Below are 230,686 nucleotides of genomic sequence, written 5' to 3'. Positions count from 1 at the left end.
CCCGCAATACGGAGGACCAGTCCTGTATGCGCGCGACGCCATGGTTGGCCTGAATCTCCTGAATGGTCTCAAAAGAAAGCCAGTCAATGATTCAGGAAGCTATAACGCAGCTAAAAATAATGATCAGGTCGGTAATGCTGGTACTATTTCCGGTAACATCCCAGACAGTATCTCCGGCAGTATTTCTGACAACCACATCGAAAATAAATTTTCGCCGGTCAGCTTTGACGGACCTGTCTGCCGCCCGCAGCATACAGCAAGGGAGATTCTTCTGGATTATCCACTGACGGAGATCGTCCCGAACCTCGATTTGCCTTTTATCCTGAGGCGTTATCTCGGTGTCAAAAACAAACTGCGCCACCCTTCCCAGGAAGAAATCAAGGCAGCGGAAAGTCTCCTGTTGGATTCTGCAGATGTTCCTAAAGACAAATCAGCAGAAATTCAGAAATTTGTTCAGAAGTTCCTGGAAGAAATTCAGGAACACAAGCTGATTACGGTCAATGGGGTATTTGCGTTTTATCCGGCCTGTGCGAACGGAAATACGGTCGCTATTCTAAATTCGGATCCGAATCCGAATTTGAGTCCGAAAGCTTCAAATATTGTCCTTGAAGAACTCAGTTTTCCGCGTCAGCAAAAAGATAATGGCCTTTGTCTCGCTGATTATGTCCGTCCCTGGAATAAGCTTGACGGTCAGGAGCAGGCGTATGATTATCTTGGTATGTTTGCGCTGACTACGGGCCTGGGAATTAGAGAAAAGGCCGAGAATTACCGGGACAAGGGCGAATACCTGAAGTCGTTTCTTCTTCAGGTCCTGGCCTTGGAGCTGGTTGAAGGATTTGCTGACATCATGCATGAAAAAATGCGTAAAATCTGGGGGATTGATAACGGCATCCGGGTTTCTCCGGGCTATCCGATCTACCCTGCACTGGAAGAACAGGCCAAGCTATTCAGACTGCTGAAACCGGAGGAGATTGGAATAACACTGACAGAGAATTTCATGATGGACCCCGAAGCGTCTGTTACCGCTGTTGTTTTTTCTCATCCCGAAGCTAAGATATTTAATATTAACCGTTGATCTCTGTAACAAACGCATGAAATCCCGTCTCGAGACTGAGGCGGGATTTCATGCGTCTTGTGTGTTGTCAACTAGTTTTTATAGAGCCTTACCAGCCTCTTTCTCCTAAGGATTTCTTTGACTTTTCATAGCTGTTATCTGTGTTTGAATTTTTCAAAAACCATAGTTTTGCCTTCTTCTGCTAAATAGACTGGAAGTATAATTCTGATTTTGATCAAATAGTTCATAAGGATTTTGGACAGTTGGATTTTGAACAACAGGTTGGGCAAAGGTACTCAGAGCTTCCGGGGTAGGAGAAGGAACGGCCGGCCCGGGTACAATCTGGTTCTGCGGACGGATTCCAGTCGGGAAGGACTGAAGATTTTTACCAAAGCTAAACAAGCCTCTCCGTGTTTTTTGACGCTTTCTGTTTTGCTTTTCAATCTTTTTTTCTGCTTTGGTTTGTTTTCTCCCGCGTACACCTGCTTCAGATTCTATTCCGGTTTCTGTTCTTTTTGTCCTTTTTATGCCTTTACTTGTATTAATAACTGTACCTGAACCGGTGCTTATTCCAGTACCGGCACCATTTCCTGATCCTGAACTTGGTCCAAGTCCTGATCCTGCTTCTGTCACTATTGTCTTTATTCCTGTGCCACTGTTTGCCTGGGGATTTCCGGGCAAGAGGAATGAAGGGGGATTTCCTTTAAAAATGACTTTATTAATAAGCGGATAGCCGACCCGGTTCAACAAAAAGGTACCGGTTTTACGGGCCATAGGAATACCTATTCTTTTAGCAAGTGGAAGTCCGACTTTCCTGGCAATGGGCATGCCAATCTTTTCAGCAACGAGGGGACCAACTTTACCGGCGATGTATGGCTGAAGTTCCCTCAGTACAATCGGTGCAACTTTTTGCAGAAGATAGGAGGGTTGACCAATACTCATGGGGATTCCTCCTTATGGTTATAATGGAATATATTTACAATAAAAGGATATGTTTTTTTGACGGAAGTGTGTTTGTCTTGATTTATTTATTTTGCAATGATTTGGGACTTAAGTAATGTTTTGCATAAAATCTTCAAGAACTAAAATCGCAAGCAAAACGTAAAATAATCCATATAGAAGGCCTTAGATGCATAAAAACGCCAATAAAAGGCGATTGCTTACTATATATAGTGTTGATAAAATAAGGAATATACAAGATATAGGAAGGATGAGGGTATTGCGCTGTCCTTTTTGCCAGAGTGACGACACGAAGGTGCTGGATTCCAGACAAATTGAGGAAGGTACTGCTATCCGACGCAGACGGGAATGCGATGTCTGCACAAAGCGTTTTACGACGTATGAGCGCTACGAGGATTTTCAGCTGATTGTCGTGAAAAAGGATGGCAGAAGAGAGCCCTTTTCCCGTCACAAACTGCTGTCAGGTTTGAACAAGGCCTGTGAAAAACGCCCCGTGTCCACTGAGCAGCTGGAAACAATGGTCACTGATATCGAAAGAGAAATGCGTGATATCAACGATCGCGAAGTGCCGAGCGAACTGGTCGGCGAAGCCGTCATGAAAAAACTGTTTGAAATAGATGAAATTGCGTATATTCGCTTTGCTTCTGTTTACAGGCAGTTCAAGGATATTCAGAAGTTTATGGAAGAGTTGAACGGACTGGTAAAGCGTCGCAAATAAAACAGTCCCCCAATTGAGATCCTTGCGATAAAGACAGGATATCCATGCAAATAAATATATATGGGAGCAGGAGGACTAAGCCATGTACGTTGTGAAAAGGGATGGAAGAAGAGAAATTTTTAATCAAGAGAAGATTCGCAAGGCGGTAGAAAAGGCTTTTATCGCTACCGAAACCCCCAATGTCACTAACTGGGCGAAGATCGTTACCGACAGGGTATTCTCAGAATTGGAAGCTGCTTACAGTAAGAATGAAGGCTTCCAAATCGAGCAGATTCAGGACAAAGTCGAAGATGTCCTGATGCAGACAGGAAATACCAATGTCGCCAGAGCATATATCCGGTACCGCTTCCAGCATGAAATCATTCGAAATCAGGAAAGCGCCAAAAACGATAACAATCAATTATTCTCTGATTACCTGGGGCTGGGAACCTGGGAAATCAAAGAGAATTCCAATATGGGATTTTCGGTTCAGGGGCTTAACCGGTTTGTAACCAGCAAAGCGACCAATGCTTTCTGGCAGTCCCTGCTTCCGTCTGAAGTCGGTAAAGCGCACGATTCCGGTGCTTTGCATAATCATGACATGGGAGACCTTGCTCCATATTGCGTCGGCTGGGATCTCAAAGATCTGCTTCTGGTGGGCTTTAGGGGCGCGGAAGGCAAGACGACCTCCAGACCGGCCAAACACTTCCGTTCCGCACTCGGACAGATCGTTAATTTCGTTTATACCTTACAGGGAGAAGCTGCCGGTGCTCAGGCGCTCTCCAGCTTTGATACCTATCTTGCTCCGTTCGTCAGAGTGGATAACCTTGATTATAAACAAGGCACACAGGGGATTCAGGAATTTATTTTCAATGTCAACGTCCCGACCAGGGTAGGTTTCCAGTCTCCATTCTTTAATATTACGCTCGATGTGCGGGCGGCCGAATCGGCCATCAAAGATGAGCCCGCTGTCGTTGACGGCAAATTCCTGGATACGCCATACCGGGAATATCAAGCTGAGATGGATATCATCAATATGGCGTTCTGCGAGGTCATGCTCGAAGGTGATGCTGACGGCAATATTTTTAGCTTCCCGATCCCGACATACAACATCACGAAGGGCTTTGACTGGAACAGTGAAGTATCGAGAGCGATCTTTAAAATGACCGACAAATATGGAATCCCGTATTTTGCGAATTTTATCAATTCCGATATGAATCCGGAGGACGCCAGAAGCATGTGCTGCCGTCTGCGTCTGGACAATAGGGAACTCAGAAAACGCGGCGGTGGCCTGTTCGGAGCCAACCCGCTCACGGGAAGCATTGGCGTTGTAACCTTGAACCTGCCGTTGTACGGTTATCTGGCTAAGGGCAACTGGGATCAGTTCATCACGCTGATTGATAACCACATGAACATCGCCCGGTCCTCGCTGCAGACCAAACGCAAAACGCTGGAGATCCTGACGGACAATGGCTTGTACCCGTATACCAAATTTTATCTGAGGGATATCAAGAAACGTTTCGGCAAGTACTGGACAAACCACTTCTCGACGATCGGTCTAGTCGGCATGAATGAAGCGATCCGTAATTTTACTTCGGACGCCGATGACATCACCACTGTTTTCGGACAGAATTTTGCCAAGGAAACATTGAACTATATGAGAGACCGCATCCAGGAATTCCAGGAGCAAGACGGAGACCTCTATAACCTTGAGGCAACGCCTGCGGAAGGTACGAGCTACCGTCTAGCCAAAATCAACAAAAAGCATTATCCCGATATGATTACGGCCGGCGACAATGAACCCTATTACACGAACTCCACCCACCTGCCTGTGGGCTATACCAGCGACCTGTTCCGTGCCGTCGAGCTTCAGGATGACCTGCAGACGCTTTATACCGGCGGGACCGTGCTTCATGGCTATCTGGCTGAAAGTCTCGATGATCTTGCCGTCGCCAAGGCCGTCGTACGCAGGGTGTTTGAGAACTTCCAGCTGCCGTATTTCACGCTGACTCCGACCTTTAGCATCTGCGAAGACCACAAGTATATCAAAGGCGAACACTTCAACTGCCCCGAGTGCGGCAGGGAAACCTTAGTCATGACGAGGGTCACCGGCTTCTATAGACCAATCTCCGCCATGAATCCCGGCAAACAGGAAGAGAAACAAGAAACCATCAAATACCGTGTTACGGGCGTCACGCCAAGTCTGTTTGACGGTGTAGCAAAGTAAGGGTAAGTTGTCACAACGTATCTATTTTATGCAGAAACTTTTACGAGTACAGGTATTTAGTATAAAGCAGAACAAGGATTGGTGATCGCAGATGCTAATGGATATTGAACCTTTCTCTCTTGTCGATTATCCTGGACATATCGTAGCAACGGTCTTTTTTGGAGGTTGTAATTTCCAGTGTGGCTACTGCCATAACCCTGCTTTGGTCAACAAGAAGGAGAAGTCACGGACTTCTCCTTCTGCTGTCATTGAATTTATGAAGACCAGGAAAGGATTACTGGACGGTGTTTGTCTTACTGGCGGGGAGCCGCTTTTATCCCCGGATCTGAATCCCTTTGTAAGAGAGGTCAAAGCGCTCGGTTTCAAGGTGAAATTGGATACCAATGGAAGCAGCCCGGAAAAACTCCGGGAGCTGGCTCCTTTCCTGGACTATATTGCCATGGATATTAAATGTACTCCTGATAAATACGAGAAGCTGACCGCGTGCAAAAACAGCGGAGAGGCGGCGTTTGAAACCATCCAATGGATCAGGGCGAGTACAATTGCATACGAATTCAGAACTACGGTACTGCCGGTCTGGCATACATTTGAAGATCTAAAGCTAATCCGTGAGTTCCTCGGAAATGAAACTCCCTGGGTGCTCCAGCAGTTTCGCCAGTCCCCCCAGGGCGTGCTCGACGGGAAAACTTATGATGCTTATCCTGACTCATGGCTCAAAGAAATGGGAGAGAAGCTGAATTGTCCAGTCCGTGGCCTGAAATAGAAGATTAGTAAGAATAGAAGTATTGCTAACCATTTTTTGTGGTTAGCAATACTTTTGTTTTTTATTTTGTATTTGGAATCAAGATATTTTTAAGGATTGACCATGCGAATGCTTAACGACTGAGGTAGTACACTTTTAAGCATGGCCACATATCCTATAAGTGAAATTAGTCCAAAGGAGTGTGGATATCATGACGTATCCAGCAAAGGATACAGCAACCGATCCGGAGAATGATCCAGTAAGCAATACAGTACCTGATGTCATCAGCGGACGTACGCCGCATGTCATAGCGGCTGAGATTAACATGATCAAATATCAGGCTGAGAATATCTACCTTACCGCTATCGTCGAGATTGGAAGACGGTTGACGGAGGCCAAAGCCTTTCTTAAGTTTGGAGAATGGGGCAAGTGGCTGGAGGAGTCGGTCGATTTCTCCCAAAGCAGGGCCAATAAACTGATGCGTATCTTCAAAGAGTATGGAGAAGGACAGCTTACCTACTCAAATTCGGAGCCGAATCCGAAATTAAACTACAGCCAGGCGGTGCTTCTTTTAGGTATCCCGAAGGAGGAACGGGCGCAATTCATCGTCGATATGGATGTCAAAGGCATGACCACCCAGGAACTGCGTCAGGCGGTCAAGGAACGGACGCAGGCCCGGCAAGAAAAAGACCAGACCCAGCAAGAGAACGCGGACTTCCAGAAAAAAGTGGAAGACCAAAGTGGTACCATCACCGAGCTGACTGCGGAACTCGCCAATCTAAAGGCCCAATTGGAGAACGTCAAGGCGTCCAAAGAAGAACTCGCTATAACGGCCAGACAGCTGAATGATTCGCTGGAATCGCTCCGAAAAAGCTCATCCGCCCAGAGCTACGAGAGGATGAGAAATAACTTCATGAAGAGTTCGCTCAAAGTCAGGGCTAACCATCTCGCCTTCCTCTGTGAAAACTTGGATCAAACCGTTAGGGAAGTAAAGCAAAAGCTGCGCGAAATCGCCCCTAATGACAAGGAGACGTATATCATTTATAAGAATAAGGTTTGCGATCTTATGGATGTGTGGCGTAAAGACGAGGCGTGGAGCAGGGAGGCTTGCCCCTGCGGAGATGGGCAGTAAGGAAAAAAGAGAACGGAGCTGGACGGCATACCTCCTCAAATTCGGAGCCGAATCCGAATTCGAGGAGGTATACTACAGAAAAATATACCCATGTGAGTCAAAAAAGTCTTGGACTCTTCGTCGGTTCGATCTGATTCTGTATTCTCGTACTTCAAAACCATCAAGACAGAAAGCTCAAAATTGCTTTCACCGTACTGGTTCCAAAGCGCTTGAAGCTGTTTATTCGGATAAACGCATATGACATGAAAAGAAGTTTCCGAAATAATACCAAAATTATTTTTCAGGATTGACCATGCAAATTAAAGAAGTTAAAATATTTTTGTAATGGTATTTATTAGTAATATTTCCATTATGTAAGAATGGAGCAGAAAGATGGCTGTATATGTCAACGCCCAGGAAGAAAATCAAAGGGAACTCTTTGTAACTTTTGAGTATTGTTTTTAATATATTCTGCTGGTTTAAGGGTAAGTGAAGTGGTTAATCTGCAAGTGAATGACATTGATAAAAGCAGAATGCTTATCCATATCCGGCAGGCCAAAGGGAGAAAAGACCGGTATTCAATTCTATCTGAAATTACACTAAATATTTTAAGAAAATATGTAAGCGAATAGAAGGTGAAAGACTGGCTCTTTAAGGGAGGAAATGAAGGACGTCACCTATCGGAACGGAGTGTTCAAAATATTTTTTAGGAAGCCTGCATAAAAGCAAATATTAAGAAAGATGTATCTGTTCATCACTCAGACACTCCTTTGCCACCCATTTGCTGGAAGGCGGTACGGATCTGAGATATATCCAGGAACTTTTAGGGCATAAAAATTCTAAAACAACAGAAATATATACCCATGTAAGCCAACGGGATCTAGCCAAAATACACAGCCCAATCGATGCACTGGACATAGAGGTTTAAAAGAAGTAAATTCTGCTAAAGGAAATATCTCCGCAACTCTTGCGGTTTACCTCCATATTTAGATGTAATACGCAATAATTGCGGGAAAACGACGTTAGACGACATATTCTGTCATTTTGATAAAGAAGACTGGAGGTAAGGTTTGTTGTATGTAACTATAGCACACAATGCTGGTAATCCAAATGAAGCAAGAATAAGAAGAAGTGAAAGTGAATATGAACAGTTGGTCAGGGATATATCTCAAGAAATTGGATATAACAGTTCCCCTGAAATAGTATTTTATGATGAAGGGCCAACCGGACAGTGTAATTCTGTTAAGCTTTTTAATATGCATATAAGTAACCTTGGTTTTAACAGAGATGTTCTTAATGGTGGATATACGGAGGAAGAAATAAATCAAATCATTAGACATGAATTAGCTCATGCAATTGCCAATGAAAGATACAATGATGAATGTTCTCATGACGATAGATGGAAGGAAGTATGCAATGAGATCAAATGTGATTCATCTGAAACACTGGGCTTATGTAAAGCGTATTTTGAAGTGACGTTATTAGACAATAAGAAGAGAAAATATAAGTATTATTTGTTATGTGAAAAGTGTCAGAAAGTTCAATTAAGAACTGACAATTGTGGTGGTGTTATTCCATTACTAGTAATGAGTGCGGCAAATGTTTCATTACCACTTACTTTTGGAAATCTAGGTTTAAAGAGTAATTGCTGCGATTCAAAATATAGACTTCAAGCTTCCGCAGAAGGATTATTAGCGGATTTAGAAGAACGTAAAGAATTGTCTAATATTCAGAAAAGATTAAGACAGTTACTCGATAAGCAATAAGGAAATAAGTATCAGGATGTGATTTGAGATTTGCATGTAAGCTTTGGCCATACGTCGTCTAACAGTGAATTCCCAAAATCTGAGAGAATATGGAGGTAGTAACCAGACTTCGGGAATTCACGGGACGTTCTACGACATATTGTGCAAAGGCCGCGCCGTCCTTGGCGCGGATAAAAAGTATATTACTTCACTTTTAGATTAACTGATAGTATAAGAAGTAGGGGATATTATGGAGAATATTATTTTGGTTATTAGAGAACTTCAAGGTATTCTAGGAGCGATACTTGGGAGCATTACAACATTGATTGTCACAGATTTGCTTCGAAAAAAAGGAAAATTGAAATTGTACTTAATAGAATGGGAAGATAAATATCAAACATTTAAAGACGTTGGATGCTCTATGGGTGGTAAAGCGGATTCTGATTTCTATCATTATAGTTTTTCTTATATTTTACAAGCATATAATAAGAGCGATATTCCTAAAATAATGCGGAATTTTAAGGTTATATTTTACAACGGAAAAAATGAAATCTTTTCATATGTTCCTGATGACGAAGGCACGAAGAGATTTAGTAGCCATATGTACCATATTGATAAGATGGAAGTACTAAACATTAATCCGAAAGAAATTCAAGTTTTAAAACAAACTGGATATGTGAACTATGAAGAATTGAACCGTATTGAGGGAGCATCAAAAGTAGAGTTAACCTATTACGATGATAAAGATAAAAAGAGAAAAATTGTGCTTCACAAAGGTATTATTAGTATGAACAATTATAGACCAAGTGTTTAGGAATGTATCTAATCTTTAAAAACATAATGTTTGATTCGTTGAGTTATAGCATAACTTTTCTATTCTGTGCCTTAAGTTTAGCAGCAATTTAAGGCAGCGCTATCCGGGCGCTGTCCGAGTATGAGGGCACAATACGTCGTAGAACAGCGAAGTTCCGCAACTTAGAATAGATGAATGTAGTAAGGCGCTGCGGAACTTCGCGAGACGTTAGTGCGCCAAGCAAAGCTTGGTACTTCTTGCAAGGTGAAAGTCCTTGCTGGGTAAGGTCTAGCCAACCACCCATATCGAGTGTTGCGCCGAAACTGGCAACAGTAAGGCGAAGCGTACACAGAGAACTATATAGGCCATAGGGGGAACCGTAACTCCTGAAGCAAATTCAGCCTCGTAAACGTGATAAATGCAGATGGCGACGTGTTTAACGTCACGGAAGCCAACACAGAGGGATCGAAAAGGCAAGATTCCCGAGGGTCTGCCGGGGTCAGAGAACATGGCATGTATGGAGAGAAGGATCAGGAACTTGGGAGACCCTGTTTGTTCCGGCGAAAGCCGGTAGGACTTACCAATCGAAGAAGAGGAAGGCTGATGACAGACAGGGAGTCGGATTAACCCATACTACTCTGAGGTCGGGAAAGCCGGCTACATGGGGAAGGGGTTAACGAGAGTATGCAGCTTGCAAAGGAAACATCAACCGGACAAGCAGGATCGGAGAAATTGATGCGAACTTCCCTGCAAGGAATAGCACAGAAAGCAAAAAGACTTAAAAGCTATCGATTTCGCAACTTATACCGGATGCTCAACTACAGCTCACTCACAGAAGCCTGGAAAACGAACAACAAAAAGGCAGCTGCCGGAGTGGACAAAGTAACAGCCAAGGAATTTGCAGAAGAGCTTAAGCAAAACATAGAAAACCTGGCAGAGCATCTGGAAAAGAAAAGATATCGGGCAAAGTTGTTACGAAGGGTAGACATACCGAAAGGGGAAGGAAAAACAAGACCGCTGGGAATACCAGCCATAGCGGATAAGCTCGTGCAGAGCGCAGCGGCAAAGATATTGGAAGCCATCTATGAGCAGGATTTCCTTGCAAGTAGTTATGGATACCGGCCAAAAATCAGTGCTCACACAGCAATCAAAGACTTAAGCAAAGAACTCAACTATGGCGACTACAGCTACATCGTAGAAGCAGACATCAAAGGATTCTTTCAAAACATAGACCACGCTTGGCTAATAAGAATGCTAGAGCAACGAATAGATGACAAGGCATTTCTGGGACTCATCAAAAAGTGGCTCAAAGCAGGAATCTTAAAGCAGGATGGAGAAGTGGAACATCCAATAACAGGAAGTCCGCAAGGCGGAATCATTAGTCCAATACTAGCGAATACTTATCTGCACTATGTACTTGACCTATGGTTTGAGAAGATAGTAAAACCAAACTGCGAAGGAGAAGCGTATCTATGCAGGTACTGCGATGATTTTGTATGTGCGTTCCAATATAAAGGAGATGCCGACAAATTCTACAGGTCGCTACCTAAACGGTTAGAGAAATTCGGACTGGAACTGGCAGTGGATAAGACCCAAATCATCCAATTCAATCGATGGTTGAGAAAACAAAGCAGCAGCTTTGAATACTTGGGGTTCGAATTTCGATGGGGAGTATCTCGCCGGGGGAAAACAATAATCACCAGGAGAACAGCCAGGAAAAGGTTAAGGAAGTCCCTGGCAAACTTCAAAGAATGGTGCAGAGAGAACCGGAACAAAAGACTAAGACGATTGTTCCCGGAGCTAAACAGCAAATTAAGGGGCTATTACAACTACTATGGGCTGATAGGAAACTCTGGAAGGCTGAGAGAATTCTACGAACAGGCAATGAAAACCCTGTACAAATGGCTGAATAGAAGGAGTCAAAGGAAAAGCTTTGATTGGAGCGAGTTTAATAGGGTATTAAAAAGGTATGGAGTACTAACCCCAAGGATAGTCGAAACGAACCAGAAGCAGCTTAGCTTTGGGTTTTAAGCTTTATTACGGAAGCGAATACTCTTGAAGAGCCCGGTGCGGTAGTTCCGCACGCCGGGATCTGTGCGGGGGGTGTCGGGCGACCGGCATCTCTACCGTGACAATGAAATATTTGCTTAAGGGGATTAAAGTGATTCAAGAAGATTATAACGAAAATGAACATAGTAAAGAATTATATGCTTACTTTGGTTTAGCAGTATTTCATGCACAAGTTTTAGAACACCAATTGGTGAACATGATTGTTCTAATGAAAAGCCTGCAAGAAGAAAAAATAACAAGTAATTATATTGAAGCACTTTTTTCAAGAAAATTATCAAATACGATGGGACAACTGATAAATGAAATAAAACAAATGTTTAATCTAGAAGACGATGAAATTATGCAACTCAAAACAATTTTAGAAAAAAGAAATTTTATTATTCATGATTACTTTAAAGAACGGATTTCATTAGCATACAGTAAAGATGGAAGAGATTCTATGATAATTGAATTAATAGATTTTATTGAGCAAGCAAACAAAATCGATAAAAAACTTGAAAGATATACGGATGATATGAGTGCAAAATTGGGGATTACCAAAGAATTGCTAACGGCACAAATAGCTAAAATGGTGGCAAAAACTGATGTTTGAGTCAATGCTTCGAAGGCAAATACTTCATCTAACACGGCAATTCCGCAACTTAGAATAGATGAATGTATTAAGACGCTGCGGAACTGCCTGAACGTTATACGAAACCACTGGGTCTTAATGGTTTTTGAGAAAGTATTTTTGATTTAAGTAACAAGGTGGTAATGAACCGTGAAAAAATTTACGATTTTCTCATTATTCTTCGTTTCCTTGATTTTGTTTTTATCAGCTTGCTAGGCTCTTTTTCCATATTATAGTTCTACGACGGCGATTGAGAATGGCGACATAGTGGAATTAAAAGGCAAAATTTACAATATCGATAAACTTGATGAGTTTATTGATAGTATTAATAGAGGAGAGAAGACAAAAGTCCAAATCGATATATATAATACAAAGAATAATCCGGCAATGTACATAATTGAATTTGATGGAAAGCTATTAAGTTATTCATTTACAAGACCTTCAAATGATGATTCTAAAGATATACTTGCTGAAGTTAACGCCGAGATTGTAAAGGCAAGTAGAGAAGAGAATGAAGACGGCATCAAATATTATCTTATAGACAATAGTGGTATTAAAACCTGTTTTTTTAATGCACCAAAGTGATTTTATATTAATGTTTGGGCAATTCTTTGCCGTGGCATCGTATAACACAGGATTTACGCAACTTTGTATAGATGACACATAACACGGTTTTCCCGACACTTGGAGAATGATGCATGCGGTTAGGGCGCGTCGGGAACACCTGGACGTTATATGACATGACCACCCTCTGGGGTGTGTTTGTTAAGTGAGTTTAAGGAGGAATTGTATGTCAATAGATAAAAATATTGATGGGATTACTTTGGAAGATATTGAGAACTTAATAACAAATGAGGTTTGTGAATGTAGAAACTTGGAATACAAACTCGAACTACCTGATTCAGGTGATAAGAAGAGGGAGCTTTTATATGATATTTCTGCAATGGCAAATGCTGGCGGCGGGGATATAATTTTTGGGATAAGAGAAGACTCCGGAAAACCCATAGCAATAGAGGGTATTCAAACACAAAATGCTGATTCAATAATATTATCATTCGAAAACAGTATTAGAGACTGCATATCACCAAGAATTATCGGATTAGCTGTTCGTTCTTTGAAAGTATCAGAAGGTCAATATATCTTTATGTTTAGAATTCCTAGAACTTTGAACTTTCCTCATATGGTTACAATGGGAGGAACACAACGATTTTTTACACGGAATTCTGCAGGAAAATATCCAATGGATGTTACAGAAATTAGAGCAGCATTTCTTACGGGAACAAGTTTCATTGAACAAGCTAAATCTTGGCGGATGGATAGATTAAATAGGTTACTACTAAACAAAGGAGCCACTCCAATCGAGGGAGGGGCAAAAATTGTATTGCATTTGATTCCATTATCGTCAATGGATATTCAAAGTTATTTGGATGTTAAAATCTTGAAAGACCAGACATCAAATTTATGGCCATTTTACACAACTGGAATGGACTATCGCTATAACCTTGATGGTTTTCTTACCTTTGCGTTATGGCCAGGTAGTGTTTTACCTCATGGATATGTTCAATTTTTCAGAACTGGTCAAATCGAATCTGTTGATATTGGCTTATTAAAGCCACTAGAGGATAATAGAAAATTCATTGCCTCTATAAAATATGAAGAGGATGTTATCAATCATACAAGAAAATATTTAAATGCGATGAAATCAGTTGGTATTCAACCACCTATAGTAATAGAGCTAGCTCTTCTAGGTGTTAGAGATTATTACATGGGTGTGGGCCAACGGTTTGCACGCTTTGGTACACCAGATCTAATAAAGGAAGATGATTTGGTTTTGCCTGGAGTATTAATAGAAAATTGGGATGCTGATTTGGGAAAGTTACTAAGGCCTATATTTGATACCGTTTGGAATTCATGCGGGTGGTCCGGTTCTCTGAATTATGATGAGGCAGGGAATTGGAGACCACATTCAGAGTAAAATTTGGATTGCATTTTGGGTCTGGGTGGTCACATCATATAACAGTGAATTCCCAGTGCGTCCTGGCAGGTCGCACGTTCTAACGGGGGCAGATCCCGTCGAAGTAAGGTCTAGCCAACCGCTCCGTATCGAGTCTTAGAGGTATTGCGGTAACGTGATGCTTTAAGCGTAGACAGAAAGTCAGCGAGGTAGAATTGACCGGTTGGTAACCGGCAGTGAACGGTATCGAGCCCCGAAAATGCTGTAACTAATGAGGATGGCCGAAGCGGTTGGGAACGTGGAAGGCAACAGCTATCTGTACGAAAATGGCGAGTGCGGATAGACACCTCCGGGGTCTAAGGCCCTACCTAGCTGAACAACAAGAATGTGCGGAAACCCAGGGAGATCCCGGAAAGGTCTTTCCGCAAGGAGAGTATGCCGAACAAGCCGAAGAGGCAAGGAAGGCAAAAGCCGCCGGGAAGTCGGATTACGCTAATAGTACTGATGACTTCAGGTAATGCTGAACGAGGGAAGGAGTGTAACATATGGAACCGCCTGCAAAGGACACACTAACCGGACGCAGAACCGGAGAAACAGTGAGAACAAAACTTGCAAGCATAGCACAAAGAGCCCAAAGACATAAGAAAGCAAAATTCTGTTCCTTAGCCCATCTCATGAGCAAAGGGACACTGAGAGAAGCGTTCAGAAGACTATCCGGTACAGCAGCTTCGGGAATAGACGGAGAAACAAAAGCATCCTATGGGGGAAATCTTGAAGAAAACCTAAGAAACTTGCTGGAACAGCTCAAAGAAGGATCATACAGACCGACACCGGTGCGTAGGAAATTCATACCTAAAGCAGGAAGCAATAAACTCAGACCACTCGGAATCCCTGTACTGGAAGACAAACTGGTGCAGAACGCTCTGGTGATCATTCTGGAAAGCATCTATGAGCAGGATTTCTTGGAAGATTCCTACGGATTCAGACCGGGCAGAAGTCAACACGACGCCCTAAAAGATCTGAGCCGGAAAATAGGGACCAGGAAAGTCGGGTATATCGTAGATGCCGACATTCGCGGCTACTTTGATCATGTCGACCATGAGTGGCTGCTGAAAATGCTCCAAGAACGAATCAGTGACAGCAAAATACTGAAGCTCATCAAAAGATTCCTCAAAGCAGGGGTAATGGAAGAAGGAAAACTGAGCAAGACCGAAGAAGGCGTTCCCCAGGGAGGAAGCCTATCTCCATTGTTGGGAAACATCTACCTGCACTATGTGCTTGACTTATGGTTTAACAAAATAATAACAAAACAGTGCCAGGGAGAAGCTTATCTTACTCGTTTTGCGGATGATACAGTTGCCTGCTTTCAATACCAAAAAGATGCTGAGCGGTTTTACGAAGCCTTAAAGAAACGGCTGAAGAAGTTTAATCTGGAAATAGCAGAAGAGAAAACCAGAATCATCGAGTTTGGCAGGTATGCCCAAAGAGATGTTCAAAGACGGGGAGGAAGAAAGCCGGAAACATTCGACTTTCTGGGAATCACCCACTACTGCGGAAGAAGCCGGAAAGGGCGATTCAAGCTAAGATGGAAAACAGCCCGGAAGAAATTCCAGGCCAAGCTCATAGAATTTAATGAGTGGATAAAAACAAACCGAAACCTGCCGTTTAAAGACATCTGGAAGAAAGTCAATGCTAAACTCAGAGGGCACTACAACTATTACGGAGTCAGTGATAACTGGCAAGGGCTATTGGAATACCGAAATCAGGTAGAACGCATACTCTATAAATGGCTGAAACGGAGAAGCCAGCGAACCAAACTAACCTGGCCACGTTTTAACCAGATGCTAGAGAGATATCCGCTGGTCAGGCCGAAATCACTAATCAATCTCAATTCAGCCTTTGTGTAAAGAGGACCATGTGTGGAGCCGGATGCCTTAATTGGGCACGTCCGGTTCTGAGAGGGTTGTGGCTCTAGGAGGAGCCCTTCTACTCACCAAATCTGAGAGAATATGCAAGTAGTAACTAGACTTCGGGAATTCACGAAACGTTCTACGACATATCCCGCACGGACGCGCCGTCCTGGCGCGCAAATAAAATTGAAGGGGATCATATGAAAGAATTATCAATAGCTGATATTTTTCGTCAAGGCTTTGAACTTTACAAGAAGTACTTCAGGATTTTATTCGCTGTATCATTTTTTATAGCTATCATTAATCTTTTTAATATCGTACCTCAATTTTTGTATCAGCTACTAAATGAACAAATATTTCTTATATTAGAGTTTGTTGTAGGTTTGATTACAGCATTTTTAAACGTCAAGTATGGTATATGTATGTTAATTGTTATCTGGGAGTCAATCCATAATAGAAGAATCAATATTGAGAAGGCGTATGAACAATCATCGAAGTATTTTTGGAGAAGTATAGGCAACACTTTTTTAGTAGGTTTGACAGTTTGTATTCCTATGTTATTACTAGGTTTTGTTTTAAGATCATCCTTAGAAGTTTTCTATAAATATCCATTGATTATTATCTTGTCTTTAGTAATAGCTTTGATATCGGCATATTTTTATTTTGCTCCTATTTCAGTACCGCTTTCACCGGAAATTGACAATAAACTATGGTATAGCATGTATTTAGTAAAAAATCATGTTATAAAAGTAATTATTATTATTTTTATAAGTACATATCTTCTTCATATTCCGTGGTACGTTATTCACTCTTTTGGAACGATTTCGCCAGCGTATTTTACTTTATTAAGAGGTAGTATTAATGTCGCGATTAATCTGTTTCTTTTACCTTTCTCTTTAACTATTACAGTTGTGTTGTATGATAAGTTGATTAAGCTAAAAGATAAAAAGAAAAGCTGAAAATAAGTGTGCGCCATCCGGGCGCACTCTGAATCAGGGGGCGGGATACGTCGTAGAACAGCCGGTTCCCGCCACTTGGAGGAATGATGCATGCGGTTGGGACGCGTCGGCAATACTCGAGACGTTAGGCGACATGTGGCGGTATCTGCCATCCACAGACTGTGTAAAAACACAGGAAATAATAAATAAATATGGTATAATTAAGTAAAAAATTAGTTATTCAAGGAGAATAATTATGCCATATAAAAGCGGAATAAACCGAGAACAAGTAACTCTATTTCCGGAAACCTTAGATGATTATATAGCAGAGGACAATGAAGTTCAGTTTATTGACGCATTTGTAGATAATCTAGAAATAGAATTTAAGTATTCGAAAGCATGTGAAACGGGCTGCCCTCCATATAACCCCAAGGATCTGCTAAAGCTCTACCTCTATGGATACATCAATGCAATCAGATCAAGCAGAAAACTTGAAAAGGAAAGTCATAGAAATTTAGAGGTAATGTGGCTTTTGAAAAGACTAACACCTGATCATAAAACGATAGCGAACTTCAGGAAAGACAACAAAGAAGAAATCTCAAAAGTGTTTAAAGAATTCACACTACTCTGTAAGAAACTATCTATGTTTGGTGGAGAGCTAGTACCGGTAGACGGAAGTAAGTTTAAAGCGGTAAATTCTAAAAAACAGAACGTCGTAAAAGAAAAAGCGGTAGCAAGAATAAAAGAAATTGAGAAGCAAATAGAAGAGTACATGAACCTAATTTATTTACACACTGGCAATACCGTAACAGGAATGTTGTAATGAGTTGAATGATAAGAGCCGGATGAGGGGAGACTTTCAAGTCCGGTTCCGTGAGAAGTTAAGGGTGAAATTCCCTTGGCTTACTCGACTGCGGGGGGTGCCGGGTAACCGGCATCTCTACCGTGACGATGAAATTTTCCATATCTGCGTATTCCTTAATAGTCTAGTTTTTTGCTAGGGAACTTACTTTGTAGAATAAGAAAAGACCCCTTTTATGGGATCTCAACGATGTATTTGTTCAATCTTACTTAGGGGCTGCTGAACAGGATGTTATTTTCTCAATAAGCTAACCTGATCAGCCCGAAATTCTCTCTAATAAAATTGAGTATAAGAATCCGGAGCCTGCGCTCCAGGTTCATTACCAACAGCTGCATGGCGATAACAGTCTCACTGGTTTCTTTGAGACGTGCCATGATACGTCCGAGCCCATAAAACCGCTTACCTTCTCCGAATTTTCCTTCAACAGCGTTTCGTATTCCAGCATCCAGCCGTTCTTGTTTCTTTTGTTCTCTTAATAGTTCCTGATCTTTGGCTGGTCTGCCGAGCGGTGGACCGCTCAATCGAATGCCCAGTTTCTTGCAGTAGTTAAGGTTATCTCTGTTCCGGTAGATCTTGTCTGCCATCACGGCTTCTGGATAAAAACCATACCTTTGGTAGTAGTTTTCAACCGATTGCATGAGTGTCTTGCTTTCATTGAAAGCGTCAAAGCTCAAGCTCTCCATATAACTGAATCCGTTCACAACACTGATGGCAAGCTTAGCTCCAAATTCTACATCTGCGTTTGACTTGCCTCGTACTATGGGTCTGACAAAAGGCATATGCAGGCTGACGATGCGATCTTCTACCGAATGTTTACCCTGTTTGTACATTTCCAGCTGTTGCCAGTAGATTTCTTGACTGACGAGCAGATTGCGGTATTGGCGTTTAGTTAAGAGAGTCAGCGAACTTTTTTCAGCAAGAGTCTTAATGTTTTTCAGATCCCGTCGAATATATCGCAGCTGTCCTCCGATTCCTTTGCGGATCATCTTAGCAGTCTTATGTTTCTTTTTATCAATGTTCAGATAGCTTTTGCGTGCATTGCGACGGTAGGATCTGGGTTTCTTGAGAATCCCGGCATGCGGTGCATGCAGTACATCAATGATTTCTTCCAAAGCCTGCCGGGTTGTGTTCAAAAGCCAGATATCTGTAGGATAGTGAATATCCGCAGGGGTGCAGGTTGCATCCAGGATCAGCTTGCCTGAGTTCTTGGTTTCTGAAGGTTCTTCATTCGTTTTCTCTTCTTGTCCTGTATCATCAGAGTCTTCACCATCAGAAGGAGGGGTGTCGTCTGAGCCATCTGAGTCATCTGGGTCATCTGGGTTTTCTGGATATTCATGTTCTCCGGCTAGTCTGCTAGTAATCTCGTTGATTTCGTTGATAATATCCTTGTCCAAACGTTTGCGGAAATGGGTCATGAGTGAATGATTGAATGGCGGTTTATCTACAAATGCACTTAGGCCAATGAAATATTGCATGTACGGATTTTCTGTGATCTCTTCGACCGTGTCACGGTCAGATAATGATTTCACATTTTGAATGATCAGAGATCCGAGTGCCAAACGCACCGAATAGGCTTTTTGTCCGCGACTGACAGGAAAACTTCTGGCATACTTCTTCTCAACTTCGGCCCAGGGGATCATTAATGCGAGCTTACACCATTTATTGTCCGGGTTTAAGTTCCCGCCAAAAGGCAGAAAGAATTCGTGCGGAAATGTAATCTGCTGTTCGGTAGGTTTGTACATGAAAACACGCTCCCAAGTGCAAGGTTTTTTAACATAATATTTATGTTTACATGTACTATTTTACCAAAAGTCGGGGTTAAAACCCAGTGTTTATGCTGATTTTACCGTTATTCAGCAGCCCCTAAGTACTTGACTAGCACCTAAGAGGATACCTTAAGCTGGAATCAGGAGGTGTAAGGTATGCAAGTGAATGAGATTTGTAAACAAACAGGTTTAACGAAAAAAGCAGTTGAGTATTATCAATTAAAGGGTTTAGTATCACCTAAAGTTAACGAGAACGGATATAGGGAATTTTCTGACTCAGATTTATCTCGTTTGAAAGAAATTGCGTTATTTCGAAAACTGGAATTATGCACGGATGAGATCAAGCAAGTGCTTGATAGTAACGACAAGAAGCACACTCTTGCTTTAATTAAGCAAGCAAAAGAGATTCAGGCAAAGGAAAAATTATATCGACTTGATTTGATAGGACAGTTGATTAATGGGGTGGATGTTGCTGAAATTCAGGATAGATTGAATTTATTAGAACAACAATCTACGATTAAAGAAAAGTTATTAATGGCGTTTCCCGGATACTATGGGAGATACTTTAGCTTTCATTTTGGCCAATTTCTCAATGAACCAGTAAAGACAAATGAGCAGAAAGTGTTATATGACAACATTGTTAACTTCCTTGACGATATGGAACCAATCGAAATTCCAGAAGAGTTTCAATTAATTTTGGACGAAGTTGACAAATATATGGACAATGAAAAAATTGAAGAAATGAGTGCCAACATACAGAGTACTTATGATGACTTTGACACGTATTGGGAAAACAACAAAGATAATATCATTCAATATACAGAACTTAAGAAAACGGATAAGTACCAGAATTCAGTAATGGCACAACTCATGGATTTGTTTCGTAAATTTGGAGAAACAAACGGATACTATGATGTGTTCATTCCGACGATGAGAACGCTAAGTCCAGCATATGATTTTTATTACAAGAAGATGCTGGAAGCAAATGAGAAATTGATACAAAAAATACCTGATGTTGAAAATTGGTACGAACCAACAAAATGAGCTTTATCCTTGGTTTATAATTTAAAGTGAAGATGCTAAAGATAAACTGGAAAAGTGGAAAAAAGACTTAAGTGAAAAAACATAAAGAAAGAAGGCCGAATCTCAATTTATTATGACTCGGCCAAAATCTATACTTTTCCAAGCCTATTGACCAAGGTTTATTATCTGGTACTGTCCACCAGACCATCCTAAACCACTTGAAACTTGTAATTTTAAACCTTTTAGGTTTTTAGGAATTTCAAATACAATATATCCACTTTTGCTTGTTCCCGGGTTTACCTGGGCTAGAAAGAAACTATTATCGGTGTTTACATACATGTCTGCTTCAGCCATAGCAGAATATTCTTTGCCTTCAGCATCTTTTAACTTAAATAAGCTAGTATCAATGGTACGAGTCTCTTTATCGTTGTTTGATACCTTTACTTTTATTAGTAAATATTCATTTTCGGTTGTTTTTTGCAAATATTGATTTTGCCCGATTTTAGTGCTCCTTTTTACCTCGCTTGCAGTATACCCAATTGACCTAGATCACGTTTGATAGACACAGAGAATACCCCTATAATCAAAATAACGGAGGTATTCAAAATGGCTTACGACAAAGAGTACAAAGAGTTGGTTGTCAAGAGGATCATAAACAAGGAAACAACGATCAGAGAAATGGCAACAGAGCTAGGCGTGCATTACACAACAGTGCGCGACTGGGTCAGACAATATAAGCAACATGGAGACGAGTCCTTCCCAGGCAAGGGCAAACTGCGTCCCGAGGATGAGGAGATCATAAAGCTCCGCAAAGAATTACTTGATCTTAAAGAGGAAAACGCAATCCTAAAAAAAGCGGCGGCCTACTTCGCGAAAAATCAGAAATAAAGAAGTTCAAATTTATTTATGAACATCGCTCCGTATTTCGGATTGCGAAGATGTGTCAGGCCTTAAACGTATCAAGGAGCGGTTATTACGCTTTTCTAAAAAGACCGCCCAGCGCCAGAGCCGAAAGAAAAGCTGCGCTGCTGAAAACCGTTACAAGCCTCTTTTACAAATACAAGCGCATCTATGGTGCGACCAGAATAACCAAAGAGCTGCCTCAAGAGCAATTGGCCTGCAAGACAACAGTTGCCAAAGTGATGCGGGAGAACGGCCTTCGTTCAAAGGTGATTAAGAAATACAAAGCAACCACAAACTCACGTCACAACTTGCCAGTTGCTGAAAATATACTTAACCGTGAGTTCACTGCATCCCGTCGCAATGAAAAATGGGTTTCAGACATCACGTACATTGCTACGGATGAGGGCTGGCTCTATCTGGCAGGGATTCTGGATCTTTACGACCGTTCAATTGTCGGTTGGTCAATGGATAGCCGTATGAAAACGTCACTCGTGATATCGGCTCTAAGGAATGCCATCGGTCGCAAAAAACCTAAAGAAGGTACTCATTTTACATTCAGATCGTGGTGTACAGTATGCCAGTCATAACTACCAGAAACTAATACCAGGAAAAGAACTTTGTTTGCAGCATGAGCCGCAAAGGCAACTGTTATGACAATGCCCCAATGGAATCATTCTGGGGTAAGTTGAAAACAGAATGGCTTAATGACATGCATTTCAAGACCAGAGATGAAGCAAGATCAGCAGTATTTGAGTACATTGAGCTCTTTTACAATCGCAATCGCATTCATTCTTCCAACGATTACATAGCGCCATTAAAGGTGCATGATGCAGCATGATTGCGTAATTCAATGAAAACAATAATTATTTAGGGTTTCTCCGTGTCTACCAAACGTAGGCAAGGTCAGTTTTTGCCGTAAATCCTAATATGGACAGTATTGACGGCGAGATCTGCTATGAAAACCTTCAGTCTTTGCCGCAGAAAGCCGACGGTGCAGTGATCGTCGTCCCTCCGGACCAAACCAATAAGGTCGTTAGGGACGCGGTAGAAGCTGGAATCAAACATATCTGGATTCAGCAGGGGGCTGAATCCAAAGAGGCTATAGACTATTGTACGGAAAATCATATAAACGTCATCCATGACCAATGCGTCCTAATGTTTGCAGAACCATCGTTTCCTCATTCGTTCCACCGGTCCGTACTGAAGGTGTTTGGAAAACTTCCAAAATAGTAGGTTAGCCGGCTCAAAAAACATTTGAGCCGGCAATTTTTTTCAAGAAATGGATCAGCTTCACTCGACAATGGATACAATAAAGGTTGTAAGATCTTCGACAAGGTTATATTCCTTAGCCTGGACATGGGCCAGCCCTTTGTCGGCGATTAATACCCTGATAATCGGGCGCATCGGCAAACTTTTATTTTGGTCAACCACAATCCCAACTTCACCTGTATTGAGCTTAACGGTACAGCCGGTCGGATAGGCCGCAACATGCTTTAAGAACGTTACAACCAACTGCTGGGAGAATAGCTTGTTCGCACATCCCATCACAATTTCACAGGCTTCATGCGGGACGATCCGGGAGTGGCCCGGGCCATCATTGACCAGATTATCATAGAAGTCGGCCAGCCCTACGATTTGAGCCAAGACATGGAGGTGCCGGCCGGACAGCTTCCGGGGATAGCCGTTTCCGTTCAGCCATTCGTGATGCTGCAAAGCAATATGCGCACTCAATAAGTTTAATTCCGATTTGTTCCGAAGTATTTCAAATCCATGTACGGTATGCGTCTTATATAGGTCATTTTCCTTCAGAGTAAAGGCCTCACGTTTGGCGACAAGCTCTTTTGGCAGCTTGACAGTCCCTATATCGTGAAGCAAAGCCCCTACCGCCAGCGCCTCCAGGGTATCTTTATCCAGTCCCAAAGCTTTGCCCAAAATTGTCGCAAGGACACAAACACTGACTGAATGCGCATAAACTTGATTGTCATAGCTCCGCATATCTGTCAGGCTCAGAAATATCTTCTCTTGAAACAGAACGTCTCCGATGATGTTGTTTACCGTCTTTTTTACCTGAAAACCATTGAGGTCTTTACCGATTCGTACCGCTTCCGCTGAATGCTCAATGGAGTTCATTGCCTCCCGCCTGTTTTCCTCGGAAATGACATCTTCGATAACAATATCCTTCGTTTCGTCATCGTCCACATAGACAATACTGATGCCCAGCTCTTTCAGCCGCTCGATATAGGGGGAGGTCAGCGTGACTCCTTTCCCAAGTAATGAACGGCCGTTATGCGAGAAAATGGTTCGTCCCAATACGTCTCCCTTTTGAAGCCGGTTTACACTTACCTGACGCAATTGTAATCTTCCTTTCCGATAAATCAGTGCTAGCTGAAGCAACAAAAAAATCACCAGCAGATTGCATGGCGACATTCAAAACAAACCTGAGCGGATTCGGTGGCCTGGCAGTCATCAGAATTATTCTGGAAGACCCATAGCTTTGCGTCCCTGGCTTTCACCAAGTTTGCCATTGTCGTTGCTCCTGTATCCCTATTCGATTGATATTTCGGTCATAGAACTATTGTAGCACATCGCTTTCAGGTTCTACAGGGGTTATTCGGAAAAATTTAAAGGAGAAACTAAAAATGGGAGCGGATAAAGTGGTTCATGAATCAGTTGATGGGTATATTTTGCAGTTCCCTGATGAGACACAGGAAATATTAAGAGCAATTAGAAATGTGATAAGAGAAGCAGCACCGGACGCAGTGGAAAAGATAAGCTATCAGATGCCTACGTTTGTACTGAACGGTAATCTCGTTCATTTCGCAGCATTCAAAAACCACATTGGATTTTATCCGACACCAAGCGGGATTGAAGCCTTTAAACAGGAACTGGCCGGTTATAAGGGAGCTAAAGGATCGGTACAATTCCCATTAAATAAGCCTATTCCGTATGAGTTAATAAGCAAGATCGTGAAGTACAGAGTCGCGGAGAACGCGCATATCCCAAGAAGAATTCCGTGCTGCGATGTTTAGATACGGCCCTTAATGTTTGGGAAATGCTAAAAAATGTTTATCAGGAGATGCATGCGATGGTTAAATCAATGGTAAGTAAAGAATACAGGCGAAAATGCGCCGACTTTTCATTATGCGGATTGAATTGCTGTCTCTGTCCGCGCTTTCATACGGACGGTTCTTCAAAGTGCCCCGGCTGCGGGGGTCCGGACTTTTTTTTGAAGCATCCTTCCTGTGCCGTAATTACCTGTAATAAAAAGCATCAAAATGTTGAATACTGTTTTGAATGCAGTGTCTATCCATGTGAGAGGTATCAGGCTCCAAGCGAGGCCGATTCCTTTATATCCTATCAAAATGTATTGCAGGATCAGGCCAAGGCTAAAATAGACCTTCAAAATTATCTTGAAGAACTGACGGAAAAACACAAAATTTTAGGCGAACTAATCACGAATTACAACGACGGCAAATCAAAGGGATTTTATTGTCTGGCGGTCAACCTGCTGCCGCTTTCCGTCCTGAATAATATGATGGATAAGATCCATCATATGGATCGGATCAACTGCAACGGCAGTGCTGAAGAAGCCGTCCGCTTGCTAAAAGTGGAAGCCGATCGTCTGAATATTCAACTGGTTCTTAGAAAGGCCAAAAAAGATTAGACAAACTATTCAAGCATTATTTCTGGGGATAAATCAAATGTTCTTTGTTTTGGAGGATCAAACATTGTCTGGAATTCGTGAACCAATAGACATTTTTGCTGAGCAGAGACGCAGTCTGAGAGCTGACTGTGAGAACTGCTTCGGATTGTGCTGCACCGCGCTGTATTTTTCAGCTTCGGAAGGCTTTCCAAACGATAAAGAGGCCGGTCAACCCTGTCGGAAGCTGCAGGAAAATTTTCGCTGCAGTATATATCAAGATCTTCAGGGACTGGGCCTGAAAGGCTGCATGGCATTTGACTGTTTTGGCGCAGGGCCAAAGGTATCCAAGCTCAGTTACGGCGGCAGAGACTGGCGGCGATCACCGGAATTCCAGGAGCAAATGTTTGAAGTTTTCCTTGTCATTCGGCAGCTTCAGGAGATACTCTGGTATTTGACAGAAGCAGAGACATTACAGCCCGCTCATTCAGTTCATGAGGCGCTTCGTACCCTGCGGGAAGAGACGGAACGGCTGACACTGCTCAGCCCGGGTGAGCTTCTGAAAATGGATGTACCCTTATATCGTACCGAAGTAAATACCCTGCTGCTTCAAACAAGTGAACTGGTCCGTGTTTCTGTTTGTCAGGAGCGGAATATTCAGGCCGGGATTTTGAAGACCTTTAAGCGCAGGAATAGTCTGATTGCTGCAGATCTCCGGGAAACGGACCTCAGAGGGGCTAACCTTAGAGGAGCCTGTCTGATTGCCGCAGATCTCAGCGGGAGCGATCTGGGCGGAGCTGATTTGATCGGGGCGGATTTGCGCGATGCCGACCTTAGTGGTACTGATTTAAGCCATAGTATTTTTCTGACCCAGCCCCAGCTAAATACGGCGAAGGGAGACAAGCGTACCAAGCTGCCGCCATTACTCTTTTATCCAAGACAATGGAGTTTGGACTGATATGGAAATGGAAATCATCTATTCATTTGAACCGGTCATCAATCAGGAGTCCCGGGTATTGATCCTCGGCTCGATGCCGGGAGTGCAATCGTTGAGGGAGCAGAAATATTATGTACATCCTTACAATCACTTTTGGCGGATTATGTATGCGCTTTTTGACGATGCCCGTGGATGGTCTAATGCCGCGGATGCCATGGATGATTATGATAGCAGGAAACAATTTCTTTTGGACAGAAAAATTGCCCTTTGGGATGTCATTTGTAACTGCTCCAGAGAAGGCAGTCTCGATAGCAATATAGTCAATGAACAGGTCAATGATTTTCAAAATTTATTTATTCAGTACCCACATCTGGAATTACTTGCATTTAACGGAGCAAAGGGCTTTAATATATATAAGAGGAAAATCCGTCTGGAGTCTGCTTCCATTGCCTATCTGCTATTGCCCTCAACCAGTCCGGCCAATACGATGAAATTTGAGGAAAAGCTGACACATTGGAAAGCAATTTTGAAATACTTATAAAATTTTGAAGTAATACCTATGAAGTTTTAAGCAAGTCGTTGTGAAAGGTGTGAATTGATGGATAACAATCAGTCTGAACTGAAAGAAAATTATACATTTCTGATTGTAGGAGACTCCATTTCCAAAGGCGTGATCTATAACGAGGATCAGGGGAAATATTCGTTATTGGACAGAAACTATGTTTCTCTGGTCCAGAACAGCCTGAAGGGCATGGTTTATAATGCTGCGAAATTTGGTAATACCATAAAAAAAGGCATTGAACGCCTTAATCGGGATGTCTCCAAAACGCGTCCGGATATTGTACTGATCGAATTTGGAGGCAATGACTGTGACTTTGACTGGATGCAGATTGCGAGTGATCCAATGGCAGAGCATGAACCCAAAACGGATTTCAACGCTTTCGGGAAAATGCTCACAGATACCATTATTTCGCTTAAAAACAATAATATTATCCCGGTGTTGATGACGCTTCCCCCGCTTGACGCGGATCGGTATTTCAAGTGGATTAGCAAAAACAGTAATGAGATAGGGAAAAATATATTGATTTGGCTTGGAAGCGTTACAAAGATATACTGGTGGCAGGAACGCTACAACTCCATGATTGTGAACATTGCAGAGGAAACCAAGACAAAATGGATCGATGTAAGAGGTGCTTTTCTGAAGACACCGGATTTTACTCAATTGCTTTGTATTGATGGGATCCATCCGAATGAAGACGGGCATAAGGTCATTGCCCAAAAGGTGACGGAATACCTCAGACAGAATTACAATTTTCTGCTCAAAGATTCTTCCGCGGACAGTCTTTCTTAGTATTTAGAAAGTATAAGCTTTTCATCTTTACGCTTCTAATCATCAATCTATTTAACATGTACTATTCTTAGGAAGGGTCAGAATATTGAACAATTTGCTGAATACGCTCAAAAGAAATAAAACCCCGCTGATTGTATTAGGTGTCATTATTGTGGTGTTGCTAATCATTAAACTGGTTCTGGTGGATATTGTCTATATTGGCTACCAATACGAAAAGAACAGGATTATTACCCCATGGGGGGAAAAGATAAAATCGGCAAACCTGTCTGTAGATTATACAATTGAACAGGCTCTGAGCGATATAGACAGTCTTGGGCTGAATACCCTGAATGTCCCTGTTCAAATTGATATTCCGTCGTTGACAGCCAGTACGATGAGTATCAATGCGGAAAGCGAAAAGAAAGCGGTCTGGCTGATTAAACGCTTAAGATATAAAGGAATTAACGTCATCCTGGAACCTTATCCGTATATTCAAAACGGTGAGAAATATGAGACGGATCTCAAGCCGGATAATATCAATCAATGGTTCTGGAACTGGAAACAGGTCGTCCTTGCCGAACTCATCCGTGATGTGGCTAAGCCGAATAAAGTCTACGCCCTATGTATCGGTTCCAACTTTGATCAATTCGAGGATCAATGCGGTTATTGGACCGATGTCGCGGATTTTGTCAGGGCCGGATACCAGGGCAAAATGACTTACCGGACAAACTGGTGGTATACAGCTGAATGGAATGCCGGGCAGAATTTGGCGTACGATACCTACATTGCCAAATTAAATAATCCGGTTCTTGGAAAAGTGGATTTTATCTCTGTAGCAGCTTATTTTGAATTGACCGACCAGGAGACCAATACGGTAGATAACCTTGTAAGCTCGATCTATAAGACCCGGATTTTTGACCGAAACCAGAATATCTATGATGAATTAAAGCAGCTGTCTGCAAAATGGAACAAACCTGTATTCTTTGGTGAATTGGGTTTCCCAAAAAGAAGCGGTGCCGCAGTTCATCCCTGGAACCCTTTGCCGTCGGACATTATCAATAACCAGGAGCAGGCAAATTGCTTTCTGGCTTATCAGCAAGTGTTTGAAAAAGAAACCTGGCATCTTGGTTTTTCTGTTTTTGCTGTGGGCAAAGATGATGAAAACAAGAATTATTACCCGAGCGAGCAAAGCAAGCAGGCCATTAAAAGATGGTATGCCGAATACCAGCATACTGGCAAGGAACGATGAGTGCCATGGACGGTACAATAGCCGAAAAGCTAAATAAAGTATTTGGCTTTTGCTCCCGGGAAATGACGGTTCATAAACGCCAGAAAGGAAGTCTTTATTTCCTCCATTTCAACGGGTGGGTAGACATATTTTCCGTAGCCGAACTGCCCGAATTTAAATTTGCGCGAAGCTTCATCCATCGGTAGGCTTGTCTGCGGATAGATATTTAAAATATTGGACTTGGCTCGGGAAGAAAAACGATGTGTGATAAATTCAAAAGTAAGCGCTGCAGGAGAAAAGTTTGCCGGAGAAGCGGCTTTTAACTGCTCTGCCAGGTCAGCAAAGAGCTTTTCGTATTGATCCATCCAGTTCTCAAATCTGATAATCGGGGCAATAATAAAACCCAAAGGGTAGCCGGCGCGAAGTACTTTTCCGGCTGCCTTTATTCTATTTTCAGCGGATGGTGTCCCATGCTCATAATTTCTGATGATTTCCTCGCAATTCAGGCTGAAACGAAACCGGGTATGACCGTGATGTTCCAGATTCAAAAGGCTATCAACGTCAGTGAATTTTGTGACAAAGCGGAACCGGCCTTGAGGCTGCCTTCCAAAAAATTCAATGCTTTTTCTCAGACTGCCTGTATATTGTTCCATCGGGATTGGGTCGGACACTGCGGCTCCTTCGAAATAAGTGATCTCGGGTAAACGTTCCTGGATTAAAGTTTGGGCTTTTTCAAGCAGTTCATTTATATTAACATAGATGCGGATGTACGGTCTTGCACCCAGCGTCGTGGCTAAATAACAATATTCGCACATCCCGGGACAGCTTGTGGTCAGCGGCAGCTGATAATGAGCTGAGGGTTTGCAGGTTTGAAACGTTTTTCCGCGTTTAACACCGATCACCAATGTTTTTTTGGCTTCAAAATAGGTTTTGGCAGCAGTATCTCCGCTCAGACCGGTTATTCTGTTGTGAGAACTTGTTGCTTTGACCGGAATCTTGATTTGCCGAAAATAATCAACAAGCTTCTTCCCAAGTGGATAATTCAGGGCTTCGGGTTCATAAAAGACCTGTTTGGGCTCGAAATTCAAGTTAATCCCCCTTCTGGAGTACAACATATTCAGGGGTATGGACTTCTTCAGCGCCGATAGTAGAGGGCAATTCATATTTATACCCATTGATCATGGATGAGGTAGTAGCATCATCATCCAGAAGATCCTGTCTGAATACAAGGTAGAGGTGAATCAACAAAAAAACCACATAGCCCCAAGCGACAAGATGATGACTCATTCTAACCAGATTCTCGTTGTGAAAAGCCGGAATAACCCAGGAAAACAACTTTCCGGATATACCGTCCGGATTGGTGCCTATCCGCATAGCAAAACCGGTTATAATCATGAAAAAACTTCCGATCCAGATGAAAAGAAGATAAGATAGCTGGGCCAGGGCATTATGCCCGAGATGTCCCTGATGTTCTCCTCTCATAAATAAATAGTAGCGGACTGTTGACTTGAGGTCCTGCCAAAAAGCCTTCTGCCAGAAACGTATCTTGGCATACGCATTGCCTGCCCAGAACCAATAGAGGCGGAATAACAGATTGGCCGTAAAGATAAAAGCGGCTATTCCATGCCAGTAGCGAACTGATCCCATTAAAAACTGCTGGAAAGCTTCTCCGGCGGTTATAAAGACAGGATTTCCAATATACAGACCTGTAAGAAAGAGTACGGTGACAGCGGCTGCATTTATCCAGTGAAACATCCGGACAGGAAATTGCCAGACGTATACCGGTCTGCGCTGCGGCATCGGAGCGGAACTTTTCTTTTCTTTGGATAAGGCCAATCGTAATCCCTCCATATCACTTAGAATATATGCTAGCGTCACCATGGCACGCAGATATTGTGGCCCCTAGATTTTCTCTAGCAATAGTTTTCCTTGTGGTGTTATCAGGTGTGCCGCGCAGGCGATGCAGGGGTCAAATGAGTGAATGGTCCGGAGCAGTTCCAGGGGCTGGTCGGTAGCAGCGACCGGTGTGTCGAGCAGCGACGCCTCATAAGGACCTTTTTGTCCTGTAGCATCCCGCGGTGAGGCATTCCAGGTTGTCGGCACAACCGCCTGATAGCTTTCTACCTTGCCGCCGCGGATTTTAATCCAGTGAGCCAGGGCTCCTCGCGGGGCCTCAGCCCAGCCGACACCCTGCGCTTCTGCCGGCCAGCGGCTCGGTTCCCATTTTTCAGGATTGAAGGTTTGTGTGTCACCGGCTTTAATATTAGCGATTAGGTCCGCATAAAAACCGGCAAGTTGATCGACGCAAAATTTTGCTTCCAGTGCTCTGGCCAGCGTTCGTCCGAGCGTTGAAAACAAAGCGTTGAGCGGAAGGTCCAGTTTCCGCAGGGAGCTGTCGACCATTTCCTTGATTTCCTTATTGCCCTTGGCATAAGCAACCACGAAGCGGGACAGCGGGCCGACTTCCATCGCATGGCCCTGCCAGCGCGGTGTTTTGATCCAGCTGTATTTTTTTGATTCATCCAAATTGTGATAAGGTGGTTTGGGCCCGTCATATGCTGGATCCGTCCGCCCCTGCCAGGGGTGAAGCCCGGAATCCTTATCCGCGTATTGATACCACGAGTGAGATACAAATTCCTGAATATGGCTTGGATCCTTTAGATCAAGATCATAGACTTTGCTTAAATCTCTGTTCAGGACAATCCCGCGAGGGAACAGATAACTGTCCGGCTCGTGGATATCGACGAGCGGTACACCACCGTAGGCCAGGAAGTTGCCGATTCCGCCTCCCCAAAGGTCTTTTTTGTAAAAGCCAGCAATGGCTAGAATATCTGGAATAAGGACCTGGTTGACAAACGTTTGGGCTTCATCGATCTTCGTTTTCACAAGATTCAGGCGTTCCATATTCAGAACATGGACATCATCAAGGTTGATGCTCGAAGCATGCCCGCCGACCAGATAGTTCGGGTGCGGGTTTTTCCCTCCGAACACGGTATGGACTTTAGCAATTTCTTTTTGCCAACTTAATGCTTCCAGGTAATGCGCGACTCCCATTAGATTGGCTTCCGGAGGCAAGCGATAAGCGGGATGACCCCAGTAAGCATTGGCAAAAATACCAAGCTGGCCGCTTTGGACAATATTCTTAACTTTGTTTTGCACATCCCTGAAGTAACCCTCCGAAGAATTAGGCCACGAGGAGATGGACATGGCCAGACTGCTTGTTGCTTTAGGATCAGCCTTTAATGCGCTTAAGACATCAATCCAGTCAAAACCATGCAAATGATAAAAATGAATCACATGATCCTGGGTAAATTGGGTCAGCGTCATGATATTGCGTATGTAATTGGCATTTTTGGGGATCGGATAATCCAAGGCATCTTCCACTGCCCGCACGGAAGCAATCGCATGGATGTGCGTGCAAACACCGCAAATCCGTTGGACGAACGCCCAGACATCACGTGGATCCCTGTTTTCGACAATCTTCTCAATTCCTCTAAATGTTGTTCCTGAGCTGACGGCATCACTGATCTTTGTACCGTCAACAATGGCTTCAATGCGTAAATGACCTTCGATCCGGGTGACAGGATCCACAACAATTCTTGTTGTCATTGAGATTCAAAACCTTTCTGCATTAGTCTTCTTTATGATTTGTCTTCTTAGTTACTTGTCTTTTTTGTTCAGTATCCGTACTTCCGGCCGGGTGGTTCTTTTTCCCACGCCCTTTAGCAGCGGCCGTAATTCCCCCATGGGCAACAACACCCAGACCGGCTACACCTAAAGCGGCAAGACCGATATGGTCAGGGTTGCCGCCGATGGCCTCATTGGGGATCTCAGCCAGGTGAGTATAAAAAGGCGTGCTGGAATCATACCAATTATTCTCGGAACAGGCCATACAAGGGTGTCCTGATTTAACAGGAAAGCTGACTCCGTCATTCCATTCCGTTACGGCGCAGGCATTATAAGCAACTGGGCCTTTGCAGCCAACTTTATACAAGCACCATCCTTTTCTGGCACCTTCGTCATCGAAGCGCTCCACAAACTGGCCGGCATCAAAAAAGGCCCGGCGGGTGCAGCCATCATGGACACGTTTGGAGTAAAAGGCTTTAGGACGGCCCAGGCTCGTTAATTCCGGGATTTTCCCAAATGTCAGGTAATGAACGATTGTACCGGTGATGACTTCAGCAATGGGCGGACATCCGGGAACGTCAATGACAGGCTTGTTCTTGATAATTCTCCGAATCGGTACAGCCTGTGTTGGATTGGGGTGTGCCCCCTGGACACAGGCGTTGGTCGCACAGGAGCCATACGCTATCACGGCAGCTGCTCCGCCTGCACATTCCTTCAGGAGCTGGTTGGCAGTCATTCCGCCGATGGTACAGTAAATGCCGCCCTCTGCCAGTGTGGCACTGCCTTCGACTACCAGAATATATTCCCCGTAATGTTCCTGCATTGTTTTTAGACGGACAGACTCTGCCTGTGTTCCGGCTGCGGCCTGCAGCGTCTCCATATAATCAAGGGAAATCATATTGAAGATCAGGTCCGAAAACAAAGGGTGGGCGGACCTGATGAAAGACTCGCCGCAGCAGGTGCATTCCTGCAGATTTAGATAAATGACAGGTGGGCGTGACTTGTTTTCCAAAGCTTCCACAATTCTGGGGACAGCGGTTGCATCGAGTCCCAGCATTGCTGCAGTCATGGCACAGAACCTTAAAAAGTCCCGCCGGGATATTCCTTTCTGGCGGGCCCAGTCATAATAGCTGCCCTTTTTCAATATTTTCCCCTCCCGATATAGAATATTGGCTTGCTGAATGAAAAAAAGCCAGTCTTTTGCCAGTTCGTCATTATTGTGCGTTCCTTAGCATATTTTATTCATTTCTTTACATATACAGGTATTTTTGTAATACGCAGGAGATAATCGGCAATGTGAGTGAGACAGCAATTCAGAAAAATTTGGAACAGCATAGTAGAATTACGCTAAAATGGATCATAATAATATCAAAGAATGATCCAGCCGAAAAAAGAAGATTGGTGATAAGAATGAGCCAAGTAGTCCTGTTTGCTCTGATGATCATGGCTATTAATATTACGTACGTATCACTGACAACGGTACGGTTTATCCTTGTGATCAAGGGCTTAAAGGAGTATGCTTCCATGCTGTCCATGATCGAAGTGCTCGTGTACATTGCCGGATTGTCTATTATTCTGAAAAACCTGGACAGTTACTGGAACATCGCAGCATATTGCATCGGCTATGGTATCGGAGTGTATCTGGGAAGCAGGATCGAGGAAAGACTTGCTCTCGGGTACATGACTGCCGAGGTCATTGTTGATTCGCTCGATGAGACGCTTCCCAAATTATTGCGTAAGAAAGGATTTGGCGTTACGACCTGGACCGGGGAAGGCCGCGACGGGAAACGCCTCCTGATGTTGGTTCTGGCCAAAAGAAATCGGCAAAAAGAACTTTTGAATATTGTTAATGATTCCTGCCCAAGTGCGTTTATATTCTTCCAGGAACCTAAGAATTTCCGCGGAGGATTTTGGGCCGGCAGGCGATAAGAACTCAAAACAGTAAATGGCCTGCAAAGCTGATGCGGGATAGAGAAATGACGATGAGAATGTAATAAAATAGCAGAGGAGAGGGCTGGTGCCCTCTCCTCTGCTATTTTTCTGAAGGGTATGGATTAAATGATGAACAGCATTTCCACATAAGTCGGCAGCGGCCAAAGCTCCGCGTCAACAAGTGTTTCAAGCTTATCCCCATAGATCCTCAATTCATTCATCGCGGCAAAGACGATATCACGGTAGTAAACCGCATTGGCATGGACATCTTCAACGTCAGCCGCGCCCAAAACAGCTTTTTCCAAAGCCACAGTTTTGGCTTTAAAGGAACCTAAAGCCGAAGATACTTCTTTGATGACTTCTTCCTGAGCCGAGGTATCCGCAGAAGCCACGGCAGCTTTAACGCTTTGTACGGAACCGGCCAGGTCAGTTGCATATTTTGCAGCTGCGGGAAGAATAAGCCTGTTAGCCATATCAATCATCGTTTTGGCTTCGATATTGATCGTTTTGCTGTATTGCTCCAGCAAAATCTCGTAACGGGAATGAACTTCCTGTTTGCTCAATACACCGTGTTTCTCGAACGCATTGACATTCTTCTCGTCAATGAAGTGCTCCAAAGCTTCCACCATGGATTTGATGTTCGGCAGACCGCGTTTTTCTGCTTCTACGACCCAGTCTTCGGAATAGTTGTTGCCATTGAAGATGATACGATTGTGTTTGACCAGAATTTCTTTCAAGAGGGCCTGCAGTTCGCTGTTAAAATCGGCAGCCTTTTCAAGCTTATCGGCAATCTGGCAAATACTTTCAGCGACAATCGTATTCAGGACCATGTTCGGGCCGGCGATGGATGCACTGGAAGGAACCATACGGAACTCAAATTTATTTCCGGTAAAGGCAAACGGTGAAGTCCGGTTGCGGTCTGAGTTATCCTTCGGGATTTCCGGAAGCGTGGACACGCCGACTGTCAAAGTGCCGTTTGGTTTGGATGATACAGCACCGCCATTGTTTTGGATTTGTTCGACAATATCCGAAAGCATGTCGCCGAGGAACATGGAAATGATCGCCGGGGGAGCTTCGTTCGCACCGAGACGGTGGTCGTTTCCAGGGTTGGCGGCGGACACTCTGAGCAATTCGGAGTATTCGTCCACAGCTTTAATGACAGCACAAAGGAAAGTTAAGAACTGAGCGTTATCGTGAGGGGTATTTCCCGGATCAAGCAGATTCTGTCCATCATTGGTGCTCATGGACCAGTTATTGTGTTTCCCGGAACCATTGACGCCTGCAAACGGTTTCTCATGCAGCAGGCAGACCAGATCATGATGCAAGGCAACCTTTTTCAAAGTATCCATGATCAGTTGATTATGGTCGGTAGCAACATTGGTTGTCGAGAAAATGGGGGCAATTTCAAACTGACCAGGAGCAACTTCGTTGTGCTGCGTTTTAGCCAAAACACCTAACTTCCAGAGTTCTTCATTCAATTCTTTCATAAAGGCGGCGATGCGTTCTTTGATGCTGCCGAAGTAGTGGTCTTCCATTTCCTGGCCCTTAGCCGGAGGAGCACCAAAGAGTGTTCTGCCGGTAAGGACTAAATCCATTCTGGCATCAAAAAAACTTTTATCAATCAGAAAGTATTCCTGCTCGGGTCCGACCGTAGAAATGACACGGGTTGCTGTCGTATTGCCAAATAATCTTAACAGTCTTACTGCTTGTTTGGAGAGTGCTTCCATAGAACGCAAAAGCGGAATTTTTTTGTCGAGAACTTCACCGGTATACGAATAGAATACTGTGGGAATCGTCAGCGTGACGTTGCCGTTTTTTTCTTCTCTGGCAAAAGCCGGAGAGGTGCAGTCCCAGGCAGTATAGCCTCTGGCCTCAAACGTGGCTCTAATGCCACCGCTTGGGAAAGAAGATGCGTCGGGTTCGCCTTTGATCAGTTCTTTGCCGGAAAATTCCATAATGACTTTGCCGTCGGCAGTCGGAGAAATAAACGAGTCATGCTTCTCCGCAGTGAGTCCTGTCATCGGCTGGAACCAGTGGGTATAGTGGGTAGCCCCTTTTTCAATCGCCCAGTCTTTCATTGCATTCGCAACGACTTCTGCGACATCGGGATCCAGCGCTTTCCCGTCCTCAATTGTTTTCTTCAAAGCTTTGTAAGTTGCTTTGGGCAGCCGTTCCCTCATGACGGCATCGTTAAAAACGTTCATTGCAAAGATATCCATTGTTTCGAAATCTCCCTTCAGATTTAGATATTAAATAATGGTACATAGATAAATAACCACAAAAAGCAAAAAAAGCAAAAACAAACTTAACCCTCAAAGCGTTTGGTCGAGGAATAAGCATCTTTGCTTAATTTACCTATAAAAATATATCAAAAAGTTAACACACTTTTTTAGAAATAACAAGTGTTTATTCTGATGTATACAAAATATAATCGGATAATAATTATCCGCTGTATGAGCGGAAAAGGCAATTGTTACGACAACGCCTGTGCAGAAACCTTTTTCAGTACCATCAAATCAGAAAGGCTGCATCACAGGAAGTACAAGGACCTGAAAGAAGCAAGAAATGATATATTCTGGTATATAGAAGGCTTCTACAATCGAAAGCGAAGACACCAAGCATTGGGCAACATAACACCAGTTGAATTCTTAAAGAGATACTATGAATATCAACGAAGAGTCGCTTAGCGAAGTCGTTTGGCCGTTGTTAAGGGCGAGCAACGCTCGTTCATCGGGGGCGAAGCCGAAGACCCTTGACAGCCAGGATACACTAAGACCCTCTTGTTCTAAGGCCATGACAATGGCCTTATGCCACCCGGCGAGGGCGGTCTCCTGCTACCAAATTGAAATATTGAGGAATTCTGAGAATTCATTAGAAAAACTAACTCTGGAGTGTCTGTTTTATCGAGAAAAGGTCAATATTGCACAATCTCACAAATATGATATTATTTATTTAAGTTATTTTTTGTTACATTTTTTTTTCGACTTGGAAAATAAAGCATATTCTTGAAATATATTTAACATATTATCCTTATTTAGATAATATTTGCAGTTAGTTGCTATAAGAACTCCTTAAAATTAAATTTATTATTTTGTAAGGGGGATATTGTCTATGTCGGAAGATATTTATACTTTGACTAAATTTTTAAATTATCCTTGGCTAAATAGGGGCTGCTGAATAACGGTAAAATCAGCATAAACACTGGGTTTTAACCCCGACTTTTGGTAAAATAGTACATGTAAACATAAATATTATGTTAAAAAACCTTGCACTTGGGAGCGTGTTTTCATGTACAAACCTACCGAACAGCAGATTACATTTCCGCACGAATTCTTTCTGCCTTTTGGCGGGAACTTAAACCCGGACAATAAATGGTGTAAGCTCGCATTAATGATCCCCTGGGCCGAAGTTGAGAAGAAGTATGCCAGAAGTTTTCCTGTCAGTCGCGGACAAAAAGCCTATTCGGTGCGTTTGGCACTCGGATCTCTGATCATTCAAAATGTGAAATCATTATCTGACCGTGACACGGTCGAAGAGATCACAGAAAATCCGTACATGCAATATTTCATTGGCCTAAGTGCATTTGTAGATAAACCGCCATTCAATCATTCACTCATGACCCATTTCCGCAAACGTTTGGACAAGGATATTATCAACGAAATCAACGAGATTACTAGCAGACTAGCCGGAGAACATGAATATCCAGAAAACCCAGATGACCCAGATGACTCAGATGGCTCAGACGACACCCCTCCTTCTGATGGTGAAGACTCTGATGATACAGGACAAGAAGAGAAAACGAATGAAGAACCTTCAGAAACCAAGAACTCAGGCAAGCTGATCCTGGATGCAACCTGCACCCCTGCGGATATTCACTATCCTACAGATATCTGGCTTTTGAACACAACCCGGCAGGCTTTGGAAGAAATCATTGATGTACTGCATGCACCGCATGCCGGGATTCTCAAGAAACCCAGATCCTACCGTCGCAATGCACGCAAAAGCTATCTGAACATTGATAAAAAGAAACATAAGACTGCTAAGATGATCCGCAAAGGAATCGGAGGACAGCTGCGATATATTCGACGGGATCTGAAAAACATTAAGACTCTTGCTGAAAAAAGTTCGCTGACTCTCTTAACTAAACGCCAATACCGCAATCTGCTCGTCAGTCAAGAAATCTACTGGCAACAGCTGGAAATGTACAAACAGGGTAAACATTCGGTAGAAGATCGCATCGTCAGCCTGCATATGCCTTTTGTCAGACCCATAGTACGAGGCAAGTCAAACGCAGATGTAGAATTTGGAGCTAAGCTTGCCATCAGTGTTGTGAACGGATTCAGTTATATGGAGAGCTTGAGCTTTGACGCTTTCAATGAAAGCAAGACACTCATGCAATCGGTTGAAAACTACTACCAAAGGTATGGTTTTTATCCAGAAGCCGTGATGGCAGACAAGATCTACCGGAACAGAGATAACCTTAACTACTGCAGAAACTGGGCATTCGATTGAGCGGTCCACCGCTCGGCAGACCAGCCAAAGATCAGGAACTATTAAGAGAACAAAAGAAACAAGAACGGCTGGATGCTGGAATACGAAACGCTGTTGAAGGAAAATTCGGAGAAGGTAAGCGGTTTTATGGGCTCGGACGTATCATGGCACGTCTCAAAGAAACCAGTGAGACTGTTATCGCCATGCAGCTGTTGGTAATGAACCTGGAGCGCAGGCTCCGGATTCTTATACTCAATTTTATTAGAGAGAATTTCGGGCTGATCAGGTTAGCTTATTGAGAAAATAACATCCTGTTCAGCAGCCCCTAAATACAAATAAGAAAATTATCGACTTTATGCAAAAATTTAATCAACGTATAACCATTAAAAAAGGGGAACTATTCATAAAATATGGACAAGAATTAACTGCTGTCTATGGTGTAGAAGAAGGGCTGCTTGGAATTCGTTTCTTAACTCTGAACGGCAAGCAAAGAACTCAAGTAATTATAGGACCTGGAGGAGCAACTAGCGTTATTGATGTTATTATGAGAATTACTAGTTCACCTTACGAGGCTTATGCATATGAAGATACAACAATAATTTATATAACTAAAGAACAAGCACTGGAAGGGATAATAGGCGATCCTACGTTATCCTTAGCTTTCATGGAATCCTTAGGTGACATTGTTTTTACATTACTAGAACGCTTGGAAAGTTCGTCTTCTTACTGTCCAAAACAGAGACTAATATTATTTCTTCGTAATCTTAATGACCCATTTCAAGTTGAAGAAAACGGATGGTATCGTGCTAAATATAAATTCACACATCAAGATATTGCAGATATTATTGGTACCACCAGAGAATATGTTACATTACATTTAACTGATTTAAAAAAGAAAGGATTAATTAAAGTGATGGAACACTATATATACTTTTGCAAAGATTTCAAAACCATAATTCGTCCTGAATTATATTCTGAATAATATTAATATCTTTAGTAAATTATAATGACTCAACTTTCGAACCCTAGTTGTGCGAATATAAAAACACGACCTACGCTCGGTCGCGACCGAAAGTTGAGATAATTGCTAATCAAAAATAGTATAAATACTAATTTTTTTATTAATAGGATTTTATGGGGAGGGGAGCAGTAAAATATAAATACTGCTCCCTCTGGAATAGATAACGGTAGTTTACGCATTTGAACAAAATTACTTTAGTACTAAATGAGTTAATCACGACGTTACCTCATGAACTTCCACTTGCTACCGACACTGGCGATGGTGACTACTACAAGGAACCAACGAAATAAGACCGGACGCTCGGCGCTTGCCCGAAGGAACTTTTGTTATCTGCGGATCAAAAAGTCCCTTCGGTCCTCCAGCTTACTTATTTGCTCGTGTCACTGGGATGCCAGCGCGCATATCCTCGGCCTTAAGCCTGCGGTATCCCGCGTGGCACCCTGACACTTAACTCATTACTTTGATCAAATCAAACTTTAAGATGCATCTATTTTAGATTCATCTTTATCCTCCTGACTTTAGGAGAAAGGAGGTCGAAAATCGCCGGAACGTTTGAAATACAAGCGTTTCGGCGATTTTAAAATGTCCTATTATTTCAGGTTTATCGTCAGATCCAGCTTGGTACATGAGCGGAACTTTGTCAAAGTAATATTGGTTTTAAGGAGCTTCAGAATCTTAGCTAGATCAAGGTAAGCCTGGGAGACTTGTGTAGGAGTTACGACATTGTTAGGGTATTCTCCCTGAACCAACCCTAATGGCTCATGAATGGCTTCCATTATTCTGGCAGCTGAGGCATTCTTTTGATGAATCTACTAACCCTCGGGCGACTCCTAGACGATGTAATACCCAATTGATAGAGCATTTCCAGCATGGATTCGCCTTTCATCGGGCTACCATTATCAGAATGCAAGACCAAAGGTTCTTCTTGTCGGGTTATATTCTGAGCCATGACTGCCCACCGAATGAGTTGACTGGCATGTTCCGCACTTTCTTCGATCCAGACTTCCCATCCGACAATGTCTCGGCTAAAGATGTCCAGGATGAGATATAAATAGAAGTAGATTCCTCTAACAGGGCCTGGCAAATATGTAATATCCCAAGACCGTACACGATTAGGTTCGGTCGCACAATGCGTGGATTTAGGTCTGCTGGAGGGTGCCTTACAACGTCCACGATGATTCTGTTCACCTGCTTCATGCATGACTCGATAGAAGGTTGATTCGGAGGCGATGTAGATACCTTGGTCCGCAAGCATCGGGACAATCTGACTGGGTGGTAAACTTTGAAATTCAGGTTAGTTGACTAATTCTAGAATCTCCTTGCATTCTGCTTCCGTAAGTTTATTCGCTGGTTCAGAGCGCTTTGCCAAGGGTCTCCGATCTGCTTCAGGTGCCCCATTCTTACACTAACGTTGCAATGTTCGTACCGATATGCCAATTTCTTTACAAGCCATCTGTTGGTGTGCTCATATATTGTATATCCCTGCACATCAAAATTAATAGAGTAGTTTTATAATAATTATTAGGCACGTGCAATTATTATTAAGGAGGAAGATTCGAATGGGAGAAATCAACAGGAGGAATTTTTTAAAAGCCTCGATGCTTGGAGCAGCTGCAGCTGCTGTAGCCTCGGCATCTGCGGTGAAGGGGATGGTTAGCCCCTTGGTGGCTGATGCTGCGGACATCGTGGCTCCGATCACGGAAACCTCAGAATTTCCATACAAGGTGGATGCAAAGTACCAACGTTACAATAGTCTGAAGAACTTCTTTGAAAAGGCTTTCGACCCGGAAGCAAACAAGACTCCTATTAAGTTTCATTACGACGATGTTTCCAAAATCACAGGCAAGAAAGATACGGGGAAAGACCTGCCCACGCTTAATGCGGAAAGACTTGGGATCAAAGGGCGTCCGGCGACACATACAGAAACAGCCATGCTTTTCTTTACTCAACATTTTGGTGCCATGCCACCCCAGCGCCATAATGAAGCAGGCTGGACCCCAGTGGAAGCGGCCTTGAACGCCGGAGCCTGGGCTGTAGAATTTGATTTTTCCGGATTTAACGCAACAGGTGGTGGTCCGGGAAGTTTAATCCCGTCTTATCCCATAAATCCTATGACCAATGAAATGGCTAAAGAGCCTGTCATAGTATCCGGTTTGTACAACTGGGACAATAGCGATGCTGAAGGTGTGCGACAACAAGGCCAACAGTGGAAATTCAAATCAAAGGAAGAAGCCAGTAAAATCGTTAAAAAGTCAGTCAAGTTCCTGGGAGCCGATCTGGTCGGCATCGCACCCTATGACGAGCGTTGGACCTATTCTAACTGGGGCAGGGAGATTCCAAAACCTTTTAAAATGCCCGACGGCAGAACTAAATATTTTCCATGGGATTTGCCAAAGATGATGTCAGGCGGGGGAGTAGAAGTTTTCGGACATGCAGAATTTGAACCTGATTGGGAGAAGTATGGAGGTTTCAAACCAAAAAGTGTGATTGTCTTCATTCTTGAAGAGGATTACGAAGCTATACGCACCTCACCGTCAGTCATTGCCAGTGCCACGGTGGGGAAAACTTACTCCAATATGGGAGAAGTAGCTTACAAAATCGCTGTTTTTCTGAGGAAGCTTGGCTATTATGCAGTGCCGGCAGGAAACGATACCGGAATGAGTGTTCCTATGGCCGTTCAGGCCGGGCTTGGAGAAGCAGGTAGAAACGGACTTTTAATTACCCAGAAATTCGGTCCGAGACATCGCATCGCCAAAGTCTACACCGACCTGGAACTTGCTCCGGACAAGCCGAAAAAATTCGGGGTACGCGAGTTCTGCCGCCTGTGCAAAAAATGTGCGGATGCCTGCCCCGCCCAGGCCATCTCCCACGAGAAAGACCCTAAGGTTCTGCAGCCAGAGGATGTTGAGGTATCCGAAAATCCATATACTGAAAAATGGTATGTTGATTCCGAACGCTGCGGCTCTTTCTGGGCCTATAACGGTAGTCCCTGCGTAAATTGTGTAGCTGTATGTTCGTGGAACAAAGTCGAGACCTGGAACCACGATGTGGCCAGAATAGCCACTCGAATACCATTGCTTCAGGATGCAGCCCGCAAGTTTGATGAATGGTTCGGCTATAACGGGCCTGTAAACCCTGATGAAAGACTTGAATCGGGTTATGTTCAGAACATGGTCAAAGACTTCTGGAATAATCCTGAGTCTATAAAACAATAGTGATTTCAATGTCAAATATATTAATCATAAGGAGAAAATTATTATAAGGAGTGAAAGGTATTATGAATATATATGATGTGCTGATTTGGATGGCACTGGGTATGATTGCATTGCTTATCCAATACGGAATCTGGCGGTATCTGAAAGGGAAGGGCAAAGATACCATACCTCTTCAAATCTGCGGGTTCCTCGCCAACTTTTTCTTTATATTTGCTTTGGCCTGGGGATATTCCAGCTTTTCGGAGCGTGAATACCAAGCTATTGGCATGGGATTTATCTTCTTCGGAGGCACGGCACTTATTCCTGCGATTATTACTTACAGGCTGGCTAACCATCCGGCAAAAAAAATCAGAGAAAGTTCGGATTCTATTTCTGCTTAGCAATTAGAGTATCAAGCCATAGGGTTAATGAGGCCAGTAAGTGTCTCTTCAGATACTTACTGGCTCATCTCTATAATCTTCATAATTTTTTAAGAGGTTCATAAGCTGTGAAAACAAAGAAAAATAAAGCAGAGTTGGAAAATAGAAGAGGATGGGAATACTATTATCAATTTTCTTTACTTCTCACTGCCATAATAGCTATTTTATATGGTGTGTTCTGGGCTCCTCAATCGGTTGATTACAAGGGAATCATCCAAAAAAATGTTCTCGGCGTTATATCCATAGAAAAAATGATGGGGAATCAGCATGCCTATAAAATCGATACGGCACAGGGACGTTTCTATGCAGTATGTGATTCGGCTATAGGATATCAATCCAAAGTTGAGGCTATGACTATCGTCAACGAAAAGGGCCTTATAGAGAAAGTTATTATTACTAAACAGGGAGAGACTCCGGTTTTTTTTGAAAGGCTCACAGACCAAAAGTATTTTGACGGCTTTCAAGGTCTTGCAATCAAGGAGCCTATTTATTTGGGAGGAGCATATGGATATTCGGGATATCTGGGTAGTATAAAAACAAATAATTATATTGACCGGGTAACAGGTTCAACAGTGTCGTCACATGCTGTGGCTGAGGCTGTGAACAAAGGGAATTCTTATTTATCAGGGCAATTTTTTAACACCCAATGGGCCAACCCTTACGATTTATTCCAGCTTAGCTGGAAGGATATGGCCATGATTGCGATGTTTTTAATTGCGTTTGCCTCAGCCTTTATCAAGAAGCTCGTAAAAATACGTCTGGCATTCCTGCTGGTTAGTGTCGTGGTGCTTGGTTTTCTCGTTAATCAGTTTGTGACAGGCAGCTTGCTTCTTTCAGCAATTACGTTGCAGATTCCCAGGATAACTAACCTGAAATGGTATGTGCTTATGGCCGGGTCTCTCGGATTTATTATCCTTTTAGGAAAAAATCTGTATTGCGCTTGGATTTGTCCTTTTGGAGCAGTACAGGAGATTCTTAACAAGGCTGCAGGGTTCAAATCTCTGAATATTTCCCAGAAGACTATTAAAATACTCAGGCTGGTAGCTCCGACCATTTTATGGGTTGCACTTCTGCTGGGCACATTACTGGGTGACTATGGGACATTGGATTACCAGCCTTTTGGCGCGCTCTTCCTGTTCAAATCGGTATGGTTAATGTGGTTGATGTTACCGATCTTCTTGTTTATGAGCTTATTTATTAGCCGTTTTTATTGTAAATTCTTCTGTCCGGTAGGATTTATTTACAATTTGCTTAACCGTTGGCGAAATGAGGAGGTAAGAATATGGAAACAGAGAGTAGATCGATTGAAACGCAAAAAAAAGGAAGAACAAGAGACCTGGTCTTCACACTCTTGATCCTTATTTTCGCAGTCGCCCATTTTGTTGTAATGCTTCAGTCAGTAGGAATCCTGAGGGCTGACCGTTGAAATTTTCCTGAGAAAGTAGCGTATCAAATAGACATAACGAGGGAGGAATCGTGATAATGAAACAGTTCGAACTTGGACAATATAAGGGTCTAAATGTCAAGCGTTTTGATACAACAGTCCAAGAAGAGGAGATTCAGCAAGCCTTAGATTATATCATAGGCTCTTTTGATGAAATTGAAGAAGAAAAAAGAAATGAGCCTATTAAAACAAACGATTATGTAATCGTGGATATTGACGGTTTTGAAAAGGATGCAACAGTCCCGGTTATAAGAAGCCTCGATACAAAATTAAGAGTAGGCAGTGAAGGTGTATTTCAAGAAGTTAGTGCAAATCTCCTAGGGAAGAAAATGGGCGACACAGTGACCTTTGAGGCAGTTATTCAGCCCGATGCCTTAGAATTTCAGCGTTGGTGGGGAAGCGAGATTAGATTTACTGTTAAGATTAAGAGCGTTTTTGTGGTGAAGAAATCAGAATTGACTGAGGAATTAATTAGGAAAATTGAACCTGATCTAAAAAACCTGGAAGACTTAAAAAATATGCTGGCCCTAAAAATCACTCACGAAAAAGAGGGGAAGGAACGGGAGGCAAATATTCTCTTGATTTTTCAAGCTTTAGTTAAGCAATGTAAGTATGAATTTGATGAAGAAGAATTGGATTCAGCTGCTGAAGATTTATATAAGAAATTTACTGAAGAACTCAAAATAGTTGATGATATGGAACTTATGGAATATTTGATCCATAGAAAAATAACTGCAGACCAATTGCTGGTCGAATGTAAGGAAGAGGCATCCAGAAGGATTCTCTGGGAACTTATGATAAATTCTGTGATTGAGAAAGAAGAGATAAATCTTACTCCGGATGAAATCAAATATCTTGAAAAGCGAATTAACGAAAGCCGACAAAACGGTCAACTCCCCGAAGAGTTTATGGACATCAATTTTTTACAGGCACCGTATTTACGAAAAAAAACAATGGACTATTTGCTAGAAATCAATTTGGCAAGTTAATCTATCCTATCTTTTAAGATTATCCTGGCAGTCAAGGGTCTTCGGCTTCGCCTCCGATGAACGAGCGTTGCTCGCCCTTGACAACGGCCAAACGACTTCGCTAAGCGGCTCTTCGTTGATATTCATAGTATCTCTTTAAGAATTCAACTGGTGTTATGTTGCCTAATGCTTGGTGTCTTCGCTTTCGATTGCAGAAGCCTTCTATATACTAGAATATATCATTTCTTGCTTCTATCAAGTTCTTGTACTTCCTGTGATGTAGCCTTTCTGATTTGATGGTACTGAAAAAGGTTTAATTTCATTTTGCTCCAGTTCTTTGATATAGGCTGCACTACAATCTTGGCTTCCTTGGTCAGAGTGATGGATTAATCCTTCGTCCGGCCTGTGCCGCTTTAAACCATTCCTTAGTGCTTCCAAGCATAGTTCTGTTCTCATATGGTCTGCTATTGCCCAACCGACGATTTCTTTATGAAATAAATCCTTAATGGCTGCCAGATATAGTTTTCCATTTCCAATTGCAAATTGGGTTATGTCCGTCACCCAGACGGTATTGGGTGCATCTGCTTTAAAGTTCTGATTAAGAAGATTTGACGCTTGCTTGGTCCTCGGCTATCCCAATCATAGAAACCACTCCGGGACACATCTAATGTTTCGCACATCTTCTCAACCGGAAAGCCGGAGCTGCTCGCTTTCTTGATGATTCATAAACTATTTGTATCAGCCGTACGATATCTTTCTTAAATTGTTCGTCATAACGTTTCCCATTTTTGCTCATTTTTTCATCCTCCACAGGTTTATTTTACTCCCTGTACATTAAAATTAATAGAATAGTTTTAACCTGAGTTTTGCAGTAAAAATATATAAAAAAGCTCTGTCAGTACAGCATTTATGCGGACTGCAGAGCTCTTTTTGGCATATTAGTGTTGTATATTCAGACTTTATTTTGTGGTATTGCAAAATCTTTTCATTTCTGATGTAATCATAATTTTATTCCCTAAGTCAATGCCGAAGACTCCTTCCAACGACTGCAGGATTTCATCCCTGTAATCAAACAGGTAGAAATTCCGGTATTTCACCAGTTTCCTTGACGAACTTTATGTTTTTGATATATCCAGCAGCACCGATACTGGTAGCCCTTGTATATTTACCAGGATTGGCAATTAAATCTTTTGCCTTTGCAAGGACAAGTGCCCTTACTTTTTTCTGTTTTTCTGCATATTTTTTTGAATATTAGGCCATTTGTTTCTGATAAATGGTCATTTTCAAGGTGCGTTTTCCCTGCGTGTTTTCTAGTTGTATGGTTTTTGCATATACTCTGGATTTGTGGGTGAAAATAACTTCCTCTCCAGCCTTATCTATTTCCTTAGTATGAATGTATCCATCGAGATATCCTTTTTTACCCTGCGGATGATCGGAAGAAGAGAGGTCTTTTCGCTTTCTCCTCCGGAAAAGGTATTGAAAGCCATAGGAATGCCGTTTGAGTCTATGAAAAGACCCATCTGGACAATCGGATCAGGGCGGTGTTCCTTTGATGGTCTTTTTTTCGTAATCCTTTGTTTCCAGAATACCGTTATCATCATATTCGTCCTCATCATTGTAAGGAATCTCAAAGTAATAATTTGTGACATCTGTATTCGATGTTTAGACGTTTCTGCTTATTCTGAAGAAAAGTATTGATGCCAAGCAGAGAATAAATACGCTTAGGAATAGCATATCCCAAGTTATTTCTGAAAGATGCATTATCTGCAAGGCGCAGGTTAATGGCAACTTTAATTTTTCGCTCGGGAGGAAGAACAGAAAGGTTGCGTTCTTTTGCAATAGACTTAAAGTGGGCAATTGGATCATCGTATATTTTTTTCAAATCATCAAGGTAACCGATCTTTTCTACGGTTTTATGTTTAACCTCACCATTAATTTGTTAACCCTGTACAAAAGACAGGAATGCTCTTCCGTTACTAACACTCTTTTTAAGAAACATGGCAATCACCTCTATATACTATATATAGATATTTCAGCATATTATACAACAATATATAACAATATAATCCATAAACATTGACATTAAAATAGCCCGTAATATAGGGCTTGGAAAAGTGTTTCCTATTTATTTTTTTGAAAAAAATGGATATATTGTATATCTTTGTACATTAAAATCAATAGAATAGTTTTATAATAATTTACAGGCACGTGCAATTATTATAAAGGAGGAAGATTGGAATGGGCGAAATCAACAGGAGGAATTTTTTAAAAGCCTCGATGCTTGGAGCAGCTGCAGCTGCTGTAGCCTCGGCATCTGTGGTGAAGGGGATGGTTAGCCCCTTGGTGGCTGATGCTGCGGACATCGTGGCTCCGATCACGGAAACCTCAGAATTTCCATACAAGGTGGATGCAAAGTACCAGCGTTACAATTGTATGAAGAACTTCTTTGAAAAGACTTTCGATCCGGAAGAAAACAAGACTCCTATTAAGTTTCATAACGACGATGTTTCCAAAATCACAGGCAAGAAAGATACGGGGAAAGACCTGCCCACGCTTAATGCGGAAAGACTTGGGATCAAAGGGCGTCCGGCGACACATACAGAAACAGGCGTTCTTTTCTATAGTCAGCATATGGGTGTCATGCCACCCCAGCGCAGTAAAGAAACAGGCTGGACCTCGTTGGATGAGGCCTTGAACGCCGGAGCCTGGGCTGTAGAATTTGATTTTTCCGGATTTAACGCAACAGTTGGTGGTGGTCCGGGAAGTTTAATCCCGTCTTATCCCATAAATCCTATGACCAATGAAATGGCTAATGATCCTGTCCTGGTATCCGGGTTGTACAGCTGGGACAATAGCGATGCTGAAGGTGTGCGACAACAAAACCAACAGTGGAAATTCAAATCAAAGGAAGAAGCCAGTAAAATCGTTAAAAAAGCAGCCTGTTTCCTGGGAGCCGATCTGGTCGGCATCGCACCCTATGACGATCGTTGGACCTATGCTTCCTGGGGCAGGGATATTGAAAAACCTTTTAAACTACCCAACGGCAAAATCAAATATCTGCCATGGGATTTGCCAAAGATGCTGTCAGGCGGGGGAATAGAAGTTTTCGGACATACAGAATTTGAATCTGATTGGGAGAAGTATGGAGGTTTCAAACCAAAAAGTGTGATTGTCTTCGTTTTTGAAATGGATATTGAAGCTTTGCGCACCTCACCGTCAGTCATTGCCAGTGCCGCGGCGGGGAAAGCTTACTCCAGTATGGGAGAAGTATCTTACAAAATCGCGGTTTTTCTGAGGAAGCTTGGCTATTATGCAACGTCGTCAGGAAACGATACCGGATTGAATGTTCCTTTGGCCGTTCAGGCCGGGCTTGGAGAAGCAGGCAGAAACGGACTTTTAATTACCCAGAAATTCGGTCCGAGACATCGTATCGCCAAAGTCTACACCGACCTGGAACTTGCTCCGGACAAGCCGAGAAAATTCGGGGTACGCGAGTTCTGCCGCCTGTGCAAAAAATGTGCGGATGCCTGCCCCGCCCAGGCCATCTCCCATGAGAAAGACCCTAAGGTTCTGCAGCCAGGGGATTGTGAGGAATCCGAAAATCCATATACTGAAAAATGGCATGTTGATGGCGAACGCTGCGGCTCTTTCTGGACCTATAACGGTAGTCCCTGCGCAAATTGTGTAGCTGTATGTTCGTGGAACAAACTCGAGACCTGGAACCACGACGTGGCCAGAATAGCCACCCAAATACCATTGATTCAGGATGCAGCCCGCAAGTTTGATGAGTGGTTCGGCTATAACGGGCCTGTAAACCCTGATGAAAGACTTGAATCGGGTTATGTTCAGAACATGGTAAAAGACTTCTGGAATAATCCTGAGTCTATAAAATGATAGTGATTTCAATGTCAAACATATTAATCAAAAGAGAAAAATATTATACGAGGAGTGAAAGGTATTATGAAAATATATGATGTGTTGATTTGGATGGCTCTAGGTATAACTGCATTGCTTATCCAATACGGAATCTGGCGGTATCTGAAAGGGAAGGGCAAAGATACCATACCTCTTCAAATCTGCGGGTTCCTCGCCAACTTTTTCTTTGTATTTGCTTTAGCCTGGGGATATTCCAGCTTTGCGGAGCGTGAATACCAAGCTATTGCCATGGGATTTATCTTCTTCGGAGGCACGGCACTTATTCCTGCGATTATTACTTACAGGCTGGCTAACCGTCCGGCAAAAAAAATCAGAGGAAGTTCTGATACTATTTCTGCTTAGCTATTAGAGTATAAGCCATAGGATTTATTGGGGCCAGTAAGTGTCTCTTCAGATACTTACTGGCCCATCTCAATAATCTTCATAATTTGTTAAGAGGTCGAAAAACTGTGAAAATAAAGAAAAATAAGGCAGTGTTGGAAAAAAGAAGAGGATGGGAATACTATTATCAATTTTCTCTACTTCTCACTGCCATAATAGCTATTTTATATGGTGTGTTCTGGGCTCCTCAATCGGTTGATTACAAGGGAATCATCCAAAAAAATGTTCTCGGCGTTATATCCATAGAAAAAATGATAGGGAATCGGACACAGGTGAGTTAGAGTAAAATAAACCTGTGGAGGATGAAAAAATGAGCAAAAATGGGAAAAGTTATGACGAACAATTTAAGAAAGATATCGTACGGCTGATACAAGAAGAGAATCGGTCAATATACCTTTTTCAGCACCATCAAATCAGAAAAGCTGCATCACAGGGAAGTACAAGGACCTGAAAGAAGCAAGAAATGATATATTCTGGTATATAGAAGGCTTCTACAATCGAAAGCGAAGACACCAAGCATTGGGCAACATAACACCAGTTGAATTCTTAAAGAGATACTATGAATATCAACGAAGAGCCGCTTAGCAAAGTCGTTTGGCCGTTGTCAAGGGCGAGTAACGCTCGTTCATCGGAGGCGAAGCCGAAGACCCTTGATAGCCAGGATACACTAAGACCCTCTTGGCCTTATGCCACCCGGCGAGGGCGGTCTCCTGCTACCAAATTGAAATATTGAGGAATTCTAAGAATTCATTAGAAAAACTAACTCTAGAGTGTCTGTTTTATCGAGAAAAGGTCAAATTAATCTAATCCAAACAGATGCACTGGCAGGATAAATGTGAATATAAAAAGAAAATATATAAAAAATTAATCATAGGATAAAATGAATTTTTAATTCTCAATATACCAGAAACTAAGGGGGTATTGCTATGAGTCTTGTCTATGTAGGGTTTGTTCCTCATCCTCCAATTCTCGTGCCTGAGGTCGGGCATGGTGAAGAAAAAGGTTGTCAGCAAACAGCAGAGGCTTATAGGACGCTCGTTCAGCAAGTCATTGGGATGAATACGCAGACGGTTCTGATTGTATCTCCTCATGCGCAGCTGGCCGAGCAGGGTTTGGTAATCTTAGACGGAGACACTCTCTCCGGGAGTTTCAGCCGTTTTGGGGCAGGCCAGGTTAGCTTAAGCTTTGAAACAGATCAGCAACTCGTGGAGACCATCAAGGAAGAGATTCCTGATGCTTTTCCTGTCCGGGCAGAGCTCGATCATGGTTCGCTCATCCCGCTTTACTTTCTTCATCAAGCCGGATGGTCCGGAAAGATCGTTGTCTTAAGCATGCCGATGAGCAGTCCGGAACATTACGGAAAAAAAGTTGGCCAAATTTTAAATGATGCAGCTGAACGCTGCGCCTTGATTGCAAGCGGTGACCTTTCCCACCGGCTCAAAGAAGACGGACCTTATGGATTCCACCCTTCAGGCCCCAAACTGGACCAGCTTATAGTCAAAGGATTGAAAAGAGATACAACACTGCTCAGGGGGATTCCCGCTAGTCTTTTGGATGAAGCAGGTCAGTGCGGCTATCATTCCCTGCTGTTTGCACTCGGGGCGAGAGAAGGCGCGATTAAGGTTCTCTCCTATGAAGGACCGTTTGGTGTAGGTTATCTCATTGCTGAGATCTTTCGTTCTTCACCGATTGCCGGTTATGCCAGGGAATGCCTGACTTACTATCTTACATCCCAGCCTTTTGACAGGTTAAATATTCCTGGAGACCCTCTACTGAAAGAAAAGAAAGGCTGCTTTGTTTCCCTTAAAAAGGATGGGACTTTGCGGGGCTGCATTGGTACGATCCAACCGGTAAGAGAAAACCTGGCTTCAGAAATTAGACATAACGCCATAGCAGCAGGTACCCAGGATCCACGCTTTTGGCCGATCCAAGCGGAAGAACTGCCCTTAATATCTGTATCTGTCGATGTTCTTGGAGACACGGAGAAGATTACTGGACCCGAAGAGCTGGATCCTCAACGTTACGGGGTAGTTGTACGCCGGGGTGGAAAGGTCGGGTTGTTGCTGCCTCATCTTGAAGGGATTGATACGGTTGAGGAACAGGTCGTAATAGCCAAACAGAAAGCTGGTATTGATTCGGAGGAGGAAGTCGAGCTCTGGCGTTTTGAAGTCGAACGTTTTTTTGAATAACAGGAAAGAGGGATGAAGCATATGACAGGATTTTCTGAATGTCCGCTATGTCCGCATCACTGTAAACTCAAAGAAGGCCAGTCCGGATTCTGTAAGGTCAGAGGGTGTCGGAACGGTGAAATCATACCGCTGACTTTTGCTGAAGTCGCTGCGTTTCATCTTGATCCTGTGGAGAAGAAACCGCTTTATCATTTCTATCCGGGAAGCTGGATATTCTCTGTCGGCGGCTATGGCTGCAACCTGCACTGCTTCTTCTGCCAGAACCATGAGATCTCCCAGAAATATGAGCAGGGCCGCCGAATTTCCCCGAAGCAGCTGACGGAAATGGCCGGGGAAGACCAGTCCGTCGGGATTTGCTTTACGTATACGGAGCCTCTGGTCTGGTACGAAATGATCATGGAGACAGCTCCGCTGGTCAAAGAACGGGGAGGAAAGGTCGTTCTGGTATCCAATGGGATCATCGAACAGAAATACCTCGAATATCTAATCCCTTACATCGATGCGGTCAATATTGATATCAAAGGGTTTACCCCGGAATTCTACGAGAAATACACCGGAGGGAAACTGGAGTGGGTGTTAAAAACAGTTGAAACGCTGGTGTCAAACGTTCATACCGAGATCACAACGCTTGTTATCCCGAACTTGAATGACAGTCCGCAGGAAATTGAGGCGCTGGCCAAATGGCTGTCCGGCTTAAATACTCCGCTGGCGTGGCATTTGAGCAAATATCATCCAATGCATAAAAGCAAAATACCGGCAACAGATGAAAAGAAGCTGAAGAAACTATGGGGGTTGGCCAAAGATTGCCTACCGTATGTGTGCCTTGGAAATATGGCAGGAGGCAACACAACCTATTGTCCGCAATGCGGTCAGGAGGTTATTACCAGAGACATGCAGGTCACCGTTAAAACCACAGAAGGGAAATGCCGATGCGGTCAAGAAATTTGGGGAGTTGGACTCTTATGACCAATGACAGGTTTAGGATTAACCGGATATGCGTAATATTAAAGGGGGCGTAACGAAACTTTAGGTTTCGGTTGCGCCCCCTCACTTTTTATGGTGAATTTTTTTAAAATTTAGTTTCCTATCCAGTGATCAACGCCATTTTTCTCATATTATGAGCGATGCAATGTAATCCCCACTCAATTTTAACCTTTTCTAGCCCTTTTAACAGGAATCTTCGCATACCGTGATTCCCTTTAATGTCTCCAAAGACGCTTTCAACCTCGACCGGCCTCAAGCTCCTCATGCGCAAACCTTCTTCTGAACACAAATTCCTGCGGGCCTGTTCTTTATAGGCATTCAGTTTGCGATTGACATATATTCTTCTGTTAGCGTATGGATCGGATGACTTCACGCACTGGTTCCGATGAGGACACCCGGAACAATTCAGGCATTCATAGATTCGGATCAAACTCCTATAGCCATTGTCACTTTTTTGGTGCCGCTCGTATAAGAAAATGAGTGTTCTCCCATAACCGCAGATATATTCATCATTTTCATGGTCATAGGTGAAGTTCTGTGGTTTCGTTATGTCTTCTTTCCATTTCTTACTGGCTTCTTTGTGGAAGGTATTATATTTGACATAAGACACAAGCTTTTTCTCCTGCAGATAGTCGTAATTTTCTTCGCTGCCATAGCCGGCATCGGCAATAATATTCTTTGGTAATTCCCCATGCAGGAGCGTTTTTAATTCTTCCAGGTGATCCTTCATACAGCTGGTATCGCCCGGTCTCTGATGAACACTGTAACCGACCACAAACTGGTTCTCCGTCCCGATCTGGACATTGTAACCTGGCTTTAACTGACCGTTTTTCATATGGTCTTCTTTCATTCGCATAAAGGTGGCATCGTGATCTGTCTTGGAGTAACTGTTTCTTTCTTCCAGGATCAGTTCTTGCTGTTCATATTTCTGCATTCTTGGCAGATAATCTTTCGTAAGGGTGTTTCTTGTTTTCTTTAACTTTTTGGTTTCAGCATCTACTGTCTCTTCTTCCGATTTCTTAGCCAGTCTCTCGTCAATTTTCCTTACGGCTTCTTCAATAGCCTCTGAGTCAATGGGCTTGCCATTGCCTAGCTCTTCTAAATCACTGTCGCCGTATTCCGCATTTTCTTCTTCATTGATCTGATCGATTTCTTTAAATAATTCCCGGCATTTCTCCCTTAACGCTTCTTTATAGCGCTTCGTGGATTTGCCCCATACCCAACTGTATTTATTGGCATTGGCCTCAATTTTTGTCCCGTCTAAAAAATAATTTTCCAGCTTGATGTATTTTTCTTTGACTAAGAGTTCAATAACTTCAGCAAATACTTCTAGAATAACCTCTTTCATCCGTTCACTCCGGAAGCGGTTAACTGACATGAAATCCGGCTGATTGCCGCCGCACAGCCACATATACATAATATTTTCACGGGCCGCTTTTGCTATCCGGCGGCATGAAAAAACCCTGTCCGTATACGCATAAACCAATAACTTGGTCATCATGACAGGGTGAAAGCTGGAACGGCCGCCTCCAGGATATTTGGCAAACAAGGGTTCGAGATTCATGCGATCGATAGCACGATTCACAACTCGGACGACATGGTTTTGAGGAATCAGGCTGTCGATGCTTAACGGCAGTGTTTGTTGTTCCTGCACATAAGGTTTAAATACTTTCTTGGTATGTACTTTCTGCCCTTTCTTAGACATTCAAATACCTCCAAATATGGCAATATTTATATCCATAGACATTATACCACATTCACGTCAAAATATCTCCCTATATCTGCTGATTTCTTCAAATATTGCAGACTTGCACAGATTCACAAGCGGACGTTAGTGGCAGCAGCGTTAAAAAACAGAAATCCGCAGCGTTAAAACATGCCAACGGTTAACTTGCAGTAAACAGCGGGGTTTTGGCATGTTAGCGAGGGTTTCTGTTTTTAGCTGCGAGAACGGGGGAGCGGTGGACTGTGCGAGTCTGCACTACCCCAAAAAGAAAAGACGCCATTTTTTTAAATTGACGTCTTTCGCTTGGGGCTAAGTTGTGATACAGCCCCTTTAAACGAAAAACCTCTTTACAGATTGTTTACCGGGTAATATAGTACAGATAGATCGTTTGTTATACGCAAGTCAATCAGGCAACGGGGCCTCAAAAAAGTGCAATACTTTTTTGAGGCTTTTTTTATTAGTCAATCGGCGCGTGGCTAAAGACTTGTATCAGACTATCTATAAAACCTAAGAAACATCAAGAAACTAAGGAGGAGAAGAAAATGAATTACACAACTGGGGATATTGGGTTTATGATTATTTCCACCGCACTTGTTATGTTAATGACACCCGGTCTGGCCTTTTTTTACGGAGGACTGGTTAAAAAACGTCATGTTTTATCCATGATGATGCAAAGTATTATAGCAATGGGTGTTGTAACACTTATCTGGGTAGTTTTAGGTTATTCGCTTGCTTTTGGACCGGATATCGGTTCAGTCATTGGCGGGCTCGACCATCTGATGTTGAATGGCGTAGGGCTGGAGCCGCGAACTGAAGGCGCTACGATTCCGCATCTGCTTTTTATGGTTTTTCAGATGATGTTCGCGATCCTGACACCGGCCTTGATGACTGGGGCAACAGCCGAACGCTTGCGTTTTCCCGCATTTGTTTTGTTGATGAGTTTCTGGAGTTTACTGGTGTACGTTCCGATCGCGCACTGGGTATGGGGGGGCGGCTGGCTTGGAAATTTAGGTGCACTTGATTTTGCCGGCGGTACTGTCGTTCATATCAGTTCAGGTTTCTCCGGTCTGATCGCAGCACTTGTGATCGGAAAACGCATCAATAAGTCTACAGATCCGACTATTCCGCATAATATTCCTTACGTGATTCTGGGCGGAACCCTGCTATGGTTTGGCTGGTTTGGCTTTAATGCAGGCAGTGAACTGGCGGCTGACGGAATTGCAGTAATCGCTTTTGTGACCACATTTATTGCAGCTGCCTTAGGGCTTTTGGGCTGGGTCGTTGCAGAAAAACTGCACCGTGGAAAGCCCACTGTCCTGGGTGCAATTTCCGGAGCTGTTGCCGGACTGGTAGCCATAACACCTGCTTGTGCCTATGTAACAAATGCCTCCGCAATGGTAATTGGCCTTGTAGCCGGCGGATTATGCTACTTTGCAGTTGCAATCCTTAAAGATAAGCTTGGTTATGACGACGCGCTGGATGCCTTTGGCATCCACGGAATCGGCGGAACCTGGGGAGCTCTGGCGACAGGCATCTTCTGCACAACCGCAGTTAACCCTCTCGGTAAAGACGGCCTATTCTACTCTGGTGAGTTCCATCAAGTCGGCATACAGCTCATCGCAGTACTGGCAACGTATATATACGCAGGTCTGGTAACGTTTATCCTACTGAAAGTCATCGGAGCAATCACTCCGCTCACAGCTACAGACGCTGAACAGGTCAGCGGTCTTGATACAACCCAACACGGAGAAAGTGCTTATCCCGATTTTGAAGGATTAACAGCAAATTCGATCTATAATTTATAGAAGCAACAAGATTGCGGTATAAGTGCAGACCTAAAGTATGATATGCAGTAAAGTATGATATGCAGATGTAATCTTATGAAGATAATGAGACCGGAATCCAGATGTATGCCACCGCTAGGCTGGAAATACATTTGATTCCGGTTTCTGGCTTTATATGGAGAAATTACAGGTTTCTTCGCCATTGTTGTTTTGTTTCAGACCAACTAAAGCTATAATAGGATACAGGAAAAGACAAAGAAGTATCTATGACACAAGACAAGTCTATGATGCAGAGACTTATTTAACACATGACCTAGCAAAAGAGATACGATATTGCACGTTGAAACCGGGGTTGAACATGAACAAACGCTATTATACATTAAATGAACATTTCCGCGGATTTTTTGGTGAAAAAGTCATCAAAGTATCTTTGGATGCAGGTCTCAGCTGCCCGAACCGGGATGGGACGATAAGTGATGGAGGCTGTATATTTTGCAGTGAAAAAGGTTCCGGAGATTTTGCAGGGCAAAGAGGGCTGTCCATTCGCGAACAGTTTAACCAGGTTCGGGAGAGGACTTTGAAAAAATGGCCAAAAGCGAAATATATTGCTTATTTTCAATCGTTTTCTGCGACGTATGGTCCTGAAGATTATCTGGAAAATTTGTACCAGGAAGCGTTAGCGCTGGAAGATGTCGTCGGCATATCCGTTTCGACCAGACCGGACTGTCTGAACGAAGCGATCCTTGATGTTCTGGAAGACCTGAATAAACAGACCTATCTATGGGTAGAACTGGGTGTGCAGTCTGTTCATAACAAAACACTGGACTGGCTGAACAGGGGACATGATTTTGACTGTTTCCTGGAGGGTGTGAATAAGCTCAGACAAAGGAATATCCAGGTCTGTACCCATATCATCATGGGGCTTCCCTGTGAAACCCGGGAGGAAATGTTCAGGACAGCACAGGTGATCAGTCAAATCCCGATACAGGGTATAAAGATTCATTCGCTTCATATTTTAAGAGGGACTCCGCTTGCGGATCTCTACAGCCAGGGGAGTCTTCAACTGCTTTCAATGGAACAATATATAGATCTCGTAGCCAATATCCTGGAGATTCTTCCTCCCAATATGATCATCCACAGACTTATGGGCGACGGACCTCTCAATGATGTCATTGCCCCAATGTGGACCCGACGTAAATGGGAGGTCTTAAACGGCATCGACCAAGAGATGGAACGAAGAGGAAGCTTTCAAGGAATTCATTATAACGCCAAAATCCCGTTAACCTGGTAAATGCGGTTAACGGGATTTTACTTGAGAGAGTGATTTTACTGACTTCTATATGACTAAGGCATGCAATCAAACTTAGCCTTCATCAGCGTAATGATTCTCATAATAAACAATTTTCCCTTCCCACGTCTTCAAAACAGCCCGGTGTTCATCGAGGGAAAGAAGATATTGGGGGAGAAGCGGGGTTTTGCCGCCTCCTTTTGGTGCATTGATAATATAGGTTGGAACGGCCAGACCGGAGGTGAAGCCTCTGAGCGCTTCCATCACGGCTAGACCTTCCTGAATGGACGGAATAAAATGCCGGGTGCCTTTGACGTTTTTGGCGTGAAAGATATAGTAGGGACGGACACGGATTTTCAGTAATTCCTGATTCATTTTCTTCATGACATCGGGGTCTGTATTGATGCCTTTGAGCAGTACGGCCTGATTCCCAAGCACAACACCGGCTGAAACAAGCCTATCTGCAGCCTTTTTGGCTTCCAGGGTTACTTCTTTCGGATGATTAAATTGAGTATTGATATAGATTGGCGGATATTTGGCAAGTATGGCTAGAAGTTCATCGGTAATCCGCATTGGCAGGGTTACAGGGACCCTGGTTCCAAGGCGTTTGATTTCAACATGCGGAATACTATGAAGTTCAGCAAGCAGCCATTCGATGGTCTGGTCACTTAAAAGAAACGCATCCCCGCCTGTGATCAGCACATCCCGGATTTCTGGGTTCTCACGGATATAATTCAGCGCGGCTTTCAGGTCTTCTTTTTCCTTGTGTCCGTCTGTTTCGCCGATATTGCGCCGGCGTTGGCAGTGACGGCAGTACATGCCGCACATGTTGGTAACATTAATGATCAAGCGGTCCGGATAGCGTCTGGTGATACAAGGAGCGGGAGAGGTTAAGGCTTCTCCCATTGGATCTTCTTCTCCGCTTTTATCAAACAGCTCTTCTATTTTGGGTATTCCCTGCAGAAGGATGGGGTCTTCAGGGTTGCTAAAATCCATTAAACTGAGGTAATACGGTGATACAGCCCAGCGGTATATCCGGCCGACTGTTGCGATCTCATTTTTTTGAGCATCAGTTAACGGAAAAAGAGAATCCAGCGTGTTGACATCCGTGATCCTGTGGCTCATTTGCCAACGCCAGTCATCCCAAATTTCCTGGGTTGCCCCGAAGTATTGGAGGATCCTTTCCTTCTGGGCAGAATATAAATCTGTCAGATTCAGTCCGGCAGGTATCTGATTAGCTTTTTGCAGATAGGGTTCGATCCGCTGCTTTAATTCTTCGGCACGTTTAATAGAAAAATAGTGATAATCACGATGCGGTCTATATAGCTCGATTGCCATATTTAGCCCCCCTTTCAAATGCTAATTACAGAAAAAACCTCCATATCATACAAAATAGCAACGCTAAAAATTATACTGCCAACCAATCATAGCATTGTAAGTTGTCGGGAGTCAAGAGGGTTAAAATGTCCGATCACGTCAAATAATGAAAAGATTTGAGGGTATGGCGCTGCTCCAATATTGCCTGGAAATGGTCTTTTTTTATAGAAAAGATTGTCTTCCCCAACTCCCTAGGGTAGAATTACGTAAAAGGCAAAAATTTGATACGTGCATGAGAAGATACGGATTGATTGACATGGTACTAGGTATCTGAAATCAGCAAAGAAAGAAAGGGATCATATCTTGGAGCAGGCCAAATATCAGGAAATCGCGAATGAGATCGCGCATGCCGTCGTTCTCGGCGAGTTCCGTGAAGGGGATAAAATCCACGGAAGGTCGACCCTGGCAGGAAGATTCAATGTTTCTCCGGAGACGATCCGTCGGGCAATTGCTATTCTGCAAAATGAAGGAGTCGTCAGAGTAAAACCGGGTATTGGCATCATTGTGAACTCCAGGATAGAGGCCGAAAAATTTTTAAAGTCTTTTGACCAAAAAAATGAGGTTCAAGCTTTTATTGACGAGTTGAAAAGCCTGATGGAGCAGAGAAAGGAAATTGACGGGCAAATCGATGTGCTGCTTCAGAAAGTTTCGACCTATGCCGACCGATATATCTCTCGCTGGAATGACGTTGAAGAACTTAAAATCCAGCCGGAATCATCCGCAATCGGCTGTTCCCTGAGAGAGCTTAAAGTCAGAGAAGAAACTGGAGCAACAGTCGTAGGGGTTGTCAGAAACGGCAATGAGAATTTTTCTCCTGAAGCCGACTTCCTGCTCGAAGAAGGAGATATTCTTCTCGTAGTCAGCTCGGAGAATGGCAATAAAAAAGTCCGGAGCTTATTGAAATAATTTCTTAGGGAGGTGTGACGATGAAAAATATGAATGTAATCCTTGTTCCGGTCATCGCCCTTGAAATCGCTCTGGGTCTTTATTTGCAGAATACTTTTCTATTGGCCGCTTTTATGGTGATTGATGCCGGATATTTCTTCTGGTATATGAAAAATTTAGAGAAAAAGGCCGTACCGCTGCATACGTTAAGCAGGGCAGACCTGAGTGTAAAGATCGCTAACGAAACACTTCCTTACCTGCGCGGCGGTCTGAATAAACAAAACGCCGAAGCTATTGCCAAAATCATTCAGGGGATTGCTCAGGTGGCCGCAGTCTCGATCACCGATTGTGAGAAACAGCTCGCCTATCTTGGGGCAGGCTGCGACAGGCACCATCCCGGTGATAAGATCCTGACGGCAGCGACTAGAGAAGTCATACAGACTGCAAAATATAAAGTTGTTCAGACGCAGGAAGAGTTAAACTGCCCGATGTCGGACACGTGTGACTGTCCTTTGGCTGCGGCAGTCATTGTTCCGCTTTCCTGCAAAGGAAATGTTGTCGGAACATTTAAGCTGTATGAAACGAAGGGCGGAAAGATTTCTCCTGACCTGATCAGGCTTGCACTTGGCATGGGCCAGATTTTAAGCCTTCAGGTGGAAGTAGCTGAACTGGACCATCAGACCAATCTGACGATGGAAGCCAGACTCGATGCTCTTCAGGCTCAGATCAATCCGCATTTCTTTTTTAATGTTCTGAATACAATTATTGCCACCAGCCGAACCAACCCGAACCGGGCCAGAAGACTTCTGATCCATCTGGCCGAATTTTTCCGTAAGTCTTTAAAATCTAAAGGTGCACTCATTTCTCTTCGGGAAGAGATGGAATTCGTTAATAATTATTTTGTGCTGGAAAAAGCTCGTTTTGGGAAAAAGCTGAAGATTAAGCTGGAAATTCCCAAGGAACTGATGGATGCCGAGGTGCCAAGACTGAGTATTCAGCCTCTAGTTGAAAATGCGGTCAAACATGGGATTACCCCCATGATCATGCTGAATGGTGTTGTAACGATCCGGGTCAGGGAACTCGGGCTGGAAGATGGTAAAAGCGAACTTTTTGTAGAAGTCATTGATAACGGAATGGGGATTGAAGAGGATCGGCTGAAAGATGTCCTGCTGCCCGGTGTAGGCTCAGGCAACGGTGTAGGGCTCGCCAATGTCCATGCCCGCCTGAAGGGTTTATATGGTTCAGAATACGGATTAAACATTGAAAGCAAAATAGGTGAGGGGACGACTGTAGAAATGAGGCTTCCATACAAACAGACCAGTCCGCAGCAGCCTTCTGCCGAACCCTGGATTCAGGACCCTATGTCTAGTACCAGGGCCAGAAATGGTAATTGATTTTACGAAGAAACGGGGAACTTCATTTGTATCCAGGTATAGATATTGTTGAAATAGCCAGATTTGAACAGGCCTGCCGGAGACATTCAAAACTGGTTGCCAGACTGTTTACCGACAGGGAGCTGGCTGAACTATCAAAAAAACATATATCTTCTCTGGCTGCCAGGTTTGCAGGCAAAGAAGCGGTACTTAAAGCACTGGGGACGGGGCTCAGCGGTCTAAGTTGGCATGATATTGAGATCCTGCGGAATGAAGTGGGAGAACCAATCGTATATTTGAGTGAAAGAGCACAGACTGCAGCGCGGTCGAGAGGAGCAGAGAGAGTCCGAATAAGCCTCTCTCACAGTAAAGATACGGCCATAGCATCTGTTATTCTGGAATAGATATCGTTGGTATCCAAAATATTAGACAGTAACGAACGGTGACAGCAACGGGCGGGCATTTTAGGGTTGACATGGTACTTGGCGGTGTTCATTATGAATAAGTAGGAAAAGTTTTTTCCGAGGAGGATAGAAAAAAATGCGTATTGTAAGTGCCGGACAAATGCGCAGCATTGATTCCAACGCAATCAATCATTTTGGAATCCCCGGGTCAATTCTTATGGAGAATGCAGCGTTGGCAGTAGTAAGGGAAATAAAGATTATTCTGCTGAAGGATGAAAAAAAGTCGCTTCGCGGTTTGAGAGCAGTTATTCTTGCCGGAAAAGGCAATAATGGCGGTGACGGTCTGGCAGTGGCCAGGCATCTCTGTGTATTAGGGATGGAAGTGACCGTTTTTCTTTTCGCAAATCCTGCTGAGCTTCAAGGGGATGCCAAGCTGAATTACGAATTGTTCCAGAAAATGGGAGAAAAGATCATTCCTGTCGAAGACGAAAAACAGCTTCGTCTATTCAAGCTTGCCCTGATGCAGTCTCAGGTTGCTGTTGATGCGTTGTATGGAATAGGCTTTAAAGGAGAAATTCCGGAATCCCTGGCAGGTTTCATTGAAGACTTAAACAAAGCCGATCTGCCGGTGGTTTGTGTCGATATTCCCAGCGGTCTGGAAGCAGATACGGGGAAAGTACATACGATTGCAGTCCAGGGAGATGTGACAGTTACCTTTGGCTTGCCAAAGCTTGGACATTTTCTCGGAGAAGGATTAATCTATACAGGAAGGCTGGTCATTGACCAAATTTCAATTCCCGAAAAAGTGATAGGCGAAGAAAAAATCTTTGCCTATCTATTGACGGATGAAGTCATCCGGCCTTTGATTCCAGCAAGACACATACTGGGCCATAAAGGTACGCATGGCAGGGCGGTTCTGATTGGGGGATCGCTTGGAATGAGCGGGGCTGTCATCCTGGCAGGAAAGTCGGCTCTGCGCTGCGGGGCAGGGCTTCTTCAGATCGTTACCCCTGAAGCGATTGCTGAGACGGTTGATTTGGGAGTCATTGAAGCTACGGTCTGGCCAGCAAAGGATTATGAAATGTTAAGCGTCAATGCCTGGTCGGTCATTCAGGAGCGGTTACAAGGAGCTGACGCTTGTGCAGTAGGTCCCGGACTCAGGCAGACGGAGTCATTTCTTAATGTCATAAAAAACATACTGATAGAGACCGATGTACCGGTAGTTCTGGATGCAGACGCGTTGAATCTGATTTCCCGCGAACCGGATGTTGTCAGTTTAAGGAAAGGCAGAGGCAATCTTATTCTGACGCCTCATCCAGGGGAAATGGCCCGCTTATGCGGCTGTTCAATTGACGAGGTTCAGGAAAACCGCTTGAAGATAGCGCTGGCCAAAGCCCTGGAATGGGGTACCATTGTTGTCCTGAAAGGCGCAGGTTCGGTCGTTGCTTCGCCGGACGGCAGAGTTTTTTTGAATCCGACAGGTAATGCAGGACTTGGCACAGGCGGCACAGGGGATGTGCTGACCGGAAGTATTATGTCCTGGATTGCCCAGGGTGTCCCTCCGTTAGGTGCAGCTTGCATGGGGGTTTATCTTCACGGCAAGGCCGGAGATGTTTTAAAAGATCAGTTTGGTTTATCAGGTTTCACAGCTTCGGAGGTAGCTGATTGCCTCCCAAGGGTCAGAAAAGAGATAGAGCAGTTAGGAGATTTTTAGAATGAATATTTTTCGTCCGGTTTGGGCAGAAGTTGATTTGGGGGCTTTAAGACGCAATTTAAAAAGGATACAGCAGTACGCCGGCAGTGAAATAATGCCCATAGTCAAGGCAGATGCCTACGGACACGGTGCAGTGGAGGTTGTTCGGACTCTAAAGGAAGAAGGGATTACCAGATTCGGGGTCGCTATCCTGGAAGAAGCTTTGGAGCTCAGAAGGGAATTCCCGGATATTGCCCTTATGGTTATTGGACCTACATTGTCGAAGTATTCAGAAATACTGGTCAAAGAAGAGATCATTCCTGAAGTATTTCAGATCGAACAGGCTGAAGCGCTTTCAGCGGCAGCGTTGAAGCTGAATAAAACAGCGAGACTCCATATCAAAGTGGATACGGGAATGGGTAGGACAGGGTTCCGCGAAAATGCACTCGAAAATATTCAAAAAATTGCAAAGCTTCCTGGCCTTTATCTAGAGGGGATTTATACCCATCTGGCCACGGCCGACAGCACTGATTTGTCCTATGCGAAGCAGCAGCTGAAGATCTTTGATGACTTATATGAAAAGTTATGCGCGGCAGGAATAAAAATTCCGATCCGTCATGCCGCAAACTCTGCTGCAATCATGCAAATTCCCGAAAGTCATTACGAACTTTGCCGTCCAGGAATCATATTGTACGGACTTTTACCAATGGACCACGCCGGACAGGAAGCCGGCTTTGAACCGGTCATGTCTTTAAAAACCCGCATTTCCCAGCTGAAGACCATCGAAAAGGGCGAGAGTGTTGGCTATGGAAGGACGTTTATTGCCGACAGGCCCATAAAAGTCGCAACGCTGCCGATCGGTTACGGCGATGGTCTGCGCCGTTCTCTGTCCAACGGCGGTGAGGTCTTGCTGAAGGGAAAGAAAGCCAGGATCATCGGCAAAATATGCATGGATCAGATCATGGTTGATGTAACAGAAATTGAAGAGATCCAAGAAGGGGATGAAGCCGTTCTGCTCGGCAGAAACGGTGACCTGTTTATTTCCGCAGATCGGATTGCTGAACAATGCGGAACGATTAGCTATGAGATCCTGTGCGGTATTTCCAAGAGAGTACCAAGGGTGATGGTTGAGAGCAAATAGTATTTGGAAAACATTAATAAAAAAGACCTTTTGGATGCGAGCTGTTCTGAACATACTCAGTCTCCAAGAGGTCTTTTTAATTTTAGTGGTATCAAGACTATATCGTGAGTATCAATGGAATCACGAATCGGATTAGGCAGCTCTGGCTTAGATTACGCCGTGAGCCATCATAGTGTTAGCAACTTTCAGGAAGCCGGCAATGTTGGCGCCGGCAACCAGATTGCCTTCACAGCCGTATTCTTTGGCAGCTGCACTGGCATTGCGATAGATGTTGACCATGATGTCTTTAAGTTTGGCGTCAACTTCTTCGAAAGTCCAGGAATAACGCATGCTATTCTGGGACATTTCCAGAGCGGAGGTCGCAACACCGCCGGCATTGGCAGCTTTGCCAGGAGCAAAGATAATTTTATTGGCATGGAATACTTTGACTGCTTCCGGAGTGGAAGGCATATTTGCACCTTCACCGACAGCAAAGCATTTATTGGCAACCAGAGCCTTCGCGGATTCTTCGTTCAATTCGTTCTGCGTAGCGCAGGGAAGAGCGATATCGCAAGGAATGGTCCAGATGCCTTCGAAGCCTTCTTTGTATTCGGCCTTCGGATGGAATTCCAGATAATCCTTGATTCTTCTTCTTTCAATTTCTTTGAGCTGCTTAACGGTCTTCAGGTCAATACCGTTTTTGTCGTAGATGTAGCCGTTGGAATCGCTCAGAGCAACAACATTGGCACCCAGCTGCATGGCTTTTTCGGCTGCATAAATCGAAACGTTGCCTGAACCGGAGATAACAACGGTAGCACCTTTAAAGGATTTGCCGATATCTTTAATTGCTTCGTCCATCAAATAAACCAGACCATAGCCGGTTGCTTCGGTACGAACTAAGCTTCCGCCATAAGTCAGGCCTTTTCCAGTAAGTACGCCTTCAAAGAGATTTCTGACTCTCTTATACTGGCCGAACATGTAACCGATTTCTCTGCCGCCAACACCGATATCACCGGCAGGAACGTCAGTGTCTGCACCAATATGTTTGCAAAGTTCGGTCATGAAGCTTTGGCAGAATTTCATGATTTCGTTATCGGATTTGCCTTTGGGATCAAAGTCACTGCCGCCCTTGCCGCCACCAATTGGAAGTCCGGTCAGGGAGTTTTTGAAGATCTGTTCAAAACCTAAAAATTTGATGATGCCAAGGTTAACAGACGGGTGTAAACGCAGGCCGCCTTTGTAAGGACCGATAGCGCTGTTGAATTGAACACGGAAACCACGGTTAACCTGAACATTTCCTTTGTCATCGACCCAGGGAACTCTGAACATGATCACGCGCTCGGGCTCGACGAGTCGCTCGAGGATACCAGCTTTTTCATATTCGGGATGTTTGGCAATTACCGGTTCCAAAGATTCCAGCACTTCCTTGAGTGCCTGGTGGAACTCGGGCTCGTTCGGGCTTCTTTTGATAGCCTGTTCCATGACTTGTTGGACATAAGACATATTTTTACCCTCCAGATAAAATAATGTTTTTTATCAATAACCGTATTCTACAATATTAATTTGCGTTTGAACATAACAAAACAAACAATATACTGTATTCATTATAAGATATTAGTGATGCAAAATAATGAATTTATAATATTAAATCTAAATATTTAAACATTGGCATTAAAATTATACAAAAAACTAAAAAATACAAAAAAATTAAAATGAATACAATATTTTTTAGTTAAAACAGTTATGTTGTTGATGGATTTTTGGTAAAATCGTAAAGAAACTATAGATGTAAACTCCAACAAAGGGTGTGTAATATGAAATACAATCAATTGCCAAAAAAACAGGGTCTTTACGATCCGGCCTTTGAGCATGATGCCTGCGGTATGGGATTTGTCGTGAATATCAAAGGTGAAAAATCACACGACATTGTCGAGGAAGCTTTAACCGTTCTGGAAAACTTAAACCACAGAGGCGCCAGTGGTGCGGATGAGAATACGGGTGACGGCGCTGGCATTCTGGTGCAAATACCCCATGACTTCTTTAAACGGGAATGTGATGTTCTCGGCTTTAATTTGCCGGAAAAGGGCAAATATGGTGTAGGAATGATTTTTGCGCACAAATATGAAGATTTTCGGGTTACCCAGATGGACTCTTTTGAAAAGATTGTTCGTGAGGAAGGACAGAAGATTCTTGGGTGGCGGGAAGTCCCGATCGACAAATCGACGGTCGGCCATAGTGCAAAAGCTGTTATGCCCCGGTTTATACAGGTTTTTATCGGAAGAAGCCCTGATCTGACCGATGATATGGATTTTGAAAGAAAGCTCTATGTCATTCGGAAAAGAGCAGAAAAACTGATCATCCCAATGTGTGAAGACAAGGGCGGCTCCTTCTATGTTGCCAGCCTTTCCAGCAAAACCATTGTCTATAAAGGTATGCTTACAGCCGAACAGCTCAGAAACTTTTATCTGGATCTTTCCGATCTCGATTTTGTTTCAGCACTGGCCATGGTTCATTCCAGGTTCAGCACCAATACCTTTCCGAGCTGGGAGCGGGCGCACCCGAACCGGTATATTGTCCATAATGGAGAAATCAATACCATCAGAGGAAACGTGAACTGGATGAAGGCCAGGCAAAAATGCATTGATTCACCGTTGTTTAATGATATTTCCAAGGTATATCCGATTGTTGACGAGTCAGGCAGTGATTCGGCCATGTTTGACAACAGTCTTGAGTTTATCCATCTTACCGGCAGATCGCTTCCTCATGCTGTCATGATGATGATTCCTGAGCCATGGGAAAAGAATGATCTGATGTCCAAAGAAAAAAAGGACTTTTATGAGTTTAATAATTTTATCATGGAGCCCTGGGACGGACCAGCTGCCATGGGCTTTACGGACGGAACAGTTATCGGTGGCGTACTGGACAGGAACGGACTCAGACCATCACGTTATTATGTCACCAAAGATGATAAAGTCATCCTCGCCTCCGAGGTGGGGGTTCTCGACATCAAACCTGAAAATGTCAAGTATAAAGGCCGTTTGGAACCGGGTAAAATGCTCCTGATCGATACGGAAGCACAAAGGATCATTTCTGATGAGGAAATCAAAAAGAATGTTTCCCTGATGCATCCGTATGAAGAGTGGAATAAGAAGCATATTGTCTATTTAAGTGATCTCCCTGCTGACGACGAATTGGAAGCACCAATGCTGGAAGATATTATCTCCCAGCAGAAAGCATTTGGCTATACCCATGAGGATATCAATAAAATGATTCTGCCGATGGCGACTGATGGCCTTGACCCTGTTGGATCGATGGGCATGGATTCACCGCTGGCAGTACTTTCAGACAAACCTCAAATGCTGTACCATTATTTCAAGCAGCTTTTTGCCCAGGTGACGAATCCCCCGATTGATGGCATCCGTGAGGAGATCATTACCTCCAGCACAATGCTCCTGGGGAATGCGGGAAACCTTCTGGATCCTGACCGGACGCATAGTTCCGCAGTATATCTGGAGTCACCGATCCTCACCAATAATCAGTTGGATACCATTATGAAATTAAATAACGGGAAGTTCAAGACAGCCAGGATTTCCATTCTTTACAAGGTAACTGGCGGCCTTAGAGCAATGGAAAGAGCTCTAGACAAAATATCCCGGGAAGCAGATAAAGCAATCGCTGATGGCGCAAATATTCTTGTTCTTTCGGATAGGGGCGTTAATAAAGAATTTGCTGCTATCCCCGCTCTTCTGGCATCTTCAGGGCTGCATCACCATTTGATACGCCGTGAAATCCGGACGAGTGTGGGTATTGTTCTGGAGACCGGAGAAGCCAGGGAGGTACACCATTTCTGTGCCTTGATCGGGTACGGTGTTACCGCGATCAACCCCTATATTGCTTACGAAACGATCAGAGACCTAGCGGCCAAAGGAATGACGAATGGCCTAAGTTATCGGGAGGCCAAAAAGAACTATATTAAAGCCTCGATCAAAGGCATCTTAAAGGTGCTTACGAAAATGGGTATTTCGACGATGCGCAGCTACCATGGTGCCCAGATATTTGAAGCTGTCGGACTGAAAAGAGATCTGATTGACCGCTACTTTACTCAGACGCCATCCCGCTTGGAAGGAATCGGTCTGGAAGAGATTACGATGGAAAATCAAATGCGGCATGAAAGCGCTTTTGATGAGAATGCACTCTACACAGATACACTGGAAATCGGCGGTTTCTACCAATGTAAAGATAGTGGGGAGATTCATCTCTATAATCCGGAAACAATTTACTTGCTCCAGCGCGCCTGCCGGGAAGGCAATTACCATCTTTTCAAAGATTACTCCAGAAAAATTAATGACGAGGAGATCTATACACTCAGGCAGCTGCTGGATTTCAAAATAAGCGCCGGAGATACGATTCCAATCGAAGAAGTCGAACCGGTCGAGTCTATCGTCAAAAGATTTAAGACCGGGGCAATGTCCTATGGCTCGATCAGCAAGGAAGCTCACGAATGTATGGCGATTGCCATGAACCGTTTGGGCGGCAAAAGTAACAGCGGTGAAGGCGGCGAGGATCCTGAAAGATTCAAAAAGTTGCCTAATGGCGACAGTCTGATCAGTGCCATCAAGCAGGTTGCTTCAGGTCGCTTCGGTGTTACCAGCAGCTTCCTGGTAAATGCCTCAGAAATACAGATCAAAATGGCACAAGGAGCCAAGCCTGGAGAAGGCGGGCAGCTTCCAGGCCGGAAGGTTTTTCCGGCGATTGCCAAAGTCAGACACTCGACACCAGGTGTCGAACTAATTTCACCCCCGCCGCACCATGATATCTATTCAATCGAAGATTTGGCGGAACTGATCCATGACCTTAAAAATGCCAACCGTGATGCTCGGATCAATGTTAAGCTTGTTTCTGAAGTGGGTGTCGGTACGATTGCAGCCGGTGTGGCCAAGGGCAAGGCCGACGTTATTCTGATCAGCGGCTATGATGGCGGCACAGGTGCTTCACCGCGAACAAGTATTAAAAATACAGGATTGCCGTGGGAATTGGGACTTGCCGAAACCCATCAGACCCTTGTGCTTAATCGCTTAAGAGACAGAGTCGTCCTGGAAACAGACGGTAAGCTTCTGTCAGGCAGAGATGTTGTCATCGCTGCACTTTTAGGCGCTGAGGAATATGGATTTGCCACCACCCCACTCATTTCCATGGGCTGTGTGATGATGCGCGTCTGCAATCTGAACACATGCCCTGTAGGTATTGCAACCCAGAATGAAGAGCTCCGTAAGAATTTTGCCGGCAAGCCTGAGCATGTTGAGAATTTTATGTTGTTTGTTGCACAGGAAATGCGGGAGATTATGGCGAAACTCGGCTTCAGGACCATTAATGAAATGGTTGGACGTACAGACAGGCTCAAACACAAAGAAAATATTAAGAATTGGAAAGCAGCTAAGGTTGATCTTTCTCAGGTTCTGTATCAGCCCTATGCCGGTGCAGATGTCGGCAGATTTAAGTCACAGCAGCAAAACCATGGACTGGAAGAATCCCTGGATATGCGCAAGCTTTTAAGAATGTGCAAACCGGCCCTGGAACACAAAAAATCAATCCGGGCCAAACTGAAGATCAACAATGTGGATCGTGTGGTTGGAACCATTGTCGGCAGTGAAATAACCAAGCGTTTCGGGGAAGAGGGGCTTCCGGAGGATACCATTAAGCTGACTTTTGTTGGTTCTGCTGGTCAAAGCTTTGGTGCGTTCGCACCCAAGGGCATGTCCTTGGAACTTGAGGGTGATGCTAATGACTATATTGGCAAAGGCCTTTCGGGTGGTAAAATTATGGTCTATCCGCCAAAAACTTCGGATTTTGAACCAGCGGAAAATATCCTAATCGGCAATGTCGCCTTCTACGGCGCAACTTCGGGTGAAGCCTATATCAACGGAATCGCCGGTGAAAGATTCTGTGTCCGAAACAGCGGCGTCAATGCGGTTGTTGAAGGTGTCGGCGACCATGGCTGTGAATATATGACCGGAGGAAAAGTTGTGATCCTGGGTAAGACAGGACGGAACTTTGCTGCGGGCATGTCCGGTGGTGTTGCCTATATCCTTGATTTTGAGGAAATATACTGCAACAAGTCCCTGATCCTTATGGAAAAAATCACTTCGGAAAAGGAACTGAAAGAAATCAGGGAAATGATCCGTAAACATGTAGCGCACACGGGAAGCCCCCTAGGCCGGAAAGTACTGGATGATTGGGTGAATTACGCGCCAAGATTTACGAAGATCATACCCAAAGATTATAAAAAGATGATGGAAAATATCGATAGAGCTCATAAGGCTGGCTTAAGCGGTGAAGAAGCCCTGACGGCTGCCTTTGAAGGGAAGGTCTGATCATGGGAAAAGCAACAGGATTTTTAGAGTATAACAGAATCGATCCGAAGAAAAGAAAGCCTGAAGAGCGGATCAAAGACTACAATGAAGTCAAGATTCCCCAGGATCCTGAGATTGTCCGAACGCAGGGCGCGCGCTGCATGGACTGCGGTGTACCTTTCTGCCACGGCGGTGTGCTCTTGAACGGCGCCGCTTCAGGTTGCCCGCTGCACAATTTGATTCCAGAATGGAATGAGCTCGTCTATAAGGGACAGTGGCGGGAAGCATACAAGCGGCTGACCAGAACGACGCCGTTCCCGGAATTCACCTCAAGGGTTTGCCCTGCACCTTGTGAAGGGGCTTGTACCGAAGGCTATATCATGGACGCTGTGACTATTAACAGCATTGAATATGAGATTATCGAGAAAGCGTTTGCCGAAGGATGGGTAACCCCTAAGAAGGCCAAAGCCACCGGCAAGAAAGTCGCTGTTGTCGGTTCGGGCCCGTCCGGATTGTCTGCGGCCTATTATCTGAATGCCGTCGGCCATGAGGTTACGGTATATGAGCGAGATGACCGGGCCGGGGGACTTTTGATGTACGGGATCCCCAACATGAAGCTTGATAAACGATTTATTGAAAGGCGGCTTGATGTACTGAAGACATCCGGGATAGAATTTGTTCTGAATACCGAAGTCGGCAAATATATGAAGGCCCAGGAGCTCGTAGACAACTATGATGCCGTTGTGCTGTGCACAGGGGCTACCAAGCCCCGGGGGCTGGATGTGAAAGGCAAAGATCTGAAAGGGGTCTATTTTGCTGTAGACTTCCTCAAAGCGACCACCAAAAGCCTGTTGAATTCCAACTTAAAGGATGAGAGTTTTATCAGTGCCAAGGGTAAGAATGTCATCATCATTGGCGGCGGGGATACCGGGACGGACTGTGTGGCTACGGCAATACGGCATGGCTGTAAGAGCGTTTTCCAGTTTGAGATTCTGCCAGAGCCGCCTGCCCATCGTATTGAAGCTACGAACCCCTGGCCGGAATGGCCGAAAAAACTGAAAGTGGATTACGGACAGGAAGAAGCAATCTGTCTTTATGGCAAGGATCCGAGGAATTATTGCATTTCCACCACAAAGATTGTGGGCAATGAGAACGGTGAGGTCAAGGAAGTTCATACAGTCAACCTTACCTGGGTAAAAGATGCTGCCGGCAGAATGGTTCCACAGGTGACTCCAGGAAGTGAAAAGGTATGGGAAGCGGACCTGATCATGCTGGCCATGGGCTTTTTAGGGCCTGAAGACAATATCCCCACAGAGCTTAAGCTCGAGCGGGATGCTCGCAGCAATGTCAAAGCGGAATATGCGTTTTTTGAGACGAATGTTGACAGAGTTTTTGCTGCTGGCGACATGCGCAGAGGTCAGAGTCTGGTTGTCTGGGCTTTCCAGGAAGGAAAGCTGGCAGCTAGAGAAGTGGACAAATATTTGATGGGAAAAAGTATAATTATCTAGCCACTTGTTATGATAAACAGAGTGTAATGTTCATGCCGGATGTGATAACATGATATTACACGGCATCTACCGTTATGCTTTATCATACCGCATAGTAAAGCCAAGTAATGGATAGATGCCAGATCCATTGCTTGGTTTTTGCGTATCTGTTATTGGCTGTTTGCATGTATAGATTTGAGTGTTAACAATGTTAACAACTATTAATTTTTTAAGAATAAAATGATAGCTAAATTGGTGTAAGGAATGATGTGTAATGGATCAGCGTAAGAAAATAAGATCCGGCCTGCCGGGGCTCGATGAGATCATCGACCATCTCAGGATTGGCGATAATGTTGTTCTGCAGGTTGACAATATCGCAGATTATGAATCCTTTGTGCTGCCTTTTGTCAGAACGAGTCTGGACGAGGGCAGAAAAGTGATTTATATGCGGTTTGCGCGTCATTCTCCAATTATTGACGACAATGAAAATGTTAAAGTGTATCATATTGACGCCGAACACGGTTTTGAAGCTTTTTCCACGCAGGTTCACCAGATTATTGCAGCTGAGGGAGAAGAGGCTTTTTACGTTTTTGATTGTCTGTCCGATCTTTTGTACACCTGGGCAACGGATCTTATGATCGGCAACTTTTTTCAGATCACCTGTCCGTATTTATATGAACTGAAAACGGTGGCTTTCTTTGCAATTTATAAAAATATGAATTCGTATGAAACGATTTCCGCAATTCGGGAAACGACCCAGGTATTGATGAATATCTATAATGTCAGGGGACAGACCTATATCCATCCGGTCAAAGTGATCGACAGGTATTCACCGACGATGTTTCTGCCGCATATCAAACAGGCGCAGGATTTTATTCCGTTAACAAGCAGCAGCGATGCTTCAAAGCTGTTTGCAGATATGTCCCTGAATGTGTTTGATGCTCCGCGAAGGCATTTGGATTATTGGGACCGGATGTTTTTGAAAGCGTCAGACACCTATGAAAAGGTAAAATTCAGTCGTATGCCGTCTGCTGAGGGAAAAAACCTGGTAGAAAAGCTCTGCCGGATGGTTTTAAGTCGCGATGAAAGATTCCTTGAGTTGCTGACGAAGGTCTTTACTCTGGAAGATTTGCTTCAGATCAAGTCAAGTTTAATTGGATCGGGATTTATCGGCGGTAAAGCGGTCGGAATGCTTCTGGCCAGAAAAATTTTGCTTGAAGATGAAAATTTTGATTATAAAAAAATTCTGGAACCCCATGATTCGTTCTACATTGGTTCTGATGTCTTTTACACTTATCTTGTTAAAAATGGTCTCTGGAAACTTAGAATGGAGCAGAGAAAACCTGAAAAATATTTTTCTCTGGCCAGAGTCATTAAAAGCAAAATACTCAGCGGTGTTTTTCCGGAGAATGTCAAAAACCATTTTTTGCGGGTCCTGGAGTACTTTGGACAATCACCGATCATTGTCCGCTCCAGCAGCCTTTTGGAAGATGGATTTGGTAATTCTTTTGCTGGAAAATATGAAAGTGTTTTTTGTACGAACCAAGGTACGCTCGAACATCGCTATCTTGAATTTGAAAACGCTGTGAAACAAGTCTTTGCCAGCACGATGAGCGACGACGCGCTGATGTACCGTTTGAAACGAGGAATAGCCGACCAGGATGAGCAAATGGCTTTGCTTGTTCAACGCGTATCGGGTTCTTATCGTAAGGAATATTTTTTCCCGGATCTTGCTGGGGTCGGCTACTCAAACAATATCTATGTCTGGGATGAGAAAATGTCTCCGAAAGCGGGCATGCTGCGGGTAGTTGTAGGTCTAGGCACTCGGGCTGTAAACCGTACGGCAGGTGACTATGCCAGAATTATTGCGATTGATGAACCTTTGTCATCACCTTTAACGGATTTTGATGATTACAGGCAATATGCCCAAAGAAACATTGATGCGCTGATGGTAACCAAAAACAGCATGATTGGTATCGCGTTTAGCGATCTTTTAAACGAAATTGACGATCCCAAACTGCATTATTTCGCGCAGAGAGACTATACTGCAGAAAAAATGATGAAAGAAATAGGCCAACAAGACCGGCAGGCCTGGATTATTAATTTTGATCAATTTCTGTCCGATTCCACTTTTGTCGGGGTCATTCAAAAAATGCTTAAATGCCTGGAAAAATTCTACGCATATCCGGTGGACATTGAATTTACCGTTAATTTTAAAGATTTGGATCATTATCAGATCAATCTCCTGCAGTGCAGGCCGTTGCCCGCAAAAGGTCTCAAAAGTAAGGTGGTGTTCCCGAAACATATTGATTTCCAAAAAACATTCTTTCAAAGCCATAATACTTTCATGGGTGGGAATATCCATTATGGTATTCAGCGAATCATTTATGTCGAGCCTGAAACCTACAGCAGGCTAAGTGACCTCGAAAAATACAGGGTAGCCAGATGTATCGGCAAATTGAACAGCCAGATTGAGAAAGAAAACATGACCGTGCTGCTGCTCGGCCCTGGACGATGGGGTACCAGTACGCCTTCGCTCGGCGTGCCTGTTTATTTTTCCGAAATTAATAATATCACTGTCCTTGGTGAAATTGCAGTTAAAGAGGGCGGGTTCACCCCGGAGATATCTTACGGAACCCATTTCTTTCAGGATCTCATTGAAAGTGATATCTTTTATGTGGCGCTTTTTCCGGAAGGCAGGGGAGGAGTCCTTCAGACAAAACTATTAAACCATTTTCAAAATTTGCTTCCTGAGCTGCTACCACTGAGCGCCTCCCTTGGAGAAATCATTAAAGTATATGATGTCAATAAAGGAATGCATAAAGCCCTGGAGATTATTGCTGATGTCGGGAAACAAAAAGCGATATGTTTCTTTAAATAGAATTTGATGGCTGACAAGATAAAAAAGTAGCCCTTCGGGGTTATTTTTTCCCCTTAGGGCAGAAAAATCTATCAAGGTTAGTGGCATCCGTGATGGTTGCAGCTGTTCATGGCAGAGAATTCCGGAAGCTGGTTATCCAGGAAGAGCTGGATGTTATCCGAAACGGTGGTATTATCAACCCGTAAAGCACGCACCCCTTGCGCATTGAGTTTCATTAGGGCGCCTGCACCGATTCCGCCGACCAATATCGCGTCCACCTGTTCTCCACCCAATGCCTTCAAAGGCTGGCACATCCCGTGCTCATGATGAGAGTCTCCGTTGCCGATGACTTTCATCTCTTCTTTATCCAGGTCGTAGATCAGAAAAAATGGGGCTGAGCCAAAATGATCATAGGGGATACTCTCAAGTCCTTTGTCTTCTTTTACAGGGATACAAATTTTCATGTTTAAGCTCCTTTTCTGCGGTTTATTCATTGCTTGAACGCTCACAGCACTTTTCACGCTGGGCCTTGCAAGCATATTGACAATTGAATGGGACGCTGAAAACATCTTTATAGTGACCCGAGGTGTGGGTGCCTGATATCTGCTCAATGAATCCGATCATATCTACAAAAACAGATTGCTGCAAATTGTATTGTACGAAGTAGCCTGTTTTCTCGCCAATCAGAAGGCCGGCTTCCTTTAAAATTTTAATATGTTGGGACACGGCTGCTTCGGAAATTTGAAGATGTCTCGCAATTCCTTTAGCACAGATGCTTCTTCTGGACAGGATTAGCAGGATCTGCAGTCTTGTTTCGTCAGAAAGCGCTTTGAATACCTGCACAATTTGCTCCATATATCCTCCGGGTATTTTTAATTAACTAACTACTTAACTAAATTATAAAATACTTAAGTAATTAAGTCAAATAAACTGTTTTCTAAGTGGTTATAAAAGAAACGCTTCTGAAGACTGGCATTTCTCTATGTTATAATGATATGAAGACTTTTACGCCTTCATTTAAAAGCGTTTATTGCAAGGACAGGGAGGCATAGAATATATCGATGGAAAAACGGTATCGGGTTCTGCAGGATATTGTAGAGAAAGAGCTGTCTTATGCGGCCCACGATCTGGATCATGTTATGCGGGTCTATCATCTTTGTTTGATTCTGGCCGGGCAGCGGGATGATGTCGATACGGAAGTATTGATCCCGGCTGTCCTGCTTCATGATATTGCCAGAGCCAAAGAGGATGAAGATAATTCCGGAGAGATCGACCATGCCGTATTGGGTGCGGAAATGGCTGAGAAGATCCTTCAAGACCTAAATTATGATCCGGATTTGAGACAGGAGATCACACACTGTATTTTAGCGCACCGGTTCAGAACAGGACATCAGCCGGAGAGCATCGAAGCCAAAATCCTCTTTGATGCCGACAAACTTGATATCATCGGAGCAACTGGGATTGCCCGCTCTTTCATGCTTGCTGGCCAGCACGGGGAAAGACTATATCATGAAGTTTCTGTCGAAGAATATCTGAAGGAAAATATCGGTGAGAACGGCAGGATTAAAGATGCTTCTAAACATACGACCAACCTGGAATTTGAGCTTAAATTAAGAAAAATACCGGATAGGCTGTATACGGAAGAAGCGAAAGCAATCGCCAGAAAAAGGGTCAGATTTATGGAGTCATTTTTCAAGACTTTAGTGGAAGAAGTAACAGGAAATAAATAATCGAAATAAATAATCCTTGGAACGAATCTGCAAAGCGTTGAAATTGGCTGGAAAATGAAGAATAATTTACATAAAAAAATTAAAAAGCAATAATAGAAAGTATTTTAAATAAGTTGTATACTTGAACGTAGGTATCGTTTGGCATGAATCTTGCCGTAAGGGTCAAGTTGATGTATCATACCCGAGTAAATCCCGGTTTTTAATGTGAAAAGAAAATGAAAATGCCGTCTGTCCGGGAATCTGTATAGTATTTTAGTTTGATTCAGAAGGTGGAAGGAAAATATGAGGCAGATACGCCAAGATATATTTCTTGAACAGCAACAGAGATTGTTCATGACCACTGAACTGCGTCAGGCAATTTCTGTATTGCAGATGTCGACTCTGGAACTAAGCGAGTATATCACAAAAAAAATAGAAGAGAATCCTTTTCTGGACGAAGATGAACCCGTTGCTGAAAACAATGAGGTTGTCAGCAAGACTGCAATCCGGGTTAATATGGACGACCTGATTGAACATTTCAGCAGCGACAGCAATATGGGTCATATCTGGAATGAGAAGAATGAAAATAACACCGGATACGAACAATATCTGTCTGATCGGCCAAGTTTACAGGAGCAGCTTGAATTACAGTTGAATTTAGAGATCAAAAATCCTGCGGATATTATCATTGGAAACTTTCTGATAGGAAGTATTGATCGGAACGGCTATTTTACAACAGAACTGGAATATGTCAGCCAAAAATTGAATGTTGCCGTTGAGAGAGTGGAAGAGGTCCTAAAGGTCATTCATACTTTCTATCCTACCGGCGTAGGTGCCCGAAATCTTCAGGAATGCCTGCTTCTGCAAATGAGAGCAAACGGCAAGGACAGTGAGCTTGCGGAACAGGTTATTCAAAACTACTTCCAGGAGCTTGCCGACAAAAAAATAATGAAAATAGCCAATACCCTCTCCGTGTCTACGAAGCAGGTCCAAGAAGTCTATGATCTTATCAGGACGCTTGATCCCAAACCCGGACTGCAGTTTGGCGCTGAAAGAAATCCTTTTATCTGGCCTGATGTTACGATTATGAGAGACCAGAACGATTATATGGTTATTGTAAACGACTTTGATTTTAACTATTTGAGAATCAATCAGACGTATGTGGATATTCTCCGTAATTCGAATGCGTTATCTGATGATGTAAGAAAATATCTTGAAGAAAAGTTTGATTCCGCTTTGGGACTCATCCGCGGAATTGAACAAAGAAGACTGAACATTTACAAAGTTGTGCAAAGTATTGTTGATATTCAAAGAGAATTTTTTGACAATGGCATTGAATATCTGAAGCCCTTGACCATGAGTCAGGTTGCGGACCTGGTCGGCATCCATGAATCTACGGTAAGCCGGGTCACCTGCAACAAATACGTTCAGACGCCGCGCGGACTGTTTGCTTTGAAGTATTTCTTTAACTCCGGTGTGGGTTCTTATGACTGCGACAAAATAAGTTCCAAAAGTGTCAAACACTTGATCCAGGATATCATTAATAAAGAAGACCCGAACCAACCACTGAGCGACCAGGATATTATGATGATGCTTGTGAACAAAGGGATGAGGATCTCCCGGAGAACTGTCAACAAGTACCGTCAGAGTATGGGGATACCTACAAATTTACACCGTAAAAGATATTAATTGTCCAAAGCATTATCGCCTAAACTTACGGGGCACGAGATTCAAGTGGCATTGATGATTTTGAACTATATTTGGGTGGAAGATTAATCAATATAATGCGAAGGAACCGCGGGTATTTAATAACATCCACGGTTCCTTCGCATTATATTTGAATAGGTAATTCAAGGGAGGGTGTATTCAGAGAAGGTATATTCAGATAAAGAGTGTTCATTGGAAGGAGTGTTCAAGGGAAAGTATATTCCAGAAAAGGGTGTTCATGGACGGGGTGCTTTTGCTTCGACATCGCTTTTTTAACTGCGGTTGCAATATTGGGTGTGCAAAAGCCTGTGGGATAATTCTCCGAGGGGATCAAGCAGAAAGTCCTGATATAGTTCCTGTACTGCCGGATTTTCATGTGACTTGCGTAGCGGCATATTTTCATCGACCTGGTACAGGGCTTCGATCCGTCTGGCTCTGATCTCATTGGTCGTGCCGTAAGGCTGGCCTCCGCCGCCGATACACCCTCCGGGACAGCACATGACCTCGATGAATGTATAATCGGCCTGGCCGGCTTTGATCATTTCCAGGATTCTTTTGGCGTTGGCAAGTCCGTGGGCAATCCCCGCTTTTACTTCCGTTCCGGCAAGATCAACCGAAGCTTCTTTTACGCCGACCATTCCGCGCACGGCTGTAAAGTTTAAGTCAGTCAGGGTTCTACCTGTAACAACTTCATATACGGTACGCAGGGCTGCTTCCATAACCCCGCCGGTTGCTCCGAAAATAGCGGCTGCACCTGTTGATATGCCGAGGGGCGAATCAAATTCAGCTTCAGGGAGCATCCGGAAATCAATTCCCTCGTGCTGCAGCATTCTGCCAAGTTCGCGGGTCGTGAGGACGATATCTACATCCTGGCTGCCGCTTGCATTCATTTCCGGGCGCTCGGCTTCAAATTTTTTAGCGGTACAGGGCATTACGGAAACGACAATGATATCCTTGGCTTCAAGGCCGCTGGTCTGAGCATAGTACGTTTTGGCCAGGGCCCCAAACATTTGCTGGGGAGATTTGCAGGTCGACAGATGCGGAATTAATTCCGGATAGTAATGTTCCATATATTTGATCCAGCCGGGACTGCAGGAAGTAATCATCGGCAGGACACCGCCGTTTGCTATCCGGTCCAGTAATTCATGGCCTTCTTCCATGATGGTCAGATCTGCTGAGAAGTCTGTATCAAAAACCCGGTCAAATCCCAGACTGCGCAAAGCAGAAACGAGTTTTCCTGTCGCGATTTCGCCTGATGGGAATCCAAATTCCTCGGCTAGGGATACCCGGACGGCCGGAGCGACCTGAACGACGACATGTTTTTGGGGATCGGCGAGAGCTTCCCAGACGCGGTCTGTATCATCTCTTTCATGAATTGCACCTACCGGACAAACCAAAGCACACTGTCCGCACAGCACACAGGCGACATCAGCCAACTGTTTGCCGTATTCCGGTGAAATGCTGATTTCCGTACTGCGGTTATGACTATAGAGGATTCCAACGTTCTGAATATAGTGGCAGGCTTCCGCGCATCGGCCACATTTGATGCATTTATCCGGATTTCTGACCAGCGAGGGAGTTGAGAAATCCTGAGAGAAACTGTGTTTTCTTTTTTCTCCTTGGATATCCCTGACTCCGAATTTGGCGGCGATTTGTCTGAGCTCACAGTTGCCGTTGCGGATACAGGTCAGACATTCCTGCGGATGGTCAGCAAAAATTAATTCCAGAATCGTGCGGACGGTCTCTCTGACTCTCGGAGAATTCGTCGTGATGTTCATTCCGGCTGTTACCCTAGTGGAACAGGAAGGCACAAGGTTTTTTACGCCTTCTATCTCGACCACACAAATCCGGCAATTTGCCTTGACGCGCTGATCAGGATGATGGCAAAGGGTTGGAAGATCAATGCCCTGTTGTCTGGCTGCCTCTAAAATAGTGATTTCAGGTGCAACTGCCGTTACCTTACCGTTTAGCGTAATATTGATGGTTTGCATCAGGCGGTCTCCTCCTCAATGAATGATGGTTTGTTATCACGGCAGGAAGCAAGATATTCATCCCGGTAATAGGCCAGGGAGGAACGAAGGCTGTTGCCGGCTGCTTGGCCGAGACCGCAGAAGGAAGCTTCCTGAATCGCCCGGGTATACCGCTCCAGCGTGCTAACATCCTGACGCACGGCTTCTCCGGCGAGCAGCCTGTCAAGGATCAGATTGGCCTGACGCAGACCTTCCCGGCAGGGCGTGCATTTACCGCAACTTTCATGCAGAAAGAAGCGCAGCCGGTTTTGAACGTTTGACAAGATCGAACGGGTGTCGTCCAAAACAAAGATAGCCCCTGATCCGATCGTAATCCCGGTTTTGGCACAGGCCAGATATTCCAGCGGGGTAAAAAGCATTTCCGGCGGTATCAGAACGCCGGAAGCGCCGCCAATGTTTACCGCTTTTATGGCTTTTCCGGTCTTTGCTCCGCCGCCATATTCGTTGATAATTTGAGCGAAGGTCATTCCGAATGGTACTTCAAATAAACCACGGTTTTGGACATCGCCGGAAAGCGAGATCAACTTGGTTCCGGGACTGTCCGGTGTACCAAAAGAACGGTACCAGGATGCACTTTTTTCAATGATTTTAGGGATATTTGCAAGCGTTTCAACATTGTTGATCAACGTGGGTTTTTGCCAGAGACCGGCTTGGGTCGGGTAAGGGGGTTTCAGACGCGGACGGCCTTTTTTGCCCTCGATGGAGGAAATTAACGCGGTTTCCTCACCGCAAAGATAGCTTCCGGCACCGGAAAATAGCTTTAAAGACAAGCTGAAACCGCTGCCAAGAATATTGTCTCCAAGGAACCCGCGGCGCTCGGCTTCTTCAATGCTTTCGTGCAGGATTTTCTGTGCTTCAGGATACTCGTGCCGCACGTAGATATAACCTTCGGAAGCTCCGGCCATAAACGCCGCGATGGTGATGCCTTCCAACAGTTGGAAAGGGATATGGGTCATAATGAACCGGTCCTTAAAGGTGCCTGGTTCACCTTCGTCGGCATTGCAAATGATATAACGCAGTTTTTCCGTGTTGGCTCGAAGCATTTTTATTTTTTCAGCAGTAGGGAAAGCAGCTCCGCCCCTGCCGCGCAGTCCGGCATCCAATATTTCTTTCAGGGAAGTTTCAGGACCCTGGGCCAGGGCTTTGGCTAACGCGGAATATCCACCGTTTTGACAATGATGGTCCAAGTCGACATGCCTGCCCGGAGAAATATTAAAAATCTGATCGTCATCAAGCATTTTGTTCATCCTGATATTCCTTTCTTAAGTCACGGATAATGGCGACCGCAGCTTCCGGAGTCAGGTCACCATAGACCGCATCATCAATTTTGATGGCCGGAGACATATAGCAGGCACCAAGGCAATTGACGCTTTCCAGAGAAAAAAGCCCGTCTGCTGTTGTCTGTCCGATCTTAATACCGAGTTCCTGTTTAATTGCAGCGAGGATGGAAGCTTTGTTAGCATTTTCACAGGGCGCGTTCGTACATATCCGGATAATGTGTATGCCCCGTGGTTTCAGGGAGATCTCACTATAGAAAGATGCCGTAGAATAAACTCTGCTTCGGGAGATATTCATTTCCCGGGAAATTTCATTTACGGCTTCTTCACTCAGATGATTCTGGGGGTCGGCATCCTGAACGGCTAAAATTACTTGAAGCAACAAGGCTTCTTTTTTCCCAAACCAGTTGACAACTTCTTTGATTGCCGTCATTTGATCACACTGCCTTTCTGTAACCTTTCTGAAGGAAAGTTTACCTGTGCTTGCTTCAGTGTAATATGGGGCAAAATGTAAATCAAGAATAGTTATTTATTTGACAAAATAACAGAATAACAATGCAAAATAATAGACATTGCTAGCAAAGTTATAAATATATTTAACAATGCTGTTAATTATTTAACAATAAATAAGAAATCTTCCGGTTCAGTTTTAACAGGGAGATTATCAGGGCTATTTGTTGTTTTTCTTGAATTGATTATTCTATTTATATATGCCTATTTGTTCGCCTAATTGTTGATTGCTTTATGATCTATTCAACAATAATTGCTGTTTATGGTTTTTCTTTCAGAGACTCTTCCCTCAGCGACTTTTCCTGAAGGTTGTACCCGAGCACCATCAGACAGTCAATCATATGGGTATTTTCCACAATGATATCTTCCGGCATCATCAGTTCGACCGGAGAGAAATTCCATAAGGCTTTAACGCCTAAATCAGTAACCAACCTGGCGACCTCACCGGCACAATTTTCCGGCACGGTCAAAACCGCAATATCCACAGGGTTTTTGCTCAAAAAATCTGGCAGGTTATCCACGGGCTGGACCTCAACGTTTCTGATTTTTTCGCCGATCAGTTCAGGCTTGACATCAAAGATCCCGGCAAGTTTAAACCCGCTTTTTTCAAAATTCGCGTGTTTGGCCAAAGCATGACCCAAACTTCCGGCCCCTATAATGATCATGGTATGAGAATGCTGTAGTCCAAGCAGTTTGTGTATTTCCTGATGCAGAAAACCAACATCATAACCATATCCCTGTAAGCCGTTGCCGCCAAAACAGAAAAAGTCCTGTCTTACCTGAGAAGAGGTCAGACCCATTCGGTTGCCCAAATCTTTAGAGGAAATCCTGCTGATTCCCAATTGCAGCAGTGTTGAAAGATACCGGTAATATCTGGGCAAACGTTTTACAACCTGACTGGATAGTTTCTTTTCGTCCATCGACAGTTTCACCTCAAAATTGAATAATACGCAGTATAGTATATCATAATTTCGAAGTCTCGGGATGGGAACCGATAATTTTTTAGTCTGAGAATTGCTGGATAATCTGTCTATTCCAGCTAATTTCTAAATCTGGAGGCAATAGATGAACAACAAATTCCTGTTTTGAAAACTTTTATGACTCAATTTTTAACAAATGATATCATTGCTTAACAAAACGAAAAAATGCTTGGTGATAACATGATGGGCATTTCTCAAGGCTTGCAGGGTTATTAACGCTGTTAAACGAAGTAAATTTGAAACGGGCACATATTTAGCATTGATTATTGAATAAGGAACGAGTAAGATAAGTATAATCTTATCCTACCATGCCATTACCGTTGGGTGTGTTCCTTCCCTTTATATAACCCTACTAGGAGTGTTCACCTAGTAGGGTACCCCCTTCAATTGCTGAAGCGAATATAAGCAAAGGAGTCGGCGGATCACAACATTAGAATATTTTTCTCCGAGCCTTGGATCCTAAAGTTGCAATGCTGCTATGGATGCAAGGTCTGGACAAAGTCCACGGAGTAGTAGAAGAAATTCTGTTACTTGCTGTATTGCGAAGGAGATGTGAAAAGAATTGGTTTGTTTGCCGAGCCAAAAATCTTTATCCTGCATGTCCGTGCAGGATTTTTGTGATTAATAAGGAGGATATGCATGCAAAAAAATATTTCGTTGGAAGAAGCCCAAAGTTTGATATTTGATTATTGTCCTTTGACCGAAAAGGAGAATAATCATTTAGCGGATACCCTTGGTAGAGTGCTGGCAGAGGATATTGTTGCCAGGGAAAACATTCCGCCGTTTTCGCGTTCACCTTATGACGGTTTTGTTTTCAGGGCCGAAGATACTGCGGGAGCCAGCGAAGCTAATCCGGTCACCTTTGAGGTGATTGAAGAAGTGCCGGCAGGTTATACGGCCCAAAACGCTGTCAGCAAGGGTCAGGCAATTAAAATTTTGACAGGAGCTCCGATCCCTGAAGGCGCGGATGCAGTTGTCAAATTTGAAGAGGTAGAAGTTCAGGGTAGCAAGATATCTGTTTCAAAGGCCTTCATGCACGGTGAAGATATCGTGCCTGCGGGTGAAGATATTGCCGTAGGTGATCTGATAGCGGCTGAGGGAAACGTTGTTACGGCACCGCTGATGGGGCTGATGGCCTCCCTCGGTATTGCGGAAGTACTGGTTTATAAACGTCCAAAAATTGCGATTATCTCTACTGGAGATGAACTGCGTGATGTAACGGAGCCTTTAGCTCCCGGTAAGATCCGAAACAGCAACAGCTATACACTCCAAGGCTATCTCCGTTCACTTGGTGTAGAGCCTGTCGTGATGGGGATCTGCAAAGACAAAAAAGAAGATGTTGCAGCCCTGGTTGAAGAGGCTTGGAAGCAGGCCGAATTGGTACTGACGACCGGAGGCGTATCGGTGGGAGACTATGACGTGATCCGGCATGCAGCCGATTATCTTGGCGCCAAAACACTTTTCTGGAAAATTGAGATTAAACCGGGCTCACCGTGTCTAGCCGCAGTGAAGGACGGGAAGATGCTGATCGGCCTGTCAGGCAATCCGGCCGCAGCAATGGTAACTTTTCAGCTGATGGCTGTCCCCTACATTAAAAAAATGACTGGCAGAAAGGATTATTGTTATCGAAAGATTGAAGTGACCCTGAAGAAGGATTTCCGAAAATCAAGTCCTCGTCGAAGATTTTTACGTGGCAGAATGCTTTACGAGAATGGTATGGTCATCATGGAATCGACCGGAGAACAAGGCAATGGTGTGCTGCGCTCCATGCTCGGCTGTGATATCCTAGCGGAAATTCCGGAAAAGAGCGGACCAGTCAAAGCCGGTGAAAAATTAACCGCTTATATCATTGAATAGAAGCAAAATGAAAAAGTTGGAATTCAATAAGAATGGGAATCAAATAAGAAGCTGTTATAGGATTTTATGGCCTAAGGAGATGAATAAAAGTGAAAAAAATAGCAGTCCAGGATGCAGTCGGCATGACCCTTTGCCACGATATAACGAAAGTGATTCCTGGGGAATTTAAAGGCCCCGCTTTTAAAAGAAATCATGTGATCAAACAGGAAGATATCGAGGAACTGTTGAGTCTTGGTAAAGAGCACATCTACGTCTGGGAAGAAAATGCCGATGAAATCCATGAAGACGATGCGGCGATCAGAATGGCACAAGCTGTCATGGGTCAGAACATCAGTTTTTCGGAACCTCAGGAAGGTAAAACTACGTTGATTTCGACTCAAAAAGGTTTGCTGAGGATCAAAAGCTCATTGCTGCACGAAATCAATTCGATCGAACATGTTACGATACCGTCCCTACCGAATAATTTCAAGGTTGAAGTTAATCAGAAAGTTGCAGCAACCAGGATTATACCGCTTGTTACCAAAGAAGAAAATATTTGCAAAGTAGAAGAATTATGCACCCTTTATGGTCCGGTATTTCATGTTGAGCCGTATATAAAGCTCAGGGTTGGGATTGTAATTACCGGAAGCGAAGTGTATAAGGGAAGGATCAAAGATAAATTTGGGCCTGTGATCAGGAAAAAACTTGAGTATTTTGGCGTGGAAATCATCGGTCAGGAATATTGCCCTGATGAATTGGAATTGATTCAAGCGAAGATCACAGGTTATATGGAGCAAAAAGCCGACATGATTATTATGACCGGGGGGATGTCCGTAGATCCCGATGATCTTACTCCTGGGGCGATCAGGAGTACCGGTGCAGATGTTGTAACATATGGTGTTCCTGTTCAGCCCGGCAATATGTTTATGCTGGCTTATCTGAATGGGATACCTATCTTAGGCGTACCCGGAGCGGCCGCCTATTACAAGACCACTGTCTTGGATGCGGTACTCCCGAAGATCTTTGCTGGAGAGACACTGAACAAAAATGATTTTATCCGCATGGGGGAAGGCGGTTTATGTTTAAACTGCCAGATGTGTCAATATCCAAACTGCTATTTCTGCAGATAAGAATTTTCATTCAGTTTACGGGTATACGAGTGTAAGTGGGGAGTTGGGACAATGATCGATGCATATGGCAGGGATATCAATTATTTAAGAATATCTGTAACGGATTTATGCAATTTAAAATGTACGTACTGTATGCCGGAAAAAGGTATTGAGAAAAAAGAACGCTGCGATATCTTAAGCCTGGAAACTATGGAAAAGATTGCCGAGACAGCCGTTGAACTCGGGATCACCAAGATCAGGCTCACTGGCGGAGAGCCGTTGGTAAGGAGAGGGATCCTGGATTTGGTCCAAAATATTGCCTTGCTGAAAAACAAAGGACTCAAGGAACTAGGACTCACGACCAACGGGCTGCTTCTGAAAAAATATGCGGATGACCTGAAAAAAGCTGGGCTGACGCGGGTAAATATTAGTATTGACAGCATGGATCCGGCCAAATATAAGGAAATTACCCGCTGCGGTAATGTTCAGGATGTTCTGGAAGGGGTCAGGGCGGCAAAAGAAGCAAAACTATTCCCATTAAAGATCAATGTCGTTCTTATTGGCGGATTCAATGACAATGAAATCGAAGATTTTGTCGCGATGACGATGGATGATGATATCGAAGTGCGTTTTATTGAGCTTATGCCGATTGGAGAAGCTGGAGCATGGGGCCGGGAGCATTTCTTGTCCAACGAAGAAATACTGAAAAGAGTGCCGACGTTGATCCCGATGCCATTTAAAGGACATGGCAGCGTCGCACGTCTCTACAAACTTCCGAATAGCAAAGGCAACGTTGGTCTGATCAGCTCGTTAAGCAGTCATTTCTGTAATTATTGTAACCGGATCAGGATTACGCCCGACGGCAAACTGAAACCATGTCTTCATTCCAATATCGAGATCGATATCCGGAATTACGGTGAAAACGGACTTGAGAAGTTTCTGATAGATGGAATCATGGCAAAACCCACCCGTCATTGTATCCAGAACAGTGACTTTGAGCCGGTAATAAGAAATATGCATGAAATAGGCGGGTGAAAAATAACATGAGTGAACTGACACATTTCAATGAAGAGGGACGGGCCAGAATGGTTGACGTAAGCGGGAAGGCTGAAACCACTCGTGTGGCGGTAGCACGCGGCGAGATCCGGATGAAGCCTGAAACCCTGACGCTAGTCAAGGAGGGACTCATGGCTAAAGGGGATGTGCTGGCGGTGTCACAGGTTGCAGGTATCATGGGTGCCAAAAAAACTTCTGATATTATTCCGATGTGCCACCCGCTGCTGTTGTCGGGAATAGATGTTTCTTTTAAAATCAACGACCAGGAAAGCAAGATTGAAATTCAGGTAACAGTTAATAACTCCGGCCAGACCGGCGTCGAAATGGAAGCACTTACGGGAGTTTCTGTCGCAGCGCTTACCATCTATGACATGTGCAAGGCCGCAGAAAAGGATATGGTGATCGGGGATATCTGTCTGATTAGCAAATCCGGCGGCAAAAGCGGCAATTATATCCGAGCGGATAAAACAAAATAAAATATCCGAGGGACTCATAAATAACAAATTACGAACAAGAAATGAACAAGATATCCAGAACAAAAATGACGGACGTACTATTCAAAAAAACTCTTCGGAGAGGTGAAGAACGATGATCACTGTAGGCGTTATCACAGCCAGTGACAAAGGGTCCAGAGGAGAACGCGAGGACTTAAGCGGACAGGTCATTAAAAATATGGTCGAAGAGATCGGCTGGGAAGTTAGAATTCTGGAAATTGTTCCGGATGAACAGAAGATCATTGAAGCCAAGTTAATTGAATATGCCGATGAACATAAAGTTGATGTGATATTGACGACCGGAGGAACCGGGTTCTCACCGAGGGATGTGACCCCGGAAGCTACGCTGGCTGTCGTCGAAAGGCTTACTCCGGGAATTCCCGAGGCGATGAGACTAGAGAGCCTAAAGGTTACACCCAGAGCGATGCTTTCCAGAGCAGCCGCTGGAATCAGAGGCAAAACTGTGATTATCAATTTACCGGGAAGCCCGAAAGGTGTTAAAGAATGTCTGACAGTTGTTCTGCAGTCGTTGGAGCACGGCATAGAAATTTTAAAGGGGACTGCCGGAGAGTGTGCGCAGCCATTTTAACAAAAACGACAGGGAGGAGAACACTGTGAATGATGTTCCAGTCATATGTTTCGTTGCCGCGAAATCAGGCACCGGAAAGACAACTTTCTTGGAAAAACTAATCAGGGAAATGACGGAACGCGGTTTTAGGGTCGGCGTGATCAAGAGTGACGCCCACCGTTTCAATATTGATAAACCAGGTAAAGACAGCTGGCGATTTGCTGAGGCCGGTGCAAGATCTACGGCAATTATCGGGCCCGACCAATATGCTGTCATTCAGAAAACCGAGATGAAGAAAGATATTGAAGATGTGATTGCAATGATTGAAGGCGTCGATATCATCCTGGTCGAAGGGTTCAAAATGTCCCAAAGACCAAGATTTGAAGTTGTAAGAAGAGAGCTCGGCACCGACATCGTTTCTCCGTTGGAGAACTTAATCGGCGTTATCACAGATGTCAATGATCTTGCTGTTTCGGTTCCGGTGATCGATATTAATGATTTTCAGGGTGTCGCGGATCTTATCATTGAAAAGTATCTGTTTAGCAGCATAAAATAAGAATTCAATGTTTAATAAACCTAAAGGAAGGGGTATCCAATATGCCGAAAGTAATTGCTGTCAATATCAGTGAAACAAAAGGGGTTCCGAAACAAGAAATTGAAAAGGGCTATTTTCAAGTAGATCATGGTTTAGTAGGGGATGCGCATGCCGCCAACTGGCACAGACAGGTCAGTTGGCTCGGAACTGAAAGTGTTGAAAAATTAAAACAGGCCGGACTCACCGGGCTGGATAACGGTAGATTTGCGGAAAACCTCACGACCGAAGGCATTATTCTGTATGAGCTTCCCATTGGTACAAAGCTTAAAATCGGTGAGACGCTGATGGAAGTGACCCAGATCGGCAAACAATGCCATAACAGCGGATGCGCCATTAAACGGCTTGCCGGGGACTGCGTGATGCCGCGTGAGGGGATTTTTACCAAAGTCCTGTCTCCGGGATGGATTAAACCGGGGGACAGCATTGAGATCGTGGAACAGTAAACCATATCTTACAAACAAACTAAATGGAAAAGATAGTTGATAAAGTATTTCAACTATCTTTTTTAAATCACCAAAATTCAGAGGGAAAAGACAGTGATGATATCGGGTATCCTTGAACAAGATATTCCTGGCCTTTGGCGACGTACCTCTCTGTCATTTGGCGAATGGAGGCCAACTCTTCCGGCGTAATTTCTCTGATTACCTTCGCGGGAGAACCAAGAATCAGTGAATTTGGAGGAAATATCTTTCTTTCCGGGACCAGGGAGCCTGCGCCCACGATCGAATTTTCGCCAATGACAGATTCGTTCATGATGATGGAGCCCATCCCAATCAGGCAGCCTTTACGAATTGTACAGCTATGGAGGATACACCCATGGCCGACAGTAACCTCATCTTCTACAAGCGTCGGCAGATCAGTATTCACATGGATAACACTTAAGTCCTGGATGTTTGTTCTTTTACCGATGGCAATTGGGGCAATATCTCCGCGTAAAACACAATTGTACCAGATACTTGCGTAGTCTCCAATGGTTACTCTGCCAATGATTTTTGCGCCTTCCGCCATATAGACAGTTTCTGAGACCGAAGGTTTAACGTCTTGATAGGGAATGATCATAAGAATGGTTGCTCCTTGCTTTTTGGCTTTAAAAATATTATAGATTTCAGAACGGCCTTTGTCGAGAAGTATAAAAGGCCTGCCAACAAAAGGCTTGGCAGAAGCCACGTTTTCTTAAATAACAACAAACCCTTAAGTTGCTGTTTATTTTAGGTGTAAGTTAGGTTATATTAATAGGGATGTTTAAGAATGTTTGGAAATAACAAAGAAGTATGTTGTTACAACAACTAAAAAATAAGGAGCAGCTCCTGATGAAAATCCGTTTCTACCTGGCGCTTTGGACAGGAAAAATCGTATTGATATTGATGCGGCTTTTGCGGAAGAAAGGCACAACCTTCCCTGGATTTATTGCGCTTAAGATTTGCCCCAATATGATTGGCCTCCTGGCTTCCAGTTTTCCGGAAGGCGCAGTGATTATTACGGGAACCAATGGCAAAACGACAACGAACAACCTACTCGCTTCTATCCTGAAGACAGCCGGAAAAAAGATTGCTTTTAACCGGGAAGGGGCCAATATGCTTACGGGGATTACAGGAGCATTGCTGCAGAATACTACATTTGCCGGTATGCCGCAAGCTTCTGTCCTGCTGCTCGAAGTGGATGAAGCTACACTGCCGGGGCTATGCAGGCAGCTGACTCCACGGCTTGCTGTGATTACGAATTTCTTTCGGGATCAGTTGGATAGGTATGGCGAATTGGATACGACGATCAAGCTGGTAAAAGAGTCGCTGCCTGCCGCAACAGAACTGGTGCTGAATGCGGATGATCCGCTAGTTGCTCAGATCGGAACCGGCCGGAAAGGTGTATTTTACTTTGGGGTAAGCACACTGCCCACAAGCTCTGCCGACAGCACGGAAACGCGGGAAGGACGATACTGTTCGCACTGCGGTCAGGAATTGTCTTACACGCTGTTTCATTATGGTCAGTTAGGGTACTATAGGTGTCCCGGCTGCGGTTTCAGCCGGCCTGATCCTTATATTGAAGCGAAAGAAGTCAAAGTGGAAAGCAGGGAGATCTCGTTCAGGATAGATGATGACCATGACGACCGCGTCTATCAGGTACCTTTGCAAGGGTATTATAATCTGTATAATGCGCTGGCAGCTTTCTGTGCTGCGGACCGTCTGCAGATATCCAGAGAGGATATTGGTGCCGGACTGAACCGGTATGTTTCCGATGCCGGGCGAATGGAACAGTTTTCGCTTCCCGGATGTGAGGCAACGTTGACCCTGGTGAAAAATCCAACAGGTTTTAATCAGGTCATCCATACCATTGCAGAACTGCCTCGGTCTGTCCGCTTGCTGATTGCGATTAACGATCTGGCGGCCGATGGCCGGGATATATCTTGGTTATGGGATGTCGACTTTGAAATTTTGGCTTCGCGTCAGGATGACGTGAAACAAATCATATGCTCCGGTTTAAGAGCTGAGGACATGGCTTTGCGGCTAAAGTATGCTGGAATTAAGGAAGACAGAATTACAATGGAACATTCTCTGGAAAAAGCGGTGGAGATGCTGGAACAGCCAAGCGCCAACACGGTGTCAGCGGTTGAGGCGGCTGCAAGCATAGCAGATGGAGAAGCCGTATTTATTTTGCCAACCTACACTGCCCTTTTCCCGATGCGGGATATTCTGGTGAGAAGAAAAACCGGAGAAAAACAGCGTAAGGCGGTAAATATATGAAGCTCACCATTTTTCATCTTTATCCGGATTTGCTTGATTTATACGGCGACAGGGGAAATGTTCTGGCGCTGGCTGCCAGATGCAGGTGGCGCGGCATTGATGTCGAGATACGCAGAATATCTTTGGGGGAAGAAATGGATTTCTCCGAGGCGGATATTCTTTTTCTGGGGGGCGGTTCAGACCGGGAGCAAAGCCTTTTGGTTCAGGATTTAAGCACCAGATCCTCAGAACTTAAAGCGGCGATCGACGATGGACTTGTCATGCTGACCATTTGCGGCGGTTACCAGCTTTTGGGGCTGTATTATCAGACCGGAGACGGGAAAAAAATTCCGGGCCTGGGCATCCTGGACTTCTATACCATCGCCGGAAACAAACGACTGATTGGCAATGTCATTGTTGAAATGGCACCTGAACTTCTGAGTTCCGTGTCGGGAAATATTCTCCGGCAGACCGATGGCGTTGAGGTGTTCAATACCATGGTCGGATTTGAGAACCATTCTGGGAAGACCTATCTTGGATCAGAGCTGAATTCCTTGGGAAGAGCGCTGAGGGGTTATGGCAATAACGGAGAGGATTTACAGGAGGGTGTATGGTATAAAAATGTTTTCGGGACTTATCTTCATGGACCGTTGCTGCCGAAAAATCCCCATATTACCGACCTGCTGCTGAGACTGGCGACAAAAAGAAAGAATCCGGCTTATCATCTGGAAATCCTGGAAGATTCTCTGGAAAAAGCAGCGCATCATGCGGTTATTGAGCGTTTTCTTACGGCAGGATTCAGGGCAGGACCCAAATAGGATCAAAACAGGAAAAAATTACATGATTAAAACCAGGAAGAATTATTGAATATTGCTTGTACCCGGCCGTGTCTTCGTTGACACTTTAGAGGGTGAGTCGCTATAATAAAATAGGATTGCTTAATGGGGCCTTCCGTGGCCATGAAGGGGGTGCCTTGCTTGGCAGAGACTAGGCGTATTGTTGTATGTTTGCCGGAAAGCATTATTGAGGAAGTAGACGAAATCGTATCGTCAGAGAAGTTAAACCGGAGTGATTTTATCAAAGAAGCTGTTTACAGTGTATTGATTGAACGGCGAAAAGCAGGAATACGAGAGCAGATGCGGCAGGGATATGTTGAAATGGCTCAAATCAACCTGTCGATGGCAGTAGATTTATGCCAGGCTGAAGAAGAGGCAACCATGCGTTATGAAGGGAAACTAGCTTGGAGTGTCGGGTATGAGTATTAAACGCGGGGAGATTTTTTATGCGGAACTAAACCCCGTTGTAGGTTCTGAACAAGGCGGCACCAGGCCGGTCTTGGTTATTCAGAATGATATTGGAAACCAGTATAGCCCGACAACAATTATCGCAGCAATTACATCCCAGATTTCAAAAGCCAAACTGCCGACCCATGTGGAAGTCAAAGCGAAACGAAGTGGTTTGGAAAGAGATTCTGTTATTTTGACTGAACAAATCAGAACGATCGATAAGAGCCGTTTGAAGGAAAAAGTCGCAGTGCTCGACGAGGAAGTAATGCTCAGGGTTGATGAAGCTATTGAAATAAGCCTTGGGCTGACGGAGATCTGAAGGATTTCAATGGATGAGGCCAAATTACATAGTACGGAATAACGCAGCGTACAGGCTTCTAACACCTGACGCTGTTTTTTATACGGAGGGGAGACATGGGGACGTTTCTTTTATCCCCTCGAGGGGATAAAAGAAACGTCCCCATGTTCCCATGATTGGAGGAAAAAACATAATGGACTTTATTAGCGTCATTTCGAGGGAGTTAGGATTGAAAACCTGGCAGGTCGGGGAAACGGTAAAGCTCCTGGACCAGGGGAATACCATTCCGTTTATTGCACGCTACCGCAAAGAAGCAACCGGAGAATTGGATGAAACTGTACTCAGAACCATGGCAGATCGGCTGGAATATATCCGGAACCTGGAGCTCAGAAAAGAGGAAGTCATTCGCTTGATTAACGAACAGGGCAAGCTAGATGACGGTTTAAGATCCAAAATAAAAGCTGCCGTCAAACTGCAGGAAGTCGAAGACTTGTACCGGCCCTACAAGCAGAAAAAAAGAACCAGAGCCTCGATAGCCAGAGAAAAGGGCTTGGAGCCTCTGGCGGATTGGTTATTCAACCAGCCTGCCAAAGGAAGCCTGCAGGAAGAGGCCGCTAAGTATCTTAATCCCGATTTGAGTGTTCATAATGCTGCTGAGGCCTTGAGCGGAGCCCGGGATATAATTGCCGAGAACGTTTCCGATGATGCGGAAACAAGAAAACTAGTTCGGACCAGGATCTATGAATGGGCAGAAATTACAGCCAAGGCGAAAAAAGAAGAGCGTTCGCCGTATGAGATGTACTATGAATATAAGGAACCTGTCCGTAAAATCCCGCCGCACCGGGTTCTGGCTTTGAACAGAGGAGAAAAGGAGGAATTCCTTTCCGTAGGGCTTGAGATTGAAGCGGATAAGATTCTGCAATTACTGGAAAAGAAATACCTGAAGGGAGGCCCTTGTCAGGAGTTGATGAAAGAGGCCTTGCGGGATAGCTATAAGCGGCTGATCTACCCATCGATCGAAAGGGAGATCCGGGCCGAGATTACCAGCAGGGCAGGAGAACAAGCTGTCAAGGTGTTTTCCGCCAACTTGCGGCAGCTTCTGCTGCAGCCGCCGGTAAGAGATAAAGTGATCATGGGGCTCGATCCCGGTTACAGGACGGGCTGCAAGTGGGCGCTGATCGATGATACAGGAAAACTTGGAGAGGTAGGGGTGATCTATCCAAACCCTCCACAGAATAAAAAGCAAGAAGCCAAAAAGCTCATTGCCAAAGTGGTGGAGCAGTACGGCGTCCAGATTATTGCAATCGGCAATGGAACAGCTTCCCGCGAAACGGAGGAGCTCGTCACCGAATTCATCCGGGAAAGCGGACGTCCGTTGGAATATATTATTGTCAGCGAGGCAGGGGCTTCGGTTTATTCGGCTTCGCCACTGGCCAAAGAGGAATTCCCGGATTTTGATCTTTCGCTGAGAAGCGCGGTATCCATCGCCCGCAGACTGCAGGATCCTTTGGCTGAGCTTGTCAAGATTGAACCGAAAGCAATCGGTGTTGGTCAGTACCAGCACGATATCCAGCCTAAGGTTTTGGAAAGCTCTCTGGGCGGTGTCGTCGAATCCTGCGTCAATACAGTCGGAGTCAACTTGAATACGGCTTCTCCGTCTATTCTGAAATTTGTCTCCGGATTGAATTATACAGTCGCCAAAAATATTGTTTCCTACAGGGAGAAGAACGGCAAATTTCGTTGCAGGGAAGAACTGAAGAAGGTATCCCGGCTCGGGGAACAGACCTATATTCAATGTGCCGGTTTTATCCGGCTGCCGGATGGAAATAATTGTCTGGAAAACACACCGGTTCATCCAGAGTCTTATGATGTCGCCTCGGCAATCCTGAAGAAAGCCAATTTGACAGCGATGGACCTCAAAACGAATCCGGAGCAGGTGCGCGCTGCGCTGGGAGGTTTCAGCGCTGAGGGATTGGCTGCGGAACTTCAGGCAGGCTTACCGACCGTTAAAGATATTCTCGAGGCTTTGCTGAGACCGGGGAGGGATCCGCGTGAGGACCTGCCGCGCCCACTGCTGCGTCAGGATATCACCAAATTGGAGGACCTGCAGGTAGGAATAAGTCTGGAAGGGACGGTCAGGAACATTGTTGACTTTGGCGCATTCGTCGATATTGGCGTCAAGAATGACGGATTGGTTCATATCTCGGAACTCAGCAACAGTTATGTCAGACATCCGATGGAAGTTATCTCGGTCGGCGATATCGTGAAGGTGAGAGTCCTCGGTATCGATCACGCCAGAGGTCGAGTCAGCCTCTCGATGAAGGATATTTAATAAATCATTCTTGAAATAACTTCATACAAAGAGTAACATTCAGGCATGCAGATCTTCTGAAAAAAACTCTATAAATCAGTCTGGGGGCCACAGTTTCGCGGTGAGCGCAGCATGGACGACGGCACAGGAAGCGTGAAGGCGTTTGAATAGCCATTATAAATGTATTTGTACGATAATACCTTAAAGTGAGGAAATATTTCATATGAGCAATCAACAGATCATTATTGCCGGCGGAAATATCAAGCCGATGACCGGAGAGCCTGAATTTACAGGGAGCATTTTGGTTAAAGACGGTAAAATTGAAAAAATTAGGAAGCATTCGGTTGCGGAGACAGATGAAGACGAAGAAAGTGCGTTCAGAGAAATGTTCGGCCTAAGTACAGAAGAGGAGCCGGTACATATTGTGTCTGCCAGGGGAAAATGGGTTTTGCCTGGTTTCATTGATGCGCACTGCCACGTCGGGATTGGAGAAGAAATCTATCAGCATGAAGGTGACGACCTGAATGAAATGACGGATCCACTAACCCCCGAACTTCGCGCGATTGACGGAATCCATCCTGAAGATGAAGGCTTCAGGGATGCACGGCTCGGAGGAGTCACCGCTGCATTTACCTGCCCCGGAAGCGCAAATGTCATTGGGGGTACAGGTGTTGTTGTCAAAACGGCGGGCCGTGTGGTCGAAGAAATGATTCTGAGAGATCCTGCAGGACTCAAAATTGCGTTCGGTGAAAACCCAAAATCTGTATACGGAGAACAGAAAAAAATGCCGATGACGCGGATGGGAACCGCAGCCTTGCTCCGGCAGGCGTTGGTAGATGCTCAAAATTATCGGGAGAAACTGGAACAAGGCCAAAAGGATTTGGACAAACTTCCTGAACGGGACCTCGGACTCGAAACCATCAATCTTGTACTGGACAAAAAAATACCGCTCAGAGCGCATGCCCACAGGACAGATGATATCATGACTGCTATCCGCATAGCCCGCGAGTTTGACGTGGATCTTGTTCTGGATCACTGTACTGAAGGACATAAAATTGCCGATGTTCTTCAGCGGTATGGCTATCCAGCGGCTGTAGGTCCTTCTTTCACAAACAGGGCTAAAGTAGAGCTTAAAGATAAAACATTCAGCACACCGGGAGTATTGAACAAAGCAGGACTTAAAATAGCGATCATCACTGATCATTCCGTTACCCCTATCGAGCATCTGCCGCTGTGTGCAGCGATGGCTGTCCGCAACGGACTTGAGGAAGAAGACGCACTGAAAGCAATCACGATCTGGCCGGCTGAAATACTCGGGGTAGCTGACAGAGTCGGATCTTTGGAAGTAGGAAAAGATGCTGATATTGTCGTATGGGAGGGCAAGCCGCTCAGTTTTGAGGCCACGCCCCATACAGTATTGATCAACGGTTTGATCGTAAAGCCCGAGTGAGACGGGAGCGTGAAAATATGGAACGGCTGATTGAATCGAGAAGTTCTGAGGAGACTTTTCTTCTCGGGAAACAGCTCGGACAAAGTATCCGGGAAGGCACGGTCATCTGTCTTTATGGAGATTTGGGCTCGGGCAAAACCGTCCTGGCCAAAGGGCTCGGTGAAGGACTCGGGGTTACAGACACCATGACAAGTCCGACATTTACCCTGATTCAGGAATACAGTACCAAAATTGATGGACTGAAACTGATTCATATGGATTTATACAGGCTCCGCTACCCGGAAGAAGCAGAAATCATTGGTGTTGCCGATTATTTCCGGGATGACTGTGTCTGTCTGCTGGAATGGCCGGAAATCATCGTGGATTTACTGCCGGAAGACAGGTTCGAAATCAGAATTCAGGGAAGTGGTGATCAAACACGTTTAATTATGCTCAATTTTTGACATCATACTTGCTAAAAAGCTTTAGAATAAATCTGTGGTCCTAAGAAAAAATAATTAAGAGCAGTGAGGCTTATGAAATATCTGACAATCGATACAACGACAAAGATGACTGCGCTGGCCCTGGGTCAGGATGGCAGGCTGGTCGGAGAGGGATTTCTGAACACTGGAAAAACCCATTCTGAAAGACTGATCCCGATGCTGGATCAGCTGCTGAATGCTGCCGACTGGAAACCCGTGGATCTTGATTTTATCGGCGCAGTCCGGGGTCCGGGGTCGTTTACCGGCATCAGGATCGGAATTGCCACAGCCCAGGGACTTGCACAGGTCCTCAATATCCCTTTGGTCGGAATTACTTCGCTGGATACGCTAGCCTGGGCCGGAAAGGGCAGGCCGGAAGAAACTGTTGTGATCCTTGACGCCCGTAAAAATGAATGGTATTATGCCCGCTATATTTGGCGGGAAGGCAGAGAGTGCCTGGACGGGCCGAAGGCTGTTACGCCGGAGGCGCTCACAGCGAAGTTGAAGGAACTTCAAAAACCTTGTTTTTTTGTTGGGGATGCGGTTACCGGAGCCAGAAAATTTCTGGAGGAACAACTCGGCAGCCAGGCCGTTCTGCTGTCCGAATACCAGTACCTGCCCAGAGGAGCCTATGCAGCATGTGAGGTTTGGGAACAGTGGAAGGCAAGATGCTTTGACGGGAATTTTCAGGCCCTGGAACCCATTTATATTCGTCTCTCAGAAGCTGAAACCAATTATCTTAAGAAACAAGGTACAATGCAGTAGTCATATTGGTATTCTCAACATACTATAATTCTGAAACATCATTAAAAAGAATACTGATATTCAGGTGATAAAAATGTTAAAAAGAGGTCAGGCCGAACAGAATAGGGAACCTGAGGCGGAGGCTATCGTTCGTCCTATGCAGCTTGAGGATATCCCATCCATTGTGGCGATTGAGGAAGTATCGTTTGCCACGCCATGGACAACGGAGTCCTTTACATCAGAACTGAAAAATAATGTTTTAGCCAATTATTTTTGCCTAGAGCTGGATCACAAGGTTATTGGCTATATAGGGCTTTGGATCGTCATGGGAGAGGGCCATATTACAAATGTTGCAATCTGGCCGGGATGCCGCGGTAAGGGCTGGGGTGAATACCTGATGAAAAACGTGATTTATCAGATGATTGCCAAAGGCGTGCTGCGGTTTACACTGGAAGTCCGGGTATCTAATCAGGCGGCGCGGAATCTGTATGAGAAATTAGGTTTTAAGGCCGCCGGAGTACGCAAAGGGTACTATTCCGACAACCAGGAGGATGCACTGATTATGTGGGCCAGTCTCTAGTAGATCGATTAGTAAATTACGTTATCCTTTGCCGTCAAAAAGCCGCACTTCGTATCGTGCTCCGCTTGGCGTTGACCATCCATTCCGGAGACTTAGTCTGCAGCTAGTGCAAGCTACTAATGTTATTTAGAAATTGCTGTACTAGATTTGTTAACCTTAGAATTAAAAATTAAGGATTTACGGGTACTTAACTGGTCTCGTTGGAGGAGTATTGTGGACAATAACAAGAATGTAATAATTTTAGGTATTGAAACGAGTTGTGATGAGACGTCGGCGGCAGTCCTAGCCAATGGCACGGATTTAAAAAGCCACATCATCTCATCTCAGATTGGTACCCATCAAAAGTATGGCGGCGTTGTCCCGGAAATAGCATCACGGGAACACTGTCTGCATATCAGCCAGGTAGTTGCAGAGGCCCTCGGACAAGCAGGTATGGGATTTAAAGATCTTTCTGCGGTTGCAGTGACGTACGGCCCGGGGCTGGTAGGGTCTCTGCTGGTGGGAGTATCTGCTGCCAAAGCCATGGCCTATGCAGCAGACATTCCTTTAATCGGAGTCAACCATCTGGAGGGGCATGTTTATGCCAATTTCTTGGAGCATCCGGACTTACATTTCCCGCTGCTGGCGCTTTTGGCATCCGGCGGACATACCAATCTGATTATTTTTAGGGGGCATCTAGACTATGAAGTGATCGGCAGAACTAGGGATGATGCTGCCGGGGAAGCCTTTGACAAAGTAGCCCGGGCGCTCGGATTTGGATATCCGGGCGGTCCGAATATCCAGAAAGCTGCTTTCGAAGGAAACGCAGCAGCTTTTGATTTTCCCAGAGCGATGCTGGAGACCGGGAGCTTTGATTTTAGTTTCAGCGGGTTAAAGTCCTCGGTACTTAATACCTTAAACAGTGCCCGGATGAAGGGCGAAGTTTTGAATACTGCCGACCTGGCAGCTTCTTTCCTGGCTGCCGTTGTGGAGGTGCTTGTGCAGAAAACCCTCCGGGCCTTGGAAAAATATCCGGTTAAGACCTTGGCCCTGGCCGGCGGGGTTGCAGCAAACAGCAATTTGCGGCAAGCGCTGCAGCAGGAACTGGATCACCGCGGGATCTCTTTTGTTTACCCTTCACCGGTATACTGTACCGACAATGGTGCGATGATTGCACTGGCCGGTTATTATCGCTTTATGAATGATGATTATGCTTCATGGAAGTTAAATGCAGTTCCTGGCTTAAATCTGTAAAATTGGAGGACGCAGTTACATCAGTTTATATTCAATTATTCATTAATAATTATCAAAATTATCAAAAACTTTATATTTTTTATTTATTATGGTAAAAAAATCGACAAAAAAGAATAGGTATAAGAAAAACATAGGATGCAATATTTATCCACAACGATTGTGGATAATGTGGATAAACCATGAAAAAACTTGTTCTTTGGCTACTGCGGATGGGGATAATTTCTTAGGGGAAAAATGCTAAACGAACATCATTGTTAGGAAATTGCAATTTTAGAAGTGATTAATGTCGAAAATTTGATTAATTTTGCTCTATAATGCAGACATATGACCAGGAGGAAGCAGAACGTGAACGAAAAAGAAAAAGATTTATTTCGAAAAAAAGTTCTTCAAATCAGGAGGGTCATGACAGCTGATGAACGTAGGCAAAAAAATGATCGGATTCAGAGGAATATAATGTCTTTGCCAGATTATCAGAACGCTGAGATAATTATGATGTACTTAAATTATTGGGATGAAGCAGAAACTACCGGGGTTGCCGAAGAAACGCTCAAAGCACGAAAAAAGCTGATCATTCCGTTATGTCAGGGGGAAACTATCATTCCGTGTGAGATCAGAAATGTTAAAGATGATGTGCAGTCAGGGACTTTTGGAATCAGAGAGCCGCGTTCCGACCGCTTGCATCCGGTATCCCCAGAAGAAATTGATCTGATTCTAGTTCCGGGTGTCGTATTCGACAGGCAAGGCGAAAGGATTGGTTTTGGCAAAGGCTTTTATGACCGTTTTCTGCCTCAATTAAGGAAAGACGTCTGCATCGTCGGTTTGGCGTACGATTGTCAGCTGGTTGAAAAAATTGCAGCAGAGGATCACGATTTTAAAATGTCTTTACTGCTTACAGAAAATGGTGTAATCTATGTTCCATAATCATATTTGCGAAGATTATGACAATTTAAGGAGAGTGAATATGTGTAAGTGTTGTGACTCCAAACAAGAGGCAGTATTTGCTGATTCCAACCAACACAGGCTGAATGAGATCCTCTCTGCTTATCAGGGTCATGATGGTGCTCTTATTCCGGTTCTCCAGGAAGCTCAGGAAGTGTATGGTTATCTTCCTGAGGCCGTCATGCGGGCCATTGCCGAAGGACTGAAGATTCCTGAGGCAAAAGTATTTGGCGTCGTTACTTTCTATGCTCAGTTCAGACTGAAACCAACAGGCCGTAATTTGATCCGGGTTTGTATGGGAACGGCCTGTCACGTCAGGGGCGCTCAGAAAGTACTTTTTGAGATTGAACGTGAACTCGCAATTGTTGCCGGAGAGACTACCGCTGATCAAAGATTCACGTTGGAAACCGTTGCTTGTATTGGAGCCTGTGGCCTGGCTCCTGTCATGACCATCAACGGTCAGGTTTTTGGGAATATGAATTCCGGCCTGGTGCCGGATATTCTGAAAAGATTTAAATAAGGGAGGGGAAACGATGAAGGTTTTAGCGAACCCGTGTTGTGAAAAATGTCATCATACAACATCCACTCCCTGTTCCGATTATGTTCAATGCAGGACGGAAGGGCCGTTATGCCATGACGATGTTTCCTGCAAACAGCAGAGGCAGAAACTGATGTCTTTGATCCTGGAACCAGACAGAAAAAATAAGCAGGTTCTGGTCTGCAATGGAACAGGCTGCTTTTCTTCGGGTTCCCAGACATTAATCGATCTACTCAGGGAAGGATTGGCTGAAAGAGGCATCCATACGGCTGACGTCCGCTCTACGGGCTGTCATGGTTTTTGCGAACAAGGGCCGACCGTGATCATTGAACCGGACAAGACTTTCTATACGAAGGTTAAAGCGGAGGACATCTCCGAAATCATCGAAAAAGATATTATACGTGATGAAAAAGTCGAAAGACTTCTTTACGAGGATCCGGTATCGGGGAAACTCGCGGCAAATTTTGAGACCGTGAATTTATTTGCCAAACAGAAACGGATCATCCTTGATAACTGCGGCAAGATCGACCCAGAGGAAATCAGCCATTATCTCGCTAAAGACGGCTACAAGGGTTTGGCCAAAGCGATTCAAACCATGAGCCCGGACAAGGTTGTGGAGGAAGTCAAAAAATCAGGCTTGAGAGGCCGCGGAGGTGCAGGCTTTCCGACAGGACTTAAATGGAGTCTATGCCGCCAGTCAGAGGGCACCAAAAAATATGTGATCTGCAACGCAGATGAGGGAGATCCCGGTGCGTTCATGGACAGGGGCGTTCTTGAAGGAGACCCGCATGCGGTGATTGAAGGAATGCTGATCGGAGCTTACGCGATTGGCGCTGACGAGGGTTATATCTACTGCCGGGCCGAGTATCCGCTCGCGATCGACAGGCTTAAAACCGCGATTGCCCAGGCTGAGGAAAACGGATTACTGGGCAATAACATCCTGAATTCCGGATTTAACTTCAAACTAAAGATCAAAGCCGGTGCAGGCGCTTTTGTCTGCGGCGAGGAGACGGCCCTGATTGCTTCCATTGAAGGCAAGCGCGGGATGCCGACGGTCAGGCCTCCCTACCCTGCCGTCAAAGGTCTCTGGGGGAAACCGACCAATATTAACAACGTCGAGACTTGGGCCAATGTACCGTATATTTTACGGAATGGCACAGACTGGTATACGCAATTCGGCACTGAAAAAAGCAAAGGCACCAAGATATTTGCTCTGACCGGCAAGGTCAATAACACCGGCCTGGTGGAAGTGCCGATGGGGATCACGCTGAGGGACATCATCTTTGATATCGGCGGCGGGATCAAGGACGGGAACCAATTTAAGGCTGTTCAGATCGGGGGGCCCTCCGGAGGCTGTCTGCCCGAGGAAATGCTGGATATTGAAGTCGATTATGATAATCTGACCGCCGCAGGAGCAATGGTTGGCTCAGGCGGACTGGTTATCCTTGATAATACGACATGTATGGTCGATATTGCGCGTTTTTTCTTAAGCTTTACCCAAAAGGAATCCTGCGGCAAGTGTACACCCTGCCGGGAAGGAACGAAGCGGCTTCTGGAAATCCTGGTCCGGATCACCAAGGGTGAGGGGCAAGCTGAGGACCTGAATACGTTGGAAAATCTGGCCAAGGTTATCAAACGGACATCACTGTGTGGTCTTGGTCAGACAGCCCCGAATCCGCTGCTCGCTACACTGCGCTATTTCCGTCACGAATATGAAGCCCATATCTTTGAGAAACGATGTCCGGCACATGCCTGTACCGCGCTGATGGAATATACGGTCGACAATGAAAAATGCAAGCGCTGCGGGCAATGTTCCAAAGTCTGTCCGGTCGGCTGCATCACCGGGGATAAAGAGACACCCTATGTGATCGATACGCAGAAATGCATTAAATGCGGGGCTTGTCTGAAAAAATGCAAATTTAATGCAATCAGCTTAGCTTAGTATTTCAAATGGTTATCCAGATAAGCTTAGGAATGGCTGATCAGGTATTCGTTTATTTGAATGTCGAGTGATTTGTATTGTTTGCTTGGATGAAAAGTGAAAAAGGAGTGAGAGTGTGGAAAAGGTTCAACTCCAAATTGACGGAAAAACTGTATTGGCCTCAGCAAAATCTACGATTTTGGAAGCTTGCCGGAAAAACGGGATTTCTGTTCCGACACTGTGCCATGCTCCCGAACTGACCAACTGGGGCGCTTGCAGGTTGTGCATGGTCGAAGTAGAAGGCATGCGAAACCTGGCTACAGCATGTACGATGGAAGTACAACAGGGGATGGTCGTAAGGACTTCAACATCGGAAATTAGGGAAGCCCGCAGAACTATCCTGGAATTGATTTTAGCGAACCATGATATTGACTGCCTAACCTGCGAAAAGATGGGAGACTGCGATCTTTCCCGTTATGCCTATGAATATCAGGTCAAAGGAAATACTTTTCAGGGAGAGAAACGCTGCTCTGACCCGGATGACAGCAATCCGTTCATTTTTCGGGATATGAATAAATGCATTTTATGCGGCAAATGCGTGAGGGCTTGTGCCGAGATTCAGGTCAATAATGTTCTGGATTATTCCAAACGCGGTTTTGAAACCCAGGTTGGGCCTGCTTTTGACCTGCCGTACGGTGACTCGGATTGTGTATTCTGCGGCTCATGTCTGGCCGTTTGTCCGGTTGGCGCACTGACTGAAAAACAAATGATCGGCAAAGGACGTCCCTGGGAAATCAAAAAGGTTCGGACCACGTGTCCTTACTGCGGAACAGGCTGCAATTTTGACCTGAACGTCAAGGACGGCAAAGTGATCGGAGTAACCTCCAATTCCGATGCACCGGTTAATGGCAGGGCACTGTGTGTGAAAGGACGATTTGGATATGATACGATTCACAGTCCGAACCGCCTGCAAGCTCCGTTGATCAGAAAAGACGGTGAACTGGTCGAAGCGAACTGGGACGAAGCCATTGATCTTATCGCAGAGAAATTCACGGCAATCAAGGCCGAAAATGGTCCTGATTCGCTAGGTGCTTTAAGCTCAGCACGCTGTATCAATGAAGACAATTACCTGATGCAAAAACTGATGCGCGCAGTGATCGGAACCAATAACATCGATCATTGCGCCCGGACCTGACACGCTCCCTCTGTGGCCGGTCTGGCCACTTCATTTGGTTCGGGAGCTATGACGAACTCAATTGGTGAAATACCGCATTCTAAGGTTATTTTAGTGATCGGTTCCAATACGACTGAAGCTCATCCCGTCATCGGCGGCAAGATCAAGCAGGCAGTACTCAACGGCTGCAGACTGATTGTGGCCGATCCGAGGGGAATCGAGCTGACCGGGTTTGCCGAAGTCTGGATGCGGCTGCGGCCCGGGACAGACATCACGCTGGTCAACGGGCTGATGCATATCATTCTGAATCAGGGATGGGAAGATCGTTCCTTTATTGAAAAAAGAACGGAAGGATATGAAGGACTGAAGGTGATCCTTCCTAAATATACGCCCGAGTATGTCAGCAGGGTTACCGGGGTTCAGGAGGAACTCCTTTATCAGGCTGCGGAGATCTATGCTACAGCCGAAAGTGCCCAGATCTTCTATACACTGGGCATTACCGAGCATATCACCGGTACGGACAATGTGATGTCCCTGGCCAACCTGGCCATGCTGACCGGCAATCTTGGCAAAGAAAATTCCGGCGTCAATCCGCTGCGGGGACAAAACAATGTCCAGGGAGCCTGTGATATGGGCGCGCTGCCGAACTTCTTCCCGGGATATCAGAAAGTGGAAGACGAAAAAGCAAGAGACAAATTTGAAAAGGTCTGGGGAGTACCTTTAAACCCGAACAAAGGGTACATGATCCCGGATATGTTTGAAGCCTCTCTTAAAGGGAAGCTGAAAGCAATGTATATCATGGGAGAGGACCCGGTTTCAACGGATGCAGATGCCCACCATGTACGCAAGGGACTACAGGCACTTGACTTTCTGGTTGTCCAGGATATCTTCCTTACCGAGACAGCCAAACTGGCCGATGTCGTGCTTCCCGGCGTGAGCTACGCGGAAAAAACCGGAACATTTACGAATACCGAACGTCGCGTGCAAATGGTCAACAAAGCGGTTGAGCCTGCTGAAGGCGCCAAACCAGACTGGCAGATTATCAGTGCCATTGCCAACAGAATGGGCTCTGATTTCAACTATCATTCAACGGCAGACATCATGAATGAAGTCTCTTCACTGGCACCGCAATACGCGGGTATTTCGCACGAACGTCTCGGAACGCATGGCCTGCAGTGGCCGGTTACCTGTGAAACCCATCCGGGTACCCCGATCCTGCATATGGATGGCTGCACGCGGGGCAATGGGCTGTTTATGCCAATTGAAGCCAGAGTTTCGGATGAGCTGCCGGATAAGAATTATCCTTTCCTGCTCAGCACCGGACGCAAACTTAGCCACTATAACATCTCGACGCGCTATTCAGACGTGTTAAGTGCTTATTCGGCAGAAGAATTTGCCGAGGTCAACCCTGAAGATGCCAGGAACCTAAATGTCTGTGACGGTGAGAAGGTCAGGGTCTCCTCACGCCGGGGCGAAGTGGATACAAAGGTCAGGGTAACGGACAAAGTTCCGCCTGGAATGATCTTCATGACGTTCCACTATGTGGACTCCCCGGTCAATGTTTTGACGAACGCAGCTTGCGATAAGGTCTCGGGTACGTACGAATACAAGGTGTGTGCAGTTAGAATTTCGAAGTAAAACAATATGGGCAGTTGCTAATTATTGCATCATCAAGGTAAATTTAAGAATATGCATGAAAGGCAAAAAATACAAAAATTTGTCACCAACTAAAAAAGTCTTCCTTCAGAGTTTAAATCTGAGGGAAGACCTTATTTTTTGTAGAAAGAAAACCATAGACTTTTGATAAACATAAGCCTGTCACTCCTTGTCCGAGGCAGACATATATTGATAGAGGAACAATGAGCAAAAGGGGTATCTTCATTGAAGGCAATAGCATTTGTTGATTACGAAAATATCTGGGAAGGCCTTCACGAATACGGCTATAGGCTGATGCCCGAGGAGTTTATTCAGCTCCTGGAGGACTATGCGGATCATATTGGAGTGGATCTAAAAGCCGTCTATTTGTATGCAAATTTTGACAAGGAAGAATTCTGGAGGACCCAAACTGCCTTTGAAAAGAAAAACATCTTCACGCGTCATGTCTATGGGAAAAATAACTATGTGAACACCGAAATCCGTGCAAATGCGGCGGATACGGAACTGATGCTGGAGGTTCAGGAAATTCTGGTGACCAGACCGAAAGCCGCAGAACTGTTTCTTTTATTTACAAGTGATGGCGATTTTCTGCCTATTATCCGAAGAATCCGTGCCTGGGGGAAAGAAGTCCGAATCATCGGTGTCAAAGACAAAATCAATCACTTGCTGATTCCTTACTGTGAAAGTCTGGATGTTTTCTTTAATCTTCTCAATAAGGATTCTGCCAAGTATATGCCGGTTGATGATTTTCCGACAGGAATCGAATTGATTGCTGAGATGCAGATGAGATTGCCCTATGTTGCTTCCACCAGGGCTCGGTCGTATTTAAGTACCAAGCTAGGAAGAGCGGCCTCTGAAGTCAAAGATTTTATCCAGTACCTTTTGACGGAGAACTGCCTGATAGAAAAAGAATTCCGTGATCCAAACCTTGTCATCAAAAAGACCAAGATCTATTTGTTAAACCTGGTCAACCCATTGATCACAGAAATCCTGGGCAGTAATCTGACAGAACAGCTTGCAGCCCGTTACGCAAGATTGAGTTCAGAGATTGTTGAGAAGTAACGGAAGCCTGTCACCGATTGTCCTTTTTTCTCATAGGATATGGAAAAAAGGAAAGGTGTCCAATGAACGATCAGCTGCAAGAAATGTTGGCAATGCCCGGAGTTATAGGCTTTGGTAACGGGATTAAAGAAACCAATGGTCATCCGACGGGAACGGAAGCATTACTTGTTTTTGTCGAGAAAAAGATTCCCCGCTCGGAACTCGGGGACAATGAATGTGTACCAAATCTGATTAATAATATACTCACCGATGTAATCGAAATTGGGGAAATTTTTGCTCACAATGAAGCCAGTGGCAGGCGCGCAGCAGCACAAGGGTTCGTTGTTTTCCTTCGAAACCTCGTGGGGAATCCCGCGAAAAATTTCCCCAAAACCCTGCACAAAAACCTGACGTTCAATTTTAATGCAAAAGCTACAACCAAAGAAAGAATAAATGCTGGTGACTTCCTGAGTCTATGGAGATGGCTAATTAAAGAACGGGGAGGTTCTTCGGCGGTCAGCAGGATTTCTTTGGTCAGACCTGCAGTCCCGGGTGTCAGTATTGGTCATTATCAGGGGGGAGCCGGAACCTTTGGAGCGTTAGTCTATGATAAAAAAAGCAGCCAGCCCCTGATCTTATCCAATAATCATGTCTTGGCGAATACATCGATGATGAGCAATGCCCGGGCCTCGATCAACGATCTAATTACTCAACCGGCAGGAATAGATGGTTCAAATGAAGCTATCGGTTATCTTGCAAGGTATGCGGCATTAAATGTTTACCCTAATCCGAATTGCGTGGACTGCGCTGTCGCCAAACCGGTAAGTGCCGCTGCTGTGAGCCCAGAAATATTGGAGATCGGTAAAGTTACGGGTGTGACTGAGGCCGCACCCGGCATGACGGTAAAAAAATCAGGGAGAACTACAGGACTAACGATTGGCAAAATCAGAGCAATTAATTCAACAGTAAAAGTCAATTATGGAGAAGGTAGAATTCTGTTATTTGAAAAACAGATCATTGCTTCCAAAATGTCTGAACCGGGCGACAGCGGATCCTTGGTTGTAGATTTCAGAAACAGGGCTGTAGGTCTGCTATTTGCCGGCTCAAATCAAAGTACAATTATTAATCCGATCAATCAGGTTCTCGAAACACTTCAAGTAAAGTTCTAGTGCAGTTATTCAAACTCTGGTTTTGTACCTGACGTACATACCAGAGTTTTTTGACGGCCACGAATGGACCGGCATTTATTGAATTGCTTGCAAATCCGGCGCTTTTGAAATGTCCTTTCTTTGGCATGGTTTGTGTATATTAAAAGAGGAGGGTTCCTGGCAAGGAATCCTCCGTAAGACCAGACGCTGCTGTTTGTGTTCCCTATTCGAAACTACGCTTATCTGAGGGCTAAAATGATCAATGCAATAAGCAAGATGACAAAGGCGATGATTAATACCGGAGAAAAGATAAAAAAGTTAATAATAAGGAATAAACTTGCTAAAACAACTCCGGCTATCAATCCCGGGATAAAACCAATAACAGGCGGTGGGGGGACTGGCGGAATCGGTGGAACAGGTGGATGTGGTGGAACAGGCGGAATAGGGGGCACAGGTGGTCCAGGGGGGAATGGGTAACGATTACAGCAACAGCCGCCCAACCGTTGATCGAAAAGCAATGACATTGAAATTCCTCCTCTTAAGATGAAGATTAGGCCCAAAGGGCTTTAATAAGATAAGAGGAACATGGGCTGCCCCAAAAATATTTGGACAGCCCCAAACTGCATATCCCTTTAGAAACTCAAACGGAAAATGACGACTCCGAGAAGCAGCAAGATCAGACCAGCCAGAATCGCGATTGGGTTAACGATTGAAGGCCAAGCAACTAAAAATAACCCCAGACCAGCGGCAGCAATTGCGCCGATCAATCTGAGGACAGGGAAAGACTCTGACGAATCTACTTCCTGCGTACGGATAACCTGTTGAAGCATTGTATGGTCCCCTTTCTTCTTGTGTCACAGCATCGACTTGTCTTTTTATATTATTCGGCTTGTCTGAGGTATGTTCATGATCCAAGGGGTTTTATGGTATTTTTCTAAAAATTCTTCCTAAAAAATATATTTCGAATTGACAAAAACATTGGCCTGACATATAGTAAAACTAATTTAGTTTGAGCGTCAAACAAAGAAGTATGATGGTAAGTGGTGCTTTATGAATCTGAAGTTTCGCACCCATAAAACAGCCGAAAATTCGGCTTAGAATAAGACGAAAAAACGATAAAAATCCGCATGAACACTAGGTTTTTGGTATAATAAGATGCTACTCCAAATCAACCAAAAATGAGGTGTTATCATGCGGAAACCTGTCAAAGAAATTGAAAACGTACTCCAAAATCACGGCTATTCGATTAACAATATTATATGTGAAGTTATGAAGACGTTCAAGCTTAAAACGCTTTGCCGCAAAGTTGGTTTTCTGAAACAGGATGGTTACAGTTCCGCGGAAATCCTCTCACTAATGTTGATGTTGCCCCTAATGTTACTGAAAAGTGTCCACGCGTTATATAAAAGCGATTTCCAAAAGGTTACTACTATGAAGAAAGATTCCATATATCGACTGAAGAACAATGAAAAAATGCCTTGGAGAGCATTGCTGATCGGTATATCCAAACAGTTTCAACGATTGGTTAATCCTACGAACGAAGTGGATGAAAAGTCCGCTTTCATTCTAGATGATACAACTCTTGCTAAGACAGGTCGAAGAATTGAACAAATGACCCAGGTGTTTGACCATGTTGCAGGGAAGAAAGGTAGCAAATTAGGCTTTAAAAATTTAACCCTTGGTTTCTTCGATGGTAAAAGCCTCACGCCTATAGACTTCACTTTACAAGTGGAAAAGCCCTTAAAAAAGGCAAGGCACCGTAAAGAACGGTTCAAAAAGCAACGAGACCCCAAATCTGCTGGGGCTAAACGGATCAGAGAATGCCATGTTAGCAAAATTTCGAACGGTCTGGATATGATAAAACGGGCGGTAAAACAGGGGTTTAAGGCTAAATATGTCCTGGTTGACAGCTGGTTCAGCAGTTACGAGTTCATTCAAACGATTCGAGGATTAGACAAAAAATCGATGCATTTGGTCTGTGGTGTTCGGCAAGATACGAGGAAGTATCGCTACAAAGAGACTTCCCTTAATGCCAGCCAATTAAAATCGGTCCTCAAAAGTGAGGGAAACGAAAAACGCTGTAGGAAACGGAATATCCGTTATTTCGAAGTCCTTGTTGATTATGAAGGAATCGGACAAATCAAACTGTATTTTTGCCGGTTTCCCTATCAAAAGAAATTTAGACTGTTCCTCTCGACGGATATATCTCTTAGTTTATTGAGTATGTTGGAGATTTACAGTATCCGTTGGACCATCGAAGTCTTTTTTAAGGAAGCCAAGCAGCATTTGAAGCTCGGGACTTGTCAATCGAGGGATTTCGATGCGCAGATTGCCCATATCACGACCTGCTATCTCCTCTATACACTCCTAGCCTATTTTCGACGAGTAAACGCCTACGAATCCTTAGAAGGATTATTTGCGGAAATCAAGGACGAACTCATAGAGAAGAATGTAGCGGAGCGGCTCTGGGAATTATTTGATGATTTGCTGCAAGTGGTGATCACCAGCATCGCCAAGTCTGGTTTAGTGGACATTTTGGAATTTAGGAATTCCAGTGAATATGAACATTTGAAAGAACTATTTGAGAATTCTTTTCTTAGTAATCAGCTTATAGCCCTTAAAAATGCCAGTTAATCGGTAATAATCAGAAGGAACCACTGGCATTAGGATACCTTTAAATTAGAGATACAAGGGTTTTGAGGGGTGCGAAACTTCAGATGAATAATCTTTATGGGACTTTAAATGAACTCCTGGTAAAACTATTCAACGACATTCTCCAAATCGAAGAACTGTCCCTTAAGGAGAATGAATTCAGCGACCTCTCTATCACAGAAATACATGTGATTGAAGCAATTGGCCTCACTAAGCGCCAACATGTCTTCTGTAGCCAGAGATTTGGACATTACGATTGGGACTCTGACCTTTTCGGCTAACAACCTTGTGCAGAAAGGCTATGTAAACCGGATCAGAAGTGATGATGACCGACGGATTGTGCTAGTTTCTCTTACCGACAAAGGTGTACAGGCTTATAAGCATCATGCCGGGTTTCATGATGAAATGATCCAAACAACCATTTCCCGACTTTCGGATGAGGAAATGGAAGTACTTGTCTCGGCTCTCGAAAATATTAACGGGTATTTTAAGGTCAAGTACAATTTGAAAAGAAGAGAAAAATAACAGAGCAAGCTGCACAGACACGTGAGGTTGGAAAGAATGTCAGTTACGGGAGGTTGGAAAGAATGTCAGTTAGGATTATTACGGACAGTACAAGTGATCTCCCCGGCTATTTGATAGAGAAATATAACATTACTGTCGTGTCGTTGAAAGTCCTGTTTGGGGAGGAGGAATATAGAGACGGCGTTGATATTACCAACGAAGAGTTTTATGCCAAAATGGCAAGGCATAAAGAATTGCCGACGACAGCCCAGGTGAATCCGGGTGAGTTTGTCGAGGAATTTACCAAACATGTAGACCAAGGCGATGAAATCATCGGTATTTTTATTTCTTCCAAGCTGAGCGGAACGTATAATTCCGCTGTAATGGCCAGGGAGATCATGAATAAGGGCAGAATCTATGTAATCGACTCTAATAGCGCTACTTTCGGACTTGGACTATTGGTCGTTGAGGCAGCCGAGATGGCTGCTGCAGGTAAAAGTGCGGAGGATATTGTTAGAACAATTGAGATTCTGAAAGATCAGGTTCAATTCTATGGCGTTATTGACAATCTAGAGAATCTGAAAAAAGGCGGAAGACTATCAGCGACCAGTGCATTTGCCGGCAGTATCCTGGGTATTAAGCCAATTATTTCTATTAAAGACGGAGCGGTCATTGTCGTAGGAAAAGCCAGAGGAAGAAAGAAAGCCTTCTTTTGGATTCTGGAGAACCTAAAAAACAACCATGTGGATTTAAATAATAAGAGAATTTGTATTGCGCAGGCTGCAGCACCTGAGAGTCTGGAGGAATTTAAACAGATCATTCTCAAAGAATATGCGCCAAAAGAAATTGTGGTATTTTCGCTGGGCCCTGTGATTGGAACCCACGCTGGCGCAGGCTGCATAGGAATAAGCTGTTTCGGATAGGGAAACAGACCCGTTTATGATGATTCGCCCCGCATCTTCAGTAGGAGGTGTGGTCTTTTAGCATGTCAAAAATAGAATTTACGGATAGAGGAAAGAAAAGAATGAATAACGGCAATGATAGAATTGACAAATATATTTATATATCCTAATATACAAATATAAGGATATGGAGGGGATTTGCTTGTTGACTTATAAGGATAATCCGGTTTATTTCGAAGAAAAGGCGGATATATTAAAAGTACTTTCCCACCCTGTCCGGCTTTGCATTGTCAAAGGCCTGATGGAAAATGGGGAAAGCAATGTAATGGGCATGCAGAATTGTCTGAGTATTCCGCAGTCGACAATTTCTCAGCACTTATCTGCGCTGAGAAATAAGGGAATTATAAGGGGTAGACGCGAAGGACTCGAGGTCTTTTACTCGGTTCAGAATCCATTAGTGAAAAAGTTGATCCACCTGATGTTTTCCGAACAATACTAAATATTTTGAATTTGAATTATTAAGCAATAAAACTAAAAAAATAAACAATAATAATATAGGGTCGAGGAGGTTGGTATCTAATGCATAAAAGAATTGTGATTGTCGGTGGGGTCGCTGGAGGAGCAACCACTGCTGCAAGATTAAGAAGACTTGATGAAGAATCGGAAATCGTTATATTCGAAAGAGGCGAACATATTTCTTTTGCGAATTGCGGACTGCCCTATTATATTGGAGGCGCGATCAAAGGACGGGATAAACTTCTTGTCCAGACCGTTAAAGGAATGACCAACAGATTCAATCTGGACATCCGGATAAAATCAGAAGTAACCGCGATTAACCGGCAGGATAAAAAGATTCAGGTAAAAAACCTCGACACAGGTGTCGTCTATGAGGAAAGCTATGATCTACTCATTCTTTCGCCCGGAGCAAGTCCTATCGTTCCAGGGATTGAGGGCATCACCGACAACCCGAGGGTATTCTCGCTTCGAACAATTCCCGATGCCGAAGCCATTGACAGTTATATTGATCAAAACCAGGCTAAAACAGCGGTCGTTATAGGCGGCGGATTTATAGGCCTTGAAATGGCCGAAAATCTGAAAGAACGTAACCTTGATGTCTATCTGGTTGAAGCCACTGATCAGGTGCAACCCTCACTGGATTATGAAATGGCGAGCCTTCTGCACACGCATCTCCGCGAAAAAGGTGTCAGGCTGATTCTGAAGGACAGTGTCGTGAAGCTGGAAAGATCAAAGGTCTATCTTCAGAGCAGCCAGGAGATTGAAGCAGATCTAATCGTAATGGCTATCGGCGTTCGTCCGGAAAGCATGCTCGCCGTTCAGGCCGGTCTGGAAATCGGCGAAAGAGGAGCTATCCGGGTTAATGAATATCTGCAGACCAGTGATGAAAATATTTATGCAATCGGTGATGCAATTGAAGTCAAAAACTATGTTACAGGTCTTCCGACAAATATACCGCTGGCGTGGCCGGCAAACAGGCAGGGTAGGCTTCTAGCCGATAATTTGTATGGCAGCCGTAAGCCTTACCGCGGGACTTTAGGAACTTCAGTTGCCAAAGTATTTGATTTGACGGCCGCTTCTACAGGTATCAATGAAAAAACAGCAGCTAAAATGGGAATACCGTATAGGGTCATTCATATTCACCCGAATTCCCATGCCGGATACTATCCGGGTTCGACAGTGCTCGATATGAAGATGGTCTTTACTGAAAACGGCAAAATACTTGGTGCGCAGGCCGTCGGGCGCAAGGGTGCAGAAAAGAGAATTGATGTGATCGCGACGGCTATCAAAGGCAATTTAACGGTTTATGACCTGCAGGATCTGGAACTGGCCTATGCACCGCCATATTCCTCCGGGAAAGACCCGGTCAATATGATTGGGTATGCTGCGGCCAATTTGCTGGATCATATGGTCAAGACTGTTCAATACCATGAAATCGACAATATTGTCGCTGCTGGAAATATTTTGGTTGACGTCAGGCAGCCTGAAGAAGTAGAACTGGGCAAGATCAATGAGTCAATCAATATCCCGCTTCCGGAGCTCAGAAAGAGGCTTGGGGAGTTGCCGAAAGATAAGCCGGTTTACCTGACGTGCCAGATTGGCCTCAGGGGATATATTGCGGCTAGAATCCTTCAACAGCATGGTTATGACCCGATCAACCTTGACGGAGGTTTCCGGACGTATGCCAGTGTTTACTGGGCGGTTGAAAAGAAGGATAAAGGAGCGGTAAAAGTTGATGATACCGGAAAAGCTTTTACCGAATCCCCGGAAGCCAAAATCAGAGCGAATAAAGTGATCGACTGCTGTGGTCTACAGTGTCCCGGACCGATCAAACAGGTATTTGAAAATATGAAAATCCTAGAAGAAGGCCAGGTCCTGGAAATCTTGGTTACGGATCCCGGCTTTGCGAGGGATATTGAGGCCTGGTGCAGTAAGACCGGCAATACGCTGCTTAAAACAGAATTAAACGGGGATTATCTGAAAGCCTATCTGCGCAAAGGAAGCATGAAGCCTACCGACCAGCCGCAGGTAAACGTAAACGTTGCGGTGGAGGAAAAACCCAAGGGCGCGACGCTGATTGTATTCGAGCAGAATATGGATAAGGCCCTTGCCTCATTTATCATTGCGACCGGCGCGGCATCCATGGGTAAAGAAGTAACGATGTTCTTCACATTCTGGGGGCTGAATATTCTTAAGAAATATGACGCACCTAAGGTAAGCAAGGATTCTCTGGAGAAAGCCTTTGGCATCATGATGCCCCGCGGACCAAGAAAACTGCCTATCTCCAATATGAATATGGGTGGCATGGGTGCTAGAATGATCAAGTACGTCATGAAAAAGAAAAATGTTGATAGTTTGGAAGAACTGCTGCATAATGCGATGAAAATGGGTATTAAGATCGTAGCCTGCTCCATGTCGATGGATGTGATGGGAATCAAAAAGGAAGAACTGATTGATGGCGTAGAAATCGGTGGCGTTGCCACAATGCTTGCCAAGTCTGAGGAATCAAACTTGAATCTATTTTTCTAAGACATAAAATAGTTAATTTTTAAGATCTTCCAGCTTTATTGAGAAAATAATTTATGTAATTTCCACTGAAAATATGGTAGATTATTAAGTACAGACTTAGTACCTGTTATACCATTATAATTATTTTAGGGTTTACAAGTATTAGAAGGTATTTCGCAGGGAATGTCTAAATAGTAACGTCTAAATATGTTTGAAGGTAGATGGGCGTGGAAAAGAAAAAGCTGGAGATCACAGGAGTGCTATTTGCCGGAGGAGAAAGCAAAAGAATGGGCCAGAACAAGGCATTCCTTGAGATAGGCGGAAAACCGCTTCTGGAAAGAAATCTGGAAGTGCTGGACAGTATCTGTAGTGAAGTCCTGATCAGCTGCAGGGAGCCTGAACAATATTCTGGATACGGTTATCAGGCGGTTGCAGACCAAATCAAAGGTAAAGGGCCGATGGGCGGGCTGTATTCCATCCTTCCGGTGGCTAAGTATGACTATGTCTTCGTGGCTGCCTGTGATATGCCGTTCTTAAACAGTGAAGCCATTGCCTATATTTATGAACGGATTGAGGATTATAAGTTGGTTTTCCCGTATGTTCGGGACAGACTACATCCTCTGCACGCCTTTTACCACAAAAATGTGCTTAATGTTGTCGAGAAACGGATTAAAGAGGACAAACTGCGTCTCTTTGATATTGCTGATGAATGCAGGCATAAGATCGCGAATATTTCTGAGGAGATGGAAGGCAGCATGCTGAAGGAAATGATCGAGGAAAGTTTCCTGAATGTCAATACGCCTCAGGAGTGGGAACTCATTTTACAAAAAATCCAATAATGCTTTGGGGAGGTTGGAATGAAAAAGATTGAGGCAGTAATTCGCAGCAATAAACTTGACCAAGTGGAAAAGGCGCTCAGTAATTTGGGAATCAGCGGGATTACCGTATCTCAGGTACTTGGCTGGGGAAGGCAGAAAGGGAATATCACCGAGGTTTACCGCGGAACGGAAGTATCCGTCCGGCTGCTGCCCAAAGTCAAACTCGAAATTATTGTCAATAATACGGAAAGTGAAAGCGTTCAGGAAATCATCAGGGAGAATGCCCTAACCGGTAAACTTGGCGACGGCGTCATCTGGGTGACCGCTGTTGAGGACTTCCGCCGGATCCGTACCGGAGAAAATTTTCTTGATTAAAATCTGCTAACAGTAATGAATAAATAAGGAAAATTACGGTTATTCTATATAACGTATTTATTAAGCGTTATAGCAATTTAAAGATTGATGAAGAAAATAAGTGATAATCAATTCTAATCGTCCGTGGTTATGCGTGGATGGGGTTGCAATACTACCAGACGTTGCATATTATTATACCTAGGCATTAGCACTCATCTTGATTGAGTGCTAACAATAAAGCGAAATATAAAAATATAAAGGTTTCAAGGAGGGAAATTATTTTATGAAACTCAAACCGTTGGCTGACAGGGTAATTATTAAAGCGGTTCCGTCTGAGGAAAGAACTAAGAGCGGGATCATTATGCCCGACACCGCAAAAGAAAAGCCTCAGGAAGGCGAAGTGATTGCCGTAGGTCCTGGGAAAGTTGAAAAAGGTGAAAGAATCCCAATGGAAGTTAACGTCGGCGACCGCGTGATTTATTCTAAATATGCCGGCACGGAAGTTAAATATGACGGAAACGAATATTTGATTTTAAGAGAAGCCGATATTCAGGCAGTCATTGGTTAAGTAACAGCCTAGTATTACTTATCAGATAACATTCGAAAGTATTTTTTGATAGAATTAAAGGAGGAACATTTAGGTGGCTAAACAAATCATTTTTAACGAAGATGCCCGCCATGCCATGGAGCGTGGTGTCAATAAGCTTGCGGAAGCTGTCCGCGTTACATTGGGACCCAAAGGCCGCAATGTTGTTTTGGATAAAAAATTTGGTTCTCCGTTAATCACCAATGATGGTGTGACGATCGCCAGAGATATTGATCTGGAAGACCCGTTTGAAAATATGGGAGCACAGCTTGTTAAAGAAGTTGCTACCAAGACGAACGATGTAGCCGGTGACGGCACGACCACAGCGACCGTTCTGGCTCAGGCCATTATTCGTGAAGGTCTGAAGAACGTTGCTGCCGGCGCCAATCCGATGGAAATCAAACGCGGTATTGAAAAAGCTGTAGAAGCGATTGTTGCTGACGTTAAAGCAAATGCCAAGACTGTAGAAAGCAAAGAAGCCATAGCTCAGGTTGCTTCGATTTCCGCTTCCGATACAACGATCGGCAGTCTGATTGCCGAGGCTATGGAAAAGGTCGGCAAAGACGGTGTTATCACTGTTGAAGAAGCCAAAGGCATGACCACTGAACTGGAAGTTGTTGAAGGAATGCAGTTTGACCGCGGGTATGTTTCCGCCTATATGATCACCGATACCGATAAAATGGAAGCTATCTTAAACGATCCGTTCATTCTGATCACCGACAAGAAGATCAGTGCGATTGCAGATATCCTTCCTGTTCTGGAAAAAGTAGTTCAGGCTGGCAGACCGCTCCTGATCATCGCTGAAGATCTGGAAGGCGAAGCTATGGCTACCCTGATTGTTAATAAACTCCGCGGAACCTTTACGGCCGTAGGCGTTAAGGCTCCCGGTTTTGGAGACCGCCGCAAAGCGATGCTCGAAGACATTGCTGTTCTGACCGGCGGACAGGTCATCACTGAAGACCTCGGCCTCAAACTGGAAAATACTTCGCTGGATATGCTCGGACGCTGTCGTCAGGTCAAAATAACCAAGGAAGAAACGACCATCGTTGATGGCAACGGCGACCAACAGGCTATCAGTGCCCGTGTTGAATCCATCAAGAAAATGATTGAAGAAACAACCTCCGACTATGACAAAGAAAAACTCCAGGAACGTCTGGCTAAACTGGCCGGCGGCGTTGCTGTCATCCAGGTTGGAGCGGCTACCGAAACTGAAATGAAAGAAAAGAAACTGCGCATTGAGGACGCTCTGGCAGCTACTCGCGCCGCAGTCGAAGAAGGCATTGTTGCCGGCGGCGGCACAACTTATCTGGATGCAATTGCTGCACTTGATAACGTTGACGTATCCGGCGATCAGAAAACCGGAGTGGCTATTATCCGTAAAGCACTGGAAGAGCCTGTCAGACAGATTGCTAATAATGCTGGTCTCGAAGGTTCCGTCGTTGTGGAAAAAGTCCGTAACAGCTCTAGAGGCGTAGGCTTCAACGCGATGACTGAAGTTTATGAGGATATGATTGCAGCCGGTATCGTTGACCCGGCGAAAGTAACCCGTTCGGCTCTGCAGCACGCAGCTTCGATCTCCGCTATGCTCTTAACCACAGAGTGCCTCGTCTGCGACCTGCCTGAGAAAGAAAATTCGGCAGCTGCCATGGGCGGCATGGGTGGTATGGGCGGCATGGGCGGTATGATGTAGGAAAAGACCAAACCCGTTGATATATCATGCGCTGACAAAAAAATATCCCCTACGGGATAGCGTGAGGGTAGCGTGAAGGTGATAAAAATAATCTCCTGGTATAGGGGTTATAATAAATCCTTCGGTTAGAGGTTTCTCATTAGTTCTTTGAACTTTTGGGAAGCCTCTTTCTTTTTTTTGTCTTATCATAAATGGTTAATCAATCTCATAAAATAAAATTGTGAACAAAAAATCTATAAGGAATTTCCCTTATAGATGGGTAAAGCAACCATATTGCTTGGTGTAAAAAGTAGTTCAATTTGTAGGCGGCTACTTTTTACACATAAGGCTAGATCTAGGCAAGTTTTTAATTAAATACATAGTTTAATTATTTGGATAATCAAAGCGATCAGGCTTACAAGAAGGGAACAGGACCAAAAATGATCATCATTGTCTGATAGAGTTTTGTCATAGTCCAATTCCTCCTCTCAAGAAGAATTGGTTGCTTTACCTTTAGAAATTTATTATTCTAAATATATTTGTAGTAGTATATATGCTAGTTATACAAGTTTAGACTTAAAATGTTTGTCTTAAGAATTAAGTAGACTGCCCGAGATGGATAGTCTTTTTAGAGAGTTCGGTGAACGTCTTTGGGTATCTTCGTTGTTTTCGGGGACAGGTCAGGAATGGCCAAATAATCTTTCCTCGCAAAAAACTTTGCAGAGGAACTTGGCCTACTAATTTAGTCATATTAAAAAGCGGGATGGTGCCTTAAATACTTATTTGGTTGAAAATGGAAGAATAGGATATGCTCAGAAAATCTCCTCTGAAAATATTTTATCGAAAGAGGAGGTTATCTTTTATGGTGCAGACTGCGAAAAGCCCGCCAAACCATAATCATGGAAGTTCAACGCATACATCCTGCGATTACGGGCATTCTCATCAATGCTTGGATATTTCGGGAATAGCTATTCCAACTGGTGATAGTCATGTTCATCATTCAGAAAATTTCGTTTTGTATGAGCATGGACATACGCATTACTACAAAGCTGTTTCGAGCGCTTCAATTCCGCTGAAGAATGGATGGCATGCGCATAATTGGGATTTCTACACGACCGTAGACAACGGCCACCGACATCAAATTTCCGGTGTGGATATGGCGGCTCCCGGCATTTGATCCATTGATTCCGGATTTGCCAATATGCAATCGTATAATCGATAATTCAGCTCAAACAGGAATTACCAGTAATACCTTGATTTAGCCGGTCATAATATTAAGTAAGAACTCCGCCAGGGGGGCAAGGCATGAAAAAGAAAATCATTGTTGGTTCCATCATCATTTTTTTGTTCGTCATTGGAGGAATGATTACCATAATGCGTCAGCCCGATCCGCAGCAGCTGGTTATCCTGAGCCTGGAAAACCTGAACAAAGCCAATTCATTTTCTTACGCTTTAACGCAGCAGCAGACAGTGGATGGTAAAACGCGGTTACTGACGAGGATTACCGGCTATAAGAGCGGTGAAAACATTCAGATTCAGGGTCAGCTGGCGGGAAGCAAAGTTGAAATGATTAAGGTGGGTGATGTTCTCTACAACAAGGACCCTTTCAGCAAAGCGTGGGTAAAATTCAGCGATGTATCAGTTGCCCAAAAAGTCTTTCTGGTGGAGCTTAACCCTTTAGCCAGTCTGCAGTTGAAAGAGATCGGTGAGGTGATGCTTAAAGGAGAGAAAGAACTAAACAGCAAGAAATGCTGGGTATGCACGCTAAAACCAAGTGTACAGAATCAGATGATGGAAACCCTATGGACCGGTTTTGAGTACACGCTCTATATCACCAGAAGCACCAAAACTGTAACGCAGGTTGAAGTGAGAGCGCAAAACAAAGAAACCGGAGAACCGATGACCCTGATCCTGGAATTTAAGGATATCGGAAGAAAGATTTCAATCCAGCCGCCTGAAACGGCAGAGTAAATGTCTGGCTTCATAAAAGAAGGTACTGTAAAAACGATGTTCGAATGCAGTTTTTGCAGTGCCTTCTTTTTTATCCTGTTCAACTTGTGATATAATTCAGTGGTAATAGCTTAATGGAGTGGTAGAAATGGAAAGAAAGATTGCGAAGGTGCTGATAACCGAGGAACAGCTAAAAAAAAGGGTGGCTGAACTGGGTGAACAGATTACCAACGAATATTTTGGCAAGGATCTTCTGACCATTGGTATTTTTAAAGGGGCTGTGCCTTTTTTTGCAGATTTGATCCGGCAAATCAGAATTCCGTTGAGATATGATTTTATGGCCGTTTCAAGCTATGGGAGCTCCAACCGTTCTTCAGGAGCCGTCAGACTACTGAAGGATCTGGAAACCAGTGTCGAAGACAAACACGTCCTGATTGTTGAGGATATTGTTGATACAGGGCTTACGCTGAAATACTTGAAGGAAAACCTTCTCAGGAGACAACCCTTAAGCCTGAAGATTGTCACGCTTCTGGACAAGCCGGAGCGGAGACAGGTCGATATTCAGCCTGATTACAATGGCTTTGTGATACCAAATGAGTTTGCAGTCGGCTATGGGCTTGATTATGACGAAATGTACAGGAACCTCACGTATATTGGCGTTTTGAAGCCCGAGGTTTATGAGAAATAAAATCAAAAGAGATTGCTCCATTTTACTGCCAGTTAAGAAAAATCATATCATAAGTCTCAGTACTGAAATGTTGAAATGTTGAAAGGATGATGCAAATGGAACGTGAACTGGTGTTGGTTCTTGACTTTGGTGGACAGTATAATCAGCTAATTGCGCGTCGGGTCAGAGAAGCAAAAGTATATTCAGAGATGATTTCATATAAGACCCCTGTAGAGAAGATTAAAGACATGGCCCCGAAAGGAATCATTTTCTCGGGAGGTCCTGCTAGTGTCAATCAGGAGGGCGCGCCTTTCATTGACCCGGCAATCTATGAACTGGGGGTACCGATCCTCGGAATCTGTTATGGCATGCAGCTGATGACCGTACAGCTAGGCGGACGTGTGGAGAGACCGCAAGCCCATGAATATGGGAAAACAGAGATCACGATTGAATATAATGAAGGGGTCTGGCACGAACTCAAAGGTGCTCGTCAGTGTTGGATGAGTCATGGGGACTCAGTGCTGGAACTGCCTGCCGGTTTCATCCGGGCTGCCTTTACCGCCAATACATCGGTTGCGGGAATCTACTGTCCGGAAAAGAACTTTTACGGCGTCCAATTTCATCCCGAAGTCAAACATACCCCGGAAGGACAGGCAATGCTTGAAAACTTTCTATACAGGGTATGCAGCTGCCAGGGCAACTGGACCATGGAATCCTTTATTGAATCCCAGGTACAGGAGATCAGGAAGAGAGTCGGAGATAAAAAGGTCTTATGCGCGTTAAGCGGCGGGGTCGATTCTTCTGTCGCCGCAGTACTTGTTCATAGAGCGATCGGGGATCAGCTAACCTGTATTTATGTCGATCATGGATTTATGCGCAAGAATGAATCGGAGCAGGTCAAGGATACGTTTATTGGAAGGTTTCACCTGAATCTGGATTTCGTCGATGCTTCGGAACGTTTTATGGCTAAGGTGAAAGGAATTTCCGAACCGGAAGAAAAACGCAAACGGATTGGCAATGAATTTATCAGGCTGTTCGAAGATGAAGCCCGTAAGTTAGGCCAGATTGATTTTCTGGTACAGGGTACGCTTTATCCGGATATTGTAGAAAGCGGCACCGAAACAGCTGAAACCATTAAAACGCACCACAATGTTGGCGGGCTGCCTGAAGATATGCAGTTTGAACTGATCGAACCTTTACGGATGCTTTTTAAGGATGAAGTCCGGGAAGTCGGACTGGAACTTGGCTTGCCGGAAGAGATTGTCTGGCGCCAGCCATTCCCAGGCCCGGGGCTTGCAATCCGTATCATCGGCGAAATCACGCCGGAAAAGCTGGATTATTTAAGAGAAGCGGATGCAATTGTCAGGGAAGAGATTATTAAAGCCGGACTCCACATGGAGGTATGGCAATACTTTGCGGTGTTGCCCTCTATCCGCAGTGTCGGCGTGATGGGAGATGGACGCACGTACGGTTATCCCATCGTCTTAAGGGCGGTCACGAGTGACGATGCGATGACGGCCGACTGGGCAAAGCTGCCGTACGAACTGCTCGAAGTCATCTCCAACAGGATCGTCAATGAAGTCCACGGTGTGAACCGCGTGGTTTATGACATTACCTCTAAACCCCCCGGAACGATTGAGTGGGAATAAACGGAAAGCCTATAGGCGATATCAGTAAGCCATGGTATATTAATATTGAAGCCGCCAACTCTAACCGCTAACAAGGTCGGTTTTATGGGTATATCAGAAAGTATAATTACTTTCTGATATATCTAAGTGCAACTAAGCAGCCGCCAAAGACTTGGCACCAGCCAAGTTTTCTTTATAAAAAGGGGTGAATGTCATGAGAATCACGATTTTACCCAAAAGCAAGTCCGGCAGAAAATCCTTCATCCTGGTGATTGTCAGCTGGATTTTGTTTGTCGTGGGTTCCGTACTTCCATACAAGGAAGGGTACTCCGGCTTAGAACTGATCTCGCATAATCCCCTGCAGGTTGTCATTACCGTTCTGATCTTTGCCGCAGGCATTGCAGCGGCCATTATTGGACTGAAAGCTGTTATCAGGAAGAAAGAGCGGTCGGTTCTGGTTTTTCTGGTGATTCTGATCGGCGTGTATTATATCCTGAGTTTTTGCGGCGTCGCTGTGAACGTGTTTTTTAACTAAACATCTCTTTTAAAAGTTAAGTTCTATAGTTAAACAACTAAATGATAAAAGAAAAAAAGGAATAAGAGCGGTACGTAAACATAAAGACAACACGATTCTCGTCAGGATACCCATCATTCTGGGATTTTGTACGATTCTGTTTCTTCTGCTGCACAGCTTATTATCAATGATTAGAAACGATCAAAATAATTTTTGAGCATATACAATAATAAGGTTGAAGGTATTAAGTGACAGGAAGGGATGATCATATGAAGGCAAAGTTATGGCCCCAATCCCGTTCCGGCCGATGGTCGGCTGGACTGAGTATTACTTTTATTGTATTGATCGTGCTGAAAATGATGGGCGCACTGCCTTTTCCGACGTTTGCAGTAGCTGCATTGGGATTAGCAGGCTTTATTGCCGGAATTGCGGCAATCATTGGGAAAAAGGAAAGGGCGATCCTGGTGTTTCTGCCAATACTCGTAGGATCGCTGATTATCTTCTGGACTGTGGCTGAGATTGTTTATCCGCATTAGGCCTTTAATTAATTCCAGCATTAAAAAGGTGGTACCGTCTTGATCGAAAATATTATCATTTCTTTCATTGTGCTGCTGTATGGTTTAGTCATCGGCAGTTTCCTGAATGTGTGCATTTACCGGATTCCGATAGGGAAAAGCGTTGTTGGCGGGAGATCCTACTGCCCGAACTGTGATACGCTGATTTCGTGGTATCTGAACATCCCTGTTTTCAGCTATCTCTTTCTGCGGGGGCGCTGCAAAAACTGTCGGGGGCCAATCTCCCCGGTCTATCCTGCGGTCGAGCTGCTGAACGGGATCTTGTACCTGATTGTCTGGTTCACCTATGGACTGAGCCTGGAAAGTGTTTTTCTGGCGATGCTTTTGTCTGTGCTGATTGTCGTGTCGTTTATTGACTGGCAGAAAAGGGTGATTCCGAATAAGCTGGTCGTTTTTCTGTTGGGCTTAAGTGTTTTGCACGGCATCTATCAGAGCGTGTATTTTGGAGCTGCGTGGTATACTTGGGTCATTGGATTTTTTGCGGCTTCCGTACCGCTTTTTCTTCTGAGCTTGTTTTTCCCCGATGGCCTAGGCGGAGGAGATATCAAGCTGATGGCCGCAGCAGGGCTTTTTATGGGCCCGCCGGTGCTGTTGGCGTTATTCCTTGGTTCGTTGTATGCAGGTCTTACTGCGCTGTTACTGATCACAGTCAAAAAAAGATCCCCGAAATCAAAGATCCCTTTCGGACCGTTTTTGTCCCTCGGAATATTTACCGCAATGATCTTTGGAGAGCAGATCTTTCTATCCGCTGTGTCAGTATAATGGGAAATAGACGGAATACGGATAGTATGAGTAATACGTTCTATAATAATGTAAATAATTTGAGAATGACGATATGAGTAATGAAGAAAACAAGATAATGGCTGACCAGAAATGCAATGAACATGCAGAAGTTCATTGCATTATTTTATGCCCGCGCTCTTGCCTGAATAAATCTATGCTATTTTTCCAAACTATTACTGAATAGTTCTTTGCCCTGAAAATAACCACGTCTTGAAACAATCAGAAAAATCATTGCTGTTATCGGAAAGGATCGTGTACCTGCTATGACTAAGCCACAGGCAATCGATGTTATGGAACCAACCAATGAAAATCTGCCCAGAGAAAAATTCGAGGAACTGGAAGCTTTTATTAACAGTTTACCAACAACGAAAAGCGCTCTGATTGAAATCTTACATAAGGCCCAGAATATTTTCGGCTATTTACCGAGGGATGTACAACTTTTTATTGCCCGGAAATTAGGAATTCCGGGAGCGGAAGTATTCGGAGTCGTCAGCTTTTATTCCTACTTTACAACCAAGCCAAGGGGAAAACATACGATCAGTGTCTGTATGGGGACTGCTTGCTTTGTCAAAGGGGCGGATAAAATTATGGAAAGACTGAAAGAAAAGCTTGGCATTGAATCCAATGAAATTACACCTGACGGTCTTTTCGGTCTGAAAGACGTTCGTTGCATCGGCACTTGCGGCATGGCTCCTGTTATGATGATCAATGACAAAGTATTTGGCCGGGTGAGAGAAGAGGACCTGGATACCATCCTCGAATCATACCGCCGGAAGGAGATACTGGTATGAAGGTTGGTTCGTTGGAGGACTTAAAAAGAATTAAAGAAGAATACCAAAAAAATATAAATATAGAACAAGGCGTCCAAAAGCTGGAAGGACAAATCAAAATTCTTGTGGGGATGGGCACCTGCGGCATCTCATCAGGTTCAAGGGAGACCTACAATACTTTTTTGGATGAGATCACTGCCCAGAACATATCCAATGCCAAAGTTGTTCCAGTTGGCTGCATTGGCTGCTGTCACTCGGAACCAACTGTTCAGGTAAATAAACCGGGCGAACAACCGGTTCTCTATGGCAATGTAACCAAAGACAAGGTCCGGGAAATTATTGAGCAGCATATTAAAAACGGCAAAGCAGTTGAAAGTCTCTCTTTGGAAATAAACTTTGATCGGGTGTAGAAGCGGGCGCAGATTACAAAGTACGTAAATTTATTTGGAGGCTATGATGTCAGAAACAGCAAAGAATCTGAAACAGTACCGGATTGCCCTGCGCAATTGCGGTCTGATTAACCCAGAAAATATCTTGGATTATATTGCGGTCGGAGGCTATGAGGCCATGGGAAGAGTGCTGACAACAATGTCCCAGGATCAGGTCATAGACGAAATAAAAAAATCCGGGCTGCGAGGCCGCGGCGGAGGAGGATTCTCCACAGGTCTCAAATGGGAAATTACAAAGAATCAAGAAAACAAGGACAAATATATTATTTGCAATGCAGACGAAGGTGACCCCGGGGCTTTCATGGACCGGAGCATCCTGGAGGGCGATCCTCATTCCGTTTTAGAGGCCATGGTGATCGGTGGCTATGCGATTGGCGCCGCCACCGGATTCATTTACATTCGGGCCGAATACCCGTTGGCAATTTCTAGGCTGCAAATTGCTTTGCGGGAGGCCCGAGAATTGGGCTTCCTGGGCGAAAATATTTTCAACACGTCTTTTTCCTTTGATATCCAGTTGAAATATGGAGCCGGGGCTTTTGTCTGTGGGGAAGAAACAGCGCTCATTAACTCCTGTGAAGGAAAACGCGGTGAACCAAATTTTAAACCGCCTTATCCTGCGGAAGAAGGATATTGGGGCTGTCCGACCTGTGTAAACAATGTGGAGACGTTTGCCAATATTTCTCCGATTATCCTCAAAGGGAGCAGTTGGTTCGCTTCCATTGGCACAGAGAAAAGTAAAGGAACCAAGGTTTTTGCGCTGGTCGGTAAAGTCAAAAATGTTGGCCTGGTCGAAGTCCCCATGGGAACAACCTTACGAGAAATTATCTTTCAAATTGGCGGAGGTATCCCCAACGGCCACAAATTCAAAGCCGTTCAAACGGGTGGACCGTCCGGAGGCGTGATCCCGGAGAAACACCTGGACATTCCTTTAGACTATGATAACCTGCTCAGTATCGGGTCCATGATGGGATCAGGGGGCATGATCATCATGGATGAAACCGATAATATGGTCAATATTGCCAAGTTTTACCTGGAGTTTACGATGGATGAATCCTGTGGCCGCTGCACCCCCTGCCGGATCGGTACCAAGCGGTTATATGAAAAGCTGAATCTAATTACCCGCCGCAAAGGAACGATGGCGGATTTAGATGCCATCAAACAGCTCGCTTACATGGTTAAAGGTAGTTCGCTCTGCGGGCTTGGTCAGACTGCGCCCAGCCCGGTCATCAGTACCATGAAATATTTTTGGGACGAATACCTGGCCCTGATAAAAGACATCGACCATCCTCGGGGGGAAGGCCATTATCAAGCAAAGAATAAAATTGGTCTGAAATCATAAGGAGGCTAACCATGACCCACGTTCAACAAACGCATCCTGCTAAAAAAATGATTGATTTTAAAATTAATCATCAATATCTACGGGTCCCTGAAGGCATCACCATTTTGGAAGCCGCCCATAAAGCAAGAGTTCGGATTCCAACTTTATGTCATCTGGATTTGCATGATATCAAAATGGTCAATCAGACGGCTTCCTGCAGGGTCTGCATGGTTGAGCTAATCGATGAGAAGACAAACCGGGATAAACTTGTCCCGGCGTGCGTAACCACCATTACGGATGGAATGGAAGTACTTACGCATACGCTTACAGCAATTACAGCCAGAAGAATGGCGGTTGAACTCCTGTTATCGAATCATCCCAATGAATGCTTTACCTGTCCCAAAAACGGAGAATGTGAGCTTCAGGCCTTAGCTGCAGAATTAGGGGTTCGGCATATCCGCTGGGAAGGTGAACGGATGAATTATCCGAAGGACGTATCCAGTGAGGCGATCGTCAAAGACGCCAACAAGTGCATTTACTGCCGGCGTTGTGAAACGATGTGCAATAAGGTCCAAACCTGCGGTATCCTGTCAGGGATCGGCCGCGGATTTGAAGCCTTTGTTGGCCCTGCCTTTAATATTCCGATGGTAGAGTCTTCTTGTACTTACTGCGGGCAATGTGTTCAGGTATGCCCTACAGCAGCGCTTACGGAAATTAATCATACCGATAAAGTATGGGAAGCTTTAAATAATCCGGATAAATATGTGATTGTCCAAACTGCTCCGGCTATCCGCGTAGCCATCGGAGAAATATTTGATATGGAACCGGGGACGATTGCAACCGGCCAGCTTGTAACCGCCTTAAAGCGTATCGGATTTAACGCAGTTTTCGATACGGATTTTGGAGCGGACTTGACAATTATGGAAGAAGCCTCAGAACTGATCTACCGTCTGCAGAACAATAAAACACTTCCGATACTTACGAGCTGCTGTCCGGCCTGGGTCAAATTTATTGAGCATCAGTTCCCTGAATTGTTGGAAGTGCCTTCCACCTGCAAGTCACCGCATATTATGTTCGGTACAATCGTTAAAACTTATTATGCCGAGAAGAATGGCATTGACCCGGACAATATTGTAGTGGTCTCCGTCATGCCCTGTATTGCCAAGAAAGCCGAAGCCAAGCGTCCGGAACTAACTAAGGATGAGCATAATAACGTCGATATTGTCGTCACGACCCGGGAACTTGGCCTAATGATCAAGGAAGCCGGTCTGGATTTTAGCAATCTGCCTTCGAGTGAATATGACAAATCATTGGGTGAAACCACAGGAGCCTCAGTGATCTTCGGAACCAGCGGCGGGGTTATCGAAGCTGCGCTCCGGACAGCTTATGAGTGGCTGACCGGTGAAGAATTACAGAAAGTTGAGTTCGAGCAGCTCCGGGGAGATGGAGGTTTGCGAAAGGCCACAGTTCAAATCGGCGACAAGATGCTACGGATTGGCATTGCCAGCGGGCTCGGAAACGCCCGGACCCTGCTCGAGGAAATCAGGGACGGTAAGAATCAATATGAAGCCATTGAAATTATGGCTTGTCCCGGAGGCTGTGTTGCCGGAGGTGGGCAGCCCTACCATCACGGCAATTTTGAAATTGTCCGCAAGCGTCAGGAAGCGATCTATCAGGAAGATAAAAATAAAAAGATCAGAAAATCTCATGAGAATTCAGAAATCCAGAAACTTTATCAGGAATATCTGGGCCAGCCTTTCAGTGACACTGCCCATAGATTGCTTCATACTCATTTTGAAGAGAGAGAAAGAATCTAATAGTACCGCAGCAAAATATACGCCGAGGCGATCACAATGGATAGAAGCATGAACGGAAATGCGATCAGGAAGTATTTTTTGTAGCTGATCGTATAGCCGTTTTTTTCGGCAATCCCTGAGACAATGACGTTGGCCGAGGCACCGACAATGGTGCCGTTTCCGCCCAGGCAGGCGCCCAGAGCCAGAGACCACCAGAGCGGCTGGAGCTGTTCTGGGGTCAGCCCGCCGAGGACCCCGATTTTTTGAATCAACGGAATCATGGTGGCCACGAACGGAATATTATCGACGAAAGCTGAAAAAATAGCGGAAAGCCAGACAATCAGCATCGCCATGACGACCGGCACACCGCCGGTAAGCCCAAGGCTCCATTCAGCAACCTTGTCCAGGACGCCGACTTCGACCAATCCTCCGACTAAAACGAATAATCCGGTAAAGAAGAAGATCGTCGGCCATTCAATCGCCAGAAATACCTCTTCCGGTTCCTCACGGCTCAGCACCATGAGCAGCATGCCTCCGGCCAGCGCAATCGTAGCGGTCTCAACATGGATGACGGCGTGCAGCATAAAACCGACAATGGTCAGAGCGAGCACGGCCAGGCTTCTTTTGAGCTGGGCCCAGTCTTTAATATAGTCGTATTCATTTTGCGACAGCAGCAGGGCGATGGATTCCTTATCGGTCTTTAGCTTTTGGCGATAAAGAAAATAAAAGCCCAATAGGGTAACAGCCAAGATCACAATCGTCACAGGTGCCAGGTTCACCATGAAATCCATAAAAGTAAGCTCTGCCGGTCCGGCAATCATGATATTCGGAGGATCACCGATCAGGGTCGCGGTTCCCCCGATGTTGCTGGCTAGAATCTGGGTAATCAGAAAAGGTATTGGGTTTAATTTCAAGGTTTCAGCAATCACAATGGAAACCGGAACGACCAGCAAAACAGTCGTCACGTTATCCAGAAAAGCCGATAAAATGGCAGTCAGTATAGCCAAAGAGATCAGCAGTCTGATTGGATTGCCTTTGACTTTCTTAGCGACCCAAATAGCCAGAAAGCTGAAGACACCGGAACGTCTGGTCAGATCGACAATGATCATCATGCCGATAAGTAAGCCCAGCGTATTCCAGTCGATGTGTTCCACAGCAGTCTCCTGCGGGAATATACCTAAAAGAATCAGGAGACAGGCACCGAGGGCCGCGGCGACAGCCCGCGGGATTTTCTCCGTTACGATCAGTGCATACGTAGCTACAAAAATAACAAGGGTCAGAATCAAGGTCATGAATCGTACACCTCCATCATTAGTGTGGTCAATTTTTATTGGCCTAACCGGTTAGAATATACAAAATAGTTGAAATAAAAAAGAGCAGATCCATAAAAGGAACTGCTCTCCCCTGAGAAGTTCAAAATCCTTGTAGTCTGGCAATCCTGTCAGAATATCCTGGAAATGCATTTGGATTCCATTCATTTTGTATTGCATGCATTTTCAAATTCCCTGATTTAGACCCATGACTTTAGCGTCCTTCACTTTCGTGAAGTTTGCCCCAACACATTAAGAACCATATTATATTTTAATTGAAATCTGAAAAATCCTGATCAACCGGATTGTGTCTAGAAAAGAAGTATAGCATCTTCGTTCATGTTTTGTAAAGATCAGTTCGATCTTCTCAAATAATATTCAAAATTCTCGAGTGCCCAGGCATCATGGTACAAATTCCCTTCCCGGGATGCAGGGTCCAAAAGTGAGGCGCAATAGGCTGTTCTTTTTCCATCGGCTAGCTCTTGAAATACTTCGAGGTATTTCCATTTGGCCTTTTTGGCAAAGCTTTCGTTACTGTTGGCCTGCTTGGCCAGCATAAAGCAGGTTTTTATGCTTCTGTTCAGCGTGCAGAGGTTTTGGGCCTGACACTTGTCACAGCCGATGAACTGGGTCATATCAATTTCCACGGTCGTGACAAAGCCGACTTTGAAAGGTGTATAATGCACAATCCTTGGTGATAATTCAGCATCGCCATACCCGCATTCCTCATTCCAATAACCGATCCGGTCAATGAGCTCGGGCCGTAACCCCTGAAGACATCCCGGAATAAAATCCATGATTACATCAATGCCGGCATTTCTCAGCTGAAGATAGGACAGATCATTATTGACCTGAGGAATGACGGGAGGGAGAAATCTCGGATAAGGGTTATCTCGCATGGTTCCTAAGAGACCGACTTCCGGAAAAGCTTCAAATATTTCCATATACCTGGTCAGCCAGTTTTTGGTCTTGATATAGACATCGCTGTCAATCGTGAAGAAATACTGGTTGGGTTTTCTTTTTCTGAGGTTGTAGTTCAGGACATAGATCGGCCCCCGGTTAACCTTAAAGCGTGTTTTGGATTTAATTCTTTTGTCCTGAAGGCTTTTGATATAATTCCAGGTATCATCTTTGGAGTTGCAGTCGATGATATGCATTTCAAAATCTTCGTCTGAATCCAAAATCTTGTTTAGGTTCTGCATGGTAAGCCCGAGACGGTTGAAGGTAACATAGCTGATAAAAGGAGGAGGGGAGGTGCTGTCTGTCGGGTTCTGTACAGAAGGTTCGATGATTTCTTCCAGGATCCCAGGATATAGAATCTGTTGAAGGATGGCGTCGTCGTCTAATTCTTCCCAGTCAATGTTTTTTGGAACCGCTTGTAGAGAAATTTCCGCAGCAGGGGTGTCAGCGGCTACCTGAACAGGGAAGGGGCTGACGCGCTTTGGCAGGGCAGAGGCCTGGGCCTGATTAATGGCTTCAAGAACAAGCTGTATCGCAGTTTTGATCAAAATAGAAGAAAGTTCCTTCATATCATCAGTCCTTTAGGGGAATGGGTCTCAACCAAATTTTTAAAATGTTTAATCGGTCGGGCAGGGACGCCGACGGCCGTGCAGTATTCCGGGATATCGTGGGTGACGGTAGCGCCAGCCCCGATGATGCTCCACCTGCCAATCTCTTTTTCGGGAATCACCACAGTTTTGGAACCGATTTCACAACCTTCTTGGATTTGCACGTTTCCGGCCAGGGTGACGTCCCAGTATAAAGAGGAGTAATCCCGGACAGCCGTATCGTGGCCAATCCTGCAGCCTGGATTTAAGGCTACGTGACTGCCTATCCTGACATCCGTCGACAGAAAACTGTTCCAGCAGATGATATTGCCACAGCCCAATTGAACGGAGCGGCTTATTCGGGCAGCGGGATGAATCAGGTTGGCAAAATATAGCTGGAAACAGGACAGGCTGGCGATCAGACGGTATTTATCCGTCGGTCTGGCTACCGCACATACAATCCAGAGAGGGTGACCTGTGTTTTTTTCGAGCCAGTCCAGGTTGCCCAGAACAGGATAGTTATTGATAACCTTTCCTTGTTTGGCTGGAGTTTGGTCGATATAGCCCAACAGGTTCCACTGCTTTTTTTCTGTATTGATATCTTCGACGAGCTCGGTAGCTTCCCGGCCAAAGCCGCCGGCTCCAAAAATGATGAGATCTTTTATGGCCAATGATCACACGCCCAATTCAATTGAAAATTTTGTTGATTTCCTTTTTAATTTTTAATTTTTAATTTTAATTTCCCTGATGATACCGCCTATTTTTTGAACGTCGGACGCTGACATTCTTCCGTGAAGCGGCAGAGCCAGAACACTTTTCGCGACTTTGTTGGCTGTGGCTAGATTGTCTGGGGAGGATGAAGGAAGACCCTTAAAACACTTGAAATTGCTGCAGAGCGGGTAAAAATATTTTCGGCAAAAAATATTGAAGCTTGACAATCGGCTATAGAGCTCGTCCCGGGAGATACCGTACGCGGCCGGATCAACCCGGATAACAAAATACGGATAATTGGCTGTAATTTCTTCAGCCTCCTGGGAGACGGTTATGCCTGGGACATCAGCCAGCACTTGCCGGTACTGGTTGGTAAGATATTTTCTTTGGGCTATTTCAGCTTCTACTTCTTTTAAGAGCAAAATGCCGATAGCGGCTTGCAATTCGTTCAGTTTGCCGTTTATACCGGGTTCGTCCACACTATAGTCTTCTTTTAGACCAAAATTTCTCAAACACTTGGCTTTCTGCTGGAGGTCCTGATCTCGAAAGATAAGTGCGCCGCCTTCGACGGTGTGAAAGATTTTGGTGGCATGAAAGCTGAACATGGTGATATCTCCATAGGCGCCGACCGGTTTACCCTTTATTTTCACACCAAAAGCGTGGGCGCCGTCATAAAGTACTTTCAGGTTGTGCCTTGCCGCAATCCGGTCAATCTTTTCGACCTCGCACGGATGGCCGAAAACGTGTACCGGCAGGATGGCAGTGGTTTTATCCGTAATCAGGGACTCGATACGGTCGGCGTCAATATTGAACGTGGCTTCTTCAATGTCGCAGAAGACCGGCGTAAGATGATTCCAGGCCAGCGCGTTGGCCGTAGCGGCAAAGGTAAACGGTGTTGTGATAACTTCCCCGGACAGATCCAGGGTCTTGCACGCAATTTGCAAGGCATTCGTGCCATTTGCAAAAACCGATAAATATCGGGCGCCCAGGAAAGCAGACAGTTTTCTTTCTAGTTCTTGGACCATCTTCCCGTTATTACTAAGCTGCCTGCTTTGCCATATTATTTCGAGCATGCTGCAAGTCTCCGCCAAGTCTGGAAGCAAAGGTTCGGTAACATAGACCGGTTCAGAAAAACCATCATTGTTTAACATTTTTTTCTCCCCTGGCAAATATTCAGTTGGCTTTGGATGCATAGAATTGAAAGTTTTCAGTTGCCCAGTCAAGGTTGTAGCTTTCCTCTGCAGTGGAGTTACAGCTGAATAATGAAGTGCAGTATGGGGAACGGGCACCGCTCTGCAGATCCTTAACTGTTTCGTCAAATTTCCAGCGGTATTGTTCTCGAAATAATTTATTATGGTTTAATTTCTCGTAGATGGTATAGCAGGTTTCTCCGGTTTTTGTCTCTCCGTTTTTTGACAGACGGCAGAAGGACTGACCGGGGCATTTGCCGCAAATTATTTGTTGCGGGATAGAAATGTTCACGTTCATCAGAATTCCTGTTTTAAACGCTGTAAAATGATTAGCCCTTAGAAACAGCTCTCTGCTGCCAAAATTATTTTCTTCACTCCAAAAGCCAATTTTAGAGATAAGATCAGGGCTCAAGGCCAGGATGCTACCGGGCATATAATCCTGCGAATAATCAGACCTGTTCTTGGTCAATTCCAGATAAACCAAATCATTTTTGATGACCGGGGTAGTCGGAGGCATATTTGGGGGCGGAAACCCGGCATGAATACTGAGTAAACCGATATTCGGAGTATTTTTAAACACCCTTAGGATGTAGGTCAGCCAATTTTTGCTTTCAATCACAACATCCTGATCGACAGCGATAAAATATTGATCATCTCTTCTCTTGGACAGATTTAGATTTGAGGCGTAGACCTGTCCTAGATTGACAGGGAGCCTTGTTTTGAATTTGATCCGTCTATCCTTCAGACTTTGGATATATTTCCAGGTCCCGTCTGTGGAATTATTATCAACAATTGCTAATTCAAAGTTTTCCGGCGTTTCAAGGACACTTGAAAGGCTCCTGATTGTCTGGCCCAGGCGGTTAAAGGTTACATAGCTTAGGAGCGGCGCTACCATTCCTATATCTCCCTCCACTTAATTGTCTTTTTACTTGATCATCCCTTTAGGTTCTGATAGGGCACTATCACTTTATTATATGGGAGGAGTTGTCCGTGGTTACACCATTGCGGTTCTTGCGCAATATTATATTAGAAAGACAACCCTCTCTTTATAGAAAATCTTACCGGTTAAAGGCAGGAGAATAATTTGAAAGCTCTGATTTTAAGCGGAGGAACCGGAACAAGGCTCAGACCGCTGACCTATTCCAAGGCGAAACAGCTTCTTCCCTTGGTCAACAAACCAGTACTGATCTATCTTATTGAAAAGATAGCCAGGGCAGGTATCCATGATATTGGGATTATCGTTGGGGATACGCAGGAACAAGTAAAAAAAACGGTCGGCAGCGGAGAAGCGTGGGGCACGGCAATCACCTATATTCGTCAGCATAAATCCCTGGGGCTTGCCCATGCTGTTCGGACTGCGGCCGACTTTCTTGGCCGCGATGATTTTGTGATGATCCTTGGAGACAACATCTTCAATATGGAGCTGGATAGCTTCATTCAAAATTTCTACCAGCAAAAGGCCAACACCAGCGTATTGCTTCATACGGTCAGCAATCCTTCCCAATTCGGGGTTGCGGTGGTGAAAGACGGATTTGTAACAGCGCTTTACGAAAAGCCTGAGAAGTATATCAGCAACTTGATCATCACAGGGGTCTATGCCTTTGACCACAGCATTTTTGCAGCGATTGACAGAATCAAACCGTCCCGCCGGGGAGAACTTGAGATTACCGATGCAATCCAAAATCAATTGGAAAACGGGGCCAGGGTCACTTGCGATCTGGTCCGGGGATGGTGGAAGGATACCGGAAAATTAGACGACATTCTTGAAGCAAATCGCTTGATGTTTGATGCAGCGCTGGCCGAAAAAATCCAAATGGGAAACAATGTGACCATTCGAAACAGTATTATTCAGGGGCCAGTTCATCTGGACGATGATGCTGTCATTACGGACAGCTTTATCGGACCGTATACGACAGTGGGCAGGAGAACCCGGATTACAGAATGTGAGATCGAAAATTGTATTATCCTAGAGGATACGCAACTTGCCAATGTCTCCAAGAAAATCAGCGGAAGCTTAATCGGAAACCAGGTTTCCATTCAAGGTAGCCCCGAAAAAAGCTCTTTAGTCAGTACTTTTTTTCTTGGGGACCACTGTCAGATCGATCTCTAGTTTGCCAGTTGAGTTGGCCGAAAAAATATAATTTGAGGTGTAGAATATGAGAGTTCTTATGGTTACCGGTGGCGCAGGCTTTATCGGAAGCAATTTTATTAAATATATTTTGCAGCGCAATCAGGATGTTATCGTCATTAATTTTGATAAACTGACTTACGCAGGAAAGGTGGAAAATCTTCAAGACCTGGCAGCTCATCCAAGGTATTATTTTACGCAAGGGGATATCAGTACTGCGAAAGAGGTCAAACGCATTATTCAGGAATGTGACCCCGATGATGTGATTAATTTTGCTGCCGAATCGCATGTGGACAGAAGTATTACCGATCCTCTGGTTTTCGGCCGAAGCAATTTGATGGGGACTTTAACGCTGCTTCATTGTTTCAAGGAACATTGGGAGAAGAACGGCTTTACGGGAAAACGCTTTATTCAGGTTTCCACCGATGAAGTATACGGAAGTCTTGATAATGAGGCAGAACAGTTTTCGGAGCATTCCATGATTCGTCCAAACAGCCCATATTCGGCATCCAAAGCAGCTGCTGATTTAATGGCCAGGGCTTTTGCTAGAACTTACGGCTTTCCGGTGATCGTGACCCGGTGCTGCAATAACTATGGACCCAATCAGGATAAAGAAAAATTTATTCCGCATAGTATCATTCAGGTTTTACAGGATATGCCGCTGACTGTCTATGGGGATGGGTCCCATAAACGTGAATGGATCCACGTACTGGACCATTGTGCGGCGCTTGCGGAGATACTTTCGGACGGGGAACCAGGAGAGGTGTATAATATTGGGAGCGGGGAGGAAACATCGAACCTAGAGATGGCCCGGACCATACTGAACATGCTGGGTAAACCGGCGGATGCGCTGGTTCAGGTTGCTGACAGGCCCGGACACGACTGGAGATACGCGCTGGATAGCACGAAGCTGAAAACGAAGCTGGATTGGCAATGCCGGTATCATCTTAACGAGGGAATTCGGGATACGATTCAATGGTATCGGGACAACCGAGCCTGGTGGGATAAACCTGACAGCATAAACCCGCTGGGATGAATTCAAAAAGATGCTGCCAAGAGTTTGTAAACTATTAGCAGCATCTTATTCGGTTTGTGCTCTCGTTTAAGGTTTAGTAAGATTTTAGAGGGGAGCAGCTTTTTTATAATTTCTGATAAAAGAACGAGGAAACGGATTTAAGGCCGTGCTGGCTTTGGCCGAATAAATGCTCTGTACAGCCTGTGAAAAGTATCCCTTTCGGGTTCAAGGAGTCTGCAAATTTTTTGTACAGCACATCCTTCGCTTCATCGGTAAAATAGATGACGACATTGCGGCAGGCAATCAGATCAAAGCCACGGTCAAACTTGTCGGTAAGCAGGTTCTGCGCCTTGAAAGTCAGATTCCTGGTCAGCGTGTTTTTGATTTGGAACTTCTTTTCAGACTTGTTGAAGTACTTATCGAGAAGATGGGGGGGAGTGCTGGCAAAATCACGCTCGTCATAAATACCCGACTGGGCCTGTTTTAAGACGTTGATGTCAATATCTGTTCCTAGGATACTGAAGTTTATTCCAGGAAAATATTCTGCCATGACGATCGCCATGGTGCACGCTTCCTGGCCTGCTGAGCAGCCCGCGCTCCATATTTTTAAGGAAGATCTGGTCTTTAACAGGTCGGGGATAATTTTTTCCCTAAAGACATCCCATTGCTTGACATCGCGGAAAAACTGCGTGACATTGATGGTCAGATGTTTAAAAAACGCATCGTAGAGGTCAGGTTTAAGACTGAGATCTTTCAGGAAGTCCGTATAATCTTCCTGGTACCCCCTGGTGCTCATGAAGTTCAGGATTCGCCTTTTCATCTGGTTTTCTTTATAATAGTTCAAGTCAAGACCGCTGACATTTTGGAAAGATTTAACGAATCTAGGATAATCCGTAATCATGCCAGTGCTGTTCATCATTCTTTTTATTACTCCTTTCGCTGGTACAACGTTTTTAAATACTTTTCAAAATATTGTAAAGACCAACTCGTTTTTAATATCAGGTGAATAGATCGATAATAAGTCCTTTAATTTCATGGATTTTTTCCAGGATTTTTAAAGGTTCAGACTGAGAAGAGAGTACTTGTTCACCCAATTCTTCCAGTGCCTTGTTGATCTTCGTTACCCTGGCCATGACTTTCGGCTGGCCTCGGTAATCCCAAAAGGTTTCCTCCTGCATATTTCTGCTTTTTCCAAAGGTTGACTGAAGAAAACTTTTGACCATGGTTTTAAATTCCGTCAGATTTTCCAAAGATATGTTCTCGGAGAGCTTTTGCCCCTGCTTTTCAAGACGTTCCAGAAAAAGTTGCATTTCCTGGCTTTGAAGTTGACGGGAATGTGATAAAATATTGCTGAAGCTGCTTTCCTTTTTTTCTGAAGTTTGATGAAGGTCAATCCCAAAGTTATTTTTTTGGGTGGAACTGTTGATTTTTAGTGACATGTTACTCCCTCCGTGAAAGGATTATAAAATATGAAATCACGCCGGACTTTTCTAAAAATTGCAGCCGGAATGGCGGCATTTGTTATCCCCTGGACGGTCCTGCCTGGGGCCTGGGGGCAGAAACTCGGAAGCCTTCTGGGAATTCCGTCTTCCAGTATTGAATTTGCTTCAGGCGAAGGTACTGTTTGGGTGCCTTCAACCAAGGCGATTTCCAGAAAAGCCATCGAAGATGTCCAGTACTTGTCTCATGCCAATCTCGAAGGCCGCCGGGCGGGAACTGCGGGAGAGACCAAAGCGCTTGTTTACCTGGAAGGACAATTCAAGGCCTTGCTGCTGGAGTCTTTTAGCGCGGACAACTACTGGCAGCTCTTTTCAATTCCTTCGATGAAAGAAAAGATGATTGACGGCAGAGCGCTCTTTCGACCTGATGAAACGGACACACTTCGGGTCCCGGCGGCCAATATCTTAGCTGGTATTACCGGGAATAACCCGGAACAGACACTTATCCTCTCTGCCCATTTTGACCATCTCGGTATTTATAACGGGGAAGTCTATCCGGGGGCGAATGACAATGCTTCTGGTGTAGGCTGCATTCTTCAAGTCATGCGTCAGCTGGTGAAGGAGGCACAGGACGGTTTTGCGCCTAAAATCAATATTGCAGTGGCTTTTTGGAGTGCTGAGGAAATGGGCTTTCTGGGCTCCAAATATTTTGTACAGAACCCTTTGATCCCGCTCTCCGAAATCATAGCTGTGATTAACGCTGATACAGTTGCCAGTGGGGCCGTGGGCGAGTATATTCTCTGGTCAGCCAGTGAAGGCTCTCAGACTTTGATTGAGACCATGAAAGAAGCCGGTAGGGTAAATGGGGCGGTCCTTGAGCATGTTTCTGGCGGCAGCCATCACAGCGATGAAATATCCTTTACAGGCACCGGCATCCCTGCGGTAACCATTCTGGGCAAGGAGTGGCTGGTGAACAATCATACGCCGGAAGACAAAATATCCGCAGTCAACGAAGAGAAACTGGAAATGACGTGCAATATTATCTATAGAGCCATCAAAAGCCTGGCTTACTAAAGCGGTAAGTGTGCTAGTAGATCGATTCGGAGTCCTGTAACTGCTAGTTGCTGCTGTTTCCGTTGCTGTCGGCACCTGTGGCCGTATTGTTACTGCTGCTGCCCGGTTCGAGCAGATCATACTTGGAACGCAGGATAATCAGGTCGACTCTGCGGTTGGTGATTCTTCCCTGTTCTGTGCTGTTATCGGCAATCGGGCGGTATTCACCGTACCCTGCTGCTGACAGCCGAAGGGGATCGATCTCACCGTCATCGACAAGAATATGGACGACATTGGTCGCCCTGAGTACGGACAGTTCCCAATTGCTTCGAAATTCTGCGGTATGGATTGGCAGGTTGCAGGTGTGTCCTTCCACTTTTATATAATTCGGTGAGGCGGACAGGACCGTGCTGATTTTTTTCAGGATGGCCCGCGAATTCGTTGATATTTCTGCCGAGCCGCTGTTAAATAGCAAGGTGTCCTGAATACTGATGACCAGGCCTCGTTCCTCAATGGATGATACGAGTTTATTTTCAATTCCATTTTCTTTCGCAAACTGGTCCAATTTGGCTTTGATCCCCTCTATTGTAAGGCTTTCCTGATAATCCGTATCTCCTTGACCAGTTCCTTCTGAAGGGGTGATCTCCTGCTCTACTCCTTGCTGGTCGTCCTGGCCTGTCGAAGTTGAACCTTCAGTACTCCCGCTTTCAATGAAAGAATCCCCGGCCTGTGTTTCCGACAGGTTAACCGCAGAAGGTGCCGCACCGCCAAGCGTTATGCTCAGGGATTGGGCCATTGCCCTAAATTTGTTGGCGTCAACCTGACTCATTGAATACATCACAATAAAAAAAATCATTAATAGCGTAATGAGGTCCGAGTAGGTGACAAGCCACCGTTCCTGACCAGGGGGGTGGCCATCTTGTGTTTTATGCCTTCTCATTTTATCACCGCTTCTGTTCTAATGCTTTTAGTACTTTATTAATAATTCACTTCACTGGCTTCAAATGCACCTTCAAATTTGGTTTCTTTTTCGGGCATATAACCGAGGTGAGTTTTGAGTTTTTCTTTCAGGATCGCGGGGTTCTCCCCGGATTGAATCGAAATAATCCCATCAAGAATCATTTCCATGGTCTGCACTTCCATTGGTTTTTTTATTTTCAGCTTGGCTGCGATCGGCAGATAGACCAGGTTAGCCAGACAAACACCGTAGAGGGTGGCAATAAAGGCTGCGGCAATCGAACCGGAAAGACTGTCGGGGTCCGTCAGATTGCCAAGAACGTGAACTAGACCCATGACTGTTCCGATAATCCCCAAAGTCGGGCTGTAGCCGCCTGCGGACTCGAAAAAGGTGATCCCAACCTTATGTCTGTTTTCCAAAACAGCAATATTTGATTCCAGGATGCTTCTGGTGATTTCCGGGTCTGTACCGTCAATAACCAGCTGCATGCCCTGTTTGGTGAATTTGTCATCGACGGTTTCCAATTCCTGCTCAAGGCTTAAAAGTCCTTCCTGACGGGCTTTCTCGGAAAAATGCACCAGGGTGAAATAGGCTTTCTCCACACCGAAGGATTGATTCATGAAAGCAATTTTTAACCATTTGGGCAATTTCTTAAGCTCGTCTAAAGGGATACCGATTACCGTAGCGCCCAGTGTGCCGAAAACAACAATAAATATGGGAGATACAGCAAACAAAGAACCAAGATGTCCACCTTCTAAGACAAAACCGAATAAGATACCGAAAAATCCCAGGACAAGCCCCAAGATGGTAGTTATATCCATTGACCGATGTTCCTCCTGTGTAATCTTCATTAATAACTGCTTTGCAGATAATTCTTCATATACGTCTATACACTATTAATAACGTAATTCTTAACCGAAAACATTAGGTTTTTTGATCGTTTTTTATCAAGCCAACCAATATTATACAGCATTCTGCCGGATAATGACACGAGAAAGATTATTCCAAACTTTATAAATGGCATAATAGCGTGATATTAGGAGATATTAAGAGTTGTAAAGAGGTAATTAACCTTAATCAGTCATGGAGGTTGTTCAGATTACTGGGCTGCTGGACGATAAGAAAACTGTATAAAACTAAAAAAGATAAAACAGTCAGGTTGGTGAATGTGATGAAAATAGATGGTACCTCGATTTCCCCCGTCGGTAGTGTCCAGGCTGCGACTCGGGTATCGCAGACGAGTAAGGTCAATACGGTTTCAGAAAAGGATCAGTTGGCTGTATCTGAAAATGCGCAGGTTTTTCAAAAGCTGCTGCAAAAGATGAAGGAGATGCCGGACATCAGAGATGATAGGGTCAGAGCAATCTCGGAACAAATTGCCAATGGTGAATTTAACCTTGATGCAGCTTCTATTGCAGAAGGAATTCTTTCTCCAAGCGGGATGGAGGGAAAATAAGTGGCAGAATATGTAGCAGGTCTGGAAAATAACCTACAACAGCAAATTGCTTTCTATCGGCAGTTGGTCGAATTAGAACAGGAAAAGCAGAAAGCGCTCGTGGACAATGTTATTGAGAAAATAGAAAGCATCACCGCTCAGGAAGAAAAGATTCTGCTCGAAGTCGGACAGTTGGAAGAGGAAAGACTTTACTGGGCAGAATTTTTTGGCAAAGAGGTTGGCAAGAAAGCAGAGGATATTACCTTAACGGATCTGATCCAATATTCTCCGGGCTTTGAGCCGATTGGCCAGGAATTCGAAAAAGCCATTAGCCAACTTAAAAATTTACATGAAATCAATGCCAAATTGCTTAAAAGTGCTTTGAGTATTGCCGATTTTACATTGAGACTTCTAACGGGCCAAAAGCATACAACATACTCAAATCCTTCAAATAAAGGTGTAAAAAATGAATTCAGTCAAAATAATTTGATTAATAAGAGCATCTGATTTTCAATTCGTAAGATTCAAACACGACAGGTTTTTCTGCAATAAGCTCAAGGACTTGATAAAAAAGGAGTAACGGGTATGTACTCAACATTTATGGGGCTGGAAACAGCCTATAGAGCTTTAATTACATCGCAGGCAGCTACCGATACGACCGGCCAAAACATTTCCAATGCCAGTACTACGGGCTATTCGAGACAAGTCGCCAATTTGCAGGCAACAACGCCGCTGACGATTACTGCTAACAGCAAGGATTTGAGCATCGGTACGGGTTCTTTTTTAAGGGATATCACAAGGGTGAGAGATGCTTATCTCGACCAGCAGTACCGCAGAGAAACATCACAGTACGAATATTGGTCTGGAAAGGAAGCGACCTTAAGTCTGACTGAGCAGTTTTTTAATGAAACTTCGAATTACAGCCTTAGCTCCGATATGTCGGAATTTTGGAATGCCTGGAGTGATCTGGCTAATTTTCCGGAGGAAAGTGCCTCTCGTATCGTTGTCAGGGAAAAAGCAGTATCGCTAACGGAAACTTTTCATAATATTGATCAGCAGATCACTTCTTTGCAGAATGACCTTAATAACAGCGTTGATACAACGATCACGAAGATTAATACATTTTCCAATCAGATACAGCTGCTGAATAATCAAATCCGGAATGCTGAGATCAGAGGGGACAACCCAAATGATTTAAAGGACCAGAGAGACCAAATTGTTGATGAGCTGTCCAAAATTGTGCCGGTTACCGTGGAGGAATCCCTGGATCCCAATTTTACGGATAGATCCGTAGGGAATTATACGGTGAAAATCGGGAATTCCACTGCTGCCGATAATGTGCTCGTCACAAACGGCTTGGCATATCACCTACAGGAGAACCCGGTTCCGACAGATGCAGCCACGGGTTTTAGCGAGGTATGGTGGGAAGCTTCCGCGGACGGGACAAAAACTGCCGCTGAGGTTGATCTCGGGAGCGGCATGGGTTTTCTTCAGGCCGACATCGAAATGCGGGATACGTATCTGAGCGAATTTAGGGGCAATTTGAATACACTGGTTACGGTTATTGCCGATTCAGTCAATGCGCTTCACCAGTCAGGTCAAGGACTCACGACAGATACGGGACTGGACTTCTTTACCAGCTCGGATTTAACCAGTCCGATAACGGCCGCAAATATTATTGTGAATCAAGACATTCAGGATGACGTCAATCTCATTGCGTCTGGAATTGCGGATGCTACTGGAGTTTCGTCTGGTGACAGCAGTATTGCCCTGGCCATCTCGTCACTGTCATCAGGCTGGAACAGTCTGACGACCTATGCTTCCGTGCCGGCCAGTGTTACTGCGCTGGGAACCAGTTCAATCTTGGACTACTATGAAGGATTAACGGCAGAACTTGGTTCTGATGTGGAACAAAGCACCAGAATGGCTGAAGGCCAAAATGTACTTGCCACACAGCTCAGCAATTCCAGAGAAGCACTGTCAGGGGTTTCTTTGGATGAAGAGATGATTGATATGATTAGATTTCAGAAAGGGTACAGTTCGGCAGCCAGAATTGTGACGGTGCTGGATACCATGTTGGAATCACTTCTGGGCATGGGTGTCACGAAATAGGAGGAATAAGCGATGCGCATAACGAATAATATTCTCAGCAGCAACCTTTTGTCAAATCTGCAAAAATCCAGCAATAAAATGATTGATCTCCAGAACAACATTTCCACAGGCGAAGCAATATCGAAACCCTCGGATGATCCATCCAAAATTACGGCTATTCTAGGGCTGAAGACGAATATTACATCGATGGAGCAATGGAAGGACAATGCCAGCCAGGCACTTGACTATATGTCCAGTGTTGAATCGGTGACTGCCAACATGACTTCGATGCTGCAGCGGTTAAGAGGGCTTGCGGTCCAGGGGTCCAACCAGACCAATTCCCCAGAAGATCTGGGTGAAATTAAGAAGGAAGCTGATCAGATTATTGAACAACTCGGCGTCATGGCCAACAGCCAAGTCGGTTCACGTTATATTTTCAGCGGAACAAATACGGACACAGCCCCCTGGCCGGGAACGGGCCTTTGGACAGGTAATACCGAATCGCTGTCCGTCGAACTGGGCGCCAATGTCAGTTTTGATATTTCGATTAATGGCCAGCAGCTTTTTGGCGTCAATTCTGCGACCGGGGTCAGCGATTTTTTTACAGCGCTGAATAATTTTTCAACGGCACTGAATAATGGTGATTACACCGCAGTCGGCAATTCCATCTCGGATCTTGATTCGCTATTAAGCTCGTTTATCGATGGCCGGGCAGAACTCGGAGCGAAGATCAGCAGGGTAGAAACAATCAATAACAACCTTGAGACCAGTATCATCAATGCACAGACGAACCTGTCCAATCTTCGGGATACGGACCTGGCAGCAGCGATCGTGGATTATAACTCCACCATGAATACGTACCGGGCGGCGTTGTCGGTCGGCGCCCAAATTATCCAGCCTTCTTTGGTTGATTTTCTCCGATAAAGTCATTTTCAACAATGTTATCTTAAATTAGATTTGTTTTCTTCTTTCCACAGATAGTGATTGCCCGGAGGTGCCGGTATGATTAGCCTGCAGTTTAATCAGCAGTTTGCCAGAATCGGCTTGAATATTAATGATGCCAGTTATGAACTGAATAAAAAGCAGCCTAATTTACAGATTGATCAAATTAATCCGAATGTTCAGGTTCGAACATCACAACCGAACCTCGAAATTGACTCCAGCTCAATGCGCGAATCGATGGGGTTTGGAGGGATCTGGTTTATGCACCAAAGCCTTAAAGCGAATGCCGATGCTGAATTCCAACAGGACCTGGAAACGATCGTTCAAATGGGGCGTCAAATAGGCGAGATTGAAAATAATGTGCCGATTGGACAAGTGGTATTTCAAGCGATGGTCCCGCCCGAGAACGAGGTCACGATTGCTTCACTTGCACCCATTGAGATTCAGTATACCCCAGCTGAAGTTCATTCTAATCTTCAGCAGGGTGATGTTCACTATTCCACCGATTTGGGCGAGGTATCGATAGACGGCTTCAAGTATCCGTCTGTTCGTTCTTTTATTGAGCAGCAAGCCTACCTCGAAATCAAAGCGGTAGGACAAGCCATTGATATTAAACAATGAGAATGAAGATGAAAATGAGTATGAGAATAAGAATAGGAATAGGAATAGGAATAGGAATAGGAATGAGACAGACCAAGGAGGAAGAATAAACAATGGATGGCAAAGGAATTGAATCAGTTATCTTTTTTCCTGATGGAATACCCGGATTTGAAGAGTTAAAAGAATTTTCTCTGAATATTGAAGAGGATACTTTCCTGGCTAGGATGGATGCCGTCGCCAACCGGGAAATTGCTTTTTTTCTGATCCGGTCACAGCTCTTTTTTCCGGAATATTTGCCTCAGGTGGACTTGAGTTCGCGCGAAACAGAGATTTTGGACATTGCAGTTGCCGATAACGTGGATGTTTGGAATATCATTACCGTACACGCCAATGATCTGACCCAGTCGACCGTCAACCTGCGTGCTCCTCTGATTTTGAATGCGAGGACCCATAAAGGGGTTCAATTAATCCTAAGTGATGAGATTCATTCTTCCAGGCAGCCACTGTTTCCAACACAGCAGGATTCTATCGGAACAAAAAACGATCAAGAAGGAGCTGTGGACTGATGCTGGTTTTATCACGGAAAATCAATGAAAGAATCATGATCGGCGACAATATTGAGATTGTGGTGGTTGCGGTAGTTGGAGATCAGGTCAGGATTGGCATTGAAGCCCCCAAAGATATTAAGATTCTGCGCAGCGAAGTCTATGAAGAAGTGCAGAATCAAAATATGAAGGCTTCCGCTGCATCCAAACTTCCGGAAGCGGAATTATCCGACCAGCTGAAACAGATGCTTAAGGGGAATTTGCCCGGGAATAAAGAATAAAGAGCATACGATAAAAACTCTCTTAATTTTGGAGAGTTTGATTTTTAATAAAAATTGTGGTTACTTCGTTAAAAGATAAATTTTTGGAGTTAAGAGAGCAAGATGAGAAAGCTATCATTGGTCATGATTGTTAAAAATGAAGAGAAGGTCTTAGCCAGATGTTTGGACAGTGTTAAGCATCTTGTTGATGAAATGATTGTTGCGGATACGGGTTCCACGGATGATACGAAAAAAATTGCTCACGCTTATGGTGCTAAAGTATGCGATTATGTTTGGGAGGATGACTTTGCCAAGGCCCGAAATTTTGCGCTGAGTTACGCGGCAGGGGATTGGAATCTAATCCTCGATGCTGATGAAGTTCTTACACAGGGAACGAAAGAGCGTATTCAGCGCTTTATGGAGCAGCCTGAGGCCATCGGCAGAATCAAAGTGGTCAGTAAGATTAGGCAGGATCATGAAATAAGAACTTCCAGCACTTGGGTTTCCAGGTTGATTCCGAAAGGAATCTATTTTGAAGGCAGAGTTCATGAGCAAATTATATCAAACCTTCCACGGGTCAATACGGAAATCGAAGTGAATCATGACGGCTACTACGAAACGGACAAAACGGGCCGAAATTTACGTTTATTGCTACTCGAATTGGACAATCATCCTAGTGACCCTTATCTTCTATACCAGACGGCTAAACAATACAAATTATCCGGTCAATATCAGACGGCAAACGACTATTTCGAAAAGTGCTATCAATTTCTGGGTCGAAACGCAGGCTATAGAGATCTTGTTGTGATTGACTATCTTTACAATATTCTTGCCACCGGGAAACTACTTAAAGGACTTGGCATGATTGAAAAAGAGAGAGCACAGTTTGCTGATTATCCGGACTTTCATTTTGTATGCGCTCTTTTCTACATGGAACTTGTTTTTTCTGATGTGGACAAATATATTCACCTCTTTCCAGAAATTGAACGGGAGTATCAAACCTGTCTTCAATTGGGAGAGACGGATAAGTACAGCACAACGACAGGGACAGGAAGTTTCCTGGCAGCATATAATCTGGGCGTGTACTATGAAACAACAGGCGACATGACCAAGGCCAAAGAATACTATACCAGAGCTGCAGCAGATGGCTATGAATCAGCATCAACCCGGATGAAAGAGCTGAAATGAGAAAAATTTCTTCTCCAGAAAGACAGCATCTTAGCCGATAATATATTTAATACCATGTCAACCCTAATTCTAATATATCATGCGGCAGGAACTAGTGAAAAAATAATTGAGAGTCATGATAACTGACATTTACTGAAGGAAGTGGGACGCTTTGAAATTAAGCATCGGTATGATGGTAAAAAATGAAGAGAAAAATCTGGAAAGATGTTTGGAAAGCCTTAAGCCACTTTTAAACGCAGTATCTTCAGAACTTATCATTGTGGATACGGGCTCAATGGATCAGACAGTGGAAATCGCCAGAAAATACACGGATAAAATATATTTCCATCCCTGGGAAAATGACTATTCAAAAATGAGGAATATAACGGTGCAGTATGCCCAGGGAGACTGGTTTATGTTTGTGGATGCCGATGAAGAGCTGGTGGATCATAAGCCGATTGTTCAATTTTTGACAACAAAGGCATCTAAAAATATTAACGCAGCAGCAATCAAAATTAACAATATTTATCATTTTAATGAACCAAGCAAAATTGGCACCGGCGTCGTAACACGGCTATTTCGCAAGACCGCCGAATTTGGCTTTCGTGGCGTTATTCACGAAGAGCCTATCTTCAACCCGCCCCTGGCAGTCATTGATACCGTGCTGCTTCATTATGGCTATCCTGCCGATGATCCGGAACTTAAAAAGCGGAAGTTTAAGCTTTACGAGCCCATCCTACTGCAAGCCATCGAGAAGGACCCGGAGAATATTGGCTTATTATTTTATCTTTCCAATACGATTGCCACATTTAAAAATCATAAGGACGCCCTGGAGCCCGCAATCAGAGCTTACGAGACTGCCAAAAGAAAGAACTTGGATCCAGTAGAGTATTTCTATGTGTATGGCACCCTGGCTATTTTATACAACGATAATGGTGAGTACAAGAAGACTGTAGAAATAGCTCAGGAAGGCCTAGAATACAGGGAATGGGCCATTGACTTATGGTTTTGTCTCGCTAAAGCTCAGGGGATGTTAAAGAAATACCAGGAAGCCATTGCAAGTTACCAGAAGTTTTTATATTACGCTGAGAACTATGAACAGTATCTCGGAAAAGACCCAAGAATTTTGGCGAATTCGATCTCCAAAACAGAAGAAGTATACTATGACTTAGGCGTTATGTACAAGGAAATGAATCAGAAAGCTGATGCGCTGGAAGTACTGGAGAAGATCGAATCCATTGAATTGGTCGAAAAAGCTGTTCCTCATCAAATTGCGCTATATTTGAGCCTCGAAAAATATAAAGGGATTAAAGGTTTTTACAATAAAATAAAAGCATTTGCCAAGAGAGACCTGGAAAAAAGTTTTTGCCTGGCTTTAGAGTCTTTATTACTGAGTGAGAATGACGATAGAAGGAAAGAAGCAGCCGAACTTTTCCAAAACGAGGATACGGAGTATGGTTTATTAAATAGAATCAGGCTCTGGGATCAGGAAAATGTAAATCAGCTACTGGATGAGATCAGCAAACTACCGCTTAATGAGCTTGGGTTTTACTTTGGAGATGTGTTCTATTTCATCATGAAAAGGAAGATCTCTTTACACAGCATAAATCTTGAAATTCAGGAGCAGGAGCTGGAATTGTTCTTCAGATATCTGAATGAAAAATATCCAGATTTTGCTGTGTTGTGTGATACCTATCTGCAGAGTCAGGACAAAGATTCCACCCTTGAAGAACAAAGGGTTCACAAAATATTGCGGAGGATCATGCTTCAAACGGAACATCTTGATCAGGAAAAGTACGATCAGGTGCTGGATAGGTATATCAAAGACGGTATCGGTTATATCAGGAGAATCTACAGACTGGAAATATTTGAAGATGACAAACCCTATCTTCTGGCCGATAAGGAAGAAATATTCTTCTACTACCTTGATAAAGCCCGTTTTGTTGAAACTACCGATCGGGCCCAATATGTAAGGTATTTGAAAAAAGCACTTCTCGAGTATCCTGATATGAAAAAAGGAATAGAAGTGCTTTTGAACAGGCTGACAAAGAAAATGGACGATCAGGCGAAGCCTAGTGTCAGCGCCGAAATGCAGGAATATGCGCAGATTGTGAAAGCCAATCTGAAGCAGTTTATCCAGAACGGGATGTTCAAAGAAGCCAGAGAAATTATTCAGGGCTATGAGGAAATTATTCCGAATGATCCGGAAATTACTGAATTGAAGAACAGTATAGCTGCTATGAATATATAAATTAATGACCAAAATGCTGATGAACAAATGAACGAATGAACAGTAACAGGAGGGGTAAGCATGAAAGTAGTGATTCTGGCAGGAGGATTTGGGACGAGGATTAGTGAAGAAAGTCATTTGAAGCCGAAACCAATGATCGAAATAGGTGATGCACCGATCCTTTGGCATATCATGAAGTCCTATTCCTACTATGGTTATGACGAATTTATTATATGCTGTGGTTACAAGGGATACAAAATTAAGGAGTATTTTGCCGATTATTATCTGCATCGGTCCGATATTACTTTTGATTTTAAAAATAACAATGAGATGATCGTCAACAGCAATGTGGCAGAACCCTGGAAAGTGACACTTGTGGATACAGGCTTAAAAACCGAGACGGGCGGACGGCTTCAACGTGTACAAAAGTATGTCGGAGAGGAAACTTTTATGCTGACTTACGGTGACGGTGTTTCTGATATCAATATCAGCGAGCTTGTGGACTTTCACAAAGCATCCCGTAAAATTGCCACAATGACTGCTATACAGCCCGGCGGACGATTTGGTGTTCTGGAAATTGATGATAGTCAGGCTATTACCAATTTTGCAGAGAAGAACAAGGAAGACGGCGGCTGGATTAATGCAGGATATATGGTGATGGAGCCGCAAATCTTTGACTACCTGGAAGGGGACAGTAGCGTTTTGGAACGGGACCCTCTCGAAAATCTTGCTCGGGACAATGAGCTCATGGCCTATAAATATCAAGGTTTCTGGCAGTGTATGGATACGCTGCGTGATAAGATTCATCTGGACATGCTGGTTGAGAAAGGAACTGCGCCTTGGATTAAGTGGTAACAATGCTGGCGTTAGGTATATCAGGTATAAAGATTTGAGGAGACGTTAAATATGGAAAAGAAAACGCTTTTAGTGACTGGAAATCTGGGCTATATCGGTTCTACACTGGTACCTATCCTGACGGATGCCGGCTATGACGTGATCGGTTATGACATAGGTTATTATGATGACTGTTATTTGGTCCCTGCACCCCAGAAGCTTGTGAAGCAAATTAAAAAGGATATACGCGAAGTAACCGAAGAAGATCTGAAAGGTGTCGACTGCATATTGCATCTGGCGGGACTTTCCAACGATCCGTTGGGAGATCTCAGCCCCGATCTCACGGAGGAGATCAATTTCAAAGCGACGATCCGCTTAGCGGAATGTGCCAAGAAGGCAGGAGTAGGACGTTTTATCTATACCTCATCTCAGAGCATTTACGGGATCTCATCTTCTTCAAAAGAGGTGGATGAAGAAGGAGAGAAAAACCCGATCACAGCCTATGCCAAAACAAAATGGCAAAGCGAATGCGAACTGAGAAAAATGTGTTCAGATGATTTTGTGATTGTTTATCTTCGTCCAGCCACTGCCTATGGGGCAAGTCCGAACCTGCGGATTGATATTGTTTTTAACCAGTTTGTAGCTTTTGCGTTTACGAATAAACTTATCCAGATTATGAGCGACGGCACACCCTGGCGCCCGATGACTCATATCCGCGATATCACGGCTGCTTTTATAGCCTGCGTGGAAGCACCCTCGGAACTTATTAAAAATGAGGCTTTCAATGTCGGTACTGCCAACAATAATTTTACCGTAAGCCAGTTGGCTAAAGCGGCTCAGGGATGCGTACCGGGAACGGAGCTGATCTTCACGGGAGAACATACCGACCCCCGCAGCTATCGTGTTTCGTCAGATAAGATCCTTACAGTGCTGAAGGATTATTACAAACCTGAGTGGGATATTACGAAAGGCGCTGAAGAACTGATAAGGTTCTACGAGCTAGTCGGCTTTGATAAAGAGACTTTCACAGGCTATAAGTGTACTCGTCTGAAGTGCCTGAAAAAGCGTATCGCGGACGGGATGGTCGACGATGATCTCCGTATTAATAAATGTTAAATAAGTCTGATACCTTGTCAAAACCTAAAACATGGAACGTAAGGGTGGACAGTGGCATATGGATAAAAAAGCGAGTCTGACCAATAAAAGATTTTACCTGGGAAGGCGGGTGTTCTTAACCGGTCATACAGGCTTCAAGGGTGCCTGGCTTACTGCAATCCTGTATGCGCTGGGCGCAGAGACCAGAGGATATGCGCTTGCTCCCGAGGATGAATGCCTGTTTGAGAAAATCAAGGGCGGCAAAATGACAGACAGTGTGACGGGTGACATAAGGAACGCTGAGCACCTGAAGGAGGCACTTTGTTTTTTCAGGCCGGAAATTGTGATCCACCTCGCAGCCCAAGCCATTGTCCAGGACTGTTATGACGATCCGCGCAATGCCTATGAAACCAATGTTATGGGCACAGTGAACTTGTTTGAGGCTATCCGCGCCTGCGACAGTGTTAAAAGCGTTGTTGTCATTACGACCGACAAAGTGTATGAGAACAAAGGCGACGGTGCTGTGTACGCGGAGACCGATCCACTCGGCGGGGTTGACCCTTATTCCAGTAGCAAAACATGTATGGAGTATATTGCTGAGACGTACAAGCGATCCTATCTTCAGACCGGGGAGAGGATGGTGGGTGTTGCCACTGTTCGGGCCAGCAACGTGCTGGCCGGCGGTGACCACGTGCAGTCACGGCTGATCCCGTCCATATTAAGATCGATTGCGGCGCGAAAACCTGTCGAGCTTCGCAATCCTCGCCAGACGCGGCCCTGGCAGTCCATGCTAGACGCGCTGAACGGATACTTGTCTGTCGGACGCCTGCTGTATTCTAATCCCGGGGACTATTCAAGCCAATGGAACATCGGTCCCACCAAGGATGGAATCAGAGAGGTCCTGTGGGTCGTACGCAAAATGCAAGGCTTTTATGAAGGACCCGCAGAATATTTTATCGGTGAAGCCGCTTCGCAGGTGATAGAGTCAAAGACGCTGGGTCTGGACATAACGAAATCACTGGCAAAGCTTGATTGGGAACCTGAGCTCAGCTGTGACGATATGCTCCGTGAAATTGTGGGATTTTTCAAAGGTCAGCTTTCCGGCAGAGAAGAACGTGAACTCTGCCTTGAACAGATCCATCGATTTTATCATATCTACTTCTAATGACTGGCTGAACACTGGAAAGAAGGTTAATTCAATGAGTTTTACTAGAATTGAAACTGACGATGTTGCTGAATTTGCCCGGCAGGTCCGTATGGACGTTGCCAGGATAACAAACCGTACCAGGGATTCTCATATTGGCGGAGGCTATTCGTCTATTGATATTATGTCTGTCTTATACAAACGTATCCTGAATCTCACCAAAGACAATCTGGACGATCCGGGACGAAACGTCTTTATCCTCAGCAAGGGTCATATTGCGGCGTCTTACTATACCGTGCTGGCTCATATGGGGATCATTCCGATGGAGGATCTGGAAAAACACACGCAAAATGGGGAAAACTATGCCGGCCACACCCGCCGTTATGTTACGCCCGGTGTCGAGATGTCAGCCGGTTCGCTCGGGCACGGACCAAGTGTCGGTGCCGGAATGGCTTACGCCAAAAGGCTGCAGGGGCTGCCGGGCAATGTCTATGTCCTGATGGGTGATGGGGAGTGCAACGAGGGTTCCGTTTGGGAAACTGCTATGTTTGCAGCGAAATTCCATCTCTCGAATCTGGTACTCATTATAGACAGAAATCGCCTTCAGTCCTATGGAAGCGACGTTGAAGTCATGGATATGGGTGACATCAAAGCCAAATTTGCCTTTTTTGAATGCAATGCGCTTGAGATAAACGGCCACGACTACGATCAGATTTACCGGGCATTGATGACCGCCTGCGGACGCAACCAGTCCAAGCCCACTGTTATCATTGCGAATACCGTGAAGGGGAAAGGTGTGTCTTTTATGGAAAACCGTCTCGAATGGCACTTTAAATCCCCGAGTGACGAACAGCTTGTGATTGCGTTGAAGGAGTTGAGCAGATGAGAATCACCTATATCAACACCCTGACCAAGATGGCTCGAGAAAATCCTAAAATCGTCTGTGTGATTGGCGACACGGGTTTTTCCGTGTTTGAAGATTTTGAGAAGGAGTTTCGGGACCGCTTTGTTAACGTTGGTATTGCAGAACAAAATTTTGTCGGATTTGGTGCCGGGCTCGCGGCCATGGGGCTAAAACCCTATATCTACAATGTTGCATCGTTTATGACCCTGCGGGCAATGGAACAGATTGTGCTGGACGTATGTTTTCAGGAGAATCCCGTTGTCATGGTAGGTGTCGGCGGAGGTTTGGCGTACGGGAACGCGGGGCCGACCCATCATGCGCCCTTTGACATCGCGATGCTGCGGGTGCTGCCCAATATGAATATTATCTGCCCTGCTGATCCGGTGGAGATGCGGGCAGCCATGCTTGCTTCCGAGCACTTTGACAAGCCTCTTTATATCCGGATAGGACGCAGTGTAGATCCCATTGTGCACAACAAGGAAATCGATTTCCGGATCGGTAAGGCACTAAAAATGAGGGACGGCGGCGACGCGGTACTGTTTGCCACGGGAACGATGGTCAAGGATGCCGTCAAGGCCTGTGAGCTGCTCGAACATAAAGGAATATCCATGGCGCTCTACAGTATGCATACCATAAAACCTCTTGACGAAGAGCTCATATTAAATTGCGTCGGGAAATACAAGGCGATGTTTACGCTTGAGGAACACAGTATGATCGGCGGATTGGGCAGTGCGGTATCCGAAGTGCTGGCGCGGCATATGGGCAGCTTCAGCGTGAAATTAAGGCCTTTTGGTTTTCCCGATGATTTTGCTCCGGTGACCGGATCAAGGGAATATCTGAATGAACTGTACGGGATTTCCCCTGTAGGTGTTGCTGCCGGCATCGAAGAAACACTAAGTCAAAGATAGAACAAACGTTAAGGTGAGGACAATGAAATCAGTTCAGGAACTTTTTTACGAATTTGACCAAAAGCAAAAAAACATTGAGATTTCTATTAAAAAAATGAAATCCGATCTTGGACGGTTTACGAACGGTATTGTCCTCTACGGTGCAGGCAGTGCCGGGATTGCCTTCTTGTATGTTTTACGGGATATCGGAATTGAGCCAAAGTATTTTGCCGACGGGAGCGATGCCAAATGGGGCAGTTTTGTTGAAGGGCTTGAAGTTATCGCGCCGCAGGATATTATTCGCAGGGCAGGAGATAACACGCTGGTTATCGTTACCATCAATACGGACGGAAAAAGGTACTGCAAAAGCTTTGATGAAGCCTTGCGTACCGGCGGGCACACGGGAGTACATCAAAAACTGCGGGAATTCGGGTGCCGTCACTTGATAGACTATACGTTTTTCAGAAGATGCCACGCGTTGTTTGATGGAGATAGGTATAACCTGCCTTCGTGCTCGGATGTCTACCAGATGAGCAGTCACAGGGGCGATATCGAGAAAGTCTATCAGATGCTTGCGGACGACCTCTCCCGGGAAGTATTCCTGAAGATCCTTGAATTCAGAATGCTGGATGATTCACTTGCCATTCCGACGATGACCCAGGAAAAGCAGTATTTTGAAGATGACTTTTTAAAAAAGCGCCCGGATGAGGTTTTTGTGGACTGCGGGGCTTTCAACGGGATTAGTCTGCAGACGTTCCTCGGAGAGAACGATAATACGTTTCAAGGCTACTACGGCTTCGAACCGGACGGGAGCAACTTTAAACGGCTGGAAGATTATGTGGCCGGAATGCCGGAGGATATCCGAAAAAAAATCAATCTTATTAAAGCCGGTGTTTACAGTCATGACAGGGGTGTAAACCTCTATTCGCTGAATGGCCCCGGCAGTTTTGTAGCGGATATCGGAAAGGAACGCATCAGGACGGTTACGATTGATGAAACTCTTGGCGGGGTCCAGGCGACCTATATCAAAATGAACATCGAGGGTTCGGAGATTGAAGCCCTGAAAGGTGCAGAACAGACGATATGCAGGTACAAGCCCCGCCTCGCAGTGGCCGGCTATCACAAAACATGGGACTTTTGGGAGATCCCTTTAATCATAAAACAGTATAGGGACGATTATACACTATATCTGCGGTCTTATATGAATCATATTTCGTTTGTGTATTATGCTAACTAATAAAGTTCAATGGAGGAAGTGTCAAATGCGACTAAGGGAAGTACAAAATGCATATAAAAAGGCTGAGATTACCCGATTCGAAGCTAATAAATTGATAATGCCAGTATTGGACGTTCTATATGACCTTTCAGATTTAATAAAGGAATCGTGTATTTCCAAGATAGAGCTTGATGGAACAAATATTGTCTTTACAATCGAATATGAAAAAGAACAAATCAAACTCTGTGCAGAACAAGGCGCCTGCATTTCGGTTGTGTCCAATATTCTTGCGACAAATACTGTTGAAGCGGAATTGGAAGATAATCTGTACGAACTTATCCCAGAAAATGCTGTAGTATTTGACATTGGAGCAAATATCGGATGGTATTCCGTTTGTATAGCCAAACACCATCCAGATGTTCAGGTATTCTCATTTGAACCGATCTTTTACACGTTTTTATATTTAAAAAAGAATTTGCAGCTGAACAGTTTAAGCACAGAAAGAATCTATAACATTGGATTGTCCGATGAAAATAAACAGGCCATTTTTTATTTTAATAATAAATGTACAGAAACCAGCTCCATGAGAGACCTGAAATATATCAATGATGAATCTCAACAAATAGAATGCAAAATCCGTCGGTTAGACGATTTTTGTACTGAACAAAAAATTGATCATGTTGACTTCATAAAATGTGATGTGGAAGGTGCTGAGTTTTTTGTTTTCCGTGGCGGTTTGGGAACGATTAAAAAAAGCAGACCAGTCATATTTACCGAAATGTTGCGGAAATGGTCCTCGGCATTTGATTACCACCCAAACGATATTATTTTACTTCTCGCAAGTTTGGATTATGTCTGTATTGCGTTAAACAGAAATGGAAAGAAACGCATCTTGATGGAGGTTAATGAAGATACTGAAGAAATGAATTATTTGTTTATACCGCAGGAGAAACTGGCTGAAACAGTGTCGAAATTGAAGGGTTTTACTAATGGATAATCAGCTAAAGAAGTATACGAACACTATAATTAATGATTGCCTTAAGGACGGAGATGTATTTCTTGTTACCGGGGCGGATGGATTCATTGGTCGGAATATCGTAAAATTTCTTAAGAAATTTTTCATTGCGAATGGATTTACATCTTCAAAGATAACTGCGGTTGTGCATAATTTGGATAAAGCTCGTCAGACCCTTGGAGAATCCAAATATTTAGAATTGATCTTTCAAGATATTACTAAAGAATTTTCATTAGAAAACAAAGCGGATTATATCATCCACGCTGCCGGAATATGTGACACAAAAAGGTGTCAAGAAGACCCGATGCAGGTAATGGAGGTCAATGTTAACGGCACAAAAAATTTACTTGAATTTGCAGTTCGAACTAATGCCAAAGGGGTGTTGTTGATTAGCAGCGCAAGTGTATATGGAAAAAGCTCAAATGCAGTATTGTCTGAGAGTGATATTGGGTTTATAGATTATGGAAATATTAATAATGTGTATGCGATTAGTAAACTGAATACTGAATTTTTCGGTGCGTTATATCTCAAAGAATATCAATTGCCGATAAAAATTGTTCGTCCGTTTCATTTATATGGATCAGAAATGCATCAGGACAATACTGTCGCTGAATTTATATCCTGTGCAAATAATAATCGTGACATCATCATTCATTCGAACGGGCAGCAATTAAGAAATTTTACCTACATCTATGACGCAGTAGAAGCTATGGTTCATGTAATGTTTCATGGAGAAATTGGACAGGTCTATAATATAGGCAGTAAGAGTTCAACAATTTCGATATTAGATCTCGCTAAAAAAATTCAGCATGCCGCAAAGGGAAAGACATTTGACATTATTGTGGAATCGTCTGGATTAACTGTTCCAAGCAATTATTTGGATATGGTTCCGTCGACCTTGAAAATTGAACAATTGGGATGGAGCCAACGAGTCGATTTGGATGAAGGTATCTCGTTGTTCTTCTCATCAAATTGACAGTTCACGATTGTATAAACTCAATCATAGCTGGAGGACAAGGCCATGACTGTATCTGAATATATTTTTGATTTTTTGCAAAAAAAAGGACTTAAAACAGTTTATATGGTATCAGGGAGTTCCGCCATGTGGCTGACCGACGCACTCAAGAACAACGAAAGACTTCAGGCTGTTTGCTGCCATCATGAACAGGCAGCTGCCATGGCAGCCGCCTGTTACGGTAGAGTCGGAGGAGTACCCGGCGCGTGCCTCGTTACTATTGGACCGGGAGCTACCAATGCTATTACGGGAGTAGCTGGTGCCTATGTGGATTCCTGTCCAATGTTCGTGTTGTCCGGACAGGCTAACTCCCGGATCTTGCAGTATCAGATAGATACCGGAATTCGCCAGAAAGGTACCCAAAGTCTCAACCTGGAGCCGCTGGTTTCATCGATCGTCAAATACTTTGCTGCCGTCATGGACCCCAAGGATATCCGCTATCATATGGAAAGGGCCTATTTTGAGGCCATGAACGGGAGAAAAGGCCCGGTATGGCTGGATGTTCCCGTCGATATTCAGAACAGGCAGGTTCCTGACGAATTAGAAATGGAAGGCTTTATTGTCCCCGAGCAGGTTTGCGAAGATTTTGATATTTTTGAGATCGTTAATATGATTAAGATTGCAAAAAAACCCTTGATCCTGGCTGGATATGGCGTAAGAAGCGCCGGCGCATCAGATATGTTGAAGGCATTTTCTGCAAAATATCAAATTCCGGTTGTTACCTCCCGCGGCGGCATTGACGTTATCGAATCTGATCATCCGCTCTTTGTCGGAAGACCAGGAAGTTATGGTGACAGAGCTTCACACTTTGCAATACAGAACTGTGATTTACTTTTTATCCTGGGCAGCAGGCTTGCGGTTTCCACGATCGGATATTATCCAGAGAGGCTTGCGGGTGAAGCAAAAAAAATCATGGTGGATATCGATACGAAAGAGCTGGATAAAAACGATGTGTCTGTTGATATAAAACTCTGTTATGATGTAAAAAGCTTTTTGGAGAAGATGCTGGCTGCTGAAGCGAAAGTTATGATGGATGACAGGATGGAGTGGCTGGAATTCTGTTTGAATAACAAGAAAAAGTATCCCGTTGTGCAGGAAGAATACCGTCAGGAACATCCGATCAACAGCTATCATTTTACTGAACTGCTGACGGAGCAGGTTCCCGAAAATACAAACATTATTGTGGACACGGGCAGCGTGTGCAATATTGTATCTCAGACATGGAAGATTAAAAGAGGACAGAATTATATAATTTCTGGAGGGCTTTCCAGTATGGGCTTTTGGGCGGCTTCTATCGGGGCTGCGGCGATGTCGGATAAAGTCATTGCTCTGGCGGGGGATGGTTCCGCGCATATGAATATCCAGGAACTGGCTACACTGAAATATAATGACCTTCCTATAAAACTATTTGTTTATAACAATCATGGCTATCTGCTGATACGGCACAATCAGCACAATTATATGAACGATCGTTTCCTTGGCGTTGGCCCTGACAGCGGCTTAGAAATGCCTGATTTTTGTGCTGTCGCTTGCGCCTACGGTATCAAGGCCGTAAGAATCTCTAACAGAGAAGAGATCGCAGATAAGGTACACGAAGTCCTAACTTACGACGGGCCGGTGGTCTGCGAGGTTATGGTGCAGGAATTTGGCATTATCGCACCGAGAATAGCCTCCAGAGTAATGCCGGACGGCACCCTAAAGGCTGCAGAATTCGACGATTTGTGGCCGTTCTTGGATAAGGAGTGAATGACAAATTTCATTTAAGTTTCAGCGTAGTTCAATACGAATCAAGGATGGAGGTTATCATGGGAGATGTCAAAGTCGCTGTCCTGGGCAGCGGAGTTTCGGGGCTTTCTGCGGCGTATACATTAAGGAGAAATGGAATAGAGGCGGCAGTCTTTGAGAAGAAGAACCATTATGGGGGCCTTTGCAGCAGCTTTACGGTTGACGGATTTACCTTTGACACCTTTGCTCATCTGGCTTTTTCCAAAAATTCGTATTTCAACGGCTTATTTGAAGATAAAACGGAATATTTTGTTCATATGCCCGAAGCACTGAACTATTATGATGGTATCTGGGTAAGAAATCCTGTCCAAAACAATCTCTTTTCACTAAAGGTTGAGGAGAAGATAGAAATTATCAAAGGCTTTATCGGACGCTGGGATAGGTCAGTTTTTAACTTTGATGACTGGCTGAGAAACCAGTACGGTGACTATTTTACCGATCATTTTCCAGCTAGATACACAAGAAAATACTGGACGGTGGAATCCTGTGAGCTGGAATCAAAATGGGCGGAAAATAGAATGTATAAGCCATCCATTGACGAGGTGCTTCGCGGAGCAATGTCTGAGGATACGCCAAATGTGCATTATTCCAAGGAAATGCATTATCCGAAGTTCGGCGGCTTTCAAGCATTCCTGGCACCATTAGCCGAAGACGCGGATATCCGCTTCTCGATGGAAGTCTGCGAAATCGATCAGAAAAGCAAGACACTGAGCTTTTTGAATCATGAACCAATGGCATATGACAGGCTCATCTCGACAATTCCGCTTACGGAGCTGATCCCGATCATGAAGAATGTACCCTGGGAAGTGAGGAAGTCTGCTGAAGGGCTGGATTACACATCTGGAATTATGGTTTCGCTGGGATTTAACAGAAAGAATGTCTCACCATCCTTGTGGTTTTATATTTATGATGAAGAGATATATCCCTCAAGGGTCTATTCACCGAGTATCAAGTCGCCGAACAACGTACCGGAAGGCTGCAGTTCTATTCAAGCGGAGATCTATTTTTCAAAGAGGAAGCCCTTGACGGAATTGCCGGAAGTTATCGCCGAAAAAGCAATTGAACAGATGGCGTGGATGGGTCTTTTCAAAGAGAATGAGATTTTGGTTAAAGATGTGCGAGTTGAAAAATATGCTAATGTGATGTTCACGCCGGAAATCTATCATAACCGAAAAATCGTGCGCGACTATTTGGATTCTGTGGGAATCTTATATGCCGGTCGGTTCGGAGAATGGGATTATCTATGGGTAGATCAGAGCCTGCTGAGCGGAAATCGGGCTGCGGAAAAGCTGGTAGACGATCTTTAAAGACGAATACCCTGCTAAAACAATTATTTAAAGGTTGATTAGGTAGCGGTGAGAGAAAATGAATGTGACTATAAAACAGTTACTGCAGAATTTGCAATTTGATACAAAGAAAGATGGTTGCGCTTGTGCACTGGATGGAAATCAACCAGTAATCATCTATGGTGCAGGCTATTGCGGTGCCTTGTTCTGTGAACTGATGCTGAAAGCTGACATAAGACCGGTCTGCTTTTTCGACTGTAACGAAGCCAAAGCGGGCGCTGAAATGATGGGAACGAAGATATGCCTACCAAAGACCCTGGAAAATTCCGAGCAATACTTTGTTGTCGTCTGCATGTTTCAGAAAGGAATTCTTTTCGATCAAATTAAGGAAATGCTGACAGGTATGGGCTATGCCCATGTCATACACGTTTACGAAATCAGGTATGACAGGAAGTTTTTCAACGGGCAAAATTTAATTATTTCACCCGACTTATTGTTGTTGAGAAAAAACAAGTCCTCTATTGAAAGAGTACACGGTTTGCTCAGTGATGAATTATCCAAGGATACCTACCTGAAATTGATGGAATTTTTGATACAGGATTACGATGCTTCTATACCGTCTCTGCCAATAAGGGAACAGTATTTTGCTTATGACGTATATGAGCGGAAAGATAACGAAGTTTTCGTTGACTGCGGAGCGTTCAAAGGCGAGGTCATGGATATCTTTATAAGCAGAAATCATGCAAAATTCAGAGAATATCTCGCAATCGAACCGGACACAGCGTATGTAAAGATTTTGGAAAAAAAGAAGAAAGAATACGGTGACGACCGAATTGCGATTCTTCCTGTTGCTGCAAGTGACAGCATCGGTATCGTAAACATCCGAAATTATGCTAATGAGAACTTAGTTGTGGTTGCTGATGGAGAATCAAGTGTCAATTGCCTGCCGCTGGATTATTTGCTTTCGAAAAAAATCCCGACATTGATTAAAATTGATGTGGAAGGGTATGAGCAAAATGTCTTAAACGGAGCTGAAAGCATGATCAAGGCCTATCAACCTGTACTGGCCGTTGCGATTTATCACAAAGAGCGGGATTTTTGGGAAATCCCGTTGAAGATAAAAGAAAAATATCCGTTTTATTCATTGTTTATCAGAAGCTATATGAATATTCAGGAGACCATTTTGTATGCGGTGCCGCCTAGCAGAAAGGTGAGGATGGTTTTAAATGAAATATCTTGACAAATATGGCATGCGAATGTCCAAAATTGGCTTGGGGACCGGCAGATTCGGAACGCTTGTTGATGAGAGAACATCTTTCGAAATGCTTGATCTATTTATTGCTGGCGGAGGAAATGTCATTGATACGGCAAAAAACTATTATGAATGGGTTGAAAACGGTCGTGGAGCCAGTGAAAAAACAATTGGAAAATGGATGGATTCCAGAGGAACGCGTGATAAAGTATACATTTCCACTAAAGGTGGCGTCAGAAACGAGGGAAGAAAGTTTTTTATCAATCTCAGCAGAGACAACCTGTGCTGCGAGTTCAAAAGCAGCCAGGATGCGCTGAGGAGAGAAAAGATCGATATCTATTTGCTGCACCGCGATGAGCCTGAACGTCCAGTAGAGGAGATCATGGAAACCCTTCAGCTTATTGCTGAAATCGGAGATGTCAAGGCCATCGGGGTATGCAACTGGAGTGCGCAAAGAATTGCATCTGCCAACACATATGCTGAAAGGCAGGGATACAAGCTGCTTACCATGATCCAGACTTGGTGGTCGATTGCGGCCTATACAGACGAGATGTGGAACGACCTAACAACAACGCATATGGACCAGAAAACTTATGATTATATTAAAAAGAATGATCTTGTTGGGATGGCTTTCACTTCTCAGGCCAAAGGCTTTTTTCAAAAGGCGGCGGCTGTTGGTCTTGACAAGCTGGATGGTTTTCTGAAACAAAGGATTGCGACAGAGAACAATCTAAAGATTCTGGAAGGTATTACCCAGTACTGTAGAGAGCATCATTGTTCACCGACGGCTGTAGTAAACGGGTATATCACATCAAATGACGTTGACGGGATAGCACTTGTCAGTTGCTCAACAATGGAGCAGTTGACGGATATCCTGGACAACTGCGACATAGAGGTTGAAAAAAGTTTTATACGGCATATTGACAGCCTTCGTTGAGCTTGTGTAAATCAAATTATGTCGTTATCAAGGAGAGTCTTGGCTTTGCTGTATTATGCCAGGATAGTTAGGAGTACATGATGGTTAATAATATCGATTTGTGCGTGCAAGTCCTTGAAGCTGTTCAGACACTTTCTGAAGCGTCGGACTATGTCATGGATCTATGTCGGAATGGCGGCGGCGGCTTTGAAAGTTATACATCACAGATGAGGGTAATGCTTTCTGCACTGGAGGAACCGCTCAATGTATTGGCAGAAGAAGAACCAGCGCTGACAGCGCAACTTTTCAAGGAAAATGCGGAATATTCACTGGAACGTATCTGTAAATTGTATAAAAATGACCGCAACAGAGCCGCTGAAAAGATTGAATTTGAATTATATCCAATCATCTGTGAATTGTACGTTGACATTTACTTCTACGGTGTTATCTATCCTGATAAAGAAAAAATACTTGATTACTTTAAATCGGACATGCCGAAGCTCTGTCCACTGCCATATGCAGAACAGTCGGAAAAAAACGGCGAATATAAATATGAGCTGTCCATTGTCGTACCGGCATATAATCACCTTGATACGACCATACAGTGCCTGAACAGCCTTCTGCAAAATATACCCGAAGGTCTAAAGTTTGAGTTAATCCTTTTTAATCATGGTTCCAGTGATGGGACACAGGAATATTTTGAAAGCCTGTATCCGACAAAACAGATTGATTTTAAAAATAATGTGAAAACGTTAAGCGTTCTAGGTCGTGTTATTGAAGGAAAATATTTTTTATTTGTTTCCAATGATGTTATTATTACCTCACGTTCCATTGAAAATCTGCTGACCTGTATAAAATCAGACGAAAAAATTGGCATGGCTGCGTCGGTAGCTCCCAATATATCCAATTTGCAGTCAATTCCAGCCGAATACCAGGGTATAGAAGAACTGAATAATTTTGCAGAGAAAAATAATATCAGCGATCCGTTCAGATGGGAACAACGAGTCCGGCTGACTCCGCCAGTATGTATATTTTCAAGCATAAACCTCTACGCTTATTCGTTTTTGGGATATGGTTATATATATCAAGAACGTGGTGTTGCTTTTGGTGATGATAGTTCAACGATGTTGCTGAGACGGAACGGATATAGAAACCTGCTTTGCAAAGATTCATATGTTCATCATTTTGGAAGCGTGACAATAAATGATGATATTGCAAAAAGCAAGGCTAAAAGTGATGTCTATACAATAGGTCGATTTGATTACAGGCGTATTTTTGGTATAGATCCCTGGGGAACAGGCTACTGTTACTGCTATGCCCTTATGCAGGCACTTGACCCCTGCAATGTGGATCATACCGACATCCTGGGTATTAACTGTGGAATGGGAGAAAACTCGCTGCATATTCGTGAACTTCTGAAACAGAATGTAAAAAATACTAACGTCACCCTTTACAATGTCACGGACGACAACACCTTTGCTCCAGACCTGAAAAGTTTTTCGGACAGATTTGAACGGATGGATTCTCTTGATGACATCAATAGGGTATTTGAGGGGCAACTATTTGATTACATCGTTATAGAGGACGACTTCAAAAAACGGCCTTCGCCAATGAATTATCTGGAAACTCTATACGCGCGCCTAAAACCCGGCGGGAAACTTGCAGTCTGCATACGGAGTAAATTAACAGGGCTGGACATAGTTAAAATGGAAAAAGAATTTTGCAGGAAATTTGGTGCTAAGCGGATTGATGGAAATGATGGGACGGATTGGATGGTCATAGAGAAGAATCATTAGTTTAGTATAATAACAGTTTTGTCCGTTTCCCATTTACAGAAACAGATTTATCCTAGTTCCAGATACGCCATAAAAGCGGAGTGACCAAGCCGTTTGAACGGATTAAAAGGGTTGAGACCGGATTCATGCACCAAAGATGCTTTTTTCCAGCATTATCGAAAAGCCAACAAATAAATGGCATTTTATTCCATAAAGATGTATCATCCAAAGCGACAATATCCCCTTCACTAAAGGTAGTTTAAGGGGTGCTGCAAAAAGCTTGAAGGCGTCCAAGACTCCTATTAAGCCAAGATAAGTCGTGCTTGAAAAACCGGCTGAACGCTGACTAAGAAGGCGGTCTATTGCCAAGAAACTGCTCAAGAATCGGCACCTTCGGGTCTGTTGACAAACGGTGTAGGATAAACTCAATTTAAAATTTGACTATTTTTTAATTTACTATACTAGTGTACTCAAATTCTAAAACGACGAATTTTTAACTTCCCCCAAGGGTCTTGTTAACTAAGAAATATCACCCGCCAAAATGGTATAATGAAAAAGGGTGAGTTGATGATGACAGAGCAAAAAAACAGACAAAACCGGATGCTGTGCGTATTAATGGAAGACCTTGTACCTAAAGGACACTTCCTTCGGAAGCTGGATGCGGCAATAGATTTCAGTCTACTACCTTCTTTACGCATTCCTGAGTACATGAATCCATTAGAAAAGCAGTCATTAAAGAAGAGTTTCTAAAGAAAAACGTAAGCAGAACCTTGCCGCTTTTCCTTCCATAAAGCGTATCCATTTCTATGACCGAAGTTTCTGGATTAGATTCAATAAAAGCCTTGAAGTCATCATAAGTTCGTCCGAGTCTGTGAGTCTGTACTCACTTCATTTGAAGAAGAGCCTTCTTGTATGGCTTGTACCTTACCTTCCTCGGAAGGTCGATGTTTCTTGCTGTGAAAACATTCATGTCAAAGTAGTTGTACAGAGTCCTCTGTAAACAGGGGATTTCCTTACGGTGATTGGCAAATATATGCGCAAGCGACTGTCCTTTAAGGACAAGCGGAGAAATCATGTCGTCAAGCTTTGACAGCTCATTAGGCGTGATATCGAGACCTTCCCTTGATGATTTCAGCAAGTCTTGGTAATTTGCATCTGCTACTTTAGCACGGTAATATTGCTGCTTTTCTGCGCGGCATACGATTGTACGCTCACATCCGTTGCACACATGCGGAAAGCGTAAGAGAGTCTGACACTTTACAGGAGCAAAACTGGAGCAAATTCTTAAACAGTTCAAAGTGGGGCATCTCTTGCATAAATGATTGCAGGAATCGCTGCATATATGCTTCTTTATGCATTCTCTGCGCTTGCTGCAGCTGATGACATCAGTCTGTTTGTTTCGTCTGCTTTTTATCCTGTTTCTCCGAACTTCTTTAGAAATAGTGGTAGGATCTTTTTCTAAACGATCAGCGATCACCTTGAGCGTGAATTTTTGGTTCAGCGCGTCTTCTATATAGTGTCTATCCTCTAGTGTTAAGCGTTTTCCTTTATTAGCCTTCTTGTGTTTCATAATTAACTACATCTCCTGACATGATCAGGACAGATATCCAGTTAATCTTAACAAAACAAAATCCGGCTGCAACACTAAATTCTGCTTTCTGCAATACTAACTTCTGATTAGACGCTCAAAACGGAAGTTAGATTTTCATTTAAGGGGTATGTAAAATACTGCAAGTAACAATTGCTAATTTAGACAGAATATATTAAAATTATAAAAAAATACATTTAGAGGAGAAAAGTGGTAAAAATGTTTAAATTAAGAAAAAGTTATTTAATTATCTTTACAGTATTAATTCTGATGGTAAGTAGTGTATTTGCTTATGCGGCAATGGTAGGGGATCAATTAACATTTGCGGCTGAGGAAGGATGGCAAAGAATAGAAAATACAAATCCGAGTTTCTCATATTTACCATCAGGTTGGACTATAGCATCTCAAACCCATTACTCTGGTGGTAGTTCTACCTACGCGACAGCTATTGGTTCGAGTATACAATTTAATTTTACTGGTGATAAAATAAGATTAATCTTTAGTAAGCATGAAAACCTAGTAACAGCTGATGTAAATATTGATGGAGTTATAACAAACGTTTCTTTTGGATCAGGAGTTCAGCCGAGAACATTAGTATACGAGAATTTAACATTATCTGATCAAGAACATTACTGTATTATTACGAGTACTGCTATAGGCGCAAGTTCATACTTTGATTTTGACGCGATTGAGATAGATAATAATGCAGAAATTAAATCGTATGATAACACTATCGCAGTTACACCAAACACACCATCTGACTTAAGTGTTACCGCAGGTGATTCTCAAATAGACCTAACTTGGACAGCCATTACAGATGCAACCGGTTATAATGTAAAAAGAGCTACTATTGCTGGAGGACCCTATAATACAATTGCTAATAATATCACAGCATCTGATTATACTGATTCTTCAGTTACTAACGATACAACATATTATTATGTAGTATCTGCAATAAATGCAGAAGGAGAAAGTTTAAACTCAAATGAAGTATCAGTTACTCCCATTGCATCAGTAGTTACAGGAAATGCAATACTTGTCATCACAATGACAAATGGAAATGTCAAAGAATACGATTTATCCATGACGGAGGTAAACGACTTCATTGACTGGTATGACGAAAGAGCAGCTGGATCGGGTGAGGCCTATTTTATTTTTAATAAGGATTACAACTTAGGACCATACCAGAGTCAAAATGAGTATATTGTTTTTGAGGCGATTTCAAGTTTTGAAGTTAAGCAGTATTAAAAAATGCGATAGGAGAGAGCCCGGGGAATTTCTCGGGCTTTTTGCATATAAACAAAGTTGATAAAAAAATACTCTGAACAAAATATTTAATGAAAAAGAGAGAAAATAAGAGTAATTTAAAGGAAAAAAGATCTAACCATATGTATATGCTGATATTGGTCCTAAAGAATATTTTCAAATGTACGAAAATAGTAGTAAGAGCAGGTTTCCCTTGCCGGCGGAAACCTGAAACAATGAAAATCGCATGGATGCGAGATATCAAATTTCATGGAGGGAAAAACAATGATAGTCAACACCAATTTATCGAGCCTGAGTGCTCAAAGAAGCCTTAACACAACCAACAAAGCCATGCAGAGTTCCTTGGAGAAACTGTCTAGCGGCTACCGCATCAACAAAGCAGCTGACGATGCTGCAGGTCTGGCCATCAGCGAAAAGATGACCAGCCAGATCAACGGCTTAAACCAGGCTGTTGACAACGCTGAAAGCGCCATTACACTGATTCAGACCGCAGAAGGTGCTTTAACTGAAACCCACAGCATTCTCCAAAGAATGAGAACCCTTGCTGTTCAGGCAGCCACCGATACCAATACGTCCGCTGACCGTACTGAAATTACTCTTGAAATCACTCAGCTGCAGACAGAAATAACGGATATCTCCAATAGAACCCAGTTCAACGGACAGAATCTGCTGAACACTGCAAACAATTCCTTCACGTTCCAGATCGGTGCCAACTGCGGTCAGACATTGAATGTTGCTCTTGGCCAGATGAATGCGACTTCGTTAGGCGTTGGCGGTACTTCCATCGACCTGAGTTCGCAGACCGGTGCCGCGGCAGCGATTACAACCATCGATACTGCAATTAAGTCGGTTTCCGACGAACGTGCCAAACTTGGTGCTAACCAGAATAGACTTGAGCACACCATTGCCAACCTGAATGTTGCTTCTGAGAACCTGTCATCCGCCAGATCGACGATTAAAGATGTCGACATGGCTGCTGAAATGTCTGAATTCACCAAGAATCAGATTATCAGCCAGGCTGGTGTTGCGATGCTGGCTCAGGCCAATCAGGTTCCGCAGAATGTTCTGAAGCTTCTATCCTAATTCTAATGTATGAGACGAATTTCTCTGAGTTTTAGCTAAAAACAAAATAATGGAAATCGCAAGGATGCGAGAAATCATAATTCATGGAGGGAAAACAATGATAGTCAACACCAATTTATCGAGCCTGAGTGCTCAAAGAAGCCTTAACACAACCAACAAAGCCATGCAGAGTTCCTTGGAGAAACTGTCCAGCGGCTACCGCATCAACAAAGCAGCTGACGATGCTGCAGGTCTGGCCATCAGCGAAAAGATGACCAGCCAGATCAACGGCTTAAACCAGGCTGTTGACAACGCTGAAAGCGCCATTACGCTGATTCAGACCGCAGAAGGTGCTTTAACTGAAACCCACAGCATTCTCCAAAGAATGAGAACCCTTGCTGTTCAGGCAGCCACCGATACCAATACGTCCGCTGACCGTACTGAAATCGCTCTTGAAATCACTCAGCTGCAGACAGAAATAACGGATATTTCCAATAGGACCCAGTTCAACGGACAGAACCTGCTGAACACTGCAAGCAATTCCTTCACGTTCCAGATCGGCGCGAACAATGGACAGACGCTGGCTGTTACACTTGGCCAGATGAATGCCACTTCATTGGGCGTTGGTACGGGTGCCATTACGTTGACCACGCAGACTGGTGCCGCAGCAGCGATTACAACCATCGATACTGCAATCAAGTCAGTTTCCGACGAACGTGCCAAACTTGGTGCGAACCAGAACAGACTTGAGCATACCATTGCCAACTTGAGTGTTGCTTCTGAGAACCTGTCATCTGCCAGATCGACCATTAAAGACGTCGACATGGCTGCTGAAATGTCGGACTTCACCAAGAATCAGATTATCAGCCAGGCTGGTGTTGCGATGCTGGCTCAGGCCAATCAGGTTCCGCAGAACGTTCTTAAATTATTGTCCTAAAGATTCGTTTTCTAAATAGCCGGCATAAATAAAGAGCTGGCCGGGTCATCTCGGTCAGCTCTTCTTCCAAAAGAAAACGCATCGTAACTAAGCATATAATATCATTTGCGATTTAACATAAGCACAGCTATATTGTTCGTTTTTGCATACTAGAAAAATCCATTATGAGGAGGAATTAAAGATGGTTAGCGCTGTCCAGCCAACTAACCTGAATCCGGTAATGCCGCAGGATACTTTTCCTGGCCAGAAACTTGAGCAGGGGAAAAATGAGGCACCCCGTCTGGTAGTCGATCAGAAAGACAATGCTGCTTCGGCCAGGGAAGAACTTCCGAGGGAGCAAGTCGAACAGGCTGCGGAAAAAATGAACCGGCTGATGGGGCTTTTTAATAAAAAGCTGCAATTTGAAGTCGCCGAAAAATCCGACAGGATTGTCGTTAAGATCATTGATCAGGAAAGCGGCGAGATCCTGAGTGAAATCCCGCCGGCCAGAGTTGTCGAAATGCTTGAATCCGTTCAGGATTCGGTAGGCTTACTGGTGGATGAAAAAGCCTAGGGAAAGGGGATACCATCATGACATCGAGTTTATCACTTTCCGGAATATCCGGATATGATTTCAGCGGGATCACCGAAGCATTAATCAGCAACTACAGCAAACCGCTGACAACGATGCAAAACAGCCTGAGCAGTCTTCAGGAAGAAAAATATGCCTGGCAGGATATCAATACGCGGTTGTCAGCGCTGGAAAATACCCTGGCTGATTTGAAAAAGTCTTCAACTTGGACAGGGACTTCTGCGGTATCGAGCAATGAAACCATCCTGACAGCTTCCAGTGGCTCTTCGACGCTGAAGGGCGTTTATGCGGTTGAAGTGATCCAGCTGGCCAAAGCACAGACGGCTGCTAGTGCTGTCCAGAGTGTCGCAAGCGCCTCTACGTCGCTTGCCGGACTTACGGCGGGGACATTTCAAATCAGTGTCGGGAGTACAACGGCGGATATCTCTGTAGCGGACGGCGCAAGCCTTCAGGATATTGCCACTTCCATCAATAATGCCGGAGCAGGCGTGAACGCTTCGGTCATTAAAGTCAACGGAGGCTATCAGCTCGCACTGGTATCGTCCAAAACCGGAACAGAATATGCTGCTGATTTTACGGATACTTCGGGAACCGTGCTTGACTTTCTAGGGGTCAAACCGGCTGCTACCGGAACGCTGAATGTAGTTCAGCAGGCTCAGGATGCACAGCTGACCATCAACGGGATCACGAATATCACCAGTTCGTCGAATACTGTTACTACGGCGATTGACGGGCTCACTCTGAACCTGAATAAAGAAGCTGTCGGAACCACGGTCAATGTAACAGTTGCGGCGGATTATACAGATGCTCAGGATGCTGTTCAGGCATTTGTGGACCAGTATAATTCCCTGCAAACGTTAATAGAAACGGATTTAGCCTATGATGAAGAGGCTAACACGAAAGGTGTCTTATTTGGGGATCCGACGGTTCAGAGTATTCAAACCAGGCTCAGAACCCTTTTGGCTGATTCGATGGGGAGTATGGGCGGTAAGTTTAGTCTTCTGTCGGATGTTGGTATTGATACTTCGTCCAATGATTTTGGCAAAAGTGCTTTGCTGGAATTTGATACGGAGGCCTTTGCAGAAGCGCTGAAAAAAGATGCTGACGATGTAGCCAATTTGTTCGGCGCAGCAGCCGGCGGGGTGACCCCAGTCACAGAAACAACCGAAACAACGCAGGCCCAGGGTCTGGCCAACATTTTGGAAGAGTATCTGGATCCGATGGTGAAGTATGGCGGGTCTCTTGACCAGACAGAAGATGGTTATGCCAGTCAGATTAGTGACCTGAAGAGCAGAATGAAAGACTTTCAGGGAAAAATTGATGCCTACACGGAGAGGATTACAAACCAATATTCAAAGCTGGAAGCACAACTCTCAGCGTTGAGTTCGGAGAGCACCTATATGACCTCCCTGCTTAGTTCGATGAGCAGTTCCAGTTCCAGCTCCGACTCAAAAAGCTAAGAGTATCATCAAACCAAGGCACGACTCAAAATATGCAGGTTCATTTATACAGGTTACTTAATACTGGTTTAATTTATGTCAGGAGGCTGGGCAATGAATACAGCGTTACAACAAAATGCCTATCAAAATTCTCAGACTGCGTACAAGCAGGCGTCAGTCGAGACTTCCTCCCCCGAAAAGCTTATAACAATGCTTTATTCGAAGGTGATTCTGCTTTTGCATCAGACGGAGAAAGCCTTTGAGGAAAAAAAGCTGGAAGAGATTCATAATAATCTCCTGCGGGTTCAGGATATTATCAGCGAGTTGGACAGGACCCTGGATATGGAGAATGGCGGCGAAATCGCGCAGAATCTGCGTGAGCTCTATCGGTTTTACTACATGGAAACGATCAAGGCGAATGTCAAAAAGGATCCAAGCTTTCTGCCGCCCGTGCTTGATTTTTTTGAAGCATTCAGGGATGTCTGGATCGAAGCAGCTAGGATCAGCCGTTTGGGGGCAAAATAATGCCGAAAAAAACGATCAGAGCCTTACTGGAAATCTATCAGCGTCTTCTTCCGCAGTGTGAACAGCACCTGGCGGTTTTAACGGAATATAATAAAGTGTTGGATGATTACCAGACAAGCAAGCAGGATAAAAAAACCCTTTCCCATCCGGAAACAGCGGACGCTCTTGTACTTACCGATCAGGAAGAAATATTTGACGCGCTGCTTCAGAAGTTTTCGGAAACCAGGGCACAGACGTTTGTCGGCTTCAAATCGAATATTGATAAGACATCACAGCTGAAAAATGAACTTTGTCAGGCCATCGGCGTTTTGCAATTTCGCAATGAGCTGCTGAAGTCTTATCTGAGTGATGCTGAATATCGTCAGTTCTGTGAGGTTCATGACGCGCTGAGAATCTCCTTGGATAAGATCCGGGAGATAGATCAGCAGATCATACCTAAAATCCAGACAGAATTAGAATCTGTAAAAATAGAGCTTTTCCGTATCAGAGGGGTAAAAAAAATGAAATTTGCCTATGGCAGCCCGGTGTCTCGTGAACCAAGGTTTATTGACAAATCGAAATAGTTCTCCAATAAAATAGTCCCAAAAGAAAATCCTGCGCAAGGGATTTTTTTTTGGAAAAACCCAATGTTTGTAAGTTGTTTGTAAGTTATTAACTATTATATTTCAGGCGTTGAAAATTTTACGATTTAATTTAAAATAAAATGAACTATAAATTTCGACAATGCTGCAGAAAAATTGCATATTATCTAGACTATTTGGAGGATTTTAACAAGAAACGGCGAACTTTGTAATTTAGGTTAATTATAAAATTTTCAGTTTTCTTTAAACAATTATATGAAGAACTTGTCGGAACAACAATGATGACAAAGGGGGGGAGAAAATTGAGCCAAGGCGAGAAGAATATGGGAATAGACCTCGATGACTTTCTGGAGTTCTACTTGCTTGATTCACAGGAGCAGGTTGAAAAGCTTGGCTCTGGTCTTTTGCAGTTGGAAAGAGACGGTGAAAATATTTCACTGGTTAATGATCTTTTCAGAAGTGCGCATAGCTTAAAAGGCGCCTCGGGAACCATGGGATTTACTCCGATCGTTGAATTAACACATGCCGCAGAAGACCTGCTCGATAAATTGAGACAGGGAAAGATGCTGGTCACTAACGAGATCATCGATGTGCTGCTGGCGGTAACTGATAAAGTAAAAATGATGTTGGCGCAGGTCGAGCAACGTTCAGATATTTCAGTCGATTATGGTGATCTGACCTCTCAGATGAGGACCATCACCGAGACCGGAGCTCTGGCGCAAAAAAGTAAGCCGTTTGCCGGGAAAAATCAGGTGGAAGAACAGGAAGAAAAGCCCGGGATTGACTTTGCCCTGTCACCGGAGGAAACTGGGACGGTCAGTGAAGCAGCATTTACAAGTAAGTCAGTTTATTGGCTTAACGTGGTGCTTGAACCGAATACCATGATGAAGGCAGTAAGGGCGGTTATGGTTATTCAAAGGCTTGAGCTGCTCGGCAATGTCGTGAAGATCATTCCCTCGATTGATGAGCTTGAAGTTTGTGAAGCGCTGGAGTTCAATATTTTGTTTGTGACCAATGAATCGCAGGAAGACATTCGGGCGGACATCCTTGAAGTATCCGAAATTTACGACGCCCAAGTCACGAATTACGCATTGCCGGAAACAGATGCTCCGGAGATCGGGTTAACCGTTCAGGCTGAAGAGGCAAATCCTGTCCGGACAGAGAAGAACGTTGAAGAACCCGTTCAAATGGGCCGTTCTAAACAAGCGAATCAGCCTGCTGAGCAGAACACGAATGGACAGCCCCAGAAAGATATTAATCAGGTGCATACGATCCGTGTGGACACAGCCAGAATGGATAATCTGATTAATCTTGTTGGAGAAATGGTAATTACCAGAACCAGACTGGTGAAGATCGGCCAGGACCTGCAGACGGAAAACCAGTCTGATCCGCTTGTTGCAAGCCTTAATGAAGCAAATGTCTACCTCGGGCGTCTGATGAATGATCTTCAGGAAAGTGTCATGAGGCTGCGTATGGTGCCGATTGGCACGGTATTCAGCCGTTATCCGCGTCTCGTCCGGGATTTCTGCCGGAAGACCGGGAAAAGGATTGAACTTGTTATTCACGGCGAAGAAACAGAGCTGGACAAGACCGTCATCGAAATGATCGGTGACCCGTTGACGCATATTATCCGCAACTCGGTTGACCACGGCATAGAAGCACCGGAAGAAAGACTCACAGTCGGGAAACCTGGAGTAGGAACAATTACGCTCGATGCCTACCATGAAGGAAACCATATTGCGATCATCGTTTCGGATGACGGTTCCGGACTTAACATTGACAAGATTTACAAAAAAGCCTTGGAAAAGGGCCTCGTCAGTGAAAGGGAGGGTCTATCCGAGAGCGATATAGCCAATCTCATTTTTCTGCCGGGATTCAGCACGGCCGATCAAGTGACGGATATTTCCGGGCGCGGGGTTGGCATGGACGTTGTGAAAAAAGCCATAACGAATTTGGGCGGCATCATTGATATAAAGACAAGCAAAGGCGTTGGAACGTCGATGATAATCCGGCTGCCACTGACGCTGGCGATTATTCAGGCGCTGCTCGTTGAAGTAGGTAAAGAGACTTATGCAGTGCCGTTGTCTTCTGTTGTTGAGACGCTGCTTGTCAACAAGCGTGATATCAAGAGTGTCGGAAGCCTGCCGATGGTTCAGCTCAGAGGGAATACCCTGCCGTTGATTTCCTTGAAACAGAAATTTGATTTGCCCGAAAGTGAAACCATAAATGAGGAAGTTTATGTCGTTGTGGTTGGCTTGGGCGATAAAACCGTAGGAATTATTGTCGATGAACTACAGGGCCAGCAGGAGGTTGTCATCAAGTCTCTAGGAGATTATCTGAACGGTTTGCCAGGGATTGCAGGGGCGACGATTCTCGGAGATGGCAAAGTAACATTGATTTTGGACATCGGATCACTTCTTCAGGATATTTTGATCAAGCGCTAAGAAAGGTGGTACTCAAATACATGGCTGAAGAACAAATGGTTACTTTTTCGTTAGGTTCGGAGGAATTTGGAGTCGATATTATGAAAGTCCAGGAAATTATCCGGATCCCTCCTGTTACCAGGGTGCCGAAGGCCCGCAGCTATATTGAGGGTGTCATCAACCTGCGCGGGAACGTCATCCCGATTGTTAATCTCAGGTCCCGCTTCGGTATGCCCCCTAGGGAAGAAACCGATTTAAGCAGGATCGTTGTTCTGCAAATCGACAGCAGGGTGTTTGGCGTTATGGTTGACAGCGTGACAGAAGTGCTGTGGTTGGACAGCGAAGCAATAGAACCACCCCCGCCGATTGCACTTGGCATGGATTCAAATTACATCCGCGGAGTTGGCAAGATAGGTGAAAGACTGCTCATCCTCCTGAAGCTGGATCAACTTATGGGTGGAGATGGCGTGAATGAACAAATTGCTTAAGCCGGTCAAGCTCCTGATTGTTGATGATTCACCTTTCATCAGGATGTCCCTGAAAAAAATTCTGAGCAGTGATCCGGCTATTCAAGTAGTGGCTACTGCACAGGACGGGAAAGAAGGAATATTAAAGCTTCAGGCCCTAAAACCGGATGTCGTGACCATGGATGTTGAGATGCCGGTGATGAACGGCTTGGAAGCCCTGGAAGAGATTATGCGCTGGCAGCCGACGCCGGTCATTGTGTTAAGTTCCGTAACAACTGACGGCACTAAGATGACGATGAAAGCTTTTGACCTTGGCGCTATTGATGTTGTCGCGAAACCCTCGGGCAAAGAAGGAGATGATCTCTCGGCCCTGGCTGAAGAGATTGTTTTGAAAATAAAGAGTGTCGCCGGGGTAGATCCTACCCGTTTGAACAAAAAAAGCCTGGGGTCTGCGCCAACGCTTGTCAAACAGCAAATACAGCCAATTGGCCGCAAAATAGAAGTTGTTGCAATTGGTACTTCGACGGGCGGACCAAGCGCCCTGCAGAATGTTCTGAGCAAACTGCCCAAAAATTTTCCGGTCCCCGTAATTGTCGCCCAGCATATGCCGGCTGGATTTACCTCCTCCCTGGCTTCCAGGCTGAACAGTATCTGTGAGGTTACAGTGAAGGAAGTTGAGCACGGCGAGCTGCTGAAAGCAGGTACCGTTTATATCGGACAGGCCGGGAAACAGTTCCAGGTGGCAAGAAACAGCAGCGGGCTTACCGCGAATGTCACCGCGGAATCGCCGATTGCCACACTTTACAAGCCCTCTGTCGATGTAATGTTTCTGTCTCTGGCGAAAGAAGCCGGAGCCGGTGTGCTGGGTGTCGTGATGACAGGGATGGGGAACGATGGTCTGGCAGGCATGAAAGCCTTGAAGGCCAAAGGGGCTTATGCAATTGCCGAATCTGAAAAGACCTGCATTGTCTACGGTATGCCCCGCTCCATTATTGAAGCGAAATTGGCCGACAGAATCGAAATGCTTCCTGATATCGGGAATACAATGATAGAGTGTGTGAAAAGGAGGTAGTAAAAACATGGGTCTGTTTACCGGTATGAATACCAGCGCCTCTGGTCTTACCGCCCAAAAACTTAGGCTTGATCTGATATCCAATAATATTGCCAATATCAATACAACCAATACAGGACAAACAACTGCGGCCGGTAACCCCATTCCTTATCAGCGCGAAGTTGCCGTCTTTTCTTCTCGCCCATCTGAAACAGATTTTGCAGATATATTTAAGGATACCCGCACCAAGTTAAGAAGCGAAGGAGTTCAGGTCACTGCTGTTATTCAGGATAACAATGAGTTCAGGCTGGAATACGATCCGAATAATCCGGACGCGGCCAAAACAGCCGAAGATGGGATCCCTGTCGGATATGTGCGCTATCCTAATGTGACCCTTGTAGAGGAAATGGTTGATATGATCTCAGCTAACAGGTCTTATGAAGCGAATGTAACCGCCCTGAACGCGAGTAAAGCGATGGCTTCCACAGCCCTCGGGATTGGAAAGGGGTAAAAAATGAGTAATGCGATTGGTCCTTTCACGACAATTGTTCCGCTTTCCCCTTTGGATAACTCTGGTACTTCCCAAACATCCAAAGCGAACAATACCAATGGTTCCGCTGATTTTTCTTCTTTCCTGAGTGACGCGCTCGATAAGCTTGAGAGTACGCAGTCTGAAGCTGAACAGGCTGCGGCAGATCTGGCCACGGGTCAAGTCGATGATTTCCATACGCCGGTCATTGCGATGGAAAAAGCCAGCCTGGCTTTAGGACTGGCGGTTACCGTGCGCAATAAAGTTGTTGATGCTTATAATCAGATCATGCAGATGCAAATCTAATTCTAGGGGGAAAGGTAGTTGAATTTTTCCTTAACGGAAATACTGAATGCTGTACGTAATTTTTGGGAAAAACTGACCAGCCCGCAAAGGATTATTCTAGTGGCCGCACCGGTTATTGTTGCGACTGCTTTGATCAGCCTTATCTTTTGGGCAAGCCGTCCTCAGTATACGGTTCTGTTTTCTAATTTGGAAACTACGGAAGCCGGAGCGATCACGGAGGCACTCAAAGGATTGAATGTTGAATATCAACTGGCGGATGGGGGTTCAACTATCGAGGTTCCTCAAAAGGATGTTGCAGAAGTCCGGTTGCAGCTAGCCAATCAAGCCCTGCCCAGTGAAAGCAAGTTCAGTTTTGATTATCTGAATCAGATGAGAATCGGTGAAACTGACGAAGACCGTAAACTGAGGTATGTATTGGGATTGCAGACTGAACTGGAACAAACGATTGGAACGCTTGACGGTGTGGAATATGCAAGGGTTCATATTGTTATGCCGGAAGACGCGCTGTTCTCCGAACAACAGAAAGACACAACCGCTGCTGTAACGATCAAACGAAAATACGGAAAGGAGATGTCGGAAGATAAGGTTAGGGCAATCGCAAATCTTTTATCTTATTCGGTCGAAGGACTTAGTATTGATAAAGTGACGATTGTTGATACCGATGGCAATGTCTTATCCGACATTCTCGGGAGCAGCACTTCCCCGCAAAAATTATCCGCGACCCAGCTTCAGGTTCAGCAAACATATGAAAATGACATTCAGAATTCCGTGCAAACGATGCTGGATAAAGTATTTGGGGCCGGTACAACGATTGTCAGAGCGAATGCTACCATTGACTTTGATCAAAAAAAGATTACCAGTCAGAAAAATGAAACCGGGGCTGTTACCAGCCGTCAGGAAGTCACAGAGAAAAGTAGTAATACTTCTTCTAACGGCGGTGTTGCAGGGACAGAAACCAATGTGCCCGGATATCCTGTCACCGGACAGAACGGCACAACTTCGACTTCAGAAAAAAACAGTTTGACGGAGAATTTCCAGCCAAGCATGACCCAGGAAGAAACGGTCGTAAGTCCCGGGCAAATCAAAAGACTGACCGTATCTGTTCTGGCGGATTCGGACAGTGTGACGGATGAACAGCTTGATAATATCAAAAATATTGTTTCTTCCGCGGTCGGTTATAATCAGGATCGCGGTGATGTGATTGAGGCGGCCAGACTGCCTTTTGAAAAGACGACGGCGCTTGAAGAGCAGGCGGCGATAGAAGAAGCCGCCCGCAAGGCTCAAATTCTACTGTATGCGGAGATTGGCGGAGGTGTGCTGCTGGCGATTGCTCTTCTGATTGCATTCTTACGGTCCAGATCGAAAAAGAAAGAATTGGCGATCGAGTCGATGAATATGGCAGATGGATCGAGATTTGTCACGCTGCAGGAAGCTGAGCAGATCCTGGCGTCGCAGATTGAGGCCGAACGTCAAGCCGACTTGAAACTTGCACGGAAGAAAGCAAAAACTACGGAAGAAATTGAAAAAGAGAAGATCCGTCAAGAAGTCGAAAAATATACGGTGGAAAATCCGGATGATGTGGCAAGATTAGTCAAAACTTGGCTGACTGAGGAGCAATAAGGATGAGCAGCGGAATTTTTACGGGATTACAAAAAGCAGCAGTACTACTGATTACCTTGGGTCCGGAAAGATCTTCGGAGATCATTAAATTTCTTTCGGAGCCGGAGATCGAACAGCTTACGTTGGAAATGTCTAATATGCGCAAGGTGTCTGAGGAACAGAGAGACTCGGTCATTGATGAATTTCATAAAATGTGTCTGGCCAGCAATTACATTGCGCAAGGCGGCATTGAATATGCCAGGGATGTATTAGAAAGGGCTTTGGGACAGCAAAGAGCATTTGATATTATTGGACGCTTGTCCTCTTCTTTGAAGATGCGTCCGTTTGACATTGTCCGCCGCACGGATCCTAAACAGCTGTTTTCTTTTATCCAAGGCGAGCATCCGCAAACAATTTCTTTAATTATGACTCACCTTCCGCCGGATAAAGCAGCTACGATTTTAGCGAGTCTGCCTCAGGATCTGCAGGCTGAAGTAACAAAAAGGATTGCCCTGATGGGAAGAACAAGCCCGGAAGTGCTGAAAGAAATTGAGAAGGTCCTTGAAAACAAAATCTCCAATCTTGCCCCGACCGATTATACATCTTCAGGCGGGATGCAGTCTGTCGTTGATATGCTTAACAGGGCAGATCCTGGTACGTTAAAAACCGTCATGGATGTTCTGGAAATGGATGATCCGGATCTCGCCGAACAGATTAAGCGGCAGATGTTTGTGTTTGATGATGTCATCCTGCTTGACGATCGTTCTGTTCAGCTGGTGCTGCGTGAAGTTGAAACCAAGGACCTTGCCTTGGCCCTGAAAGGTTCCAACGAAGATGTCACGCAGAAGATTCTCACGAATATGTCCAGCAGGTCTGCCGGTATGCTGAAGGAAGATATGCAGTTTATGGGCCCCGTTCGGCTGCGTGAAGTTGAAGAGGCCCAGCAGAAGATTGTCAAAGTAATTCGTAAGCTGGAAGAAGCTGGAGCGATTGTGATCTCCAGAGGTGGTGCAGATGAAATTATCTACTAAAACCTCAGTTCTGAAGAGCAAAGTCATTGAAATTACTTCTCCACGTATTCTGGAGTCACCTGATCCGGAGAAATACAGAAATAGGACGAATGTTTACGATACTTCGTCTGCCTTGGCCGTGCTGTCCGTTACTGAGGACCGTACGGTCATGGAGCAGTGTGTGACTGAAACGGCTTCGATTGCAGAGGAAGACTGGGGACCGGAGGTCTCCGATATCCTGGCGAAAGCTAGGGCTGAAGCCGATGAGCTGATTGCCGAAGCCCAAAAAACATCGGCTGAAATCATTGAAAATGCTCGGAAGGAAAGCGAAGCTTTAACCGTCGAGTATCAGGAAAAAGTCAAAAGCGAGATTGCACCTGTCGCTTTCACGGAAGGTTATAATAAGGGGCTTGAAGAAGCTCAGTCTCAGGCCGACGTGATTACCCAGCAGGCCAGAAACTATCTGGAGATGGCTCAAAAGATCCTGGCGGATGAATTAAATAAAGCAGACAGGGAACTGTCAGACCTTTGCCTGAAGATTTGCAGCAGAATTATTCATACCTCATTGGACATCGATCCTGAAATTCTTTTGGGCATCATCAAGAATCTTACCCTGCTGCCCAGTGACAAACAGAGCATAAAAATTCATCTGTCCAGTAAAGATTGGGATTGGTATAAAGATCTCCCGGCTGAGTACAAACCTGGTTATCCGGTCATTGTCGATGAAACGCTCAAGGCCGGAGATGCATTTTTGGAATGTTCCGAGGGAATATTTGATGCCCGGATCGAACTGCAGCTGGAAAAGATAGAGAAATACCTCAAGGAGGAGTTGAAGTATGGCCGACTGGAAGGCGCTGGCCCAGAAAATTGAACAATACGAGCCTATTTCGGCCCGGGGATTAGTCTCTAAAATCAGCGGCCTTTTGGTTGAAGCGGATGGCCCGAGGGCCAGCGTCGGAAAATACTGCCATATTATGGCTTCAAACTCCAAAGCGATCCCTGCTGAGGTCGCTGGCTTCAGAGGAACAAAAACACTGCTTATGCCTCTCGGGGAGTTGGAAGGTGTAGCCCCGGGCGATAAGGTGATCCCCCAGGATGAAACGCTGAATGTCAAAGTCGGGCCTGAATTGCTGGGCAGAATCCTTGACGGGCTTGGTCAGCCGCTTGATGGCAGACCTTTGAATACGGATCAATCGTATCCGCTTCATAATAAGCCACCCAGTGCGCTGTTCAGACCGCGTATTTGTGAGCCTCTTAACGTTGGGGTTAGAGGCATCGACGGGCTGCTGACAATGGGCAGAGGCCAGAGAATGGGGATATTTGCCGGATCAGGTGTCGGTAAAAGCACCCTTTTGGGGATGATGGCCCGGAATTCGGAAGCCGATGTGAACGTGATTGCGCTCGTTGGGGAACGCGGACGGGAATTGCGGGATTTTATGGAGAAAGACCTTGGAGAAGAGGGTCTATCCCGGTCTGTGATCGTTGTCGCGACATCCGACCAACCTGCTCTCGTCAGAATGAAAGCCGCCTTCACGGCAACTGCAGTCGCCGAATATTTCCGCGACAAAGGTAAAAATGTGCTGTTCATGATGGACTCCGTGACCCGTTTCGCGATGGCCCAGCGGGAGATAGGCTTAACAGTCGGAGAACCTCCGGCAACCAGGGGATATCCTCCGTCGGTATTTGCCATGCTGCCAAAACTGTTGGAAAGGGTTGGTCTATCCGAAAAAGGCAGTATTACAGGGATCTATACCGTCCTTGTTGACGGTGATGACCATAATGAACCGATTGCGGATGCTGTAAGGGGAATACTGGACGGCCATATTGTTCTGACCAGGGAACTGGCGTCGAAAAACCATTATCCGTCCATCGACATCCTGCAATCCATCAGCCGCTTAATGAGCGATGTTGCGGATCCGCAGGTCAGGGAACTCGCCGGGAAAATCCGGGAGCATCTCGCAGTCTATCACGAAGCCAAGGACTTGATTGACATCGGTGCCTATGTGGCGGGAAGCAGCAGTCGGATTGACCAGGCTATCAAGCATCATGAAAAGATACGCGCTTTCGTCTGTCAGAATACGGATGAAAAATGCTGTTTTGCCGAAATGCTGAGCTTCATGAAAAATGTTTTTGAAGAGGGCGATAAGTGATGCCTTTCAAATTCCGTTTGGAGGCTTCTCTGCGGCTTGCCGAGCAGGATATGGACATCGAGCAGGGGTTACTGGCGCAGGAGCTCAGAACGCTGCACAACTTGACTGAACAAAGAGATCTCCAAACGCAGCTTTTGAACAAGGCCTTCGAGAAACAAAAAATAGCTTGTCTTGAAGAGCCGCAGATACTGAACCTCTGGCAAAGATACTGTTGTGATCAAAAGAATATTTTGCTGAAGCGAGAAAAAGAAGTCGAAGAACAAAATATTCGGGTCGAAAAACAAAGGGAAAAGCTGCTGGAATGCCGAATTAAAACAGAAAAATACAAAAGGCTTAAAGAAAAAAAAATAAGACTTTTTTATATGACAAAATTAAAAAAAGAACAATCTGAGATTGATGAAATTGCCCAGAACCTCAGAGGCTGGAAATGACAGGAGGATTGATGTGATTTATTTGACAAGACTGAACAACAAAGAATTTACAATAAACCCCGATTTGATTGAGACGGCGGAGGCTACTCCCGACACGGTCATTACACTGACCACTGAAAAGAAATACGTCGTCAAAGAATCCATTGATGAGCTCATCGAAAGGATTGCAGAATTTCGAAGACGCTGCCATCCAGAATTCAGAGGAGGAACCCGTGGTAATGAAAATTAAAAGAATTATTGTACCCCTTATCTTTATTGTTATCGGAGCAGGGCTTGGCGTAGGCGGCACGATTGCTAAAGATAAAATCTTCCCGGGTTCCAGTTCTGGCACCGCACAGGTCGAAAAAGTTACGGAGGAAGTCGGACCGCTGATTGAAATGAAAGACGAATTCATGATCAACCTCGACGGAGGTGGAATGGTAAAGACGAATATTGTGCTGGAAGGCGTGAACAAGAAATCTCAAGAGAAGATTACTGCAAAAGAGATATTCTTGAGAGACCGTATCATTTCCGTGATTGGTTCGAAAGGAATTGACGATATTCGGACAAATGAAGGACGTGAAAAACTCAAAGAGGAGCTGCTGACCGAGCTGAATAATGTCTGCGGTGACCAGATCAAAGAAGTATTGTTCAAAAATTTCATTTATGATTAACAAATCTCAAATGGTTTAAAAGGAGGAGGGATTGGATGGGTGAAGTATTATCCCAGGCGGAAATCGATGCTTTGCTAAATGCATTATCAGACGGCTCAGTTGATGAAGAAACCATAAAAATGTCCAGCCCTCATAAAATTAAAGTTTATGATTTTAAAAGGCCCAACAAGTTTTCCAAAGGACAGTTGAACTCCTTGCTGAATATCCATGAAAATTTTTGCCGCTCACTGGCGACTTTTCTGGCTGGGAACATGCACACTGCTGTAGATGCCAAAGTGCTGTCTACAGAGCAGGTAACTTATGATGAATTTAGCCGTTCTCTGCCCTATCCGACAATCCTTGGAATTTTCAGCATGCCGCCGCTGGAAGGAAATGGTCTGCTCGAGCTCAGTCCTTCACTGGCCTTCATTCTGGTGGACAGACTGCTCGGCGGACATGGGATGGAACCGGCTAAAAACCGTGATTTGACGGAAATCGAACGTAAGATTATTGTCAGCCGGCTCAGCAAGATTGTTCAGTTAATGGGGGAAGCCTGGGCTGAAATTTTTGAAGGTAATCCTCAGCTAATTAATGTGGAGACAAATTCCCAGTTTACGCAGATTGTTGCTTCAAACGAAATGGTGGTTGTTGTGACCATGGAGGTGAAGATTGAAGAGCAGTCTGGGATGATCAATGTTTGTCTTCCTTATATTGTTATGAAACCAATTTTAGAAAAATTAAATAATCTGCTGCTGTTTTCTTCGGGAGGGAAGGTCATATCCCCTGAGGAAAGAGAGTTGATCCGGCAAAAGATTGAATGGGCCAGAGTACCGATGAAAGCCATTATCGGCAAAGCCCAGATTACCATACAGGATCTGATCAACCTGGAACGGGGGGACGTGATCCCTCTGAATCAGGGCATCAAGGATCCTCTCGCTGTCTACGTCGGAGAATACATCAAATTCAGAGGAATGCCTGGTTTATTCGGAAACAGAATGGCAGTGCAGATTACTAATGTCATTAAAAAAGGGGGGAATGAGGATGGGTAACGGAATGCTTTCGCAGGAGGAGATAGATGCCTTGCTGTCCGGCTCGATGGATATCAATTCCCAAGAGGCCGACGAGCCTGTTTCAGGTAGCAGCCAGACGATTCAGCTTACCGATATGGAAAAAGACGCCATGGGGGAAATTGCGAATATATCGATGGGGACAGCGGCAACAACTTTATCTCAACTTGTCGGAAAGCGCGTAGAGATAACTGCTCCAAAAGTTGACCTGACCACAGCGCAGAAAATATTTGAAGATTATCCTGTGCCGCATGTTCTCATTGATGTCAAATATAAAAAAGGGATTGAAGGATCCAATATGCTGGTTCTTTCCCGCGAAGACGGTTCCATTATTGTGGATCTGATGATGGGGGGGACCGGCAAGAGTCCGACAAATGAACTATCTGATATCCAGTTAAGCGGTATCTCAGAGGCCATGAATCAAATGATGGGATCGGCAGCCACATCCATGTCTACGATGTTCAATTCGGTTGTGGACATCACGCCTCCCCGCGTCATCGTAGCGGAGGAGGAGAATGAGGTTTATGAGTTAAGCAAGAATCTGAATGCCGATGAACCATTGATCAGAGTTTCTTTTAGAATGATCATAGAAGGAATCATTGACAGCGTTCTGATTCAGGTGCTCCCGTTTGAAGTTGCCAAAGGCATGGCCGACAGGCTTCTGGGACAGATGTATACCTCGCCGGTACAGGAGACAGTGCCGGAGCCCCAATACACTGCACCAGCCATGTCTGTACAGCCTGAGCCACAGATACCGAAGTCGCAGGCTCCGCCACCTTCGCCGATGGAGACAATATGGCAGCCGCCTGTGGATTTCCCTTCCCAGAGAGTTCAACCGACCTTTGTGCAGCCGGCGCAGTTTGCACCGCTTTCTTCGGGGGGGCTCGCAGGTCTGCCAAGCAATCTAGGACTGATTTATGATGTTCCGCTCCAGGTCAATGTTGAGCTCGGTAAAGCAATAAAAACGATCAAGGAAATCCTGGATTTGGGTCCCGGATCCGTCGTTGAACTTGACCGCCTGGCAGGCGAGCCGGTCGATATGATTGTTAACGGCAAACTTATCGCCAAGTGCGAGGTTGTCGTAATCAACGAGACCTTTGGAATCCGTATCACAGAAATTGTGAATCCAAATGAAAGAATCGACACATTAAACTAGATCAAGTCCTTCGGTAATATGTCAAGACCCTAAGCGAGTCAATTTTTCAGTAAGTTAATAATCAGTGGGTAAAAAAGACAATAAGAAACCATCTCATTCCCAAAAAGATATGGGAAAAAGTTACAAAAATGGGATTTCAATTATCGTAGTTCATGCTTAGTTTGCATTCCCCCTATTGCCATGTGGCATATAGATTTGGTTGCTGCGTAGCAGAGCATCAACCATACGGACGAGTTTACGTGCAGTAAGCACTAGAGCACGGCGATGATGGTGAGTCTTACTTTCCGAGAATTTACGTGGTAGAAGGCTTTGTACTCCGGTTCCTTTTGGCGTACTAAATTAGCAGCCTGGATGATATAACTGCGCAAGTAGGTGTTGCCGGTTCGGGTTAAGGGTGTGTCATCGGCTGTAAAATCACCTGACTGGTGAGAACGCCAGGTTAACCCAATAAACTTTGCTAAGGCTCCTTCATTTGGAAAACGACGGATGTCTCCAATCTCAGCAATAATACCAGCTGAAAGCACTGGGCCAATACCGGGAACGGTAATGAGCGTATTAGAGAAATGCCTGATTTCTGCTTCGATCGCCTTATCGATTTTCTTTACCTGCTTCTCTAAAGTGTGGATGGTTTCGATGCTCGTGGCCAGGATAAGGTTAATGGGTTGCAATAGGCTTCCACGTAGTCGATGGGCCTTGCGGGCGGCTTCCTTCAACTCTCTGGCTTTGGCTTCTGGATCCTCGAAATGACTTTTTCCTTTCTCCATGAGGAAATCAATCAGTTCATCAAGCGGTCGAGCCGCAACCTCTTCTGGAGAAAAAAACTCAAGTGTCAAGGATTCAGAAGTAGCGCCGAAAGTGTTGCTAAAAACCGTACCTTGGGCAAGCGTGCTAAACTTCAAGAACAAGTTCGTGAGAAAATAGTTCTTCTCTCTGGAGATCATCTCAATCATATGACAACGAAAGCGAGTGAGGCGCTGTAATGGTAAGTAGCGGAAATCAACCTGAGAGCCTTCTGGGAGCCGGCCGAAGCGTAAACGTTCGGCAATGACCCAGGCATCAATCCAGTCGTTCTTCGGAAGGTCCACATAAGCTTTCTTGAAATTAGCAACGACCTTGGGGTTAAAGGAATAGATTTGGGGCTGTAAAGGTGCTAAACAAGGGTCTTCCGCCAAGAACATTTGTAACGGCCAACTGTACACGGAAGTGGCCTCTAAACCAATAACCAGCCGGTCCTCATTCTCTTTAGCGCAGGCTTCAGAGAGATATCGGGTAACTTGCTCACAACCAGGCTGATCATTCAAAGCCCGCAGTTTTTTTACCGGTTCATTACCCCGCTCATCTAAGATTCGCACTTTAAAATCACTGGAACTCACATCAATACCGACAAATAAACTCAAGTAAAATCACCTCACTTTCTGAGCCGAAGAATGTGTAAGATTAACGTTGGGACCAGGCACCACAACAGGTCAACAACCTCGCCGAATCAGCACTTGTCTTAAAAAGACCTTGGATCCAGCCGATCTGCTACCATCGGAGGGGATTCCCTTTAAGCTGTGCAACCTTCGAGTTAAAAGTTCAAATTGTGGGCTGGCAGTCAGACTTAATAAAGAGGTCAAAGCCTCAAGGAGGAGAAGGCCTTGCCAGAACGAACCTCACGGTACCATTTTGCCTGAAATCCCAACAAACTTAAATACTATTTTGTTAAAGAACGATCTGAGGAATCTTTTTAGTGAAAGTGTGTTCCTTTAAAGGGGAAAAGCCATTTGTTAGTCATCAAAAGAGTCTCTAACAAAAAGGGTTTCCCCCGCACCCCCTTCCCAAAATCAAGTATTCCTCATCCTGAGCCTGTGGGCAGTGCCATCCTGTGGAAAAGCACTTTGGGGTCTGTCTTAAAAGAGCTTTCCCAACAGGCTTTGGACAAGTTGAATTTGAAGTATGCTTTGGGGTTGACTTGTCCACACTGCCCACAGGCACGATCAGTACATGGAGTATGCGTTATCCTGCGCGCATCTTGTTGATGTTAACCATACTAACTGAATTTCCAGTTTTCTATGGTCATTTAAATACCCCACGTTCCATTAGTTTTTTGGACTCGTGGGGTGGAACTAAATCAATTATACGAGGAGGAAGAGTAGTGGGTAAAACAGTTTTGCTTGTTGATGACGCCGCATTTATGAGAATGATGCTCAAAGATATCCTGGTCAATAATGGCTATCAGGTTGTCGGTGAGGCAGAAAACGGGATGGTTGGTGTCGACAAATACATGGAATTGAAACCGGATATCACGGTTATGGACATTACAATGCCCGAAATGGATGGGCTTCAGGCTGTGAAAGAGATCAGAACCAAGGATCCGCAGGCCAAAGTCATCATGTGTAGTGCAATGGGTCAGCAGGCCATGGTTATTGAAGCTATCCAGTCCGGAGCAAAAGATTTTATTGTCAAACCCTTCCAAGCGGAAAGAGTACTTGAAGCGATCGCCAAGGCGCTGAAATAGCCATGAACGGATATGAAAATCAGCCTTATCCGGGTGCTTCAGAAGCTGCAGCATCAGCGACAACCGCAACGGAACCTTTTTCCTGGGCCGGTCTGATCGGGATGATTGTCGTCTTTCTGATTATTCTCGTCGTGGCCTTATGGCTGATGAAACGTCTGAACCGCTTTTCGGTGCGCAATATTCAGTCTCCGTGGGTAAGAGTCCTTGACCGGCAGGTCTTAAACGGCCAACAGACCCTGTATTTGGTCGAAATTGCCGGTAAGATTCAGGTGCTTGGCGGGACGGATCATCATATCACAAAGGTGGCCGAGATTGACGATCTTGATGTTGCTGCTGAAATTCTTGAAGAAATTGCCCGACAACCGCAGGAAAAAATGGACAGATGGATGTCCGGCATCTGGAAGAGGTTAAGAAGGAAGCAAAAGAATGAATCGTTCTCTGCTGAACTTGAGTACTATCTCAAGGAGGAGAAAAAATGAACATAACACTTGATGTAGGGCAGACTGGCTCAGCGGTTCAGATCCTTTTACTTGTTACTATCCTTTCCTTTGCACCGGCTATTCTGGTATTAATGACTTCTTTCACCCGGATTGTTGTCGTTTTATCTTTTGTCCGTAATGCGCTGGGAACACAAACGCTGCCCCCTACCCAAGTCATTATCGGACTTTCCTTATTTCTTACTTTTTTTGTCATGATGCCAACGTTCAACGAAATCAATACCAATGCGCTTCAGCCTTACCTGCAAAGCCAGATAACGAAGGAGGAAGCCCTGGACAAAGCCCAACAGCCGTTGCGAACGTTTATGTTTAAACAAACCAGAGAAAAAGATCTGGCGTTGTTTGTGAATATGGCAAAAATTGAGCAGCCCAAAACGTATGGGGATATCCCGACGTATGTTTTAATCCCGGCTTTTGTCATTAGTGAATTAAAGACGGCTTTCCAGATGGGTTTTGCGATTTTTATTCCTTTTATTATTATCGATATGGTTGTATCGAGTACGCTGATGTCGATGGGGATGATGATGCTGCCTCCGATGATGATTTCCCTGCCGTTCAAGATATTACTGTTTGTTCTGGTTGACGGATGGTCATTGGTGGTGAAGTCTCTGGTTTCAAGTTTCAGTTAAATGGATTTCCAAGAAATTTGCCAGAGGTGAAATGGAATGTCTGAAAATCAAATTCTTGCTATGGCCAAAGAAGCAATAGCGATCGCAGTCATTGTTGGCGGACCGGTCCTGGCGGTAAGCTTGCTTATCGGTCTTATTGTGAGTATTTTCCAGGCCATGACGCAAATACAGGAGCAAACGCTGTCTTTTATTCCAAAATTATTGGGAGTTGCCGTGATTCTGCTTATCTTGGGTCCCTGGATGCTAAATGTCATGACCACTTACACGGCAACGCTCTTTACTGAGATTGCCACATATGCCCGGTATTAAAAGCAGCCCAATGGAGGAAGTAACTTGAACCTGTCTGATTACTTACAGTGGAATCTTACTTTATTCATGCTTATCTTTTCCCGCTGGGCAGGAATGGTCATGCTTGCTCCGGTGTTCGGCGCAAAAGGCGTTCCGGCGATGATAAGACTTGGTCTCGCCGCAGGACTGTCCGTTGTAGTATACCCACTGATTCAAGCCCAAAACCCTGTCATACCGAATGAATTGCTCCCTTTGATTGGGATACTGGTGAAGGAGACGCTTCTGGGCCTTACGATAGGATTCATTATCAACTTGCTTTCCATGGTCATGCAGGGAGCTGGGCAACTGATTGATTTTCAGCTCGGGTTTATGACTGGGAATGTTGTCGATCCGATCAACGGTATGCAAAGTCCGATGACGGGAAGTTTCCTGGCTATGATTGCAACGATGCTGCTTCTGGCCACAAACTCCCATTACTATATCATCGCTGCGGTGACCAAAAGTTATGAGTTTTTGCCGATTAATCCTGCCGGGGTGAACTATGGCGCAGAATTTTTTATTGAAATTACCGGGAAGGTCTTAAGTTTATCGCTGCAGATTGCAATGCCGGTCTTTGGCGCCATATTACTGGCGGATGTCGGTGTCGGCCTTTTAGCGAAGATCGTACCGCAGCTGAATATGTTTTCCGTGATATTCCCGGTAAAGATCATTTTTGGCTTGGCCATGCTGTATTTGATGATTGCTTTCTTTGGAGATACGGTATCAAGAGTTTTCGATATTACGATGCAGTGGATTTTTGAACTGTTCAGGGGGTGGAGTGTATAGCTGAGAAAAGGTTCCCGGCGACTCCCAAGAAAAAGCAGGACGCTCGTAAAAAAGGCCAGATACTTAAAAGTCAGGAACTGACTTCGGCGGTAATGCTTCTGGCAATTATCGGTTTGCTGAAAATATGGCTGCCATATGTGTTTCAAAGGTTAGCTAACATTTTTACGTATACAGCAAGTCTCTCCGTGGACTGGAATGTTCAGTCCCTCTGGAAGGTTGTCATCGATGTTTCCTGGCAGTGCCTGCTGATCCTGGCTCCGGTATTTGCTGCCGCGCTGGTGATCGCCTTTGCCGTAAATTTTCTGCAAACGGGGCCGGTGTTCATTACCGAGCCTATGATCCCGAAATTCTCAAGAATGAGTCCTGTTGAAGGGGTCAAAAGAATGTTTGGTCTAAAGGCCCTGGTCAATTTGGTTAAGTCCTTGTTCAAAGTGCTGGTGATTGGTTATTTTCTTATCGATGTCATTCGAAAAAACATTGATGTATTTTCGGCACTGCAAGGAGCAGAAGTTGGTCAGTCCCTCATTTTCCTAAGCGGGTTGTTGTTTGAAATGGCCTGGAAAATAGCGCTGGCCTTTCTGGTTATTGCATTTGCCGATTTCCTTTATCAATGGTGGGACTATGAGAAAAACCTCAGAATGTCCCAAGAAGAAATCAAAGAAGAATATAAACAGACTGAGGGAGATCCGCTCATTAAGAGCCAGATTAAGAAACGCCAGCGCATGATGGCCATGCGCAGAATGATGGAGGATCTCAAGCAGGCCGATGTTGTTATTACGAACCCGACACATTATGCAGTCGCCCTGAAGTATGATACAGCCAAATATCCTGCTCCCTATGTCGTCGCCAAAGGGCAGAATGAAATAGCTTTAAGAATCAGGGCGGTCGCCGAGGAAAACAACATTGTGATTATGGAAAACAAGCCTTTGGCCAGAACGCTTTATTCCCAGGTTGAGCTTGGGCAGTCCGTGCCAAGGGAATTATACAAGGCAGTCGCCGAAGTCCTAGCGTTTGTCTTCCGTCTTAACAAAAAGAGACGATCCTATTCCGCGTAGAGGACTAGCACTGCATGTAAAATTACTTGTTGACTTAACTTCTTGTATATACAAAACCATTATGTTAGGGCAAGTCTGTGGGCCACAATACCGCTTTTCGGCCGTTGTGCCATCCATAGCACAAAAGGCCGCGCTACGCAATCCTGCTCCGCTCACAGCGGAACTGTGGCCCCCAGACTGATCTTATGATTGCTTATGTAAGTCTTATCCCGAAGATTGTTTATGCTTTCTAATCAGCTTAGTAGTTATTTGAAGAGTATTGTGTTTGTAGATCCATTCCAAGCTATGAGAATACGCAAGCAGCATTCTTCTTGGAGAAATACCCAAACAAAGATAGCGTCAGAGATAAGTCTCCGTAATATATAGCCAGCGTCAGCGGAGCATGGAGTGCGAAGCGCGGCCTTTTGCGTCAAGGAGGATGCAACGGCCGAAAGCGGCTATATATTACGGAGACCTACCCCAAAAGCTTTTTTTGAATAGATCTAATATCATCATCGCAAAACACTGAATTAAGAAACAGGAGGATACTGCATCATGGCCACGACAACTCGCGCGGGCAGATTAGCAAGAAATACGGATATTATCGCAGCCATCAGCATTGTCGGCATTATTGTTGTCATGGTCATTGGCGTACCCGCAGGCTGGCTTGATTTTCTTATTACCTTAAACATTACTGGATCAGTTCTGATTCTTCTGCTGGCTGTCTTTACAAAGGATCCACTGGAGTTTTCCGTACTGCCTTCTTTGCTGCTGACCATGACACTGTTCCGACTTGCCCTGAATCTTTCCACGACGAAACTGATTTTACTCGAGGCTGAGGCGGGGCAGGTCATTCAGCAGTTTGGAGAGTTTGTCATCCAGGGAAATCCGATTGTTGGCTTTATTGTGTTCTGTATCCTGGTCGTGGTACAGTTTCTGGTCATCACCAAAGGTGCGGAACGCGTATCCGAAGTTGGGGCCCGCTTTACCCTGGATGCAATGCCCGGGAAACAGATGAGCATCGATGCCGACCTGAACGCCGGCATCATCACGGATCAGGAAGCTAGAGCCCGAAGACTGCATATCCAGCAGGAAGCAGATTTTTACGGTGCGATGGACGGCGCTAGCAAGTTTGTCAAAGGGGATGCCATTGCGGCAATCATTATCCTGCTAATTAACATTATCGGCGGCTTTATTATCGGGATGGTAACCAAGGGTATGGCGGTCACCGACGCTCTATACACCTACACGCTGCTGACGATCGGAGACGGTCTGGTAACCCAGATCCCGGCGCTGCTGATTTCAACCGCTACTGGCCTTATCGTAACCCGAGCTGCATCAGATAGTAACCTCGGGCAGGATCTGGCCAAACAGCTGTTCAGGACTCCAAAGGCGCTTTATATTACTTCTGGGGTATTGGTAGCTCTTGCAATTTTTGGCATGCCTCAGGTACCGATGCTGATGTTCGCCACCGCTACAGCCGGAATGGGTTACTACCTTCAGCGCAACACTGCTCAGGCAGCCAAGAAAGAATCGGAGGCAGCAGTTAGAAGCGATATTGACGAGACCAAAAAGCCTGAAAATGTAATGAATATGCTTGGAATTGATCATATGGAACTGGAAATCGGCTATGCGCTGATTCCGCTGGTTGACGCCGGTCAGGGCGGGGACCTTCTGGACAGGATTATTCTGATCCGCAGGCAGCTGGCCGGGGAACTCGGATTTATCGTTCCGGTGATCAGGGTCAGGGATAATATGAATCTACAGCCGAATCAGTATACGATCAAACTGAAAGGCGCCGAGGTTGCTTCCGGGGAATTGATGACCGATCATTACCTGGCCTTCAGTGGGGGGATTGAGGATGATTCCATCCAGGGCATTCCGACAAAAGAACCGGCCTTTGGTCTTGATGCCAAATGGATTAACGCGTCGGTCAGAGAGCAGGCTGAACTTTCCGGGTATACCGTGGTCGATGCACCGACTGTACTCGCCACCCATCTGACGGAAGTTCTAAAAACACATGCCCATGAGATTATTAGCCGGCAGGATGTGAAGAAATTAATTGATCATGCCAAGGAACAGTCGCCGGCAGTTGTCGAAGAGCTTATTCCCGACCTGCTTAGTATAGGGCAGGTTCAGAAGGTACTCAGCAACCTGCTGCGGGAAAGAGTATCGGTTAAAGATCTGGTGACGATCCTGGAAACGCTTGCTGATTGTGCTCCTTTGACAAAAGATATTGACAGGCTCACCGAATATGTCCGGCAGAATTTGGCCCGCCAGATCGTACAGCCCTTCCTGAATCCTCAAAAAAAATTGCCGGTAATTACGCTTGAGCCCAAGATTGAGCAGATGATTTTGGATAATCTTCGCCCCTCGGACTTCGGCAGTTACGTGAATATTGATCCGAATGTCATACAGAAGCTCTTAAAAAGGATAGGCGCTCAAGTAGAAAAAATTATGCTGCAGGGACACAATCCCGTAATGTTGTGTGCTCCTGTGGTCAGGATAAGTTTAAAAAGAATGACAGAGCGTCAGCTTCCTCACCTGGTCATCCTGTCTTATAATGAACTTGTACAGGGAATAGAGGTTCAGGCTCTTGGAATGGTGGTGTTGGATTAATGAGGGTGAAACGGTTCGTCGGTGACAATGTGGCAGATACAATGGGGAAGATTAAACGGGAGCTTGGGCCGGAGGCAGTGATTCTGCAGACCCGTCAGATTAAAGAAGGAGGATTCCTGGGCTTTTTTGCGCGTACAAAAGTGGAAATTACCGCAGCGATTGAAGAAAGACAGCAAAATTATGCCGCGATGAAGCCAGCGGAGGATGAACCTGTCAAAGTCGTTAATACGGATGCGATAAAAAAGGCCTATGAAGCTTACAGAGAAAAAGAAAATGAAAACACTAGAGAGCAGAGTATTTCCGATGATGCCCAGTCCGAAATCAAACAGATGCACAATATTCTAAAAGAAATCAAAGGGCATATCACCAAAGGGGACTTAAGCAGCAGTGCTGAATCCAAACCCTACTCCCACTGGGTTAATTTTCTGACGGACAGAGGTGCCAGCAGAGAGACTGCCGCTGAGCTGCTCGAACCTATCAGAAACGATCTTGCCGAAGACCAGTGGAAAAACAATGCAAAAGTATTTGAACTTTTGAAAAATCAAGTAGAAAGGTTATGTTCAAATACCGAGGTTATCAGGCCTAGCAAATCCAGGACACTAGTGGTCGCGATGGTAGGACCCACCGGAGTCGGGAAAACAACAACCATTGGGAAGCTTGCAGCCGGTTTCAGTATCATTGAAAGAAGAAAGGTGGCACTGGTGACTGCCGACACATTCAGAGTAGCGGCGGTCGAACAGCTCAGAACTTTCGGAGAAATCATCGGTGTTCCCGTTGAAGTCGTCATGACGCCGGAAGGGTTGAAGGAAGCGATTGATATCCATGCCGACAAAGAACTTATTTTTATTGACACAGCCGGACGCAGTCCACAGCACGACCTTCATATGGATGAACTGGAAGCTTTTTTGGACAAGGCCAAACCTGACCTGACAATGCTTGTCATGAGTGTCACGACCAATCTGACAGACCAGATGAAAGTCTACGAAAGGTTCAATGGGTTATCCACGCATCTGATCTTAACAAAGCTGGATGAGAGCTTTTCTCTCGGTTCCATACTTGATCTCCTGGCAAAGACCAATTTGCCTGTTGCATATTTAACAAACGGACAGAATGTTCCGGATGATATTGATGCAGCTACATCCGAGAAACTAACCCGGTACGTTCTTGGGGAGGATAATCTATATGCATGACCAAGCAAGTATACTCAGGCAGATGGCGAGTGAAAGAGAAGTTGCAATGCCAAGAAATATGCGGGTCATTGCAGTCAGCAGCGGCAAAGGCGGTGTGGGCAAGACCAGTTTTGTGGTGAACTTGGCGCTTGCTCTGACTGAATACAATTACAGGGTGATTATTCTCGACGGAGATCTTGGACTGGCCAATGTCGATGTAGCTTTTGGGATCACGCCGAAATACAATATTAAACACCTGCTGACTGGCGAAAAAAGAATTGAAGATATTCTTTACCCGATTGGCAAAGGAATCAAAGTATTGCCTGGAGCATCTGGAATGGTAGAGCTCGCAAATTTGGACAGAGGACAGCTGAAAAATGTTCTTGTTAATCTTGGCCGCCTTGAAAAAATGGCAGATATTCTACTGATTGATACCGGAGCGGGTTTAGGACATACCGTACTGAACTTTATCAGCGCGGCGGATGATGTCATTCTCGTTCTGACGCCGGAGCCGCCTTCCATGACCGATGCTTATGGACTGATCAAATCAATTAAAAGTCCGACCGGGAAAGTGAATCTCAACATTGTGGTGAATCGGGTTAAGAGTGAGGCAGAAGCCAAGCAGGCCTATGAAAGACTGGAGCATGCGGTTACGAAGTTTTTGGGTATGCCCATCAGTTTATTGGGATGGGTTTACGACGACCCATCAGTCGGACGTTCCGTGATGGAACAGAAGCCGGTCGGGTTATCGGATCCTGATAGTTATGCCTATCGCTGCGTGCAATGGATCGCCGGAAATGTTGCAGGCGTATATATGCAGCCTCCGACTCAAAGCAGCGGAATCAGAGGATTTATTTCTTCTCTACTAAAATTGAAATAATGAATTAAGATAACGTCAGACATCAAACGATGTGACTAGCCTGGTCAGAGCTATTTGGGGAGTGATGAAGATGCTTTATAAAGACAAAATATATGAAGGCTTAAGTGTCCAAATTGTTGTCCCTGAAGGAGAATATCAGGGCAGATATAAGACCAGGGTAGAAGAGGTTGGGCAAAAAATCATAACCATCGGGGTACCGGTCGCTGGCGGCCAGTTTATTCCGCTTCGAGAGGGAACACAGCTGGAAGTGGTATTTGTCGACGACCTGTCGGCGTATTCCTTTTCGACCGTCCTGATCAAAAGGTTTTCTGTTCCTATTCCAACGTTTATCATCGAATTTCCCGAGAAAATATCCAAAGTTCAAAGAAGAAAATATGTCAGAGTCCAGGTGGTTAGGCCTCTCCAATACAGGATAGTGGAGAGAAACGGTTTAGGGATAGAGCAGAAAGGATTTATGCATGATTTGAGTGGCGGCGGTTTGCTTTTTCACGCTAGAGAATCCATACCTGAAAAGACACCGGTTTTGGTGGAGCCTGTCATCGGGGATACGCCGATGCAGATTCCGGCAATTGTCGTTCGCTGCATGAAAGAAGAAGAAAAAGATTCTTATCTGGTTTCTGCGGAGTTTTATGAGATTTCTGAAAAAACGCGTGATAAAATTATTACCTATGTGTTTGAGCTGCAACGAGAAATGCGTAAGAAAGGACTGGTTTGAACATGGAGATATCTGCAATCAGGCTGGAAGCTTTAAAGGAAATTGGAAATATAGGTTCCGGGCATGCGGCAACATCACTTTCTAAACTGCTGCAGGCAAGAATAGACATGTCCGTGCCGAAAGTATGGCTTGTCCCGCTCGAAAAACTCGGCGAGGCGCTCGGTGAATACGATACCGTCCAGGTGGCCCTTTATCTGAAAGTCGAGGGGGACGCACCCGGAAAGGCTATTTTTGTCCTCCCGATTGAAAGTGCCAGGGTCATAGCCCAAAAACTGCTTTCACTTCCGGAACGTCCGGATATCTTCAGTGACGAAATGGCGCAGTCGGCGCTGCAGGAAGTCGGAAATATTCTGGTCAGTTCCTTCATCATCGCATTGTCCAAGTTTTCCGGAGTCCTCCTGCATCCGTCAATTCCGGCCATGGCCATTGACATGGTCGGCGCGATTATTGACGGTGTCCTGCTGGAAGAAGGAATAATCGATGACGACGTTTTAATCATTGATACGAAATTATCCGGGGTTAAAGAAGTGGAAGGGAAATTTTTCTTTATTCCGAGTAAAGGTTCTCTTGATAAATTATTGGGAGTATTTGGTATATGAGCAAGACAATCATTGTAGGAATGGCTGATTACAAAGTGGAAAAGGCTCCTGACAAGCTGATGACGGCAGGCCTGGGTTCGTGTATCGGGGTATGTGTTTATGATTCGTTATCCCAGATTGGGGGAATGGCCCATATCATGCTTCCCAATTCTTTGGAGAGCCTTCAGGGCAATCCGATGAAGTATGCCGATACATGCCTGACCATGATGCTCGAGGAAATGTTTAAGCTTGGGGTTATAAAATCGAGACTCAAAGCCAAAATGGCCGGTGGGGCTCAGATGTTTTCGTTTGGGAATAAGGCACCGCTCTTGAAAATTGGGGAGCGCAACGCCCAGTCAGTGGAACAGGAATTAAAAAAGTCCGGGATTCCGCTGCTCGTCCACGATGTTGGCGGCAACTTCGGGCGAACGATCACTTTTGACATTCAATCCGGCGATTTGCATGTGAGGACCATTAACCATGGGGAAAAGGTGATCTGATGGCAGAGCCAGAAAAAATACTTGAAAAAAACGCATTTGGATTATCAGTTATCAGCGCCGGAATCGTTCTGGTATTCTCCATATTCAACGGTTATCGTTATCCTGCTATCATACTACGAACCGTGCTGGCTTTTTTATTTATTTATCTTTTGGGCAAAGGGCTTATTCTGTTATGGAACAAGGCCTCTCCTCCGGTCAAAGAAGAAAAAACACCTTCCAAAATTGATATCTTCCTTGGGGATACTGAAAGTCAGGACGAGAACGCCCCGAATAAGACGGGGCAGCCTGCAGAGAGCCTTCTGTCGCTAAAAAAACGGGTTCCGGGCCAAATCAACAACCAGATCATGGATCATTTACCGGATGCCGCGGCCAGAGCGGAGATTGTCAGAAAAATGGGTTGGGGCGATGATCAGTAAGGAGGTGTATACTGCATGTATAAAGGACAATATGATACACCCAAACAAGCTGTATGGACAGAAGAGCATTTAGAGAAATTCTTGCCGCTCGTGAAAAGGATTGCAGGCCGGCTGGCCATGTCTCTGCCAGAACATATTGATCAGGAGGACTTATTTGGTTACGGCGTATTTGGCTTGCTGGATGCGCTTCAAAGATTTGACCCTTCTCGCGGCGTAAAATTTGAAACGTATGCAACGTTACGAATCAGAGGTTCGATTATTGATGGATTAAGAACGATGGATTGGGTTCCGCATTCAGCGCGCCAGAAGGTCAAGCAGGTTACGCAGGGTTATGCCCGGCTGGAAAACCAACTCGGACGCAGCCCAACCCTGGAAGAAGCAGCTCGGCACCTCGATATTTCCGTTGAGGAATTGAATGCCACCCTGCTGCAGGGACAGTATATGACACTCGTGTCGCTTGAAGATGTCAATTCCAACGATAACGAGGACATCACCAGTTCACCTCTTGATCTGATTATTGACCCGAGCTCACAGGATTCGTTTGGCCAGATCGAAAAAGAGGAACAGAAACAGATTTTGACGGAAGCCATTGAGAGATTATCGGAGAAAGAGAAGCTGGTGGTCGCTTTATATTATCGGGAAGAACTGACTTTAAAAGAGATATCGGCGGTGATGAATTTATCAGAATCACGGATCTCACAAATTCATTCTCAGGCCATCTTACGATTACGAGGCTATCTGGGAAGACAGAAAAAGAATATTTTCTAAACCATTTTGGAGGACAAAATGGTTTTTTTATTTGGCAGAAACTAAAGTTCGGGTCAAAGTTCGCCGATATATTAAATAACAGTATACAGGAGGTGAAAGGATGAATGTAGCGAATGTTTTGACGCCTGTAAATGTTGAAGGAACAAAAACTGATTCTGCAGCAGGAAAAGAAGGTAAGGGCATTGACCAGAACAACCTTCTGTTTGCGCTTTTTATGCAGAAATTGAATCCTTCCAACAAGGCTGATAAACAAATTCTTGGAGAATTGGCGGAAGCCGGTCCGGATTCCGATTCAGGAGAAGTCACCATTTCTGACGGGACTGTTTCGGAACTGAGCACGTATCTGCAAATTCTTCAAAACCTATTTCCGGCTGGCATGGAGGCCACTTCCGGATCAAATGGAGATCAAAATAGTTCCCTGGTATCAGGTTTAGCACTGAAAGGAAACGATGCTGCCTGGATGATGCTCGGACAAGCCTTGGAAGAAGTTCTTTCCTCGGGCGCAGGGCAAGCCAATAAGACTATGACCAATGGCGAAGGTTTACACCTCGGGAACTACCTGCAGGCTTTCGGACTTAAAGGGATTTCTGGTTCGACGGCCGATTCTCTCGATCCAGCGGAGTTGGATGATATATTAGGATATTTAAAAGAGCTCTCTGGGAAGATTGTTTCACAAAAAAACCAGAATAATCAAGCAACAGAACCTTTGGATACGAATGCGAAGCTGCTCAACTGGCTGACTGACAAATTGTCTCTGATTCAAGATAAGAACGGAGCGGACAATTCTGCCGCAACAGCCCAGGAGACAACCACTCAGAATAGCCTGAGCGGCGTTACAGCGGCGGACGATTCTGCAGAAAACAAGCAGAATTCATCTTCTTCGGGAAACAACTCTCAAAACTATTTGATGGACAGCTCAACAGATCCGAACCAGATACTGGTTTCAGGAAACAGGACTGATGGTACTCTTGCCAGTTCGGCGATTGATGTAAGCAGTGTCAAGGCAGGATTGCTCAATCCAGGTGCGGTTTGGGACCAGGTTCTGGGCATCCTGAACAAACAGGATCTGAATTCTCAGGAGATTAAGGAACTCTCCATTCAGTTGCAGCCGCAGGACCTTGGGAAGCTGAATGTATCCATGAAGCTTGAAAATGGGCAACTGCATCTGATTATCAATGCTTCTGAACAAGCTACGGGATCGTTGCTTCAGAACAATCTGCAGGATTTGCGGAACGGCCTGGCGCAGATCGGCGTTTCGTGCGGAACCCTTGAAATGGGTTACCGCCAGAATGGCCAGCAGTCTTCACAGGACAGGAATAACTACCGCAGTCAGGAAACAGCCTTAACTTTTCAAGAAGAAGCAAGCACGATGTTACCGGTATTTACGTCTTACCTGACTTCAAATATACAGGGTAATAGAATTAATGTCAGTGTCTGAAACGAGGAGGAAATCATGACAAGCGTTTATAATGTAACCGGCACAACTCCGGATACAGCCACAAACGTCAGCACCAGCAGTACTGACGGTGCTACCTTGGATAAACAGGCCTTTCTTCAACTTTTGATTGCTCAGCTGCAAAACCAGGATCCGATGTCTCCGACAGATAATACCCAGTTCGTTGCCCAGCTTGCCCAGTTCAGTTCCCTCGAGCAGCTCTCGAACATGTCAACAGCCATGACGGAACTGAAAGAAAGCCTGGTTACTTTGAACAGCCAGTCTCTTCTGACTCAGGGAGCGGCCATGATCGGCAAACAGGTAACCTGGACTGACAGTGCTGGAGCATCGCAGAGCGGAACGGTCACTTCGGTAAAATGGTCCGATGGTTCGCTGGCCCTGGTGGTCGGGGACGCTGAATTGTCTTTAGAGGATATTACAGAGATCAAAGGCTCCACTACTGCACCGTAAGCAAAAAACAAAGAAAATGCGTTTGATCAGAACAACTTTTGAATAAAATTGAACTAACAGGAGGAAACGCCTTATGATGCGTTCACTATATTCCGCAATTACGGGTTTAAGAAATCACCAGACCGCGATGGACGTGATTGGTAACAATATCGCCAATGTCAACACGAGTGGATATAAAAGAGAAAGAGCCAGTTTTGCGACAATGCTCGGGCAGGCTTCCCAAGGAGCTTCAGCTCCAAGCCTAGCCACTGCGGGCAATCCTTCAACAGCAACGATAGGGGGGACCAATGGCATTACAATAGGTCTCGGCAGCGTGCTTGGATCCGTCGATAAGATTATGACGCAGGGAAGCTCTTCCTATACCGGCAAACCGACAGATATGATGATCCAGGGAGAAGGAATGTTTGTTGTTGAGATTGGGCCAAACACCTATTATACCCGAACCGGAAATTTTGATCTTGATGAAAACGGTATGCTGGTCGATACGAACACAGGAGCGAAAGTCCAAGGGTATCTGAATGGAGATTATGCATTAGCTGATAATACGAATGATCATTTTCCTTCAACAACCGATTATGATATGACCACGTTGTCCGATATCATTATTCAGCAGGGAGAGACGTATCAGATCGGTGGTACTGATTATACGCTGGAAAGCTACGGGATTGATTCCAAAGGCGTCGTTACCGGAGTCTTCACGGATGTAACGGGCAATTCTGTCAGCCGTGAAATGTTTAAGCTGGCCCTTGCTACGTTCAACAATGAAGGCGGACTGAATTATGAGGGGAACAACTTCTATACACAAAGCAACAACTCAGGTGACGTTGAACTCGGGGTTGCAGGCAGTGGCGACAAGGGCGATATCATGACATCATACCTTGAAATGTCCAACGTTGACCTTTCCCAGGAGTTCACGGACATGATTGTAACCCAGCGCGGCTTTCAGGCTAACTCCAGAGTAATTACAGTTTCCGACACCCTGCTTGAAGAACTGATCAACCTGAAACGCAGCTAAGAATGAAGGATATTTGTCGTTGACGGAGAACTATTAAGCGGTAAAGGAGATTGCGAACGATGAAGTTGTCAACGGAATACTTGCAAACGCTTCAGGATCGTATCGATATAATTGGCAGCAATCTGGCCAATGCCAGCACGACAGGTTTCAAGGAGCAGCTGCTGTCCATCGAAGAGTGTTACGACGTTCAAGACAGAAGTAATACGATGGCACAGTACGGCGGTATGCCTGTGACGCAAAATCCGGTAATTCACATCAATCAATACGATGGAAACCGCATCAATTTTACTCAAGGGTCTCTGGTGGGTACCGGGAATCCTTTGGACCTCGTGATCTACGGAGATGGATTTTTTCGGGTGAAAACCGCGGACGGAAAGCTTGGCTATACACGGTCAGGGGTTTTCGGTGTCGATGCTGCCGGAAACCTGGTTAACAACGAAGGCATGCTGCTTGAACCGAAGGTGACAGTTCCGGACAATGTGACGGACATCAGTGTTAACAGCGATGGTACCATCTATGGCGTACGGACAGCGGCAGAAAATGCGGATACGACTGTCCTTACTGGGGAAGAGAAAAACCAGAGCAACATCGTCACCCTGGGCAAGATTTCTGTTTTCCGCTTTACGAATTCCGATGGCTTAGAACAGGCTGGAAACAATGTCTTTTTTGCAACCGAAGCCTCGGGCGAGGCGACTGCAGGGGTCCCTGGGAAAGACGGATTTGGCGTCATTAAGAGCGCGATGCTGGAAAGATCCAATACGAATCTATTAACGGCGATGACTGATCTTATACGGATCCAGAGAGCATATCAGGTGGATGTCAGGATTACGCAGGACGAGGATGAGATGACGGTCCAAACCATTGCGATGAGGAGATGAGTATGGCAGGTTGGCTGGATAGTCCAATTTTTAATTTACTCGAGGGCGGGTTGGATGGACTCGGACTACGTCAGCGTGTCTTAGCCGACAATATTGCTAATAATGACACGCCCGATTTTAAAAGATCAGATGTTAGTTTCGATAAAATCCTGCAGGCCACGATGGACAGCATGAACAATACAGCAGCAGTATCCGGCACAGAGCCCGGCCATATCCCTATCACCGGGACAGGGCTGACTTCAGACGGCTTTGTAGTTAAGGATGAGAACACCACCTACCGCAATGACGGAAATAACGTGGATATTGACCTCGAAATGACCAGGCTTGCAGAAAATACGCTTCAATACAATTCATTATCCAGGATGCTGACGATGCATCTTTCCATGCTGAAACAGGCAATTCAAGAATAGCTATCCAAGAATAGACGTTCGTTGGAGGGGCGTGAGTTTTTTGCTCAGAGGATTATATACAGCAGCTTCAGGTATGATTATGAATAACCAACAGAGTGAGGCAATAGACCGGAATCTTGAAAATATGAACAATCCCGGTTATCTTGAGGAAAGTGAAAGAGTCACTTCATTTCCGCGTCTGCTGGTCAGTAGGCTTACCCCTTCTACGACCAGTGATAAGCCTTCGGAAAATGTTCCGCTGGGAATCATGGGAACGGGTGTCTACGCGGAGAAAGTCTTATACAGCACAGAACCCGGTTTGATCCGGGAAACCGGAAATATGACTGATGTGGCGCTTAACGGTGACGGCTTTTTCGCCGTTGAGACGCTTGACGGGGAACGTTATACCAGAAACGGACATTTTCAGGTTGATCCTTCCGGCATGCTCAGAACAGCAGGCGGTAATCTTGTTCTTGGTCAAAACGGAGCAATCGGCCCTTTGCCGGACGATTTCACCATTCTGCAGGATGGAACAATTATCAGTACTGAGAGCAGCCAGGTCATAGACAGACTTACAATTGTGGACATCCCTGCGGAAGATCTGGATCGTGACGGACTTACAAGTCTTTATAACAGCCAGAATCAGCCTACGGAAATACTACCGAAAAACATCCGGGTTGAACAGGGTTTTATTGAGGAATCAAACGTCGACCTAAATGCGCAAATGGTCAAAATGATTCAGGTAACGCGCTCGTATTCAGCGAATCAAAAAGTGGTCCAAACCAATGATGAAATTTTACAGAAAGCCGTCAATGAAATAGGAAAGGTGTAACCGGCTTCTGAAAAAGCAGAACATGCGTAAGAGGTGATAACTATGGGCTTCCAATCCGTTATTTTTTTGCTGGGTGGCGAAGAATATGGCCTCCCGATTGAGGTCGTGCAGGAAATAACACAGCTGACAGAAGTTCATCCTGTACCCCAGTCCACGAAATATGTCAAGGGCCTTATTATTATCAGAGGTCAGGCAATTCCGCTGATTGATCTGCATGCCAAATTTGAGATTCCGTCCCGGAATGAGGCTGGTTTTGCAATCATTATGAAAATTAATGATAATGTTGTCGGCATTGCCGTTGATGAGATCATTGAGGTAAGGACACTCGAGAATGTTGTCCAGGCTCCTCCTTTGGTTGCTGCCTCATTTATCGGAGGAATTGTCAATCTCCCGGACAGACTGATCGTTCAGCTTGATCCGGCATTTATTTTTAGAACCGATGAGCTGGAAGGTTTAAAGGCTTTGGCCTGATTGGCTCCGCCTGCCTGTTTACTGGTGGCTGGAGGTTTGGTAGGCTAACTTGACTTTTTTCAGATATTGATTTATATTAATTTAAAATTGAATTCATTTTAAATTAAATTAGAAAAGGAGGGCATCTGAGTATGGCTTTGTGGGAATGTAGTGTATGCAAAAAGGTCTCTGAAGGAAGATGTCGTCCAAAACAATGTCCCGAATGCGGCGCTGATAAAGAAAAGATAGTGAAAAAGGATTAGCAGTGCATATCGACTATTATTTATATCTTTTTAAAATTAGTTGGCCGGCTTTGAGCGGTCTTTTTCTTGTCTGCATTTTTATAGGGACAAAATGTCTTTCTATACTCAGAAAGGCGTTGGCCGAAAAGAATTATTTCAGCAAATTTGTTGCTGCAGCCAAATCGCTTTTCCTGGTCTCGACCGTTTTTATTTACGTCCTGATGTTTATGGATTACAATCAGGATTGGTTGAACGATCCGGTAGTATCGAAAGGAGTCATCGAAAGCCTCGCGGCGGAAGCTGAGCAGTATACGCTCATTTTACGCAGCGGAGAAGAGATACTCACGTTAAGTATTGATGCAGCTGCTTTTCATAAGCTTCATAAGAACGATTTAGTGGAAGTCACTTATCTTCACCAGAAACAACAGGTAGTTCAATGCAGCGTATTAACCCGACAAGCTGACAGTTTCATATAATAGCATAGCTCTATGTTTGACATTTAATGGAATTGATTATTGACGTCTCATGATATAATATAATTAAGCAATAGTGTTTTTATCAATACGTCCATGGAAAGGAGAGGTGGAATTTATGCGTATTCTTAAGGTAAATGACAATACGGTTCGCATCTTTATCTCCTTTACCGAGCTCGCAGATCGCAATATATCTCTTGCTGACTTGTTTCAACGTTCCGCGAGAACTGAACAGTTTTTTTGGGAATTGATTTCAAAAGCCAGAGATGAGGTAGACTTTAGTTTAGATCAGCCTTTCTGGATCCAGGCTACTGTTGCTTCAGAAGATGAATTTGTCATAACGGTAATTAAGCAGGAAGAACAAATTGATGCGGAGATTAACCATATTATTCAAACCGCTTTTGGAGAAAAGAAAAAGAATCCGCGCCCTTCTCCGAAGTTTGCGTCTGAAGAGCAATGGGTATATTTATTTGAAGAATTTGAAGATGTGGTTTCCGCAGTCCGTCTTTTACCGGGGATTCTCCAGCTTCAATCCGCGTTGTTCCAATACGAGGATGAATATTACCTGACAATCAGCAACATTGGAAACCCGCGTAAAAAGAAACTGGCTGAAGCGATACTGGACGAATTTGGGGAATCTGTAATGACTACGGATACTTTCCTCAAAGAGCACGGTGAAACGATTATCGAGGAAGATGCCGTAAAAATCTTAAAACGCCTCGAGAAAAAGAAAAGGAGCTAAAAGCTCCTTTTGCTATATATAAGTACTATCCGGCAGGATTGAAATGGCCTGTCTCGTAGAGTTTGCGGATACTGTTCAGGCAATCTGGACAAACGGTTTGTCTTTTGAACAACAGAAGCTGATCCGTGCCATTGCAGAAAATGCATTTGGATCTTTTTTTAGCATGAAACATGCGGAAGTCGTATATCTTTGTTCCGGAAGGCTCCATTACCTTTCCCCCTTGGATTTATTTTAGTGGGCTGAAATGTTATTATAATCATATTAAACGATCCGGCTTGTCGAAATCCTAAAAAAAACCAAGCGGGTAAGAATGAACATTTTGTCTTAGATTGCAGAATTCGGGGTGTTTTTTTGAGAAACAGCAAACTGCGTCTTCTTCCTCCGGTAAACGAGGTCATTGCCGAATTAGCAAAAAACGATGACTGTAACGGTTATGAACTTTCGGCAATTACCTGGGCTGTAAGGAAGGCTTTGGAAAAAGCCAGAAAGATTCTTTTGGATGATCTGAATCAAGATGGTGAAGAATTGAATAGTGGAAAAACTAAAAAACTTCACAATTTTTTGTACTGTCAGCCTGAGGAATTTGTACCGGTCTTTCGAGCGTGGTTGTATAAGGAGATCCAAGCACAATTGAGAGGTTATGGAAGTATGAAGAGAGTCATCAATGCTACAGGTGTAATTCTGCATACGAATTGCGGACGCGCACTGCTTGCTCCGGAAGCCGCCGCCTATGTCGCGGAACAGGCTGTTGTTTACAGCAATCTTGAGCTTAACCTTGAAACCGGGAATCGTGGTTCGAGGTATAGCCATATCGAAGAGATTTTGGCAGAGCTGACCGGGGCCGAAGCATCCCTTGTTGTGAATAACAATGCAGCAGCGGTACTTTTAATCATGAATACTTTTGCCGTCCATAAAGAAGTCATTGTTTCCCGCGGAGAACTGGTGGAAGTCGGCGGATCTTTCCGTATTCCTGAAGTGCTCAAAGCAGGAGGGGCAAAACTGGTGGAAGTCGGAGCAACGAATAAGACCTGGCCAAAGGATTACCAGGAGGCGATTGGCCCGGAGACGGCGATGCTGTTGAAAGTACATACCAGTAATTATCGGATTCAGGGATTCCAGCATGAAGTTCCGGTTGATGAGCTTGTGGTGCTCGGTAAAGAGTCGGGGATCCCAGTTGTCGTGGATCTTGGCAGCGGCAGTTTCCTGGATGGATCGGAATATGGTCTTCCGCAGGAACCGACGGTGCAGGATACGCTGAAAAGCGGGGCTTCACTGGTTTCTTTCAGTGGGGATAAACTTTTGGGAGGCCCTCAGGCCGGAATTATTATCGGCAAAAAGGAACTGATTGACCGCTTGAAAAAAAATCAGCTTACTCGGGCTTTGAGAGTTGATAAGCTGGTTCTGGCTGCCTTGATCGGGACGCTCCGTTTCTATCAGAGAGGGGAAACTGGTAAAATACCTGTCTGGAATATGCTTTCCCATACAAAAGATGATCTTTGGAAAGACGCGCTGAAGCTTAGTGAAATGCTTGCCGGCCTGCCCGGTTTGGAAATAGAGGTTATGGACGCTGAATCCTGCGTCGGAGGCGGGGCTTTCCCGACGGCGGTGCTTCCCACTTGCGTATGTGCGGTAAAGCCAAAGCAGAATTCCGTAGTTGATCTTGAAAGTTTTTTAAGACAGGGAGACGTACCTATTCTTGCCCGCATTGTGAAAGATGCAGTTATTTTTGACCCTCGGACGCTACTCCCGGAGGATTATCAGGTGATTGCAGACCGTTTACGGAAATGGGGTCCGTGACAAAATACTCGTACAGCATTCTAAAATTACTTACTAAACTGTTGATTTATCCTTTTTTATTTTATATTAGGTCTGCAGGTCATGTTATGTTATAATTGCTTTTGAAAAAAGCAAGTGAGCAACAAAAAGGAGAAAACGAAAGGAGGGAAAGCAATGTCCGGAGACAAAATAAGACTGACGCAGTACTCGAGCAAATCTGGCTGAGGGTGCAAGATTGGTCCTGGTGACCTGGCACAAGTTTTGTGTCACTTTCCAAAGCAAACGTCCAACCCGGATCTTCTGGTCGGCTTTGATACGTCAGATGATGCGAGTGTCTACCGTCTTAATGACAATCAGGCGATCGTCCAGACCGTTGACTTTTTTACTCCGATCGTTGATGATCCATATTCTTTCGGGCAAATTGCCGCAGCCAACGCCCTCAGTGATATCTATGCCATGGGTGCGCGTCCGCTGACTGCGCTGAATCTTGTTTCTTTTCCGATTGATAAGCTTGATAAAAGCATATTAATGGAGATACTAAGAGGGGGAAAAGACAAAGTTGAAGAAGCCGGAGCATTAATCATCGGCGGGCATTCGATCGATGATCCTGAACCGAAGTATGGTCTGTCCGTAACAGGCATTGTTCATCCTGATCGGGTGCTGACGAATTCCAGCGCCAGGGAAAACGATTTGCTCGTTCTGACAAAACCATTAGGACTTGGGATTATCACGACTGGGATAAAAAACGGGATTGTCCCAGCAACGGATGAGAAAGCCGCCATTGAGGTCATGGCACGGTTGAATAAGGAAGCGTCGGAGATTGCAGTCTTGACCGGGGTAAATGCCTGTACGGATATTACCGGCTTTGGTCTGTTGGGGCATCTTCACGAAATGATGAAAGCCAGTGGTATGCAGGCTGAGATCTTTGCAGGGAATGTTCCGGTTTTGGACTGTGCCTGGGACTGCCTAGAGAAAGGAACAATCCCCGGAGGAACGTTGTCCAACCTGATTTATCTCGAGGATTATCTGGAAGCAGCGTGCAGTTTGGACTGGAAATTGATCCTCGGTGATGCTCAGACTTCAGGGGGGTTGCTTCTGGCAGTGCCTGAAGAAAAAATTGAAATGCTAATCACGGAATGTCATAACAGGGATGTGCATCCTGTCGAGATCATTGGCAGAGTATCGAAGGGAGAACCCGGAAAAGTATTAATTCGTGGGGGAACCCATGCCTTTGGCAAGACTACGATAAATGGAGTGGGACAGACTTGAGGAAGAAAAAAAATACAAAAAGGAAAGCTTTTACGATCATTGCAGTTTTGCTCGCAGGGATTATTGCCGGTTCGGCTGCCTTTGGCTACTTTTTCTTAAATCAAGGAAGTACAGGCGCGGGAGGCAGCACAGAAAACTCAAGTACGGACTCTCTTAACAAACGGATAAGCTTCCTGTTAATCGGTGCAGACAAAAGGCCCGGACAAACTTCCTATAATACGGATACTATCATTGTTGCGAGTGTGGATCCCGATACGAAATTAATTTCTCTCTTGTCCATTCCCAGGGATACCAGGGTCAGCCTTCCCGGATCAAATTCTTACGTCAAAATCAATTCGGTCGTGATGTACCGAGGAATTCCTGAGCTGATGGATGAGGTTACTGAACTGACGGGTATACTGCTTGACGGCTATGTCGTAACCAATTTTGACGGTTTTAAAAGTATTATCGACACAGTGGATGGAATTGAACTCGATGTTGAAATGGATATGTACAAAGAGACCGGAGACGAAGTTGACGGCGTGATTGACCTGAAAGCCGGAGAGCAGCATCTGAACGGGACTCAGGCGCTCCAGTATGCCAGATTCCGGGGAGACAGCACCGCGGACATCGGCAGAACTGCACGGCAGCAGAAGGTTTTGAAAGCGGTGGCCAAAGCAGTCCTGCAGCCCTCAACCATTATTAAACTACCAAAACTTATTCCTCAAATCAATGAAGTTGTTGAAACCGATCTGAAACTCGCGGATATTCTAAGACTATCCAAGGCAGCCGCGGCTTTCGACAGTTCAAACATGGTGAATCAAACACTGCCTGGCTATGGACTTTATCTTGACAATATCAGTTACTGGGAAGTCAATCCCGATCATGCCAAACAAGTGGCTAAGAATCTTCTGCTCGGGATTACCACCGATATAACCATCGACGGGACAGTCCTCGACCTGCTGAGCCCGGAACTGCAGTCCCATATCACGGTACCCGGAAGCTCTTCAGATCCAAACGGAACCGCATCTCCAGGTCACGATGACTCGGGCAGTGCGAGCGGGAACAGTGAAGATCCATCCGGAGCAGAGCTGAATGACGGAAGTACGGGAACAAGCGACGGAACCGGTACGGACATTGGACAGGGTGCGGGTAGTCCGGACCAGGGCAACAGCCTGGGCCAGGATGAAAGTAATTTGAACAATGGCAATGCTTCAGATAAAAAGACAAAGGAAATAAAGCTATTAATCATTCCTGAATAATTCTCTTGTAGACAAATATCGAAATAGTCAGTAAAATGAGAGAGAATGATCATAAAATACTGTAATCATGCTATTACAGTATTCTTTTTTTAAAAAAATTGTAGTTTAACAGATGATTCTTTGGCTTATTTTAGTTAATAATCTAATACATTTATTTAATATATACGATTTTTAGGACTAAAGTCCTATGTGCTTTGTTTTTGAAATCAGACTATTTTTCCAGGTTGTTTAAGGAGAGTGCGGGCCATGAAAGAAATGATTGCAACAGGTAAAACGTTGGAAGAAATCAGAGAGAAATGGTCTCGGGAATGGGGCTGTGATCCTGAAGAGCTGCAGATAGAAACCATAGAGAAACCGGGAGTCTTCAGCAGGCTCTATAAGGTAAACGTAATTTTGTCGAATCCGGACAAACAAAATTTTCCACAGGAAGATACCCAGGAGGAAGATACCCGGGTCCTCTGGGATCAAGTCAAATATACGATTTATCCCGGATCGCGGGTTCAAAGCATCGTTCCTTATCCGCATGCCGGAAAATTATTTATGCTGGGCAACGAGATTGGATATGAAATGCCTGTTAATAAAGGCGATACCTTTGAATTCTATCCTTTGGTCCAGCAGGGTGAACTATCGTGGAAAATCTCAGTTGAGCCGGATGGCAGCAAAGCTGTCGCGAGAGTCAGACATGCCCGTGCGGGTAAATTTGTCCTGGCCAATTCTCTCCCAAATTATTCGCAGCTTGTACTGGAACAACATGTTTCCTGGGATGCTTCTCCTGAACCTGATGAGCTGCCAACGGAAGCAAACCTACTGAAAGAAATCAATGACAAAGGAATTGTTTATGGAATAAAAAGCAATCTTTGGGCGGATTTTATGGTAGTCGATGGTGAAAGCGAAATTGTCATCGCTGAAGCAAACCTGCCGATTCCAACTGTTCAGCCCCAGTTAATCGACTATGTTGGTGAACCCGTATTTCAGAATGAAGAAAGCAATGAAGAAAAAATTGATTATTTCGCCTGTAAGATTGTCCTTTGCCAGAAGGATGATATTCTGGCCAGGAAGATCCCGGGTAAAGAAGGGGTCCCCGGTACGAACATTTTCGGAAAAGCCACTCAGGTTGATAAAATCAAAGACTTCATTATTACAATGAAGAAGAATGTCTATCTGACTGGGAATATGGAAGTTAAAGCCTCCTGTTCCGGTACACCAGTAAGGGTCAATAAAAATACATACTTGGTTGAAAACGCGTTTATTCAAAACAAAGATGTTGATCTGAGTACCGGAAGCATCGACTTTCCAGGCGATGTGTTTATCGGGGGCAATGTTGCGGACGGACTGTATATTCATTCCTCCGGCACAGTCAAAGTACAGGGTTCTATCTCAGGCGCTGATATTAAAGCAGAAACGGGACTGGCAGTAAGAAATAATATTATAGCCAGTAAAATACTTGTTGGAGAGAAACATGTCTCTAGATCCGAGTTTATCAAAACCATACATGAAGTCAGTGAAGAGCTCACGCTCTGTGTTCATCAGATTGAGCAGCTGCAGGGAGCATCCACTAATACGAGTGTTGGCCAGCTTTTCAAGGTCATCCTCGAGAAGAATTTCCAGCAGTTGCCCAAAAAAGTTGAAGAGCTGGAGAGACTGCTTAACAGCCAGGAAACCGGGTTTGTATCCCAGGAACTTGATCTGGCGATACGTTCGATGAAGCACTTTATGATCGGATTAGGACCGCTTCAGCTCAAAGACACGCTTTACCTTAAAAATGCCCTGAAGATTGTAGGCTTATTCATGGCCACCAAAGGACTGGCCGCCTTAGTAAGTGTTCTCTGCGATGTTAGTTATGTCCAAAATTCTGAAATCAGCTGCGCGGGCGATTTCTTCTGCCACAAAGGCGTGTATAATTCCATTTTGAAAATTGAAGGCGGAATTAAAATCCATGGTGTCTGCCGTGGTGGCGAAATCAGTTGCTCAGGTGATCTTTACATTTGGGAACTTGGCGGCTCGAATATCAGTGCCACGACAATCAAGGCATCCAAAAACAGCCATATCAATATCGAGTTCTGCCACGCCAATATTAAAATTTTCATTGGCAAAGAGCTGATCAAGATTGATGAACCGGCTCAAAAAGTTGATATTTTCAGGGACAAAGGGAACCTTCAGGTTGGAAAGCTAAGATGGGACGGTAGTACGCGCTAACGGGGTCTGGCCAGTAACCGGCTGATATAGGGCAGCAGAGGAAGAACCATAAGTGAAGACAGGATGTTAAAAATTGTATGACCGTTGGCAATCTGGCGGCTTAGGCTACCTCCAAGGAACCTGATCGTCTCGGTCAGCGGATCCAGAAGCGGGTAAAACATCAGAACGCCAAAAACGTTAACGAACACATGAAATAACGCAACCCATTGAGCGGATCTTGAGGTAAAAGCTGAGACAATCAAAGCGGTGAAGCAGGTCCCGATATTGGCTCCGAAAATAAAAGCAAGGGAGGTTGGCAAATCAAGCCAGCCTCTTTCTGTTAAAACCATCACAAGGCCTGCCGTTGCACTTGAAGAATGCAGGGCCGCCGAGAGAACGGTACCTGCCACAATGCTTTCAAGATAGCTGCTGTTCAGATGGAGCAGCCGTTCCTGGAAATATGAGGTCGAGGCAAGCGGGATCATCGCGGATTCCAAAACGGAAAGAGAGAAAAACATCAGCCCTAAGCCGGCCAACGCATAGCAAAAGAATTTTATTTTGCCTTTCAGCAGCCAGAACCCTAGAAATCCGGGCGGGACCAGCCATATGGCGAAATCTTTGAGCGGCAAAGACAAAAGCTGGGGCGTTACCGTGCTGCCAATATTGCTTCCGAGGATCAGTCCGAGCGTATTTTGAAAGCTTAACAAACCGGCGTCAACAAAGGAAATTGCCATTACGGTCAGCGCTGTGCTCGATTGCAGGATACTCGTCGCCAGAATGCCACTGATGAATCCTCTCGCGGTGGTTGCGGTGAATCTCTGCAGAACGAGCTGAAAATAAGACCCTGTGAATTTTTCCAGGCCATCTCTAAGAATTTTTATTCCTGTCAATAATATCATCAGGCCTAAAAAAGTAAAACAGATAGGGACAAGCATCAGCAGCTCCTTCAGCTTTTCAGAATAAGATTACTCGGTTAATTCTATTCGCTTGAACCAGCCGCATGTCTGAATTATCAAACGCTAGTACAACTTTCGTTAAATAATTACACAAGGGGCCCTAACAACATGATTTTTAATTTATATATTTCCGTTAAATAACAAAAAAACTTGCGACCATCTGCCGCAAGTTAAGAAAAGAGAGGAGTGGGGATAAAATTGGAAAACGTGAGACTAATATCATTGTGTCCTGTTTTCTAAGAAACTATGCAAAAGTTTTTTTTGCAGGAATTTGGTGCTTTTTATGGAAAATAGATTGCATACATCCATTTTAGGGGGGGACGTGTTGAACCCAAGAAAAATCAGAATGGTCGTCGGTAGAACGGCTGGATGCCTGCCGTGTGGATACCTGATCGTCAGAGCCCAGGCCAGACGGGAAATCAATATTAGATTGAATAATGGAAGGCTTGAAAATATAGCTACCTCAAGTGAAAATGGGATTGGAATTCAGGCCTTTACGGAAAAAGGAGCCTGTGGATTTGCTTCCGTAAACCGCATCAGCGATGCAGAGGCTGTCCATACAGCACAAAAAGCGATGGAACTGGCTGAGGAAAACGAGAATACAGGCTGTGAGTTAAACCGGGAAATCTTTGGCGCTCCCAAAATTTTCAGTGAGATTCCGAATAAAGCGGTTTATGGTTTTGATTCGTTTACACCGGAAGAACTTGCAGAGTTAGCGGGAGGAATTCACCGGCAATTGAGAGAAAAAGGGTCTGAAAAGTCGGAAATTTCCTGGCAGACAAATTTCAGGCTAATCGAGGATTTTTGGTGTATTGGCAGGTCGGATGGGACTCTAGTTTCTTTTTTTATTCCTAGAGCCGTCTTGTCTCATCAGGGAACGGTAAAAGAAGGCGGGCAGGCACAAAGCTTTTCGGTAAACAGCAGCGGTGTCGATGCCGGAGTACTGCTGGATGAAAGAAGCAGCGGCGCACTGCTGCATAAAACGATTGACAAAGCAAGATTCGTGCAAAAAGTATGTACAGCTCCGCTTCTGCCGGTGGGAAGCTATCCCTTGCTCATAGACTATGGGCTTGCTAAGGGATTGGCCCATGAGGCTTTCGGGCATGCGGTGGAATCTGATTTAATGGAAGAATCGATCCTGGGCGAGGTCGGCAAGCTGAAAACCGGACTTGTTATTGCACGTCCTGATGTCGATATCATTGACGGTCCCCTTGAAGGGGATTGGGCTTATCAGCCCTATTCGGCCAACGGTCTCTTCCGGGAAACCGTACACGTGGTCCAAAATGGGGTACTTAAACAAGGACTTGGCGACATTTTTTCGGCCGCCAAAGCCGGCATGCTGGTAACCGGAGCAGGAAGATCAGAATATTTTGGCTCCGTTGCGCTGCCCAGGATGACCAATATCAGATTGGTGACAGCTACGCATATACCAATACCTACAAGTGACGGTTTGACGGAAGAAATCAGCCGCTTGCGGCGGGGACTTCAAGATGCAGGCCTGCTCGGGGAGGGTTTTCATATTTTACTTTTAGGTTATCGGGGAGGGCAGGTCAATACCAGAACCGGAGATTTTGTTTTTCAATGCGATGGGGCGGTAAACCTCGCCGATTCAAAGCTGCCGGTTTACCGGCCCGGAATTTTTAGCGGGAAAATCCTTTCTGTGTTAGATTCTGTCAAATTAAGCCTTGGAGAAGCACGCTACGATGCCATCGGAACCTGCGGCAAAGCCGGTCAAATGGTTCCGTCCAGCGGCGGAGGAAGTGGTTACATTCTTTTGGACAAAAACGAGAATGTCAAGTTGGGAGGGGATACTGTTGAGCAGCCTGCTTGATCAAATTCTTGATGTTCTCCGGAAAGCGCAGGCTGGCAAGCATATGGCCGGCGGTTTAAGGATCCTGGATTGGAGAATTACCTGTTCTCAGACCCAGATGATAACGCTGGGGATTAAGAACAATGCCACTGGCGGTGTTTATTCTCCGCCGGCGTTAAAAGATTCGGAAAAAGCAGAGATTTATCTTATCTGGGAAGACGGAAAATGCAGCCGCTCCGTCGTTCAGAATCCGCCTCCGGGTCGGAAAGATCACTGGCAAACGGAATTAAACGGTTGGCGGGCAGCAGCCTTTGAAGACAAGTATGCAGCAAAAATTCCCGAACCTTCGGAGCTTCCAGATGTCGGGATTGCCGAACAGAAGCTTCATGATATTGTCTGCCGAGACCACAGCTGTTTATTTGAACAGCAGGGAAGGATCAGGGCGGATGAACCTGTCGAAGCTTTAAAAAACGGACAAATCATGGCAATTTGGGGAAAAAGCAATATCCTGACATCGACAGGGGTCCAGGTCGCTTTTGAGGAGAGCCGATACGCCGTATCTTGGTCCTTTGACAGTATCGTTGCTGAAGGGTTTGCGGAAAGGCGCTTGATTACGGCTGAGGAATGGTTGGGGTTATGGGAAGAATCTGTCTGTAGATACCGTCTTCTTGAGAATCAGGGAGAACCGGTCCGGTCTGCAACAAAAGTAATTTTGACGCCTGCGGTGGTATCCCAGATGATCGATCAATATATCCTGCCAAATTTCAGAGGAGAAAATGTTCTGGAGAGGCAGAGCAGATTCACAACGCAGGATTTCTCCGGACATATACCATTATTTGATCCGGAACTGACAATAGAGATCAATCCTCTTCTGCCGGGCAAATGGGCAAGCTATGTGCTCACAAATGAAGGTGTACCTGCAATGCGCACAGAGCTGCTTCGTGATGGGCGCTTGGAAACACCGTATCTGAATCTGAAAGACGCCGGACGCTTCGGGGCAGGTCCGACTGCCATCCCTTACAGTTCGGCAGGGATACGTGTGAAGCATACCAGGAAGATAAGCTGGAAAGATCTGGTCGGAACGATTGAAGACGGGATCATGATCTTATCTGTTCTCGGTCTCCATACGCAGAATCCGGTTACCGGCACTTTCTCCTTGACTGCGCCCTGCGCTTTGCGCATTAAAAACGGAGTTGTCGACGGGAAAACGGATGTCAGAATAAATGGGAATTTCTGGGACATTCTGTGGAGAGAAGATACAGTTTATGCGGATCATCCACTGTACAATCATCCGTATCTGATGTTTCATATTCCGCCGGATAATCTTTAGATAGAATGAATCAGTCGATCTAAGGTTTAAAAAAAGTATTAAAGGTTACGAGGTAGGTTATGCTTGATTTACATGTTCATTTGCTCGGACATCTTGACCGGGAAGTAACAAGGGGAAATATCCGTCTTTTTCTTGACGAGGCTAAAAAGAAGAATTTAGTTCAGATCGGTTTTGCAGATCATGATATGTACTGGAATGACCTAAACCTAGATCTGATCAGGGACGTCGCCGAAGAGTATCCTGAATTGCAGGTGAGAATAGGTCTTGAGGTCGACTATCGGGAAGAAAATGAAGAACTGATCCGCAAACGGATTAGTTCATATCCTTTTGACTATACGATTGGTTCTGTCCATGAAATTAGCGGATGGTTCTTCGATTATCCCGAGGAAGAAGAAGAACATCTCAGGCGGGACCCTGACAGCTTGTATCTGGAGTACTTCGCGCTGGTGGAAAAAGCAGCTGCCAGCGGAATGTTTCAGATTATCGGGCATTTCGATTTGATCAAACTGTTCAAAATAAGGCCGCGGACAGACGTAAAAATTCTTGCAGCCAGGGCCCTGGAAACGATTAGGAAGCAAGGACTGGCCATCGAAGTCAATACCAACGGACGGTATAAGCCTGTGCAGGAATTTTATCCGGAGCCGAAACTGCTTGAACTGATTTACCAGATGGGCATCCCAATCACCCTGGGCTCAGATGCGCATGAACCAAGTGCAGTGGGACGTGATCTTGAAGAGGTTGTCCAGCAGTTAAAGCTATTCGGCGTAAAAGAAATAACCGGGTTTGCGGGGCAAAGACCTCATGCTTTGATGTTTAAAAACTGGTTGATTGGAGAATAATAGAACTAAACAATTGACGTTTTCTTTGTTCACAATAACACAAATGGGAGATGGAAATTCAATGATTGAAAGATGCCGTTCCTGCGGACACGAACACGATGATATTTCCAGGGTCATATTTCGCCGCAACCACGTCAGCAACCGGATGCTTCCATACTGTTCCTATTGCCTGAGGAGATTATACAAGGTGCCATACAGGCCTTAGTACCTCAAATATTTTAAGGTTTGCATGGCAATTATTTTTCTTTCCGAAAATAGCTTAGCTCAAAAATACACTTGTTTTTTTGTCTGCACTTTGATATAGTTGCTGGTGAAATAGGAAAAGGGGGGTTGGGACTATGGCATACGTTATTACTGACGACTGCACAACATGCGGATCCTGTGTTGACGAATGTGCAGTAGGAGCTATTAGCGAAGGCGACGGCAAATATGTCATCGATGCTGATACCTGCGCAGAATGTGGCGCTTGTGTAGACGCTTGTCCTTCTGGTGCAATTATTGAAGGATAATTAAATACTGCAATAAAGAAAGAGTATCTGAAGGATGCTCTTTCTTTTTATTGACGGCATTTGTCCAGTGGGTATATAATACAAATAATTATAATGATTCTAAAAATAGACTAAATTTATATACAAACTCAAAGTTTCTCAACAATTGACGAAAGGAATTGAAAGCCGTGAATGCTGTCGAAATTCTAAAGGGATTAAAGGATAAGGGAATACGCTTTACTCCCCAAAGGCAGGCAATTTTGGAATTTTTATTAGTTACTGATTCCCATCCCACTGCGGAAGAGATCTACAAACAGGTGAAGACGAAGTTCCCCGGTGTGAGCCTGGGCACGATTTACAACACACTGAATATGCTCAAGGAACATGGGTTTCTTCTGGAACTTCCTTGTGGGGATATGTCCAGCCGTTTCGATGGTAATCCGGTAAACCATTATCATGTGATGTGTTCGAGATGTGGCAGAGTTGTCGATTTTCATAGCTCATTGATTGATATGGATGCAATGGTCACTGATAAAACAGGATTTGATGTACATACCCATAACCTGGTATTTTATGGGGTATGTCCAGGCTGTCAAGACAGCAAAGAATAAGGCTCTTAGTCAAATGTTAGGGTGAACTTCTAAACAAGAGAACTCTAAATATGATGCTGGTAATAGTTTCAGACTGTTATCAGCATTTTTGATGTTCGTGGATGGATAAATGCCGCGGTCATAACATCTTTCTGATAGAGCTAAGTGTAACTAAGGCAGCCAAGCTTTGGCAGCCAAGTTTTCTAAATTTTTGCAGGTTTTTTTAGGGCTTTGCTCGAAATAAATATGGAAATGCAAGATTTTGCGAGGTTTTATGTTTAAAAGATTTACAGTCATACTTGTTTCAATGTTTATTATTGCTGCTCTTGCAGTATCCATATGTTGGGAAAATATTCAGGGTGTTGAACTATACAGTGATAATCCTGTCACTAAACCGTACAGGATTGCCCAGGATTTAGGCGGAAAATGGAATAGCTATTCAAGCTTAAGGCAGGCTTTGACCTATGAAAATGAGGCAATGGATAACATGATTGATGTTTTGGACCTCAACCAGGCCAAAGATTTGATTATACCTTCGAGTCAGGGGTTCGATGTTGCCGCTAAAAAATTTTCTGTTACCGGCAAATGGAGTTACAAGACGGCTCAGCTGGTTTTGGAAGGGGTAAACGGAAAGGTCAGCGTATTCTTAAACGGCATTGATGATGTGAATTTGATCGGTGAAGTTGAAGGAAACGGCGGCGTATATATTTTAAACTTTCCTGCCTCTAGATTTGATTTCAGCAAGGAAAACACGTTGTACCTGAAGACTGAGAAAAACAGCATTCAGCAGAACAGAATTTTTGGCTGGTTATGGCCGGAACAAGGAAAAATTACCGGTCAGATACGCTTGGAGGCAGTATCAGAAACGACCATTGATTTATCGAGCATAGCTGTTTCATATGATTCAGCGAAAAAGCAAGTGAAGGCCCGCGTGAAGATCAAGCATCACGATATGCTGGAGCAAGGACCTTGGGTCTTAAACGGAGCTTTAACTACTAATCAGCAGAAGCTCGCCGAATGTGTGCTTCCGCTGAGTACCAACGGCAAATTTGAGCAAGACGCGGAGCTGATTTTTCAGGTGCCGACTGCGCATTCCTGGAGTCCGGAAGATCCTTTCCTGTATGAGCTTAATCTGAATATAACCAATAACCGCGGAGGCTATGATAGTCTTCAGCTCCCCGTCGGAATCCGTCAGCTGGGAACAGCAAACGGAAAATGGACAATGAACGGTACAGCCTTGGACGTCCGGGGCCAAATCATTTCCCAGGAACAGGAGTACACAATTCGAAATCAGCGCCAGACGGAGGCCTTTCTGAAGAACCTTAAATCCGGCGGCTATCATGTGATCTGCTTTATGGGCTTCTTCCCTGATGAGAGCTGGCTGTATGCTGCAGACAAGCTTGGCGTGGGCGTATGGCTGGAAATGCCTGTCGGTTTCACGGCATCGTCTAAAATACCGAATCCGGCGGTTTTTGAAGATCTTGCTGCCGTTGCGGCAAAGCATCCGTCGGTATTAGCCTGGACGGTTGCCAAAGGCATTGATGATTCCGCGGCTTCCTCAGAATACCTTCAGAAGACCGGGGATATGATTTCCGGATTTTCGCAGTATCAACTTTCATTTCCGAAAGATCCGGTCGATTCAAGCATAACAGAGAATATTTTGATCTTGCCTGAAGGATTGCAGGGCGAATGGGGGAAGCTGACTTATTATTCCGATGGGTCAGCCAACGTGGTGCAACCATCAGATTCTAAATGGAAAACGGAGAAAGTCGCCGTAATTTTATGGCTGATCTGTCTCGTGTTTTTAAGTGCCCAAAACTTCTTCTCGATTAAATGGAAATACCAGGAGCTGTTTAATGATTTACCCAAAAGGGCCGTGCGCAGAGCTTTTTTTTGGTGTTGTCTGTCACTCGTCGCCCGCATGGGAACGCTCGGAGCGATTGTTGCTTCTCCGCTTTTTAATTTACCGGTCGATACCATACCGCCCTGGATTTCTTACGACTTCACCTGGCTTAAGGAAGTACAGGATCTCCCGTTCGCACTTGTCTGCATCCTTATCTCCTTCTTTTTGATCGTCTTAAGACTGCTGCAGGTTGGTGTTGCAGCTTCAGCCTTCCCTCGAAATCCAGGGACGTTGGGGCTGACATGCTGGATGGAAAGAAAATACGGCTGGATTGTTCTTGTTGGCGTTGCTTTCGTGCTGACAATATACGGCATGCCTTACTATTTCCCGATTGCAACGTATATCCTTCTGTCTGTTATATTCCTGCCTGCTAGGATCAGAGGCTCCTGGAAAGCCGGTGGGAAACACTCACGCCTGCTGATCGTTCCAGCTACAGTCTTTTTTGGCATTCTGATCACGTGTTTATGGCATTACCAGGATTTTTCCTATCTGATTCAAATGGTCTTGCCCAACATCGACTTTTCTTTTCAATTGTTTTAATATCTATTTCTAAATTCTAATCGTGGATGAATTTATTTGCTTCTTATAATGAAATATTTTATAATAGCATTGAACTAACTTGTACAGGAGGAAATCGAATGATCACGAAAGATATGGTTATCGGCCAGGTTCTCAGACAATACCCGCAAACTGCAGAAATTTTTGTGGCACTTGGTATGCACTGCCTGGGATGCCCGTCCGCAACAAGGGAGAGTGTTGAAGGCGCTGCGATCACGCATGGCAAAAACCCTGATGATCTGGTGGCAGAGCTTAACAAAGCCGTCGGACAGTAAGGACTCCAAGTACCCCGATCATTCTCGCAACAACAAGGCCCTGCGGTATATTCTGCAGGGCTTTTTTAGTGTATCATAAAAGTGTAAGTATTTTTGATAAAAGTAAGTGCAGGTGAGGTTGCCGCCAAAGTTTGGCGCCGATTAAGTTTTCCTTATCTGGTATTAACTTCAGGAGTTTGAGTGAAGGAGTGGAAGGATGTACGGTCTTGTTTTGGAAGGCGGAGGCGCAAAAGGCGCCTATCAGATCGGAGCCTGTAAGGCGATGCGGGAATTGGGCATAAGCTACGGGGCAGTGGCCGGTACGTCCATCGGGGCGCTGAATGGGGCGATGATTGTTCAGGGTGAACTGGATAAAGCGTATGAGCTGTGGTATGAGATGTCTCCCTCGAAGGTATTTGATATTGAAGAAGTACGGCTGGAAGAACTTAAAAAGTTGGACATATCTCATGACGGACTGCTTTACTATATGAAGAAGACCAAGGAGATTGCCTCCAGCAAAGGTCTGGATATCACATTTATCAAAAAACTGCTTCAGGAAATCGTGGATGAAGACAAGCTTAGAGAATCCAAAATGTTATTCGGATTTACGACGGTCTCCCTGTCGGATATGAAACCCATGGAATTTTTTCTCGAGGATGTCCCCAAGGGTAAAGTTGTAGAGTATTTACTGGCAAGCTCAAACCTTCCTGCTTTTCAGCAAGAAAAAATCGATGGAAAACACTATCTTGACGGCGGTTTCTATGACAATCTGCCTTTAAACATGCTGGTGGGCAAAGGTTTCAAAGAGATCATTGCTATCAGGACCAACGCGCTGGGCCGTCGCAGAAAGCTTGCGGACAGGGAGGTTCATGTTCAATATATTTCTCCCGCCGAGACGCTTGGCAGTATCCTGGATTTCAGCAATGAACAGGCCAGATACCATCTTAAACTTGGTTATTACGATGTTATAAGGCAGTTCAGGCGTCTGAAAGGCCAAAAATATTATATTGAACCAACAGGGGATGAGGACTTTTTTATCCGCATGATGCTGTCTCTCGGTGAGAAAAAAATTTTGGCGTTGGGAGAAAAGCTGGGCTTTAAAGGCATTCCTTACAGGAGGATGCTTTATGAATATATTATACCGAAGATTGCTGCTTTGCTCGATATGAAAAAAGAAACAAGTTATGAGGAAATGGTAATTGCTCTTTTGGAATTTATTGCCCTGGAACAGGATATTTATAGGTTTCGAGTCTATTCGTTTCAGGATTTTTTGGAATTGGTCAGTATGAATTTACGGGAAGTGAAAACAAAAAGCAGCGGGGAAGCATTCGCCCTGCCTGCTTTCGTGAAGCAAAGCGGCGTTCTGCCCAAGATGGTGAAAAATCTGATTCTGCGGGAACTGATTCGTGAACTTTTCCAAGAACAGAATTTTGCTGCTGCGATCCTGCCAAATAAAAATTCGCAGGACATTACCTAACCATTATGTTTGGATTTTTTTTTGGTTAACGGCTTAAGGAAAACATAAAAAATAGGGACTAAATTCCTATTTTTTTTGTTTTCTTTTTTTTGTCAGCAGGAATTCTTAAAAAAATAGAGAATATGTGGGGTATAGTGGGTTGAAGTGGTAAGTAAGTGGTGCCTGGTGGGGTGAAGATTATGTTCATGGGGGAATTTCTCCATACGATAGACAATAAAGGTCGTCTGATCATACCGGCAAAGTTCAGAGAGCTTCTTGGCAATAAGTCGTTTATTACCAAGGGGATGGAGGACTGTCTTTTTCTTTACCCTGAAAGCGGATGGTTTGATTTCGTGGAGAAGCTGAAACAGCTTCCGGTATCGCAAACCAGAGCCCGTGAATTTACCCGCTTGTTCTTTTCCAGCGCTGCCGAGTGCGAATTTGATAAGCAGGGGAGGATCTTGGTACCTGCAAATTTACGGGAGCGTGCTTTTTTGGAAAAAGATGTCGTTGTTGTCGGTGTCATGGATAGAATCGAGGTCTGGGATTCCTTGAAATGGAGAGAATACAGCACCAACGCAGCCCAAAATTATGAAGATGATGCTGAGTCCCTTGCTGCGATGGGTTTAATGATATAGCAGAATATACCATCGTACATAGGTTGAACAAAAAGTGGGTACGCTTGCGATAAAGCAAAGAAAGGAATGGCCCTAAGTGGTTTTTGAACACCAAAGCGTCCTGCTGCAAGAGACAATTGAAATGCTGTTTACAGACCCTGACGGATTATACGTGGACTGTACGCTGGGGGGAGCCGGACACTCGGCACTGCTGCTCCAGCGATTGAGCGCTTCGGGCAGGCTGGTATGTTTTGATCAGGATGAAACTGCTGTTGCCAATGCCCGCATGAAGTTTGCCAATGACCCAAGGGTCACTGTTTTTCAAAAGAACTTTGTGGAACTTGAAGATACGATCCGAGCGAATAGCTTATTACCGGCAGCAGGGATCATGTATGATCTAGGGGTCTCGTCGCCCCAACTGGATGAAGCGGAAAGAGGCTTCAGCTATATGCGGGATGCAGTGCTCGACATGCGCATGGACCGCAGAAAACCGCTTACTGCCGAAGAAATCGTCAACAGCTGGAGTGTGGAAGACCTGACCGGAATTATCCGGGATTACGGAGAAGAAAAATGGGCGCTGAGAATTGCAAAGTTTATTGGCGAAGCCCGGACTCACGATAGAATCAGAACAACAGGGCAACTTGTTGAAATCATAAAGAATGCGGTCCCTGCTGCAGCCCGCAGAGAAGGACCTCATCCTGCCAAGCGCACTTTTCAGGCTTTAAGGATTGCTGTGAATAAAGAACTTGAGGTACTGGAAGAAACATTGGATCAGGCTCTGCATTGCCTGCAGGATGGCGGAAGAATAGCCGTCATTACCTTTCATTCTTTGGAAGACAGAATTGTTAAAAACAAATTTCAGTCCTGGATGGGCAAATGTACATGTCCTCCTTCTCTTCCGGTATGTTGCTGCGGGGTAAAACCCCTTGCGAGGCTGGTCAATAAAAAACCGGTTGTTCCATCCAGGGAAGAGGAAAATGATAATCCCAGATCGCGGAGCGCCAAGCTTCGTACTGCTGAGAAACTCAAGGTCTAAATAGGGGGGGAGAAGAATACGATGTTAACAGCACAGAGAAAACTACAATTCAATGAATCCTTTGCCTATCAGGAATATGATCAAATTCTTGATAAAGGCAAGCCAAAGGCCAAAAAAGCCGCCCCGTCCAAAAAGACCTCTCAGATGCTGAAGTATCGGGCCATGGCACTCTTGGTCATATTGGGGATTATTGGGATGTTCGGTCTGATTGGGGCCAAAACAGTACATATCACCGTGGTCAAAGCTGCGGAAATCAAAGCCCTGCAAAAGGAAATTCAGACCCTGAACGTAGAAAATGATCTGTTGCAGGTTGAAGTCGACAAGCTCAGCTCCGTTTCCAGAATTGAAAAGGTTGCCCTGGCAATGGGTATGGAGAAGCCGGAAGGAACGATCTATATTGCCAGCAGCCTGATCCAGCCTGAGAGTACAGCAGAGGTTGACCAAACTCAGAAGACTGCGGCGGTGCCGGTTGAAGGCAAAGCCAATTCTATATTTGAAAATGTATTCAGCATATTTTCTAGCTTTTTTGCTTCAACCCAAAGATAGCGTCGCCTGAGTTTAATCTACCTCTGTTCAAAAGGGGTAGATTTTCTATGGTGCAATACATCAAGACGCGTAAAAGAATTCTCTTATTATTTGGGCTATGCAGCCTTTTCCTGCTGATTCTGATTATCCGGCTCGCGTTTGTTCAGCTGCGGGATGGCCCTTTCCTAAAAGACCTGGCGGATGCCGAGCATTACCGCGGTGTTCCGGTCGCAGCTAAAAGAGGCAATATTGAAGACTGCAACGGCAATATCCTAGCGATGAGTGTCAGTGCCCAGACAGTCTATGCGATTCCGGCCGAAGTCAGAAAATCCAAGCGGCAGGATGAAATAGCGGCCGGACTTGCCGCTATTCTGGACACGGACCAAGGACAGGTTCTGCAAAAAATTACGAAACGGACTTCCGTCGAGTATGTCAAAAAGAAAGTATCTGCGGAAGCTGCAGCAGAGATCACCAGGAAAAATTTCCCGGGTATAGGTATTATCGAAGACAGTACACGGTTTTATCCGAATGGCTCATTGGCGGCGCATATTTTAGGTTTTACCGGAATTGACAGTCAGGGGCTGGAAGGAATTGAATACTCCAGGGATGAAGAACTTACAGGAACATCCGGCAGCATCCTTACCGAATACGGAGCAAACGGCATAAAAATTCCCGGAGGCCAGCATGAATTTATCCAGCCGGTTCAGGGGAATACAGTCAAACTCACCATTGACAAAAACATCCAGGCTTTTGCCGAAAGAGAGCTGGCTAAACTGATGGCCGGCCAGGGTGTCAACATGGAAGGCAAAGTCCCAAAGAATGCCTCTATTCTTGTTATGGAGCCTTCAACAGGACGGATGCTGGCGATCGCTTCTGCACCCACTTATGATCCGAATAACTACCAAGCGTCCAATGCGTCAACCCGACGGAATATTGCAATTCAAAATGGCTATGAGCCAGGGTCAACCTTTAAGATCATTACACTCGCAGCAGCGATTGAAGAGGGTGACTATAAGCCGAATGAAAGCTTTACAGATCCCGGTTATGCGACAATTTTAAACAAAAAAATCCGCTGTTGGAAAGCTGGCGGGCACGGAACTCAAACCATGGTGGAAGTTGTCGAGAACTCCTGCAACCCGGGATTTATTATGCTGGGGCAGCGCCTCGGGATGGATAAGTTTTATCAATATCTGACGGCGTTCGGTTTCGGGCAGAAGACAGGGATTGAAATGTCCGGAGAGGCGAAAGGCATCCTGGCCAAAAAGAAGAAAGCAACGGCCTTGGATCTGGCCACGATGTCCATTGGCCAAACCAATAATGTTACCCCCATTCAGCTCCTGACAGCAGTTTCGGCGGTTGCCAACGGAGGTACGCTGCTTGAGCCCCAGTTGGTTCAGGAAATTACAGTGCCGACAGATGAGGTACTTGTCCCATTTGCGAAGAAGACGGTGCGGCGGGTCATCAGTGAGGATACTGCCAAGCTCGAGCGTGAAATCCTGGAGTCTGTCGTCACCAATGGCACGGGCAGAAGGACCTTTCTTCCCGGCTACCGGGTAGCCGGGAAAACCGGCACAGCCCAGAAAGTCGGCAGCGGTGGTTATATCCAGGGAGAATATGTTGCTTCTTTTATCGGGTTTGCACCGGCAGATCATCCACGTCTGGCAATTCTGGTCGTCATTGATGGTGTCCCGTTCTACGGCGGGGTCGTGGCAGCCCCGGTATTCTCGAGCGTTATGCTCGATTCCCTGAAATATCTTGGCGTCCAGCCTGATCTGGATGCTCCGCTCACTCCGGGAGAACCGCTTTATGGTGTGGAGTTCCCCGCTGTCAAAGAAGCCGCCACTGTACCTTCCGTTCTGGGATATACTTCAGCTGAGGCCCAAGCTGCCCTGAAAAAGCAGGGATTTAACGTGAAAGTGAAAGGCAGTGGTGCGGTCGTAGTTGACCAGATCCCGCATGGAGACTCAGAGGTCGAAAAAGGCTCCACGGTGCTGCTTTATTTTGGAACAGAAACAGGCAAAGAAACCTTGGCTCCATGGCTCGAAGTGAGTGACCCGGATGTGGAAGCAATTGAAAACCTGGGAGAGCGGATCCCGATCAGCCTGAATCCGGACCTGGCCGAATAAAGACGATATGTCATAATCAGGATGGAGTTAGAAAAAAAAACATGATTGTGGTAAGATAGCTGAGAAGAGGTGTAGCTCATGTCTAGTTCTGAAAAAACGCTGGCGGAAATCATTGACGGTATGAAACAGGTTGAAGTGCTTGGAGATACGCAGACGGTAATTAATGGGATCACCCATGACTCAAGAACGGTATCTCCAGGCAATCTATATGTATGCATTAGAGGTTATCAGGCGGACGGTCATGCGTTTGCCGAGGCTGCGGTCCGGGCCAGCGCTACAGCGTTAGCCGTGGAGGAGTTCCTGCCGCTAGCCGTACCCCAGCTTAAATTTACGGATACCCGGAAGGCCATGGGTTTTTTAGCGGCTGAGGTCTTCGGGAATCCATCCGACCGGCTTGAACTTGTCGGTGTAACCGGGACGAACGGTAAAACCACAGTGACGCACCTGATTGAGCGGATCGTTCAGCAAAGCGGCAAGAAAACTGGTCTGATCGGTACACTTGGCAGCAGAATAGGAAACAATGCGTATCCCGGCCAGCATACCACGCCTGAATCGACGGAAATTCAACTTTTATTAGCTGAAATGGTTGCGGAAAATGTGGATCTCGCCGTGATGGAAGTATCCTCGCATGCACTCGATTTGGGAAGAGTCAATGGCTGTGTATTCAATGCCGGGATTTTTACCAATCTGACACAGGATCATTTGGATTACCATAAGGATATGCAGGAATACCTCAAAGTGAAAGCGCTACTTTTCTCCGGCTTGAACGGCGGAAAAGCCGGCCAGCTGGCTGTGCTCAATGCTGACGACGTCTCCTGTGTCTTTCTGAAAGAACAGGCGGGTTGCAGGGCAGTCACGTATGGTGTTGACCACGAGGCGGACTACCGGGCTGTGAATATCCGGCTTTCAGACAGAGGTGTTGAATTTGACGTGATTTTTCACGGGAAAAGCGCCGAGATTTTTTATAGTACCCCTGGTAAATTTAGTGTTTACAATGTTCTGGCCGCAATTGCCTGGGCACTGGAAAGCGGATATCCGACTGAGATTGTGGTGCAAGCGCTTCACAGTATCAAAGGGGTTCCGGGCAGATTTGAGAGTATTCGCAAAGGCCAGCCTTTTTTAGTTATTGTCGATTATGCACATACACCGGACGGCCTGGAAAATGTTTTGCGTACGGCCAGAGAAATCACTGCTGGAAAGCTGATCACAGTATTTGGCTGCGGCGGTGACAGGGACCGAAAAAAAAGGCCGCTCATGGGAGAAGCCGCCGGCCGTTTTAGCGACTATATTGTCGTAACCTCGGATAATCCCCGGACTGAAGATCCTGATAAAATTATTGAAGATATTATTCCGGGGCTTAAATCAGCCAATTACAAGGTGATAAAAGACCGCTGCAGTGCGATCGACGAAGCCTGTACGGCAGCCGGTTCCGGGGACACGGTACTTATCGCCGGCAAAGGACATGAAGACTATCAGATTCTAGGCACGGAAAAAATACATTTTGATGACCGGGAAGAAGCAGATAAAGTTCTTAGGAGATTGGGTTATGTGGAATAGTGGTACCATGGCGGAAATTCTCGGCGGCAAACTTTACGGATCAGCATCCACATATTTCAAGGGGTGTGTCATTGATAGCAGAGCAGCTTCTGAGGGAGTATTGTTTGCTGCGATCCGCGGAGAAAAGACCGACGGACACTTATTTATCAATAAAGCCTTTCAAGGCGGGGCATCGATTGCACTGGCAGAAACACGAAGCCTGGAGGAATACGGCCTTCCAGTCATACCTGCCGACAAAGCAATCATTGCTGTAAAGGATACACTGCTGGCTTTGCAGGATTTAGCCAGAGCGTGGAGAGAAACGCTTGATCCTGTGGTCATTGGGATTACCGGCAGCTGCGGCAAAACTACGACCAAGGATATGACGGCTGCCGTACTTGCCAAAAGCTTTAAGGTCCATAAAAATCTGGAAAACCACAATAATGAGATCGGGCTGCCGCTGACCATCCTGAATGCACCGGCAGGAACCGAGATCATGGTTCTGGAAATGGGAATGCGCGGACTCGGGCAGATTAGGGCCCTTTGCGATATTTGCAGCCCTTCGGTTGCTGTGATCACGAATATCGGGACAACACATTTGGAGCTGTTAGGATCACAGGAGAATATTGCGAAGGCCAAATGGGAACTGGTTGCTGCTCTGTCGGAAGGAGGCATAGCCGTACTGAATGCGGAGGATGCGTTCAGTGTCAACAAGGCAGCCGCTGCTGATGTGAAAAAAGTCTTCTACGGGATTTCCGGTAAATATGCGTCTCCAGATGTTTATGCTGTCAATATCCACAGCTCCGGGACGCTAACGACGTGTTTTGAAGTTGTATCCGGAGAGGACAGAGCTGAGGTTCGCCTCCCGTTGCCAGGAGAGCACAATGTACTCGATGCACTAGCGGCTTTGAGTGTTGGACTGGCCAAAGGGGTATCCCTGGCTGAAGGAGCCAAAGCACTCGAAGAACTGGAACTGTCCAAAATGAGGCTCGAGATTCAGCAGGGCGTTTTTGGGAGTACGATCATTAATGACGTGTATAATGCCAATCCTACCTCCGTGAAAGCTTCACTGCGCGTGCTGGCTGAAAGGGGAGGGGCAAAAACGATCGCAGTACTGGGTGAGATGTATGAATTGGGAGATTCTGCCGTTACTGGTCACCAGGATGTCGGCCGGGCTGCAGCGGAGCTGGGGATCAACACACTGATCACAGTTGGCAAAATGGCTGAAGATATTGCGCAGGGAGCCTCTGGGGCAGGTTTTCCCGCCTCTGGCATTCATGTTTGCAGCGAATGCACTGAAGCCGTTTCTGTGGCAAAGACGCTTATAGAGGAGATGGGCAGTAATGTCTGGGTTCTTGTCAAGGGATCTCGCGGCATGCGGATGGAGCGCGTAAGCGCTGCTTTGAAGCGTGAAGAGTGAATTCTTCTCGGGTCTGTCTGCAGGCCACATACCGCTTTTCGGCGAATTGCGCCATCCATGGCGCAAATGCCGCGCTCCGCAATCCGTGCTCCGCTTTTCGCGGAACTGTGGCCTGCAGACTAA

General features: G+C 44.8%; 212 protein-coding genes, 8 pseudogenes and 3 riboswitches (1 of these 223 running past the window's edge). Of the genes and pseudogenes, 185 read left to right on the top strand and 35 right to left on the bottom strand.

The features are described 5' to 3' along the window. Window positions 1-1,075, top strand: the 3' portion of a protein-coding gene (gene metH, locus DHBDCA_RS08290; protein WP_015043771.1) for a methionine synthase. The gene continues 2,450 nt to the left of window position 1, outside the view; only the last 1,075 of its 3,525 coding nucleotides appear in the window; the start codon falls outside the window, past its left edge; the stop codon is at window positions 1,073-1,075. 153 nt (window positions 1,076-1,228) lie between these two features. On the opposite strand, the gene DHBDCA_RS08285 is transcribed toward metH, so the two are convergent. Next, a complete protein-coding gene (locus DHBDCA_RS08285; RefSeq protein WP_015043770.1) occupies window positions 1,229-1,996 on the bottom strand; it encodes a hypothetical protein in 768 nt (255 codons plus the stop codon). 277 nt (window positions 1,997-2,273) lie between these two features. Here DHBDCA_RS08285 and nrdR point away from each other — a divergent pair, with 277 nt between their 5' ends. The 17 genes from nrdR (at window position 2,274) to DHBDCA_RS08210 (ending at window position 17,634) form a co-directional block, all read left to right on the top strand. After that, the gene (nrdR, locus tag DHBDCA_RS08280) at window positions 2,274-2,732 is read left to right on the top strand and encodes a transcriptional regulator NrdR (protein WP_015043769.1); all 459 of its coding nucleotides are present in this window, start codon (window positions 2,274-2,276) and stop codon (window positions 2,730-2,732) included. 82 nt (window positions 2,733-2,814) lie between these two features. Beyond that, a complete protein-coding gene (locus DHBDCA_RS08275; protein ID WP_015043768.1) occupies window positions 2,815-4,938 on the top strand; it encodes a ribonucleoside triphosphate reductase in 2,124 nt (707 codons plus the stop codon). Between the two features lie 91 nt (window positions 4,939-5,029). Then, window positions 5,030-5,701, top strand: coding sequence for an anaerobic ribonucleoside-triphosphate reductase activating protein (locus tag DHBDCA_RS08270; RefSeq protein ID WP_015043767.1), 672 nt, complete (start codon window positions 5,030-5,032; stop codon window positions 5,699-5,701). A gap of 190 nt (window positions 5,702-5,891) precedes the next feature. Next, window positions 5,892-6,812: a DUF3102 domain-containing protein gene (locus DHBDCA_RS08265; RefSeq protein WP_015043766.1), complete on the top strand. Its 921-nt coding sequence runs from the start codon at window positions 5,892-5,894 to the stop codon at window positions 6,810-6,812. Window positions 6,813-7,285: 473 nt separating this feature from the next. Further along, on the top strand, window positions 7,286-7,423 hold the full coding sequence (locus tag DHBDCA_RS15900; protein WP_193352130.1) for a hypothetical protein: 138 nt from the start codon (window positions 7,286-7,288) through the stop codon (window positions 7,421-7,423). A 149-nt stretch (window positions 7,424-7,572) separates the two neighbouring features. Beyond that, window positions 7,573-7,719 carry a tyrosine-type recombinase/integrase gene (locus tag DHBDCA_RS15955; RefSeq protein WP_015043764.1) on the top strand — a complete coding sequence of 49 codons (147 nt, stop codon included), beginning with the start codon at window positions 7,573-7,575 and terminating at the stop codon, window positions 7,717-7,719. A 142-nt stretch (window positions 7,720-7,861) separates the two neighbouring features. After that, on the top strand, window positions 7,862-8,557 hold the full coding sequence (locus DHBDCA_RS08255; RefSeq protein WP_015043763.1) for a SprT-like domain-containing protein: 696 nt from the start codon (window positions 7,862-7,864) through the stop codon (window positions 8,555-8,557). A gap of 229 nt (window positions 8,558-8,786) precedes the next feature. Continuing rightward, on the top strand, window positions 8,787-9,350 hold the full coding sequence (locus DHBDCA_RS15785; protein WP_242824882.1) for a hypothetical protein: 564 nt from the start codon (window positions 8,787-8,789) through the stop codon (window positions 9,348-9,350). A 411-nt stretch (window positions 9,351-9,761) separates the two neighbouring features. Beyond that, the gene (locus DHBDCA_RS14975) at window positions 9,762-9,956 is read left to right on the top strand and encodes a hypothetical protein (RefSeq protein ID WP_081580523.1); all 195 of its coding nucleotides are present in this window, start codon (window positions 9,762-9,764) and stop codon (window positions 9,954-9,956) included. 57 nt (window positions 9,957-10,013) lie between these two features. After that, entirely contained in the window at window positions 10,014-11,360 is a 1,347-nt protein-coding gene (ltrA, locus tag DHBDCA_RS08245) for a group II intron reverse transcriptase/maturase (RefSeq protein ID WP_015042955.1), read from the top strand. A gap of 130 nt (window positions 11,361-11,490) precedes the next feature. After that, complete coding sequence (locus tag DHBDCA_RS08240; RefSeq protein WP_242824881.1) at window positions 11,491-11,991, top strand: hypothetical protein; 501 nt, start codon at window positions 11,491-11,493, stop codon at window positions 11,989-11,991. A gap of 285 nt (window positions 11,992-12,276) precedes the next feature. Continuing rightward, entirely contained in the window at window positions 12,277-12,594 is a 318-nt protein-coding gene (locus DHBDCA_RS08235; protein WP_015043759.1) for a DUF4362 domain-containing protein, read from the top strand. Window positions 12,595-12,799: 205 nt separating this feature from the next. Then, complete coding sequence (locus tag DHBDCA_RS08230) at window positions 12,800-13,984, top strand: AlbA family DNA-binding domain-containing protein (RefSeq protein ID WP_015043758.1); 1,185 nt, start codon at window positions 12,800-12,802, stop codon at window positions 13,982-13,984. 269 nt (window positions 13,985-14,253) lie between these two features. Further along, a complete protein-coding gene (locus DHBDCA_RS08225; RefSeq protein WP_015045332.1) occupies window positions 14,254-14,481 on the top strand; it encodes a hypothetical protein in 228 nt (75 codons plus the stop codon). 27 nt (window positions 14,482-14,508) lie between these two features. Next, window positions 14,509-15,870 carry a group II intron reverse transcriptase/maturase gene (ltrA, locus tag DHBDCA_RS08220; protein WP_015043757.1) on the top strand — a complete coding sequence of 454 codons (1,362 nt, stop codon included), beginning with the start codon at window positions 14,509-14,511 and terminating at the stop codon, window positions 15,868-15,870. A gap of 203 nt (window positions 15,871-16,073) precedes the next feature. Then, window positions 16,074-16,832, top strand: coding sequence for a hypothetical protein (locus DHBDCA_RS08215; RefSeq protein ID WP_015043756.1), 759 nt, complete (start codon window positions 16,074-16,076; stop codon window positions 16,830-16,832). A 235-nt stretch (window positions 16,833-17,067) separates the two neighbouring features. Continuing rightward, window positions 17,068-17,634 carry a transposase gene (locus tag DHBDCA_RS08210; protein ID WP_015043755.1) on the top strand — a complete coding sequence of 189 codons (567 nt, stop codon included), beginning with the start codon at window positions 17,068-17,070 and terminating at the stop codon, window positions 17,632-17,634. A gap of 278 nt (window positions 17,635-17,912) precedes the next feature. Here DHBDCA_RS08210 and DHBDCA_RS08205 read toward each other — a convergent pair whose 3' ends face one another. After that, window positions 17,913-19,415, bottom strand: coding sequence for an IS5 family transposase (locus DHBDCA_RS08205; protein WP_015043754.1), 1,503 nt, complete (start codon window positions 19,413-19,415; stop codon window positions 17,913-17,915). A 180-nt stretch (window positions 19,416-19,595) separates the two neighbouring features. On the opposite strand from DHBDCA_RS08205, the gene DHBDCA_RS08200 reads away from it, so the two are divergent. Next, window positions 19,596-20,483 (top strand): MerR family transcriptional regulator, encoded by an 888-nt coding sequence (locus DHBDCA_RS08200; RefSeq protein WP_015043753.1) that lies wholly within the window; start codon window positions 19,596-19,598, stop codon window positions 20,481-20,483. Between the two features lie 144 nt (window positions 20,484-20,627). Here DHBDCA_RS08200 and DHBDCA_RS08195 read toward each other — a convergent pair whose 3' ends face one another. Then, window positions 20,628-21,002: a DUF4352 domain-containing protein gene (locus DHBDCA_RS08195; RefSeq protein ID WP_256364965.1), complete on the bottom strand. Its 375-nt coding sequence runs from the start codon at window positions 21,000-21,002 to the stop codon at window positions 20,628-20,630. A gap of 66 nt (window positions 21,003-21,068) precedes the next feature. Here DHBDCA_RS08195 and DHBDCA_RS08185 point away from each other — a divergent pair. Both DHBDCA_RS08185 and DHBDCA_RS08180 read left to right on the top strand, forming a co-directional pair. Next, a pseudogene (locus tag DHBDCA_RS08185) lies at window positions 21,069-22,203 on the top strand (IS3 family transposase). 77 nt (window positions 22,204-22,280) lie between these two features. After that, a pseudogene (locus DHBDCA_RS08180) lies at window positions 22,281-22,595 on the top strand (CoA-binding protein); the annotation flags it as partial. 60 nt (window positions 22,596-22,655) lie between these two features. Here the strand turns inward: DHBDCA_RS08180 and DHBDCA_RS08175 are convergent. Further along, a complete protein-coding gene (locus DHBDCA_RS08175; protein WP_015045330.1) occupies window positions 22,656-23,717 on the bottom strand; it encodes an HD-GYP domain-containing protein in 1,062 nt (353 codons plus the stop codon). Window positions 23,718-23,812: 95 nt separating this feature from the next. Further along, window positions 23,813-23,898, bottom strand: a riboswitch (cyclic di-GMP riboswitch). A gap of 106 nt (window positions 23,899-24,004) precedes the next feature. Between DHBDCA_RS08175 and DHBDCA_RS08170 the strand changes: the two genes are divergently transcribed. The 6 genes from DHBDCA_RS08170 (at window position 24,005) to DHBDCA_RS08145 (ending at window position 28,521) form a co-directional block, all read left to right on the top strand. Beyond that, the gene (locus DHBDCA_RS08170; protein WP_015043746.1) at window positions 24,005-24,394 is read left to right on the top strand and encodes an iron chaperone; all 390 of its coding nucleotides are present in this window, start codon (window positions 24,005-24,007) and stop codon (window positions 24,392-24,394) included. 56 nt (window positions 24,395-24,450) lie between these two features. Next, window positions 24,451-25,029, top strand: coding sequence for a DUF3795 domain-containing protein (locus DHBDCA_RS08165; protein WP_015043745.1), 579 nt, complete (start codon window positions 24,451-24,453; stop codon window positions 25,027-25,029). A 64-nt stretch (window positions 25,030-25,093) separates the two neighbouring features. After that, window positions 25,094-25,963 (top strand): pentapeptide repeat-containing protein, encoded by an 870-nt coding sequence (locus tag DHBDCA_RS08160; RefSeq protein WP_015043744.1) that lies wholly within the window; start codon window positions 25,094-25,096, stop codon window positions 25,961-25,963. Between the two features lies 1 nt (window position 25,964). After that, window positions 25,965-26,483, top strand: a complete 519-nt coding sequence (locus DHBDCA_RS08155; protein WP_015043743.1) for a DNA-deoxyinosine glycosylase — start codon at window positions 25,965-25,967, stop codon at window positions 26,481-26,483. A 57-nt stretch (window positions 26,484-26,540) separates the two neighbouring features. Continuing rightward, window positions 26,541-27,293 carry an SGNH/GDSL hydrolase family protein gene (locus tag DHBDCA_RS08150; RefSeq protein WP_015043742.1) on the top strand — a complete coding sequence of 251 codons (753 nt, stop codon included), beginning with the start codon at window positions 26,541-26,543 and terminating at the stop codon, window positions 27,291-27,293. Between the two features lie 85 nt (window positions 27,294-27,378). Then, window positions 27,379-28,521, top strand: a complete 1,143-nt coding sequence (locus DHBDCA_RS08145) for a glycoside hydrolase family 113 (protein ID WP_015043741.1) — start codon at window positions 27,379-27,381, stop codon at window positions 28,519-28,521. Between the two features lie 29 nt (window positions 28,522-28,550). Here the strand turns inward: DHBDCA_RS08145 and splB are convergent, their stop codons facing one another. From splB to DHBDCA_RS08125, 4 genes are all read right to left on the bottom strand, one after another. Further along, window positions 28,551-29,615 carry a spore photoproduct lyase gene (gene splB / locus DHBDCA_RS08140; protein WP_176714377.1) on the bottom strand — a complete coding sequence of 355 codons (1,065 nt, stop codon included), beginning with the start codon at window positions 29,613-29,615 and terminating at the stop codon, window positions 28,551-28,553. After that, window positions 29,590-30,336, bottom strand: coding sequence for a Ni/Fe-hydrogenase, b-type cytochrome subunit (gene cybH, locus DHBDCA_RS08135; protein WP_015043739.1), 747 nt, complete (start codon window positions 30,334-30,336; stop codon window positions 29,590-29,592). Before cybH ends, splB begins: the two co-directional genes overlap by 26 nt. Window positions 30,337-30,402: 66 nt before the next feature. Continuing rightward, the gene (locus tag DHBDCA_RS08130) at window positions 30,403-32,109 is read right to left on the bottom strand and encodes a nickel-dependent hydrogenase large subunit (protein ID WP_015043738.1); all 1,707 of its coding nucleotides are present in this window, start codon (window positions 32,107-32,109) and stop codon (window positions 30,403-30,405) included. A 22-nt stretch (window positions 32,110-32,131) separates the two neighbouring features. After that, a complete protein-coding gene (locus DHBDCA_RS08125) occupies window positions 32,132-33,271 on the bottom strand; it encodes a hydrogenase small subunit (protein WP_015043737.1) in 1,140 nt (379 codons plus the stop codon). A 266-nt stretch (window positions 33,272-33,537) separates the two neighbouring features. On the opposite strand from DHBDCA_RS08125, the gene DHBDCA_RS08120 reads away from it, so the two are divergent. After that, window positions 33,538-34,056, top strand: a complete 519-nt coding sequence (locus DHBDCA_RS08120) for a DUF2179 domain-containing protein (protein ID WP_015043736.1) — start codon at window positions 33,538-33,540, stop codon at window positions 34,054-34,056. A 125-nt stretch (window positions 34,057-34,181) separates the two neighbouring features. Here DHBDCA_RS08120 and DHBDCA_RS08115 read toward each other — a convergent pair whose 3' ends face one another. After that, window positions 34,182-36,278, bottom strand: coding sequence for a glutamine synthetase III family protein (locus DHBDCA_RS08115; protein WP_015043735.1), 2,097 nt, complete (start codon window positions 36,276-36,278; stop codon window positions 34,182-34,184). A 222-nt stretch (window positions 36,279-36,500) separates the two neighbouring features. Between DHBDCA_RS08115 and DHBDCA_RS14970 the strand changes: the two are divergent. From DHBDCA_RS14970 to DHBDCA_RS08070, 7 genes and pseudogenes are all read left to right on the top strand, one after another. Then, window positions 36,501-36,746, top strand: a pseudogene (locus DHBDCA_RS14970) (integrase core domain-containing protein); the annotation flags it as partial. A gap of 601 nt (window positions 36,747-37,347) precedes the next feature. Further along, window positions 37,348-38,849, top strand: a pseudogene (locus tag DHBDCA_RS08105) (IS5 family transposase). A gap of 56 nt (window positions 38,850-38,905) precedes the next feature. Then, window positions 38,906-39,532: a Crp/Fnr family transcriptional regulator gene (locus DHBDCA_RS08100; RefSeq protein WP_015043732.1), complete on the top strand. Its 627-nt coding sequence runs from the start codon at window positions 38,906-38,908 to the stop codon at window positions 39,530-39,532. Window positions 39,533-41,130: 1,598 nt separating this feature from the next. Continuing rightward, the gene (locus DHBDCA_RS08085) at window positions 41,131-42,786 is read left to right on the top strand and encodes a reductive dehalogenase (protein ID WP_015043730.1); all 1,656 of its coding nucleotides are present in this window, start codon (window positions 41,131-41,133) and stop codon (window positions 42,784-42,786) included. 62 nt (window positions 42,787-42,848) lie between these two features. Continuing rightward, window positions 42,849-43,166 carry a hypothetical protein gene (locus DHBDCA_RS08080; protein WP_015043729.1) on the top strand — a complete coding sequence of 106 codons (318 nt, stop codon included), beginning with the start codon at window positions 42,849-42,851 and terminating at the stop codon, window positions 43,164-43,166. A gap of 107 nt (window positions 43,167-43,273) precedes the next feature. Then, window positions 43,274-44,560: a 4Fe-4S binding protein gene (locus DHBDCA_RS08075; protein ID WP_015043728.1), complete on the top strand. Its 1,287-nt coding sequence runs from the start codon at window positions 43,274-43,276 to the stop codon at window positions 44,558-44,560. 127 nt (window positions 44,561-44,687) lie between these two features. Beyond that, window positions 44,688-45,638, top strand: a complete 951-nt coding sequence (locus DHBDCA_RS08070) for a trigger factor (protein WP_015043727.1) — start codon at window positions 44,688-44,690, stop codon at window positions 45,636-45,638. Window positions 45,639-45,738: 100 nt separating this feature from the next. Here DHBDCA_RS08070 and DHBDCA_RS14960 read toward each other — a convergent pair. Continuing rightward, window positions 45,739-46,353, bottom strand: a pseudogene (locus DHBDCA_RS14960) (IS3 family transposase); the annotation flags it as partial. Between the two features lie 640 nt (window positions 46,354-46,993). Then, window positions 46,994-47,218, bottom strand: a complete 225-nt coding sequence (locus DHBDCA_RS15780; RefSeq protein WP_144020279.1) for a hypothetical protein — start codon at window positions 47,216-47,218, stop codon at window positions 46,994-46,996. Window positions 47,219-47,855: 637 nt separating this feature from the next. Between DHBDCA_RS15780 and DHBDCA_RS08055 the strand changes: the two genes are divergently transcribed. From DHBDCA_RS08055 to amrS, 6 genes and pseudogenes are all read left to right on the top strand, one after another. Continuing rightward, window positions 47,856-49,511, top strand: coding sequence for a reductive dehalogenase (locus DHBDCA_RS08055; protein WP_015043721.1), 1,656 nt, complete (start codon window positions 47,856-47,858; stop codon window positions 49,509-49,511). Window positions 49,512-49,577: 66 nt separating this feature from the next. Then, complete coding sequence (locus tag DHBDCA_RS08050) at window positions 49,578-49,895, top strand: hypothetical protein (RefSeq protein WP_015043720.1); 318 nt, start codon at window positions 49,578-49,580, stop codon at window positions 49,893-49,895. Between the two features lie 107 nt (window positions 49,896-50,002). Further along, on the top strand, window positions 50,003-50,215 hold the full coding sequence (locus DHBDCA_RS08045; protein ID WP_015043719.1) for a hypothetical protein: 213 nt from the start codon (window positions 50,003-50,005) through the stop codon (window positions 50,213-50,215). Between the two features lie 111 nt (window positions 50,216-50,326). Next, window positions 50,327-50,519, top strand: a pseudogene (locus tag DHBDCA_RS14955) (IS3 family transposase); the annotation flags it as partial. Between the two features lie 341 nt (window positions 50,520-50,860). Beyond that, window positions 50,861-52,123 (top strand): AmmeMemoRadiSam system protein A, encoded by a 1,263-nt coding sequence (gene amrA, locus DHBDCA_RS08040; RefSeq protein WP_015043717.1) that lies wholly within the window; start codon window positions 50,861-50,863, stop codon window positions 52,121-52,123. A gap of 21 nt (window positions 52,124-52,144) precedes the next feature. After that, a complete protein-coding gene (gene amrS / locus DHBDCA_RS08035) occupies window positions 52,145-53,089 on the top strand; it encodes an AmmeMemoRadiSam system radical SAM enzyme (protein ID WP_015043716.1) in 945 nt (314 codons plus the stop codon). Window positions 53,090-53,207: 118 nt separating this feature from the next. Here amrS and DHBDCA_RS08030 read toward each other — a convergent pair whose 3' ends face one another. Beyond that, window positions 53,208-54,812: an IS1182 family transposase gene (locus tag DHBDCA_RS08030; RefSeq protein WP_015042568.1), complete on the bottom strand. Its 1,605-nt coding sequence runs from the start codon at window positions 54,810-54,812 to the stop codon at window positions 53,208-53,210. Between the two features lie 563 nt (window positions 54,813-55,375). Between DHBDCA_RS08030 and DHBDCA_RS08025 the strand changes: the two genes are divergently transcribed. Then, window positions 55,376-56,638 (top strand): ammonium transporter, encoded by a 1,263-nt coding sequence (locus DHBDCA_RS08025; RefSeq protein WP_015043715.1) that lies wholly within the window; start codon window positions 55,376-55,378, stop codon window positions 56,636-56,638. A gap of 337 nt (window positions 56,639-56,975) precedes the next feature. After that, window positions 56,976-57,908, top strand: a complete 933-nt coding sequence (locus DHBDCA_RS08020; protein WP_015043714.1) for a TIGR01212 family radical SAM protein — start codon at window positions 56,976-56,978, stop codon at window positions 57,906-57,908. A 72-nt stretch (window positions 57,909-57,980) separates the two neighbouring features. On the opposite strand, the gene eam is transcribed toward DHBDCA_RS08020, so the two are convergent. Next, window positions 57,981-59,243: a glutamate 2,3-aminomutase gene (gene eam / locus DHBDCA_RS08015; RefSeq protein ID WP_015043713.1), complete on the bottom strand. Its 1,263-nt coding sequence runs from the start codon at window positions 59,241-59,243 to the stop codon at window positions 57,981-57,983. Between the two features lie 342 nt (window positions 59,244-59,585). Between eam and DHBDCA_RS08010 the strand changes: the two genes are divergently transcribed. The 5 genes from DHBDCA_RS08010 (at window position 59,586) to alr (ending at window position 64,778) form a co-directional block, all read left to right on the top strand. Then, window positions 59,586-60,188, top strand: coding sequence for a TrkA C-terminal domain-containing protein (locus tag DHBDCA_RS08010; protein ID WP_015043712.1), 603 nt, complete (start codon window positions 59,586-59,588; stop codon window positions 60,186-60,188). Between the two features lie 20 nt (window positions 60,189-60,208). After that, on the top strand, window positions 60,209-61,561 hold the full coding sequence (locus DHBDCA_RS08005) for a sensor histidine kinase (protein ID WP_015043711.1): 1,353 nt from the start codon (window positions 60,209-60,211) through the stop codon (window positions 61,559-61,561). Between the two features lie 26 nt (window positions 61,562-61,587). Beyond that, on the top strand, window positions 61,588-61,944 hold the full coding sequence (locus DHBDCA_RS08000; protein ID WP_015043710.1) for a holo-ACP synthase: 357 nt from the start codon (window positions 61,588-61,590) through the stop codon (window positions 61,942-61,944). 136 nt (window positions 61,945-62,080) lie between these two features. After that, window positions 62,081-63,658 carry a bifunctional ADP-dependent NAD(P)H-hydrate dehydratase/NAD(P)H-hydrate epimerase gene (locus DHBDCA_RS07995; protein ID WP_015043709.1) on the top strand — a complete coding sequence of 526 codons (1,578 nt, stop codon included), beginning with the start codon at window positions 62,081-62,083 and terminating at the stop codon, window positions 63,656-63,658. Window position 63,659: 1 nt separating this feature from the next. Beyond that, window positions 63,660-64,778: an alanine racemase gene (alr, locus tag DHBDCA_RS07990; RefSeq protein ID WP_015043708.1), complete on the top strand. Its 1,119-nt coding sequence runs from the start codon at window positions 63,660-63,662 to the stop codon at window positions 64,776-64,778. Between the two features lie 147 nt (window positions 64,779-64,925). Here alr and gdhA read toward each other — a convergent pair whose 3' ends face one another. After that, window positions 64,926-66,260 (bottom strand): NADP-specific glutamate dehydrogenase, encoded by a 1,335-nt coding sequence (gene gdhA / locus DHBDCA_RS07985; RefSeq protein ID WP_015043707.1) that lies wholly within the window; start codon window positions 66,258-66,260, stop codon window positions 64,926-64,928. 311 nt (window positions 66,261-66,571) lie between these two features. Between gdhA and gltB the strand changes: the two genes are divergently transcribed. The 3 genes from gltB to DHBDCA_RS07970 all read left to right on the top strand — a co-directional run bounded on the left by gltB (window position 66,572) and on the right by DHBDCA_RS07970 (window position 75,475). Then, window positions 66,572-71,128 carry a glutamate synthase large subunit gene (gene gltB / locus DHBDCA_RS07980; RefSeq protein WP_015043706.1) on the top strand — a complete coding sequence of 1,519 codons (4,557 nt, stop codon included), beginning with the start codon at window positions 66,572-66,574 and terminating at the stop codon, window positions 71,126-71,128. A gap of 2 nt (window positions 71,129-71,130) precedes the next feature. Further along, window positions 71,131-72,615, top strand: a complete 1,485-nt coding sequence (locus tag DHBDCA_RS07975) for a glutamate synthase subunit beta (RefSeq protein ID WP_015043705.1) — start codon at window positions 71,131-71,133, stop codon at window positions 72,613-72,615. 253 nt (window positions 72,616-72,868) lie between these two features. Further along, entirely contained in the window at window positions 72,869-75,475 is a 2,607-nt protein-coding gene (locus tag DHBDCA_RS07970) for a PEP/pyruvate-binding domain-containing protein (RefSeq protein WP_015043704.1), read from the top strand. A 77-nt stretch (window positions 75,476-75,552) separates the two neighbouring features. Here the strand turns inward: DHBDCA_RS07970 and DHBDCA_RS07965 are convergent, their stop codons facing one another. Together DHBDCA_RS07965 and DHBDCA_RS07960 are read right to left on the bottom strand one after the other, a co-directional pair. Further along, window positions 75,553-75,918 (bottom strand): NifB/NifX family molybdenum-iron cluster-binding protein, encoded by a 366-nt coding sequence (locus DHBDCA_RS07965; RefSeq protein WP_015043703.1) that lies wholly within the window; start codon window positions 75,916-75,918, stop codon window positions 75,553-75,555. Window positions 75,919-75,940: 22 nt separating this feature from the next. Next, a complete protein-coding gene (locus DHBDCA_RS07960; RefSeq protein ID WP_015043702.1) occupies window positions 75,941-76,309 on the bottom strand; it encodes an ArsR/SmtB family transcription factor in 369 nt (122 codons plus the stop codon). Between the two features lie 206 nt (window positions 76,310-76,515). Between DHBDCA_RS07960 and DHBDCA_RS07955 the strand changes: the two genes are divergently transcribed. Together DHBDCA_RS07955 and rpoN are read left to right on the top strand one after the other, a co-directional pair. Next, window positions 76,516-77,184 carry an HD domain-containing protein gene (locus DHBDCA_RS07955; protein WP_015043701.1) on the top strand — a complete coding sequence of 223 codons (669 nt, stop codon included), beginning with the start codon at window positions 76,516-76,518 and terminating at the stop codon, window positions 77,182-77,184. A gap of 282 nt (window positions 77,185-77,466) precedes the next feature. Next, complete coding sequence (gene rpoN, locus DHBDCA_RS07950) at window positions 77,467-78,852, top strand: RNA polymerase factor sigma-54 (protein WP_015043700.1); 1,386 nt, start codon at window positions 77,467-77,469, stop codon at window positions 78,850-78,852. A gap of 290 nt (window positions 78,853-79,142) precedes the next feature. On the opposite strand, the gene DHBDCA_RS07945 is transcribed toward rpoN, so the two are convergent. The 4 genes from DHBDCA_RS07945 to DHBDCA_RS07930 all read right to left on the bottom strand — a co-directional run bounded on the left by DHBDCA_RS07945 (window position 79,143) and on the right by DHBDCA_RS07930 (window position 83,607). Next, window positions 79,143-80,861, bottom strand: a complete 1,719-nt coding sequence (locus DHBDCA_RS07945; RefSeq protein WP_015043699.1) for an NADH-dependent [FeFe] hydrogenase, group A6 — start codon at window positions 80,859-80,861, stop codon at window positions 79,143-79,145. After that, complete coding sequence (locus DHBDCA_RS07940) at window positions 80,861-82,147, bottom strand: complex I 51 kDa subunit family protein (protein WP_242824879.1); 1,287 nt, start codon at window positions 82,145-82,147, stop codon at window positions 80,861-80,863. The genes DHBDCA_RS07945 and DHBDCA_RS07940 overlap by 1 nt, the downstream gene beginning before the upstream one ends. Beyond that, window positions 82,131-82,610, bottom strand: a complete 480-nt coding sequence (locus tag DHBDCA_RS07935; RefSeq protein WP_015043697.1) for an NADH-quinone oxidoreductase subunit NuoE family protein — start codon at window positions 82,608-82,610, stop codon at window positions 82,131-82,133. The genes DHBDCA_RS07940 and DHBDCA_RS07935 overlap by 17 nt, the downstream gene beginning before the upstream one ends. 337 nt (window positions 82,611-82,947) lie before the next feature. Beyond that, window positions 82,948-83,607: a redox-sensing transcriptional repressor Rex gene (locus tag DHBDCA_RS07930; RefSeq protein ID WP_015043696.1), complete on the bottom strand. Its 660-nt coding sequence runs from the start codon at window positions 83,605-83,607 to the stop codon at window positions 82,948-82,950. A 491-nt stretch (window positions 83,608-84,098) separates the two neighbouring features. Further along, window positions 84,099-84,233, top strand: a riboswitch (molybdenum cofactor riboswitch). Window positions 84,234-84,306: 73 nt separating this feature from the next. Between DHBDCA_RS07930 and glp the strand changes: the two genes are divergently transcribed. From glp to DHBDCA_RS07895, 7 genes are all read left to right on the top strand, one after another. Beyond that, window positions 84,307-85,524 carry a molybdopterin molybdotransferase MoeA gene (gene glp, locus DHBDCA_RS07925; protein WP_015043695.1) on the top strand — a complete coding sequence of 406 codons (1,218 nt, stop codon included), beginning with the start codon at window positions 84,307-84,309 and terminating at the stop codon, window positions 85,522-85,524. An 89-nt stretch (window positions 85,525-85,613) separates the two neighbouring features. After that, window positions 85,614-86,633 carry a molybdopterin-binding protein gene (locus tag DHBDCA_RS07920; protein WP_015043694.1) on the top strand — a complete coding sequence of 340 codons (1,020 nt, stop codon included), beginning with the start codon at window positions 85,614-85,616 and terminating at the stop codon, window positions 86,631-86,633. Between the two features lie 51 nt (window positions 86,634-86,684). Further along, window positions 86,685-87,647 (top strand): GTP 3',8-cyclase MoaA, encoded by a 963-nt coding sequence (moaA, locus tag DHBDCA_RS07915; protein ID WP_015043693.1) that lies wholly within the window; start codon window positions 86,685-86,687, stop codon window positions 87,645-87,647. A gap of 8 nt (window positions 87,648-87,655) precedes the next feature. Then, entirely contained in the window at window positions 87,656-88,144 is a 489-nt protein-coding gene (gene moaC, locus DHBDCA_RS07910) for a cyclic pyranopterin monophosphate synthase MoaC (RefSeq protein ID WP_015043692.1), read from the top strand. 112 nt (window positions 88,145-88,256) lie between these two features. Continuing rightward, window positions 88,257-88,751 (top strand): MogA/MoaB family molybdenum cofactor biosynthesis protein, encoded by a 495-nt coding sequence (locus tag DHBDCA_RS07905; protein ID WP_015043691.1) that lies wholly within the window; start codon window positions 88,257-88,259, stop codon window positions 88,749-88,751. A gap of 25 nt (window positions 88,752-88,776) precedes the next feature. Beyond that, window positions 88,777-89,286, top strand: a complete 510-nt coding sequence (mobB, locus tag DHBDCA_RS07900) for a molybdopterin-guanine dinucleotide biosynthesis protein B (protein WP_015043690.1) — start codon at window positions 88,777-88,779, stop codon at window positions 89,284-89,286. A 41-nt stretch (window positions 89,287-89,327) separates the two neighbouring features. Next, a complete protein-coding gene (locus DHBDCA_RS07895) occupies window positions 89,328-89,768 on the top strand; it encodes an MOSC domain-containing protein (protein ID WP_015043689.1) in 441 nt (146 codons plus the stop codon). Window positions 89,769-89,835: 67 nt separating this feature from the next. Here DHBDCA_RS07895 and DHBDCA_RS07890 read toward each other — a convergent pair whose 3' ends face one another. Next, the gene (locus DHBDCA_RS07890) at window positions 89,836-90,384 is read right to left on the bottom strand and encodes a gamma carbonic anhydrase family protein (RefSeq protein WP_034378313.1); all 549 of its coding nucleotides are present in this window, start codon (window positions 90,382-90,384) and stop codon (window positions 89,836-89,838) included. 251 nt (window positions 90,385-90,635) lie between these two features. On the opposite strand from DHBDCA_RS07890, the gene DHBDCA_RS07885 reads away from it, so the two are divergent. The 17 genes from DHBDCA_RS07885 (at window position 90,636) to DHBDCA_RS07800 (ending at window position 109,299) form a co-directional block, all read left to right on the top strand. Beyond that, window positions 90,636-92,063, top strand: coding sequence for a Mur ligase family protein (locus DHBDCA_RS07885; RefSeq protein WP_015043687.1), 1,428 nt, complete (start codon window positions 90,636-90,638; stop codon window positions 92,061-92,063). After that, window positions 92,060-92,860, top strand: coding sequence for a type 1 glutamine amidotransferase (locus DHBDCA_RS07880; RefSeq protein WP_015043686.1), 801 nt, complete (start codon window positions 92,060-92,062; stop codon window positions 92,858-92,860). Before DHBDCA_RS07885 ends, DHBDCA_RS07880 begins: the two co-directional genes overlap by 4 nt. 159 nt (window positions 92,861-93,019) lie before the next feature. Next, entirely contained in the window at window positions 93,020-93,307 is a 288-nt protein-coding gene (locus DHBDCA_RS07875) for a CopG family ribbon-helix-helix protein (protein WP_019225279.1), read from the top strand. Beyond that, on the top strand, window positions 93,297-93,647 hold the full coding sequence (locus tag DHBDCA_RS07870) for a type II toxin-antitoxin system PemK/MazF family toxin (RefSeq protein WP_015043684.1): 351 nt from the start codon (window positions 93,297-93,299) through the stop codon (window positions 93,645-93,647). Before DHBDCA_RS07875 ends, DHBDCA_RS07870 begins: the two co-directional genes overlap by 11 nt. A 172-nt stretch (window positions 93,648-93,819) precedes the next feature. Then, window positions 93,820-95,958: a Tex family protein gene (locus tag DHBDCA_RS07865; RefSeq protein WP_015043683.1), complete on the top strand. Its 2,139-nt coding sequence runs from the start codon at window positions 93,820-93,822 to the stop codon at window positions 95,956-95,958. A 202-nt stretch (window positions 95,959-96,160) separates the two neighbouring features. Beyond that, window positions 96,161-97,387 (top strand): amidohydrolase, encoded by a 1,227-nt coding sequence (locus DHBDCA_RS07860; RefSeq protein WP_015043682.1) that lies wholly within the window; start codon window positions 96,161-96,163, stop codon window positions 97,385-97,387. Window positions 97,388-97,404: 17 nt separating this feature from the next. Further along, window positions 97,405-97,830, top strand: coding sequence for a tRNA (adenosine(37)-N6)-threonylcarbamoyltransferase complex ATPase subunit type 1 TsaE (tsaE, locus tag DHBDCA_RS07855; RefSeq protein WP_015043681.1), 426 nt, complete (start codon window positions 97,405-97,407; stop codon window positions 97,828-97,830). Between the two features lie 72 nt (window positions 97,831-97,902). Further along, the gene (gene tsaB / locus DHBDCA_RS07850) at window positions 97,903-98,613 is read left to right on the top strand and encodes a tRNA (adenosine(37)-N6)-threonylcarbamoyltransferase complex dimerization subunit type 1 TsaB (protein ID WP_015043680.1); all 711 of its coding nucleotides are present in this window, start codon (window positions 97,903-97,905) and stop codon (window positions 98,611-98,613) included. Between the two features lie 73 nt (window positions 98,614-98,686). Beyond that, a complete protein-coding gene (gene rimI, locus DHBDCA_RS07845; RefSeq protein ID WP_015043679.1) occupies window positions 98,687-99,172 on the top strand; it encodes a ribosomal protein S18-alanine N-acetyltransferase in 486 nt (161 codons plus the stop codon). Between the two features lie 213 nt (window positions 99,173-99,385). Continuing rightward, entirely contained in the window at window positions 99,386-100,405 is a 1,020-nt protein-coding gene (gene tsaD / locus DHBDCA_RS07840) for a tRNA (adenosine(37)-N6)-threonylcarbamoyltransferase complex transferase subunit TsaD (RefSeq protein ID WP_015043678.1), read from the top strand. A 345-nt stretch (window positions 100,406-100,750) separates the two neighbouring features. Continuing rightward, the gene (locus DHBDCA_RS07835) at window positions 100,751-101,326 is read left to right on the top strand and encodes a 5-formyltetrahydrofolate cyclo-ligase (RefSeq protein WP_015043677.1); all 576 of its coding nucleotides are present in this window, start codon (window positions 100,751-100,753) and stop codon (window positions 101,324-101,326) included. A 40-nt stretch (window positions 101,327-101,366) separates the two neighbouring features. After that, on the top strand, window positions 101,367-101,864 hold the full coding sequence (nuoE, locus tag DHBDCA_RS07830) for an NADH-quinone oxidoreductase subunit NuoE (RefSeq protein WP_015043676.1): 498 nt from the start codon (window positions 101,367-101,369) through the stop codon (window positions 101,862-101,864). A gap of 13 nt (window positions 101,865-101,877) precedes the next feature. After that, window positions 101,878-103,824 (top strand): NADH-quinone oxidoreductase subunit NuoF, encoded by a 1,947-nt coding sequence (gene nuoF / locus DHBDCA_RS07825; protein ID WP_015043675.1) that lies wholly within the window; start codon window positions 101,878-101,880, stop codon window positions 103,822-103,824. A gap of 115 nt (window positions 103,825-103,939) precedes the next feature. Further along, window positions 103,940-106,615: a formate dehydrogenase subunit alpha gene (gene fdhF, locus DHBDCA_RS14950; RefSeq protein WP_015043674.1), complete on the top strand. Its 2,676-nt coding sequence runs from the start codon at window positions 103,940-103,942 to the stop codon at window positions 106,613-106,615. A gap of 243 nt (window positions 106,616-106,858) precedes the next feature. Beyond that, entirely contained in the window at window positions 106,859-107,695 is an 837-nt protein-coding gene (locus DHBDCA_RS07810) for an NYN domain-containing protein (RefSeq protein WP_015043673.1), read from the top strand. Window positions 107,696-107,757: 62 nt separating this feature from the next. Further along, window positions 107,758-108,843 (top strand): hypothetical protein, encoded by a 1,086-nt coding sequence (locus DHBDCA_RS07805; RefSeq protein ID WP_015043672.1) that lies wholly within the window; start codon window positions 107,758-107,760, stop codon window positions 108,841-108,843. Between the two features lie 234 nt (window positions 108,844-109,077). Further along, the gene (locus DHBDCA_RS07800; RefSeq protein WP_015043671.1) at window positions 109,078-109,299 is read left to right on the top strand and encodes a hypothetical protein; all 222 of its coding nucleotides are present in this window, start codon (window positions 109,078-109,080) and stop codon (window positions 109,297-109,299) included. Window positions 109,300-109,454: 155 nt separating this feature from the next. Here DHBDCA_RS07800 and DHBDCA_RS07795 read toward each other — a convergent pair whose 3' ends face one another. Further along, window positions 109,455-109,652, bottom strand: a complete 198-nt coding sequence (locus DHBDCA_RS07795) for a hypothetical protein (RefSeq protein ID WP_015043670.1) — start codon at window positions 109,650-109,652, stop codon at window positions 109,455-109,457. 361 nt (window positions 109,653-110,013) lie between these two features. Here DHBDCA_RS07795 and DHBDCA_RS07790 point away from each other — a divergent pair, with 361 nt between their 5' ends. The 20 genes and pseudogenes from DHBDCA_RS07790 to DHBDCA_RS07695 all read left to right on the top strand — a co-directional run bounded on the left by DHBDCA_RS07790 (window position 110,014) and on the right by DHBDCA_RS07695 (window position 129,802). Then, on the top strand, window positions 110,014-111,456 hold the full coding sequence (locus DHBDCA_RS07790; RefSeq protein WP_015042633.1) for an IS4 family transposase: 1,443 nt from the start codon (window positions 110,014-110,016) through the stop codon (window positions 111,454-111,456). Window positions 111,457-111,539: 83 nt separating this feature from the next. Then, window positions 111,540-111,999 (top strand): annotated as a pseudogene (locus DHBDCA_RS07785) (winged helix DNA-binding protein). 62 nt (window positions 112,000-112,061) lie between these two features. After that, a complete protein-coding gene (locus DHBDCA_RS07780) occupies window positions 112,062-112,901 on the top strand; it encodes a DegV family protein (RefSeq protein WP_015043668.1) in 840 nt (279 codons plus the stop codon). Between the two features lie 181 nt (window positions 112,902-113,082). Beyond that, window positions 113,083-113,379: an ArsR/SmtB family transcription factor gene (locus DHBDCA_RS07775; protein ID WP_015043667.1), complete on the top strand. Its 297-nt coding sequence runs from the start codon at window positions 113,083-113,085 to the stop codon at window positions 113,377-113,379. A gap of 80 nt (window positions 113,380-113,459) precedes the next feature. After that, window positions 113,460-115,925 carry a CoA-disulfide reductase gene (locus tag DHBDCA_RS07770; protein WP_015043666.1) on the top strand — a complete coding sequence of 822 codons (2,466 nt, stop codon included), beginning with the start codon at window positions 113,460-113,462 and terminating at the stop codon, window positions 115,923-115,925. 200 nt (window positions 115,926-116,125) lie between these two features. After that, window positions 116,126-116,743, top strand: a complete 618-nt coding sequence (locus DHBDCA_RS07765; protein WP_242824878.1) for a molybdenum cofactor guanylyltransferase — start codon at window positions 116,126-116,128, stop codon at window positions 116,741-116,743. 18 nt (window positions 116,744-116,761) lie between these two features. Next, window positions 116,762-117,097 (top strand): P-II family nitrogen regulator, encoded by a 336-nt coding sequence (locus DHBDCA_RS07760; RefSeq protein ID WP_015043664.1) that lies wholly within the window; start codon window positions 116,762-116,764, stop codon window positions 117,095-117,097. 262 nt (window positions 117,098-117,359) lie between these two features. Then, on the top strand, window positions 117,360-117,644 hold the full coding sequence (gene groES, locus DHBDCA_RS07755) for a co-chaperone GroES (protein WP_015043663.1): 285 nt from the start codon (window positions 117,360-117,362) through the stop codon (window positions 117,642-117,644). A gap of 73 nt (window positions 117,645-117,717) precedes the next feature. Further along, window positions 117,718-119,352 carry a chaperonin GroEL gene (gene groL, locus DHBDCA_RS07750; protein WP_015043662.1) on the top strand — a complete coding sequence of 545 codons (1,635 nt, stop codon included), beginning with the start codon at window positions 117,718-117,720 and terminating at the stop codon, window positions 119,350-119,352. Between the two features lie 841 nt (window positions 119,353-120,193). Continuing rightward, entirely contained in the window at window positions 120,194-120,508 is a 315-nt protein-coding gene (locus tag DHBDCA_RS07745; RefSeq protein ID WP_015043660.1) for a YmaF family protein, read from the top strand. 128 nt (window positions 120,509-120,636) lie between these two features. Then, entirely contained in the window at window positions 120,637-121,302 is a 666-nt protein-coding gene (locus DHBDCA_RS07740; protein ID WP_015043659.1) for a hypothetical protein, read from the top strand. 127 nt (window positions 121,303-121,429) lie between these two features. After that, on the top strand, window positions 121,430-121,969 hold the full coding sequence (gene hpt / locus DHBDCA_RS07735) for a hypoxanthine phosphoribosyltransferase (protein WP_015043658.1): 540 nt from the start codon (window positions 121,430-121,432) through the stop codon (window positions 121,967-121,969). A 95-nt stretch (window positions 121,970-122,064) separates the two neighbouring features. Then, window positions 122,065-123,597 (top strand): glutamine-hydrolyzing GMP synthase, encoded by a 1,533-nt coding sequence (gene guaA, locus DHBDCA_RS07730; RefSeq protein ID WP_015043657.1) that lies wholly within the window; start codon window positions 122,065-122,067, stop codon window positions 123,595-123,597. Between the two features lie 193 nt (window positions 123,598-123,790). Continuing rightward, window positions 123,791-124,111, top strand: coding sequence for a hypothetical protein (locus DHBDCA_RS07725; RefSeq protein ID WP_034378396.1), 321 nt, complete (start codon window positions 123,791-123,793; stop codon window positions 124,109-124,111). Window positions 124,112-124,359: 248 nt separating this feature from the next. After that, complete coding sequence (locus tag DHBDCA_RS07720; RefSeq protein ID WP_015043654.1) at window positions 124,360-124,626, top strand: hypothetical protein; 267 nt, start codon at window positions 124,360-124,362, stop codon at window positions 124,624-124,626. A gap of 39 nt (window positions 124,627-124,665) precedes the next feature. Further along, on the top strand, window positions 124,666-125,427 hold the full coding sequence (locus DHBDCA_RS07715) for a prepilin peptidase (protein WP_015043653.1): 762 nt from the start codon (window positions 124,666-124,668) through the stop codon (window positions 125,425-125,427). Between the two features lie 284 nt (window positions 125,428-125,711). Then, complete coding sequence (locus tag DHBDCA_RS07710; protein WP_015043652.1) at window positions 125,712-126,239, top strand: NADH-quinone oxidoreductase subunit NuoE family protein; 528 nt, start codon at window positions 125,712-125,714, stop codon at window positions 126,237-126,239. Then, complete coding sequence (locus DHBDCA_RS07705) at window positions 126,236-126,628, top strand: (2Fe-2S) ferredoxin domain-containing protein (RefSeq protein WP_015043651.1); 393 nt, start codon at window positions 126,236-126,238, stop codon at window positions 126,626-126,628. Before DHBDCA_RS07710 ends, DHBDCA_RS07705 begins: the two co-directional genes overlap by 4 nt. A gap of 43 nt (window positions 126,629-126,671) precedes the next feature. After that, entirely contained in the window at window positions 126,672-128,006 is a 1,335-nt protein-coding gene (locus DHBDCA_RS07700) for a complex I 51 kDa subunit family protein (protein WP_242824877.1), read from the top strand. 11 nt (window positions 128,007-128,017) lie between these two features. After that, entirely contained in the window at window positions 128,018-129,802 is a 1,785-nt protein-coding gene (locus DHBDCA_RS07695) for an NADH-dependent [FeFe] hydrogenase, group A6 (RefSeq protein ID WP_015043649.1), read from the top strand. Here DHBDCA_RS07695 and DHBDCA_RS07690 read toward each other — a convergent pair. The 5 genes from DHBDCA_RS07690 to DHBDCA_RS07670 all read right to left on the bottom strand — a co-directional run bounded on the left by DHBDCA_RS07690 (window position 129,799) and on the right by DHBDCA_RS07670 (window position 135,434). Further along, window positions 129,799-131,073: an ArsB/NhaD family transporter gene (locus DHBDCA_RS07690; protein ID WP_015043648.1), complete on the bottom strand. Its 1,275-nt coding sequence runs from the start codon at window positions 131,071-131,073 to the stop codon at window positions 129,799-129,801. The genes DHBDCA_RS07695 and DHBDCA_RS07690 overlap by 4 nt on opposite strands. Window positions 131,074-131,201: 128 nt before the next feature. After that, window positions 131,202-131,345: riboswitch (cyclic di-GMP riboswitch) on the bottom strand. Between the two features lie 99 nt (window positions 131,346-131,444). Further along, window positions 131,445-132,620, bottom strand: a complete 1,176-nt coding sequence (locus DHBDCA_RS07685; protein WP_015043646.1) for a glycosyltransferase family 2 protein — start codon at window positions 132,618-132,620, stop codon at window positions 131,445-131,447. After that, complete coding sequence (locus tag DHBDCA_RS07680) at window positions 132,617-133,309, bottom strand: acetyltransferase (RefSeq protein ID WP_015043645.1); 693 nt, start codon at window positions 133,307-133,309, stop codon at window positions 132,617-132,619. Before DHBDCA_RS07680 ends, DHBDCA_RS07685 begins: the two co-directional genes overlap by 4 nt. A gap of 51 nt (window positions 133,310-133,360) precedes the next feature. Then, window positions 133,361-134,500, bottom strand: coding sequence for a DegT/DnrJ/EryC1/StrS family aminotransferase (locus DHBDCA_RS07675; RefSeq protein ID WP_015043644.1), 1,140 nt, complete (start codon window positions 134,498-134,500; stop codon window positions 133,361-133,363). Window positions 134,501-134,522: 22 nt separating this feature from the next. Continuing rightward, complete coding sequence (locus tag DHBDCA_RS07670) at window positions 134,523-135,434, bottom strand: glycosyltransferase family 2 protein (RefSeq protein WP_015043643.1); 912 nt, start codon at window positions 135,432-135,434, stop codon at window positions 134,523-134,525. 189 nt (window positions 135,435-135,623) lie between these two features. Between DHBDCA_RS07670 and DHBDCA_RS07665 the strand changes: the two genes are divergently transcribed. Both DHBDCA_RS07665 and rfbB read left to right on the top strand, forming a co-directional pair. Beyond that, window positions 135,624-136,649 carry a glucose-1-phosphate thymidylyltransferase gene (locus tag DHBDCA_RS07665; RefSeq protein WP_015043642.1) on the top strand — a complete coding sequence of 342 codons (1,026 nt, stop codon included), beginning with the start codon at window positions 135,624-135,626 and terminating at the stop codon, window positions 136,647-136,649. Between the two features lie 46 nt (window positions 136,650-136,695). After that, on the top strand, window positions 136,696-137,703 hold the full coding sequence (rfbB, locus tag DHBDCA_RS07660) for a dTDP-glucose 4,6-dehydratase (RefSeq protein ID WP_034378399.1): 1,008 nt from the start codon (window positions 136,696-136,698) through the stop codon (window positions 137,701-137,703). Between the two features lie 103 nt (window positions 137,704-137,806). On the opposite strand, the gene DHBDCA_RS07655 is transcribed toward rfbB, so the two are convergent. Both DHBDCA_RS07655 and DHBDCA_RS07650 read right to left on the bottom strand, forming a co-directional pair. Beyond that, entirely contained in the window at window positions 137,807-138,601 is a 795-nt protein-coding gene (locus DHBDCA_RS07655) for a CheR family methyltransferase (RefSeq protein WP_015043640.1), read from the bottom strand. A 79-nt stretch (window positions 138,602-138,680) separates the two neighbouring features. Then, window positions 138,681-139,121, bottom strand: a complete 441-nt coding sequence (locus DHBDCA_RS07650; protein WP_015043639.1) for a YaaR family protein — start codon at window positions 139,119-139,121, stop codon at window positions 138,681-138,683. A gap of 30 nt (window positions 139,122-139,151) precedes the next feature. On the opposite strand from DHBDCA_RS07650, the gene DHBDCA_RS07645 reads away from it, so the two are divergent. Beyond that, window positions 139,152-140,195, top strand: a complete 1,044-nt coding sequence (locus DHBDCA_RS07645; protein ID WP_015043638.1) for a M28 family metallopeptidase — start codon at window positions 139,152-139,154, stop codon at window positions 140,193-140,195. 43 nt (window positions 140,196-140,238) lie between these two features. Here DHBDCA_RS07645 and DHBDCA_RS07640 read toward each other — a convergent pair whose 3' ends face one another. Together DHBDCA_RS07640 and DHBDCA_RS07635 are read right to left on the bottom strand one after the other, a co-directional pair. Then, window positions 140,239-141,114: a flagellar motor protein MotB gene (locus DHBDCA_RS07640; RefSeq protein ID WP_034378401.1), complete on the bottom strand. Its 876-nt coding sequence runs from the start codon at window positions 141,112-141,114 to the stop codon at window positions 140,239-140,241. A gap of 38 nt (window positions 141,115-141,152) precedes the next feature. After that, window positions 141,153-141,953: a flagellar motor protein gene (locus tag DHBDCA_RS07635; RefSeq protein WP_015043636.1), complete on the bottom strand. Its 801-nt coding sequence runs from the start codon at window positions 141,951-141,953 to the stop codon at window positions 141,153-141,155. Between the two features lie 350 nt (window positions 141,954-142,303). Between DHBDCA_RS07635 and flgM the strand changes: the two genes are divergently transcribed. The 22 genes from flgM (at window position 142,304) to DHBDCA_RS07525 (ending at window position 165,547) form a co-directional block, all read left to right on the top strand. Next, window positions 142,304-142,588: a flagellar biosynthesis anti-sigma factor FlgM gene (gene flgM / locus DHBDCA_RS07630; protein WP_015043635.1), complete on the top strand. Its 285-nt coding sequence runs from the start codon at window positions 142,304-142,306 to the stop codon at window positions 142,586-142,588. Then, complete coding sequence (locus tag DHBDCA_RS07625) at window positions 142,589-143,074, top strand: flagellar protein FlgN (protein ID WP_015043634.1); 486 nt, start codon at window positions 142,589-142,591, stop codon at window positions 143,072-143,074. A gap of 78 nt (window positions 143,075-143,152) precedes the next feature. After that, on the top strand, window positions 143,153-144,679 hold the full coding sequence (gene flgK / locus DHBDCA_RS07620; RefSeq protein ID WP_015043633.1) for a flagellar hook-associated protein FlgK: 1,527 nt from the start codon (window positions 143,153-143,155) through the stop codon (window positions 144,677-144,679). 12 nt (window positions 144,680-144,691) lie between these two features. Beyond that, the gene (gene flgL / locus DHBDCA_RS07615) at window positions 144,692-145,582 is read left to right on the top strand and encodes a flagellar hook-associated protein FlgL (RefSeq protein ID WP_015043632.1); all 891 of its coding nucleotides are present in this window, start codon (window positions 144,692-144,694) and stop codon (window positions 145,580-145,582) included. 78 nt (window positions 145,583-145,660) lie between these two features. Further along, window positions 145,661-146,221 (top strand): DUF6470 family protein, encoded by a 561-nt coding sequence (locus DHBDCA_RS07610; RefSeq protein ID WP_015043631.1) that lies wholly within the window; start codon window positions 145,661-145,663, stop codon window positions 146,219-146,221. 92 nt (window positions 146,222-146,313) lie between these two features. After that, window positions 146,314-146,766 carry a flagellar assembly protein FliW gene (locus DHBDCA_RS07605; RefSeq protein ID WP_015043630.1) on the top strand — a complete coding sequence of 151 codons (453 nt, stop codon included), beginning with the start codon at window positions 146,314-146,316 and terminating at the stop codon, window positions 146,764-146,766. Beyond that, window positions 146,766-147,026, top strand: coding sequence for a carbon storage regulator CsrA (gene csrA, locus DHBDCA_RS07600; protein ID WP_015043629.1), 261 nt, complete (start codon window positions 146,766-146,768; stop codon window positions 147,024-147,026). Before DHBDCA_RS07605 ends, csrA begins: the two co-directional genes overlap by 1 nt. A gap of 102 nt (window positions 147,027-147,128) precedes the next feature. Continuing rightward, complete coding sequence (locus DHBDCA_RS07595; RefSeq protein ID WP_015043628.1) at window positions 147,129-148,193, top strand: glycosyltransferase family 2 protein; 1,065 nt, start codon at window positions 147,129-147,131, stop codon at window positions 148,191-148,193. A gap of 151 nt (window positions 148,194-148,344) precedes the next feature. Then, window positions 148,345-150,423, top strand: a complete 2,079-nt coding sequence (locus DHBDCA_RS07590; protein WP_015043627.1) for a tetratricopeptide repeat-containing glycosyltransferase family 2 protein — start codon at window positions 148,345-148,347, stop codon at window positions 150,421-150,423. Window positions 150,424-150,483: 60 nt separating this feature from the next. Further along, window positions 150,484-151,257, top strand: a complete 774-nt coding sequence (rfbF, locus tag DHBDCA_RS07585; RefSeq protein ID WP_015043626.1) for a glucose-1-phosphate cytidylyltransferase — start codon at window positions 150,484-150,486, stop codon at window positions 151,255-151,257. Window positions 151,258-151,308: 51 nt separating this feature from the next. Continuing rightward, window positions 151,309-152,352, top strand: coding sequence for an NAD-dependent epimerase/dehydratase family protein (locus DHBDCA_RS07580; RefSeq protein ID WP_015043625.1), 1,044 nt, complete (start codon window positions 151,309-151,311; stop codon window positions 152,350-152,352). 58 nt (window positions 152,353-152,410) lie between these two features. Further along, complete coding sequence (gene rfbG, locus DHBDCA_RS07575; protein ID WP_015043624.1) at window positions 152,411-153,496, top strand: CDP-glucose 4,6-dehydratase; 1,086 nt, start codon at window positions 152,411-152,413, stop codon at window positions 153,494-153,496. A gap of 34 nt (window positions 153,497-153,530) precedes the next feature. After that, on the top strand, window positions 153,531-154,361 hold the full coding sequence (locus tag DHBDCA_RS07570; RefSeq protein WP_242824876.1) for a transketolase: 831 nt from the start codon (window positions 153,531-153,533) through the stop codon (window positions 154,359-154,361). Beyond that, window positions 154,358-155,287 carry a transketolase family protein gene (locus DHBDCA_RS07565; protein ID WP_015043622.1) on the top strand — a complete coding sequence of 310 codons (930 nt, stop codon included), beginning with the start codon at window positions 154,358-154,360 and terminating at the stop codon, window positions 155,285-155,287. The genes DHBDCA_RS07570 and DHBDCA_RS07565 overlap by 4 nt, the downstream gene beginning before the upstream one ends. 22 nt (window positions 155,288-155,309) lie before the next feature. Further along, window positions 155,310-156,503 carry an FkbM family methyltransferase gene (locus tag DHBDCA_RS07560; RefSeq protein WP_015043621.1) on the top strand — a complete coding sequence of 398 codons (1,194 nt, stop codon included), beginning with the start codon at window positions 155,310-155,312 and terminating at the stop codon, window positions 156,501-156,503. Next, a complete protein-coding gene (locus DHBDCA_RS07555) occupies window positions 156,493-157,479 on the top strand; it encodes an FkbM family methyltransferase (RefSeq protein ID WP_242824875.1) in 987 nt (328 codons plus the stop codon). The genes DHBDCA_RS07560 and DHBDCA_RS07555 overlap by 11 nt, the downstream gene beginning before the upstream one ends. After that, window positions 157,472-158,473 (top strand): NAD-dependent epimerase/dehydratase family protein, encoded by a 1,002-nt coding sequence (locus tag DHBDCA_RS07550; protein ID WP_015043619.1) that lies wholly within the window; start codon window positions 157,472-157,474, stop codon window positions 158,471-158,473. The genes DHBDCA_RS07555 and DHBDCA_RS07550 overlap by 8 nt, the downstream gene beginning before the upstream one ends. A 45-nt stretch (window positions 158,474-158,518) precedes the next feature. Continuing rightward, complete coding sequence (locus DHBDCA_RS07545) at window positions 158,519-160,258, top strand: thiamine pyrophosphate-binding protein (protein WP_015043618.1); 1,740 nt, start codon at window positions 158,519-158,521, stop codon at window positions 160,256-160,258. 59 nt (window positions 160,259-160,317) lie between these two features. After that, window positions 160,318-161,604 carry a protoporphyrinogen/coproporphyrinogen oxidase gene (locus DHBDCA_RS07540; protein WP_015043617.1) on the top strand — a complete coding sequence of 429 codons (1,287 nt, stop codon included), beginning with the start codon at window positions 160,318-160,320 and terminating at the stop codon, window positions 161,602-161,604. Between the two features lie 58 nt (window positions 161,605-161,662). Continuing rightward, window positions 161,663-162,823 (top strand): FkbM family methyltransferase, encoded by a 1,161-nt coding sequence (locus DHBDCA_RS07535; RefSeq protein ID WP_242824874.1) that lies wholly within the window; start codon window positions 161,663-161,665, stop codon window positions 162,821-162,823. Next, entirely contained in the window at window positions 162,810-163,772 is a 963-nt protein-coding gene (locus tag DHBDCA_RS07530) for an aldo/keto reductase (protein ID WP_015043615.1), read from the top strand. Before DHBDCA_RS07535 ends, DHBDCA_RS07530 begins: the two co-directional genes overlap by 14 nt. A gap of 77 nt (window positions 163,773-163,849) precedes the next feature. Continuing rightward, complete coding sequence (locus DHBDCA_RS07525; protein ID WP_242824873.1) at window positions 163,850-165,547, top strand: glycosyltransferase; 1,698 nt, start codon at window positions 163,850-163,852, stop codon at window positions 165,545-165,547. A gap of 862 nt (window positions 165,548-166,409) precedes the next feature. On the opposite strand, the gene DHBDCA_RS07515 is transcribed toward DHBDCA_RS07525, so the two are convergent. Then, window positions 166,410-167,096, bottom strand: a complete 687-nt coding sequence (locus DHBDCA_RS07515; RefSeq protein WP_015043612.1) for a helix-turn-helix domain-containing protein — start codon at window positions 167,094-167,096, stop codon at window positions 166,410-166,412. Window positions 167,097-167,333: 237 nt separating this feature from the next. On the opposite strand from DHBDCA_RS07515, the gene DHBDCA_RS07510 reads away from it, so the two are divergent. From DHBDCA_RS07510 to fliY, 21 genes are all read left to right on the top strand, one after another. Next, the gene (locus tag DHBDCA_RS07510; protein WP_015043610.1) at window positions 167,334-168,362 is read left to right on the top strand and encodes a fibronectin type III domain-containing protein; all 1,029 of its coding nucleotides are present in this window, start codon (window positions 167,334-167,336) and stop codon (window positions 168,360-168,362) included. A gap of 282 nt (window positions 168,363-168,644) precedes the next feature. After that, window positions 168,645-169,463: a flagellin N-terminal helical domain-containing protein gene (locus DHBDCA_RS07505; protein WP_015043609.1), complete on the top strand. Its 819-nt coding sequence runs from the start codon at window positions 168,645-168,647 to the stop codon at window positions 169,461-169,463. Window positions 169,464-169,560: 97 nt separating this feature from the next. Next, window positions 169,561-170,379 carry a flagellin N-terminal helical domain-containing protein gene (locus DHBDCA_RS07500; protein WP_015043608.1) on the top strand — a complete coding sequence of 273 codons (819 nt, stop codon included), beginning with the start codon at window positions 169,561-169,563 and terminating at the stop codon, window positions 170,377-170,379. A gap of 181 nt (window positions 170,380-170,560) precedes the next feature. Beyond that, complete coding sequence (locus DHBDCA_RS07495) at window positions 170,561-170,932, top strand: flagellar protein FlaG (protein ID WP_015043607.1); 372 nt, start codon at window positions 170,561-170,563, stop codon at window positions 170,930-170,932. A gap of 17 nt (window positions 170,933-170,949) precedes the next feature. Next, a complete protein-coding gene (gene fliD, locus DHBDCA_RS07490; protein ID WP_015043606.1) occupies window positions 170,950-172,410 on the top strand; it encodes a flagellar filament capping protein FliD in 1,461 nt (486 codons plus the stop codon). A gap of 93 nt (window positions 172,411-172,503) precedes the next feature. Beyond that, window positions 172,504-172,914 (top strand): flagellar export chaperone FliS, encoded by a 411-nt coding sequence (gene fliS, locus DHBDCA_RS07485; protein WP_015043605.1) that lies wholly within the window; start codon window positions 172,504-172,506, stop codon window positions 172,912-172,914. Then, complete coding sequence (locus tag DHBDCA_RS07480; protein ID WP_015043604.1) at window positions 172,914-173,477, top strand: hypothetical protein; 564 nt, start codon at window positions 172,914-172,916, stop codon at window positions 173,475-173,477. Before fliS ends, DHBDCA_RS07480 begins: the two co-directional genes overlap by 1 nt. 341 nt (window positions 173,478-173,818) lie before the next feature. After that, window positions 173,819-175,939 carry a chemotaxis protein CheA gene (locus DHBDCA_RS07475; RefSeq protein WP_015043603.1) on the top strand — a complete coding sequence of 707 codons (2,121 nt, stop codon included), beginning with the start codon at window positions 173,819-173,821 and terminating at the stop codon, window positions 175,937-175,939. 20 nt (window positions 175,940-175,959) lie between these two features. Next, window positions 175,960-176,406, top strand: coding sequence for a chemotaxis protein CheW (locus DHBDCA_RS07470; RefSeq protein WP_015043602.1), 447 nt, complete (start codon window positions 175,960-175,962; stop codon window positions 176,404-176,406). Beyond that, entirely contained in the window at window positions 176,390-177,457 is a 1,068-nt protein-coding gene (locus DHBDCA_RS07465) for a protein-glutamate methylesterase/protein-glutamine glutaminase (protein ID WP_015043601.1), read from the top strand. Before DHBDCA_RS07470 ends, DHBDCA_RS07465 begins: the two co-directional genes overlap by 17 nt. 7 nt (window positions 177,458-177,464) lie before the next feature. Next, a complete protein-coding gene (gene flgC, locus DHBDCA_RS07460) occupies window positions 177,465-177,947 on the top strand; it encodes a flagellar basal body rod protein FlgC (RefSeq protein ID WP_015043600.1) in 483 nt (160 codons plus the stop codon). 3 nt (window positions 177,948-177,950) lie between these two features. Then, window positions 177,951-178,271, top strand: a complete 321-nt coding sequence (gene fliE / locus DHBDCA_RS07455; RefSeq protein ID WP_015043599.1) for a flagellar hook-basal body complex protein FliE — start codon at window positions 177,951-177,953, stop codon at window positions 178,269-178,271. Between the two features lie 18 nt (window positions 178,272-178,289). After that, window positions 178,290-179,891, top strand: a complete 1,602-nt coding sequence (gene fliF, locus DHBDCA_RS07450; protein ID WP_015043598.1) for a flagellar basal-body MS-ring/collar protein FliF — start codon at window positions 178,290-178,292, stop codon at window positions 179,889-179,891. Window positions 179,892-179,893: 2 nt separating this feature from the next. Continuing rightward, window positions 179,894-180,901, top strand: a complete 1,008-nt coding sequence (gene fliG / locus DHBDCA_RS07445; RefSeq protein ID WP_015043597.1) for a flagellar motor switch protein FliG — start codon at window positions 179,894-179,896, stop codon at window positions 180,899-180,901. Then, the gene (locus DHBDCA_RS07440) at window positions 180,885-181,751 is read left to right on the top strand and encodes a FliH/SctL family protein (RefSeq protein WP_015043596.1); all 867 of its coding nucleotides are present in this window, start codon (window positions 180,885-180,887) and stop codon (window positions 181,749-181,751) included. Before fliG ends, DHBDCA_RS07440 begins: the two co-directional genes overlap by 17 nt. Then, window positions 181,717-183,030 carry a flagellar protein export ATPase FliI gene (gene fliI, locus DHBDCA_RS07435; protein ID WP_015043595.1) on the top strand — a complete coding sequence of 438 codons (1,314 nt, stop codon included), beginning with the start codon at window positions 181,717-181,719 and terminating at the stop codon, window positions 183,028-183,030. Before DHBDCA_RS07440 ends, fliI begins: the two co-directional genes overlap by 35 nt. Further along, window positions 183,030-183,461: a flagellar FliJ family protein gene (locus DHBDCA_RS07430; RefSeq protein ID WP_015043594.1), complete on the top strand. Its 432-nt coding sequence runs from the start codon at window positions 183,030-183,032 to the stop codon at window positions 183,459-183,461. Before fliI ends, DHBDCA_RS07430 begins: the two co-directional genes overlap by 1 nt. A gap of 13 nt (window positions 183,462-183,474) precedes the next feature. Beyond that, window positions 183,475-183,690, top strand: a complete 216-nt coding sequence (locus DHBDCA_RS07425; RefSeq protein WP_015043593.1) for a flagellar FlbD family protein — start codon at window positions 183,475-183,477, stop codon at window positions 183,688-183,690. Continuing rightward, window positions 183,680-184,114: a flagellar basal body-associated FliL family protein gene (locus DHBDCA_RS07420; protein ID WP_015043592.1), complete on the top strand. Its 435-nt coding sequence runs from the start codon at window positions 183,680-183,682 to the stop codon at window positions 184,112-184,114. The genes DHBDCA_RS07425 and DHBDCA_RS07420 overlap by 11 nt, the downstream gene beginning before the upstream one ends. 35 nt (window positions 184,115-184,149) lie before the next feature. Further along, the gene (gene fliM / locus DHBDCA_RS07415; protein WP_015043591.1) at window positions 184,150-185,142 is read left to right on the top strand and encodes a flagellar motor switch protein FliM; all 993 of its coding nucleotides are present in this window, start codon (window positions 184,150-184,152) and stop codon (window positions 185,140-185,142) included. Continuing rightward, window positions 185,135-186,316: a flagellar motor switch phosphatase FliY gene (gene fliY / locus DHBDCA_RS07410; RefSeq protein WP_015043590.1), complete on the top strand. Its 1,182-nt coding sequence runs from the start codon at window positions 185,135-185,137 to the stop codon at window positions 186,314-186,316. Before fliM ends, fliY begins: the two co-directional genes overlap by 8 nt. Window positions 186,317-186,472: 156 nt before the next feature. On the opposite strand, the pseudogene DHBDCA_RS07405 reads toward fliY, so the two are convergent. Beyond that, a pseudogene (locus DHBDCA_RS07405) lies at window positions 186,473-187,713 on the bottom strand (IS110 family transposase). Between the two features lie 737 nt (window positions 187,714-188,450). On the opposite strand from DHBDCA_RS07405, the gene DHBDCA_RS07400 reads away from it, so the two are divergent. From DHBDCA_RS07400 to DHBDCA_RS07285, 24 genes are all read left to right on the top strand, one after another. Beyond that, complete coding sequence (locus DHBDCA_RS07400) at window positions 188,451-188,813, top strand: response regulator (protein WP_015043588.1); 363 nt, start codon at window positions 188,451-188,453, stop codon at window positions 188,811-188,813. A gap of 2 nt (window positions 188,814-188,815) precedes the next feature. Further along, window positions 188,816-189,292 (top strand): FliO/MopB family protein, encoded by a 477-nt coding sequence (locus tag DHBDCA_RS07395; RefSeq protein WP_015043587.1) that lies wholly within the window; start codon window positions 188,816-188,818, stop codon window positions 189,290-189,292. After that, entirely contained in the window at window positions 189,289-189,939 is a 651-nt protein-coding gene (gene fliP, locus DHBDCA_RS07390; protein WP_015043586.1) for a flagellar type III secretion system pore protein FliP, read from the top strand. The genes DHBDCA_RS07395 and fliP overlap by 4 nt, the downstream gene beginning before the upstream one ends. Window positions 189,940-189,975: 36 nt before the next feature. Beyond that, entirely contained in the window at window positions 189,976-190,248 is a 273-nt protein-coding gene (gene fliQ, locus DHBDCA_RS07385) for a flagellar biosynthesis protein FliQ (protein ID WP_015043585.1), read from the top strand. 24 nt (window positions 190,249-190,272) lie between these two features. Next, window positions 190,273-191,052 (top strand): flagellar biosynthetic protein FliR, encoded by a 780-nt coding sequence (gene fliR / locus DHBDCA_RS07380; protein WP_015043584.1) that lies wholly within the window; start codon window positions 190,273-190,275, stop codon window positions 191,050-191,052. Next, window positions 191,040-192,107, top strand: a complete 1,068-nt coding sequence (gene flhB, locus DHBDCA_RS07375) for a flagellar biosynthesis protein FlhB (protein WP_015043583.1) — start codon at window positions 191,040-191,042, stop codon at window positions 192,105-192,107. Before fliR ends, flhB begins: the two co-directional genes overlap by 13 nt. Before the next feature lie 534 nt (window positions 192,108-192,641). Beyond that, window positions 192,642-194,705: a flagellar biosynthesis protein FlhA gene (flhA, locus tag DHBDCA_RS07370; protein WP_015043582.1), complete on the top strand. Its 2,064-nt coding sequence runs from the start codon at window positions 192,642-192,644 to the stop codon at window positions 194,703-194,705. Next, window positions 194,705-195,895 carry a flagellar biosynthesis protein FlhF gene (gene flhF, locus DHBDCA_RS07365; RefSeq protein WP_015043581.1) on the top strand — a complete coding sequence of 397 codons (1,191 nt, stop codon included), beginning with the start codon at window positions 194,705-194,707 and terminating at the stop codon, window positions 195,893-195,895. Before flhA ends, flhF begins: the two co-directional genes overlap by 1 nt. Then, on the top strand, window positions 195,888-196,754 hold the full coding sequence (locus tag DHBDCA_RS07360; protein ID WP_015043580.1) for a MinD/ParA family protein: 867 nt from the start codon (window positions 195,888-195,890) through the stop codon (window positions 196,752-196,754). Before flhF ends, DHBDCA_RS07360 begins: the two co-directional genes overlap by 8 nt. Before the next feature lie 70 nt (window positions 196,755-196,824). Continuing rightward, a complete protein-coding gene (locus tag DHBDCA_RS07355; protein ID WP_015043579.1) occupies window positions 196,825-197,469 on the top strand; it encodes a flagellar brake protein in 645 nt (214 codons plus the stop codon). Window positions 197,470-197,471: 2 nt separating this feature from the next. Next, window positions 197,472-198,068, top strand: coding sequence for a chemotaxis protein CheC (locus DHBDCA_RS07350; protein ID WP_015043578.1), 597 nt, complete (start codon window positions 197,472-197,474; stop codon window positions 198,066-198,068). After that, window positions 198,065-198,547 (top strand): chemotaxis protein CheD, encoded by a 483-nt coding sequence (locus tag DHBDCA_RS07345; protein ID WP_015043577.1) that lies wholly within the window; start codon window positions 198,065-198,067, stop codon window positions 198,545-198,547. Before DHBDCA_RS07350 ends, DHBDCA_RS07345 begins: the two co-directional genes overlap by 4 nt. Then, the gene (locus DHBDCA_RS07340) at window positions 198,547-198,963 is read left to right on the top strand and encodes a hypothetical protein (RefSeq protein WP_015043576.1); all 417 of its coding nucleotides are present in this window, start codon (window positions 198,547-198,549) and stop codon (window positions 198,961-198,963) included. Before DHBDCA_RS07345 ends, DHBDCA_RS07340 begins: the two co-directional genes overlap by 1 nt. Before the next feature lie 15 nt (window positions 198,964-198,978). Next, on the top strand, window positions 198,979-199,731 hold the full coding sequence (locus DHBDCA_RS07335) for a FliA/WhiG family RNA polymerase sigma factor (protein WP_015043575.1): 753 nt from the start codon (window positions 198,979-198,981) through the stop codon (window positions 199,729-199,731). Window positions 199,732-199,831: 100 nt separating this feature from the next. Then, on the top strand, window positions 199,832-201,169 hold the full coding sequence (locus DHBDCA_RS07330) for a flagellar hook-length control protein FliK (protein ID WP_015043574.1): 1,338 nt from the start codon (window positions 199,832-199,834) through the stop codon (window positions 201,167-201,169). A 15-nt stretch (window positions 201,170-201,184) separates the two neighbouring features. After that, entirely contained in the window at window positions 201,185-201,637 is a 453-nt protein-coding gene (locus tag DHBDCA_RS07325; RefSeq protein ID WP_015043573.1) for a flagellar hook capping FlgD N-terminal domain-containing protein, read from the top strand. A 73-nt stretch (window positions 201,638-201,710) separates the two neighbouring features. Further along, window positions 201,711-202,652, top strand: a complete 942-nt coding sequence (locus DHBDCA_RS07320; RefSeq protein ID WP_015043572.1) for a flagellar hook-basal body complex protein — start codon at window positions 201,711-201,713, stop codon at window positions 202,650-202,652. A gap of 59 nt (window positions 202,653-202,711) precedes the next feature. Further along, entirely contained in the window at window positions 202,712-203,530 is an 819-nt protein-coding gene (locus DHBDCA_RS07315) for a flagellar hook-basal body protein (protein WP_015043571.1), read from the top strand. A gap of 2 nt (window positions 203,531-203,532) precedes the next feature. Next, window positions 203,533-203,940: a flagellar basal body rod protein FlgB gene (gene flgB / locus DHBDCA_RS07310; RefSeq protein WP_015043570.1), complete on the top strand. Its 408-nt coding sequence runs from the start codon at window positions 203,533-203,535 to the stop codon at window positions 203,938-203,940. A 31-nt stretch (window positions 203,941-203,971) separates the two neighbouring features. After that, window positions 203,972-204,751, top strand: coding sequence for a flagellar hook-basal body protein (locus DHBDCA_RS07305; RefSeq protein ID WP_015043569.1), 780 nt, complete (start codon window positions 203,972-203,974; stop codon window positions 204,749-204,751). Window positions 204,752-204,793: 42 nt separating this feature from the next. Next, window positions 204,794-205,222, top strand: a complete 429-nt coding sequence (locus DHBDCA_RS07300; protein WP_015043568.1) for a chemotaxis protein CheW — start codon at window positions 204,794-204,796, stop codon at window positions 205,220-205,222. Between the two features lie 131 nt (window positions 205,223-205,353). Further along, the gene (locus DHBDCA_RS15950) at window positions 205,354-205,464 is read left to right on the top strand and encodes an RCKP-type rubredoxin-like domain-containing protein (protein ID WP_019226161.1); all 111 of its coding nucleotides are present in this window, start codon (window positions 205,354-205,356) and stop codon (window positions 205,462-205,464) included. Between the two features lie 2 nt (window positions 205,465-205,466). After that, window positions 205,467-205,919 carry a hypothetical protein gene (locus DHBDCA_RS07290; RefSeq protein WP_015043567.1) on the top strand — a complete coding sequence of 151 codons (453 nt, stop codon included), beginning with the start codon at window positions 205,467-205,469 and terminating at the stop codon, window positions 205,917-205,919. 115 nt (window positions 205,920-206,034) lie between these two features. Next, window positions 206,035-206,658, top strand: a complete 624-nt coding sequence (locus DHBDCA_RS07285) for an adaptor protein MecA (RefSeq protein ID WP_015043566.1) — start codon at window positions 206,035-206,037, stop codon at window positions 206,656-206,658. A 25-nt stretch (window positions 206,659-206,683) separates the two neighbouring features. Here DHBDCA_RS07285 and DHBDCA_RS15570 read toward each other — a convergent pair whose 3' ends face one another. Beyond that, window positions 206,684-206,866, bottom strand: a complete 183-nt coding sequence (locus DHBDCA_RS15570) for a hypothetical protein (protein WP_193352141.1) — start codon at window positions 206,864-206,866, stop codon at window positions 206,684-206,686. Between the two features lie 143 nt (window positions 206,867-207,009). Between DHBDCA_RS15570 and selA the strand changes: the two genes are divergently transcribed. The 4 genes from selA (at window position 207,010) to DHBDCA_RS07260 (ending at window position 213,140) form a co-directional block, all read left to right on the top strand. Continuing rightward, window positions 207,010-208,455, top strand: coding sequence for an L-seryl-tRNA(Sec) selenium transferase (selA, locus tag DHBDCA_RS07275; RefSeq protein WP_015043564.1), 1,446 nt, complete (start codon window positions 207,010-207,012; stop codon window positions 208,453-208,455). 153 nt (window positions 208,456-208,608) lie between these two features. After that, window positions 208,609-209,703 (top strand): selenide, water dikinase SelD, encoded by a 1,095-nt coding sequence (selD, locus tag DHBDCA_RS07270; protein ID WP_081580519.1) that lies wholly within the window; start codon window positions 208,609-208,611, stop codon window positions 209,701-209,703. Further along, a complete protein-coding gene (locus DHBDCA_RS07265) occupies window positions 209,700-210,944 on the top strand; it encodes an LCP family protein (protein ID WP_015043562.1) in 1,245 nt (414 codons plus the stop codon). Before selD ends, DHBDCA_RS07265 begins: the two co-directional genes overlap by 4 nt. Before the next feature lie 246 nt (window positions 210,945-211,190). Next, a complete protein-coding gene (locus DHBDCA_RS07260) occupies window positions 211,191-213,140 on the top strand; it encodes a FapA family protein (RefSeq protein WP_015043561.1) in 1,950 nt (649 codons plus the stop codon). Here the strand turns inward: DHBDCA_RS07260 and DHBDCA_RS07255 are convergent. Then, complete coding sequence (locus DHBDCA_RS07255; protein ID WP_015043560.1) at window positions 213,137-214,054, bottom strand: Na/Pi cotransporter family protein; 918 nt, start codon at window positions 214,052-214,054, stop codon at window positions 213,137-213,139. The genes DHBDCA_RS07260 and DHBDCA_RS07255 overlap by 4 nt on opposite strands. A 343-nt stretch (window positions 214,055-214,397) precedes the next feature. On the opposite strand from DHBDCA_RS07255, the gene DHBDCA_RS07250 reads away from it, so the two are divergent. From DHBDCA_RS07250 to murF, 14 genes are all read left to right on the top strand, one after another. Beyond that, window positions 214,398-215,906 carry a TldD/PmbA family protein gene (locus DHBDCA_RS07250; protein ID WP_015043559.1) on the top strand — a complete coding sequence of 503 codons (1,509 nt, stop codon included), beginning with the start codon at window positions 214,398-214,400 and terminating at the stop codon, window positions 215,904-215,906. Continuing rightward, the gene (locus DHBDCA_RS07245) at window positions 215,890-217,215 is read left to right on the top strand and encodes a metallopeptidase TldD-related protein (protein ID WP_015043558.1); all 1,326 of its coding nucleotides are present in this window, start codon (window positions 215,890-215,892) and stop codon (window positions 217,213-217,215) included. The genes DHBDCA_RS07250 and DHBDCA_RS07245 overlap by 17 nt, the downstream gene beginning before the upstream one ends. A gap of 59 nt (window positions 217,216-217,274) precedes the next feature. Next, window positions 217,275-218,054 carry a histidinol-phosphatase HisJ family protein gene (locus DHBDCA_RS07240; RefSeq protein ID WP_015043557.1) on the top strand — a complete coding sequence of 260 codons (780 nt, stop codon included), beginning with the start codon at window positions 217,275-217,277 and terminating at the stop codon, window positions 218,052-218,054. A 338-nt stretch (window positions 218,055-218,392) separates the two neighbouring features. After that, window positions 218,393-218,563 carry a DUF362 domain-containing protein gene (locus tag DHBDCA_RS07235; RefSeq protein WP_015043555.1) on the top strand — a complete coding sequence of 57 codons (171 nt, stop codon included), beginning with the start codon at window positions 218,393-218,395 and terminating at the stop codon, window positions 218,561-218,563. 167 nt (window positions 218,564-218,730) lie between these two features. Then, window positions 218,731-219,153 carry a Fur family transcriptional regulator gene (locus DHBDCA_RS07230; RefSeq protein WP_015043554.1) on the top strand — a complete coding sequence of 141 codons (423 nt, stop codon included), beginning with the start codon at window positions 218,731-218,733 and terminating at the stop codon, window positions 219,151-219,153. A 253-nt stretch (window positions 219,154-219,406) separates the two neighbouring features. Continuing rightward, complete coding sequence (locus DHBDCA_RS07225; protein WP_015043553.1) at window positions 219,407-221,575, top strand: beta-galactosidase; 2,169 nt, start codon at window positions 219,407-219,409, stop codon at window positions 221,573-221,575. 98 nt (window positions 221,576-221,673) lie between these two features. Then, a complete protein-coding gene (locus DHBDCA_RS07220) occupies window positions 221,674-221,868 on the top strand; it encodes a DUF1858 domain-containing protein (RefSeq protein WP_015043552.1) in 195 nt (64 codons plus the stop codon). 196 nt (window positions 221,869-222,064) lie between these two features. After that, window positions 222,065-223,324, top strand: coding sequence for a patatin-like phospholipase family protein (locus tag DHBDCA_RS07215; RefSeq protein WP_015043551.1), 1,260 nt, complete (start codon window positions 222,065-222,067; stop codon window positions 223,322-223,324). Between the two features lie 179 nt (window positions 223,325-223,503). Then, the gene (gene mraZ, locus DHBDCA_RS07210; protein WP_021315480.1) at window positions 223,504-223,941 is read left to right on the top strand and encodes a division/cell wall cluster transcriptional repressor MraZ; all 438 of its coding nucleotides are present in this window, start codon (window positions 223,504-223,506) and stop codon (window positions 223,939-223,941) included. 76 nt (window positions 223,942-224,017) lie between these two features. Beyond that, window positions 224,018-224,956 (top strand): 16S rRNA (cytosine(1402)-N(4))-methyltransferase RsmH, encoded by a 939-nt coding sequence (rsmH, locus tag DHBDCA_RS07205; protein ID WP_015043549.1) that lies wholly within the window; start codon window positions 224,018-224,020, stop codon window positions 224,954-224,956. Between the two features lie 21 nt (window positions 224,957-224,977). Next, entirely contained in the window at window positions 224,978-225,502 is a 525-nt protein-coding gene (locus DHBDCA_RS07200) for a septum formation initiator family protein (RefSeq protein WP_015043548.1), read from the top strand. A gap of 47 nt (window positions 225,503-225,549) precedes the next feature. Further along, on the top strand, window positions 225,550-227,607 hold the full coding sequence (locus DHBDCA_RS07195) for a penicillin-binding transpeptidase domain-containing protein (protein WP_015043547.1): 2,058 nt from the start codon (window positions 225,550-225,552) through the stop codon (window positions 227,605-227,607). Between the two features lie 78 nt (window positions 227,608-227,685). Next, on the top strand, window positions 227,686-229,164 hold the full coding sequence (locus DHBDCA_RS07190; RefSeq protein ID WP_015043546.1) for a UDP-N-acetylmuramoyl-L-alanyl-D-glutamate--2,6-diaminopimelate ligase: 1,479 nt from the start codon (window positions 227,686-227,688) through the stop codon (window positions 229,162-229,164). After that, on the top strand, window positions 229,154-230,563 hold the full coding sequence (gene murF, locus DHBDCA_RS07185; RefSeq protein ID WP_015043545.1) for a UDP-N-acetylmuramoyl-tripeptide--D-alanyl-D-alanine ligase: 1,410 nt from the start codon (window positions 229,154-229,156) through the stop codon (window positions 230,561-230,563). The genes DHBDCA_RS07190 and murF overlap by 11 nt, the downstream gene beginning before the upstream one ends. Window positions 230,564-230,686 lie beyond the last annotated feature (123 nt).

It is taken from the genome of Dehalobacter sp. DCA, assembly GCF_000305775.1.
Classification (GTDB): Bacteria; Bacillota; Desulfitobacteriia; order Desulfitobacteriales; family Syntrophobotulaceae; genus Dehalobacter; species Dehalobacter alkaniphilus.
The sequence above is the reverse complement of the archived record's forward strand: the minus strand, read 5'-3'. Positions and strand labels throughout refer to the sequence as shown.

Excerpts from the sequence above, each read along its gene's own strand:
- DHBDCA_RS08285 (WP_015043770.1), bottom strand. The coding sequence starts at position 1,996 with ATGAGTATTGGTCAACCCTCCTATCTTCTGCAAAAAGTTGCACCGATT.
- DHBDCA_RS08275 (WP_015043768.1), top strand. The coding sequence starts at position 2,815 with ATGTACGTTGTGAAAAGGGATGGAAGAAGAGAAATTTTTAATCAAGAG.
- DHBDCA_RS08270 (WP_015043767.1), top strand. The coding sequence starts at position 5,030 with ATGCTAATGGATATTGAACCTTTCTCTCTTGTCGATTATCCTGGACAT.
- DHBDCA_RS08265 (WP_015043766.1), top strand. The coding sequence starts at position 5,892 with ATGACGTATCCAGCAAAGGATACAGCAACCGATCCGGAGAATGATCCA.
- DHBDCA_RS15785 (WP_242824882.1), top strand. The coding sequence starts at position 8,787 with ATGGAGAATATTATTTTGGTTATTAGAGAACTTCAAGGTATTCTAGGA.
- ltrA (WP_015042955.1), top strand. The coding sequence starts at position 10,014 with ATGCAGCTTGCAAAGGAAACATCAACCGGACAAGCAGGATCGGAGAAA.
- DHBDCA_RS08230 (WP_015043758.1), top strand. The coding sequence starts at position 12,800 with ATGTCAATAGATAAAAATATTGATGGGATTACTTTGGAAGATATTGAG.
- ltrA (WP_015043757.1), top strand. The coding sequence starts at position 14,509 with ATGGAACCGCCTGCAAAGGACACACTAACCGGACGCAGAACCGGAGAA.
- DHBDCA_RS08215 (WP_015043756.1), top strand. The coding sequence starts at position 16,074 with ATGAAAGAATTATCAATAGCTGATATTTTTCGTCAAGGCTTTGAACTT.
- DHBDCA_RS08210 (WP_015043755.1), top strand. The coding sequence starts at position 17,068 with ATGCCATATAAAAGCGGAATAAACCGAGAACAAGTAACTCTATTTCCG.
- DHBDCA_RS08205 (WP_015043754.1), bottom strand. The coding sequence starts at position 19,415 with ATGTACAAACCTACCGAACAGCAGATTACATTTCCGCACGAATTCTTT.
- DHBDCA_RS08200 (WP_015043753.1), top strand. The coding sequence starts at position 19,596 with ATGCAAGTGAATGAGATTTGTAAACAAACAGGTTTAACGAAAAAAGCA.
- DHBDCA_RS08170 (WP_015043746.1), top strand. The coding sequence starts at position 24,005 with ATGGGAGCGGATAAAGTGGTTCATGAATCAGTTGATGGGTATATTTTG.
- DHBDCA_RS08165 (WP_015043745.1), top strand. The coding sequence starts at position 24,451 with ATGGTTAAATCAATGGTAAGTAAAGAATACAGGCGAAAATGCGCCGAC.
- DHBDCA_RS08155 (WP_015043743.1), top strand. The coding sequence starts at position 25,965 with ATGGAAATGGAAATCATCTATTCATTTGAACCGGTCATCAATCAGGAG.
- DHBDCA_RS08150 (WP_015043742.1), top strand. The coding sequence starts at position 26,541 with ATGGATAACAATCAGTCTGAACTGAAAGAAAATTATACATTTCTGATT.
- splB (WP_176714377.1), bottom strand. The coding sequence starts at position 29,615 with ATGTTGTACTCCAGAAGGGGGATTAACTTGAATTTCGAGCCCAAACAG.
- DHBDCA_RS08130 (WP_015043738.1), bottom strand. The coding sequence starts at position 32,109 with ATGACAACAAGAATTGTTGTGGATCCTGTCACCCGGATCGAAGGTCAT.
- DHBDCA_RS08120 (WP_015043736.1), top strand. The coding sequence starts at position 33,538 with ATGAGCCAAGTAGTCCTGTTTGCTCTGATGATCATGGCTATTAATATT.
- DHBDCA_RS08115 (WP_015043735.1), bottom strand. The coding sequence starts at position 36,278 with ATGGATATCTTTGCAATGAACGTTTTTAACGATGCCGTCATGAGGGAA.
- DHBDCA_RS08100 (WP_015043732.1), top strand. The coding sequence starts at position 38,906 with ATGCAAAAATTTAATCAACGTATAACCATTAAAAAAGGGGAACTATTC.
- DHBDCA_RS08085 (WP_015043730.1), top strand. The coding sequence starts at position 41,131 with ATGGGAGAAATCAACAGGAGGAATTTTTTAAAAGCCTCGATGCTTGGA.
- DHBDCA_RS08080 (WP_015043729.1), top strand. The coding sequence starts at position 42,849 with ATGAATATATATGATGTGCTGATTTGGATGGCACTGGGTATGATTGCA.
- DHBDCA_RS08070 (WP_015043727.1), top strand. The coding sequence starts at position 44,688 with ATGAAACAGTTCGAACTTGGACAATATAAGGGTCTAAATGTCAAGCGT.
- DHBDCA_RS15780 (WP_144020279.1), bottom strand. The coding sequence starts at position 47,218 with ATGATGATAACGGTATTCTGGAAACAAAGGATTACGAAAAAAAGACCA.
- DHBDCA_RS08055 (WP_015043721.1), top strand. The coding sequence starts at position 47,856 with ATGGGCGAAATCAACAGGAGGAATTTTTTAAAAGCCTCGATGCTTGGA.
- DHBDCA_RS08050 (WP_015043720.1), top strand. The coding sequence starts at position 49,578 with ATGAAAATATATGATGTGTTGATTTGGATGGCTCTAGGTATAACTGCA.
- amrA (WP_015043717.1), top strand. The coding sequence starts at position 50,861 with ATGAGTCTTGTCTATGTAGGGTTTGTTCCTCATCCTCCAATTCTCGTG.
- amrS (WP_015043716.1), top strand. The coding sequence starts at position 52,145 with ATGACAGGATTTTCTGAATGTCCGCTATGTCCGCATCACTGTAAACTC.
- DHBDCA_RS08030 (WP_015042568.1), bottom strand. The coding sequence starts at position 54,812 with ATGTCTAAGAAAGGGCAGAAAGTACATACCAAGAAAGTATTTAAACCT.
- DHBDCA_RS08025 (WP_015043715.1), top strand. The coding sequence starts at position 55,376 with ATGAATTACACAACTGGGGATATTGGGTTTATGATTATTTCCACCGCA.
- DHBDCA_RS08020 (WP_015043714.1), top strand. The coding sequence starts at position 56,976 with ATGAACAAACGCTATTATACATTAAATGAACATTTCCGCGGATTTTTT.
- eam (WP_015043713.1), bottom strand. The coding sequence starts at position 59,243 with ATGGCAATCGAGCTATATAGACCGCATCGTGATTATCACTATTTTTCT.
- DHBDCA_RS08005 (WP_015043711.1), top strand. The coding sequence starts at position 60,209 with ATGAAAAATATGAATGTAATCCTTGTTCCGGTCATCGCCCTTGAAATC.
- DHBDCA_RS07995 (WP_015043709.1), top strand. The coding sequence starts at position 62,081 with ATGCGTATTGTAAGTGCCGGACAAATGCGCAGCATTGATTCCAACGCA.
- alr (WP_015043708.1), top strand. The coding sequence starts at position 63,660 with ATGAATATTTTTCGTCCGGTTTGGGCAGAAGTTGATTTGGGGGCTTTA.
- gdhA (WP_015043707.1), bottom strand. The coding sequence starts at position 66,260 with ATGTCTTATGTCCAACAAGTCATGGAACAGGCTATCAAAAGAAGCCCG.
- gltB (WP_015043706.1), top strand. The coding sequence starts at position 66,572 with ATGAAATACAATCAATTGCCAAAAAAACAGGGTCTTTACGATCCGGCC.
- DHBDCA_RS07975 (WP_015043705.1), top strand. The coding sequence starts at position 71,131 with ATGGGAAAAGCAACAGGATTTTTAGAGTATAACAGAATCGATCCGAAG.
- DHBDCA_RS07970 (WP_015043704.1), top strand. The coding sequence starts at position 72,869 with ATGGATCAGCGTAAGAAAATAAGATCCGGCCTGCCGGGGCTCGATGAG.
- DHBDCA_RS07965 (WP_015043703.1), bottom strand. The coding sequence starts at position 75,918 with ATGAAAATTTGTATCCCTGTAAAAGAAGACAAAGGACTTGAGAGTATC.
- DHBDCA_RS07960 (WP_015043702.1), bottom strand. The coding sequence starts at position 76,309 with ATGGAGCAAATTGTGCAGGTATTCAAAGCGCTTTCTGACGAAACAAGA.
- DHBDCA_RS07955 (WP_015043701.1), top strand. The coding sequence starts at position 76,516 with ATGGAAAAACGGTATCGGGTTCTGCAGGATATTGTAGAGAAAGAGCTG.
- rpoN (WP_015043700.1), top strand. The coding sequence starts at position 77,467 with ATGAGGCAGATACGCCAAGATATATTTCTTGAACAGCAACAGAGATTG.
- DHBDCA_RS07945 (WP_015043699.1), bottom strand. The coding sequence starts at position 80,861 with ATGCAAACCATCAATATTACGCTAAACGGTAAGGTAACGGCAGTTGCA.
- DHBDCA_RS07940 (WP_242824879.1), bottom strand. The coding sequence starts at position 82,147 with ATGAACAAAATGCTTGATGACGATCAGATTTTTAATATTTCTCCGGGC.
- DHBDCA_RS07935 (WP_015043697.1), bottom strand. The coding sequence starts at position 82,610 with ATGACGGCAATCAAAGAAGTTGTCAACTGGTTTGGGAAAAAAGAAGCC.
- DHBDCA_RS07930 (WP_015043696.1), bottom strand. The coding sequence starts at position 83,607 with ATGGACGAAAAGAAACTATCCAGTCAGGTTGTAAAACGTTTGCCCAGA.
- glp (WP_015043695.1), top strand. The coding sequence starts at position 84,307 with ATGCAAAAAAATATTTCGTTGGAAGAAGCCCAAAGTTTGATATTTGAT.
- moaA (WP_015043693.1), top strand. The coding sequence starts at position 86,685 with ATGATCGATGCATATGGCAGGGATATCAATTATTTAAGAATATCTGTA.
- moaC (WP_015043692.1), top strand. The coding sequence starts at position 87,656 with ATGAGTGAACTGACACATTTCAATGAAGAGGGACGGGCCAGAATGGTT.
- DHBDCA_RS07905 (WP_015043691.1), top strand. The coding sequence starts at position 88,257 with ATGATCACTGTAGGCGTTATCACAGCCAGTGACAAAGGGTCCAGAGGA.
- DHBDCA_RS07895 (WP_015043689.1), top strand. The coding sequence starts at position 89,328 with ATGCCGAAAGTAATTGCTGTCAATATCAGTGAAACAAAAGGGGTTCCG.
- DHBDCA_RS07890 (WP_034378313.1), bottom strand. The coding sequence starts at position 90,384 with ATGATCATTCCCTATCAAGACGTTAAACCTTCGGTCTCAGAAACTGTC.
- DHBDCA_RS07885 (WP_015043687.1), top strand. The coding sequence starts at position 90,636 with ATGAAAATCCGTTTCTACCTGGCGCTTTGGACAGGAAAAATCGTATTG.
- DHBDCA_RS07880 (WP_015043686.1), top strand. The coding sequence starts at position 92,060 with ATGAAGCTCACCATTTTTCATCTTTATCCGGATTTGCTTGATTTATAC.
- DHBDCA_RS07870 (WP_015043684.1), top strand. The coding sequence starts at position 93,297 with ATGAGTATTAAACGCGGGGAGATTTTTTATGCGGAACTAAACCCCGTT.
- DHBDCA_RS07865 (WP_015043683.1), top strand. The coding sequence starts at position 93,820 with ATGGACTTTATTAGCGTCATTTCGAGGGAGTTAGGATTGAAAACCTGG.
- DHBDCA_RS07860 (WP_015043682.1), top strand. The coding sequence starts at position 96,161 with ATGAGCAATCAACAGATCATTATTGCCGGCGGAAATATCAAGCCGATG.
- tsaE (WP_015043681.1), top strand. The coding sequence starts at position 97,405 with ATGGAACGGCTGATTGAATCGAGAAGTTCTGAGGAGACTTTTCTTCTC.
- tsaB (WP_015043680.1), top strand. The coding sequence starts at position 97,903 with ATGAAATATCTGACAATCGATACAACGACAAAGATGACTGCGCTGGCC.
- rimI (WP_015043679.1), top strand. The coding sequence starts at position 98,687 with ATGTTAAAAAGAGGTCAGGCCGAACAGAATAGGGAACCTGAGGCGGAG.
- nuoE (WP_015043676.1), top strand. The coding sequence starts at position 101,367 with ATGTGTAAGTGTTGTGACTCCAAACAAGAGGCAGTATTTGCTGATTCC.
- nuoF (WP_015043675.1), top strand. The coding sequence starts at position 101,878 with ATGAAGGTTTTAGCGAACCCGTGTTGTGAAAAATGTCATCATACAACA.
- DHBDCA_RS07805 (WP_015043672.1), top strand. The coding sequence starts at position 107,758 with ATGAACGATCAGCTGCAAGAAATGTTGGCAATGCCCGGAGTTATAGGC.
- DHBDCA_RS07800 (WP_015043671.1), top strand. The coding sequence starts at position 109,078 with ATGATCAATGCAATAAGCAAGATGACAAAGGCGATGATTAATACCGGA.
- DHBDCA_RS07795 (WP_015043670.1), bottom strand. The coding sequence starts at position 109,652 with ATGCTTCAACAGGTTATCCGTACGCAGGAAGTAGATTCGTCAGAGTCT.
- DHBDCA_RS07790 (WP_015042633.1), top strand. The coding sequence starts at position 110,014 with ATGCGGAAACCTGTCAAAGAAATTGAAAACGTACTCCAAAATCACGGC.
- DHBDCA_RS07780 (WP_015043668.1), top strand. The coding sequence starts at position 112,062 with ATGTCAGTTAGGATTATTACGGACAGTACAAGTGATCTCCCCGGCTAT.
- DHBDCA_RS07770 (WP_015043666.1), top strand. The coding sequence starts at position 113,460 with ATGCATAAAAGAATTGTGATTGTCGGTGGGGTCGCTGGAGGAGCAACC.
- DHBDCA_RS07765 (WP_242824878.1), top strand. The coding sequence starts at position 116,126 with ATGGGCGTGGAAAAGAAAAAGCTGGAGATCACAGGAGTGCTATTTGCC.
- DHBDCA_RS07760 (WP_015043664.1), top strand. The coding sequence starts at position 116,762 with ATGAAAAAGATTGAGGCAGTAATTCGCAGCAATAAACTTGACCAAGTG.
- groES (WP_015043663.1), top strand. The coding sequence starts at position 117,360 with ATGAAACTCAAACCGTTGGCTGACAGGGTAATTATTAAAGCGGTTCCG.
- DHBDCA_RS07745 (WP_015043660.1), top strand. The coding sequence starts at position 120,194 with ATGGTGCAGACTGCGAAAAGCCCGCCAAACCATAATCATGGAAGTTCA.
- DHBDCA_RS07740 (WP_015043659.1), top strand. The coding sequence starts at position 120,637 with ATGAAAAAGAAAATCATTGTTGGTTCCATCATCATTTTTTTGTTCGTC.
- hpt (WP_015043658.1), top strand. The coding sequence starts at position 121,430 with ATGGAAAGAAAGATTGCGAAGGTGCTGATAACCGAGGAACAGCTAAAA.
- guaA (WP_015043657.1), top strand. The coding sequence starts at position 122,065 with ATGGAACGTGAACTGGTGTTGGTTCTTGACTTTGGTGGACAGTATAAT.
- DHBDCA_RS07725 (WP_034378396.1), top strand. The coding sequence starts at position 123,791 with ATGAGAATCACGATTTTACCCAAAAGCAAGTCCGGCAGAAAATCCTTC.
- DHBDCA_RS07720 (WP_015043654.1), top strand. The coding sequence starts at position 124,360 with ATGAAGGCAAAGTTATGGCCCCAATCCCGTTCCGGCCGATGGTCGGCT.
- DHBDCA_RS07710 (WP_015043652.1), top strand. The coding sequence starts at position 125,712 with ATGACTAAGCCACAGGCAATCGATGTTATGGAACCAACCAATGAAAAT.
- DHBDCA_RS07705 (WP_015043651.1), top strand. The coding sequence starts at position 126,236 with ATGAAGGTTGGTTCGTTGGAGGACTTAAAAAGAATTAAAGAAGAATAC.
- DHBDCA_RS07700 (WP_242824877.1), top strand. The coding sequence starts at position 126,672 with ATGATGTCAGAAACAGCAAAGAATCTGAAACAGTACCGGATTGCCCTG.
- DHBDCA_RS07695 (WP_015043649.1), top strand. The coding sequence starts at position 128,018 with ATGACCCACGTTCAACAAACGCATCCTGCTAAAAAAATGATTGATTTT.
- DHBDCA_RS07690 (WP_015043648.1), bottom strand. The coding sequence starts at position 131,073 with ATGACCTTGATTCTGACCCTTGTTATTTTTGTAGCTACGTATGCACTG.
- DHBDCA_RS07685 (WP_015043646.1), bottom strand. The coding sequence starts at position 132,620 with ATGAAGGAACTTTCTTCTATTTTGATCAAAACTGCGATACAGCTTGTT.
- DHBDCA_RS07675 (WP_015043644.1), bottom strand. The coding sequence starts at position 134,500 with ATGTTAAACAATGATGGTTTTTCTGAACCGGTCTATGTTACCGAACCT.
- DHBDCA_RS07670 (WP_015043643.1), bottom strand. The coding sequence starts at position 135,434 with ATGGTAGCGCCGCTCCTAAGCTATGTAACCTTTAACCGCCTGGGCCAG.
- rfbB (WP_034378399.1), top strand. The coding sequence starts at position 136,696 with ATGAGAGTTCTTATGGTTACCGGTGGCGCAGGCTTTATCGGAAGCAAT.
- DHBDCA_RS07655 (WP_015043640.1), bottom strand. The coding sequence starts at position 138,601 with ATGATGAACAGCACTGGCATGATTACGGATTATCCTAGATTCGTTAAA.
- DHBDCA_RS07650 (WP_015043639.1), bottom strand. The coding sequence starts at position 139,121 with ATGTCACTAAAAATCAACAGTTCCACCCAAAAAAATAACTTTGGGATT.
- DHBDCA_RS07645 (WP_015043638.1), top strand. The coding sequence starts at position 139,152 with ATGAAATCACGCCGGACTTTTCTAAAAATTGCAGCCGGAATGGCGGCA.
- DHBDCA_RS07640 (WP_034378401.1), bottom strand. The coding sequence starts at position 141,114 with ATGAGAAGGCATAAAACACAAGATGGCCACCCCCCTGGTCAGGAACGG.
- DHBDCA_RS07635 (WP_015043636.1), bottom strand. The coding sequence starts at position 141,953 with ATGGATATAACTACCATCTTGGGGCTTGTCCTGGGATTTTTCGGTATC.
- flgM (WP_015043635.1), top strand. The coding sequence starts at position 142,304 with ATGAAAATAGATGGTACCTCGATTTCCCCCGTCGGTAGTGTCCAGGCT.
- flgK (WP_015043633.1), top strand. The coding sequence starts at position 143,153 with ATGTACTCAACATTTATGGGGCTGGAAACAGCCTATAGAGCTTTAATT.
- flgL (WP_015043632.1), top strand. The coding sequence starts at position 144,692 with ATGCGCATAACGAATAATATTCTCAGCAGCAACCTTTTGTCAAATCTG.
- DHBDCA_RS07610 (WP_015043631.1), top strand. The coding sequence starts at position 145,661 with ATGATTAGCCTGCAGTTTAATCAGCAGTTTGCCAGAATCGGCTTGAAT.
- DHBDCA_RS07605 (WP_015043630.1), top strand. The coding sequence starts at position 146,314 with ATGGATGGCAAAGGAATTGAATCAGTTATCTTTTTTCCTGATGGAATA.
- csrA (WP_015043629.1), top strand. The coding sequence starts at position 146,766 with ATGCTGGTTTTATCACGGAAAATCAATGAAAGAATCATGATCGGCGAC.
- DHBDCA_RS07595 (WP_015043628.1), top strand. The coding sequence starts at position 147,129 with ATGAGAAAGCTATCATTGGTCATGATTGTTAAAAATGAAGAGAAGGTC.
- rfbF (WP_015043626.1), top strand. The coding sequence starts at position 150,484 with ATGAAAGTAGTGATTCTGGCAGGAGGATTTGGGACGAGGATTAGTGAA.
- DHBDCA_RS07580 (WP_015043625.1), top strand. The coding sequence starts at position 151,309 with ATGGAAAAGAAAACGCTTTTAGTGACTGGAAATCTGGGCTATATCGGT.
- rfbG (WP_015043624.1), top strand. The coding sequence starts at position 152,411 with ATGGATAAAAAAGCGAGTCTGACCAATAAAAGATTTTACCTGGGAAGG.
- DHBDCA_RS07570 (WP_242824876.1), top strand. The coding sequence starts at position 153,531 with ATGAGTTTTACTAGAATTGAAACTGACGATGTTGCTGAATTTGCCCGG.
- DHBDCA_RS07565 (WP_015043622.1), top strand. The coding sequence starts at position 154,358 with ATGAGAATCACCTATATCAACACCCTGACCAAGATGGCTCGAGAAAAT.
- DHBDCA_RS07560 (WP_015043621.1), top strand. The coding sequence starts at position 155,310 with ATGAAATCAGTTCAGGAACTTTTTTACGAATTTGACCAAAAGCAAAAA.
- DHBDCA_RS07555 (WP_242824875.1), top strand. The coding sequence starts at position 156,493 with ATGCTAACTAATAAAGTTCAATGGAGGAAGTGTCAAATGCGACTAAGG.
- DHBDCA_RS07550 (WP_015043619.1), top strand. The coding sequence starts at position 157,472 with ATGGATAATCAGCTAAAGAAGTATACGAACACTATAATTAATGATTGC.
- DHBDCA_RS07545 (WP_015043618.1), top strand. The coding sequence starts at position 158,519 with ATGACTGTATCTGAATATATTTTTGATTTTTTGCAAAAAAAAGGACTT.
- DHBDCA_RS07540 (WP_015043617.1), top strand. The coding sequence starts at position 160,318 with ATGGGAGATGTCAAAGTCGCTGTCCTGGGCAGCGGAGTTTCGGGGCTT.
- DHBDCA_RS07535 (WP_242824874.1), top strand. The coding sequence starts at position 161,663 with ATGAATGTGACTATAAAACAGTTACTGCAGAATTTGCAATTTGATACA.
- DHBDCA_RS07530 (WP_015043615.1), top strand. The coding sequence starts at position 162,810 with ATGAAATATCTTGACAAATATGGCATGCGAATGTCCAAAATTGGCTTG.
- DHBDCA_RS07525 (WP_242824873.1), top strand. The coding sequence starts at position 163,850 with ATGATGGTTAATAATATCGATTTGTGCGTGCAAGTCCTTGAAGCTGTT.
- DHBDCA_RS07515 (WP_015043612.1), bottom strand. The coding sequence starts at position 167,096 with ATGAAACACAAGAAGGCTAATAAAGGAAAACGCTTAACACTAGAGGAT.
- DHBDCA_RS07510 (WP_015043610.1), top strand. The coding sequence starts at position 167,334 with ATGTTTAAATTAAGAAAAAGTTATTTAATTATCTTTACAGTATTAATT.
- DHBDCA_RS07505 (WP_015043609.1), top strand. The coding sequence starts at position 168,645 with ATGATAGTCAACACCAATTTATCGAGCCTGAGTGCTCAAAGAAGCCTT.
- DHBDCA_RS07500 (WP_015043608.1), top strand. The coding sequence starts at position 169,561 with ATGATAGTCAACACCAATTTATCGAGCCTGAGTGCTCAAAGAAGCCTT.
- DHBDCA_RS07495 (WP_015043607.1), top strand. The coding sequence starts at position 170,561 with ATGGTTAGCGCTGTCCAGCCAACTAACCTGAATCCGGTAATGCCGCAG.
- fliD (WP_015043606.1), top strand. The coding sequence starts at position 170,950 with ATGACATCGAGTTTATCACTTTCCGGAATATCCGGATATGATTTCAGC.
- fliS (WP_015043605.1), top strand. The coding sequence starts at position 172,504 with ATGAATACAGCGTTACAACAAAATGCCTATCAAAATTCTCAGACTGCG.
- DHBDCA_RS07480 (WP_015043604.1), top strand. The coding sequence starts at position 172,914 with ATGCCGAAAAAAACGATCAGAGCCTTACTGGAAATCTATCAGCGTCTT.
- DHBDCA_RS07475 (WP_015043603.1), top strand. The coding sequence starts at position 173,819 with ATGGGAATAGACCTCGATGACTTTCTGGAGTTCTACTTGCTTGATTCA.
- DHBDCA_RS07470 (WP_015043602.1), top strand. The coding sequence starts at position 175,960 with ATGGCTGAAGAACAAATGGTTACTTTTTCGTTAGGTTCGGAGGAATTT.
- DHBDCA_RS07465 (WP_015043601.1), top strand. The coding sequence starts at position 176,390 with ATGAACAAATTGCTTAAGCCGGTCAAGCTCCTGATTGTTGATGATTCA.
- flgC (WP_015043600.1), top strand. The coding sequence starts at position 177,465 with ATGGGTCTGTTTACCGGTATGAATACCAGCGCCTCTGGTCTTACCGCC.
- fliE (WP_015043599.1), top strand. The coding sequence starts at position 177,951 with ATGAGTAATGCGATTGGTCCTTTCACGACAATTGTTCCGCTTTCCCCT.
- fliG (WP_015043597.1), top strand. The coding sequence starts at position 179,894 with ATGAGCAGCGGAATTTTTACGGGATTACAAAAAGCAGCAGTACTACTG.
- DHBDCA_RS07440 (WP_015043596.1), top strand. The coding sequence starts at position 180,885 with ATGAAATTATCTACTAAAACCTCAGTTCTGAAGAGCAAAGTCATTGAA.
- fliI (WP_015043595.1), top strand. The coding sequence starts at position 181,717 with ATGGCCGACTGGAAGGCGCTGGCCCAGAAAATTGAACAATACGAGCCT.
- DHBDCA_RS07430 (WP_015043594.1), top strand. The coding sequence starts at position 183,030 with ATGCCTTTCAAATTCCGTTTGGAGGCTTCTCTGCGGCTTGCCGAGCAG.
- DHBDCA_RS07420 (WP_015043592.1), top strand. The coding sequence starts at position 183,680 with ATGAAAATTAAAAGAATTATTGTACCCCTTATCTTTATTGTTATCGGA.
- fliM (WP_015043591.1), top strand. The coding sequence starts at position 184,150 with ATGGGTGAAGTATTATCCCAGGCGGAAATCGATGCTTTGCTAAATGCA.
- fliY (WP_015043590.1), top strand. The coding sequence starts at position 185,135 with ATGGGTAACGGAATGCTTTCGCAGGAGGAGATAGATGCCTTGCTGTCC.
- DHBDCA_RS07395 (WP_015043587.1), top strand. The coding sequence starts at position 188,816 with ATGAACGGATATGAAAATCAGCCTTATCCGGGTGCTTCAGAAGCTGCA.
- fliP (WP_015043586.1), top strand. The coding sequence starts at position 189,289 with ATGAACATAACACTTGATGTAGGGCAGACTGGCTCAGCGGTTCAGATC.
- fliQ (WP_015043585.1), top strand. The coding sequence starts at position 189,976 with ATGTCTGAAAATCAAATTCTTGCTATGGCCAAAGAAGCAATAGCGATC.
- flhA (WP_015043582.1), top strand. The coding sequence starts at position 192,642 with ATGGCCACGACAACTCGCGCGGGCAGATTAGCAAGAAATACGGATATT.
- flhF (WP_015043581.1), top strand. The coding sequence starts at position 194,705 with ATGAGGGTGAAACGGTTCGTCGGTGACAATGTGGCAGATACAATGGGG.
- DHBDCA_RS07360 (WP_015043580.1), top strand. The coding sequence starts at position 195,888 with ATGCATGACCAAGCAAGTATACTCAGGCAGATGGCGAGTGAAAGAGAA.
- DHBDCA_RS07355 (WP_015043579.1), top strand. The coding sequence starts at position 196,825 with ATGCTTTATAAAGACAAAATATATGAAGGCTTAAGTGTCCAAATTGTT.
- DHBDCA_RS07350 (WP_015043578.1), top strand. The coding sequence starts at position 197,472 with ATGGAGATATCTGCAATCAGGCTGGAAGCTTTAAAGGAAATTGGAAAT.
- DHBDCA_RS07345 (WP_015043577.1), top strand. The coding sequence starts at position 198,065 with ATGAGCAAGACAATCATTGTAGGAATGGCTGATTACAAAGTGGAAAAG.
- DHBDCA_RS07340 (WP_015043576.1), top strand. The coding sequence starts at position 198,547 with ATGGCAGAGCCAGAAAAAATACTTGAAAAAAACGCATTTGGATTATCA.
- DHBDCA_RS07335 (WP_015043575.1), top strand. The coding sequence starts at position 198,979 with ATGTATAAAGGACAATATGATACACCCAAACAAGCTGTATGGACAGAA.
- DHBDCA_RS07330 (WP_015043574.1), top strand. The coding sequence starts at position 199,832 with ATGAATGTAGCGAATGTTTTGACGCCTGTAAATGTTGAAGGAACAAAA.
- DHBDCA_RS07325 (WP_015043573.1), top strand. The coding sequence starts at position 201,185 with ATGACAAGCGTTTATAATGTAACCGGCACAACTCCGGATACAGCCACA.
- DHBDCA_RS07320 (WP_015043572.1), top strand. The coding sequence starts at position 201,711 with ATGATGCGTTCACTATATTCCGCAATTACGGGTTTAAGAAATCACCAG.
- DHBDCA_RS07315 (WP_015043571.1), top strand. The coding sequence starts at position 202,712 with ATGAAGTTGTCAACGGAATACTTGCAAACGCTTCAGGATCGTATCGAT.
- flgB (WP_015043570.1), top strand. The coding sequence starts at position 203,533 with ATGGCAGGTTGGCTGGATAGTCCAATTTTTAATTTACTCGAGGGCGGG.
- DHBDCA_RS07300 (WP_015043568.1), top strand. The coding sequence starts at position 204,794 with ATGGGCTTCCAATCCGTTATTTTTTTGCTGGGTGGCGAAGAATATGGC.
- DHBDCA_RS15950 (WP_019226161.1), top strand. The coding sequence starts at position 205,354 with ATGGCTTTGTGGGAATGTAGTGTATGCAAAAAGGTCTCTGAAGGAAGA.
- DHBDCA_RS07285 (WP_015043566.1), top strand. The coding sequence starts at position 206,035 with ATGCGTATTCTTAAGGTAAATGACAATACGGTTCGCATCTTTATCTCC.
- DHBDCA_RS15570 (WP_193352141.1), bottom strand. The coding sequence starts at position 206,866 with ATGGAGCCTTCCGGAACAAAGATATACGACTTCCGCATGTTTCATGCT.
- DHBDCA_RS07260 (WP_015043561.1), top strand. The coding sequence starts at position 211,191 with ATGAAAGAAATGATTGCAACAGGTAAAACGTTGGAAGAAATCAGAGAG.
- DHBDCA_RS07255 (WP_015043560.1), bottom strand. The coding sequence starts at position 214,054 with ATGCTTGTCCCTATCTGTTTTACTTTTTTAGGCCTGATGATATTATTG.
- DHBDCA_RS07240 (WP_015043557.1), top strand. The coding sequence starts at position 217,275 with ATGCTTGATTTACATGTTCATTTGCTCGGACATCTTGACCGGGAAGTA.
- DHBDCA_RS07235 (WP_015043555.1), top strand. The coding sequence starts at position 218,393 with ATGGCATACGTTATTACTGACGACTGCACAACATGCGGATCCTGTGTT.
- DHBDCA_RS07225 (WP_015043553.1), top strand. The coding sequence starts at position 219,407 with ATGTTTAAAAGATTTACAGTCATACTTGTTTCAATGTTTATTATTGCT.
- DHBDCA_RS07220 (WP_015043552.1), top strand. The coding sequence starts at position 221,674 with ATGATCACGAAAGATATGGTTATCGGCCAGGTTCTCAGACAATACCCG.
- DHBDCA_RS07215 (WP_015043551.1), top strand. The coding sequence starts at position 222,065 with ATGTACGGTCTTGTTTTGGAAGGCGGAGGCGCAAAAGGCGCCTATCAG.
- mraZ (WP_021315480.1), top strand. The coding sequence starts at position 223,504 with ATGTTCATGGGGGAATTTCTCCATACGATAGACAATAAAGGTCGTCTG.
- DHBDCA_RS07200 (WP_015043548.1), top strand. The coding sequence starts at position 224,978 with ATGTTAACAGCACAGAGAAAACTACAATTCAATGAATCCTTTGCCTAT.
- DHBDCA_RS07195 (WP_015043547.1), top strand. The coding sequence starts at position 225,550 with ATGGTGCAATACATCAAGACGCGTAAAAGAATTCTCTTATTATTTGGG.
- DHBDCA_RS07190 (WP_015043546.1), top strand. The coding sequence starts at position 227,686 with ATGTCTAGTTCTGAAAAAACGCTGGCGGAAATCATTGACGGTATGAAA.
- murF (WP_015043545.1), top strand. The coding sequence starts at position 229,154 with ATGTGGAATAGTGGTACCATGGCGGAAATTCTCGGCGGCAAACTTTAC.